The organism is Arabiibacter massiliensis, from assembly GCF_902386925.1.
Lineage (GTDB): Bacteria > Actinomycetota > Coriobacteriia > Coriobacteriales > Eggerthellaceae > Arabiibacter > Arabiibacter massiliensis.
This window is the reverse complement of record NZ_LR698996.1, coordinates 173,015-403,700: the sequence shown is the minus strand read 5'-3', so window position 1 is coordinate 403,700 and position 230,686 is coordinate 173,015. Positions and strand designations below refer to the sequence as shown.

Below are 230,686 nucleotides of genomic sequence, written 5' to 3'. Positions count from 1 at the left end.
CCGTCATCGACGGAGTACATGGCGTAGGCGTTGCCGGGCTTCAATCCTGTGAGCGTGTAGGAGCCCTCGCCGTTCGACTGAAAACCGAGCACGGATCGATCCGAAATCCACCAGTTCCCACCCGCGGGCGAGGGCGTGATCGTCATGGTATCACCCAGCGCGATATCACCCGTGAAGCCGAAGCCCTCCACGTCGATCGTGCTCGACACGGAGCTCGCCTCGATCGTATGGTCCGCTTGTATGTTGCTCAGCGTGTACGTGCCGCAGTCAAGGCTTTTAGTGACATTCACGCCGTCCACCAGCACCTTATCGATGCGAAACTGCGGCCCGTCTGGGTTATGAGGGTAGAACATGAACGTCAGATCGGATCCCGCTTGCGCCTCATAGTACCTCGTGGGCGCCCCGAGGGGCAAGCCGGCAGGATCGACGACGGCACCGTTGTCCGCCTTGATCGTGATGGTGTGGGTGTCGGCGGCGAACGCCGGAATCGTCGCGACCAGGCTCGCGGCCGCGCAGAGGATCCCCGCGAACGCCAGCGCGAGCATCCGCCGACCTACCCTCGTGCCTGTCGTGCATCCCGTCATGAGTGAACCCTTTCCTCGTTTTCACCTATCGAGGCATCAAACCATAGGAAAGGGAATCGACGGGAAAGGTTACGGCAATTTCACGATTCACAGGATACCACCCGAGCGAGCGGAGCTGGTTATCATCCTGAGCGAGCGGAGCCTGGTTGTCATCCTGAGCGAAGACGCGTAGCGCCGTAGTCGAAGGATCCCGCGCGGCGATAGCCGGGAGACTTCCGGCTGGCACCGCACGGGATCCTTCGACTCCGGCGGCTTCGCCGCCTCCGCTCAGGATGACAAAGGGCACGTCGCCGACGCGCTCCGCTCAGGATGACAATCCGCGATGCTCCGATCAGGATGACGGGGTTTCCTCCTCGAAGCGGTAGCCTTTGCCGTAGACGGCCTCGACGGTGCAGCCGCCGCCGGCTTCCTCCAGCTTGCGGCGCAGCGACGACAGGTGGCGGCGCAGCGTGGCGGCGCCGCTCACCAGGGGCTGGTTCCACACGGTGGCGTAGAGGTGCTCGGGCGAGAGCGTGCAGCCGGGCTTGCGCGCCAGCACCAGCAAAAGCGCGAACTCCTTGGACGTGAGCAGAAGGTCGCGCCCTCCCAGGTAGGCGCGGTGCGCCACGAGGTCGCACACGAGCGGGCCGCGCACGAGCGTCCGGCTCTGCGCCACGCGGTTCATGCGCGCGAGCGAGAGCTGGGCGTCCACGCGCGCCACCAGCTCATCCACGTCATAGGGCTTCGTGATGTAGTCGCTGCCGCCCGCGCGCAGGCCCTCCAGCACCTCGCTCCGCTCGTCGAGCGCCGTCAGGAACAACACCGGCGCGGGCGTGAGGGGCCGCGCCTTTTCGCAGAAGTCGATGCCGCTGCCGTCGGGCATGAGGATGTCGAGCACGATGACGTCAGGCGGCTGCTCGCCCAAGAACCGCCACGCCTCCTCGAGCGTGGCCGCGCATTGCACCGCGTAGCCCGCATGCTCGAGCACGCGGCGGTTCGTCCGCAGCACGCTCTCGTCATCCTCCACCAAAAGCACCGTTCCCGCCCGTCGGCCCTCACCCATGCGCGTCCTCCTTCGCCGCCGGCAGCGTGAACCACACCTGCGTGCCCGCTCCCGGCTCGCTCTCGATACCCATCTTGCCGCCGTGGCGCTCCACGATGCCCTTGCAGATGGGAAGCCCCAGGCCGCTTCCCGCCTCGTCGCCGCGCGCGTAGCGCTCGAACGCGGCCGACAGCGTCGCGGCGTCCATGCCCTCGCCGTCGTCGGACACGCTCACGCGTACGCCGCCGTCCTCCGCACGCTCGGCGCGTACCTTCACCGTACCGTGCGCGGTGTGGCGGTTCGCGTTCGCCAGCAGGTTCACGAGCACCTGGACCAGCTGGTCGGCGTCGCCCCCCACCTCGGGCAGGCCGCCCTCCACCTCCACCTCCAGGCCGTTGCGCCGCCGCGCCAGCAGCGAGCGGTACAGCTGCGCCGTGTCGCGCACGAGGTCTTCCACACTCACGGTCGCGCGGCCCCGCGCGCCCTCCTGCATGCGGCTCACGTCCACCATGCTCGACACCAGCTGCGAGAGGCGGCGCGCCTCGGCCGACACGGCGCGCAGGTCGTCCACCGTCTCGCCGTCGGTGCGCCCTTCCTCGAGCGCGTCGGCCACGAACTGCGCGTTGGCCGCTATCACCGTGAGCGGCGTGCGCATCTCGTGCGACAGGTCGGCGTAGAATCCGTTCTTCAGCTCGTTCACCTGGGCGAGCGCCGCCCGCTCGCTCTCGGCGCGCTCCTCGCGCAGCCGCGCCTCGGCCACCTCGCGCATGGTGCCGTGGAAGTTCGCGGCCATCTGGAAGAGCGCGAACACCAGCATGGCGGGCTCCGCGAGGGCGCGCTTCACCCCGAACAAGTAGATGCCCAGGTAGTAAAGGGCGTCGTGGACGGCGGCGTACATGAACACGGCGAGCGCCGCCAGCGCCACGGCCTGCCCCGCCGTGAGCGTCCGCGCGCGCACCTGCGCCGGGATCGTGCGGGCGAACCGCACGACCAGGTAGACGATGATGGCCGTGAACACCGCGTAGTACGCGGTGAGCGCATGGCTCATCCACAGCGTGTCGGCCACCAGGAACGCGAGCGCGAACGCCGCCGACGCGCCCAGCGCCGCGCGGCGCGCCCAGGTGCGCATGACGCCGGGGAACTGGTCGGCCACCAGCAGCACCACGAGGATGCATCCGAGCGGCAGCGTGAGGTACTCCACCCTGAACGCCGCCTCCCACGGCAGCATAGGGAACACCTCGTAGAGCATCTTCGCCCCGGTGATGCCGGTGCGCACGGCCCACACCAGGCTCAGCAGCGCGAAGATGAGGTTGCTCTTGTAGGAGCGGAAGAACGCCCACAGCGCCAGGTTCACCAGGAAGAGCGCCAGGAACAGGCCGAGCGTGACCAGCTCGATATCGCCCTTCGCGTCGATGAACGCGTGCACCACAGGCGGCAGGCCGACCAGGATGCCGTCATGGCCGCCGCTCTCCCGATGGACGAAGTTGGCCGCCTGCTGCACGACCTCGATGCGCCCGCCGTGCGCGTACGCCTCGAGCGAGAACGTTTGGTAGCCGGGCTCGAAGGCGTCGGCCGTCTCGGCGGGGACGCCCGCCGCGAAGCGCTCCTCGCCGTCGATGAACAGGCGGTGCGCGAAGTCGATGCTGGAATCGCAGAGCGCGTATGTGCGCTCCTCGGGCATCACAAGGCGGATGCGGCTCGTGAGCGCCTGGTACGCGTAGCCCGGGTCGCCCGTGAGCGCCTCCCCCTCGCGCGCGGCGAACTCGTCAGGCGTGAGGATGGCGCCCTCCACGTACTCCACATCGCCCACGATCTTCACCACGGTGTTCGAGAAGTCGACGTCCGAAAGGTCCCAGGTGCCGGTCGTCGACTCGACCTCCTCCAGGTGCACGATCTGGAAGCGGTAGTCGTTGCGCAGGAACACGAGCGCGAAGCATACGAGCAGCATGACCGCGAGCACCGCCGCAAGCGTCGCCTTCTCGCGCCTCGATCCCATGCGCCCCGCCTCCCTCCGGCCTCCGTCGCCCGGCCGCGCACCGCAGTTCGCGACCCATAGCGCCCCATTCTAGCAGAGGTTGCCATCCTGAGCGGAGCGACGTTGGGCACGAGGTGCAAGGATCCCGCGCGAGGGCGGCCGCAAGGCTTTGCGGCCTGAAGGCCCACACGGGATCCTTCGACTTCGGCGCTGCGCGCCTCCGCTCAGGATGACATTGGGGAAACAGGCTACACCATCTTCGCCAGGCGCTTGGCGTGCCAGGCGTCCATCTTGGCGTACAGCACGCGAAACAGGCCCGTGGCCAGCGCGGCCAGCACCAGGAACAGCGCGGTCATGCCCGGCGTGAAGGGCTCGATGCCGAACAGGTTGTGCAGCAGCGTGGCTCCCAGCACCGTGCCGCCCACTACCACGACCAGCAGGGCCCAGCGGATGGGCGTGAACGGGATGGACAGCCGCACGATCAGAAGCACGCCGATCCACGCCGTGAGCAGCACGCACAGCGTGGACACGTGCGCGTAGTCCAGGTGCAGGAAGCCGTAGCCCACCAGGTTCACCGCGAGGATGGTGAGCACGGCGCACACCGCGCCGGGAATCGAGCGCACGATGACGTTCTCCAGGAAGCGCCCCCTGATGCGGTCCCTATTGGGCTCGAGCGCCAGCACGAACGAGGGCAGCCCGATGGTGAACGCGCTGATGAGCGTCATCTGGATAGGCTGGAAGGGGTACTGCCACGGCAGCAGTACGAACAGCACCGCCAGCGACATGGACAAGAGCGTCTTCACCAGGAACAGCGACGCCGAGCGCTGCAGGTTGTTGATGGAGCGCCGGCCCTCGGCCACCACCTTGGGCATGGCGGCGAAGTCGTTGTCCACGAGCACCAGCTGCGCCACGTTGCGAGCCGCGTCGGAGCCGGCCGCCATGGCCACGCTGCAATCGGACGCCTTGAGGGCCAGCGTGTCGTTCACGCCGTCGCCGGTCATGGCCACCACATGTCCCGCGCGCTGCAGGGCCAGCACGAACGCCTTCTTCTGCTCGGGCTTCACGCGGCCGAACACGCTGTAGCGCGCGATGGCCTCGTCCACCGACGCGTCGTCGTCGGCCAGCGTGGAGGCGTCCACGAACTCCTCGGCGTGCGGCACGCCCACCTTGGCGGCGATGCCGGACACCGTGCGCGGGTCGTCGCCGGAGATGACCTTCAGGTCGACGCCCTGCTCCTTGAAGTAGCCGATGGTCTGCGCGGCGGTGGCGCGGATCTGGTCGTGGATGGCCACGAACCCCAGCGGCTCGGGCGCGCCGACGATGCCGCCGTCCTCGTCGAAGCCCTCCACGCGCGCGAGCAGCAGCACGCGCGCGTCGGCCGCCAGCGCGTTCTGCTGCTCCTCTACCTGCGAGAACGCCTCGCCCATCACGAACCGGCCCGCGCCCATCACGTAGGCGCGCCCGCCCTCGAACACCGCGCCCGACCACTTCTTGTCCGACGAGAACGGCACCATGCGCACGGGCGCGAGCGTCCGCGCGGCCGAACCCGCGAAATGCGCGAGGATGGCCTGGGCGGTGTCGTTCGGATCCTCGTCGGCCCGCGCGATGGACGCGAAGGCGGCCTCGACCTCGCCCGCATCCGCGCCGGGCACCGCCTCTACGGCGGCCACCTCCATGGCGCCGGTGGTGATGGTGCCCGTCTTGTCCAGGCAGAGCGTATCCACGCGCGCGAGCGTCTCGATGCAGTAGAGCTGCTGCACGAGCACCTTCGACTTCGCGAGGCGCACCACGGCCACGGCCAGCACCGTGGACGTGAGGAGGATCAGCCCCTCGGGGATCATGCCCACGAGCGCCGCCACAGTGGAGAGGATGGCCTGGTTGAGCGCCACGCCCTCGCCGCTGAAGAACATGCGCGCGAACAGCAGCGCCCCGAGCGGGAAGATGATGCAGCTCACGAACTTGATGATGCCGTTCAGGCTGTTCATGATCTCCGAGTTCACGGCCTTGCGGCGCTTGGCCTCGGCGGATATCTTGGCGGCGTAGTTCTCGGCGCCCACGTGCTCCACGCGAGCGAGCACCGTGCCCGCGTTCACGAACGAGCCGCTCATCAGCTCGTCGCCCGCCGCCTTCTTCACCAGCTTGCTCTCGCCGGTGAGCAGGCTCTCGTTCGCATCGCACGCGCCGGACACCACCACGGAGTCCGCCGGCACCTGGTCGCCGCGGCCGAGCTCGATCACGTCGTCGCGCACGAGCGCGTCAAGCGGCAGCTCTACGCGTTGGCCGTCGCGCACGACCGTGGCCTTCGAGCCGGCCACGATGGAGAGCCGGTCGGTGGTGCGCTTCGAGCGGATCTCCTGCACGATGCCGATGCACACGTTGCATACGATGACCACCATGAACAGCATGTTCTTGAACGAGCCGGTGACCAGCACGAACAGCGCCAGGATGACGTTGATCAGGTTGAACAGCGTGCAGATGTTCTCCAGCACGATCTGCTTGACCGAGCGCGTCTTCACGCTCGCGTCCACGTTCACCGCGCCAGCGGCCACGCGCTCGGCCACCTCCGCTGCGGTCAGCCCGCGCACCTCGTCTTCCACCGCTCCTCCTTAAGGATCGCCTCGCCGCATGCGCACCATTGTATCGGAAGAGGCGCTTCGCCGCTCGGCGGCGCCCTCACTCCCCGTCCACGGGGCGGCGCTGCGCTTTCACCTGCGCCCGGCGGCGCTTGTCGGCCAGGCGCGCCTCCTTCGCGCGACGCGAGGGCTTCGTAGGCCGGCGGGCCTTGGGAGGGCGGGCCTTCGCCTCGAACAGGCGGCGGAGCTTCTGCAAGCACAGCTGCCGGTTGCGGAACTGGCTGCGCGACTCGCGCGACGTGACCGCGATGCCGCTCGGCCCGTGCACCATGCGCACGGCGGAGTCGGTGGTGTTCACGCACTGCCCGCCCGGCCCGCTCGCGCGGAACGCCTGCATGTCGCAGTCGCGCTCGATCTCCTCGAGCGTCATCTGCGCCCACCGTGCGAAGTCCCGGTATGTCGGCTGCTCCGAATCCATGCGCAGCATCATAGCAAATGTCCCAAAAGGGGACAGTCCCCTTTTGGGACATTTGCTCGTTTCCCCCGTCAGACCCACAAGCACGTGCGGCGCTCTACCCCGCCGTGGGAGGCATGGTAGAATGCACTCGATGCAGCGACTCGAGGAAAGGATGGAAGACGTGGCCGGCAACGCGCACCGCTACCTCAAATGGGCCGACGACGTGATCGGCGTTGTGTGCGACGACCTGTCCGTCTCCTTCACGCAGCCCGACTACAATCCGACCGTCTCCCTCTACACGCGCGGCTCGCACGAGTGGACGGCCCGCGAGTTCCGCGAGTTCCTCTCCGACCGCATCATGAGCCCTCAGCGCCGCGACATCGAAAAGCTCCTGTTCCGCTGCGGGCTCTCGGAGTACGACGCGTTCAGGATCGCCGACGCGACCCACGCGGTCAACCCGAAGGACGAGCTGTGGATGGCCGCCCGCGCCGACGACAAGCTCGCGGACGCCACCACCGACGTGTTCGAATCCGTGTTCCTCCATCGCATCGACGCCGAGGGCGGAAGCGTGAACACGCCCGAAGGCGTGAACGTCAAGCGCTATGCCGCCTTCCAGGGGAAATACGGCATCGTGAAGCAGCGTATCAGCCCGCTTTCCACCGACGTGGAGTCGGAGATCGCCGTCTACCTGCTGGCGCGCGAGATGGGCATCCCCTGCTGCCCTGCCCGCCGCTTCGACGCCGATTCCGTGTTCTCCGAGTTCGTGTACGACTTCACCAAAGAGTACCTCGTGCACCTGCGCCGCCTGTTCAACGGGCCGCGCGGCGAGAACGAGCTCGACAACCTGCTCGAAGCGCGGCCCGGCTTCGCCGACGACTTCCACCGCATGATCCTGCTCGACTTCGTGACGCGCCAGGATGACCGGCACCTGTCGAACATGGCGCTCAAGATGAGCGACATGGGCGAGTCGTTCTACCCCCTGTACGACAACGGCCGCAGCCTCTTCTACGAGGACACCGAGGAGATGGCGTGCGCCGCCGTCGCTGATCCGGCAGCGCATGCGACGACGTTCGGCCCAGTCGGAACCTATTGGGATCACCTGCGCGACATCGCCGCACGCGGCGTGGACCTCCGCTCGCTCGCGAACCTCGACGTGCCCGAGCAGACCGTGGACGCGCTGCTGAAGGAAGCCGGCTTCTCCGGATACCGCCTGCCGGCCGCGCGCGAGTGGATCACGAGAACGCTTGCCATGGCCCGGGAGCTATAAGGACGCTTGCACCGAACCAGCCGATTCGCGCGACAGCGCGAAAACTAGCGCACAGGTTGGCGTAGTAAAACAGCGAGAAGCCCCCTGGCTTCGCAGCGTCGAGCAGTTCCGGCGGTCGGCAGACCGCCGGAACAGATTAGTCTTCTATGCCGTCGTTGTTGCGGATGAGCTTGCGCTTGATCTTGCCGCCGATGGTCTTAGGCAGCTCGTCCACGAACTCGACGATGCGCGGGTACTTATACGGCGCGGTCGTCTTCTTCACGTGGTTCTGCAGCTCTTTGACCAGCTCGTCGGAGGGCTCGTAGCCGCGCGCCAGCACGACGGTGGCCTTCACCACCTTACCGCGGATGGGGTCGGGCGCAGCCGTCACGGCGCACTCCACCACGGCCGGATGCTCGATGAGCGCGCTCTCCACCTCGAAGGGACCGATGCGGTAGCCCGAGCACTTGATCACGTCGTCGTTGCGCCCCACGAAGAAGCAGTAGCCGTCCGAGTCGCGCCAGGCCATGTCGTGCAGGTTGTAGTACTCCCCGCCCACGGCCTCGCGCGTGCGCTCCGGCTCGCGGTAGTAGCCCACGAACAGGCCCGGCGGGTACGCCTCCTTCAGGCCCGTGACGCAGATGGCGCCCTCCTCGCCGTCGGGCACCTCGTTGCCGTCGTCGTCCAAAAGCTTGACGTTGAGCAGCGGCGACGGCTTGCCCATCGAGCCCGGGCGCGGCTCGATCCACGGGAACGTGGCCAGGAGCACCGGGCCCTCGGTCTGCCCGAAGCCTTCGCGGATGTTCTTGCCGGTCAGGCGCTTCCACGCGATGGTGACCTCGGCGTTCAGCGGCTCGCCGGCCGTCGCGAAGTTCTTCACGCTCGACAGGTCGTAGGCCGCCACGTCCTCCTGCAGCATGAAGCGGTACATGGTGGGCGGCGCGCAGAAGGTGGTCAGCTTGTAGTCCTGGATCTTCTGCAAGAGCTTCGTCGGCACGAACTTGTCCATGTCGTAGGCGAAGATGACGGCGCCCGCGATCCACTGGCCGTAGATCTTGCCCCAGCCGAACTTCGCCCAGCCCGAGTCGGTCACGCTCATGTGCAGCGCGTCCTCCTCCACCTGCTGCCAGTACTTCGCGGTGATGATGTGCCCGAGCGGATGCGCGAAGTTGTGGCACACCGCCTTCGCGAGGCCCGTGGTGCCGGACGTGAAGTAGATGAGCATGATGTCCTTGCTCGTGACGCCCGCCGGGCCGCACGGGCGCTCGAACCGGTCGGACTCGCCCGCGATCAGCTCGTCGAACGGCGTCCAGCCCTCGCGCGCGCCGGCCACGATGATGCGCTCGCGGATGGAGGGCGACTCCGGCAGCGCCTCCTCCATCTGGCCGCACACGTAGTCGTCGTCCACGCACACGACCATCTTCACCTTGGCGCTCTCGGCGCGGTAGACGATGTCCTTCTTCGTGAGCTGCAGCGACGCGGGGATGATGGTGGCCCCCAGCTTGCACAGCGCCACCGCGCACACCCAGTACTCCCAGCGACGGCGCAGGATCATCATCACCACGTCGCCCTTGCCGATGCCGAGCTTGCTGAACGCGTTGGCCGCCTGGTTCGACAGGCGCGACAGGTCGGTGAACGTGAACGTGCGCTCATGGTCGTGGTCGTCGCACCACACGAGCGCGCGCTTCTCGGGCTCCACGCGCGCCCACTCGTCCACGACGTCGAACCCGAAGTTGAACGCCTCGGGCACGTCGATGCGGAAATTCTCGAAGAAGTCCTCGTAGGAGTCGAACTCGATGCGCGGACAGTATTTTTTCAGGATATGGTTCACGGGTCGTGCTTTCTCTCGGTTCCTTTTGTCATCCTGAGCGGAGGCGGCGCAGCCGCTGGAGTCGAAGGATCCCGCATGGCGCCGGCAGGGGCTCTTCCTGCTCACGCCGCTCGGGATCCTTCGACTACGCCCTGCGGGCTTCGCTCAGGATGACAACCTACTCGGCGATGATCGTGACGAACTTGGCGGGCACGTCGCCGCCGCAGCGCTGGCCGTGCGGATGCTCCGGGTTGAAGTAGATGCTGTCGCCGGCGTTGAGCTCGAACTCCTTGTCCTCCCAGGTCACGATAACCGTGCCTTCGATGACCAGGTTGAACTCCTGGCCGGTGTGGGTCACGAGCTTCGCGGGCTCGTCGGAGGGGTCGAGCACCACCAGCAGCGGCTGCATGATCTTGCCGGTGTAGCGCCAAGCCAGATCCTCGAAGTGGTAGCCCGGATAGCGGTCGACCTCGCGGCCCTCGCCGTTTCTCACCACCTGGTAGGTTTGCAGCTTGGCGGCCGTGCCGGTGAGGATCTCCGTGAACTCCACGCCGAAGTGGTGCGCCATGTGGTAGATGGCCGAGATGGGCACGTCCGCGCCCGTGGCCTCCCACTCCAGGTACTTCTCCACCGGCACCTCGAGCTCGCGCGCCATGTCCTCCACCGTGACGTCGCACGCCTCGCGCAGGCCCTTGATGCGCAGGCCGATCTCGGCGAATTCGGTAACCATCGCTTTCCTTTCCAACATACTGTCATCCTGAGCGGAGGCCGCTAGGCCGGAGTCGAAGGATCCCGTGTGGCGATAGCTGAACGCGTCACTGCTGGCGCCGCTCGGGATCCTTCGACTCGCTTCGCTCGCTCAGGATGACAACGTCTTTACGCGTCCATTCCTATCCGCAAAGCGCGCTTGTTCATCTCGAGCATGGCGGCCTTGCTGGCAGGCACGCACTTCTCGATGGCCTTCCAGAGCGTATCCTCGGCGCAGAAGCGCGTCTCGGCGTAGAGCTTGCCGGCCATGATGATGTTCGCCAGCTTCTTGAACCCGGCCTCCTCGGCCATGGCCGTGGCGGGGATGGCGCACATGCGCACGCCCGGGATGTCCGGGATGTGCGCGATGAGCGTGGAGTCGGCCACCACGACGCCGCCTTCGGCCACGCTGGCCTCGAACTTGTCGAGCGAGGGCTGGTTCATGGCGATGAGCGCGTTGGGCGCGAGCACGAGCGGGCTTCCGATGGGATCGTCAGAGAGGCACACGCTGCAGTTCGCGGTGCCGCCGCGCATCTCGGGGCCGTAGGAGGGCAGCCACGACACCTCTCGGTCCTCAAGCAAGCCGGCGTAGGCGATCAACTTGCCGGCGAACAGGACGCCCTGGCCGCCGAAGCCGGCGAGCACGATGTTCAAAGACTCGCTCATCGCGCACCCCCTTCCGCCTGCGCGGCAGGATTCGCGATCGGGCAGTCCGCCGCGCGGGCCGCCGCAGCCTCGGCCGCGTTCGCGTAGCCCTCGGCGCGCACGTCCTTGTACACGCCCAGCGGATAGTACGGCAGCATGTTCTCCTGCATCCACGCGATGGAGTCCTGCGGCGTCATTCCCCAGTTCGTGGGGCACGTGGAAACCACCTCCACGAGCGAGTAGCCCGCGCCGTCGATCTGCGTCTGGAACGCCTTCTTGATGGCCTTCTTCGCCTTGCGCACGTTCTTCGGCGTGTCCGCCGTCACGCGCTCGAGGTACGCCACGCCGTCGAGCGAGCTCAGAAGCTCGCACACGCGGATGGGGAACCCGCACTCCTCCGTGTCGCGGCCGTAGGGCGAGGTCTGCGTCACCTGGTGCGGCAGGCTCGTGGGGGCCATCTGGCCGCCCGTCATGCCGTAGATGGCGTTGTTGATGAAGATGACGGTGATGTTCTCGCCGCGCGTGGCCGCATGTATCGTCTCGGCCATGCCGATGGAGGCGAGGTCGCCGTCGCCCTGGTAGGCGAACACCACGCCGCCCGGATGCACGCGCTTCACGGCCGTGGCCACCGCCGGGGCGCGCCCGTGCGCGGCCTCGATCATGTCGCAGCCGAAGAAGTCATAGGCCATGACGGAGCAGCCCACGGGGGCCACGCCCACGGCGTCGCCCTCCACGTCCAGCTCGTCGAGGCATTCCGCCACGAGGCGGTTGATGATGCCGTGCGTGCAGCCCGGGCAGTAATTGGTCACCACGGGAAGGAGCGCATGCGGGCGCTCGAACACCACTTTGGTCTCTTTCTCGGCCATGGTCTACTCCCCTCCCTTACGTATGCGTTCGTTCAGGTCCTCGATCTGGGCCAGCACCTCCACGGGCGTCGGGATGACGCCGCCGGTGCGGCCGAAGAACTCCACGGGGCGCCGCCCGTTCACGGCGAGGCGCACGTCGTCCACCATCTGGCCCATGTTCATCTCCACGGTGAGGAAGGCCTTGGCGGTGGGCACCGCGGCCTCGAGCGCGTCCACGGGGAACGGCCAGAGCGTGATCGGCCTGATGAGGCCGGCCTTCACGCCTTTCGCTCGCGCCTCGACCACCGCGCTGCGCGCCACGCGGGCGCTCGCGCCGAAGGCCACGACCACCACGTCGGCGTCCTCGGTGAGGAACGTCTCGGCGCGCTGCTCGTCGCGCTCGATGACGGCGTAGCGCTCGTAGCGCTCGACGTTCAGGCGCTCCAGCTCGTCGGCCGTGAGGTAGAGCGAGTTCACCACGTTGTGCGGCCGCTGGTGCTTGTGGCCGGTGGTGGCCCAGGGCTTCTCGATCTGCTCGTCATGCGGCTCGGGCATGACCACGGGCTCCATCATCTGCCCGAGCATGCCGTCGGCCAGGATCATGACGGGCGTGCGGTACTTGTCCGCCACATCGAAGGCCGTGAACGCGAGGTCGGCCATCTCCTGCACCGTGGACGGCGCGTACACCACCACGCGGAAGTCGCCGTGCCCGAGCGCGCGCGTGGCCTGCCAGTAGTCGGCCTGCGAGGGCTGGATGCCGCCGAGGCCCGGGCCGCCGCGCTGCACGTTGATGATGACGCCCGGCAGATCCGCGCCGGCCATGTACGAGATGCCCTCGCCCTTGAGCGAGATGCCCGGCGAGGAGGACGACGTCATGACGCGCGCGCCGGCCGCCGAGGCGCCGTACACCATGTTGATGGCCGCAATCTCGCTCTCGGCCTGGAGGAACGTGCCGCCCACCTTGGGCATGCGCTTGGACATGTACGCCGCGAGCTCCGTCTGCGGCGTGATGGGATACCCGAAGAAGAAGCGGCAGCCCGCGCGCAGCGCCGCCTCGGCGAGCGCCTCGTTGCCCTTCATGAGCACTTTCTCTGCCATGCTCGCCTACCTTTCCACCGTGATGGCCACGTCGGGGCACATGAGCGCGCACGACGCGCAGCCCGTGCACGCGTCCATGTCGATGCAGTGCGCCGGATGGTAGCCCTTCGCCGTGATCGTGTCGTTGTCAAGCTCGATGATATGCACGGGGCATGCGTCCACGCACAGGCCGCACCCCTTGCAGAAGGAGTCGTCTACGCTGATTCTCGCCATGATCCGCCTTCCTCGTCTCGTTCGTATGCTCGCGCGCCGCCGCCGAAGCGCCGCCGCAGCTCTCTCGTCTATTGCCAGGGAGTTCTCACATATACTCGCACAGGATAGACCCCGTGCACGCCCGCATTCGGCCCAAAGCGGGAAAATCTCCGGCCAGCGTCCTGACGAGCCGTCTCGTCAGGCACGGTGGTGAAGGCGAGGGGCAGGCTCGTGAGGCGGGCGACCTCCTGGGCGAAGGGGATGCCCTGCGCGATCACGGCCTCGTCAGTGTCGGCCTGGAGGTGCGTGTTGTTGGCGACGGCCGTGGCCTTGAGGTGCGACTTCGCCTCGATCTCGCGCAGCACCTCGGCCGCCTCGGCGGGCTCCTGCGTGAGGTTTCGGCTGCGGTTCACCACGTAGAGCATCTCGTAGGGGCCGGCCGCCACCGTCTTCGCGAAGCGCCCGAGCGCCGTGGCGCCCACGTCGTCGCCGCCCGCGTCGATGACGAGCAGGCGACCTTCCGCCGCGCGCGCCTGCTCGATGGCCGGCAGGATGGTGCCCGACAGGCTCGGCCCGTCCAGGTTCGTGCCGGCGAACACGGGCGCGATCATCCGCACGCCCGCCTCGTCGAGCAGCGCGCGGTAGTCGCTCGAGCGGAAGAACGGGTTCACCACGTCGAGGTCGACCACCGTGACCTCCAGCCCGCGCGCCGCCGCGTCGAGCGCCAGGTTGAGTGAGAGGTTGGTCTTCCCCACCCCGTAATGCCCGGTGACCACGAGCACCGGCGCTTTGGGCATGATGCCATCCTGAGCGGAGCGAAGCGGAGTCGAAGGATCCCGCGCGGTGTCAACCGGAGGATTGCCTGCTAGCGCCGCACGGGATCCTTCGACTCCGCGCTGCGCGCTGCGCTCAGGATGACAATTTGCACCCATCACACCAGCCCCTCGGGGGTCTTGGGCTTCTCGTCCTCCTGGCGGATGGCGGCGCGGCGGATCTTGCCGTTCACGGTCTTGGGGAGGGCTTCCACGTACTCCACGATGCGGGGGTACTTGTAGGGCGCGGTGCGCTTCTTCACCCAGGTCTGGAGCTCCTTCGTAAGCTCGGTCGACCCGCCGAAGCCCTCGGCCAGCACCACGGTGGCCTTCACGGCCTTGCCGCGCACGGGGTCGGGCACGCCCGTCACCGCGCACTCGCGCACGGCCTCGTGCTCCAACAGCACGCTCTCGATCTCGAAGGGCCCGATGCGGTAGCCGCTCGACTTGATCACGTCGTCGTTGCGGCCCACGTACCAGAAGTAGCCGTCCTCGTCGCACCAGGCCGTGTCGCCGGTGTGGTACCAGCCGTCGTGCACGGCCGCGGCCGTCTTCTCGGGGTCGCGGTAGTACTCGAGCATGATACCGGCGGCCTTCTCGCGCACGTCGATGCACACCTCGCCCGTCTCGCCCGTGTCGCAGCGGCTGCCGTCCTCGCGCTGGATCTCCACGTTGTACAGCGGCACCGGCTTGCCCATCGATCCGGGGCGCGGCACGGAGCCCGTGAGGTTCGCGATGGTGAGCGGCGTCTCGGTCTGCCCGAAGCCCTCGTAAATGGTGAGGCCCGTGTGCTCCTTCCAGAAGTCGAACAGGTCGGGGTTCAGGGCCTCGCCCGCCGTGGTGGAGTACGCCAGCGTATGCAGGTCGTAGGCGTCCACGTCCTCGGCCATCATCATGCGGTACATCGTGGGCGGGCAGCACAGCGTCGTGATGCCGTACTTGCCGATGAGCGAGAGTATCTCGGAGGGATGGAAGCGGTCGAAGTCGTAGGTGAACACGCACGCCTCCATGAGCCACTGGCCGTAGTACTTGCCCCACACGGCCTTGCCCCAGCCGGTGTCGGCGATGGTGAAGTGCAGACCGTCGGGCTGCACGTTGTGCCAGTGCTTGGCCGTGACCAGGTGCGCGATGGCGTACTCGGAGTCGTGCAGCACCATCTTGGGGTTGCCCGACGTGCCGGACGAGAAGTACATGAGCATGGGGTCGGCAGCCAGCGTCTCCACGCGGGCGAAGTCGGCGCTCGCGGCGCGCACGCCCGTGTTGAAGTCGAGCCAGCCCTCGCGCTCGGCGGGGACAGCGCACACGCCGTCCGGTCCGGAGAGCGCCGCGCCCAGCGGCAGGCCGTCGTCGGGGAACACCAGGTTGCCCTCCGCGTCCTCGGGCGTGAGGCCGCCGCCCGCGCCGTTCACCAGCATCTTCACCTCGAGCGTGGGGCACGCGCCCGCCACGTTGTCCACCACGTTCGCGATGTCGCCGAGCGACGTGGCGATGATCGCCTTGATGGACGCGCCGTTCAGGCGATACTCCAGGTCGTGCTCCTTGAGCATGAAGGTGGCGGGCACCATGACCGCGCCCAGCTTCGCGAGCGCCGTGGCCACGAACCAGAACTGGTAGTGGCGGCGCAGGATGACCATGACGTAGTCGCCACGGCGCACGCCCGCGTCCACCAGGAAGTTCGCGGTCTTGTCCGACCACTCCTTCATGTCGGCGAAGGTGAAGACGTGCTCCTCGCCCTCGGGGTTGCACCACACCATGGCGCGGCGGTCGGGGTCATTCACGGCGATGTCGTCGACCACGTCGTAGCCGAAGTTGAAGCCCTCGGGGCATTTGACGGCGAAATCGGTCAGGAGGCCTTCCTCGTCGTAGGTCTCTTCGACGAAGCGGAGGTTGATGTTTCTCATGAGCGTTCTCTTCCTTGCAAGCGATGCGGCGGGCGTGTCCGCCGCGAGACGGATGGGATCATCGGGTTCGAGGGCGCAGCCTGCTCGTCCAGCCCGCGCGAGAGGCGGGCCGATCGGGCGGCAGCGCCTAGATAATCTCCCCGTTCGGCTTCATGACGACGGCGAGGAACGTGCACGGCTCGCCGCCGGTGGCGATCATGCCGTGGCCGCGGCCGGAGTCGTACATGAGCAGGTCTCCCGCCTCGAGCTCCTCCACGTGGTCCTCGTAGGCGAAGCGCATCTTGCCGGAGATGATGAAGTCGAGCTCCTGGCCCTTGTGGTAGGACAGGTGGATGGGCTGCTCCTGCTCCTCCTCGAGGTAGGGCGCGATGACCAGGAACGGCTCGGCCAGCTTGTTCTTGAAGTGGGGCGCCTTGTGCAGGTACTCGAAGCCCGCGCGGCGCTTGATGGACAGTCCCTCGGCCGCCCGCGTGAGCGAGTAGCCCGTGAGGTGCGGGTCCTCGCCGGTGAGAAGCTCGATGACGTCCACGCCCAAACGCTGCGCGCACTTGAACAGGAACGTGAACGACAGGTCCTGCTCGCCCGACTCCTGGGCGGCGTACTCAGCCAGCGAGCGGCCCGTCGCGTCGGCCATCTCCTGCTGCGTGATGTCGAGGTCCTCGCGCAGGGCCCGAATGCGCCCAGCCACCTCTTTGATGTTCGGCTCCACAGTCGCTTGACCTCCTTCTCATGCATCGTCGGTGTGAAAAAGTCCGTCTATTGTATAGCAATCCGCTTCGATTCATCCGAAGATGAAATCATTTGGAAACAAAAAGCGCCCCGCCGGTTCCGGGCCGCTTCTGCCATCCTGAGCGCAGCGCTTCAGCCCTTGCGGACGAACCTCACGGCGAAGTGGGCGTCGGGGGCGTTGTCGGTCAGGCGGGTGGCCACGCACGAGCGGCCGTTCACGGGAGCCAGCTTGAAGTCCGCGCCCGCCTCGCTTTCCAGGAACGCCTTCACCACGCCGTTGTTCTCCTCGCGCGTCACCGTGCAGGTGGCGTAGGCGAGCGTGCCGCCCGGGGCCACGTGCGACGCGGCCTCGTTGAGCATGCCCAGCTGCACGCGCGCGAAACTCGCGATGCCGGCCGGCTCGAGCCGCCAGCGGATCTCCGGGTGGCGGCGGAGCGTCCCCAGGCCCGAGCACGGCGCGTCGACGAACACCAGGTCGAACGCGCGCTCGCCCACCGCGTCGCCCAGCTTGAGCGCGTCGCCCGTGAGCGCCTCGGACACCTGCGCGCCGTAGCGGTCGACGCGCTCCCTGAGCACCTTCATCTTGAAGGCGTGGTTGTCGAGCGCAACGTGCTCCTCGATCTGCGAGCCCCAGGCGCGCTGCGCGCAGCTCTGCAAGAGGATGGTCTTCGTGGCGCGGCCGGCGCCGATCTCGAGCAGGCTCGCCGGCTTGGCTTCGGGCAGCACCGACGCGGCGACCAGCTGCGACGCGGCGTCCGACACGAGGATCCTCCCCTGCGCGAACATCCGCTTCACCTCGGGAAGCAAGAGGGCGCGCGTGTCGAGCACCCGATAGCAGCCGGGGATCGGCGCGCCGTCGATCGAGATGGGGTCGAGCCCCTCGTCGATCTTCTCGAAGGCGGCCACCAGCGCCTCGTCTTTCACCTTGATGGCGTTGACGGCGATGAACAGCGGCGCCTGCTCGTTCGAGGCGCGCATGAAGTCGATGGCGGCCTCGGGGCCCAGATCGGCGATGAGCTTGCGCGCGAGCCACACCGGGAACGCGTGCAGCCGCGCGAGCGCCTCCAGGTCGCGCATCGGATCGCCGAACGGGAACGCCCCGCGCAGAAGCACGATCTTGCGCAGCACGGCGTTGGCCAGGCCCGCGGCGCTCATCGCAAACGAGCGCACGAGCTCCACGCCCTGGTCGACGGCCGCGTAGGGGGTCTTCCCCAGGAAGATGATCTCGTAGGTGCTCACGCGCAGCGCGTCGCGCACGTCGGGCTGCACGTCGGAGGGCTTGTCGAGTGCGCGATCGATGATCTCATCGAGGGTGCCGCACGCGCTCACCACGCCGAGCGCCAGCTTCGTGGCGAACGCGCGGTCCTCGGACGTGAGGTCGGAGCGGTCGATGCGCGTGCCGATGACCTCCTGCGCGAACGCGTCGCGCTCGCGCACGGCGCGCACCACGTCGAGCGCGGCCAGGCGCGCGGGGCTCGCCTTGGAGCGGGGCTTCTTCTTCGGCGGATTCTTGGGGCCGGCGTAGCCTTTGGGCTCGCGTCGCTCGGGTCTCTTCTCAGGCACGGGGCTCCTCCCAGGTCATGCCGCCTTCTTTGATGCCCTGGACGCCGGCGGCGAAGGCCTTCGCGTCCATGGCCTGCTTGCCGTCGGGCTTCACGAGCGCAAGCTCGAGGGCGCCGTCGGCCGCGCCCAAGAACAGGCGCTTTCCTGCGAAGCGCACCTCGCCGGGCGCGATGCCCCCCGCGAGCTCGCGTCCCGCAGCGTCGGCGGGAACGGCCGCGCGCAGAACCGTGACTCCGCGTCCCGCCACGACGGCGCGCGAGGGATGCGCGCTGCTCGACGCCTGCACCTTGCGCGCGAGCGCGGAGGCGGCGTGCTCAGGCGAGAGGTCCAGCTCGCCCTTCTCGATCTTGGAGGCGTAGGTGGCCAGCGACTCGTCCTGCTCGGTCCACTCCACCGCACCGCGCTCCACGTGCACGAGCGCCGTCAGCAGCGCGTGCGCGCCGAGATAGGCCAGCTCATCGACGAGCTCCTCGACTCCCTTGCCCTCGATCGCGGCCGTGCGGCACACGCAGTACGCGCCCGTGTCCAGGCCCTCCTCCATGCGCATGATGCACACGCCCGCCTCCGCATCGCCCGCAAGCACCGCGCGCTCGATGGGCGCCGCGCCGCGCCAGCGCGGCAGGAGCGAGGCGTGCACGTTCAGGCAGCCCAGGCGCGGGATGTCGAGCACGGCCTTGGGCAGGATGGCCCCGTAGGCGGCCACGCACACGACGTCGGGCTCGAGAGCCGCCAGATCGCGCTGGGCCTCCTCGTCGCGCAGCGTGCGCGGCGTGCGCACCTCGATGCCCAGGCGCTCGGCGACGCGCTTCACCGGCGAGGGCTCGAGGCGCTTGCCCCGGCCGCGCACGGCGTCGGGCCGCGTGTAGACGGCCGCCACCTCGTGGTGCTGTGCGAGCTCTTCTAAGATGGTAGCCGAGAACTCCGGCGTGCCCATGAACACGACGCGCATGATCAGCGCACCCGCGGCTCGAGCGAGGTCTCGCCCGGCTTCGCGCCGGCGGCCTGGGCCGCCTCGTAGTCGCGCAGCGCCTGGATGCGGGCCACCGGGTCGCAGCGCTCGAACATCGTGACGCCGTCCAGGTGGTCCAGCTCGTGCTGCAAACAGCGGCCGAGCAGCCCGTCGCCCTCGATCTCCCACTGCTCGCCGTCCAGGTCGAAGTAGCGCACGCGCGCCCACGGCGGCCGCGCGATGGGCACCGAGATGCCGGGCAGCGACAGGCACCCCTCCCCCTCCACGACCGGCTCGCCCTGGGTCTCGACGAGCACGGGGTTCACCAGGATGATGGGATCCTGCTCGCCATCCTCCTGGTCGCAGTCGATCACCACGAGGCGCTTCGTCACGCCCAGCTGCGGCGCGGCCAGGCCGCAGCCGTCGTTTTTGTACATGGCCTTCGCCATCTGCTTCGCCAGCTTGCGCAGGCTCTTGTCGTCCAGGTCGCACGGCTCGCACGCCGTGTTCAGGACGGGGTTCGGGGATTGCACGATGGAGATCACGCTCAACACGTCCTTCTTATGTCTCAGGAAACGCGCCGCCTCTGCGCGGCGCGGGATCGGTCTTTGCGCCCATTGTCCGCAATCGCGCGCCCCTTGTCCAGCACTCTGCGGGAAAGCTCCACAAAACGCGAGGTGGGAAGCGCAAAACGCCTCCCACCTCGTCATCTATGCGCCTACGCGGGCGCCGCTACTTCGCGCTCGTCGGCTTCTCGTCCACCACGATCTCCTTCAAGCTGGCGGCGAGGCCGGCCATGCCCTGGATCTCGGAGGGGATGATGAGCTTCGTCGCGCGGCCGTTCGCCACGCTCTTCAGGGCCTCGTAGGCCTGCAGGGTGAGCACGGCCGAGTCGGCGCCGGCCTCGCGCACCATGCGGATGCCCTGCGCGGTGGCCTCCTGCACGTTGCGGATGGCCTCCGCCTCGCCCTCGGCCTCGCGGATCTGCTTCTCCTTCTCGGCCTCGGCGGCCAGGATCACGGCCTGCTTCTCGGCCTCGGCGGCGAGGATCTGCGCCTGCTTGTTGCCCTCGGCAACCGTGATGGCCGACTGCTTCTCGCCCTCGGCCAGAAGGATGGCCTCGCGCTTCTCGCGCTCGGCCTTCATCTGCTTCTCCATGGCCTGCTGGATGGCGGCCGGCGGCGTGATGTTCTTGACCTCCACGCGGTTCACCTTGATGCCCCACGCGTCGGTGGCCTCGTCCAGGATGGCGCGCATCTTGGCGTTGATGGTGTCGCGCGACACGAGCGTGGTGTCCAGCTCCAAATCGCCGATGATGTTGCGCAGCGTGGTGGCGGCCAGGTTCTCGATGGCCATGATGGGGTTCTCCACGCCGTAGGTGTAGAGCTTCGGGTCCATGATCTTGAAGAACACGACTGAGTCGATGGACATGGTCACGTTGTCCTTCGTGATGACGGGCTGGGGCGGGAAGTCGGCCACCTGCTCCTTGAGCGTCACGAAGGGGCGCACGCGGTCGATGAACGGCACCTTCACGTGCAGGCCGTTGCCCCAGGTGGTGAGGTAGGAGCCCAGGCGCTCGACGACGGCGGCCTCGGCCTGCGGGACTATCTTGATGCACGTGACGCTGAACAGCACCACGAGCACCACGAGCACGATGAGGAAGATCATGACGGTTTCCTTTCGACGATGAGCTTGACGCTCTCCTGCCCCACGACCACGACGTTCTCGCCGGCGGGGATGGGCATCCCGTCAGCCGAGCGCGCGGCCCAGGTCATATGGTCGGGCGTCTCGACGCGGCCGACCAGGCGGTCGTTGTCGATGGCCTCGGCCACCACGGCGATCTGGCCGACGGGGGTGGGCTCCTCCTGCTTTCCGCGATCGCGGTACTTCACGAACACGGGGCGCAGCACCGCCAGGCACAGCACCGACACGACGAGGAACACAACCACCTGGACGAACAGGTCGAACCCGAGCAGGTTCGCGACGAACGCGACGAGCGCGCCCACGACGAACCACATGGTGATGAGGCCGAGCGAGGCGATCTCGACGACGGCCATCACGGCGGCCACGGCCAGCCAGATGAAGGGGCTCAACGGCATCTCCTTTCTTTTCGGTAGAGTATACCATCCCCCAACGCTACGGCGCCGCGCGGGCGGCGCTTCGCCCCCGAACGCACGAATGTTCCAAAACAGGCGCTGGCTATCAGCGTTAGAACCTCACCCCACGGGCTTGTGGGCGGCGCGGCGGCGGACGAGGTCCTTCTGCATGTCGCCCACGGTCTGGAACAGCAGCTCGTACTCGTCGGCGGGCAGGCGCGCGGGGTCGGAAAGCTGCGATCTGAGCGCGGCCACCGCGTCCTCCGCGTCGCCGATAGCGAGCTCCTCCACGAGGAAGGCCGCCAGGGCCTCGTCGCTCGCGGCGCTCTGAGGGGGGCCGGCCGTCAGCATGCCCGCCGCAGCCGGAAGCGCGCGCGCCGCGTCGCCCACGATGCGCGCGGTGGAGGCGGCGGGGTCGTCCGCCAGCGTGTCGAGCATGCTCTGCGCCACGGCAATGTGCACGGGATCGTGCCACTGCGTCAGCGCGAGCGCGTCGGCGTGGAGCAGCGCGAGGTCGGGCCGGCTCGCCGCCAGGGCCAGCAGCTGGCGCTCGAAGCGGCGGCGGCTGCGCTCGGCGGGGGCGAGCCGCGCGCGCTCGGGGGCCGGCGCGGGCGCGGGCTGCGAAAGCGCGTCCTGCGTCCGGTCCGTCTCCCCGGACTCCTCAACGGCCTGCCGCGGCGGCTTCAAGCGCGAGAGCTCTTCGAGCACGGCCTCCTCCCGCGCACGGCAGCGGCTGGCTATCTGCACGGCGTAGTCCTTCGCCAGCATCGAGTCCTTGATGGGCGCGAGCACCGAGAGCGCGTCGGCGAGCGCGGCTGAGCGCCCCTCGGCGCGGCTCAGGTCGTGCTTGGCCAATCGTCGCTCGATGCCGTAGGTGAGCAGAGGCTGCGCGGCGTCGACCAGCCCCTTGAGCGCGTCGGCCCCCCGCGCGGCCACGAACTCGGCCGGGTCGAGGTTGTCGGGCAGCGTGACGGCCGCCAACTCGATGCGGCTCTTGCCCGCCTCGGGCGTCATGGAGTCGTCGATGAACGCGAGCGCGCGGTCGGCGGCGCGCTGGCCGGCCTCGTCGCCGTCGAACAGGTACACGATGCGGCGGCGCGCGTGGCGCGAGAGCAGGCGGATGTGGCGCAGGGTGAGCGCAGTGCCGAGCGTCGCCACGACATTGCGCAGCCCCGCCTCGTGCAGCGCGATGACATCGGTGTAACCCTCCACCACCACGGCCACGCCGGTGGAGGCCATGGCCGCCTTCGCCTTGTCCAGGCCGTAGAGCACCTGCGACTTGTGGAACAGCGGCGTCTCCTGGGAGTTGAGGTACTTCGGCTCGCCCTTGCCGATGACGCGCCCGCCGAAGGCGATGCACTCCCCCTGCGCGTCGTTGATGGGGAACATCACGCGGTTGAAGAAGCGGTCGCGCAGACGGCCGCCGTCGCCCGAAAGCGCGACGTTCGCCTGCACCATCTCGTCGCCCTTGAAGCCCTTGGCCGTGAGGTGGCGCACGAGCTGGCCGCGCCCCGGGGCGAAGCCGAGCCGCCAGCTCTTAGGCACCTCGCCGCCGAACCCGCGCCCGGCCAGGTAGCTGCGCGCGACCGACGCGTCCGAACCCGGATTGCGCATGAGCTGCGCGTGGTAGAACGCGGCCGTCTCCTCGCACACGGCCTTGAGGCGCGCCTTGCGTCCGGCCCCCACGCCCGGTCGCCCGCCGCTCTCGGCTATCTCGATGTGGGCCCGCTCGGCCAGGCGGCGGACGGCCTCGGGAAACGACAGGTCCTCTGTCTCCATGATGAAGCGGAACACGTCGCCGCCCTTGCCGCAGCCGAAGCAGTGCCACGTCTGCCGGGACGGGTCGATCTTGAACGAGGGCGTCTTCTCATTGTGCAAGGGGCAGCAGCACCAGAACTCATGCCCGCGCTGCTTCAGGGGCACACGCTCGCCGATGACGGCGGCCACGTCGCTCGCCTCGCGAACCTTCTGGATGTCCTCTTCGCTGATGCCCGCCATGGATGCGCCCTACCTCCGCCGGTTCTGCTTGGACAGGACGAGGTTCACCAGGAACACGAGGGCGAACCCGATGGCCGGCACGAACTCGCCGAGCTCGGGGCCGGCCTCACCCGCGTCCATGTACACGAACACGAGGCTCGCGGCCATCATCACGAAGCTGATTACCGCGATGACCGCGTAGACCCACTCCCGGTTCCTCATGCGCGCCCTCTCCCGTCGTCGTTTTCCGCACCAGTATACCGCAAGCCCGCCCGCCTTCGGCCGCGCGGGGGCGGATCGCGTGCCGGCACGCCTACCGGACGTTGACAGGTGCGCTGCAAGCGGGCCCGCCGGGCGCGGGCGTTGCTATGCTGGCCTTCGCCGCGCCCCCGCTAGCGGCGCATCGATTCCCTTGACGGACACGGAGGTTCCCCATGAACGAAGACATCGCGGTGCTCACGGATTTCGACCCGGTCCTCTACGAGCAGGCCGCACCTCCCCTCGTGTCCATCTTCCTGCCCACCTCGGGCGCCGACGGCCTCGAGCGCGACCGCGAGCGGTTCCGCGACCTCGTGTCGGAGGCGCGGGCCGAGCTGGCGCAGCAGCGCGAGCGCCGCGAGTACGCGAACCTCGTCGCGAACCTCGACGTCGTGGCCGAGCGCTTCGAGGACTACGCGCACTCCGCGGCGCAGGGCGGCCTGGCGGTGCTCGCCAGCGACGAGCGCGTGAACGTGCTGCCGCTCGGCTTTCCCGTGGAGGAGCGCGTCGTCGTGGGCGAGCGCTTCTCCTTGAAGCCGATCATGCGCACGTTCCTGTTCGGCGCGCACTACTACCTACTGGGACTCTCGGCCGACCGCTTCGCCCTCATCCACGGCGATTTCGGCTCGCTCGAGCGCGTCGAGCTGCCCGCCGACGTGCCGGGCGAGTTCAGCGAGGAGTTCCCCGAGGTGTACGACGGCCACGAGGGCGCGCTCGACTACTCCTCGCTCGAGAACCACATGCCGCCCTACCACGGCTACAAGTCACGCAACGACGTGAAGAAGGAAGAGGCCGAGAAGTTCTTCCGCTCGGTGAACAGGGCCGTGACCGAGCACCTGGAGCACGCCGCCCCGCTGCCGGTGATCCTCGTGAGCCTGCCTGAGCACCAGGCGATGTTCCGAAGCTTCTCCACGGTGCCGAACCTGCTCGACGAGGGCATCGAGAAGAACGTCGACGGCGTGGACTTCCCCGAGCTGCTGCAGGACGCCACCGCCGTCATCGAGCGCGCCCGCGAGAAGCGCGACCGGGCGGTGGCCGAGGAGTTCGGCGACGCGCGGGCGGCGGGCAAGGCGACCGACGACCTCGACGCCATCGCGTTCGCGCTCCTCGAGCGCAAGGTGCGCGCGCTGCTCGTGGAGGAGGAAGCCGCGATCCCCGGCGTCTACGACGAGCAGACCGGCACCCTGACCCGCCCTGCCGACGGCGACCTCGCGGACGAGTTCGCCCAGGCGACCCTGCGCCAAGGCGGCGAAGTCTACCTCGTGGACCCCGCCCTCATGCCCACCGACGCCGGCGTCGCCGCGTTGTACAGGTACTAGCCCGAATCGAAAATCTGCTGGCGAGGCCTCTTGGACAAAATCGGCCTTCGGGACTGATTTTTCCGCGTCATAGCCAACGGAAAACGAAGAAACCCCTGATGGCAATAAGTCGAACCGGGGATTCCCGACAAGAAATCAGTCCCGAAGGTCTATCTTGTCCATGATGCTCTTACTTATATATTGAGGCCAGAACGTCGCTTCCCCGGCACCATGCGTTACAATGTCCTCGGAACACACGGGAAAGAGGACGCACATGGAACAGCAGGCCATCCCCTACCTCACGCTCGACCCCGAGATCGAGGCCGCCATCCGCGCCGACCGCGCGGCGGGGCGCAAGCACCCGCTCGCCTTCGACGACGCGGACGTCGCACGGCGCGAGGCCAACCCCCACGACGAGGCCACGCTCGCCCGCCCCGCGTTCGCGCGCGACATCGAGAAGATCCTGAACGTGCCAGCCTACAACCGCTACGCCGACAAGACGCAGGTGTTCTCGTTCGTGGAGAACGACGACATCAGCCGGCGCGGCCTTCACGTGCAGCTGGTGAGCCGCGTCGCGCGCGGCATCGGCAGCCTGCTCGGCCTGAACACGGAGCTCATCGAGGCCATCGCGCTCGGCCACGACGTGGGCCACACGCCGTTCGGCCACGCCGGCGAGCGCTTCCTCAGCCAGTGCTATCGCGAGCGCACGGGCCGCTCGTTCAACCACAACGTGCACTCGGTGCGCGTGCTCGACAAGCTCTACCGCCGCAATGTGAGCCTCCAGACGCTCGACGGCGTGCTCTGCCACAACGGCGAGTTCGCCCAGCAGGTGCTGAGCGTCGGCGACACGCGCGACTTCGCGACGCTCGACGCGCTCGTGGAGGAATGCTACGTGGACGAGCAGGCCATCAAGCGCCTACGCCCCTCCACGCTCGAGGGCTGCGTGGTGCGCGTCGCCGACATGATCGCCTACGTGGGCAAGGACCGCGCGGATGCCGTCGACATGGGCGTGATCGGCTCGCTCGACGCGTTCGACAGCGAGGTGATCGGCCGCGACAACGCGCGCATCATCAACAACCTGACGGTGGACATCGTCAACGCCAGCTACGGCACCGACCGCATCGCCATGAGCGGAGCCGTGTTCGCCGACCTCAAGCGCGCCAAGCGCCAGAACTACGAGCTTATCTACGAGCAGGAGGGCGTGGTGGCCGGTGCCGGCAACATCGTCGAGGAGATGTTCGAGGAGCTCTACGCCCGCCTGCTCGACGACCTTCTGGCCGGGAACGAGTCGTCGCCGGTGTTCAGGCACCACGTGGCGTCGCTCTGCGCGAAGTCGCGCACGGTGACGGCCGAGGACTACCTGGCCACCGAGCCGAACCAGATCGTCGTGGACTACCTGGCCTCCATGACCGACAGCTACTTCATGGCGCTCTACGCGCACCTGTTCCCCGAAAGCGGCCGGCGCATCATCGCGCAGGGCTACTGCGCCGACTTGGCCTGAGCTTCCGGACGCGCCTCGCCCCGACGCTCCTCCAGCAGGTCGATGAGCTCCTGCTTGTCATGCACGTCGAGCTTGCGGTAGAGGTGCGCGAGGTGCGTGTTCACCGTGCCCGCCGTGAGGCCGAGCTGCTTCTGTATACGCGGCGTCGAGCGGCCCTTTGCCACGAGCACCATGATCTCGGCCTCGCGGGCCGTGAGCTCGTGCTCGCGCGCCACCTGCTCGCAGCGCGCGCGGAACGGCCGGCGGTCGTCGCCGGACGGGCCGCCGAGCAGACGCATCATCGACCGCTCGTTGAACAGGAACAGGTAGGCGAAGAACAGCAGGCACACGCACACGAGCTCCACGATGCTCAGCACGCGCGGCTCGAGCTCCCAAAACGAGCTGAGCAGCGCGGCGCCGAACGTGCCGGCGAGCGAGCCTGCGACGTAGGCGCTCCAGCCGATGCCGAACGCGAACAGGGTCGAGAGCCGGTAGAGCCCGATGATGCGCGTGAGCACGATCCACGTGAGCATCGTCACCGTGCTGTAGGAGACGAGCGCGAGGATGTCGGCCGGCACCGTGCCCAAGTCGAGGATGGGCAGCAGAAGGAAGATGAACCCGAGCGCGAACACCGTGGCCTGGTAGGCCGCGCCGAAGTCCAGCTCGCGCGCGGAGAACAAGGGGCCGCAGATGAGCGCCACGGACGCCATGGAGGCCACGAGGAACAGCCACGGATAGCTGCCCTCGTTGATGATGGGCGAGGCGTTGAGGAAGAGCGCCCGCATGAACGATTCGGACAGCGCGAGCGCCCCGATGGAGAGCACCGCGCGGATGGAGAACGCGCCGCGGCGCAACGTGGAGGGCTCGGGCGGCGCCATCTCCCGCCACGCGCCGATGCGCGCGAACAGCACCGCGCCGGCGACGAGGGGCATGAGCACCGTGAGCACGACGGCAAGCTCGCGCGGCAGCGCCACGACCAGCGCGAACGCCACGGCCGCCAGCAGGAACGAGCACACGGCCTTCACCACCGACTGGGCGGCGTCGAGCTTGCGGAACTCGTCGGCCCAGGCCAGGTAGAGCACGCCGAGGCCGGCGCCGGCGCAGGTGGCCGCGATGGAGCACCACGGCTGCCGGAACACGTCGTGGTCCACCACCACGAGCACGACGGTCATGGCCGCCATGATGCCGGGCACCGACCAGCGTACGGCCCGCGCAGACATAACGCGCGCGAACAGGCGGGGCAGCAGGGCGGCCGCCACGAGCACGGCGAGCATCCCCAGGCTCGAGAACCCCACCACGCTGTTGAAGTGGCTCACGTCGTTGCGCGTTGAGAAATGCACCACGGTGCTGAAGAACGTGACGGACGACCATGCCAGGCTCAAGGCGAGCCCGAGCACGCGCACGTCGAACACATCGGCGAGGGTCACGGCCCTCAAATGCCCGCGCATGCAGGCGAAGCGATTAGCGGCTGACGCCATGGCGTTCCCTCTCCCCCGGCGCCGCATGTTCGCGGCGCTCCTCCCGGCACGTATTGTAGCGCAAAACGCTCATCATATGAATCATATGTCGCGCCTGATGGACCGCTTTGCGCGAAAAACGTTGAAACCTACGATTCAAAACACGGCGCGCTCGTCGTACAGTCGGGCCATCGCAGACGCGATCCCCTTGAGCGGGCCGCTCAGGCCGCACGAGGAGAGCACGAGAGGGGGATCGGCCAGGGGAAGGCCGGGCGTGCGCGCAAGGGGCACATCGTTTCCACAGGAGGGAATTATGGCAGAACTGACGAGGAGAACGTTCTTCAAGGGCGCCGCCGCGCTCGGCGCTGCAGCCGTGCTGGGCGGCTGCGCGAACGAGGGCCTCAAAGAGACCGAGGGGACCGGCGCGCCGTCCAACGAGCCCGCCGCCGAGCCCGTCGTCGAGGTCAAGCACGCCTGGTGCAAGATGTGCGGCCCCGCCCGCACGCACTGCTCCACGCTGTGCACCATTAAGGACGGCCGCTGGGTGAACGTCGAGGGCAACCCCGAGGCCGGCAACAACTTCGGCCGCGGCTCGCGCACCCTGTGCGCCAAGGGCAACGCGGCCATGCACACGCTGTACTCGCCCACGCGCCTGCTCTATCCCATGAAGCGCACAGGCGAGAAGGGCGAGGGCAAGTTCGAGAAGATCACCTGGGACGAGGCCATGGACACCATCGCGGCCAAGCTCAAGGAGCAGAAGGAGCAGTACGGGCCTGAGTCCTACGGCGTGCTCAGCCCGCAGTTCTACGCGGTGCTCGGCTCGCTCGGCCGCCGCTTCCTCAACGTGCACGGCTCCCCGAACTACCTGCACTCGGCCATCTGCAACTCGCAGCGCATGTTCTCGCGCCTCGTGACCATCGGCGGCCCCGCGCACGCCAAGGCCACCGACACGGCGCCCGGCCAGCTGAACAAGACGAAGCTTCTGGTGGTGTGGGGCTACAACTCCGAGAACTCCGCCGTCAACCAGGGCAACCCCTGCAAGCGCATGGACGCCAAGGAAGCCGGCATGCAGATCGTCGACATCCGCCCGATGCAGGAGGGCCTCGGCTCGCACGCCGACATCTGGATGCCCGTGCGCCCCGGCACCGACACGGCGCTGGCCATGGCGTTCTTGAACGTCATCATCGGCGAGGACCTCTACGACCACGACTTCGTCGAGAACTGGACGAACGGCTTCGACGAGCTCGCCGAGCACATCAAGCAGTACACCCCCGCCTGGGCCGCCGAGATCACCGGCCTGCCCGAGGCGCAGATCACCGAGGTCGCGCGCCTCATGGGCACCGTGAAGCCCATGGGCATCAACATCGGCAACGGCATCGGCGACCAGGCCAACGACGGCCACTGGACCGTGGCGTGCGCCTGCATCATCGAGGCCATCACCGGCAACCTCGGCATCGCCGGCGGCGGCGGGGCGGGCATGGTCATGCCGGAGCCCCTCATCAAGACCAAGGGCGTCGACCTTCTTTCCGACCGCCTGCCCGCAAGCGAGGAAGACGAGGCCAACGGCTGGATGCCCGGCGTCGCCAAGCTGGTCGCGCCCGAGACCCCGCGCTGGTTCCAGACCATGATGACGCAGGAGTCCGGCCCCACGAGCGCCTACAACAAGGGTCTGCAGTCCATCCTCACCGAGGACCCCTACCCGCTGCGCTTCGTGTTCGGCCAGTCGTCCAACCCCATGTCGGCCACGCGCCAGCCCAAGACCATCGCCGAGGCGCTCAAGAAGCTCGACTACTACGTGGTGATGGACACCGCGTGGAACTCCTCGTGCGACTACGCCGACATCGTGCTGCCCGCGTGCACGCAGTACGAGGCGGCCGACCAGTTCGCCACGAAGAACAGCCCCGCCGGCACGTTCATCGGCATCAACCAGGTGCTCGCGGAACCCATGGGCGAGTCCCGCTCCGACTGGGAATACTACCTCGACCTGGCCGTTCGCATGGGCTACGGCGCCGACTTCTGGGACGGCGACGTGGACAAGATGCTCTCCGAGCAGCTGGACGGCTCCGGCATCACGCTCGAGGAGCTCCGCGAGAAGGGCTACATCTTCAAGGAGCGCACCGACGACGCCAAGCCGACCGAGCCCGAGTACCAGACCTACGAGAAGATGTTCTCGTCGCTGCCCGGCGGCAAGGTGCAGTGCGTGAACGACTGGATCGGCGACAAGCCCAACGCCACCGACACCGGCACCATCTCGCGTCTGCCCGTCTACACGGGCGCGCCCGAGAGCATCGCGGGCACGCCGGATATCGCCGCGGAGTATCCGCTGGTCATCTCCGACGTCCATGCGTACCGCCTGTGCAACCACAGCTACTATCACGACGTGCCCTACCTGCGCGAGCTGCAGCCCGAGCCGTGGGTGAAGATCAACCCGGCCACGGCCAAGAAGTACGGCATCGAGGACGGCGGCTGGATGAACATCGAGTCGCCCCACGGCTCCATCAAGATGGTGGCGCGCTACTTCGAGGCCATCGCGCCCGACGTGCTCATGACGAAGCGCGGCTGGTGGGAGCCCTGCGAGGAGCTGGGCCTTCCGGGCTACGGCACGCTCGACGGCGGCAGCGAGGTCAACGTGCTCTACGACGACACCATGACCAACTACGACGGCTTCACCTCGGCCATGGCCAAGCAGACGCTCGTCAAGATTTCGAAGAGTGAGGGGTAACGACGATGGCTGAGCAGTACGGATTCTACGTCGATACGAGCCGCTGCATCAAATGCTGGGCCTGCCAGGTGGCCTGCAAGCAGTGGCACGAGATAGAGGCGGGCACCGTGTCCCGCCGCAACGTCCAGGAGACGGAAGAGGGAACGTTCCCCGACGTCAAGCGCCATTTCGAGTCGCTGTCGTGCATGCACTGCGAGAATCCCGCGTGCGTTGAGAAGTGCCCGCAGGGCGCCATCAGCAAGCGCGAGGAGGACGGCGCCGTGGTGGTGGATTTGGAGAAGTGCATCGGGTGCAAGACGTGCTCGGCGGCCTGCCCCTTCGACGTGCCGCAGTACGTCAAGCAGGAGGGCGGCGGCTTCAAGATGGACAAGTGCGACACGTGCCTGTCCGTCGGCCGCGGCGAGGACCTCGAGATGCCGCATTGCGTGCTCACCTGCCCGATGAAGGCGCTGCAGTTCGGCCCGCTCTCCGAGATGGAGAAGGCCGCGACCGCGAAGGGCGGCGCGCGCATGGAGGGCGCCACGAACCCGAGCGTGTACGTCTCGTAAGCTGAACGACCCGGGCATACCCTGCCCCAGCCGGGCACCGCCGACCTCCCTCCCCTTCGCGGCGCCCGGCTTTCCATCCATCCGACGATAAGGAGCATCAATGGACACGAGCGAGAAGATCGAGCTCATGGAGGATCGCGCGCTCGCCTACCGCTTCCTCTCCCGCGCGTTCGCCGCCGCCCCCGATACGGCGTTCCTCGCGTCCATGAGGGCGGCGGCCAGCGACGACGAGTCCCACCCCCTGGCCGCGTTCTTCGCCGAGCTGGCGCAGGGCGATGACGAGCGGCTGCGCATCGACGCGGAGGCCGACTACAACCGGCTGTTCCTGGGGATGAGCGCGCATCCGGTGGCTCCCTACGAGTCGGTGTACACGAGCCCCGTGCACCTGCTCATGCAGGAGGCGCGCGACGAGGTGACGGCGCTCTACCGCGAGGCGGGCCTCGAGGCGCCGGCGGGCTTCGATCTGCCTGAGGACCACGTGGCGCTCGAGTTCGACTTCATGGCGAAGCTGGCCGAGCGGACGGCGGCGGCGCTTGCGGCCGGAGAGGCCGACGAAGCGGAGCGGCTCGTGGAGACGCAGGCCGCGTTCGGGCGCGACCACCTGGCCGCCTGGGTGCCGGCCCTCTGCGACGACGTGGAGAAGCGCGCGAGCGTGCCGCTTTACCGCGGCCTCGCCGCCATGGCCCGCGACCAGGTGCTGGCCGACCGCGACATCATGGACGAGCTGGAGAACTAGCCCTTTGTCATCCTGAGTGGAGCGCGAAGCCAACCCTTTGTCATCCTGAGCGGAGTCCGTAGGCCGGAGTCGAAGGATCCCGTGTGGCGCCAGCTGGAAGCGTTCCGGCTGGCGCCACACGGGATCCTTCGACTCCGCTCACTTCGTTCGCTTCGCTCAGGATGACAACCGGTGCGCTAAACTAGATGCCTTCCCCAACGATTGGAGGCATCCATGAAGCTCGTCATCGCATCGGACATCCACGGCTCGGCGGCGGCCGTGCGCGCGCTCGCGGCGCGCATCGAGGCGGAGTCGCCCGACCGCATCGTCCTCCTGGGCGATGTGCTCTACCACGGCCCGCGCAACGACCTGCCGGAAGGCTACGCGCCCCGCGAGGTCGCCGCCGTGCTCAACGGCATGGCCGGGCGCATCGTGGCCGTGCGCGGCAACTGCGACGCGGAAGTCGACCAGATGCTGCTCGACTTCCCCTGCATGGCCGACTACGCCTTGGTGGAGGCCGACGGGCACGAGCTCTTCCTCACGCACGGGCACCTCGACCTCGCGCCGAGCCTCGCACCCGGAAGCGCCCTGCTCACCGGCCACACCCACGTGAAGACCCTCGACGAGCGCGACGGCGTGCTGCACGTCAACCCCGGCAGCACATCCATCCCGAAGGACGGCACGGCCAGCTACGCCGTCTACGACCGCAGCGCCTTCGCCCTCAAAACCCTCGACGGCGCCGTCCTGCGCGAAGGCGGCTGGAGCTAAGCTCGCGTCGAGGAATCCGCGCACAGCGCACTCGGAGGAGCCGTCTTCAGCTTTCCGGCCCTTCCGGTGCACGGTTTTCGCCGTTCTGAAGGGTTTTCGGATGTCTGAAGGCTCCCCGCGCGCTCGGACAGTGCAACCTCGACGCGTTTTCCCTGGTCGCAGAGCGCTAGCTTCCGCCGTGTCGCCCGGTCGAGCTTCACAGCGGCCAAAACCGTGCATTCGAGGGGCCGAAAAGCCGAACGACCCGTTCGCCCCTCGGCGCATGCGAACGCGCCCGGCTGATCCCCCCAGGTCACGAAAAACCCGCGCCCGCCATGCTCCAAAGAGCAAGCCGAGCCCTTACGAGCGTTCGGCCTTGTCGGGCACGAGGAAGATGAACACGAGCGAGCTCGCCAGCAGCAAAAACGGGTAGAACAAAAACGGGATGATCTGGAACGCCGACACCGCATGTCCCAGCTCGGTGGCCGCCGAAATGGCCACGAGCATCTGCGCGCCGTAGGGGATGACGCCCTGGAACACGCACGAGAACGTGTCGAGGATGGACGCCGTCTTGCGCCGCGTGATGCCGTAGGTCTCGGCCATGTCGGCCGCGATGGGGTTGGCGATGACGATGGCTACCGTGTTGTTGGCCGTGGCGATGTCCATGGCGCCCACCAGCAGGCCCATGCCCAGCTGTCCGCCCTTCTTGCTCTTGAACAGGCTCTGGATGCCGTTCAAAAGCGCCGTGAACCCGCCGTACTCGCGGATGAGCGCGCAGATGGCGCTCACGAGCACCGCCACCATCGTGGTCTCGAACATGCCGGCCGCGCCCGAGCCCATGCTGGCCAGAAGGTCGGTGGCCGCGGTGGCGCCGGTGGCCACCATGATGATGGAGCCCGACAGGATGCCCAGCAGAAGCACGACGAACACGTTCACGCCCACGATGCCGCCCACCAGCACGATGAGGTACGGGATGAGCTGGATCAGGTCGTAGTCGTGGCTCACCGTGCCCGTGATGTCGGAACCGAGCGACAGCGCCAGGATGATGACGAGCGCCGCCACGGCGGCCGGCACCGCTATCTTGAAGTTCTCGCGGAACTTGTCCTTCATCTGGCAGCCCTGGCCCTGGCAGGCCGCGATGGTGGTGTCGGAGATGAACGACAGGTTGTCGCCGAACATCGCGCCGCCCATGACCGAGGCGATGCACAGGGGCAGATCGAACCCCGAGGCCGACGACACCGCCACGGCGATGGGCGTGATGAGCGTGATGGTGCCCACCGACGTGCCCATGGCCAGCGACACGAAGCAGCTCACCACGAACAGCACCACCACGGCCAGCTGCGCAGGGATGATGGACAACATGAGGTAGGCCACGCTCTCGGCGCTGTCGCGGCCGACGGTGCCCACGAAGATGCCGGCCACCATGAAGATGAGCACCATGGTGACGATGGTCTTGTCCCCGATGCCGCGCCCCATGATGACCAGCTTGTCATCGAACGGCAGCTTGCGGTTTTGCACGCACGCCACCAGAAGCGCCACCAGGAAGATCACCACGATGGGGATGTTGTAGAACCCCATCGGGATGCCCATCCCGTACTCGAACAGCACGCCCAGCCCCAGATAAAGCACGAGGAACACCCCGATGGGCGCAAGCGCCTTCACATTGCCCTTCTCCACGTCGACCCCTTCTCCGCTAACGTCGGTTCAATCCATGCAGCACGCCCAGGCCGCGCAGCGTGAGGTGCTCGTCCACATCCGTCACGCGCTCCGAGAGCGCCGCCATCGCGCGGGCGTCCTCGCCCGTGGCTATCACGGGCGTCTCGCAGCCCAGCTCGCGCCATACCGCGTCCACCAGCCCGTCGATACGCGCGACCTCGCCCATGACGATGCCCGAGCGCATGGCCTCGCGCGTGTTCTTGCCGATGACCGAGGCGGGCGCGCGCAGGTCGACGACCGCGAGCTGGGCCGCCGCATCCGCCACGGCTCGCGCGGCCAGCCTGAGGCCCGGCGCGATGATGCCGCCCACGAACACGCCGTCGGCGTCCACCACCTCGAAGTTCGTGGTGGTGCCCAGGTCCACCACGAGGAAGGGCGGCTCGTACGTCTCGCGCGCCGCCGCCAGGTCGGCCACGCGGTCGGCCCCCAGCTCGCCGGGATCGTTGTAGCGCATCTTCACGCCCGTCTTCAGGCCCGGGCCCACCACGAGCGGGCGGCGCCCCGCGCACGCGCGCACGGCCTCCACCCACGCGTCGGTGAGGCTCGGCACCACCGAGGCCACGATGCCGTCGGCCACCTCCACGGGCTCTTCGAGCGTGGACAGGAACGACGCCACGCGCGAGCGCGCCTCGTCGGCCGTCATGCGCTCGAACGTGGTGGCCGTCCATGTGGCGGCCAGCTCGCCGGCCTCGAAGAGCCCCAGATTCGTGACCGAGTTGCCCACGTCGACGGCCAGCACCGCCCCTTCGCCCTCCTGCGAGCGCGCGCGTTCCTCGCCCCTCAATTCGTCCGCCTTTCCCTGCGTTTTCCCACAATCACGCGAATTTAACGATGTTTCCGCGTACAGCATCCGATTATACTGTACTCGTCCGTCAGGTAACCCGACTTCCCGAAGAGAGGGGAAGCGGATATACGCGAAGGAGCAGACATGGACTCTGTCAAAGGGCAGCTGACGCTGCGCGGCATCCTCATAGGCTGCGTCGGCTGCGCCATCATCACCGCCGCATCGGTGTACACGGCCCTCAAGATGGGGGCGCTTCCCTGGCCCATCGTGTTCGCGGCCATCATCTCGCTGTTCTTCCTGAAGGCGCTCGGGCGCGGCAAGGCCAGCCTCAACGAGGCCAACGTCACGCACACCGTGATGAGCGCCGGCGCCATGGTGGCGGGCGGCCTGGCTTTCACCATCCCCGGCATCTGGATGCTCGGCTTCGCCGACGAGGTGGGCGTCTACGAGATGCTGCTCGTGGCGCTCTCGGGCGTCGTGCTCGGCCTCGTGTGCACCGCGCTTCTTCGCCGCCACTTCATCGAGGACGCCGAGCTCGAGTACCCCATCGGCGAGGCGGCCGCCCAGACGCTCATCGCGGGCGACGCCGGCGGCAAGGTGGGCGTGAAGTTGTTCGGGTCGATGGGCTTCGCGGGCGCGTTCACGGCGCTGCGTGACTTCTTCGGCGTGATCCCGGCCATGCTCTTCGGCAACGTCGGCATCCCCGGCGTGGCATTCGGGGTGTACCTCTCCCCCATGCTGCTGGCCGTCGGGTTCCTGGTGGGAACAGGTGCGGTGGCCGTGTGGTTCGCCGGCGCGGTGCTCGCGAACTTCGGCATCATCGTGGGCGGCACGTCCGCGGGCCTGTGGGACGTGGCCGGCGCGCAGGGCATCGTGTCGAGCCTGGGGATGGGCGTCATGATGGGTGCCGGCGTGGGCGTGATCGCGAAGAACATCCTGCCGAAGGCCGTCCGCATGCTGCGCGACACGCGCGGGTCGATCGCGCTCGGGGCCGCCGCTCCCGTCGCGGCCGGCGAGAACGCGGGCAGATCGCGGAAGCGGATGCGCGTGAGCGCGGGGCTCGCGGCCTGCGCCGTGGCGGCCGTGGCGCTCGTCATCTGCTTCGGACTGGGCCTCGGGCCCGTGCCGGCCGTCGTCGTAGTGGCGCTCGCCTGGGTGGCCACCGCCATGAGCGCGCAGAGCGTGGGCCAGACGGGCATCGACCCCATGGAGATCTTCGGCCTCATCGTGCTTCTGGCCGTGGCCGCCGTCTCCAGCGTGCCGCAGGTGCAGCTGTTCTTCGTGGCCGGCATCGTGGCCGTGGCGTGCGGCTTGGCCGGCGACGTGATGAACGACTTCCACGCGGGGCACGTGCTGGGCACCTCGCCGAAGGCCCAGTTCGTCGGCCAGGCGATCGGCGCCGTGCTGGGCGCGCTCGTCGCCGTGGCCGTGATGGCCGTGCTCGTGGGCGCGTACGGCCCCGAGGCGTTCGGGCCGCAGGGATCGTTCGTGTCCGCGCAGGCCTCGGTGGTGGCCACGATGGTGTCCGGCATCCCGAGCGTGCCCGCCTTCGTCATCGGGCTCGCGGGCGGCTTTCTGCTCTACCTGGTCGGGTTCCCCGCCATGATGCTGGGACTGGGCATCTACCTGCCCTTCTACATGTCGCTCACGGCGTTTCTGGGAGCCATGGCCAAGGTGGCCTACGACGCCGTATGCAAGCGCCGCCGCGCCAAGCTCGCCCCCGATGAGCGCGCCGCCCGCGAGAAGGCGCAAGCCGAGACCGGCCTCGTGGTGTCGAGCGGCCTGCTCGGCGGCGAGTCCATCGTCGGCGTGCTGGTGGCCCTGGCCGCCGTCTTCATGGACCTGGGAGCGTAAAGACGAGCGGGAGCCGGGAGCGCCCAGCGTGCTCCCCGGCTCCCCGTTGCAATGTGCTCGAGTTATGCACCCTCGCGTTGAGTGATTTCGCCCCTCGCGCACCCAGATCGAAACGCTCGGCGGAGAAACCGCAGGTCGCGAAAAGCCCATTCGCTTCACCGACCTTCAAACAGCCTTCCAAAAGGTGCATAACTCGAGTACATTGCATTTTTCGGCCCTTTTCGATGACGCAAGGGTGCATAACTCGACGACTTTGCACCACAGAGACGCCTCAACGCGCGAACAGCAAGCGGTGGAGCTCCCTGCGCCGAGGCTCCCACGTGTCCCAGACCGCGCTTCGCCTCTTGCCCAAGGCCTTCGCCACCATCGTCGCGACGCGCTCGAACTCGTAGTAGTTCGAGGCCTGGGCCCAGGTGAGCGTGATGACGCGCGTGCCGAGCTGCTGTATGCCGTTGCGCCGGATCGCATCCCTCGAGATGTCGCGCTCGCCACGGTGATGCAGGTCGCTGTCGTACTCGATCGAGATGCGCGCTCGCGGCCAGCACAGATCCGGCACGTACGCCGACTGGGGCAGCGCCTGCCTGTCTTCTCGCGCCACTTCGAACCGCCTGTTCAGCAAGGGCTTCTCGACGCCGAACCCGCCCATGCGCGGGTCGAACACCATGGCCTCGGCAATGTCGGTCTCCACGGGGGACAGCGAATTGTCGCACACATAGCGCAGGGCCTTCCGCAGAGCGCCTTCTCCGCGAACGCGCCCAAGCTGGCCACGCTCGTCGCGGGCGGGCGCTCGATGAAGTCCCCCCTTCTGCCGTTCGGAAGGCGGTACCATCCGCAGAGCTCGTAGAGAAGCTCCACGAAGAACGGGAACCGCTCCTCCGGGGCCGCCATAGCGCACGCCAGTTCAGGTGAGGCGACCAGCACGTCGCGGGAAACCCGTTCAAAGGAGGCGGCCGGGAGGGATACCGAACATACATGGAACGCCACCTTTGAGCATCGTCGACGCGAGGAAGCGGCGGACACAAGAAGGTGGACGGGTTCAGAAAGCCAGGAGAGGCCGGCTTCCTTGATGGAGACGGCATCGGCAACCTTGAACTCGGAAGCGGCATCGGCGCCGCCGAAAGGAAGGGCGGCTCGCGATCGACGACTGGGCCCGAACGGGGTCTTCCTCCAATATTCCAGCGCAGAAGGGCCGGCAATGTACAAGGTCATAGGGGCGATCCTTTCGATGGGGATCTTTTTACAATGACCTTATTTTACCTGATCAAAAGCTATTTTTTTGCGTGACTTGCGCTTGGAATCCGCTTGGTTTCCGCTGGATCTGCGCTTGATCTACGCTAGATCTACGCTGGATTTCTGCTTGATTCGCGCTGGATTTGCGCTGGATTTGCCTGCCGTTCAATCCAGCTGAGTGACCCAGTGCGGGTCGTGGTGGGCTTCGAAGCAGAGGCGCACTTGGGCCTCGGAGGTCTTCGGCTCGCAGAGCGGCGGGAGGGCGTCTAAGGGGAAATAGCCGCTCGCCGAAGTCTCGATGTTCTCCTGGAAGCTGCCGCCCACGGCCTCGCACTCGATGAACACGACGCACACGGAATGGACGAACTTCGGCACGTTGCGCTTGGCGCGGTCCTGAAGCGCGATCACGCGGCGGGGGATCACCTCGAGGCCGGCCTCCTCGCGCGCCTCCTTGGCCACGTTCTCGGCAAGCGAAAGCCCCACGTCGGCCCAGCCCCCGGGCAGCGACCAGCGCCCGTCGCGCTCCTGCACCAGCAGGATGCCCTCGCCCTCGAACACGGCGGCGCGCACGTCGATCTTCGGCGTCTGATAGCCCGCCTCGTCGCAGAAGAGCGGCCGCACCTCGTCCACGGGCATCTCGGCGCCGCGGGCCACCATCTCGGCCGCGATCTCGCGCACGCGCTCGAAGCGCTCGATGTCGAAGTCGTCCCGCCCGTAGGCGAGCCCCGCCTGCGCGATGGCCTGCAACTCCACCGCCCAGTCGAGCCAGGTGCCCGATCCGCCCATGTCGGCCTGCGCCTTAGTTGAACTTGAAGATCTTCTGGGCCATGCGGTAGCCGGTGATGCCTATCTTGCGGCCGAGCTGGGTGGGCAGGTTCGTGCCCATGTTCAGCACGCTGCGGCGGATGCGGCGGTAGACGTCCGGGTTCTTCTCCTTGAGGTAGTCCCAGATGGCCTCGCGCTTGTCCTCGGCCTCGTCGGTGTCTATCATGCGCAGGAAGATGGAGCAGATGCACATCATCATGGACAGATAGTTCTCCATGTAGCGCTCCAGGCGCTTCTCGGGCACGGCGTCGGGCAGGCGCACGGCGTCGATCATGAGGCGCGTCACGCGCAGCTGCTGGTCGATGCGGCCGATCATCACGTTCTCGTTCACGCTCTGGTCCTCGCGGCCGATGAAGTAGCGGTACATGTCCACGTCGCGGTAGTAGATGGTCTTCACGTGCGGCAGCGGCACGTACACGAAGATGTTGTCCACGTAGAACGTGTGCTTGGGCAGCTGAAGGCCGATGTCCTTGAGCAGCTGCGTGCGATAAATGACCGAGTGCATGAGCAGGTACTGGCTCTGGCCGAAATGCCCCGCCTCGTCCCAGCCGAACTCGCGCCCCTCGGGGAACACGTTGCGGTAGTGCATGACGGTGCGCGCGCCCTCGGACACCTTCTCGTACACGTAGTTGCCGATGACGAGGTCGGTGGGCGCGGAAGCTTCCGTCTGGCGGCGCAGATAGGCCATGATCTCGGCCATGGCGCGCTCGTCGAGCCAGTCGTCGGAGTCCACCACCTTGAAGTACAGGCCGGTCGCGTTCGCGAGGCCCGTGTTCACCGCCTGGCCGTGGCCGCCGTTCTCCTGGTGCACGGCCTTGATGATGCCGGGGTGCTTCTCGGCCCACGCGTCGGCCTTGGCGGGCGTGTCGTCCTTCGTGGAGCCGTCGTCCACGATGATGATCTCGATGTCGTCGCCGCACGCGAGGATGGACTCGATGCAGTGGTCCATATACTCGGCCGAGTTGTAGCACGGTATGGCGAAGCTGACGGTCTTCATGGCGATCCCCCCTACCCCACCAGCTGGTCGGCCAAATCGAGGGCGCGGCCGATGATGACGTCCATGTTGTAGTAGCGGTACTCGGCCAGACGTCCCAGCGGATGGAAGTTCGGCAGCGACTTCGTCAGCGCGCGGTAGCGCTCGTAGTGCGCCTCGTTCTCCTCGTTGATGATGGCGTAGTACGGCGTTTGCACCTTCGGGTTCTCGTAGGCGTGGCTGTACTCCTTCATGATGGTGGTCTTCGCGCACTGCTGGCCCGTGAGATGCTTGAACTCCGTGATGCGCGTGTAGTCTTCGGTCACCGTGAAGTTCACCGTGCCGCAGGGCAGCACGTGCTCGGCGTCGCGCGTCTCGTACACGAAGTCGAGGGTGCGGTACGGCAGACGGCCGAAGCGCGACAGGAACAGCTCGTCGAGCGGCCCGGTGTACACGATGGGCCCCTCGAAGGGCTCGTCCTTGATGTTGATGGCGGATAGCGGCGCGTTCTCGTCGTCGCTGGCGAACTCGAGGTCGAACACGCTCTCGGCCTCGGTGCTCAGGCATACGCGGATGTTCTCGTGGTCGAGCATGCGCTCGAACAGCGGCGTGTAGCCCTCGGCCGGCATGCCCTGGAAGGCATCCTGGAAGTAGCGGTTGTCGCGCGAGATGAACACGGGCACGCGCGCCGTGACGGAGGGGTCGACCTCTTCGGGCGTGAGGCCCCACTGCTTCTGCGTGTAGTAGAGGAACACGTTCTTGTACACGAAGTCGGCGATCTCGGAGAGCTCCGGGTCGTCTTGGGCGCGCAGCTCGGTGATGGTCACCTTGCGCTCGTCGCCGAACGTGTCGATGAGCTTCTGGGTGAGGCGGCCTGCGCGCTCCTCGCCGAAGGCGATCTCCATCGAGTTCTTGTTGAACGGCACGGGCAGGTAGGTGCCGTACCAGTCGGCCAGCACCTCGTGCTGGTAGTCGCGCCATTCGGTGAAGCGGCGCACGTAGCGGAAGGCGCGCTCGTCGTTGGTGTGGAAGATGTGCGGCCCGTAGCGGTGCACGAGCACGCCGGCCTCGTCGAGCTCGTCGTACATGTTGCCGCCGACGTGCGGGCGCTTCTCGATCACGAGCACGCGCTTGCCTCCGCGCTCGGCCAGCTCGCGTGCCATCACGCTGCCGGCGAACCCGCTGCCGACGACCACTGCGTCGAAGTCGTCCCCGCCGAGATCCTTGAAGTCGCAGTACCGCACACCCATGGCGCACCTTTCCTCGTCTTTCGAAATCATGCGGGCGAGAACCCGCAGGAACCGTCCTTGGAAGGGGCGCCTTCGCCCCGCCAAATGAACCGGAGGCTATTTTACCGAAAAGGGGAGGCGGTGCGTGGATTATCATACGAAGCGGACAAATTCCGAGAATGGATAAGACCGCGCCCGCCCGGCGGCGCGCGGCTGCGAAAGGACGGTGCCATGAGCTCATTCCTCGACTCCATGCTGGCCCGCGCGAAGGCGGACAAGCAGACCATCGTGCTGCCCGAAGGCGATGACGAGCGAACGCTCGCCGCGGCCGAGCGCATCCTGGCCGACGGCGTGGCCGACCTCGTGATCCTGGGCGACGCCGAGGCCATCGAGGCGAGTCCCTACGCGCTCGACGGCGCCCGCATCGTCGATGTGCGCGCGGCCGAGGAGCGCGCCGGGTTCGCAGCCGCCCTCTACGAGCTGCGCCGCCACAAGGGCATGACGCCCGAGCAGGCCGAGGCGCTCATGGACGATGTGCTGTACTTCGGCGTGATGATGGTGAAGCAGGGCCTGGCCGACGGCATGGTGGCCGGCGCGTGCCACGCCACGGGCGACGTGCTGCGCCCCTGCCTGCAGATTTTGAAGACCGCGCCCGGCGTGAAGCTGGTCAGCTCGTTCTTCGTGATGGTGGTGCCCGATTGCGACCTGGGCCAAGAGGGCACGTTCCTGTTCAGCGACTGCGGCCTGGAGGTACAGCCCGACGCGGAGAAGCTCGCGCACATCGCCGTGAACTCCGCGAAGTCCTGGCGCACGCTCATGGGTACCGAGCCCGCCGTGGCGCTGCTGTCGCATTCGAGCTACGGCTCCGCGAAGAACGCCGACGCGGCCAAGGTGGTGGAGGCGACCGCGCTCGCCCGCGAGCTCGCGCCCGAGCTCGACCTGGACGGCGAGCTGCAGCTCGACGCCGCCATCGTACCCGAGGTGGGCGCGAGCAAGGCGCCCGACTCGCCGGTGGCCGGACGTGCCAACGTGCTCGTGTTCCCCGACCTCGACGCCGGCAACATCGGCTACAAGCTGGTGCAGCGCCTGGCCCGCGCCGAAGCGTACGGCCCGGTGACGCAGGGCATCGCCGCGCCCGTGAACGACCTGTCGCGCGGCTGCACCGCCGACGACATCGTGGGCGTCATCGCCATCACCTGCGTCCAAGCCCAGGCGAAGAAAGCCGAGTAGCGAACCGAGCGGAGGCCGCTCTCCTCGCCCATGCGAAGGGAGCGGCCTCCGTGCGCGGAAAACCCCGGCCTGTGGCAGAAATCGACGGAATGATCATTTGGAAGCCCCGCATCGGCCCGAGAAGGCATCGGTTCGTCGACCGTCTTTCCCGTCGATTTCTGCCGCGAACGAAGGTTCTGACTCCCTTCTGACGCGCAATCCGGCGACCGCTTCCCACTGCACGCGAATCGGGGCTGCCTGACACGAAAACCCCCGTCGTGAAAGGATCTCGGCGATCCGCGCGTGCGCCGAAGTTACGCGAACTGGGAAAACGCTGAGGACTGCTGCTCGCATCCAAAAGCGAAGGCGAGGGACGCATTCTCCGTGATGAAAAAGATGTCGCCTCGTTTGCGATCCGCCGCTCCTCAACCTGCATCGCCGTACGGCGCTGCTATAATCCCCTTATGATACGCAGCGCCGACATATACGAGCTCCGGCTCTTCGACACCACGCTCGCGCGGTTCTCCTTCGGCGAGTTCGACCCCGTTGTGCTGCACGAGTTCGACGAATCGCGGACGGACGTCATGCCCGCCGGCATGCGGCTCGACGACGAGGGCCTGTGGCGCTGGCTGTCCAGCCGCGCCATTCCGCAGAACCGGCGCTTCGCAACCGAGCTCTGCCGTTCGCTCGGCCTCTCCCCCAACGACCGCAGCGGCATCATCGCGGCGAGCTTGGGCCTTTCGCTCAACGACTCGTACTGGATCGTGCCGGAGGGCTTCGGCGGCACCTTCGCCGAGTGCAACCTGTTCGAGAACGGGTTCTCCGAAGTGCTCGCCGCTGTGGCGTACACGGGCGTCGTCAGCAACCTGCAGGGCCTCACGCCCTCCACGCCCGAGCTCACCACGAACGGCAACCTGAGGAAGGCCTGGCGCATCGAAGCGGATGGCACGCGCCGTCTGTACAAAGGGTCGACCGACGAGGGCAACGGCGTGGGCGAGGCGCGCGTGGAGTTCCTGGCTTCGCAAGTCGCGCAGGCGATGGGGCTCGACGCGGTGCGCTACGACCTGGCGCGTTGGAGCGGAGAGGACACGGCTGCATGCTCGACTTGCGCCTGCTTCTGCACGCCCGAGACCTCCTACGTGCCCCAGGCGCTCGCCTTCGGGGACACGTCGCATGTGGGCGCCGTCAGGACGTACCTCGGTTGGAACGACGAGCAGTTCGAGCGCTACGCGTCGATGATGGTGTTCGACGCGCTCATCTGCAACACCGACCGCCACCTCACGAACTTCGGCATCCTGCGCGACAGTCGCACGGGCACGTATCTGGGCACCGCGCCCATCTTCGACAACGGACGCTCGCTGCTGTTCAACCTCTCGTTCGACCAGGCCGGGGATCTCGCCCGCGAAGCGCGGTTCGCCTTGCCGTCCTGGCCGCAGGTCACGTTCGAGGAGCAGGCGCGCCGCCTTATGGGAGCCGAGCAGAAGGCCCAGCTCGAGCGCCTGGCTGACTTCGAGTTCGCGAACAGCGACAAGGCGCCCTTCCCCGAGGGCTACCTGCGGAGCCTCGCCGCGTTCGTGCGCCGGCGCGCTGAGGAGCTTGCGGCATGCCCGGACGTGCCGCGCGAAGCCCTGCGCGCAGCCGTCCGGAAGCGGTAGGGCTAGCGGAATCGCTTATATCCAGAATCTCACCCGAACAGGTCGAACAGCTCGGGGCGGCTGTGGACGTTCAGCTTCCGGTACACATGGCGGATGTGCGACTTCGCCGTGCCGTTGGCGATGACCAGCTCGGCTGCTATCTCGCTGGCCGAGCGCTTCTGCAGAAGCAGCGTGAGCACCTCCTTCTCACGCGCGCCCAGATTGCGCTCCTGCGACACGCGATCGATCTCAGCGAGCGTGCGCACGGGAAGCGCGGCCTGCTCGTCCATATCCTCGCCGTAGTGGAACAGCTCGCCCAGCCTGCGCGGAACGATACCGTTTTTGATGCAAAGGATCATCGCACCGATGACCGCGAGTATAGACAGCAGCACCATGATGTCGTTCGCGTGCGCCTCTCCCGAAAGCGCACAGAGGATGCCGCCGATGCGGGCCGTGATGCACCCGCACGAGAATGCGAGCATAAGCAGCAGGAATGCACGGCAGGCCCGCCGATCGTCCCCTTGAGTCTGCGCGCACAGCAGCACCACCGCATACACCAGGAACATGAACAGCCCCACCACGGCCAGATCGAACGTGATAACGGGATCCACCCGCAGAAACGATGCCGTGATGGTGGCGGTTGCCACCACCGGCACCGCGATGTTCAGCAGCGAAAACGCCGTGAAGCTCTTCAACGTGAGCAACAGCACGCACACCAGCAGAAACGGCGCGAAGAACGCCCCCGTCGCAAACGACGCCTGGCCGCCCTCTAGCTCCGCGAAGGCGATGCCAACCTGAAACGCCACACTGAACAGGAACATCGCCACGTACACATAGGCGAAGGCACCTTTATGCGGCAAAGATTCTTCGGGGATGCGCTCGGCATCCACCACTGAAAACGCCTTCATGCGCAGCGACAGCGTGCCGGTTCCAAGGAACAGCAGAACCGCCATCGAGACGAATCGCTGCACGTCGGCCATGCCTGAGAGGAGCCACATGCCGAACGAGCCGAAAAGCGCGGAAAGCAGCACATTCCACACGATGACGATCACCGGAAAGGCGGCGTGCACCCGCAGCCATGAAGTAGTGACCAACGGCAGGTATACACCGAACAGCAAGCCGCTCACCCAGTCCATCACGGCAGGAGGCCTTGTATTCGCCATACCCAGCACGAGATAGAAGAACAGGGACACCAGAACGCATATGCTCGTCACCCAGAGCGACGGCGTCCGCATACACGCCGGACGGCCCCCGCGCAGGACAAGCAAGAGAATGGCAGATGTCATAGCTCCCGCCACGAAGGCGGCATCGGTATAGGACACCATGAGAGCCGTCGTGTGGGTCATGGCCGGCGAAAAGAACACGTAGCCGACGAATGCGAAATTGCATGCCGTCCCCATGAGCAGGTTAGCTGAATTGATATCCCTGAATCGGCCCCCGACTTCTAGGAGCAGCCCCCTGATCGTTTGGGGCAATGCCGGATGAACCATACGCGATCCCCTCCCCTTGGCATTACCTCTGTAATTAACCACATAACGCTTCGCTGCGCTAGTGCTAAATCGAAGTCGATGGTGGGTTAGCGGGGGTTAGCGGGCCAGGTTATCAAATTGACCTGCTAAAACATTCATATTACCCATCCCGCTAACCCCCGTGCTCGCCTTATGGTGCACCTCAAGCCGCGATTGGTGGCAGCCTCGGCTTCATGCCAAGGCTCGAGGGAACGCGGGTATTCGAGCACTAGGAGGGATTCGAATGGGAGAGTTCACGCGAAGGGATTTCCTGAAGGGGTCGGCATTGGGAGCGGTATCGATGGCAGGCCTGGGAGCGCTTGCTGGATGCGCGCCCCAGGGCGGCGGCTCGGGCGGCACTGCCGCAGGAGACGGCCCCACATTCGCCGACACCATCGCCTGGGACGGCGAGTACGACGTCGTGGTGCTCGGCTTCGGCGCAGCGGGTGCGGCTTCGGCGCGTTACGCGGCTAAAGAGGGAGCGAAAGTCCTGCTGGTGGACAAGGCCCCGCTTGGCAACGAGGGCGGCAACACCCGCTACTGCGGCCAGTTCATCCAGTATTCAGACGACAAGGAGGCCATGAAGAAGTACTTCAACGGCCTGGCCGCCGGCCACGACTTCCCAGAAGATGTGGCCGAGACATACTGCCAGGGCCTCACCGAGACGAAGCGGATGCTCATCGACGACTTTGACATACCCGAGGAGAACTTCCTCAGCTGGAAGACCGACGAATGCAAGCTGCTACCCTTGATCGCGAACTTCATCCCCGAGTATCCGGAGATCGAGGGCGGCGACAAGCTCGACCTTCTCACCGTATCGCGCGAAGAGCAGGGGTATGCGCACCTATGGAACGCCTACCGCACGAAGGTCATGAGCCTCTCCGATCAGATAGACGTCTGGTTCACCGCCCCGGCAACCCATCTGTTCCAAGACCCGGTGAGCAAAGCCGTCATCGGCGTCGAGATAGAGCATGAAGGCAAGACCGTGAACATACGGGCGCTGAACGGCGTGGTGCTGGCCCTCGGCGGGTTCGAGAACAACGCCGCCATGGCCGAGTCGTATCTGGGCCTTACGAAGTTCTCCGTCTCCGGCACGCTCTTCAACACCGGCGACGGCATCAAGCTGGGCGCTGAGGTAGGCGCCGACTTCTGGCACATGGAGGCCTACGAGGGCAACTGCTTCACCTGGGGCGGCGTGTCCTTCCCCACTCAGCCCAACGAGCACAATCTGCGTGCAGGCATCAACAACCCCTACTTGGGCATCGGCAGCATCATCCTGGTGGGCGAAGAGGGGCAGCGCTATCTCACTGAAAGCGCCACCGCTCGCCACGGGCACATGCCCTTCAACGGCGAATGGGTCATGGTGAAGCGCCCCGCCACTACCTACGTGGTGTTCGACCAGGCGCAGCTGGAGTACATCGACTCCATGAAGGGCATCCCTGACAACAAGCGCGACACCTTGGTAAAGGCCGACACCATCGCCGAGTTGGAGAAGTCGCTCGGCATGCCCGAGGGACGGCTCCAGCAGACCGTCGCCGGATACAACGCCGCGGCGAAGAGCGGCGTGGATCCCGATTTCAACCGCACGGCCGAGTCCATGCGCCCCTTCGCGGATGCCGGCCCCTATTACGCATTCGAGATCGTGCAGGCCATACTCAACACCCAGGGCGGCCCGCGACGCAACGGAAACGCAGAGGTGCTGGGCACCGATGGCGAGCCCATCCCTCATTTCTACAGCGCAGGCGAGTGCGGCGGCATTACCTCGTTCCAGTACAACGGCGGAGGCAACATGGCCGAATGCCTCATCTTCGGTCGCGCGGCCGGCATCAATGCCGCCGCCCCCAAGGATCCGCTGCCGCCGCTGCCCACAAATGTGGCATCCGACATCCAGTTCACCCAGGGAAGCGGCTCGGGGCAGCGTGACACCGATCCGTCCACCGTTTCAGCGGGCACGAACGAATACATCGGCTCCTCCACGTCCGGTATGGGCGGCCAGATGATCCTGAAGGTAACCAAGGAAGGTGGCAAGATAACGAAGATCGACTTCGTCGAGCAGCACGAGACGGCAGGCATCGGCGGCCCGGCGCTGGAGGCCCTTCCGCAGGCCATCATCGATGCCAACTCCCCCGATGTCGATGTGGTGACCGGCGCTACTATGTCGAGCCGCGGTATCATCGATGCCGTGAAAGACGCGCTCTCGAAAGCGTAGGCCGATATCTTCACCCCTCCCTTGAAAACAGGAAGACGGGTCCCACGGGCCCGTCTTCCTGTTTAAACGCCAGAAGCGGCTTCCAGTTGAGAGTGCCGCCGTAGCCGTTAGGCCAGCATGGCATCCTCGTCGAACACGTCGCCCTCGACGCGCATCTTCTCGTGGACGATGTCGTAGGTGTCGCGGGCTATCATGTACTCCTCGTTCGTGGGGATGATGATGATCTTCACCTGCGAGCTGTCGGCCGAGATCTCGCGCTCGAAGCCGCGCTGGCGGTTGCGCTCCTCGTCGAGGATGATCCCTAAGGGCTGCAGGCCCGAGAAGATCATGCGGCGCATCTTCTCGCAGTTCTCGCCGACGCCGGCCGTGAGCACGATGGCGTCCACGCCGCCCATGACGGCGATGTAGCTTCCGATGTACTTCTTCACCGAGTTCGAGTACATGTCGTAGGCCAGCATCGCGCGCTCGTGGCCCTGCTCGGAGGCCGTGCGCACGCTGCGCAGGTCGTTGGAGATGCCGGAGATGCCCAAGAGGCCCGACTGCTTGTTCATGAGGTCGTTCATCTCGGCGGCCGAGAGGCCCTCGTGCTCCATGACGAACGGCACGATGGCCGGGTCGATGGCGCCGCAGCGCGTGCCCATCATGAGGCCGTCGAGCGGAGTCAGGCCCATGGACGTGTCCACCGCCACGCCGTGGTCGATGGCGCTCATGGAGCAGCCGTTGCCCAGATGGCACGTGATGAGCTTGAGGTCCTCGAGCGGCTCATCGAGCACGGCGGCCGCGCGCTCGGAGATGTAGCGATGGCTCGTGCCGTGCGCGCCGTACTTGCGGATGGCGTACTTCTCGTACAGCTCGTAGGGCAAGGGGTACATGTAGGCCTTCGGCGGCAGCGTCTGGAAGAACGACGTGTCGAACACGGCCACCATGGGCACGTCGGGCATGTGCTTCATGCACGCGTGGATGCCCATGAGCGCCGCCTTGTTGTGCAGCGGCGCGAGCTCGGCCAGCTCGTCGATCTTGCCGATGACGTCGTCGTCGATGAGCACCGAGCGGTCGAAGTACTTGCCGCCCTGCACGATGCGGTGGCCTACGGCGTCGATCTCGTCGAGCGAGTCGATGGCCTTCGTGGAGCCCGAGGTGAGGGACTCGAGCACGAGCGCCATGGCGTCGTCATGGTCGGCCATCTTCGCGTCGATGACCACCTCGTTCTCGTCCAGGCCGTGCTTGTGGAACGCCTCGGCCGAGCCCACGCGCTCGCAGATGCCCTTGGCCAGCAGCTCCTGGTGCTCGACGTTGACCAACTGGTACTTCAAGGAAGATGATCCCGCATTGATGACTAGAACGTTCAACGGCCTGCCTCCTTCGTTTTCCTAAAGCACCTATTTTAGGGGCGAGGGGAATGACCCGGACGCAAACGCACCGCTCCGTCGGCAAGCGGCGCGCCGCTCACCGAAAAGCCCCTCGAGCCTACGAGGCCGACGGGTCGCCGGAGTTCATGGGGGCGCCGCCCAGGACGTGCACGTGGATGTGGTGCACGGACTGCTGCGCGTCGTCGTTGGTGTTCACGATCACGCGGTAGCCGCTCTCGGCGATCCCCTTGATGTCGGCCACCTTCCTCACGGTGTTGAACAGGTAGCCCAGCTCCTCGTCGGGGATGGAGTCGCCGATGTTGTCGTAGTGCTCCTTCGGCACGATAAGGGTGTGCACGGGCATCTGCGGGCTCACGTCCTCGAACGCGAGCACCCGCTCGTCCTCGTACACCTTCGCCGACGGGATCTCCCCCGCCACGATCTTGCAGAACAGGCAGTCGTCCTTGCGCATGGTGCTTCCTCCTTCTCCCTATGACAGCGTGGCGTCGCGGGCGGCGTCGTCGGCGTCGGCCACCAGCTCGCCCATCAGCACGTCCACCTTCTGCTGCGCCTCGGTGAGGCGGCTCTGCAGCGCCGCGAGCAGCGCCACGCCGCGCTCGTAGCTGCCAAGGCTCTCCTCAAGCTCCAGCGTGTTGCTCTCGAGCACCCCCACGATGCCATCCAGCTCGGCCATGGCCTCGCGAAACGTCAGCTCCTCGATGGGCCTTGGGCCCTCGCATTCCGTCATGACTCCTCCTCCCACTCGATCATCTCCGTATCGATGCGCCGCGCGGCCTCCACGCGGCAGACGAGCACGCCGTCGGCCACGGACACGTCCACCGCGTCGCCCGCCGACACGCCCTCGACGCTCTTGACCACCGCGCCCTCGGGCGTGCGCGCGATGGCGTAGCCGCGTCCGAGCACCGCGAGCGGCGACAGGTCGTGCAGCCGCGCTGCCGCCACGGCCGCCTGCTGCGAGAAGCGCGGCACGAGCGCCCCGCCGCAGGCCGCGAGCCGCTCGCGGCATCGCGCTATCCGCGCGCCCTCGCGCTCCACGGCCGCCGGCATGGCGCGCGCGAGCCGCTCCCGCTGGCGCGCCACCTGGAGCCTGTCGCGCTCGAGGTTGGCGGGAATGGCCCGGAACAGGCGGTCGGCCGCCAGATCGAGCGTCTGCGCCTCGGTGGCGAACAGCAGCTGCGCGTCGCAGAACAGGGGCCTCGTCGCGCAGCGGCGCACCTCCGCGCCGGCCCGCTCGATGGCGCGCCCGGCGCAGGCGGAGAGCGTCCGCGCACGGGCGGCGAAGTGGCCCTCGAGGCTCTCGCGCGCCGGGCTCACCGCCTCGGCGGCGGCGGTGGGCGTCGAGGCGCGCACGTCGGCCACCATGTCGGCGATGGACGTGTCGGGCTCGTGCCCGATGCCCGTCACCACCGGCACGGGGCAGCGCGAGATGGTGCGCGCCAGCCGCTCGTCGTTGAACGGCATGAGATCCTCGAACGAGCCGCCGCCGCGCACGACGAGCACCACCTCGGCGCCGGCCACCACCACCTGGCGCATGCCCTCCACCAGGCCCGCCGGCGCGGTCGCGCCCTCAACCGCCACGCCCGCCAGAAGCACGCGCGCGAGCGGGAACCGGCGGCGCAGCGTCCGCAGCACGTCGTGCACGGCCGCACCGCGCGGGGACGTCACCAGGCCGATGACGTCGGGATACGCGGGCAGCGGCCGCTTGCGCGCCGGGTCCATCAGCCCCTCGGCCTCCAGTTTGCGCGCGAGCTCGGCCACCTTGAGGCGCAAATCGCCCTCGCCGGCCAAGGCGAGCGAGAACACGTCGAAGTTCATGCGCCCCTTCGGCGCGTACAGCGTGAAGCGCCCGGTCAGCTCCACGAGCTGCCCCACGCGCAGCGCCACCCCCGCCGCCTGGAACCGGTTGTTCCACATCATGCAGGGAAGAGAAGCGCATCTGTCCTTCACGGTGAAGTACACGGCCTTGTAGCCGGGCTTGTTGGACACCTCGGACACCTCGCCCACGAGGCGCACGACCACGCCCTCGAGCGCGCCCTTCGCGAGCGCCATCGCGCCCGACACGGACAGGGGCTTAGCCGCCCCCGCGCCCGCTTCCCCTGCGAGCCTCTCCCCCATGGCCGCCCCGCTACTCGCGGTTCTGGCTGAGCAGCCAGAGCAGCTGCAGGATGGAGGTGAGCGCGGCCGCCACGTAGGTGAGCGCGCAGGCGCGCAGCACGCTGAACGAGCCGGCCTGCTCGGCCTGCGGAAGGCCCGTCGAGCCCATGTAGACCATCGCGCGCCGCGACGCGTCGAACTCCACCGGCAGCGTGACCAGCTGGAAAATGACCACCGCCGCGTACATGATGATGGCGAGCATCGTGAGCTGGGCGATCTGCATGAAGATGCCCAGCATCAAGAGGAAGATCCAGGCGTTCGACGCGAGGTTCACCACCGGCACGAGCGCGCCGCGGATCTTCATGGGCGCGAAGCCCTGCGCGTACTGGTAGGCGTGCCCCACCTCGTGGCAGGCCGTGGCCGTGGCCGTGATGGAGCGGCCCTCGTAGGCGTCGGGCGAGAGCGTGACCGAGTTGGTGCGCGGGTCGAAGAAGTCCTGGCCCGGGCCGCCGCGATGCACCTCCACGCCGGTGATGCCGTAATACGAAAGCATCCGGCGCGCCGCGTCGGCACCGGTGAGGCCCGTGGAGATGGGCACCCGCGAGTACTTCTTGAGCTGCGAGTTCACGTACCAGGTGGCGAACCCGCCGATGATGAGCGTGACGATGACCAGCATCCAGTAGCCGCCGCTGACTCCGAAAAACATGTCGTTCTCACTCCTTCAGGGGTGACGTGCGCGGCCGCGTCCGGGCCGCTTCTCTTCGTTCCCCGCCATTATACTGGAGCCGGAACAGCCCCCGGCGACCCCGCGGATTCACCGTGAAAGATTCGTAACTCGCCGCACACATCGCGCCCACGCGCGCCGGGCCGTCAATCCCGGCGCTCCACCTTGACGTCGCCCGCCTCCAGGCTGAGCGCGAGCTTGCCGTCGAGCAGGTCCAGAAGCTCCTCCCCCACGAGCGCGCGGCGCCACCCGCGCAAAAGGTCCACTCCCTCGCGGTAGCCGCGCGCCACCCGCGCGAGGTCGTCGTGGCTGGCCAGCGTGGGGAACGCCACGTCGTTCTGCTTGGCGCGCAGGCGCACGAGCGCGCACATGAGGTCCATCTCCGCGTCCACGTTGGGCTCGTTCCTGCTGCAGCGGTCGAGCTCCGGCCAGGTGTCGGGCGTGGCGTTGAGCGCCGAAGTGATGAGCGCCACCACCGTGCGCGCGTCCTTCGTGGCCAGGCGGTCGGACATGCCGCGCACCATGAACAGCTCGTCGATGGTGCGCGCCTCGCGCTTGCACGCCTCCACGATCTGCTCGTCGGTGATCACCCACTTGCGGGGCACGTCGCGGCGCTGCGCCTCCAGCTCGCGCCAGGCGGCCACCTCGCGCGCGGCCGAGAGCTGCCGGCGCGACAGCTGCGAGACGCGCTTGAGCCGGCGGTAGCGCTCGCGCTCGTTGGTCTGGTAGCGGGCCGGGTCGGCCAGCTCCTCGAAGTCGCGGTCGAGCCAGGACAGACGCCCCTTCCGCTCGAGCTGGGCGCGCATCCGCTCGTACATGCGGGGCAGGTACACCACGTCGTCGGCGGCGTACTCCAGCTGGGAGCGCGAAAGCGGGCGGCGCGACCAGTCGGTGAACGAGTCGATCTTCTTCAGCATCACGCCGCACTCCGCATGGACGAGCGCCGCGTAGCCGATCTGCTGGGTGTGGCCGAGCAGCGCCGCCGCCACCTGCGTGTCGAAGAGCGGCCGGGGCAGCACGCCCACCTCGCGCAGCAGGATCTCGAGGTCCTGGCTGCCCGCATGGAACAGCTTCATGACGTTCTCGTTCTCCAGCAGCGGGGCGAGTACCCTGAGATCGTCCACCGCGAAGGGGTCCACGATGGCCGTCTCCTCGTCGGTGGCCAGCTGGAGCAGGCAGAGCTTGGCATAGTAGGTCTTCTCGCGCAGGAACTCCGTGTCGATGGCGAGCACGCTCGAGGCCATGGCGCGCTCGACGAACGCCGCGAGGTTTTCTTGGTTTGCTATGTACACCGAGGGTTCCTTACCTTGTTTCCTGCTCCATGTTGTACCATGCCATCATAGCAATTGAAAGGGATCCTGTGAAACTGCTCGTCATCAACAACCTGTCCTCGGGGTTCGGCGAAGGCGCCGTGTACGACTTCATGCGCTCGTTCGTGCACGATGGCGACGAGGTGTGCCTGCGCTCCACCGACGGGGCCACGGCCGTGAGCAGCCTTCTGCACGATGCCTCGTCCTTCGACGCCGTCGTCGCGAGCGGCGGGGACGGCACGGTGGCCACCGTGAGCTACACGCTGGCCGGATCAGGCATCCCCGTGCTGCCCTTCCCCGCGGGCACGGCCAACCTGCTCGCGCTCAACCTGGCCTCGCCCATGGAGCCCCACGCGCTGGCGAAGATGGTGCGCGAGGGCCGCACGCTCGACTTCGACCTGGGCGAGATCGAGGTGGCGGGCCGCCGGTTCGGCTTCGGCATCATGGCCGGCGCGGGCTACGACGCGGCCATCATGCACGGCGCCGAGGCCGGCAAGCGCCTGTTCGGGCCCATGGCCTACATCTCGGCCGCCATCGCCAACCCGATGCCGCAGAAGTCCCGCTTCGCCATCGACCTCGACGGCAGGCGCGTGGAGAGCGAGGGCCTGGGCATCCTGCTCGTGAACTTCTCGAAGATCCAGTTCGACATCACGGTCACGCACGGCAACGAGCCCCGCGACGGCGAGTTCGACGTGGTGGTGCTCAAGGCCAAGACCGCCTTCGACCTGATCCCGGCCGTGTTCGCGGGGCTGCTCGACCGCGGCGGCGACTGGCCCGGCCGCACCGACGCCCTCGAGATCCACCGCGCCCGCCAGGTGCGCGTTGAGGCCGACCCTCCCATGGAGGTGCAGTACGACGGCGAGGCCACGCGGCTCATGACGCCGTTCTCCGCGCGCGTCATGCCCCGCGCCGCCCGCCTGTTCGTGAGCGAGGAGGGCTTCAACCAGTTCGCCGAATGGGAGTGAGCGGTGTGGGGCGTGACAGGGGGGCGTCCCGTCCCCCTGTCACGCCCCTGCCTCGCCCCGAAGGCTACTTCTGCTCGCCGGGCTCCTCGTCGACGACCTCGGCCTCCACTTCGATCTCCATGGGGGCGCTGAACGTCTGGCCGGCCGTGTCCGAGGTGGCCATCAGCTCGCGGAACGACGTGGCGTCCTCGCCCACCATGGGCATCATGACGTACACGTTGTTGCCGATGATGACCGGCGTGATGCGCTCGCGTCGCGCCTCGCCCTCCCGCTTCGCGCCGCTTCTCCCCTGCTTCTCCTGCTCGGCGGCGTCGCGGCGCATATCCTCGAGCATCTGGGCGCGCACCGAGTCGATCTGCTCGGCGGTCTGGTTCTTCCAGCGCTCCTTGCGCCAGGCCAGGTAGTTCGCGTTGTAGCGCATCTGGATGAGCTCGAGCACGATGCAGAACACCATGGCGAAGTACACGATGAGCTTCTCGAGCGGCATGTGCATCATCTCGATGCCGGTGTGGAAGCCGGCGGCGTCCATCACGAGCAGCGCGCCGATTGCCACGATGAACGTGAGCGCGAGCATCTTCATCTCGGGGTGGCCGTTGATGAAGTTGGAGATGGGGTCGATGAAGGCCATCATGAGGAACACGGCCAGCATGACGGCGATGATCATGATGATGAGGTGGTCGGCCATGCCCACGGCGGTGATGACCGAGTCGATGGAGAACACGAGGTCCATGACCATGATGGTGCCCACGGCCTGCGGCAGCGTGATCATGTGCAGCGCTTTGTGGTCCTCGGAGTGCGCGGCCTTGACCTCCGTGAGGCGCAGCGTGTCGCGCAGCTCGATGATGCCCTTGTATATAAGGTAGGCGCCGCCGATGAGCAGCACGAGGTCGCGCACCGAGTAGCCGTGCTCGTACGCGCCGAAGCTCACGGTGAACAGCGCCGTGGTCATATGCACGAGGTACGACGCGAAGCACAAGAACACGATGCGCATGATGAGCGCGCCGGCCAGGCCCAGCTTGCGGCCGATGTGCTGCTTTTCCGCCGGTAGGCGGTTGGTGGTGATGGAGATGAACACGAGGTTGTCCACGCCGAGCACGATCTCCAGGAAGATGAGCGTGATCAGGCTGATCCACGCCTCCGGCGTCGAGAAGATTGAAAGGTCCACGGGTCGTCTGCTCCTATCGTCAAAGTCCGGCATTGCCCGCGGACGCAGAGAATCCACAAAAAAAGACTCATAGCGCAGCCGCACGCACAGGTGCGGTCGCGCCATGAGTCTCGTTATTTCAGACACGCCAGGCCGAAGGCCATGATGTTGAACGTGCCGCACGCACCTGCGGCGCATGCCAACTACTCCCCCACGGGCGTCAGGTATCCTATCACGATGCCCCCAGCTGGGCAATGCTATAATGCCCAAAGCACACAAACCGCCTTCGGGCAGACAGGCCATACGCGGCAGGAGACGCAATGCTTTTCAACTCCCAGAGAAACGACTACGTGGATGCGGGCGGACCGGTCCGCTACCTCGACGACACGGGCCTGAAGCGGCCCCTCAGCGCGCCGAAGCCCCAGATGGCGCTCATGGTCCTGTTTGTGGTGGCCGCGGCCGCCATCGGGTGGCTGCTTCTGCACAACGTGCTCGACGCAGTCAACGGATCCGCCGCGCGCACCCAGGCGAGCGTCGAGGAGAACCTCGCGCGCGAGGTGTCCTACGACCTGCCGCTGCTCGCATCGCTCGCCCCGCTCGACGACGAGACCATCAAGCAGACGTTCACGGACGCGGGCTACACGACCGTGCAGATGTCCTCGGAGGAGGACTTCCCCACCGGCGGCTTCGAGCTGGTGAAGCTGCCCTCCGACGTGACCGAGGTCGAGGCCGGCCTCATGTACGCCAAGGGCATCGGGTCGCTCGGCGCCGCCGACGCCGCGCGCCTGCTGAAGGGCTCGTGGACCCTCACGGTGGATCGCGGCGAGGCGCTCGACATGCGCGTGCGCTACGCCGACTTCGACTCCGGAAGCGTCGAGGCGGCCGTCCAGGCGGCCGTGGCCTCCGAAGGGTTCGACCCCGCCACCGTGGCCGAGGACGGCCAGGGCGTCGACGAGGTGGGCAACACGTTCATGACCGGCACCGTCGACGTGGACGGGACCTCCTACGCGTGGCGCGTGTCGGCCATCGCGCTCTCCGAGGTCTACGACATCTCCGGCCTGCCCGACACGGCCGTCTACGTGGGCATCCGCCTGACCGCGTAAGACGCGGCGTGGCAGAGTGAAGGCGTGACAGGGGGACTCCATCGTTTTCCCTCGTCGAAGTTATTCTCAAGTAAAAACAGAATAAAACCCTAGTCCCGCAGAGGGATTTCTCCTCCCAACCCACGGACATACCCCGATAGGCACGCGGCGCCTTCGAGGAGCATGATACGTGGCGAGGAAGAGGAGATTCCATGAAATTATCGAGCGTCATAGCCGGTGCGTCTGCCGCTATCGTGGCCTTCCAGGCCGCGGCGTACGCCTATGCCGGCGAGGCGGACCTTCTCCGGCCGCCCGGCGCCCACGGCGAGAAGGACTTCCTGTCGCGCTGCGTCAAGTGCGGCAAGTGCATCGAGGCCTGCCCCTACCGGGCGCTGCATGCGGCCGGCAACGGCGACGGCATGGCCGTGGGAACCCCCTACGTCGACGCGCGCGAGCAGGCCTGCCGCCTGTGCGAGGACTTCCCCTGCGTGAACGCGTGCCCCACCGACGCGCTGCGCGACATCGAGAAGCGCCCGGACGTGCGCATGGGCGTCGCCGTCATCGACGAGGAGGCGTGCATCGCGTTCCAGGGCATGCGCTGCGAGGTGTGCTACCGAGCCTGCCCCCTCATCGACGAAGCCATCGTCATCGATTACCGCATGCGCGAGGGAGACGCCATCCATTCGGTGTTCGCCCCGGTCATCGTCGAGGACAAGTGCGTGGGCTGCGGCCTGTGCGTCGAGCGCTGCGTGGTGAGCGAGCCCGTGGTGGCCGTGCGCATCGCGAGCGACGCGGAGCGTGCGCGGGGCGCGGGCGCCTGAGCGCGAAGCCGCCCTGCGCGGCGAGAGCATGGTTTTCCAAACCGTTGGAGGACGGGTGGAAGATAGAAGAGCGAATAACGGGAGTAAGAGGAGGGATGTCATGGACATCACAAGGCGAGGATTCGTCAAGGCCACGGCGGTTGCGCTCGCAAGCGCGGCTGCGGCCGGCACCATGTCGTCGCTCGTAGGATGCGCAAGCGGCGAGGGCCAGCAGGCTTCCGCCGACGGCGAGGGCCAGAAGTACACGGCCGTCTGCCGCTTCTGCGGCTGCGGCTGCGGCGTCATCTGCGAGGTCAAGGACAACAAGCTGGTCAGCGTCACGGGCGACCCGGACAACGAGTCCAACCGCGGCCTCAACTGCGTGAAGGGCTACTACCTGGCGAAGATCCTCTACGGAGACGACCGCCTGACCACGCCGCTCATCCGCGAGGACAAGTCGACGAAGGGCACCGAGGAAGGCCTGCGCGAAGCCACGTGGGACGAGGCGCTCGAACTCGTCGCCTCCAAGCTCAAGGAGACGTGGAAGGCCGACAAGAGCCGGCTCGCCTTCTGGCTCTCCGGCCAGCAGCCCATCACGGAGGGCTACGCCTGCGCCAAGTTCATCAAGGCGGGCCTGCTGTCCAACAACGTGGACCCGAACGCGCGCCTGTGCATGGCCAGCGCCGTCGTGGGCTTCATGAACGTGTTCCAGACCGACGAGCCCGCCGGCAGCTACAGCGACCTCGACGAGGCCGACGTGTTCATCACCTGGGGCGCCAACATGGCCGAAGCGCACCCGATGCTCTACTCGCGCCTGACCGCCCGCAAGATCTCGGGCCAGGGCGTCAAGCACTACGACCTGGGCACCATCAGGACGCGCACGAGCGCGAGCGCCGACAAGACCATGATCTTCAAGCCCAACACCGACCTGGCCATCGCAAACTGCATCGCCAACTACCTCGTGCAGAACAAGAAGTACGACGAGGCGTTCGTCACCGACCATCTGCAGTTCAAGCAGGGCACCGAGAACATCGGCAACGCCACCGACGACGGCTATGACGGAAGCGACCTCGGCAAGTCCGTGGATAAGGTGAACCCCATCACGTTCGAGGAGTACGCCGCGCGCCTCGAGCCCTACACCTTCGAGTACACCTCCAAGCTCTCCGGCGTGGCCGTCGAGGACCTCAAAGAGCTCGCCGAGGTGTTTGCCGACCCGAAGGCCAAGGTCATGAGCCTGTGGACCATGGGCGTGAACCAGCACAACCGCGGCACGTGGATGAACCACAACATCTACAACATCCACCTGCTCTCCGGCAAGATCGCCCAGCCCGGCTGCGGCCCCTTCTCGCTGACCGGCCAGCCCACCGCCTGCGGCACCGCCCGCGAGGTCGGCACGTTCTCGCACCGCCTGCCCGCCGACCTGCTGGTGGCCAACGCGCAGCATCGCCGCTACACCGAGGCCATCTGGGATCTTCCCGAGGGCTACCTCGACGAGATCCAGAAGCCCGGCTTCCACACGGTGAAGATCTTCCGCGAGCTGTCCAAGGGCAACATCGACTTTCTGTGGAGCGCGCACAACAACTGGGCGCAGTCCATGCCCAACCTCACCCGCTTCCTCGGACGCGGCGACAAGAAGGGCGTGTTCGACGCGTTCATCGTGGTCAACGAGGTGTACCCCACCCTGTCCACGCAGTACGCCGACGTCGTGCTCCCGGTGGCGCTCTGGGTGGAGCGCGAGGGCCAGTTCGGCAACGCCGAGCGCCGCAGCGCCATCTTCGAGAAGGCCGTGGACGCGCCGGGCGAGGCCAAGTGGGACCTGTGGGCGTTCATGGAAGTTGCGCGCCGCGTGCTCGAGGGCGAGACGATCGACGGCAAGGACTCCTTCGACCACCTGTTCGGCTTCATCTACGACAAGGACGCCGCAAACTTCAAGAACGACGACCGCGAGACGAACCGCCTGCTGTGGGAGGAGTACCGCATCTTCTCCAACCCCGACATGAACGAGAAGGCCAAGGCCATCAACGACGACGCCGACGGCAAGTTCGAGGCCAAGCTCAAGATGGAGGCCAAGCAGCTGGCTCCCTACGAGGAGTACCTGGCCCACCACGGCATGACGTGGCCCGTGCGCAACGTCGACGGTAAGTGGATGTCCACCAAGTGGCGCTTCGCGGCCGGCAAGCAGGCCGACGGCTTCGACGAGGTCGGCGTGAAGCAGTACGGCAAGGAGGGCATGGCGAAGGGCGTCAGCTTCTACAAGTCCGCCAAGCTCAAGCCCTCCGTGGTGTTCCGCCCCTACGAGCCGCCGGCGGAGGAGCCCGACAACGAGTACCCGTTCTACTTCGTCACCGGACGCTTGCTGGAGCACTGGCACACCGGCACGATGACCCGCCGCGTGCCCGAGCTCGACCGCGCGCTGCCCGAGGCCCTGCTCAACATGAGCCCCGAGGACTGCGCCAAGCTCGACATCCTGGACGGCGACATGGTGAAGGTGAAGTCGCGCTTCGGCGAGTTCGACATCAAGGTGTCCACGGCCGGCCGCACCGAGCCGCCCGCAGGCGTGGTGTTCGCCCCCTTCTTCGCGGAGGAGACGCTCGTCAACCTGGCCGTGCAGGACACGTACTGCCCGCTGTCCAAGGAACCGGATTACAAAAAGACCTGCGTGTCCATCACGAAGCTGTAGGGGGAAGACGATGAAGAAGCACATGATAACCGCCGCCCTCGTGCTGGCGATGGCGATGGGCCTGGGCTCGGTTGCCGGGTGCAGCCAGGAAGCCCCGAAAGAGGACGTGAACGCGAACGTGCCGGCCGGCGCCCCGCCGCTCATGCCGACGAGCCACGAGGGCCGCTTCGAGTCGCTCGGGGCCGCCGGGTGCTACGGCTGCCACGGCGCGTCCGAGCGCTCCAACCCGATGCTCGCGGACGCCACGGCGCTGCCCGCCGACCACTACGCCGGCGGCGACGCGGGTTCCTTCGAGATGGACCCGACCCACGAGCAGTGCAATACCTGCCATGCGCAGGCGTAAGGAAACCCTCTTGCCGCTCCGAGCCCGCCGCTTGGGCTCGGAGCGGGACGGACTTACCCGACGGGCGGCTCGAATTCCCTCGCACCCGCCCGTCTTTCTCCCCTTGTCCCGCCCTCTCTCCCCAGAGGGCGGGCTCCGGGAGCCCCACATGAACGTTAGGAGCAGCATCATGGTCATTTCAAGCCTGGTCGTGGAGACGGCACCCGAGCACACCGACGACGTGGCGCGCGAGCTCTCCGGCCGCGAAGGCGTGGAGGTCCACGAGAAGAACGACTACAAGCTTGTGGTCACCATCGAGGCCGAGACGGTGGACGACTCCCACGGCATCGCGAGCTCTTTCATCGGCATCGAAGGCGTGACCGGCATCAACCTCGTGTACGCGAACTTCGAGGACGACCCCACGCTCGCGAAGGCCGGGCAGCGATGAGCGACGTGCCGAAGCGGACGCGGCGCTGGACCGTCGCGCGGCATGCCGTGCAGGCAGCGGCCCTCGCGTTGTTCGCGGTGCCGCTGCTCGTCGCGGGATGGGGCCTTCTCGGCCTCGGCTCCGGCGGCGAGGAGGCCATGGCGACGCCGGCGGGTCTGCCGTTCTTCGGCAGCCTGTCCTCGTCGACCGTCTTCGGGATCGAGGTGCTCGACCCGTTCGCGATGCTGCAGGTGGCCGCGGCCTCCAAGACGTTCGCGCTCGATTGGCTTATCGCCGCGCTGCCGGTACTCGTGGTGTACGGCCTCGTGCGCGGGCGCGCGTTCTGCGGCTGGGTGTGCCCGGTCAACCTGCTGCTCGAGATCATGGACGCCGTGCGGCGCAAGCTGGGCATCGAAGTGCGCGAGGCGCCGGTGCCGCGCCATGCGAAGCTCGGGATCGCGCTCGCCGTGCTCGTGCTGTCCGCGCTGTTCAGCGTGCCGGTGTTCGAGGCCTTCTCGCCCGTGAGCGCCCTCAACAAGGGCCTTTTGTTCGGCGCGGTCACGGGCCTGTGGGTGCTTCTGGCCATCGTGCTGGCGGAGCTGTTCTGGGGGCATCGCGTGTGGTGCCGCGCCCTCTGCCCGCTCGGCGGCTTCTATCAGGCGCTCGGCCGCGTCGGACAGGTGAACGTGCGCTTCGACCGCGAGGCCTGCATCCACTGCGACGCGTGCAAGCAGGCGTGCCTCGCCGATCCGGCCATCCTCGATCCGGTGCTCACCGAGCGCGACGTCATCGTGCGCGCGGGCGACTGCATGGCGTGCGGGTCATGCGTGGACGCCTGCCCCACCAAGGCGCTCGCCTTCGGCCTGGGCCGCAACCCGAAGCCCGCCCCCGCCGAGGAGCCGGCTGCGGAGACCGCGTAGTCGCACTTGTCATCCTGAGCGAGCGAAGCGAGTCGAAGGATCTTCGACGAAGCGCGTTCAAACAGGTTGAAGATCCTTCGACTCCGGCCTTCGGCCTCCGCTCAGGATGACAAAGGTCACACGTTCAGAAGCTTGTGCCTCAGGGCATAGTCCACGAGGTCGGCGCGGGTCTTCAGGCCGAGCTTCTGGTAGATCTTCGAGCGGTGGGCCTCCACCGTCTTCACGGAGAGGTAGATCTGCTCGGAGATCTCCTTATTCGTGAAGCCCTTCGCCAGAAGCTGGAGTATCTCCAGCTCGCGGTTCGAAAGCTGCTGGTAGGAGCGGTCCTCCTCCTCGCCCGCGCCCACGAGCTGCTTGGTGAGCAGCGACGTCATCTTGGGATGGATGTAGCTGCCGCCCTCGGCCACGGCGTGCACCGCGGCCAGAAGCTCGTCGGAGGTGGAGTTCTTCAGCACGTAGCCCGCCGCCCCGCCGCGCAGGGTGTAGAACAGGTACTCGGGCTCGGCGAACATCGTGAGGATGACCACCTTCGTGGCCGGGAAGTCCTTCGCGATCTTCTCGCAGGCGATGAGCCCGCTCTGCCCCGGCGGCATCGAGATGTCCATGAGCAGGATGTCGGGCTTCTCGCGCGCCACGATGGCGTAGGCCTGCGCGCCGTCGGCCGCCTCCGCCACCACCCGGATGCCGGGATCCTGCTCGAGGATCATCTTGAAGCCCGCGCGCACCACCTCGTGGTCGTCTGCCAGCATGACGCGGATCATGATTCGACCTCCTTGCCCTCGACGACGTTCATCGGCGCGACGAGCGTGATCGTCGTGCCCCCAGGACCCGACTCCATCGTGAGCATCGCGCCGATGACGCTCGCGCGCTCGCGCATGCCCGACAGCCCGCAGCCGCTGCCCTTGATGACGGGCCGCTCGGTGTCGAACCCGCAGCCGTGGTCCACGACGGAGGCGTGCAGCCAGCCGTCGGCGTCCTCGAGCGAGACGTACACCTTGTCGGCCCCGGAATACTTGCACGCGTTCAGGATGGCCTCCTGGCAGATGCGGTAGGCCTGCGTCTCGAGCGCCTGGTCGAACCGCTCGCGCGACAGGCTGCCCTCGAACACGATCTCGGTGCCGTAGGTGCGCTCGAACACGGCGGCCTGCGAGCGCAGCGCGGCCACGAACCCCAGATGGTCGAGCGCGGAGGGGCGCAGCTCCACCGAGATGTTGTGCAGCTCGTCGAGGATGCGGTCGATGTTGTTGTTCGCGTCGGCCAGAAGCGCCGTCCCCTCGCCGTCGACGTGCGCGCCGAGCTGCTTGATGACGAACGACACGATGAGCAGCTCCTGCGCGATGCCGTCGTGCAGCTCGCGCGAGATGCGCTTGCGCTCGTCCTCCTGCGCGGCGATGACGCGCGAGAGCTCCGAGCGGATGAAGATGGGGTTGGCGGAGGTGTCGGCGCGCTTCTCCGCCGCGATGCTCTCGAAGTTCATGAAGTCGTCCGACACCACGCGCAGACCGCAGAGCTCGCCGCCCAAGTGCTCGATGAGCTGGCGGTACACCTCCTCGTGAGCCTCGCTCACCGTGCGGAACGCCGCGAGCAGCACCGCGACCACGCGCCCGTCGCGCATGAGCGGCAGCGCGCAGAAGCTGTGCAGGTCCTCGGCGAACACGATGGGATACGACGAGTACTCGCGCGGGTCGATCTCCTCGTCGATGTCGGTGAACATCATGGGCTTGCCGGCCTTGATGGTGATGCCGCCGATGCCGTGGCCGGGCGCGAGCACGATGCGCCGGTGGCGCTCGCCGGTGGCGCCGGCGCTGTAGATCCATTTGAGCGGCGCGCCGATGAACGCGGTGAGCCCGATGGATACGAAATCGAAGCCGAAGCGCTCCTTGATGCGCTCGACCGCGCGCGCGTACTCCTCGTTGCCGCCCGCGAGCGTGTCCTCGCTGAAGTTAGAAGCCCCCATAGAGCCTCCCCCGTTTTCTCCCGTATGCCTCATGGGCGCGCCCCGTCTCCTCGCGCGAGCGCGCCGCCCGTCGTCTAACGCTCCATTATCCCCCAAAACGCCCGGATTTGCACGGATTCCCCCGCATACGGTATGTTCCCAGGTCAGAATTGCATTTTTGCGCCGCTCGCGCGAAAGGCCGCGTCAACGCCGTGCGAAATCGGCCATGCGACAGGCTCCGGCGGCGCCGCAGGCGCGCGCGAGGGGCTCGGTGGCGTCGGTGATGCCGCCGAGGGCGAGCACGGGCGCGCCCGCCGCCTCGACGATCGCGCGCAGGAAGGCCGGGCCGCGACCCGCGACGCCCGGCTTGCACGAGGGCGCGAACACAGGACTCGCCACGAGGACGTCCGCGCCGAGCGCCCGGGCCTCGGCGGCCTCCTCGAGGCTGTGGACGCTCGCGAGCACGGCGGCGAAGCCCTCGGGGCGGCCCTGCGCGCGCAGCTGCGGCAGGGGCAGATGCACGGCGCGCGCCCCGAGCCGGCGGGCGACGGCGGCGTGGGTATGGACGGCGAAGGCGATGCCGGCCGCGGCGCAGGCGTCGGCCACCTCGGCCGCGAGGCGCGCGTAGGCGGCCTCGTCCAGGTCCTTCTCGCGCAGGATCACGGCGTCGATGAGGCCTTGCGCCGCGAGGAGCGCCACCTGGTCGGGCAGCGGGCGCGCGCAGGCGCGGCGGTCGGTGACGAACACGCGCCAGAAGCGGCCGCGCGCGCCCTCACACGAGCACATGATCGTTCATGACGGGCTCGAGCCCCATCGCGCGCAGGGCGGCGGACACGTGGGCCACGTCGCGCCCGTCGGCGATCTCGAACTGGTCGTCGCCCGCCTCCGCTCCGCCCGCGTGCTCGCCCACGCCCGTGGACACCCCGGCCGAGATCTTCGTGGCGGCAATCGTCATGGCGTGGTCGCGGAATCCCGCTCGCTCGCGCGAGGAGATGGTGATCCCCGCCTGCGGCAGGAACAGCCGGTAGGCGCACATCGCCTGGAGGAGCTGCCGCTCGCCCACCCCGCGGGACCTGAGGCCCTCCATGCCCGGCGCGGGCCGCAGCCGCGGGCAGGACAGCGACAGCTCCGCATGCGGGTAGGCGCGCTGCAGCAGGTGCGCGTGCAGCCCGCAGGCCAGCGCGTCGCGGCGGAAGTCGCCGAGCCCGAGCAGCGCTCCGAAGGCGACGCCGCGCATGCCGGCGGCGAGCGCCCGCTCCTGGGCCTCGGCGCGGTACGGGAACACGCGCTTGCGCCCGGCCAGATGCAGCCTTCCATAGAGCGCGGGGTTGTACGTCTCCTGGAACACGGTGACGTAATCGGCCCCGCATGCGTGCAGGCGCGCGTACTCGTCAACGTTCATCGGGTACACCTCGAGGCCCACCGTGCGGAAGCGCGCGGCGGCGAGCTCGACCGCCTCCGCGATGTAGCCGACGTCGGTGCGGGCACGATCCTCGCCGGTGAGCAGCAGGACGTCCTCGAGCCCCGTAGCCGCGATGGCGTCGAGCTCGCGGATCATCCCCGCGCGGTCGAGGCGCGCCCGGCAGATGTCGTTGTCGCGGTTGAAGCCGCAGTACACGCAGTGGTTGTCGCAGAAGTTCGCCAGGTAGAGCGGCGTGAACAGGTGCGCCGTCGTGCCGAACCAGCGCGTGCGGACGGCGCGGGCGGCAAGGGCCAGCTCCTCGAGCAGAGGCTCAGCCGCCGGTGCGAGGAGCGCGCCGAAGTCTTCGAAGGCCGGCATGTCGGCGGCGAGTGCGCGGCGCACGTCGGCCTCGCGCACGGCGTCGAAGTCGAAGGCGGCGGCGCGCTCGAGCACCTCGTCCAGCACCGGCGAGCCCGCCCCGTCCATGTCGGGCAGGTAGGCGAAGGGGTCGAGCCCCCGGTCGCGGGCGATGTCGGCGGCATCGACCTCAGTCAGGCGGGTGAAGCGCGGGATGTCCCAGGCGGGAGCCTTCTCGGTCACGGCCGGCCCCCTAGTCCGCCAGAAAGCCGGTCAGGGGCGAGGAAGCCTCGGCACAGTCGAGCACGCGCCCGAATCCCGCCAGGTAGGCCGCCCGTCCCGCTTCCACAGCGCGCCCGAACGCGGCGGCCATCAAGGCGACGTCGCCCGCCGTGGCCACGGCCGTGTTGGCCATGACGGCGGCCGCGCCCAGCTCCATGGCCTCGCAGGCCTGCGAGGGCCGCCCTATCCCTGCGTCCACGATGACGGGCACGTCCACCTCCTCGATGATGATGCGGATGAACTCGCGCGCCGCGAGGCCCTTGTTCGACCCGATGGGCGCCCCGAGCGGCATAACGGCCGCCGCGCCCGCGCTCACGAGGTCGCGCGCGCACGCGAGGTCGGGGAACATGTAGGGCAGCACCGTGAAGCCCTCCTCGGCGAGCAGCGCCGTGGCGCGCACCGTCTCGGCGTTGTCGGGCATGAGGTAGCGCGCGTCGCGGATGACCTCCACCTTCACGAAGTCGCCGCAGCCCATCGCCCGGGCGAGCCGCGCGATGCGCACCGCCTCCTCGGCCGTGCGCGCGCCCGAGGTGTTGGGCAGAAGCGTCACGCCCTCGGGGATGGCGTCGAGGATGCTGCCCTCCTGAGCGGTGTTCGCGCGGCGCACGGCCAGCGTCACGATCTCCGCGCCGGCGTCCTCCACGACCGCGCGCACGAGGTCGAGGTTGAACTTCCCCGAGCCCAGGATGAAGCGCGAGGCGAACGTGCGGCCGCCGAGCGACCACGTGTCGGGTTGGTATGCCATATCTCTCAGTCTCCTGTCTGATCTTCCAGTCCCAGCGCGAGGCGCACGACCACGAGCGCCTGCTGGGCGGCGCACAGGACCACGCGCGGCGCGTAGAGCGCCTCGTCGGCCACGTCCGTCGCGCCGTCGCCGCACACGTAGAGCCGCCGGCCCACACGCCGCGTGCGCACTTCGGCCGCCGGGCCCGCGCCCGCCATGCCGCTCGCCGCCACCACGGTGGTGCCCGGCGCCTGCGCGAGGAGGGCGTTCACGAGGTCGGCCTTGGCCGCGGGATCGTCGAAGGCCTCGCACACGATGCGCTCGCCCGAAAACAGCGCCGCCGCGTTGCCGGCGTCCACGCGCACCCGGTCGAGCGCCAGGTCGAGGCGCGGGTCGATGCGCAGCAGCTGCTCGGCGAGGGCGTCGGTCTTCGGGCGGCCCAAGTGCTCGCGGAAGTAGTGCTGGCGGTTGAGGTTGCCCTCGTCCACCACGTCGAAGTCCACGAGATGCAGCGCGCCCACGCCCGAGCGCGCGAGCATGACCGCGATGTGGGAGCCGAGGCCCCCGAGCCCGGCGATGCCGACGCGCGCCGCCCGCAGCCGCTCGCGCGCATCGGCGCCGATGCGGCTTGCGAGCGCGTCCATCAGCCGCCTCCCACGAACCGCACGACCTCCACCGCGTCGTGCGGGCCGAGCGTCCGCGCGCCGTACTCCTCGCGCGGCACGATCTCGCCGTCGAGCTCGCACGCCACGCGCCGCTCGTCGAAGCCCGCCGCCGCGAGCCATGCCGCCAGCGTGCCGCCGTCGGCCTCCGGATGCTCCTCCCCGTTCACCTTCGCCACGAGGCCCTCCTTCCCTGTTTCGGTCCCGAACGCAAAAAAGCGCATGCGAAGAAGCCCGCACCCGAGGTGGTGCGCCCCTTCGCACGCGCTTCGCGTGCTAGCCCCCCCCCCGCCCCCCCCCCCGCGGGAAAGGGGCGGCGGCAAGGCGATGCCGAGCCGTTTCGCGGGCGCAACCGGCGCGGGCGCGCGTTGCGGTAGGCTTCGCGGAAAGGGATTCCGACGAAAGGAGCATCCGATGGAGTACAAGACCGGAGACAAGCCCGGCCCGGGCAAGTACCGCTGCAAGAACTGCGGCTACATCGTGCGCATCAACGACGACGCCGAGCCGCTGCCCGCCTGCCCCAACTGCGGGCACCACGAGTTCGAGAAGGTCGAGGAGGACTGACGCTCTGAAGCTCTGCGCCGGCGCATGGAAAAGCCCCGCCGGGCAAACCGGCGGGGCTTCGATGTCGAATGGAGCGGACGACGGGGTTCGAACCCGCGACCCCGACCTTGGCAAGGTCGTGCTCTACCAGCTGAGCCACGTCCGCTTATAAGCTTTTCAATCCCCCGCTTCCGAAGAAACGGTTGGAGGCGACGCCCGGATTCGAACCGGGGGTGAAGGCTTTGCAGGCCTCTGCCTTACCACTTGGCCACGTCGCCCTGGTGCGGCGGATCGTCATGAAAAAGGCCGGCCAAAACTGTTGAGTATGACCGGCCTCTTAATGACGATGGAGCGGACGACGGGGTTCGAACCCGCGACCCCGACCTTGGCAAGGTCGTGCTCTACCAGCTGAGCCACGTCCGCGTCGCGAGGAAATATAATACTGGAACGCCCGCACTCGCGCAAGCCCCCATTTTTGATTTTTTCGGAACGCTCCCGCTCCCATCCAATGAAAAGGGCCTCCGATAGATCGAAGGCCCTTCTGGATTCACGTGGTGCGCGATGCAAGATTTGAACTTGCGGCCCCTACCGTGTCAAGGTAGTGCTCTCCCCCTGAGCTAATCGCGCACATGGTCGCTCGGCTCGGACGCATCCGCGCCAGCGAGCTGATATGTTACCAGAACACCGGGCGGTATCAAAGCCCCAATTTCAAAAAACCTTGGCGGCGGACCGCGGCGGACGGCCGAGACCCTAGAACCCTTCGAGCAGCCCCGGCACCTCGGCGAGCGAGCGCACGCGCTCGTAGCCGCAGCCCTCCTCCGCGTCGTGACGGTCGACGATCACCGGGCGCACCCCGGCCGCGGCGGCCCCGTCGCCGTCCGCGTCCGGCCGGTCCCCCACGTGCGCGCACGCGTCGGGCTGCACGCCCAGCCGCTCGCAGGCGAGGTCGAAGATCACGGGATTGGGCTTGCGGTATCCCTCGGCCGCGCTCGAGACCACCGTGTCGAAGTACGGCAGCAGCTTGAGGTCGCGCAGCAGGCCCTCGAGCTCGGCGTCCCAATTCGACACCACGCCCAGGGCGAGCCCCCGCTCCTTGAGCGCGCGCAGGCATCCCGCGACGTCGGCGTAGACCTCCCAGCCGGACGCATGGCGGTACGCCTCGTTCACCGCGAACGCCATCCCCTCCGCGTCGTGTCCGATGCCCGCCAGGTGGCACACGTAGCGGTACTGGTCGAGCCAGATGGCCGTCGACCCCTCGTGCGAGCACCAGAAGTCGCCGTCGCGCAGGTATTCCGCCTCGTAATACGCCTCCATCGCCGGCATGTGGCGCTCGAAGTCGCGCGCCGTGAGCGCATGCCCGCGCGCGGCCGCCACGCGGCCCATCGTCTCGGCCACCGTCGGGCGCGGCCGGATAAGCGTGGCGCCCACGTCGAAGAACACCGCCTCGATCATGCGATCCCCCTAGTCCACGTGCCCGTCGTCGGGCTCGATGTGCACAAGCGCCTCCACCACGTTCGGGAAGCGCTCCTCCACGACCTGCTCGACGCGCTCCGACAGGTCGTGGGCGTCCTTCACCGTCATCTCCGGCGCGACGAGCACGTGCAGATCGGCGTACACCTCGCCCTCCGTGCCCCTCGTACGGATGCGGTGCGCGTCGCGCACGCCGGGTACCGCCAAGACCGCCGCGCGCACGTCCTCCTCGGGGATGCGCGCCCGGTCCGACAGCGTGGCCAGCGCGTGCTTGAGCACATCGTAGGCCGTGCCCAGGATGGCGAGCGTCACCACGAGCGCCATGACGGGGTCGGCCATGGGGAACCCGAGCGCCACGGCCGCAAGGCCTGCAATGACGCCCACGGACACGAGCGCGTCGGAGAGCGTGTGGTTGGCGTCGGCCGCCAGCACCTCGCTCTTGTAGCGCTTCGCGCAGCGCCGCTCGTAGGCCGTCACGCCCAGGTTCACCGCCAGCGTGCCGATCATGACCGCGAAGGAGACCGGCGTGACCTCGGCCGTGTACGCTCCTGAGACGAGCTTGCCCACCGCGCTCGAGCCCACCTCGAACGCCGCCAGGAGCAGCAGCATCCCGATGGCCAGGCTCGCGTACGTCTCGAACTTCGCGTGGCCGTAGGGGTGGCCCTCGTCGGCCGGGCGCGCGGCGAGCGATATCCCGACGAGCCCCACCACGTTGCCGGCCGAGTCGAACACCGAGTGGATGCCGTCGGCCTGCATCGACGCCGAGCCGCTGATCGTGCCGTAGACGTACTTCGCTGCCGCCACCGCCAAGTTGAGAAGCAGGATGATCCAGAGCACCTGCCGGATGGAGCGCATGCGCGACGAGACCGCGTCCTTGGCTGCAAACGCCTTCGTCATTCCCTGCTCCTCCGCATCCGCTTTACCGGGCCCATATACGAAAAGGAGAGCCGCTTGGACTCTCCTTCTAACTTCGCTGGTGTCGGAGGCGGGATTTGAACCCGCACACCCGTTGTGTGGGCACTAGCACCTCAAGCTAGCGTGTCTGCCGTTCCACCACTCCGACAAAGGTTGCTCTGAAACGCAACGCAGGTTATTCTACCCGAACCCCCCTGCGTTGTGAAGGGCCTTTTTTCGCTAATTCGCGATCGACCCGTGCGGGTAGATGATCATGAGCACGATGAGCGACACCATGAAGATCACGGCGAACGCGATGGTGATGCGGTCGAGGTTCTTCTCGACGATGCTCGTGCCGGTCTGCGTGGAGTACACCGAGCTGGCGATCATGTCGGAGATGCCCGTGCCCTTGCCGGAATGCAGCAGGATGAACACGATGAGGCCCAGGCCCGAGACGACGAGCAGGATGAGCATGATGATGAGGAGCGGGTTCAAGGTTTCTCTCTTCTTTCGTTTGCAACCTATACGCAAGTTATCAAGTATAGCGGAACGAGTGGGCGCGGGCAAGCCGAATCCCCCGCCGCACGGCGCGCGTCCACAGGGAAGCCACGCCCGCGCCCAACAGATGTCCCAAATGGGGACAGTCCCCATCTGGGACATTTTGGCATAAAAGGGGACAGTCCCCTTTTATGCCATTCGGCTTCAGGCGAGGAGGCTTTGGCCGGTCATCTCGGCGGGCGCAGGCAGGCCCAGGAGCTCGAGGAGCGTGGGGGCGATGTCGCAGAGCGCGCCTTCGCGATCGGCGAGCGTGCGGCCGGTGCCGGCGAAGTCCGCGAGTACGAGCGGCACGGGAGCCGTGGTGTGGGCCGTGAAGGGACTGCCGTCGTCCGCCAGCATCTTGTCGGCGTTGCCGTGGTCGGCCGTGACGAGCGCGACGCCGCCCTTGCGCTCAAGCGCGGCGAGCACCTGGCCCACGCCCGCGTCGACCGCCTCGACGGCGGCCACGGCGGCCGGAATGACGCCCGTGTGGCCCACCATGTCGCAGTTCGCGAAGTTCACGATGTAGACGTCGGCCTCACCCGCGTCGATGGCGGCGGCCAGCGTGGCGGCCACGGCGGGCTCGCTCATCTCCGGCTTGAGATCGTAGGTGGCCACCTTGGGGCTCGGGACGAGCGAGCGCTCCTCCCCCGCCTTGGGCTCCTCGCGCCCGCCGTTCAGGAAGAACGTCACGTGGGCGTACTTCTCCGTTTCGGCGATGTGGTACTGGCACAGGCCCGCCTCGGCCAGCACGTCGGCCAGCACGTTGTCGGGGAACTCCTTGGCGAAGGCCACGGGTGCCGGGATCTCGGGGTCGTACTCGGTGAGGCACACGAAGCTCACCTGCGGGAACTGCGGGCGCTCGAAGCCCTCGAACGCCGGATCCACCAGCGCGCGCGTAAGCTCGCGGGCGCGGTCGGGACGGAAGTTGAAGAACACCACCGCATCGCCCTCGCACACCCCGCGCGCGTCGAGCGCCGTGGGCACGACGAACTCGTCGGTGACGCCAGCCTCATAGGACGCGGCCATAACCTCGGCAGACGTCGCATCGGTGCAGGGCTCGGCGGCTACGACGGCGCGCCATGCCTGCTCGACGCGCTCCCAGCGGTTGTCGCGGTCCATGGCGTAGTAGCGCCCGGAAATGCTGCCGATGCGCGCCTCGCACACATCGTCGGAAAGCTCGCGCGCGACAGCCTCAAGCTCCTCCAGGTAGCCCGCGCCGCTCTTGGGCGGCACGTCGCGACCATCCATGAAGCAGTGCACCACGATATGCCCCACACCCGCCGCCTTCGCCGCGCGCATGAGCGCGTAGAGGTGCTCGTTGGACGAATGCACGCCGCCGTCGGACACGAGGCCCATGAGATGCAGCGCCGCACCCAGCTGCGCGGCGGCCGCGAACGCCTCGCCGAGCACCGGGTTCGCAGCCAGCGAGCCGTCGGCGCAGGCGCGGTTGATGCGCGTGAGCTCTTGGAACACCACGCGCCCCGCGCCGATGTTGAGGTGGCCCACCTCGGAGTTGCCCATCTGCCCCTCTGGCAGGCCCACGGCCTCGCCCGACGCCTCGAGGCGCGTCCACGGGCGCTCCGCGAACAGCGCGTCGAGGTTCGGCGTGTCCGCAAGCGAGATGGCGTTGCCGGGGCCGGGCTCGGCCAGGCCAAAGCCGTCCATGATGATGAGGCAGGCGGGCAGCGTGAGGCTATCAGCTGACGCCGCACGGGATCCTTCGACTACGTTCACTTCGTTCACTCCGCTCAGGATGACAGAAGGGTCTTGTTCAGGATGACGGGGATCGTTACAGGCACGCCTTGATGAGCTGGACGAACGACTCGCACTTGAGGGCCGCGCCGCCCACGAGGCCGCCGTCGATGTTCGGCTGGGCCATGAGGCCGTCCACATTGCCCGGATTCATCGAGCCGCCGTAGAGCACGCGCATCTCCTCGGCAACCTCGGCGCCAAAGAGCTCGGCGAGCGTCGCGCGAACACGTGCGCACACGGCTTCGGCCTGCTCGGGCGTGGCGGTGCGGCCCGTGCCGATGGCCCAGATGGGCTCGTAGGCCACGACGCATTTCGCAGCGTCGCGCGCGTCCACGCCGGCGAACGCGGCGCGCACCTGCGCGGTGACGTACTCCTCGGTGGTGCCCTCGTCGCGCACGGCGAGCGACTCGCCCACGCACACGATGGCGTACAGGCCGCCCTCCAGAAGCGCCTTCACCTTGCGGTTCACGTCCTCGTTCGTCTCGCCGAACAGCTCGCGGCGCTCGGAGTGGCCCACGATCGAGCACGCGCAGCCGATCTCCTTGATCATCGGCACCGAGACCTCGCCCGTGAACGCGCCCTTCGGCTCCCAGTACACGTTCTGCGCGCCCACGGCGATCTTCGTCTTATCGAAGTCGAGCACGGTCTTGGCCGGCTTGAGGTCCACGTAGGGCGGGCAGATGACGATGTCGAGCGCCTCCGGCCACTCCTTCTCGTACTGATTGGAGATCTCCTGCGTGAGCACCACCGCCTCGGCGACGGTGTTGTTCATCTTCCAGTTGCCCGCCATCATTGGTTTGCGCGCCATGCGATCTTCCTTTCCTCGGGAATGGCATAAAAGGGGACAGTCCCCTTTTATGCCATTCTGCTAGTTCTTGAGCGCCTCGACGCCCGGGAGGGCCTCGCCCTGCACGAGCTCCATGGAGGCGCCGCCGCCGGTGGAGATGAACGTCATCTTGTCGGCCAAGTCGAACTTGTTCACGGCGGCCACGCTGTCGCCGCCGCCGATGACGGTGTCCGCCTCGGCGTTGGCGGCCACGGCCTCGGCCACGGCCCGCGTGCCGGCCTCGAAGGGCTGCATCTCGAACACGCCCATGGGGCCGTTCCAGAACACGGTCTTGGCCTCGGCCACGGCGTCGGCGTAGAGCTTGGCCGTCTCGGGTCCGATGTCGAGGCCCATCATACCATCGGGGATCTCGTCGACCGAAACCGTGAGCGTCTCGGCATCTTCGGCGAACCGGTCGGCGACGACCACGTCCACGGGCAGGAGCAGCTTCACGCCCCTCTCCTGCGCCTTCGCGATCATCGCAGCCGCGCGCTCCACCCAGTCCTCTTCCTTGAGCGAGGCTCCCACGGCCTTGCCCTGCGCGAGCAGGAACGTGAAGCACATGCCGCCGCCCACGATGAGCGTGTCGCAGGTGTCCATGAGCGCATCGATGACCTTGATCTTGTCCGACACCTTCGAGCCGCCCAGTATCGCCGCGAACGGGCGCTTCGGATTCTCCAGCATGCCCGTGAGCGTGCCCACCTCGCGCTGCATGAGGTAGCCCGCGTACGCCGGCAGGAGCGCGGCGACGCCGGCCGTGGAGGCGTGGGCGCGGTGCGCGGTGCCGAACGCGTCGTTCACGTACACCTGCCCGAGCGCGGCCAGCTCCTCGCAGAAGGCGGGGTCGTTCTTCTTCTCGCGCTTGTCGAAGCGCAGGTTCTCGAGCACCAGCACGTCGCCGTCGGCAAGCGCCGCGGCCTTCGCCTGGGCGTCCGGGCCCACCGTGTCGGCAGCGAAGGCGACCGGCTTGCCGATGAGCTCGGAGAGGCGCTGGGCGGCGGGGCGCAGCGAGAACGCCTCCTCGAAACCCTCGCCCGCCGGGCGGCCGAGGTGGCTCATGAGGATGACGCGCGCGCCCTGCCCCACCAGGCGCTTGATGGTGGGCAGCGCCGCGCGGATGCGCGTGTCGTCGGCGACGGCGCCGTCCTTAACGGGAACGTTGAAGTCGACGCGCACGAGCGCGCGCTTGCCGCGCGCGTCCAGCTCGTCGATGGTTTTGATATCGGCCATGGGGCCCTCCTTGTCCAAACGAAAAACGAGCCTGCCAAGGCAGGCTCGTTTGAGGGGATGCGGTTAGAGCAGGATCTTCACGAGGTCCTTCACGCGGTTGGAGTAACCCCACTCGTTGTCGTACCAGCTGATGCACTTGACGAAGTTGCCCTCGCCGCCCAGCACCATGGTGAGCTTGCTGTCGAAGATGGAGGAGTGCGGGTTGTCCACGATGTCGATAGACACGATGGGATCCTCGGTGTACTCCAGGATGCCCTTGAGCGAACCTTCGGCAGCGGCCTTCATCGCGGCGTTGATCTCCTCGACGGTGGCATCCTTCTCAAGCTCCACCGTGAGGTCGACCATCGAGCCGTCCGGCGTGGGAACGCGCGTGGCGAAGCCGTCGAGCTTGCCCTTGAGCTCCGGCAGCACGAGCGACACCGCGCGGGCGGCGCCCGTGGTGGTGGGGATCATGGACATGGAGGCCGCGCGGGCACGGCGCAGGTCCTTGTGGGGAAGGTCGAGGATCTTCTGATCGTTCGTGAACGCGTGGATCGTGTTCATGTAGCCGCGCTTGATGCCGAAGCTGTCCATGAGCACCTTCGCGAAGGGGGCCAAGCAGTTCGTCGTGCACGAGGCGTTGGAGATGATGTTGTGCTTCTCCTTGTCGTAGTCGCCGTCGTTCACGCCCATGACAATGGTGATGTCCTCGTTCTTGGCCGGCGCGGAGATGACGACCTTCTTGGCGCCCGCGTCGAGGTGGGCCTTGGCCTTCGTGGCGTCGGTGAAGAAGCCGGTGGACTCCACGACCACGTCGACGCCCAGCTCGCCCCAGGGGAGGTTGGCCGGCTCGCGCTCGGAGAGCACCTTGACCGCATGGCCGTCGGCCACGAAGCCGTCCTCGGTGACCTCGACCGTGTCGAAGGCGCGCCCGTGGATGGAATCGTACTTGAGCAGGTGGGCCATCGTCGGGATGTCGCCGAGGTCGTTCACGGCCACGACCTCGATCTCCGGATCGTTCGCCATCGTGCGGAACACCAGGCGGCCGATGCGGCCGAATCCGTTAATGCCTACTTTGATTGCCATGCGTATCCCCTTTCAGATACCTTGCATCAGAATTGCAGGAACGCCCCGATCATACCGGGTGTCGCCGCCCTGCGGCAAGCCCTATCTCGCCAGCGTATAAAAAAAGCAACCCGCCGGCCCGGCGGCGGACGCTCCCAACCGCTCGCCGAGCCGTTTGGCATAAAAGGGGACAGTCCCCTTTTATGCCATTTTTGAAGATGCCACTCGGGCGATGGTTCTGTCGCCGATTCCCGTCAGGCGACCGATCTGCCGAATAGACAGCCCGACGTCATGGAGGGCGACCAGGCACTCGTTCCTGCGCGGTTTCGGGAGAGCCTTCACCTCGTTCGCCGCGCACCCAAACGACTCCGCGAGAACAGCGGCGGCGACCTCGCCCATCTCCTCGTCAGGTATGCGGTGCCCGCCGCCAAGACGGTAACGGCCGGCGGCGTCCGCAGCCTGGAACGCGATGAGGGCATCCACGCCGCCGAGCATGTCCAGCACGATGGACGTGTCAGCGAGTTCGGCCTTTCCCACGTATTCGCGATAGCTGCTCCACCAGTGCTCGTCGACCGGGCAGACGCCAGCTTTCGCAGGGTTGTTGTGAATGTAGCGCACCGCTTCCAGCAGATAGGAATCGCTTTCAACGGGAAAGCTGGCGAACCGTTCTTGGAACACGTGGCCCGCATGCCCTCCCTTGCGGTTGAAACGTTGAGCGTACTTCGTCGCAAGGGCCTGCATCGCCCTGCTCAACTGCCTCGCGTCGTCGCGCAACAGCAGATGTACGTGATTGTCCATGAGGCACCATGCGATGACGACGACTTCCCTTTGAGCGAACTGCTCCGCAGCCGCGTCGATGAAGGCATGCCTGTCGAGATCGTCCTCGAAAAGAAGCTGCTTGCCGTTCCCGCGGAGCACCACATGGTAATACCCCGACTCCGAAACAGCCCTTGCAGAACGTGCCATGAAGTCCTCCTTTTCGTACACGTCGGTAAAATGGCATAAAAGGGGACTGTCCCCTTTTATGCCAAAATCAGCCTTTCGCCTCCTTGGCCAGTTGCTCGATGCGGCGGACGCGGTGGTAGACGGCGGATTTGGACAGCGGGGGGTTGGCGCGCTCGCCGAGTTCTTTGAGCGTGGCGTCGGGGAAGCTCACGCGCAGCTTGATGAAGTCCTGCAGCGCCGGCGGCAGATTCTCCATGCCGTAGGCGTCGAGCACGGTGCGGATGGCGAAGAGCTGGTCGACCGAGGCGTTCGCGGCCTTCGCCTGGTTGGCGATCTCGGCGTTGGTCATACGGTTCACGTCGTTGCGCACGCTCTTGATGACGCGCGCGTTCTCCATGGCAAGGGCGCTCTGATGCGCGCCGGCGAACGCGAGGAACTCGAGGATGGCGCTGCCGCTTTTGAGGTACACCATGAACGAGCTGCGCCTTTGCATGACGCGCGCGTTGATGCCCTTGCGCTCGAGCAGCTCGACGAGCCCCTCGGCCAGATCCTCCCCCTCCACGGTGATCTCGAAGTGGAAGTCGCCGCGCGGATCGGACACGAAGCCGCTGCCGAGGAACGCGCCGCGCAGGTAGGCCGCCGCGCAGCACTCCTTGGCCACGAGGTCGGGCTTCACACCCAGCTCGAGGCCCCCCTCGGGCGCGAGCACGCCCATGTCGGCGAGCGCCTCGGCCAGGCGCGGCTGCGAGGGCACCTCGATCAGGTAGTTCGGCGTCTTGTGCAGCACGCTGCGGCGCACCGTGAGGTTCGTCTTCAGATGGTACAGCTCGTGCAAGAGCTTGATGATGAGGCGCGCGACGGACGGCGCGTCGGTCGCGATCTCGATGCGGTACTTGCCCTGGCCGCTGAAGAACAGCGTGCCCTCGATGCGCACGAGCGCCGCCAGCGTGGCCTTCTCGCAGTGCGAGCAGATGGCGGGCACGCGGGCGAGCTCGTCCTTCACCTCTGCCGTGAACGACATAGCCTCAACACCCCCGCGAACGCGTCGCGCAGCGCGACGGGATCATGCCAGGTGGGCCGCATCGGGTCGACGAGGTCCCGCGCGATGACCACCGGGCCCTGCGCCTGGATGACCTGCACGTCATGATGGTCGATGCGCACCGGGCGCACGCGGCCGGAGAGCGCCGCGTCGGAGATGTCCGACGTGGAGGCGTGCTCGGGCTCGGCCCCGGTCACGGCGCTGAACAGGCCCGTCGCGGGGCTGTCGGGACGCAGGGGCACGGGCGTGTGCACCAGCATGTAGTCGAGGCACCCGCGCATGCCGTGGTCCATGAGCGCCTCCACGTGCTCGCGCGCGGTGAGGCCCCACGTCTCGCCCTGCATGTCGGCGAGCGAGCACACGAAGAGCGCGGCCCCCTTCGACGCGCGGATGGCGTCCACCACGCCGGGCACGAGCAGGTTCGGGATGATGGACGTGAACAGCGACCCCGGCCCCAGCACGATGAGGTCGGCCTCGCGGATGGCGTCGAGCGCGGGGCGGAACGGCACGATGGCATGGGATGCGCGCAGGTCGACCCGGTCGAGCGCCGTGCGCGAGTGGCACGCCACCGCCTGCCCCACGATGGAGCGGCCGTCGCGCGTGCGGGCCGTGAGCGTGACGCGGTCGAGCGTGGAGGGGTACACGTGCCCCCGCGCGCCGAGCAGCCGCTCGCAGATGGCGATGGCCTCGGGGAACGATCCGGCCGCGTCCTCGAGCGCCGAGAGCATCAGGTTGCCGAGCGTGTGGTTGCGCGCGAACGGGAAGCGGTACTTGAACGCCTTGGTGAGCGGGTCGTCGGCGTCGGCGGCCATCGCGGCGATGCATTTGCGCACGTCGCCGGGGGGCGTGACGTCGGCCTCCTCGCGGAGGATGCCCGTGGAGCCGCCGTCGTCGGCCATGGCCACGACGGCGCTCGTCTCAAGCCCCATGGACAGAAGCGTGCGGATGGACACCGGCGCGCCCGTGCCGCCGCCGATGACGACGGCGTGCAGCGCCGGCTGCGTGGGATCGAGCGGCTCGGGCCGCAGCGCGGCGAAGGCCGCGGTGGCCGAGGGGTCGTGGGTGAAGGGCTGCGTCGCCATGCGCCCCCCCCTAGCGCGCGGGCTCAGGCGCGGGCGCGGCATCGGCCGCCACGAGCTTGCCGTCGGCGCCCTCGGCGAGCGCGAGGTCGCGGTGCGCCACGCTCACGCGGTAGCCCTTCACCTTGAGGTAGTCGCCGGTGGACTCCGCGAGCGCCACGCTGCGGTGCTGGCCGCCCGTGCAGCCCACGGCGATGGCGAGCTGCTGCTTGCCCTCGGCCACGTAGCCGGGCATCACGCAGTCGAGCAGCGCGCGCCACCTCTCCAGGAACTCCTCGGTCTCCGGCCGGTACAGCACGAAGTCGCGCACGGGCTTGTCGAGGCCGGTAAGGCCCTTGAGCTGCGGCTCGTAGTAGGGGTTCGGCAGAAAGCGCACGTCCATGACGAGGTCGGCGTCCAGCGGCGCGCCGTGCTTGAAGCCGAACGAGTACACGCTGACGGACATGCCCTGCTGCTCGGTGCCCGGCGCGAAGAGCGCCCGGATGGCGCCGCGCAGCTGGGCCGGCAGCATGTCGGTGGTGTCGAGCACGTGATGGGCCGCCTCGCGCACCTCGAACAGGAGGTCGCGCTCGCGCTGGATGCCCTGCGCGATGGACGCGCCGTCGGCGCACAGCGGATGGCGGCGGCGGCTTGACTTGTAGCGCGCGACCAGCTTCTCGTCGGCCGCATCGAGGAACAGGATGCGGTAATCGATGCCCTGGCCCTTCAGCTTCTCGAGTTCGGCCGTGAGGCTGGCGAAGAAGTCGCGGTTGCGCGCGTCGCACACCACGGCCAGCCGGCGCTTCTCGTCGGGCTGGCCCGGCATGCCGGTGAGCTCCAGCAGGTTCCCGATGAGACTGGACGGCAGGTTGTCCACGCAGAAGTAGCCCAGGTCCTCGAAGGAGTGCATGGCCTCGGTGCGTCCGGCGCCGCTCATGCCGCTGACCACGACCAGCTCGGGCATGTTCTCCAGCTGGGAGGTTTCTTCGCTCATGCTATCGTCCTTCCGTTGTCGCATCATCGTCCTGCGCCGCCGCTTCCGATGCGTCGGCCGCCTCGGCCTCGCCGCCCACGACGCGCTCGTCTTTCCGCTCGCTATTATACTGCTTGAGCACGCGGAACAGCTCCTCGGCCACCTCTTCGGGCACCACGCGGGCCGCCTTGATGTCCTCGAGCGTGGCGGCCTTGAGGTTCCGAAACGACTTGAAGTGCGCCATCAGCGCCTTCTTGCGCACGGGGCCCATGCCCACCACGTCGTCGAGGATGGAGGCCGTCATGCCCTTGCCGCGCAGCTCGCGGTGGAACGTGATGGCGAAGCGGTGGGCCTCGTCGCGGACCTGCTTCACCAGGTAGAGCGACGCCGAGCCCGAGGGCAGCACCACGGGGCCCGTGTCCTGCCAGGGCACGAACAGCTCCTCGTCGCGCTTGGCCAGGCCGCACATCGCGATATCACGCACACCCATCTGGTCGAACATCTCGAGCGCCGCCGACAGCTGCGGCTTGCCGCCGTCGAGAATGATGAGGTCGGGCTTGCTGCCGAAGCGCTCGTCGGCCATGCGCTCGGGCGCGTAGCGGCGGCTCATGACCTCCTGCATGGACAGGAAGTCGTTCGCCTCGTCGAGCGGGGTCTTTATCTTGAAGCGGCGGTACTGGTTCTTGTCGGGCTTGCCGTTGGTGAACACCACCATCGAGGCCACCGTGTAGGAGCCGTGGATGGTGGAGATGTCGAAGCACTCGATGCGCAGGGGCGGCTCGTCGAGGGCGAGCGCGCTCTCCAGCTGCAAGAGCGCGTTGTTGATGCGCTTGTCGTCGTAGTTCGTGCGCACCTTGTAGCGCATGAGCGTGTGCTTGGCGTTCGTCTCGGCCATGCCCACGAGCTCGGCCTTCTCGCCTTTTCGCGGTGCGGTGAAGCGCACCTTCGCCCCGTGGGGGCTGGCCAGCTTCTCGGTGAGCCACGCCTCCATGGCCTCCTTATCCTCGGGCTCGTCGCGCAGGATGACCTCGTGCGGGATGGAGGTGGTGGCGTCGTAGTAGCGCAGCAGGAACATGTGCAGCAGGTCCTGGTCGGGCACGTCCTTGCCGCGGTTCAGCACGAACTCGTTCGAGTTGATGATGCGGCCCTCGCGCACCATGAACACGTGCACGCCCGCCACCGTCTCCTCGCGGAACAGGCCCACCACGTCGGCGTCGAGGTTGCGCGCGGACACGGCGTGCTGCCTATCGGTGAGGCCGTTGATGGTGTCGATGCGCGCCTTCATGCGGGCGGCGCGCTCGAAGTCGAGCTCGACGGCGGCTTGCCTCATCTCGGCGGTAAGCTCGTCGACGAACTCGCGGTGCTGGCCGGACAGGAAGCGCTCGATGCGGCGCACGTTCACCTCGTACTCCTCGGGCGTGATGCCGCCGCAGCAGGCGCCGGGCCCCAGGCCCACGTGCGCGTCGAAGCACGGGCGCGCATCGCGGTCGAGGAGCGCAAGCGGGTTCTTCTCCAGGCGGCGCTTGAGCTGCCGCCAGTCGGCGCACGACGTGGCGCACAGGGGAACGACGCGCCGCGCGATGTCCACCATGTCGCGGGCGGCGCGGCTATCGGTGTAGGGGCCGAAATACTTGGTGTCCGCGCGGTGCTTCTCGCGCGTGTACTTGATGGCGGGAAACACGTCGCCCTTGGTGAGCGCGATGAACGGGTAGGACTTGTCGTCCTTGAAGTCGGCGTTGAAGAAGGGGCTGTGCTGGTTAATGAGGTTCTTCTCCAGCACGAGCGACTCGTGCTCGTTCTCCACCACGATGTAGTCGAAGGAGTCGATCTGATCCACGAGCAGCGGGATCTTCGCGCGCTCGTCCTGGAAGTTCACGTACTGGCGCATGCGGGCGCGCAGCTGCTTGGCCTTGCCCACGTAGATGACCTGGCCGGACTTGTCCTTCCACAGGTACACGCCCGGAAGCGCGGGCACGCTGGAGAGCTCCTGCTTGATGCGCTCGAGCTTGGCGCGCTGAGATTCGGGCGCCGCGGGGCCGTCCGCGTGCTCGCGCACGGCGCGCTCGAGCGCGGGCCGGCGGCGGCCCTCCCGCTCGAGGCGCTCGGCGGCCTCGGGATCGAGCTCGGGCTCGGTCGCAGGCTCGAGGCGCTCGAACCCGCCCGCGTCGCCGTCGGAAAACTCGCCCCAGCCGCTCTCTTCGTCTATCGTGTCGCCTTCGAAGGCGTTCTCATGCAATTCATCCATGGCACGAGTATAGCAAACCCCCGCTGCCCGCCAACTGCGGCTGTCCTCTTGCAAACAAATGTTTCACGCGAAACATCCACCGTCGAAGAGCCGCTGTCGCCCGAAACGTACGGTTTTAGGCGAGATTCCGTACGTTTCGGGCGACAACGCCCTCGCGAACGAAAGTTTTGCTCACTCGACAATGAGAAGAACAGGTTCTACAGCACAAATGTTTCACGTGAAACATCTTGTCGGCATCTTCGACCAAAACACACGCCTCGGGTGCTTGTTGCGTGTGTTTTGGTCGAAGATGATGATCTTTCCAGACGGAAACTGCTTTCGATAAACGAGGCGACAATGTAGCCTCCTTCAGGCTTGCTCCAGCTTGACTTTGAACGAGATGGTGCGGGGCGTGTCCAGGCCGTCGAACGCCACCTCGTAGGCGCGCTTCTCGGGGTCGACGGCAGCCACGCGCCCGGTGCCGAACGTCGCGTGGCGCACGCAGTCGCCCACGGAGAAGCGCGCGTCGCGGACGAGGTCGGCTATCCAGCGGTCGGTAAGCGCGTAGGCGGCGCGCGCGTCGGTCATCTGGGAGTCGGAGGGCCGGTTCGAGAACTCGAGCGCCTCCGGGTCGATGTCGAGCAGGAAGCGCGACGGGTAGCGCGGCACGCCCTCGTGCGAGCGGCCCTCCGCCTCGGTGAGGTACAGCCCGTCGCGCGCCCGGGTCATGGCCACGAACGCCAGGCGGCGCTCCTCCTCCATGCCCTGCGGCGTGCTCGTCTTGCGCGACGGGAGCACGCCCTCGCTCATCGAGCAGAGGAACACGTGCGCGAATTCCAGCCCCTTCGCCGCATGGACGGTCATGAGCCGCACCTTATCCTGCGCATCATCCATCACGTCGGCGTTCGTGAGCAGGGCGACGTGGGCCAGGTAGTGCTCGAGGGTTACTTCCTCGCCGCACGTCAACTCGAACTCGTAGATGGACTGCTTCAGCTCGGCCAGGTTGTCGAGCCGCTCCTGGCTGCCCTCGGTGCGCAGCATGCGCTCGTAGCCGCTCTCCGACAGCACGGCCGCCAGCACCTCCGACACCGGGCGCCCCTCGTAGGAGGCGCGGAAGCGCTCGACCAGATCGAGCAGTTGCCGTGCCTTCGTGCGCTTGAACATTTCGTCGTCTGCCGTGAGCGCGAGCGCCTCGTACAGGCTGCACCCCCGCTCGTCGGCTTGCTCGCGCAGAAACGCCATGCGCCGCTGGCCGAGGTTGCGCTTTGGCACGTTCGCCACGCGCGCGAAGTCGAGGTCGTCCCGGTAGGCGATAAGCCGCAGGTACGAAAGCGCGTCCTTGATCTCGCGGCGGCCGAAGAACGGCACGCCGCTGTGCACCGCGTGGGGCACTTCGGCGCGCAGCAGCGCCTCCTCCACCGGACGAGATGCGTAATGGGCGCGGTAGAGCACCGCCATGTCGCGGTACGCCACGCCCTCGCCGTGCAGCGCGAGGACGCCCTGGGCGATCCATGCGGCCTCTTCGGACGCGCTCTTGGCATGGTGCCACACCGTGGGGCCGTGGGCCGAGCGCGCGGCGACGAGGCGCTTGGGCATGCGCTCGCGGTTCTTCTCGATGAGCGAGTTCGCGACGGTCACCACGCGCGGCGCCGACCGGTAGTTCTCCAACATCATGACGGTGCGCGTGCCCGGGAAGCGCTTATCGAAGTCCAGCAGGAAGCGCACGTCCGCGCCGCGCCAGGTGTAGATGGTCTGGTCGGGGTCGCCCACCACGAACAGGTTTTTATGGTAGCCGGCCAGCACCTCCATGAGATCATGCTGCAGGCCGTCGATGTCCTGGAACTCGTCGACCATGACGTACTCGAGCCGCCTTTGCCACTTCGCCCGGATGTCCGGGTTCTGCCCGAAAAGGTGCAGCACGAACACGATGAGGTCGTTGTAGTCCAGTCCGAAGCACTTCTTCTCCTGGTAGAGGTAGCCGTAGAAGATGATGTCGTTCGCGGTGGTCGCGTCGAGGTACTTCTGCCGCAGGCCCTCGAGCGGCATGGCCAGCATGTCGCGGTAGTAGTCCTGCCGATGCTTCGTCTTCATGGCCTCTATCATGTCGCGCGCCTTCGCGAACGTCATGTCGCGCAGCGTGAGCCCGCGCTCCTCGTACACGGTTTGCAGCATGGCGTCGATGTCGGCGTTGTCCAGCACGAGGAAGCTCTTCGGGTACTGGAGGGCATGGGCGTCCTCCTGCAGCACCGACACGCAGAAGCCGTGGAACGTGTTGATGTAGCCGGTGTCCCTGTCGCCCGTGAGCCGCCGGATGCGCCGCCGCATCTCGCCGGCCGCCTTGTTCGTGAACGTAGCGCACAGGATGTTGCCCGGCATGATGCCCAGCTCGTTCACCAGGTAGGCGAAGCGCTCGGTGAGCGCCCGCGTCTTTCCCGTGCCGGCGCCCGCGATCACGCGCACGTACCCCTCGGTCGCCGTGACGGCCTCGAGCTGCGCCGCGTTCAGGCGCGGCGCCGCGCCCCCACAGCCGAGTCGGGCGTGCATCGTTTTCTCGATCATCTGTTCCATATGAACAGTGTACCAGAAAAACGGACGGATGTTCCCACTTTAGAGAAGAATTTTGAAAGCCCTCTTCAACCCGTGCCGGCTCGGCAACTGTCGTATACTGTCGCCACTCGAAAAAGAAGGAAGGCCTATGAAGCCCACTGTCTACATCGACGCGGATGCGTGCCCGGTCACAGTCGAGGCGCTCGCGGTCGCGCGCGCGTGCGGGGTGCCCGCCGTCATCGCGGGCAACTCGACGCAGAACCTGGCGCGCCACATCCGACGCGGCGACCCGCGCACGCCGCGCGACGGGTTCTGGGTGGACACGCTGCCCGTGGGCGTGGGGGCCGACGCGGCCGACTTCGCCATCGTGCAGGAGCTCTCGCCGGGAGATATCGTGGTCACGCAGGACATCGGCCTAGCGGCCATGGCGCTCGGGCGCGCCGCGCGGGCCATCGGCGTGCGCGGGCGCGTGTACACGCTGGCGACCATCGACCTCGACATGCACATCCGCCATGAGGAGAAGAAGGTGCGCCGCCAGGGCGGCCGCACGCGCGGCCCCGCCCCCTTCGAGGACGACGACCGCGAGCGCTTCGCCGCGAACCTGCGCCGCCTCGTGGAGGAGTCGCAGCGCGACGAGCGCTGACGGCATGCGGCACAACACAAAAAGCGGCCGGTTTGGCGCTCGGCGTGCCGATTCGGGAGGTTTCCGGTGCCTTCAGACGTACAGCTCATGACATTTGCCCAGGTCGCATTTCGCGCACGTGCGACGGAATGGCGCGCGCCGTGCCAAACCGACGGGTTTTTGTGTCGAGCGGGACGCCTTCTCAGTCAATCTTGGTTTACCGTCGAGATACGACACAGGAAACCGCCAAGGCGGCGCCGCACCCTTCCTGGGCCGGGATGGTTCTCGAATTCGACATAAACCAGCCGCTCATCGCCGACCGAAGGCTTATACGAGGTCATCGCAGAGTCCGTCGTCCTCCGCGCTATCCCATTCGGCAGGCCGCGCACGCCCTCCGCATGCTCGCGGGCGAGCTTGCGCAGATACGGCGAGGGCTTCAGCCCGTCGACCTCCTGCAGACCCATCGCCACGCGCCAGTAGCCCTCTCGCACTGCGGGATCGCTCGGCTCGCGCTTCGCCTCGTAAGGGAAATCGTCAGGACGTTCGGCAGTCAAAAGGGCTCCTTCGCCATCGGGGTCTGCGGCCCCCATTGTAGCGCATCACGCGGACGGCCGGCGGGCGCGGATGCGCTGCGCGAGCTCGCAGGCCAGCCGCTGGACCACGCCGGCGGCGGCAAGGGCACCCATCACAAAAAGGAGCTGATAGACCACGAACGTCGGCAGCGAGGTGGTCAGGAAGCCGAGCGCGTCGCCCGCGATCAGCGCGCCCATCACGAGCGCGAACGCCAGCTCGACGAGCGTCCACCGCAGCGGGCGGCGCGACCACCGCTCGTTGCCGCCCAGCGCCCACGCCGCCGGCAGGATGAAGCCGTAGCTTCCATTGAACAGGTAGAACACATACGTCCATATCCAGATGAGGGGGTTTCGGACATACTCCGTCATGCCCGGCGAGTTGAGATAGTCGCCAACCGCCCACGCCGCCACCACTACTCCTAATATGAGCAGCGCTTGGAGTGCGGTCGACCCTCCCTTGCAGCATGGCGGCTTGAACGACGCCCACAGCATGAGCGCGGCCGCCATCGCCGCTGCCTCGACGAAGTGCGCGAGCATCCCCGGATGCGGCTGCGGGAACGCGAGCGACGCCGCCCATCCCACGAGCATGGTCACAAGCGCGCCGCCCAACGCGTAGCCCGCCCGCGCGAGCCTCCCGCTCCCCCGCCCTTCCTCGTTCCGACGCGGCATAGCGCCTCCTCTCCTCGACCCCGACATCACGCAGACGGCATGCTCTCCCAGTAATCGGACGAGGTGTCGTCGTTGCCCGCGATCACCTTCGCCCGCAAAACGCCCTCGGCCGGCATATCAGAGAACCCGATCACGACGCCGTCCATGCCCCATTGCAGCCCCTTCATGCCGTACAGGCGGCGCTCTACGAAAGCCTGGGAGACGCGCAGCTCCGTCCCGTTCTCGATGAAGCCGCCCCCGTCGTCCACGCGGAAGGAGAAGCCGTTCTCGTCAATCGCGGAGGTCACCGTGCCCGAGACGGCGTAGTCGCAGCCGCACGCCTCGAGCGCCTCGGCAAGCGTCTCCGCGCCCTCGACCTGCTGGTCGACCTCCGCTTTGGACTCGAACACCTTCTGCGCGACGATGACCCCGTCCGCGAACGGCTCGGTCGAGCGGATCTGCACGGAATCGCCCACTGCCAGCTCCTCGAACGGCACGTCGAAATGCTCGGCCGCTGCGCACTCCACCGTCACCTGCGTTGCAACCGGAATGCCCTCGGTGGACTCGGATACGGCGAGCACGAGAACGCGCGCCTCGGGGTCGATCGAGACGATGGACCCGGTGTTGTGGTACGAGTAGCCCGATTGCCCAGATGGAGGCGTCGGAGGCTCGTCCTGCGAAACCGGCGGTTCTTCCGGAAGCGTGCGCATGAAGAAGAGGCCCACCGGCACCGCGTGCGTCACGCGCGACTTGTCGAGCCATACGGGCGTCGTCACCTCGATCGTGCCGTCGGAAAGAACGGCCTCCTCCGGAGCGCTCAGCCGGAACACCGTGAAGAACAGCGCGACCATCAGCGCGAGCGCGCAGAGAACCGCGCAGCCTGTCACCTGGTAGTCCTTACTCGGGCACCTCGCCGCCCCCACGGCCACGATCGGAATCACGACGAAGCAGGTCAGAAGGATGCAGACCGAAGGAATCTCGTAGACGACGTTGCGCAGGTCGAGGCCCTGCGAAAGGGCGTAGTGGCGGCACGCAAGGAAGAACGCGAGCGCGAGCGCGCTCGCGCCCACGGACACGACCAGCGCGACGACGCGCGCCCGGCGGGCTAGCATCCGCATGCCGGGTCCCTCGTCGTTACGACTCGTCATCGTCCCCCTCGTCCCGCTCGGCCGCAAGCGCCTCGAACGCGGCCTTCATGGTGGGGTTCTTCCTGGTCAGGCGCTTGATGGTGAGGTCCTGGGCTTTGTTGTTGGCCAGGCGCAGGTTGTTCTCGGAGGACAGCAGCGCCTCCTTGGTCTTCTGCAGGTGCGTGATGGTCTTGTCGATCTCATCGATGGCCGTCTGGAACTTGCGGCTGGCCAGGTCGAAGTTGCGCGCGAAGCCCGCCTTGAACGTCTCCATCTGCTCCTCGAAGTTCGTGATATCGATGTTCTGGTCGCGCACGACGGCGAGCTCCGCCTTGTACGCCATCGAGTTCAGCGCGGCGTTGCGCAGGATGGAGATCATCGGGATGAAGAACTGCGGGCGGATGACGTACATCTTCTCGAAGCGGTACGACATGTCCACGATGCCCTGGTTGTACAGCTCGCTCTCCGGCTCCAAAAGCGTCACCAGCACCGCGTACTCGCAGCCCTTCTTCGCGCGGTCGGCGTCCAGCTTCTTGAAGAACTCCTCGTTCTTGTGGTGGTACAGCGGGTCGTCGGACTCGTTCTTCATCTCGAACATGATGGAGACGATCTCGTTGCCGTCCTCGTCGCATTCGCGGAAGATGAAGTCGCCCTTGCTGCCGCCGGACTGGTCGTTGTCCTTCTCGAAGTACGCGCGCGGGAACGCCGCGGCGCGCAGCTTGTTGAACTCCACCTCGCAGTGCTGCTCGAGCGACTCGCCCACGAGCTTCGTGGACAGGCGCGCCTTCATGTCCTTGTAGCGTTCGATCTCGCTCTCCCGGTAGGCGATGATTTCGTCTTTGGCCTTGAGCTCGACGGCCATCTGCTCCTTGAGGGCGGTCTCGCACTGGAACCGCTCGGCCTCCTTGAGTTTCACCTGGGCCGCCAGCTCGTCGCGCTCGCGCTCGAGCGCCGCGCGCGCCTGCTCCACGGCCAGGAGCTTCTGGGCCTCGAAGGTGTCCTTCTGCGCCTTCACCTGCTGCTGGAGCTCTGCGATGCGCGCGTCCTTGGCTGCCGCCGCGTCGGCGAGGGCCCGCTCGCGCTCGGCCTGGGCCAGGCGCTCCTGCGCCTCGCGCTCGCGCTTCTCGGCCGCGAGGCGCGCCTCGAGCTCGGCGATGCGGGCCTCCTTGCCCGACGCTTCGCCCTGCGCCGTGGCGAGCGCCTTCGCCACGGCCAGCTGCACGGCCTGCTCCTTCTCGGAGGCCAGCAGCTCCTCGTGGCGGCGCACCTCCTTGTCGAACTCCGCGTCGCGCACCTGCTTCAAGATTGCCGCGAAGCCGGCCTCGTCAACCTGGAACGCCTCCCCGCATCGGGGGCACTTGATCTCGTTCATGCTCGCTCCTTCTCGTGTTCCGAAGATTCTACCCTATCGGAGCAGCCTCGACAGTCCCGCGTTCGGAACACACAGCGATGTTTTTCGTGAGATCGAGACGAATACCCCGTCCCTTCGTCTCGGCCCCGCCGCCGCTCGCGCCGCCTGGGCGCGCGTTTTGTTTCAAAACGTTTAAATCATCGCGGGCGTCAAGTTCCGCCTCGTATAATGGGGGCACTGACATATTCCCCGAAGGAGGTCCCACGAAGATGAGCTACGTCGAACGCGTCATCGAGCAGGTGAAGGCCAAGAACCCGAACGAACCGGAGTTCATCCAGGCCGTCACCGAGGTGCTCACGTCCCTTGAGCCGGTGATCGAGTCCAATCCGGCCTACGAGAAGGCGGCGCTGCTCGAGCGCATCGTCGAACCGGAACGCGTCATCATGTTCCGCGTGCCGTGGACCGACGACGAGGGCCAAGTGCACGTGAACCGCGGGTACCGCGTGGAGTACAACAGCTGCCTCGGGCCCTACAAGGGCGGCCTGCGCCTGCACCCGTCGGTGAACCTCGGCATCATCAAGTTCCTCGGCTTCGAGCAGATCTTCAAGAACAGCCTGACCACGCTGCCCATGGGCGGCGGCAAGGGCGGCAGCGACTTCGACCCGAAGGGCAAGTCCGACCTGGAGGTCATGCGCTTCTGCCAGAGCTTCATGACCGAGCTGCAGCGCCACATTGGCGCCGACACCGACGTGCCGGCCGGCGACATCGGCACGGGCGCGCGCGAGATCGGCTTCATGTTCGGCCAGTACAAGCGCATCAAGAACGTGTGGGAGGGCGTGCTCACGGGCAAGGGCCTCTCCTACGGCGGCTCGCTCGCGCGCACCGAGGCCACCGGCTACGGCCTGGTGTACTTCGTGCAGGAGTACCTGAACTGCCACGACGACTCCTTCGAGGGCAAGACCGTGGCCGTGTCCGGCTCCGGCAACGTGGCCATCTACGCCACGCAGAAGGCCCAGCAGCTCGGCGCCAAGGTGGTCACGCTCTCCGACTCCACCGGCTGGATCCACGATCCGGCGGGCATCGACGTGGCCCTGGTCAAGCAGATCAAGGAAGTCGAGCGCGGCCGCATCTCCGAGTACGCCAAGCGCAAGGACGGCGTGGAGTACCACGACGGCCGCGGCGTGTGGAGCGTGCCCGTGGACATCGCGCTGCCCTGCGCCACGCAGAACGAGCTCCTCATCGAGGACGCGAAGCAGCTCGTGGAGGGCGGCGTGAAGATCGTGGCCGAGGGCGCCAACATGCCCACCACGATGGACGCCACTGACTACCTCATGGAGAACGGCGTGGTGTTCTGCCCCGGCAAGGCCGCCAACGCCGGCGGCGTGGCGACGTCCGGCCTGGAGATGTCGCAGAACTCCGAGCGTCTCTCCTGGACGTTCGAGGAAGTGGACGCGAAGCTCCAGGGCATCATGAAGAACATCTACCACGCGGCCGACGACGCGGCCCGCGAGTTCGGCCACGAGGGCAACTACGTCATAGGCGCGAACATCGCCGGCTTCAAGAAGCTCGCCGACGCCATGATGGCCCAGGGCGTGGTGTAGGGCGCACTGGAAAGCCCTCCGGCTTCCAAGAGAAAGCCCGCGCATGCCGCGGGCTTTCCTTTTTACGTTCCAAAACAGCTCTCCATGCAATGTCGTTGAGTTATGCACCCTCGCGCAACGGGTTTCAAGCTCGACAGGAACAAGCGCGAGCAAGAAGCCTTTCGTTTTCCCAGGTGGGCGTTTTCTACAGAACTTCGCAAGTCCGCAAACGCTCTCTGAGAAGGAGCATAACTCGACGACATTGCAGGTTTAGGGCCCTTTCCGCGACGCGAGGGCGCATAACTCGACGACATTGCAAAATCGCGCCACGATAATCCTCTCGCCATGAGGGCGCACTCGGGGCTTTAACTCGTTTGAGATGTGCGCATGCTCGGCACGCAGAAAAGCGCGGACCCCGGCTTCCCGGAGCCCGCGCTTCAATGCTAAGTTCTGCGCCCAGCGCTTAGAACATGCCCTGGATCATGATGAACAGCGGGGCGAAGGTCAGCGACACGATGGTCATCAGGTTGATGAGGATGTTCATGGACGGGCCCGAGGTGTCCTTGAACGGATCGCCCACGGTGTCGCCCACCACGGCCGCCTTGTGGGCCTCGGAGCCCTTGCCGCCGTGGTTGCCCTGCTCGATGTACTTCTTCGCGTTGTCCCACGCGCCGCCGGCGTTGGACATGAAGATGGCCATGAGCATGCCCGTGGCCACGGCGCCGGCCAGAAAGCCGCCGAGCATGGCCGGGTTGAAGCAGCCGATGGCAACCGGCACGATGATGGCCAGGATGCCGGGCAGCATCATCTCGCGCAGCGCCGAGGACGTGGAGATGCCCACGCACTTGTCGTACTCGGGCTCGGCCTCGTAGGTCATGATGCCCTTGATCTCGCGGAACTGGCGGCGCACCTCCTCCACCATGGCGTGGGCCGCGCGCGACACCGCGCCCATCGTCAAAGCCGCGAACATGAACGGCATCATGGCGCCGATGAAGATGCCGGCCACGATGAGCGGGTCGGTGAGCGTCAGCTCGAACTCAGGGATGGCATGGTGCATCGTGGCCTGGTACGACACGAACAGCGAGATAGCCGACAGGCCGGCGGAGGCGATGGCGAAGCCCTTCGCGATGGCGGCCGTCGTGTTGCCCACGGCGTCGAGGGCGTCGGTGCGGTCGCGCACCTCCTCGGGCAGGCCCGCCATCTCGGCGATGCCGCCCGCGTTGTCGGCCACGGGGCCGTAGGCGTCCACGCCGATGGTGATGGCCGTGTTGGACAGCATGCCCGTGGCGGCCAGACCCACGCCGAACAGGCCCACCGCGATGCCGCCCTCGGCGGAGGCCATCGGGAAGGCCAGGTTGCCGAACGTGAACGCGCCGATGATGGCGAGCGCCACCAGGATGATGGGGGCGATGGTGGAGAGCATCCCCGTGCCGATGCCCTCGATGATGACCGTGGCCGCGCCGGTGTCGGCGGCGTCCGCGATCTTATGCACCGGCTTGTACTTGTCGGAGCAGAAGTACTCGGTGATCTTGCCGATGGCGAGGCCCGCCAGCAGGCCGCACAGCACCGAGCCGAACAGCCACAGCGGCTGCGCGTCGACGGACTGGGAGCTCCACACGAGGAACAGGCAGAAGATCACGACGACCTCGATGCCGGCCGCCACATACGTGCCGCGGTTCAGGGCCTTGTGCAGCGCCGCGCCCTCCTTGGCGCGCACGGCGAACAGGCCGATGATGGACGTGATGATGCCGCATCCGGCGATGATCACCGGCGTGACGAGCGCCCACACCAGATCGCCCGTGGCGAAGTAGCCGCCGAGCGCCCCGAACGTGGCCGCCAGGATGGTGGGGGCCAGGATGGCGCCCGTGTAGCTCTCGAACAGGTCGGCGCCCATGCCCGCGACGTCGCCCACGTTGTCGCCCACGTTGTCGGCGATGGTGGCCGGGTTGCGAGGGTCGTCCTCCGGAATGCCCGCTTCGACCTTGCCCACGAGATCGGCGCCCACGTCGGCCGCCTTCGTGTAGATGCCGCCGCCCACACGGGCGAACAGCGCAACAGCGGAAGCGCCGGTGGCGAAGCCCTCCACCATGCCGATGTTCTCGTGCATCTGGGCCACTTCGACGATGTCGATGCCGAACACGAGCAGGCACAGCCACAGCGACAGGCCCAGCAGCGCGAACGACGCCACGCAGAGCCCCATGGTGAGGCCCGACTTGAAGCTGATATTGAGCGCCTTGGCCACCGACTCCTCGGCGGCATGCGCCGTGCGGGTGTTCGCGCGCGTGGCCACATGCATGCCCACGTAGCCCGCCGCGGCCGACATGACGCCGCCGGTGACGAACGCGAGCGCCGTGATGGGCGACAGGAACACCGCCATGATCACGCCCACGATCACCATGAAGATGACGAGCAGCTTGTACTCGCTCATGAGGAACGCCTTGGCGCCCTGCTGGATCTTGAGCGAGATGTTGTTCATCTTGTCCGGGCCCGGGTCCTGCTTGAGCACCCAGGAACCGAGGTAGCCCGCCATGCAGATGCCTATCAAGGCGCACACGGGAGCCATCCATGCGACTGCGGTAGTCACTGATTCCTCCTTGTTCCGACCGAATACGAAACGTGCGACCTTTGCGCCGGGCATTCTGGGCGGGAAAGTCGCAACTGCCTTATTCTATGGTATTTGCAGATAATGTGAAGCCGAATTCGCACATTTATTGCCTGTGCGAGCCGAACCGCCCGGCCAACGCCACAGGAGCGAGGCAAAGGGTCCCTTCGTCACGCCCTCTCCTACAGGTTGTCGCGCACCCATTGGATGTTGCCCTGCACGGTGGCGATGAGCTCGTCCACGTCGTCGAACTTGCGCATCTCCCGGAGCCAGTGGAAGAACTCCACCTTCACCGGCTTGCCGTAGAGGTCGCCTTCGAAGTCGAGCAGGTGCACCTCGCAGGTGGCGGTGGAGCGGTCGGCGAACGTGGCGGGCACGCCTACGTTGACAGCAGCCTTGTAGCGCGCGCCGTCCACCTCGGCCCATGCCGCGTACACGCCGTCGCCGAGCGGGCGCAGCTGGTCGGGCACGACGAGGTTGGCCGTGCGGAACCCGAAGTCGGCCCCCTCCCCCCGTCCGGGCCGCACGGTGCCGGTCATGAAGTACGGCCGTCCGAGCAGGCGGGCCGCCTCCTCGACGTCGCCGTCGGCCAGAAGCAGCCGGATGCGCGTGGCGGTGATGGGCGCGCCGTCCTCGCTCTTCAAGCCGTGGGCCTGCACCTTCGTGCCGCCCGCCGCGCCCCACACGTCGAGGTCCTCCACCGTGCCGCGCGCCCGCGCGCCGAACTTGAAGTCGAAGCCCACGTGCAGATACGCCGGCACCGTGCCGTCGAAGGTCTGCACGAGGAACTCCGCCGGCGTCGAGGCCGCGAACTCGCGGGTGAACGGCAGCACGCACACCGCGTCCACACCGGTGGACGCCAGCATGGCGAGGCGCTCCTCGTTGGTCATGAGCTTCTTCAGGCGCTCGGGATGGAACACCTCGTCGGGATCGATATCGAACGTGAGCGCCACGCTCGCCCCTCCCGAGCGCTCGGCCGTCTCCCGCGCGCAGCCGAGGAGGAACCGATGCCCCTGATGCACGCCGTCGAACACGCCGAACGCACACGACGTGCCTTCGAAGAACCCATGGTCGAACGATCCGTCGATCCTATAGATCTCTGCCACGAGACACCCCCGTTTGGAACACGCAGCGCGCCTGGAAGCGGGCGCGCGCCTCATCGTAGTCGTACAGCGCGACGAGCCGGTTGTCAGCGATGACAGCGACGAGCTCGCCGGCCCGCGCAGGCTCGCAGCTCTCGCGCACGCCCGCCGTGCAGGCGCACATCTCCGCGGCGGCCGAGGCGCGCCTGCGCTCGAACAGCGGCAGGTCGGCCGGCGCGAACGGGGCGCCGTTGGCCGCCTTCGCCGCCAGCTCGTCGCGGACGTAGGCGAACCGGACGCCGAGCAGGCGCACCGGGTCGAGCGCCGCGCGGTCCTTGAGCTCCTCAAGCGCCTCGAGGCTCACGCACTCCTCGAGCACGAGCAGCCCCAGCGCCGTCCGCTCGAGCGCGGCCACGTGGGCAGGACACCCGAGCGCCACGCCCGCGTCCCGCGCAAGCGCGCGGATGTAGGTGCCTTTCGACACGTGGAACTCCACGTCCCAGGAGGGCGCCTCGCCCGCCGGCCCCTCGTCCACGCCCAGCAGGCGCGCCTCGTGCACCACGATATCGCGCGGTTTGAGGTCGATGATGGCGCCCTGCCGCGCCGCCTCGTAGGACTTCCTCCCGTCCACCTTGATGGCCGAGTACGCCGGCGGCAGCTGCTTGCGCGCGCCGACGAGGCCCGCGACGAACCCGCGGGCGAAGTCCGGGTCGAGCACGCGGTCCGGCACCGCGCCCGTGCGCACGACGCGCCCCATGGCGTCGTCGGTGTCGGTGCCCGCGCCGAAGGCGATGCGCACCCGGTAGCGCTTGTCATGCCCGGTCAGATACGCGCCCAGGCGCGTAGCGGGCCCCACGCACACCGGCAGCACGCCGGTGGCCAGGGGGTCGAGCGTGCCGGTGTGCCCCACGCGCCGCTCTCCGAAGATGCGGCGGCAGCGGTTCACCACGTCGTGCGAGCTCATGCCCGCCGGCTTGTCCACGCCCACGACGAGCGACAGGCCCGATTCGCCCCGCTTCACGACTCGAGCGCCTCCTCGAGCGCGCGCTCCACGACGGCGACCGCCTCGGGAAGCGGGCACTCCAGCGTGAAGCCCGCGGCCGCCACGTGCCCCCCGCCGCCGAACGAGCGCGCGACGGCCGCCACGTCGGTGCCGTCCTTGGCGCGCAGGCTGCCGCGCACGGCGTCGCCCTGCTCGCGCAGCATGCACGCCACGCGCACGCCGGCCACCGAGCGCAGCGCGTCGATGATGGGCTCCGCGTCGGCCTTCGATGCGCCGACGGCCTCGAAGTCGTCGTGCGAGATCCAGCTGAGCGCGCACGCCCCGCCCGCGCCGAAGCGCATGCGCTCCACGGCGATGCTCTCGAGCCGCACCGAGGGCAGCGAGCGGTTCTGGAAGATGGCGCGCGACACCGCGGCCGGATCGGCCCCCGCCTCCACCATCTCCGACGCGGCCCGCATGGCGGCGGCGTCGGTGTTCTGGTACTGGAAGCGCCCCGTGTCGGTGACGAGGCCGGTGTAGCAGCACAGCGCCACGTCGCCCGACCGGTCGGCGCCGAGGAGCCCGGCGAGCTCCCACACGAGCATCGTGGTGGAGGCGGCGGCGGGATCGACGTAGGTGAGGTCGGCCATCGTGGAGTCCACCGCGTGGTGGTCCACGACGACCGACAGGCCGCACGCGTCGCGCAGCGCGGCCGCGTGCTCGCCGATGCGCTCGCGCGTGGGCACGTCGACGGCCACGAACGTGCGCGCCGCGCCGTCGAACGAGCCCGCGAACACGAGCTCGTCGAAGCCCGGCAAAAACGCGAGCCGCGCATCGGGCGCCTCGTCCTTGGCGAGCAGGCACGCGGCGCGCTTGCCGATGCTCCTGAGCGCGACGGCCAGCGCGAGCTGCGAGCCGATGCAGTCGCCGTCGGGGCTCACGTGCCCGCACACGACGAAGTCGTCATGTTCCCTCAGCGCCTCGGCGATTGAGGCGAGGCTGGTGTTCGTCTGGGGCGTGACCGCCATGGGCCCTCCCTACTCGTCGCTGTCCTGCGCCGCCGCGAGCGCCTCGCGGTCGGCGAACCCGTCTGCGTCGGCCGGCACGTCGCTGTCCGTCGGTGCCTCGATCTTGCTGCGATGCGCGTCGCGCTGCAGCGCCGAGGCGATGCGTTCGGCCTGGTCGACGCTCGTGTCCAGAAGGAAGCGCAGCTCGGGCGCCACGCGCCACGAGAGCTTGCGCGCCATGAGCGAGCGGATGCGCCCCGAGGCCTTCTGGAACGCCGCGGCCACGTCCTCGTAGCGCTCGGGCTCGGTGGTGTAGAACACGTTGCACACGCTACGGTCGTAGCTCACCTCGCAGCCCGTGATGGTCACGAGCTCCAGGCGCGGATCGGATATCTCGAACAACAGGATGCTCGCGATCACCTCGCGCGCCTGCTCGTTCACCTTGCGGTTGGAAGAACTCTGCTTCATGATGCCCGCCTCCACTTTCTCTTCTCGCTGGCGCCGCACGGGATCCTTCGACTCCGCGCCTGCGGCGCTCCGCTCAGGATGACAAAAGCCGCGACGGCGCCCGTCTTTTAGCTATCGAGCGCCATCGGCATGCAGCCGACGGCCCTCCCAGCAAGCATACCCGCGAGGCGTACGCCGATGCGATCGCAGCCCCGCACGGTAACCGCAAAGTTGCCGTAGCGGGGCTGCTCGGGGGCGTGCCGCGCGCAGTTCCGCAGCGAAGCGAGGACTGTCTGAGCACGGCATGTCCCCGAGCGGCCCCGCGGCCAGGTAGTTACCCGCTATTCCGTGCGCTCGACTTCCTTCACCTGATAGCCCTCGATGGTGTCGCCCACCTTGAGGTCCTGGAACTTCTCGATGCCGATGCCGCACTCGTAGCCCTGCTTCACCGTCTTCACGTCGTCCTTGAAGCGGCGCAAGCTGGCCATGACGCCCTCGAAGATCACGGTGCCGTCGCGCACGATGCGCACCTTGTCGTCGCGGTGGATCTCGCCTTCGGTGATGTAGCAGCCGGCGATGGTGCCCACCTTCGGCACCTTGAAGGTCTCGCGGACCTCGGCGATGCCGGTGTCCTCCTCCACGATGTCGGGCGAGAGCAGGCCCACGCGCGCGGCGTTGATCTCCTCGATGGCCTGGTAGATGACGCGGTACAGGCGGATGTCCACCTTCTCCTTCTCGGCCTGCGCCTTCGACTTGCCCGTGGGGCGCACGTTGAAGCCGATGATGATGGCGTCGGAGGCCGAGGCCAGCGTGACGTCGGTCTCGGTGATGCCGCCCACGGCCGAGTGCACGATGTTGATGCGCACCTCGGACTGGTCCATCTTCTCGAACGCGTCGCGCAGCGCCTCGATGGAGCCCTGCACGTCGGCCTTCACGATGAGGTTGAGGTCGGTCTGCTTGCCCTCCTCGATGCGGTTGAACAGGTCGTCCAGGCTGATATGGCTCTTGGCGTCCTGCTCGGCCAGGCGGGCCCGCAGCGCGCGCTCCTCGGCCAGCTTGCGGGCGTCGCGCTCGTCCTCGAACACGCGGAACTCGTCGCCGGCGGTGGGCACGCTGTTCAGGCCCAGGATCTCCACCGGGTCGGCGGGCAGCGCCGCGTCCACGTGCTTGCCGCGCGGGTCCACGAGCGCGCGCACGCGGCCGTAGGACGTGCCGGCCACCACGATGTCGCCGGGATGCAGCGTGCCGCGCTGCACGAGCACGGTGGCCACGGGGCCGCGACCCTTGTCGAGGTTCGCCTCGATGACGAAGCCTGAGGCCTCGGCGTCGGGGTTGGCCTTGAGCTCGAGCACGTCGGCCTGCAGGATGATGGTCTCCAGCACGTCGTCGATGTGCAGGCGCTTCTTGGCCGACACCTCCACGAACATGTTGGTGCCGCCCCACTCCTCGGGGATGACGCCGTACTCCACGAGCTCCTGGCGCACGCGATCGGGGTTCGCGCCGGGCTTGTCGATTTTGTTCACCGCCACCACGATGGGCACGTTGGCGGCCTTCGCGTGGTTGATCGCCTCGATGGTCTGCGGCATCACGCCGTCGTCGGCGGCCACCACCAGCACGATGACGTCGGTGATGAGGGCGCCGCGGGCGCGCATGGCCGTGAAGGCCTCGTGGCCGGGCGTGTCGATGAACGTGATCTGCTTGCCGTCGATCTCCACCACCGACGCGCCGATGTGCTGGGTGATGCCGCCGGCCTCGCTGGCCACCACGCCGGTGTCGCGGATGGCGTCGAGAAGCGACGTCTTGCCGTGGTCGACGTGGCCCATGACGGTGACCACGGGCGGGCGGGGCTTGAGGTCGTCGTCGCTGTCGTGGTAGACGACCGCGTACTCCTCCTCCGGCGACACGACGCGCACCTTGCGGCCCATGTCGTCGGCGATGAGCTCGATCATGTCGTCGGCCATCGACTGCGTGAGCGTGAGCACCTGCCCGAGCATGAACAGGCGCTTGATGATGTCGTTGGGCTGCACGCCCAGAAGCTCGGCGAACTTGGCCACGGTGGCGCCCTGCGGGATCTCCACCACGGAGTCGTCGAGCACGAGCGTGGGGTCGAGCCCCTTCTCGATGGCCTCGAGCTCCAGGCGCTCGCGCTGCTCGGCCTCGCGCTTCTGCTTGCGCTTCTTGCGCCGGCCCTCGCCCTCGGAGGAGGAGGTGGCGGCGGCCACGGCGGCGCGGGCCTCGGCGAGCACCTTGTCGCGCTGCAGCTTCTCGGCCTGCACGGCCATCTGGGCGTAGCGGTCCTCGGGCTGGGCCTGCTGCGCCTCGAGCTCGGGCACGAACTGCTCGAACGAGCCGCCCTTCTTGGGATGGCCCTTCTTGGCGGAGGCGGGGCGCTCCTGCTTGCCGCCGCGGCGCGCGCCGCCCGGCTGGCCGGAAGCGCCGCCCTGCTTCTGCTGCGATTCGATGCGCTGCTTCTCGGACTCGATCTGCGAGAGCAGCGAGTCGAAGCTCGACTTCTTCGCGCCCATCACCGGCGCGGGCTTCTTGGGGGCCGGGGCCGGGGCCGAAGCCGACTTGCCCTTGGCGTTGCGCTGGCGCAGCGCCTCCTCCACCGCCTGCTTCTTGGCCACCTCGGCGGCCATCTTGGCGGCGCGGGCGCGGGCGCGGGCCTCGGCGGCCTCGCGGGCAACGCGCTCCTTCTCGCTCTCGATCTGGCTCGCCAGGCTCTCGAACGGCGAGGGCGCGGCGGCCTTCCTGGGCTTGGATCCGCCCTCGGAGCCCTCCTGGGCCTCGGCGGCCTCGCGGCGGGCGCGCTCGGCCTCGCGGGCGGCGCGCTCCTGCTCCACGGCCTCGCGGCGGGCGCGCTCCTCCTCGGCCTTCTTGCGCTCGGCCTCGGCGCGCTCCTCGGCGAGCTTCTTGGCCTCCTCGTCCTCGAGCACTCCGGCGCGCTGCTTGATCTCGGGTTCGAGGTTCTTGCGGATCTTGTCCACGTAGGCGTCGGCAAGCATGCTCGCATGGCTCTTCGCAGGGATCTTCATCTCGTGCAGCTTATCGAGCAGCTCTTTGCTCGACATATCGAATTCCTTCGCCAACTCATGTACTCGCATGCTGGCCATACACCACTCCTCTACTTCTTATCTCGCTTCGCGCGCAGCCGTGGCAACCTCGGCGGCGATCCGTTCGTACCCATCGCTGTCGAGCGTCGTCTTGAGCGCCCGGTCGAGCTTCTTCCTCTTGCATGCGGCGGCGAAGCACTCCTCGGAGCAGACGTACGCCCCCCTGCCCGGCGCGCGGCCGGTCGCGTCGAAGGCGACGGCGCCCGACGGGTCGCGCACGATGCGCAGGAGCTCGACCTTGTCGGCCTGCCTCCCGCACACGATGCAGCTGCGCTGCCGTTTCGTCGTCGCCATCGTCAAAGCCGCCTCTCGAGCCCTTACGCCTCGTCGAGGTCGGCGTGGACGCCGCAGAACCGGCTGCCCGGGCGGGCATGGTTGCGGCAGCGGACGCCGTCCTCGCTCACGTAGGAGCACAGGCCCGCCTCGTCGTCTTCCATCTCGTCCTCGTCGATGAGCATGTTGTCCTCGCGGGAGAGCGACTCGCTCGTGAAGCTGGCGCTCTTGATGTCGATGTGCCAGCCCGTGAGGCGCGCAGCGAGGCGGGCGTTCTGGCCCTCCTTGCCGATGGCGAGCGACAGCTGGTCGTCGGGCACCACCACGGTGGCGTAGTGGTTGTCCTCGTCGATGAGCACGCGCGTCACCTTGGCCGGCGAGAGCGCGTTGGCCACGTAGGACGCGGGGTCCTCGTGCCACTGGATGACGTCGACGCGCTCGTTGCGCAGCTCCTCCACCACCATGCGCACGCGGCTGCCCTTGGGGCCGACGCAGGCGCCCACCGGATCGAGGTTCGCCTCGCGCGAGGCCACCGCGATCTTGGAGCGCGCGCCCGGCTCGCGGGCGATGGACTTGATCTCCACCATGCCGTCGTAGATCTCCGGCACCTCGATCTCGAAGAGGCGGCGGATGAGGTCCGGGTGCGTGCGCGACACGACGATGGCCGGACGGGCCTGCTCGCCGCGCATCTTCGGCGCGTCGGAGTTCGGGTCGCGCACCTCGATGATGAGCACCTTGAGGCGCTGGTTGTGGCGGTAGTGCTCGCCGGCCGGGCGCTCGTTGCGCTCGCCGGGGTTGCGCTTCACGTCGTAGTGCGGCAGCTCCGCCTCCACGCCGTCGCGGATCTTGATGATGGTGAAGTCGGGCGTGCCCTGCAGCACCGTGCCGGTGACCAGGTCGCCCACGCGGTCGGAGAACTCCTGGTAGATGGACTGGCGGCCGGCCTCGCGCACGATGGAGGCGATGACGCCCTTGGCGTTCTGGGCGGCGATGCGGCTCACGTCGGCCGGCGTCACGTCGCGCTCCTCGAACTCGGCGTACTCGCCGGTCTCCTCGTCGGGCTCGCCTACGGGCACGAGCTCGTACACGTAGATGCGGCCGGTCTGGCGGTCGATGGTCACGCGCGCGTCCCACTCGAGGTCCAAGATGCGCTCGTAGCTCTTGGCGAGCGACTGCTCCAAGCGCTCGATGAGGTAGAACTCGTCGATCTTGCGCTCGTGGGCCAGCGCCTGCAGGGCCTCGATCAGTTCTGAAGTTGCCACGTCTTCGCTTCCTTTCCTCCGGATGCTCTGCTACGAGCTGAAATCGATCGTGCCCTTGAGGTGGGCGCGCTTGATGGTATCGAACGGGATATCCACGGCCTCGCCGTCCACGTCGAGGCGGACCGCGTCGCCCTCGGCAGACGCGATGGCGCCCGTCCACGAGCTGCGGCCGTCGAAGGGCTGGGTCTTGAGCACGGCCGTCTCGCCGACGAAGCGCGCGAAGTGCTCCATCGTGCGCAGCGGCCGGTCGATGCCGGGAGAGGACACCTCGAGGGTGTACGCGCCGGGGAACGGGTCGAGCTCGTCCATGATGTCGTTGATCCACGCCTGGGACGACGCCAGCTGGTCGAAGCTCACGCCGTCGGGCGTGTCTATGTACACGCGGATGGTCGGCGCCTTCTTCGCGCCCACGACCTCCACCGTCACGATCTCGACGCCCTCCCGCTCCGCACGGGGGGCCAGCGCGTCGAGCAGCTGCTGTTCCTTCTTGCCGAGCACGTCTGTCCTCCTTCTCCGTCCGGTTCCGACCTGCGGCCCTCGCGGGCCCTTACAAACAAAGAAAGCGGGAACAAGCCCACTTTCTCGGTGTGTCGAAAGTATGGTGCGCGCGATGCGCGCGTGCTGCTGCATTGCCCTGCATTTATACCATATCGGCAACGGTTTGCCTAGCTCGCCCCCCTTCCCGCCCGCAACTTCCCCACAAATGGCGGCGGCAGGCGGCGTGGCAAAGGGACGGGGATATTGTCACGCCGCCGCGCCCGCTATCACTTCCCGGCGCGCACGAGCTCCTCGGCCATCTCGCGGAGCTTGAACTTCTGCACCTTCATGGACGGCGTCATGGGGAAGTCGTCCACGAAGAACACGCGCTTGGGCACCTTGTAGCGCGCGATGCGCGGGATGGAGAAGGCGCGCACGTCCTCCTCGGTCATGCCCTCGTATCCCGGGCGCACGCGGATGAACGCGCCCACGATCTCGCCGAGGCGCTCATCGGGGATGCCCACCACCTGCGCGTCGAGCACGCCGGGCATGGTGAGCAGGAAGTTCTCCACCTCGAGCGGGTAGATGTTCTCGCCGCCGCGGATGATCATGTCCTTGATGCGCCCGGTCACGCGGTAGTAGCCGTCCTCGTCCACGGTGCCGAGGTCGCCGGAGTGCAGGTAGCCGTCCTCGTCGATGGCGCGCGCCGTCTCCTCGGGCATCTTGTAGTAGCCCTTCATCACGTTGTAGCCCTTACAGCAGAGCTCCCCCGGCTCGCCGGGCCCGCAGATATGGCCGTCGTCGGGGTCGATCACGCGCACGTCCACCGGCGGGTGCTTGCGCCCCACCGTCTCGCACTTGTGCTCGAGGTCGTCGTCGGCGCTCGTCTGCGTGAACACGGGGCTCGTCTCGGTGAGGCCGTAGCAGATGGTTATCTCGCGCAGGTTCATCTTGTCCATGGCCTCGCGCATGGTCTCGGGCGGGCAGGGGCTTCCGGCCATGATGCCCGTGCGCAGGCTGGACAGGTCGAACGTGTCGAAGTCGGGGTGGTTGAGCTCGGCGATGAACATGGTAGGCACGCCGTAGACGGCCGTGGCGCGCTCCTTGTGGATGGCCTGCAGCACGAGCCCCGCGTCGAAGTCCTCAACGATGATCATGGTGGAGCGGTGCGTGAGGCTGGCCATGACGCCGAGCACGCAGCCGAAGCAGTGGAAGAACGGCACCGGCAGCGTCACGCGGTCATCCGCGCCCAGCTTCTGCCCCTCGCCGATGTAGAAGCCGTTGTTCAGGATGTTGCGGTGCGTGAGCATGACGCCCTTCGGGAAGCCCGTGGTGCCCGAGGTGTACTGCATCATGACCACGCTGTTGTTGTCGAAGTGGGACTCGGCCTCCGTGAGCGCGTCGGCCGGCACGTGCTGCCCCAGCAGGATGAGCTCGGGCACGCTGTAGCAGCCGCGGTGCTTCTCGGGGCCCATGTAGATGATGCTCTTCAGGCAGGGGTACGTCTCCGACTCCAGGTAGCCGCGCTGCTGGGTGAGCGTCTCGGGCACGAGCTCGCGGATGATCTGGAGGTAGTCGACGTCGCGGTAGGCGTCGATCACGCAGAGCGCCTTCATGTCGGACTGCTTGAGCACGTAGTCCAGCTCGTGGGACTTGTAGATGGGGTTCACCGTGACCATGACCACGCCGATCTTGGCGGTGGCGTACATGAACGTGAGCCAGTCGGGGATGTTGCGCGCCCACACGCCCAAGTGGTCGCCCGGGCGCATGCCGATGGCCAGGAGGCCGCGGGCCAGGTTGTCGGTGCGCTCGTCGAAGTCGCGGTAGGTCCAGCGCAGCATGCGGTCGGGGTACACGACAAACTCGTGGTCGGGATCGATCGCCACCTGGTCGCGGAAGTAGCGCCCGATAGTCTTCTCGGAGTGCAGCGGGTAGTCGGGGTCGCCGGGGATGGGAGCGGAAGCGGAGGTTTCGGCTGACGCCGCGCGGGATTCTTCGACTCGCTGCGCTCGCTCAGGATGACAAGAGGTCATGGAATCCCTCCTAAATAGGCGTATAGACCACGGCGAGGAACTTCGCCTTCTGGCCGTCGTGAGCGCGCACCTGGTGGGGCACGATGGAGTCGTAGTAGATGCTCTCACCGGGGTGCAGCACGTAGATCTCCTTGCCGTACTCGATCTCGATCGCGCCCTCCATGCCGTAGAGCCATTCCTCACCCTCGTGGCCCACCAGCTCGTGGTCGGTCTCGCCGGTGGGATCCACCGTGATGACGAACGGGTCCATGTGCCGCGACGGGCGGCCGGCGGCCAGGCTGAAGTAGGAAAGGTCGCCGCCCGAGGTGGTCTCGAGGCTCTTCACGCGCTCGACCTCGTGCATCTGGTCGGCGTCGATGTAGGCGGGGCCCAGGCTCTCGTCGTCGTCCATGAGCGTGCCCAGGCGCACCCCCAGCGCGCGCGTGATCTTGATGAGCGGCGCGAGCGAGGCCGGCACCTCCCCCGCCTCGAGGCCCTCGATCACGCCGACGTCGCACTGGCAGCGATCCGCCAGGTCCTGCGCCGAAAGGTGGTGCGCCTCGCGCAGCGTGGCTATCTTCTTCCCCAGCTTGTTCTCGTCGGACATGGTGCCGTCCCCTCCTCGCGGTCGTCGTTCACGTTGTCAGCCCATCATTATCCCCTGTTTGCGCCCGATTGCGCCGGAAAAGGAGCGAATGGCCGCGCAGGAAGGCGAAACCGGCAGGCGCGCGGGAGTGCTCTATGCAACAGATTTCCCGATTCTCGGCCAGAATTTTCGAAATATGTACTCCGCAGACCGCGATACGAGCCGACCGCCGGTATAAGCGCAGGTCGCGAAATCGTGCAAGCACGGAGCCAGCCCGAAACCTTTTGTTTTCCGTGCCTCGAATACATATTTCGGAAATTCTGGCCAAGAATCTGGAAATCCCATGCAAGAAGGAGGCTGGACGACAGGCAGCGCACGCAGAACCGCCCTTCCGTGCCCCCAACGCGGGCGAAGCTGCCGGGTGGGCAGCTTCGCAGGAGGCGCTTCGGATGTGCGGCCGGGGCTATTCCTTGAACAGGGCGTGCTTGAGCTCTTCCTCGTCCTTGAAGGAGAGGGAGGTCTGCAGGACGTCGCCGCCGAAGGGCTTGACGGCCTCGACGAACTTGTCGGTGGTCATCTCGTCCACCACCATGAACACGGCGGCGCTATCGTCGGCGGACAGCAGGCTGCGCACGCGCTCCTGGAAATCCTTGTCGACGCCGCGCTTGGCGACGAGGCCCGTGAGCGCGCCGATGCCCGCGCCGAGCGCCGCGCCGAAGATGGGAACGAAGAACAGCAGGCCGAACAGCGTGCCCCAGAACAGGCCCCAGACGGCGGAGGTGCCCACCGCCGAGCCGGGCGTGACGACGTCGAACTTGCCGTCGGCGCGCTTGGCCACGACGGCGATGGATTGCAGGCTGACGATGAGATTCTTGTCCAGCTCGAGGATCTTCTGGTACGCGGACTTCGCTTCCTGCTCGCTCGGATAACCGAGCACGACGAGGGTACTCATAGAGGGGAGCTCCTTTCCATAGGTTCGCTTCGAGCTCCCACTCTAAAGCCGCGAAGAGGCGAACGACCCGTATCGTTGCCGTTCGCCTCCGTACTGTGGCCCTCACGTAAAAATGGCATAAAAGGGGACAGTCCCCTTTTATGCCAAAACGATCCTAGCCGAAGCGGTACTCCACGCCCATGGTGGGCTGGGGGTTGTCCCACTTCTTCACGATCGTGTCGCCGCAGGCGATGCGGCAGGTGCCGCACTCGAGGCACCCCGCGTAGTCGAAGGACTTCTTGCCCTCGGCGTCGATCTTGTAGAGGGCCGCGGGGCACACGCGGACGAGCTTCATGAACTCCTCGGTGTCGGGGTCCTCCGCCAGCTCGATGTGCGCGCTCTCCTCGTCCACCTCGTACTTGTCGATGGCCAGGAACTCGTCGACGTTGACCGTGATCTCCTTGATCGTGCTCACAGCGCCTTCACCGCCTTCCGAACCTCGCCGGCCAGCTTGAAGAGGCCGCGCTTCTTGACTATGGGCATCATGCGCTTCATGAGCGGCTGCTGCGGCTTGCCGTCCACGCTGAACATGGCGTTGAAGATCTCGCGCACCATCACGGGGTAGTCGGTGAACATCGAGCTCCAGCCCTCCATGACGTGGGGCCACTTGGAGAAGGTCTTCAGGTCCTGGATGACGAAGGAGCCCTCCATGGCCGTCCTGTAGGAGGCCAGGCCCGCCTCGGAGACGTCGCCCGCGTCGATGGCGGCCACGGCGGCCTCGGCGGCCATGCGCCCGCTCGCCACGGCGAAGTCCATGCCGCGCACCTGGTAGCCCATGTTCATGCACAGGCCCGCCGTCTCGCCGGCCACGAGGCAGCCGTCGAAGACGTACTTCGGGACCATGTCGTAGCCGCCCTCGGGCACCATGTGGCCGGAGTGCTCCACGAGCTTGGCGCCGCGGATGATGGGGGCCACGGCCGGATGGTTCTTGAAGTCCTCGAGCATCTGGTAGACGGGCGTCTCGTTCGCGCCGTCGGCCGCGAGCGAGATGGTGGCCACGAGGCCGAGGCTGATGGAGTCCCTGTTGGTGTACAGGAACCCGCCGCCGACGCTTCCGTGCGTGCAGTCGCCGACGAACAGCATCGCCGCGCCCTCGCCCTCGGGCACGAGGAACCTGTCCTCGATCTGGCCCGCGGGAAGCTCGAAGACCTGCTTCACGCCCACGGCCATCTGGGAGGGCTTCGGGCGCGGGTTGCCGAGGCAGCGCTCGGACAGGATCGGGTTGCAGCCCTCCGCGAGGATCACCACCTGCGCGGTGATCTCGTCCTCGCCGGCGCGCACGCCGACCACGCGGCCCGCGTCGTCCTTGATGAGCTCCTCCACGGCGATGCCGCAGATGTACTCCGCGCCCGCGTCCTCGGCCTTGGAGGCAAGCCACTGGTCGAAGGGCGCCCGCAGCACGCTGTAGGAGTCCCTCCCCTCCTCGGCGAGCTCGGGGCTCGTGAAGTCGATGGCCATCTGGCTCTTCGGGTCCATGAACGCCATGCGCTCGTGGGTGATCTTGCGCTCGAGGGGCGCCTCGGACTCGAAGTCCGGGAAGACCTCCTTGAGCGAGTGGGAGTAGATGCGCCCGCCGGTCATGTTCTTCGCGCCGGCGAAGTTCCCGCGCTCGACCACGAGCACGCTCTTGCCGGCCGAGGCCGCGGTGTAGGCCGCCACGGCCCCCGCGCACCCCGAGCCCACGACGATGACGTCGAAATCAGCCATGTCCGCCTCCCTAGAGCGCCGCGACGAGCGCGGGCAGGACGGACTTCACGTCGCCCACCAGGCCGTAGTCGCACTGCTTGAACACCGGCGCGTTCTTGTCCTTGTTGACGGCGAACAGCGCGCCCGCGCGGTTGCAGCCCACCATGTGCTGCATCTGGCCGGAGATGCCGCAGGCCACGTACGCCTTCGGCGAGAGCATGAGGCCGGAGACGCCGATGTAGGTCTCGCGCGGCAGCCAGTCCACGCCCTCGGTGAGGGGGCGGGAGCACCCGAGGCCCGCGCCGAGCTTGTCGCACAGCGCCCGCGCCAGGTCGAGCTCGCCCTCCTCGGCGAAGCCGCGGCCCACGGCCACGACGACGTCGGCTTTGCCCAGGTCGACCCCGCTCAGCTCGCGGGGCTTGGACGACACGAGCTCCAGGGGCTTCGCCGGGGCGACCCAGGCGGCCTCCTCCACGGCTCCCGCGCCGCTCGGCTGCGCGTCCCCGAAGGCGTCGGCCGACACCGTGTACACGGCCACGTCGCCTACGGGCTTCTGCACGCGCTCGGCCACGCCGCCGAAGTAGAGGCTCTTCGCGCCGTCGGCCCCGAACTCCATGACGTCGGTGATCACCGAGGTCCCGGCATGGGCCGCCAGCCTGCCCACGATCGCCTTCATGCGGCGCGTGGGCTCGGCGAGCACGATGCCCGGCCGCTCGGCGTCGAACACGGAGATCACCGTGTCGGCCGCGTCGTCGTACACCGCGCCGTCAGGCAGCGCGATCCTCACCACCTTGTCGGCGGCCCCCTCGCCAGGCTCCAGCCCGGCGATCGCCGCGATCACGACCTCGTCAGCGAGAGCGCGGGCGCCGGCGGCGAGGGCGCGGGCGGCTTCGGAACGTTCGGCGATAACGAGTGCTTTCATATGCATGCACCTGACCTTTCCCTACAGGGCCGCTTTGAGGGCGGCGGCGAACTTCTCGACGGCGCCGTCGTCGGCGGCGTCCATGATCTCCAGCTTGCGGTCGACCTGCTGCGGAGCGAGGCACGAAACCGTTTCGAGCGAGGCCGCGGGCGCGGCCTCGGCGGCGGCTACGTCCATGGGCTTCTTGCCGGCGGCGAGGATGTCTTTCATGCCGGGGATGCGCGGCAGCGCGATGTCGGGAGAGACGGACACGACGGCGGGCAGGGGCACGCGCACGGTCTCCACCACGTCCTCGAGCGCGCGCTCGACCAGGATGGACGAGCCTTCGGGGACGATCCTCACGACCCCGTTCACCGAGGGCAGGCCGAGGCGCGCGGCCAGCTGCACGTCAACCTGCTGCGCGTAGTCGTCGGCCGAGCCGTCGCCGCAGAGCACGAGATCGTACTCCCCCGCCCGGCCCAGCACGCCGGCCAGGGCTTCGGCCGTAGCGCGCGCGTCCATGCTCGCGCAGGCGTCGTCGGCGGCCATGAAGAGCTCGTCCACGCCGCGCGCGAGCACGTTCTTCTTCAGCTTGGAGTCGTCGATGGAGGTAGGGCCGGCCGTGACGGCGACCACGCGGCCCCCGTCGGCCAGCTGGGCCGCGTCCTCGAGGGCGTTCAGATCGTAGGTGGAAACGACCGGCTTCGCCTTGGAGTAGTCCAGCGTGCGGTCGCCCGCCACCTGGATGTCCTGATCGTCGGGGACCACCTTGCAGCAAACAACGATGTTCATGGATGAGACCTTTCTTTTCGAGAAAATCGGCAGGGCCGCTCGAGGCCCTGCCGCCGGGACGATCAGCGCTTCTTCTCCACGAAAGCGATCACGCGATCGCGAAAATCCTGCGTTTCGACGCAGGCTCCCTGCGCTTTCACTTCGCAGGGCACATACTCGTCGAAATCCGCGAACTGGCATTGATAGAGCAGCTCTTTGGTCTTGCGATACGCCATAGCGGGGCCGGAGGCGAATCTCCGAGCCTCTTTCATGGAAGCGTCGGCAAGCTCGTCGGCAGGAACGACCTTCGCCACGAAACCAAGCTGCTTCGCCTCCTCGGCCTTCACGATACGCCCGGTCAGCGCCAATTCAGCAGCCTTGTTGGCGCCCAATGCGCGGCTCATGACATACAGGCCGCCCGTGTCGGGAACGAGCCCGACGTTGACGAACGCGGAGAGGAAGAACGCGTCTTCGGCCGCCACGACGTAGTCGCAGCCGAGCGCCAGGATGAAACCGGCTCCCGCAGCGGCGCCGTTGACCGCGCCGACGATGGGCTTCGACAGGCGCTTCATCCCCTTCATGGCCAGCGCGACGTCCCTGAAGCTCGACTCGAAATCAAGATCGCCCTTCTTGATCTTCTGGTACATATAGCCGATGTCGCCGCCGCCGGAGAACGCGCGGCCCGTGCTGTTCAGCAGCACTGCGCGCACATCGGGGTCATTCTCGCAGACGTTGAGCGCATCGACGAGTTCCTCGATGAGCAGCTCGTCGACGGCGTTCATGTTCTTGGGGCTGTCCAGCGATACGATGCCCACTCCGTCGTTCTTCGAGAATGCGATCTTCTGGTATTCCATGTTGTGCTCCTATCCTAGTGTATGGATCTGATGCGCGCCGCGCAGACTGCTCTAGCAAGCAACGCGGTCGCATCCGTACTTCGCGCGTATCAGCTGCTCATCGCGCTTGCCCGCTTCGTTCTTCGGTATCTCGCCCACGATCTCGTAATGCCTCGGACGCTTGATCGTCGACAGGTTGGCTGCGAGGAAGGCGCACAGCTCGTCGCGTTCGAACTCGGCTCCCGGCTCGAGCACGAGCAGGGCCTTCCCCACCTCTCCCCAGCGCTCATCCGGCACGCCGATCACGCATGCCTCCCGCACCGGGGGAAACGCTTCGAGGCACTGCTCGATCTCGGACGGAAACACGTTCTCCCCGCCCGAGATGAACATGTTCTTGAGCCGGCCGCAAACGTAGAAGTCGCCGTCGTCATCCCGGTAGCCCATATCCCCCGTGTGGATCCATCCTTCGCGCACGATGGCCCGGGTCTCCTCCTCGTTTCGCCAGTAGCCGCTGAACGACAGGCCGCCGCGCATGAGCACCTCGCCGCGAACGCCCGCGGGGACATCGCGCCCGTCGGCGTCGACGATGCGGGCCTGGGTGAACGCCATGGGTTTGCCGACGGTTTGCGACTTGGCCTTGTTCTGGGCCAAGGTCATGCCCACGTCCGGGAAGAAGTTGTTCGGACCCGTTTCCGTCATGCCGTACCCGATGAAGAAGCGCACCCCTTTGTCCCAGAAAGGCTGCATCGACGTCTCCGAGATGGCGCTCGCGCCACCAGCCACCCATTTGAAGCACGAGAGGTCGGCTTCGGAGAAGCGCGGATGGTTCACGATGGCCTTATACATCATGTCGGCCGCTAAAAACATCGTCGGCCGCTCACGCTCAACCACGTCGAAGAACGTGTCGGGCGAGAACTCGCGGCTGAGGATCACGCTTCCGCCGGCAAGCAGCAGGGGAAGCGTGAACACGTTCCACCCTCCCGTGTGATAGAAGGGCATGCACACGTAGGCGCGGTCGCTCTCGGTGAGCCGCATGGTCACCAGCTCGCTTACGGAGTTCAGAAACAGCGACTGGAACGACAGCACGGCCGCCTTGGGACGGCCCGTGGTGCCCCCGGTGTGAATGAGCATCGCAGGATCTTCCGGGCGCACATCAGCTTGGCTCGCACCGGGAATGTCGGAGGCGGCCATGATATCGGCCATCGACCACGAGGCCTCCGCGGCATAGCCGTCGATGCAGATCGGCACGAACGGCGTCGACGCGCGCATCCGAAGCCGCGCCGCCTTCTCCTCGTTCGCCTTGGTGAAGAACATGACCTTGGGAGACTCGTTGTCGATCATGTCGACAAGCTCGGCTTCTTTGAGGCGGTAATTGTAGGTGGTGACGACGATGCCCGTGGTAAAGGACGCCGAGCACATGTCGATCATGGCGATATCGACAGGGCACAAAAACCCCACTCGATCGCCCTTGGCGAGGCCGATCCGATGAACCAGAAACCCCGCCAGGCGCTCCGCTCTTTCTCGTAGATCCCCCCAGGTGTAGCGAATGCCGGTGTCCCAATCGAGCACCGCTTCGCCCCGGGGGTTCCGGCGAGCGCGAAACATCGTAAGATCCTCGATAAACGACTGCATGACAACGAATCCCTTCGATATCGGCGAGGGCCGCCCGTCGTCCCAAGGCGACCCTCGGCCAAACGATACGCGCACTGCCCGGACTGGCGCCTAGCGCTCTCCGGTCACCGCGCCTTCCGCGCGCAGGCTCTCGATCTCGTCGGGCTGGAAGCCGAACTCCTCGAGGATGTCGTCGGTATCGACGCCGACCCCGACCGATCCCCGCACGATTTGACCAGGGTTGTTTTTGAACTTGGGAACCATGCCCACGCCAGTCGTGTCGGTCTTGGTGAACGGGTCGTACCACTGCACGAGGGTTTCGCGCGCTTCCCAATGGGGGTTCTGCTTGCACTCGGCGTAGTCGAGAACGGGGCTTGACGGCATCCCGAACTTGGCGCCCATGGCCAGCACCTCGTCGCGCGTATGGGAGGCGACGTAATCTTCGATAGCCTGCATATAGCGAGGCGCGCGCGGATCGGTGCGACCCACGAAGCCGCCGTCCCTGAGCTCAGGGTCGTCGCCCAGGCCGATCTCGGCGATGAAGGCAGGGCTCGGGATGGGAATGGCCAGGATGACCCACTTGTCGTCGGAGGTGCGGTACACCACATCGCAGGCGGTCAGCGAGTCGCCGTTGCCGATGCGGTCGGGCTGCTTGCCATCCGTCACCGCATCGCACAGGTAGCCGGCCTGCAGACGGGCGGCCGCTTCGTACATGGCCACGTCGATGCTCTCGCCCGTTCCGGTGCGCTTCGCGTTGATATAGGCCGCCAGCGCGCTCCAGGCGCCTATCAGACCGGACATGTAATCGCACGTGTAAGGCTTGAGGTACATGGGGCCGGCTTCGTTGCTCACGCCGTTCATGGACATGATGCCGGAGAACGCCTGGCCGATCATGTCGTATGCCGGCAGCGGCACGAAAGCGGGATCGCCGTACTGGCCGAAGCCGGAAATATGCACGATCACCAGGTCGGGCTTGATGGCCCACAAATCCTCGTCGCTGAACCCCAGCTTCTTCCACGTGCCGGGCTTGGAGTTCTCGATGAAGATGTCCGCCTCGCCGATGAGCTTGGAGAACACCTTCTTGCCTCCTTCGGCCTTCAGATTCAGGCCCAGGCTGCGCTTGTTGCGGTGCTCCATGGAGAAGGTGCGGCCGTACAGCTTCATGACGTCCATTTTCCCCGGGTTCTCGATGCTGATGACCTCGGCGCCGTTCTCGGCGAAGACGCTCGCGCAGTACGGTGCGGCCAGCGCCGTGTGGCAGGCGACGACCTTCAGGCCTTGCAGGTTGCCGAACGCGGGCATTTCGGTGATTTTCATAACCTCTCCTGTTCGTTCAGATGTATATGCGCGGGCCGCCGCCTTGGCGGCCCGTAACGCCCTATCGCAGAACGTCGCGCGCGACGACGATCTTCAGCACTTCGTCGGTGCCCTCGATGATGGGGATCACGCGGGCGTCGCGGTAGAGCCGCGCCACGCCGTAATCCTCCACGATGCCCATGCCGCCGCAGATCTGCACGGCGCGATCGGTGACCTCGACGGCCACCTGCGCGGCGAACCACTTGGCTTTCGCGGCGCCGGCGGCCACGTTCTTGCCCTCGTCGAAATCGCGCGACACCTCGAACAGCAGCGCGCGGGCGGCCGAGATCTTGGCGGCCATCTCGGCGAAGTACCACGAGATCCCCTGGAACGATGAGATGGGCTTGCCGAACGCGATGCGCTCCTTGGCGTAGACGACGGCCTTCTCGAGCGCTGCCTCCGCGATGCCCACCGCAGCGCTCGCGGTGCCCATGCGCGCCTCGTCGAGCACGCTCAGCACGCCGCGCAGGCCGTGGTTCTCCTTCCCGATCATGTTGAGCTGGGGCACCCGCACGTCCTCCAAGAACAGCTCGCCCGTGTTGGAGCCGTGCATGCCCAGCTTGTCGAACAGCGAGCCGATCTTGAGACCCGGCGTGTCCTTGTGGACGAGGAACGCCGAGATGCCGCCCTGGTCGGTCTCGTTCGTGCGCGCGGAGATCAGGTACCAGTCGAAGATGCCCAAGAAGCTGATGAAGGTCTTCTGGCCGTTGATGACCCACTCGTCGCCGTCTTTGACGGCCGTCGTCTGGATGCCCGCGGAATCGGAGCCCGCGCACGGCTCGGTGAAGCCCAGGCCTCCCTGCCCTGCCACGAGGCCCGGCATGAAGGCCTCTTTCTGCTCCTGGGTGCCGATCTGCTCGACCAGCGTGGCGATGGGGTTCGAGCAGCCGATGAGCGCCATGGACAGGTTGGTCTTCGCCACCTCGACCTCGATGGCCGAATGCAGCACCATGCTCTCCCCCAGTCCTCCCCACTGCTCCGAAATGGTGCAGTTCGGATAGCCGAGCTCGCGCATGCTCTCGAGAACATCCATGGGGAAGACGTCCTGCTCCAGATCGGTCGCTACGCGCGGGGCAAGCACCGTCTCGCAAAACTCCTTGACCGAGTCGAGAATGATCTCCTGATCTTCGTTGAAATAGCCCATAGCGCTTCCTTCCTCTCATACGGTGGTGCCCTCAGGCATCGATGGCTCGCCGTCCTCGCACGGCCCCTTTTACGGGCCCTGAGGCTTGACGCGACGCATGCTATCACCGAGACGAAGCGCGCCCCGATTCGCCTTGTTATATTTGGAATCCGCTCGGAGGGGGCGGCGTGTCAATGTGCGTAAAGACATGTCGCAGCGTCAAGGTGTCATCCTATTTCAACAGGTGAAACAAATGATGGCGTAAAGCAGTACCGCTATGCAACGTCAAGGAACCGCATTCAGGCTCGTCGAAACGAACCGTCCATTTTCTTCACGATCATGTACAATGTTGACAACGCCGCAGAAAGCGAGGGGGATGCCGTGGATGACTTCGTTATCGAGAGCCTTGAGAACATCAAGCAGACCTGGCTCCACGAGCACCAAGAGACGCTTGACTCGTTGCCGGAGACGATAGCCGACAGCTGGAGGAGATCCCTCGCGTTCGGCGTCGATCCGAGCAGCGCGCGCCTTCCCCCCATCGCGGATTGGATCGACGGTTACGCAGCCGGCGGCCAGGATCCCCTTGCCGAGAGGGGGGCGGCGGATTTCGCCCGATCGCTCGACGAGCTCTGCGCAGAAAGCCGCATCGCGTTCGCCTTCGCAAACCGCTCCCTGCGCGTGGTCCGGATGATCGGCCACCCCAACGTGCTGAAAAGGCTTGCAGAGCGCAATATCGACCGCGGGGCCAGCCTGTCCGAGCGCAGCGCCGGAACGAACGCGTTGTCGCTCTCGCCCTTCCTCAACGTTCGCACTTTCTTGAAGCCGGGCGAGCACTTCTCCAAGGCGTTCGAGGGGTTCGCGACCGCGGCGAACGCGCCGTCGCCGAGATCGTCCGTGCGCACCATGGCGCTCGTCCCCGACAAGCTGGACGCGGAGGCGCTGTTGCCGCTTGTCAAGCTCGTCCTCGACGCATGCGACGTCGCGTTCGAGGCCCGCCAGACGGGCGCGGCCGGCTTGATAGGCAACGCCTTCTTCGGAGAGCTGCTCGAAGAGCATCGGACCTCGTGCATGGTCGCAGACGCCGAGGGGCGCGTCGTCTCGCTGAGCGAGGGGTTCGCCTCGGCCGTGGGCGGACGCTGCGCGCTGGAGAAGGGGGCGGACGCGTCGGGGTTCGTGCGAGCGCTCGAGCCGATGCCTGCGGCGCGCCGAGATCGCGCAGGTCGAGAGCGGATGATCGGCATGCTGCGCACAGGATCGCGCGAATACGTTGCGCGGCGCTACGAAGCCGCCTCGGCGGCCGGCGAGACCGTCTACACCCTGCAGGAGGCGCCTCGCGTAGGCGTTCCCGCGCATATGGCGTCAGCCAGCCCTGCCTCGCTCCGCGGAACGGGAAAGAGGGTCGCAGAGCTGAGGCAGACCGTCGAGCGGGCAGCCCGGACGGGTGCGAGCGTGCTCGTCTGCGGGGAGCCGGGTACGGAAAAGGCGCTGATAGCGAGGATCATCCACAACCTGAGCGCGCCCGATGGGCCGTTCGTGCACCTGGATTGCGCCTCGGTCGAGCATGAGGGCCTCGCTCGGGCGATCTTCGGAAGCGAGGCGCAGGGATGCGAAGAGCCCGGAGCGCTTGAGCGAGCGCGGGGAGGCACCCTCTACCTCAGCTCGATCGAGCGCATCCCCTCCTCCGTTCAGGCAAGGCTCGCCGACGCCTTGACGAACTCGATGTTCGCGCATGCCGAGGGCTTCGAGCAGCATCCGCTCGAAGCTCGCCTCATCGCCTCGTCGCACGCCGACCTGTCCCAACTAGCACGCCAAGAGCTGTTCAGGGCCGATCTGCTCTACCTCCTCGACGTCGTCCGCATCGAGTCGATTCCGCTCCGAGAGCGCTCGGACGACTTCGAGGACGTTCTCGCGCCCCTCCTCGAGGATGCCGCGGAGCAAACGGGCCGCAAGGCGCTTTCCTTCACCGAAGAGGCCTTGCGGGCGCTCAGGGAGTACCCGTGGCCCGGCAACCTGCACGAGCTTCGCAACGTGCTGGCGAAGCTCCACTTCGACGTCCGAGGCGAATCCGTCACGCCGCGCGATCTCCCCGCGGGCATCGTCGCATGCGCTCCTCCGGAAACGAGGCGCACCCCAACGCGAAGGCCGTCGAATCAAAACGCCCGAAGCCAGGAGGAGGCCACTTTGCGCAGCGTCCTTGACAAGATCGGGGACAACAAGACCGAGTGCGCGCGCGTTTTGGGCATCAGCCGCCAGACGCTGTACAACAGGATGAGGAAATACGGGATCGTCGACGAATAGAAAGCCGCGCCATGAACATCCAACATCTGCAGTATTTCAAGAAGATCGTCGAGACGGGCCAGATCACGGAGGCGGCCAAGAAGCTCTACGTCACGCAGCCGGCCCTGACCAATGCGATCAAATCGCTTGAGAAGGAGATCGGCCTCGAGCTGTTCTCGCGCAACGGCCACCGCCTCGAGCCCACCGACGGGGGGCGGATCTTCTACCGGTACGTCTCCAGAGCCCTCGACAACATCGAAGAGGGGGCGTCCTTGGCCAAGCAGGTGCCCCATGCCCTGCAACCCGTCATCCGCATCGGGCGCGAGCACCAGGTGCGCGCTGAGTATTTCAACATCCTGATCGACATCTCGAGGCGGAAAAGCAAGCCCGATCTGGAAGTCGAAACCACGGTGGCGGCGCGGCAGGAGCTCGTCGGCATGCTGGAGCGCAGCGAAATCGACGCGATCGTCACCTTGGCCGAGATGGACGAGGAGAACGTCCGCTGCGTGAACATGGGCTACTACGACCTTGTCGCCGTCGTGAACCGGAACAACCCGCTTGCCCGCCGCGACTCCGCGGATGCCGCGCTGCTTTCCCGCTATAAGCTGGTCAGCTACCATCCTTCGGCCCCGTTGGCCGGAAAGACGCCCTTGCTTCTCAAAGAGCGGGGGCTGAGCGCCGAACAGGACTACGACGAGGACAATATGCTCTACCTCGCCGCCAGCGGAGACGAGAACGTGATCGCGCTCGTGCGCTACACCTCCGATATCAAGCTCTACCCCCAGGTGAAGGCTCTTGCCATCGAGGGCATGGAGCGGGGGACGTTCGGCACGTACCTCTCCGCCAAATGGGGGCCGTACCGAACCGAGGAAGTTGACGGCTTCCTGCAAGTGGCCTTCACCCTTGCGATGCCCGACACTGAATCGTTCCAAAAGCAGATGGAGATGGCCAAGGCGAACGAAATCTCCGGATAGGAAACGGCCCCGGTGACGCTTGGTCGCCGGGGCCGGGTCTCGTCGTTGGCGGTTCGTTCCTAGCCGAAGCGGTACTCGACGCCCATGGTGGGCTGGGGGTTGTCCCACTTCTTCACGATCGTGTCGCCGCAGGCGATGCGGCAGGTGCCGCACTCGAGGCACCCGGCGTAGTCGAAGGACTTCTTGCCCTCGGCGTCGATCTTGTAGAGGGCCGCCGGGCACACGCGGACGAGCTTCATGAACTCCTCGGTGTCGGGGTCCTCGACGAGCTCGATGTGCGCGCTCTCCTCGTCCACCTCGTACTTGTCGATGGCCAGGTACTCGTCGACGTTGACCGTGATCTCGTTCACCTTGCTCACAGCGCCTTCACCGCCTTCCTCACCTCGCCGGCCAGCTTGAAGAGGCCGCGCTTTTTCACAATGGGCATCATGCGCTTCATGAGCGGCTTCTGGGGCTTGCCGTCCACGCTGAACATGGCGTTGAAGATCTCGCGCACCATGACCGGGTAGTCGGTGAACATGCTCGACCAGCCCTCCATGACATGGGGCCACTTGGAGAAGGTCCTCAGGTCCTGGATGACGAAGGAGCCCTCCATCTTCTGCTTGTAGGAGGCCAGGCCCGCCTCGCTCGTGTCGCCCGCGTCGATGGCGGCCACGGCGGCCTCGGCGGCCATGCGCCCGCTCGCCACGGCGAAGTCCATGCCGCGCACCTGGTAGCCCATGTTCATGCACAGCCCCGCCGTCTCGCCGGCCACGAGGCAGCCGTCGAACACGTACTTCGGGACCATGCCGTAGCCGCCCTCGGGCACCATGTGGCCGGAGTGCTCCACGAGCTTCGCGCCGCGGATGATGGGGGCCACGGCCGGGTGGTTCTTGAAGTCCTCGAGCATCTGGTAGACGGGCGTCTCGTTCGCGCCGTCGGCCGCCAGCGAGATCGTGGCCACGAGGCCGAGGCTGATGGAGTCCCTGTTGGTGTACAGGAACCCGCCGCCGACGCTTCCGTGCGTGCAGTCGCCGACGAACAGCATCGCCGCGCCCTCGCCCTCGGGGACGAGGAACCTGTCCTCGATCTGGCCCGCGGGAAGCTCGAAGACCTGCTTGATCCCGACGGCCATCTGGGAGGGCTTCGGGCGGGGGTTGCCGAGGCAGCGCTCGGACAGGATCGGGTTGCAGCCCTCCGCGAGGATCACCACCTGCGCGGTGATCTCGTCCTCGCCGGCGCGCACGCCGACGACCCGGCCCGCCCCGTCCTTGATGAGCTCCTCCACGGCGATGCCGCAGATGTACTCCGCGCCCGCGTCCTCGGCCTTGCTCGCCAGCCACTGGTCGAAGGGCGCCCGCAGCACGGAGTAGGAGTCCCTCCCCTCCTCGGCGAGCTCGGGGCTCGTGAAGTCGATGGCCATCTGGCTCTCCGGGTCCATGAACGCCATGCGCTCGTGGGTGATCTTGCGCTCGAGGGGCGCCTCGGACTCGAAGTCCGGGAACACCTCCTTGAGCGAGTGGGAGTAGATGCGCCCGCCGGTCATGTTCTTCGCGCCGGCGAAGTTCCCGCGCTCGACCACGAGCACGCTCTTGCCGGCCGAGGCCGCGGTGTAGGCCGCCACGGCCCCCGCGCACCCCGAGCCCACGACGATGACGTCGAAATCGCTCTCAGACACCGTGTGCTCCTTTCTCTCTTCCATAGTTTATTAGTAAGGCCGCCCCGCCGAATCTCATGGCAGCGCGGTAAACGGAGGGAGGGGTTCGGCTGCGTCCACCAAGCGAGTTCCCCTAAAGGGACTAGCTTCGCGTCGCCGCAGCGCAGCGAGGACTGTCCGAGCGACTGGACGCTGCCGAACCCCTCCCGGCCAGGTTGTTAGAGCGCCGCCACGAGCTTCGGCAGGACGTCCTTCACGTCGCCGATCAGGCCGTAGTCGCACTGCTTGAAGATGGGGGCGTTCTTGTCCTTGTTGATGGCGAACATCGCGCCGGAGCGGTTGCAGCCCACCATGTGCTGCATCTGGCCGGAGATGCCGGCCGCCACGTACGCCTTCGGCGAGAGCATCAGGCCGGAGACGCCCACGTAGAGCTCGGTCGGCAGCCAGTTCACGCCCTCGGTGAGGGGGCGCGAGCAGGCCAGGCCGCCGCCCAGCTTGTCGGCCAGCGCGCGGGCGAGGTCGAGGTCGGCCTCCTCGGCGAAGCCGCGGCCGGCGGCCACGACCGCGTCGGCCTTGAACAGGTCCACGCCGCTCTTCTCGATAGGCTTGGAGTCGATGAGCTTGATCGGGTTGGCCGGAGCCACCCAGGCGGCCTCCTCGGAGGCGTTTGCGCCGGAGGCCTCGCAGCCCTCGAACGTGCCGGGGGCGACCGTGTAGATGGCGAGGGCGCCGGCGGCCTTCTGCACGCGCTCGGCCACGCCGCCGAAGTACATGGCGCGGGCGCCCGCGTCCTCGAAGGACATGACGTCGGTGATCACCGAGGTGCCCGCATGCGCGGCCAGCTTGCCGGCGATGGACTTCATGTGGCGCGTGGGCTCGACGAGCACGACGCCCGGCTGCTCGGCGTCGAAGACGGCGATCACGGTGTCGGCCGCGTCGTCGAGGACGGCGCCGGCGGGCACGGAGATGGAGACGACCTTGTCGGCGACGGCCGCGGGGGCCTCGCCGAAGGAGACGAGCACGACCTCGTCGGCCATGGTGCGGGCGCCGGCGGAAAGCTCGCGGGCGGCGTCGGCGCGTTCGGCGATGACAAGTGCTTTCATGATGTTCAGCCTTTCTACGTGAACGATGGAATCGACGGATGGACGCGGGGCCTAGAGGGCGGCCTTGAGGGCGGCGGCGAACTGCTCGATGGCGCCGTCGGCAGAGGCCTCCACGACCTGCTGCTTGCGGTCGGCCTGCTCGGGCGCGAGGCACGAGATGGTCTCGAGGGCGGCCTCGGTCGCGGCGTCCGCACCGGACACGTTCATGGGCTTCTTGCCGGCGGCGAGGATGTCCTTCATGCCGGGGATGCGCGGCAGCGCGATGTCGGGAGAGACGGACACGACGGCGGGCAGCGGGACCTCGACGGTCTCCACCACGTCCTCGAGCGTGCGCTCGACCACCACGGCACCGTCCTTCGCCTCGATCTTCGTCGCGCCGTTCACCACGGGCAGGCCCAGCTTGGCGGCCAGCTGCACGTCGGTCTGCTGCGCGTAGTTGTCGGCCGAGCCGTCGCCGCAGAGGATGAGGTCATAGCCGCCCACCTTCTCCACGAGCGAGGCGAGCGCGGCTGCGGCGGCATGGGCGTCCATGTTCGCGTAGGCGTCGTCGGCGGCCATGAACAGCTCGTCCACGCCGCGGGCGAGCACGTTCTTCTTGAGCTTGGAGTCGTCGATGGACGCGGGGCCGGCCGTGACGGCCACCACGCGCGAGCCGTCGTTGGCGGCGGCCAGCTGAGCCGCGGCCTCGAGGGCGTTCAGATCGTAGGTGGACACGATGCCCTTGGCCTTGGAGTAGTCCAGCGTGCGGTCGGATGCCACCTGGATGTCCTGGTCGTCGGGAACCACCTTGAAAGCAGCAACGATGTTCATGCTAACCTTTCCCTTCTCGTCTTCCTCATTCGGGCTTCTACTGTCAGAGGTGCCGGGAACGCTGCATGCGGCCCCGACGCGTTGGGTGCACTATGCCTCGCCGTTGCCGCGCCGTCATCGCAAAACTGCCGTGAAAACATCATTACTTAGCTTTTAACTATGCGCGAGCAGGGATTTTGCGATGCCCTCGCAAGTGCTTCGGAAGCGATGGGGATGCTCGGGAAGGCGCGTCCGGCACGTCGCGGGCGCGCTCGCGCGGCGGGGCCCGCAACGGCCGCGATCGCCGGCACGGGGCCTTCTCCGAGGCGACGCGGAAGGGCCGAGCGGGGGCGGCGGGCACGCTTTTCCAAGCGCCTCCGGCAGGCCGAGAGACGCCGTTCGCACAGGCCTGCCGCGCCGCCTACTGCTTTTCTTGCGATGCCCCCTTTTTCGGTATCATCGAGATACTGCGCGGCTTGCGATGCGCGCGGCGGCCGTGCGGGGCATCATGGTTGGCATGCCGAGGGCATCGCCCGGCATCGCAGAGAGTCGCAATCATTCAAGGAGGAGCAATGGCAGATTACTACGGCACCGACACCGTCGTTTCCGAGCTTCGCGAGGACGGCCTGCTGATCATCCGCATCAACCGCCCCGAGGTGGCGAACGCGCTGAACGGCGTGACGTCGAAGGCCATGGAGAACATCATGAACAACGCCGAGCTCGACCCGGCGGTGCGCGCGATCATCGTCACCGGCACCGGCAAGGTGTTCTGCGCCGGCGAGGACCTCTCCGAGCTCTCCGAGGGCGGCGAGTGCCAGACCGTGACCGAGCACGGCTTCGGCGGCCTCACGGCGCGCCTGTGCTCCAAGCCCGTCATCGCGGCCTGCAACGGCTCCGCGGCCGGCGGCGGCATGGAGATCGCCCTGTCCTGCGACATGGTGGTGGCCTCCGAGCGCGCCAAGTTCGGCTGCACCGAGGTGGGTCTGGGCATCATCGCCTCCACCGGCGGCCTCGTGCGCCTCGCCCGCGACATCAACCGCAAGGACTGCATGGAGCTTTTGCTCACCGGCAAGAAGATCCTGGCTCCCGAGGCCAAGGCGCTCGGCCTGATCAACTACGTCGTGCCGCCCGAGGAGGTCATGGACAAGGCCATCGAGCTGGCCGAGGCCTGCCTGAAGAACGCGCCTCTGGCCCTGAAGTGGACGAAGTACATCGTGCACGCCGCCGACCAGATGTCCGAGGAGGACGCGATGCGCTACTCCGACGCGGCCTACCGCTTCCTCGAGAAGACCGCCGACGGCATCGAGGGCCCCGCGGCCTTCGTCGAGAAGCGCGAGCCGAACTGGATCGGCAAGTAGCATCTCCCCCGCTTCGGCGGACGAACGGCGTCTCGCAGGCCGCACCCCGCGAGACGCGCGCAACCCCGGGCCCTCGCCAGCCCGGGGTTTTTTCGCGCCTAACGCGTCGCACGCACGACGGCGGCGGTGAAGGCGCGGCCTTCGTGCTGCGGCAGGGCGTCCGAGCCGTCGGGCGTCGCCGGTCGGCGCTCGATAAGCTCGCAAGAGGCGAACCCCGCCTGACGCGCCATCCGCTCGAACTCCTCGAGCGTGCGGGCCGCGCCGAACACGTTGCCCTGAGCGGCGAGCGCGCGGGCCTCGTCGGCCGGGAGCGCCTCGTCGGCGAATACGCCCGCGAGGTGGAGGAACCCGCCCGGCTTGAGCGCCCGGACTGCCGACTCAAGGGCCGCCTGCAGGTCCCACGCCAGGTTGAGCACGCTGTTCGCGAACACGAGGTCGAACGAGGCCTCCTCGACGCCGGCGGGCGCGAGGTCCTCGAACAGGGCGCACGCGAACGCGAGGCGGCCCGCCCACGCCTCCCCCGCCGTGCGTTTACGCGCCGCGAGGGCCCGGGCGCGCTCGACGAACGCAGGCGACGGGTCCACGCCCAGCACGAAGCCGCCCTCCCCCACGCGCTCTGCCAGCTTGCACGCGCCCTTGCCGCCGCGGCACCCCAGGTCGAGCACGCGTCTGCCTGCCAGATCATCCGGCAGCAGCATCTCGCACCGCCCGCTGTACCCCTCCCGCGGCAGCGCCGCATAATACGCGAGCGCCTTCTCGCGATCCTCCATGGCCGCACCTCCTCGCACGCGATTGTAGCATGGGAGGCGCAGCGCATCCCCGACGTGAAACGATTCCGGCGGGCCGCGCGGGAACCCGCCTTCCGCGACCTGGGCGAACGCGGGCCGGCCGCCGTGCCGAGGGACGCCGGGCGGCCCTTGCACGCCGCCGGCGGTTTCACGTCGCGGGTTTTTATGTCGGAAACGTACGATTCGCGTGCAGCGGCCGCTCGGGCGGGCGGGTCGCGCGCCAAAGGGAGGGGGTCGTTCCGGTTTTGGACTCCTCCGATGCACGGTTTTTCCCGCTCTGAAGCCCGCCCGTGCGGCCTGGCGGGAGCCCGCTTCGCACGACCAGGGGAAACGCGCCGGGGCTGCTCCGTCCAGCGCGCGAGGGAACCCGGAGGCCGCCGAAAACCCTTCAGAGCGGCCGAAACGCTGCACCCGAGGAGTCGGAAACCCGAAGAAGGGCGGCAGCCGGCTTTGGGGAGCGGGCCGCGCGGATCCGGGGCCGCCCGATACGAAAACCATCCTCGGCCAAGCGGCCGATTGTGCGCCAAGGGGGGAGTCAGAACGAGGGTTTTCGGTGGCACGGGGCGGCCGAGCGCTCCCGCGCCACCTCCCTCATTCCCTTACGCGCCTCGCGGGCTCGCGTCCTCGAGGTCGAGCGAGCTCGTCTCCAGAAGCGACTTGCCCTTCGTCTCGGGCGCCATGATCACCGACAGCACGAGGCCGAGGATCACGAGGCCCGCCGCCACGAGCATGGTGGGGCCGATGCCGAACGTGGCCAGGAAGATGGGCGTGCCGTACGTCGAGATGATGGTGCCGATGCGCGAGATGGAGATGGCGATGCCCACGGCGCTCGCGCGCACCTCGGTGGGGAACAGCTCGTTGGGATAGAGCCACTGCAGGATGCCCGGGCCGCCGCTGAAGAACGCGTACAGGCCGAACCCGATGATGATCACGAAGATGGGCGCATCCGGGAACACGCCGAGGATGACCAGGCCCACCGCCATGAGCGCGAGCGAGCGGATGAGCAGCGGCCGGCGGCCCATGGAGTTCAGCCAGAACATGGCCGGGATGGAGCCGATGAGGAAGAACAGGCTCACCACGCTCTCGCCCAGGATGGCCTCGTGGCCCTGGCCCAGGCCGAACGCCGTCATGATGTCGGGGCCGAACGTGTAGATGGCGTACATCGGCACCACCTGGCACAGCGTCAATATCCCCAGGAAGATGATGCGCTTGAAGTAGCCGCCGGCGAACACCTTGGACAGCTTCGTCTTCTCGCCCGGCTCCTCGAGCTCGAGCTCCACGCCCTCGCCGAACACGCGGCGCATGACCGCGTCGGCTTCCTCGGTGCGGCCCTTCTGGGCGAGCCACATGGGCGACTCGGGTATGTCGTGCCGCCCGATGAGCAGGATGACGCAGGGGATGACGGCCGAGCCGAGCATCCACTGCCAGCCGTTGGGCACGCTGTAGAGCGCGTAGCCCACGAACGCGGCCACGGTGGCGCCCAGGTACCACGCCGCCGACACCATGCCCATGGAGATGGAGCGGTGCTGCTTGGGCGTGAACTCGGCGATGAGCGAGGTGGCTATGGGGTAGTCCGCGCCCACGAACACGCCGATGAAGAAGCGCGCCAGCACCAGCTGGAGCGGATCGGCGCAGAACACGCTCAGGATGGAGAAGGTCCCGATGGCGATGATGTCGATGATGAACATCTTCTTGCGCCCGATGCGGTCGGTGAGGTAGCCGCCCGCGATCGTGCCCACGAAGATGCCCAGCAGGACCGAGGCCCCGATGGCCGCGCTCCACGCCTCGTTCAGGTTGAACAGCGGCGTGATCTGGGTGAGCGCCACGCCGATGAGCGAGAGGACGTAGCCGTCCAGAAACGACCCGCCGCTCGAGAAGAACGTGATCTTGCGGAGGAACGGGGTCATGGCCACGTCGTCCATGGTCCTTTTGGCCGACTTCTTCACCTTGTCGACCACCTCGCCGCCGATCTGCTTGGCGTTGCTGGCGGCCTCGGCCACGGGAGGGCTGGTCACCTGCGTCATATGCTTCACGTTGCTCATGCTCTCATCTCCTTGTATGCTGGCTGATCTGGGCTGGCGCCGCGCGGGATCCTTCGACTCCGCTCGCTGCGTTCGCTGCGCTCAGGATGACAAACTGCGTGCTACTTCCACTCGCAGATGCCGAAGTTCAGGTGCGGCTTGGCGCCGGTCTCGTCGGCGTCGGCATCCACCAGCTGGAAGCGGATCTCGTTGTCGCCCACCTTCCACATGCGGGTCTGAAGCGCGGTGCCCGGCAGCACAGGGCTGGTGATGCGCGTCTTGAAGCGCGTCATGCGCTCGGGCTCGCCCGGGAAGAACGAGCTGATGATGTGGCGCATCGTGAAGCCGCCCAGGCTCACGCCGTGCGCGATGGGGCGCGCAAGGCCGGTCTGCTCGGTGTAGGCGAAGTCGATGTGCTGCTGGTGCCAGTCGCCCATGAGGCGGTAGATGAGCGGCATGTTGAGCGGCATCGTCTCGGTGACCACGGCGTCCGGCGCGCGGTCGGGCATCTCGACGATGTCCTTGGGGGCCTTCGGGCCGCCCCAGCCGCCGTCGTAGATGCACACGTCCCACGTCTCGGTCTCGCACAGAAGCGTGCCGTCGGAGGAGTACGAGCGCCCCGTCTGCTTGGACAGGCACCCGCGGCCCTCGCCGCGGTCGTAGAGCGCGTCCTGGGTGACGAACGTCTCCACGCGGTCGTTCATCTTGAAGGGCGCGTGCAGGCGGATCTCGAAGCCGTAGTGCAGCGAGCCCTCGTAGTTGTAGCCGTAGTCGAGCGTGCGCGTCATCTCCTCGTGCACCGTGAGCGGCACGCCGAAGATGGGCAGCACCTTGAGGTCGGGGTTGCCCGCGTCGTGCTCGTTCACGTAGATGAGGTCGGTCTGCCCGTCGAAGCCCGCGTTGCACCCGAGCGCGCAGATCTCCAGGTCCTTGAACGTGTACTCGCGGACGAACGGGCCGAACTCCTTGCCCACGATCTCAGTGCTGATAGCCATGGCTCCCTCTCCTTTTTCCGTCGGTTAATGCAGCAGCTTCTTCTCTATCTTCATGGAGCACGTCCTGGGGAAATCCTCCACGAACTCCACGATGGAGGGCACCTTGAACGGGGCCAGGTGCTCCTCGCAGTGCGCCCGCACCTCCTCCTCGGTGAGGCGCGCGCCGGCCTCGAGCCGCACGAACGCCTTCACGGCCTGGTCGCGGATGGGGTCGGGCACGCCGATCACCGCCGACTCGGCGATGGCGGGGTGGCACTCGAGCACGTTTTCCACCTCGCCGGCCGAGATGTTCTCGCCCGCGCGCTTGATCATGTTGGCCTTGCGGTCCACGAAGAAGAACCAGCCGCTCGCATCCACGTAGCCCTTGTCGCCGGTGCGCAGCCAGCCGTCTTCGGTGAACGCGGACGCCGTGGCCTCGGGGTTGCGGAAGTACTCCTTCATGACCGTGCGGCCGGGCACGCCCTTGACCTGGATCTCCCCCACCTCGCCGACAGGCGCCTCCACGCCGTCGTCGCCCATGATGCGCGCCTGGTACCCCAGCCCCACGCGCCCCACGCTCGGCCAGTTGCGCGGGCCGCTGGGCGGGTCGGTGAGCACCCAGCCGATGGTCTCGGTGGAGCCGTAGGTGTTCATGATGCGCGCGCCGAAGCGGCGCTCGAACGCCTCCTTCTCCTCCTTCGTCACCGGCAGGAAGTAGAGGATCTCGCGCAGCTCGTGGTCGCGGTCGTCCGGCGATTCGGGCTGCAGCATGAGCGTGCGCAGCATCATGGCGACGCACTGGGTGACCGTGGCGCGGAACTCGCGGATCTGCGACCAGAAGCGCCGCGCGCTGTACTTCTCCACCACGATGAGCTCGGCGCCGGCCGTGAGCACGGGCATGAGCGCCGCCAGCTGGAAGTTGGAATGGCAGGCCGGCATGGTGGTGAGCAGGCGGTCCTCCTTGGTAAGCGACACCTCCCAATCGGCGTACAGGCCGCTGAACAGGATGTTCGCATGCGTAAGCACCACGCCCTTGGGGCGGGAGGTGGTGCCGGAGGTGAAGATGATCTCGGCCGGGTCGTCGGCGGACAGCTCGCAGCGCTCGGCCAGCTCCACCGGCGCCTCCGCGCGCAGGGCCGTGAAGTCGCGCAGCAGCGGCTCGGTGCCGAGCGCCGCGCGTGCCTCGGGCGCGCCCTCCACGTCCTCCTCGTTCATGCGCGCCACGAAGAGCCCCTTGGGAAGCCTGCCCGCATCGCGCAGCCCGGCGTAGAGGCCGAGGAACTTCGGCTCGATGACCGCGCAGGTGGCGTCCGTGCTCTCCAGCACGAAGTCGGCCTCCTCGGCGCGGTACTGGTCGTTCATCGGCACCATAACGGCCCCGATCTTGGCCAGGCCGAACAGCGCGATCATGAACTCCGGGCACGTGCACAGCTGCACGGCCACGCGCTCCCCGCGCGCGACGCCGAGCGCCAAAAACACGTTGGCCGCCCGGTTGATCTCCTCGTCGAAGGCGCGGTACGTGTACGCGCGCGTCTCGTCGGCGCGGTTGCGGAACCTGAGGAACGTGCGGTCGCCGCAGGCCGCCACGAGGCCGTCCCAGAGGCTGCGCACCGTTTCGTTTCCCACGATGTCCGTCACTCGACTCACCCTTCTCGTCGTCCGATCCCGATATCCGCACGATGCCGTCCTCGCCGGGTGCAGCCGCGTCGAGGGCGGCATCGTGCGGATGCGCGGCCCGTCCCCTCCCGCGGGACCGCGCATCCTCGAAGCCCGCCCGGGGCGCTCAGAGGCCCCGGGCACGAAGAGGTGCTACTCGCTCACCTTGACGACGCCGGCTGCGGCCAGCTCGTCGATCTGCTCGGGCGTGTAGCCGAGCTTGGTGAGCACGTCGACGGTGTCGCCGCCCTGCGCGGGCATCGGACGCCAGATCTGGCCGGGGTTGTTCTTGAACTTCGGGAACACGCCCAGGCCGTGGAAGGTGTCGCCGTCGGCCGTCTCCCAGTCCACCCACGTGTTGCGGAGCTTGAGGTGCTCCTCCTCCACGAGGTCCTCCATGTCGTTGACCACCTGGGCCGCGATGCGGTGGTCGGCGAAGTCCTGCTCGATGTCGTACTTGGAGTTGGCCAGGCAGTAGTCCTCGAACGCCTTCTGGATCTCGTCGGCGTGCGGGTTGGACAGCCACAGCCCGCTCGTGTCCTCCGGAATGTCCTCGGTGCCCCAGAGATGCCCGAGGCCGATGGTCTCGAGGAAGTACTTGTTCTGGTCGACGCCGTAGAGGCACACGCCCAGGAAGCCGTCCTTGCACTTGAACTCGCCGATGCCGCAGAGGTTCTGGTTGCGTGCGCCCGGACGGGGCCACTTGATGCCCTCGTTCAGGTAGTCCACCAGGTAGTACTGGCCGATGGCCAGCAGCGTCTCGTACATGGCCAGGTCGATGGACTCGCCCTTGCCGGACTTCTCGGCCTTGTAGAGCGCGGCCATGGTGGAGAAGCCGATCATGAGCGTGTTGAAGTAGTCGCCGGCGTAGGGTCCGGGCAGCATGGGCTGCTCGGGCGTGCCGTTCTGCATGATGATGCCGGAGTAGGCCATCACCGTGAGGTCGTAGGCGGCGCGCTTGACCATCTTGGGGTCGCCCTCCTGGCCGAAGCCGGAGACGTGCACGATGACCATCTTCGGGTTGAGCTCCCAGAGCACCTCGTCGGTGATGCCCTTGCGCGCCCAGGTGCCGCCCTTGGAGGCCTCCATGAAGATGTCGGCGTCCTTCACGAGGTCGAAGAACACCTTCTTGCCCTCTTCGGAGAAGTAGTTCAGGGCCACGGAGCGCTGGTTGCGGCGCTCGGCCTGCTTCACGTAGGCGGTGTCGCGGATGGTGTCGCCCGCGCCCGTGTTCTCAAGCCACGTGACGTCGGCGCCCCAGTCGGCCATGAGGTCGGCGGCCTTCGGGCAGGCCAGCTCGACCGCCGCGTAGACGACCTTGACGCCGTCGAGGGGGCCGAAGGACGGCTTTTCGGTGGGAAGTGCCATGGTTTCCTCCTTGTTCGTAGATGACGGTGATGCGGCTGCGCCGCACTGCCTTGGGCGGATCCTTCGCTGCGCTCAGGATGACGATGATGCGGGTCCGTCATCCTGAGCGAGCAAAGCGAGTCGAAGGATCCTTCAAACAGAGCGCGTCAGCGCGACGCTTCCTTACTTCTGCTTGTACTTGATGGAGGCGCCCTTGGAGGTGGCGAGGATCATCATCTCGTCGGTGCCGCCGGAGACGCGGTCCACGCGCAGGTCGCGCCAGATGCGGTTGATGCGGTGCTCGCTGGCCACGGCGATGCCGCCCATGATCTGCATGGCGTCGTCGGTCACCTCGAAGGAGGCGTTGGCGCAGTAGTACTTGCACATGGCGGCCGCGGCCGGGTCGAAGGCGCCGCCGTTGTTGTCGGCGTTCCACGCGGCCTCGTAGAGCATGTTCTTCATGTTGGTCAGCTTGATGCACATGTCGGTGATCTTGATCTGGTTCAGCTGGAAGCGGCTGATGGGCTTGCCGAAGGCGACGCGGCTGTTCGCATGCGCCATCGCGTCCTCGAACGCGCTGATGGCGGTGCCGTAGTCGCAGGCGCCCACGAGCCAGCGCTCGAAGTTGAAGTCGGACACGCCGCGCATGAAGCCGTTGCCCTCCTTGCCGAAGATGTCGGACTCCTCGAGCTCCACGTTGTCCATGTACACCTCGCAGCAGCTGTCCATGCGCAGGCCCAGCTTGGTGAGCGGCGAGAGCTTCACGCCCGGCTTGCTCATATCGAGGAAGAACTCGGTGAACATCGTCTCGTCGTCGGCGTTCTTGGCCATGATGACCAGGTACTTCACACCCGCCGAGGAGGTGATGAAGGTCTTGGTGCCGTTGAGGTAGATCTTGCCGTTCTCACGCTTGTACGTGGTGGCCAGCGCGCCCACGTCGCTTCCGGCGCCCGGCTCGGTGCAGGCGGAGTTCCAGATCTGCTCGCCGGAGCCGAGCGTGGCCAGCACGGCGTCGATCTGCTCCTGGGTGCCCTCGCGGATGACCGTCTCGAAGCCGGGCAGCTGGTAGAGCACGTAGGTGGGGGCGCCGTAGCGGCCGAGCACCTCGTAGACCGCCATGAGCGTCACGCAGGGCTGCTCGAGGCCGAGGCCGCCGTGGCTCTCGGGGAGCATGATCTGGTCGAAGCCCAGCTCGCAGAGGCCCTTGACCCAGCGCAGCGGGTACTCATGCGCCTCGTCGCACTCGTGGAAGTACGTCTCCCAGTTCTCGCTCTCCATGTACTCGCGGTAGCTGTCGACGATCAGCTCCTGCTCGTCAGTCAACTTGAAATCCATGCTTGATTCCTTCCTTGTCGGGTTGACGGCGCGGCCCTTGTGGCGGCGCGCCGCGGTGCCTAGGTTTAGAGGCCCAGCTGCTCGCGGTAGAAGGCCGCGGCGTGCGCGAGCGCGTCGTTGGCCGCGTCGAGCATCTTGGTGTAGTGCAGAAACGCGTGAATGACGCCCTCGAACACCTCGTAGCGCACGGGCGTTCCGTACTGCTCGCAGATGGCCGCGAGCGTGGCCGAGTCGTCGCGCAGCGGGTCGAACTCCGCCGCCGCGATGTAGCAGGGCGGCACGTCGCGCGTAAGGTCGTTCAGGAACAGGTTCGCGTAGGGGCTCGCCGCCAGCTCGGCGGGGTCGTTCGCGTACATCTGCATGTAGAACTGCCAGTCGGCCTCGGTGAGCCCGTCCCACGGGCCGCCCAGAAGGCGCATCGAGGACGAGTCGGTCAGGCCGAACCAGCCGTAGAACAGAAGCAGGCACTTGACGAAATCGCTGCCGCCCTGCTCCTCGCGCAGGTGCATCGTGGCCGCAAGGCCCAGGTGCGCGCCGCCGGAGTCGCCGGCGAACGCGAGGCGCTCCCCGTCCACGCCGTGGGCCGCGCCCTTCTCGTGCAGGTAGGCGGCCACGGCGGCCGACTCCTCCACCGCGCTCGGGAACTTGGCCTCGGGCGAGAGGCGGTAGTCCACCGCCACCACCACGGCGCCGGTGTTCTCGGCCAGGATGCGGCAGACGCGGTCGTGCGTGTCCAGGTTGCCCAGCACGAACCCGCCGCCGTGCACGTACACGATGCCGGGCGTCGCGCCCTCGCCCGCCGCACGGCCGGCAGCGGCCGCGGCGGTGGGATAGTAGTAGCGCACCGGGATGGCGCCGTAGGGGCCGTCCACCGTGCCGTCCAGCTTCTCGGCCATGACGGGGCCGCCCTCGCACCAGTACGCGCGGCCGGCCACGTAGTTCTCGCGCATCTTCTCGAAGCCCACGCTCGTGTCGTTCGCGTCGCCCGCCAGCTCGTCCTCCTTCGCGAGGACGGCCTTCATCTGCGGGTTGATCTTCGCCAGCACGTCGAGCTTGTTCATGGGACTCTTCCTTCCTTCTCCAGGTGCGCGGGGCCCGGGCGGGCTTGCAGCGGCGGCCCGGGCCCGATTCAAGCGGGATGCTTACGCGTTGACGGTCTCCTCGTCGGCGGCGACGGCGTCGTTAGCGGCGCCGAAGTGCTTCTTGATGGAGCGGAGCAGCATCACGAGGCAGATGCAGCCGATGACCGCGAACATGATCTCGAAGCCGAAGATGCCGGCGAAGGCCGCGGTGCCCTGGGCGTCGATCATGCCGCCGTACCAGGTGTGGATGAACACGTCAGGCAAGAAGCCGATGACCGAGAGCACGCCGGAGGCGGTGCCGAAGATGGCCATGGGGATCTTCACCTCGGACAGGGGCGACGAGCCGATGGAGAACGCGCCGTAGGTGGTGAAGCCGAACACGACCACGAGGATGGAGGCCACGATGGCGCCCGACGGATCCTGCGGGAAGAGGATGAAGCCGACCAGCGCCGCGATGGACAGGATGAAGCCGCCCAGGATCGCCTTCGAGGGGCTCTTGAGCTTCGTGGCGATGAAGCCGACCACCGGGCCTGCGATGAGGCCGATTCCGTAGGTGCGGATGAGGCCGACGACGTTCACGAGGTTCGGGTCGGCGTTGAAGCACTGGGTGAGGTAGGGCGTGGTGTACGTGGCGCCCTGGTACACGGCGTAGCAGCAGAAGTACGCGGCGCAGGCCCACAGCACGCCGGGATGCTTGATGGCCTGGATGGCCTCCTTGACGCTGAAGAGCTTCGCGTTCTTGTCGATCTCGCCCTTGAAGTCGGGGATGAGGAAGAAGGACAGCACGCCGAGGATGAAGATGATGGCGCCGATGACGATAAGCATGACCTGCACGCCCACGGAACCGGACACCGCGGCGATGATGCCCGCGTTCACGAGGCCGAGCACGAGGCCCGCCACGCCGTAGATGGAGTAGCTGATGCCGATCTTGGAAGCGTACTCGTTCTCCTCGCAGCACAGGCGGATCACCTTGAAGCGCGTGCCCCACCACACGAGGATGGACGTGATGCCCATGAGCACGAACAGCAGGAGGCAGATCTCGAGCGACGGCAGAAGCGCGTACACCCACACGAGCACGGCGGTGGCGATGAAGCCCACCCACGCGAGCGTGCGCATGCGGAACTTATCGGCCACGATGCCGGAGGGCAGGTAGCAGATCATGGCCGTGATGCCGTACACCGACACCATGAGGCCGAGGTCGGCGTTGGTCACGCCGAGCGCGTTCATCAGCGGATCGTAGAACACGTTCTTGAGGTACATCGGCGCGTAGATGACCGACGAACCGACGGAGATCAGCACAACGAGCGCCCACTTGTGCAGCGTGGTCAGCTCCTTGTAGGTGACCTCCCCCTTGCTCTTGGCAAGCAGTGACATCTTACTTCCTTTCTCCTTGTCCTCGCCCGGTCTTACAGCCGGTCGCCGGTTCCGTTCAATCGGCGACCGGCTCCAAACCGAGCCGTTGGATGCATTCTGTTCCCGAACGGTCAGATTGCCATCGCCAAATCGCCACTAATTAGCCGAATACTTAGTTTCTTGCGAGGTGTTCATGATGAAATGGTGATAGGTTTTTCGAGGTAGTCATACAACGGCCCCGAATCTGTGAGAAAATACGTCGTAGCAGATGGCGGGCATCGTCAACCATCGCAAACCGGGCAGAGGAAGGGGGGCCTGCTCCATGGCTCTTCGATCGAACGACGTTCCGAAGGCAGAGGCGGGAGAGCACGGCTCACTGACGGGCGCGATGGCCCGTCCCGCCCTGAAATACGTGGGATTCGCGCTGCTTTTGGCATGGCATTACGCGCTGTGGTTCGTGCCCCACATGTTCTCCCAGACCCAGTTGCTCGACGAGCGGGTGACCGTCTCGTGGCTCGTGAACCTGGGGGCGACGGTGTTCTTCCTGCTGCTCATCGCGCTCCTGCTCGGGCGCAAGCGGCACCTCTCCTCCTTCAAATGGCTCTTCGCAGCCGCTCCGGCGCTCACGTGCGCGGCTACGTTGGCGCTGTGCCTGCTGCCCCAGTCCTTCACCGTGCCGGGGCTCGCCTACGCGCTCTCCTTCTTCCTGGGCGCCACCGAGTCGGTGATGTGGATCCTCTGGGGCGAGCGCTACGCCTGCGTGAAGGCGCAGTTCTCGCTGCGCCACATCGGCACCACGTTCGGGCTCGCGCTGCTGGCGACCATCGCGCTGGCGTGGGTGCTGCCCGTCTACGTGACGACCGTGTTCGTGGCCGCGCTGCCGCTCGTCTCCGGCGCGCTGCTGGTGGCGGCCCGGCGCGACGGGGCGCGCGCCTTCCCCGTGCTGCTGCCCAAGAGCGCGGCGCAGGGCGGGCTCAAGAACATGGTGGCCGTGAGCGCCATTACGTTCCTCGCGAGCGTGGCGTGCTACTACCTGGTGGCCGTCATCCCCTGGGAGCTTTTGCCCACGGGCGACCGCAGCTTCACGCTGGGCATCGCGGGCGGCGCGATCATCATGCTGGCGCTCGCAGGCATCTGCCTCGTGTCGAAGGACAAGGCGAACATATTCAAGATGTTCCCCTGGCTCCTCGTGCTGCTGATCGCGGCGTTCGGGCTGTTCCTGGCCGACGAGGCGGCCTTCTTCCCCGCCTTCATCATGGCCACCGGCATCTCGTCGCTGCTGGAGGTCCTGCTCATCATGTACTTCGGCATCCTGACCTCGAAGGGCTACGTCACCCCCGCCGTGGCGTTCGCCTTCTCGGGCGCGTTCGTGCGCGCCGGCATCGCGGTGGGCAACACGTGGGCCGTCGTGTACGAGCACCTGCCGGAGATGGCGGCCGCCATCACGCCCGAGACGTGCCTGGGCCTCATCGTGCTTCTGGCGGTGCTGCTCGTGCCGCTCGTGCGCCAGGAGTTCAACATCGTGGCGCTCACCGCCGCGCCGCCCACGAAAGCCGAGATCGACGAGATCTGCGCCGAGGTGGCCAAGGAGTTCGGCCTGTCCGGGCGCGAGAGCGAGATCCTCGTGCTCATCGCGCGCGGCTACACCACCAACAACATGGCCGACAAGCTGGTCATCTCGCCCTACACCGTGAACACCCACGTGCGCCACATCTACGAGAAGATGCAGATCCACAAGCGCAGCGAGCTGCTGAACTACCTCAACATGCAAAGGAGCGACTTCTAGGCAGGCTGCGCCGGATGTCGTCCTGAGCACGCGAAGCGAGCGCAGGGAGGCCCCGCGCAGCGGGGGCGAAGGATTCCCTACGGCGCCAGCCGTGACGGGGTAATTGACGCGCAATCCGGCGACCCCTTCCCCGTTGCACGCAAAACCGGGTCGCCTGACACAAAAACCCTCGACGTGAAAGGCCCGGAGGCGGAAAAGGGCGGCCGTCGGCTCCCCGGAGCAAGGGGCCCGCAGTGTTTTTCCAGGTCGCGAAAAGCCAGTGCCCGCGCGGCCTGCCAGGATCCTTTCACGTCGAGGTTTTTTGTGAAGGCGCGGCCCGATTCGCGTGCAGCGCCTTCCAAGGTGGTCGATCGAGTGCTGGAACGCGCATGCGGATCGTCCTTTGATCTTGCAGAACGCGACATTAAAGGGGGAGCGGCTTTCTTCGCCGCTCCCCAGTGGACTTGCTTCAAAAGATTTATGCCCTAGCAACCGCTCAGAATCCGGCGGGTATTTCCGACAGCGCAGGACTCACGTCGGCATACCCGTAAACGTCGCCTATGAAGTCGGCAGCATTCCTTCCTGCAAGACGCCCGCCTGTTTGCAGCCACATCTGGGCCACACCGCCGAACCCGCAATAATGGCGTTTGGGGTTGTGAACCACGCCCAAACTGTCGCATCCCACAGCGTACAGCCCGTCGATAGGGGTGGCGTGATCCTCCCTCAAAACCCGCATCTGAGCGTCAACGTCAAGACCGCCGCAGGTGCCAAACGTAGTGTTGAACACCTTGAGGGCGTAGAAGGGGGCGGCAATAAACGGAAGAAGATATTCGGAGGCTTTCCCGAATTCTTCGTCTACACCTGCGGCAACGAAGCCGTTGTAAGCGTCAACCGTCTCTTTGAGAGTGTCGGGATCGATGCCTGTCTGTTCCGCCAGGTCTTCCAAAGTGTCAGCCTTCCACGCCATTTCCTCTTCGACGGCATAGTCGAGGGCTTCATACACCTCCGGCAATGGCTGATCGGGAGCGATCTTTCCTTGAGTGTTATAACCATCCCACGAAGAAATGGCGTGAAGCCCGTTTTCCGCTATGTCTTCCAGAATTTCGCCGGAGAGGATCACGAAGTAATGAGGTCCACCTTTCCAATGAGCGAAGGAATCCACTTCGAGCAGCTGAGAAAACGACTCATATTCGTACTCGTTCATGAACCGTTTCCCATCACGCCCTACCGCTATGGCCGTTCCGCTATATGCGCAACCATTAGGAATGCTATTAAGCGTGGTAACATCGTAACGACCCGTTCGGTTTTGAAGCTGCTTCTCGTTGGGAGTCATGGGATACCGATCAATCCAATGATCAAGGCCGCAATGCATGAGGATGGGACTCATTTCCATGTTAAACGTGCCGGCTCCGTTATCGAGCGCCGATTGCATCATCAATCCTGTGTCACAACCTGTTCCCACCGTGAGGTAAAACCCGGCGTGGCTCTCTCCCAGCAGCGATTTCGTCATCTCCGGATTGCTTGAATATCCTCCCGTGTTCATGATGACGGCCTTGGCTTTGATTTCGTATTCCTGTCCCGTCGCCACGTTGCGGGCCTTCACGCCAACAACTTTGCTTCCTTCGGTGATGATCTCATAGCCCTCGGTTTCCAAATACACTTTACCGCCTTGGGCCTCAACGGCGTCAACGAACTGCGAGTAATACTGATTCACGACCTTGCGGCGATCCTCGTAGGTACCGGGATCGGCACGACTCGAACATACGGAGTTGAAGGAAGTCAAACCACCCGCTAGAGCCGTTCCTGCACCTTTGGCGACAGTCCCGTAGCGCCACCCATGAGCGAGAAGCCAGTCCACGGTGTTTCCGGATTCGTCAACCATGACGTCAATGCATTCTTCTTTGGCAAGCAGCTGGCCGTCCTCCGAAGCGAATTCCTTCCACCGACGACGAAAATCTTCTTTATCTATGTATTCGGCTCCACTGTTGAATTCCTCAGCGAATCGAACGGGGTTGATAGCGCATGCTTCATGGGTCAACGCAGATTTTCCGCCTACTTTTCCTGCCTTGTCGATACCGATGATGCTCACAAGTTTTTTGCCGTTGCGCTCTTGGATGGCCTCGCATGCACTGAGCATCGCCATGATACCGCCGTTGCCCAATCCCACGATCAGCAAATCCGTTTCAAGTTTTTCCGTATGAGGAGTAGCGGAAAGCTGTACTCTTCGCATGAACCTGCCAACGCCCGACGGATCGCTTCCCGCTGCCTCGAACGCCTGCCTCAATGCAAGGCGGGCGGCATTACGTACACCATTGCATGACAGAGTTGCGCTTGAAACGGCGTCGACATTGAACGACTGATTCTCTATGACACGTGGAAAGAACCTCTCTTTCGCACATTGTAAAAACACCTCGGTATCCCCGTGATCGAAACGCTCTTCGGGCACCTCGATTTTAAGGATGGCATCCTCGTTGACGGTTACGGAAACCGGAAGGTCCACGATCCGCCAGTATCCGCTCTTGCTCGAAGCGGTGTAGGTCCCAGGGGCCATCTTGAGAGTGTTCAAATCGTCGCCATACAGAGCTTCGCCGTAGGCAGCTGAAGCCGCTGTCAGAACAGCAGTGGAAGTAATGGTTGCTCCAGATATGACATCGACATCTATGCTTCGAGCCTCCTGAATGGCCGCCGTCAGCTTTTCTATTGCCCTACCGCCCTTCAAAGGCGTCTCGCCCGCGCCTTTAATTGACACCTGCGAGACTTGACCGCTCGACATGTCGATATCGAGCGAGATGTCAACATCGCCGCCATAGCCCTTCGCCGACGCTTCGCCCTTTCCTGTACCCCCACTTTTCTTGGACGGCTCCGCATCCTGGGAGCACCCTGCCATGGCTAAAGCTCCCGAGTAAAGCGCTCCTGCTCCCATAAGCCCCAAAGACGCCCCCTTGACGAAGCTTCGGCGAGAGATCTCGTTTTCATTCTTCTTCATGCCTTCCCCTTTTCCTTCCTCTTATCTACCTTGGCATCGTTCATGCTCGCGCGGCACGCGCATCACCGCATAAACGAGCATGACGCCATGGTAGGAGCGGAGGAAAAGCAGAACATCGATGCGTTTGGGCGATTTTAGCTTCTCGCCCAAACCGGTTGAGATGCGAGAAATACGTCAGTCCACTAAGCGCTCGATGAGGCTGATGAGTTCCTGCTGTTCGGTAATCCCGGTCTTCTGGTAAATATGAATGATGTGGGTATGTACAGTATTCTTGGAGATACCCAGCTCTTTGGCGATTGCCGCTCTATTTTTACCGCGCGCCATGAGCAGAAATACTTCGGTTTCGCGAGAAGTGAGGCCCTTTTCCGAAGCAATCGCCATCGCAGCCCTATGCAGAGAATCCTCTCTCCTTCCTTCCGACGTGTTAGGAGGGTAGGCTTCCGGAAGCTGGCTTTTCGAAGGTATCGCGTAGGACATCCGCTCGGAAAGGATCCAAAGGAGAGTCACCATCAGCAAGAGGACGAGCAACGATATGAAGACGACGGGGCTGCTCGGGTTGCCGCTTGCTGCAGCGTTTACGGCAGCTTGCGACATGAAGGAACCGACAAGACATCCCCCGTTTTTTGAAGCAACTGCCGCCCCGAAGCCCTTACCCGCGAACGCAGGAAGGGCATCGAGAGTCTCAACGATGAGAACCCAAATCAAAATGTCGAAGAGTTTATTGCCGCAGCAGAACACAAAGAAGGCAGCGGCACCGAGGCCGTCCATGAAGGGCATCTGCATAAGCAAGCCGGCCGTGGTGAGAAGAAGGGTGGTTCTGAGCAACCCGTTAGGGCTCTCCGTTCCACGCGCCAAGAACACTATGAACAGGGTCGCCGTCGTAAAGAGGTTGGCAACCGCGCGGAGAAGATACGTCGAATCAGGAGAAGACACCCCATCCCATAGCGTCGCCCCACCAATATGCACGATGCTGTACAGGAAACTTGCCGTAATTATGGCGGCGAGCCTGCGGCCATTCCTCTTTTTCGCCCTCAACGCTTCGCCATTCCCCACTTGCTCCTGCGCCGTACGGGGCGAACTCTCGCGCAAAGGGCATGGCAGCTCGAAGAGCGACACGCTCAAGGGCATCTGAACGCGGGCCTTGCGCTCCAAAAGAGCCATGGCGGCCAACAGAATGAGCGACTCAAGATAGAAGAGCCCTAAGGGGCGAAGCAGGAAGAGGGCGATCCCTATTATGGATGAAAGAAAAATGGAGATAAGCAAGTTTTCAAACAACGCATCCCGGTCAAGATTCAGAAAATAGAGGCACCATTTCACCTCGAGAAGTCCACCGCATAAACCCACCATTGCAAAGCCCGCAAAATGATAGGCAGAGCCTTCTGCAGAATCAATCACGAGGAAAGAAGAGCCTACTATGCCCGCCAGCAGTCCTAGGGAAGAAACGACGTGCAAGCGCGAAGTGCTTCCTATGCGACTCCAGCAGAACATAAGCAAGAGTGCAGCGACCACCAACGCGCCGCGCAGCACTATGGTTCCTTCGAAGGTCATAGCCGGATCATTGCGAAAGTAATACAGGCATTCGAGAATCCACGCCCGACACACGCCGTAGCCCATGAGCCCAACAGCGAACGATGCACGTAGCTTCCCGATTCTTGACATAGGCAATCCCCCACCAGCGCATGAGCAGCAAGTACCCTTTCGCGGCGGCCCGCACCCTTTGCCCCTATGCGGTTACGCCACCGTACAAGCATAATAGCGCATACGCCGCAGAGATTCTTTGCCCCCTGATTCTTTTTCTTCAAACCCAGAGCATATGAGGCATGCGTCAAATACTTCCGCCTGGCAGAAAACAAGCGTGACACGCAGTCAATGCAAGAAGCACTGGCATTAACGCGAAAGCGGGCGGCATCGCTGCCGCCCGCTTGGTCGAACCTAGTTGCTTCCCTACCCTACTTCTCGGGGTAGAAGCCGCTCGGCTCCTCGCCGAGGTTGATCATGATGTTCTTGGTCTGGCAGTAGTGCTCGAGCATGATCTTGTGCGTCTCGCGGCCGATGCCGGACTCCTTGTAGCCGCCGAACGGCGCGCCGGACGGGATCTGGTTGTAGGTGTTCACCCACATGCGGCCCGTGCGCACGCCCTGCGACACGCGGAACGCGCGGTTGATGTCGCGGGTCCACACGGCGCCGCCCAGGCCGTACACCGAGTCGTTGGCCAGGTCGATGACCTCCTGCTCGTCGGTGAACTTGATGACCACGGCCACGGGCCCGAAGATCTCCTCCTGCGCCACGCGGCACGAGTTGTTCGGCACCTCGATGAGCGTGGGCTTGAGGAAGGCGCCGTTGGCGAGCTCGCCCTCGGTGGCGCGCTCGCCGCCGCAGAGGACACGCCCCCCTTCCTGCTTGGCAATTTCCACGTAGTCGAGGATCTTCTTCATCTGGTTCTGGTCTATCTGGCTGCCCATCTGGGTGTCATCCTCCCAGGGCATGCCCACCTTCACGTTGTTGAACACGCGGCACGCGTCCTCCACGAACTTATCATAGATGTCCTCGTGCACGAAGATGCGGCTGCCGGCGCAGCACACCTGGCCCTGGTTGAACAGGATGCCCAGCTGGATGCCGTCGAGCATCATGTCCCACTTGGCATCGGGGAAGATGATGTTGGCCGACTTGCCGCCGAGTTCCAGCGTGGCCGGGATGAGGCGCTCGGCCGCCGCGCGGGCCACGTCGCGGCCCACCTCGGTCGATCCGGTGAACGCGAGCTTGCTGATCTTCGGGTTGTCGAGGATGTACTGGCCCGACTTGCTGCCGCGGCCCGTGACCACGTTGAACACGCCCGGAGGGATGATGCCCTCGGTAAGGCGCGCCAGCTCGAGCACCGTGAGCGAGGTGGTGGACGACGGCTTGAACACCGTGCAGTCGCCGGCGGCGAGCACGGGCGCGAGCTTCCAGGCGGCCATGAGGAACGGGAAGTTCCACGGCACGATCTGCCCCACCACGCCGATGGGCTCGTGCAGCACGAGCGACATCATGTTGCCGGGCAGCAGGTCGGCCTCGCCCGTGTCGGCCAGAAGCACGCCGGCGAAGTAACGGAAGTGGTCGACGGAGAGCGCCACGTCGATGGCGCGCGTCTCGCGGATGGGCTTGCCGTTATCGAGCGTCTCGATGAGGGCGAAGTGCTCGGCGTTCTCCTCGATGACGTCGGCCACCTTGTTCAGGATGATGGCGCGCTCGGCCTTGTCGGTCTTGCCCCAGGTCTCGAACGCCTTCCACGCCGCGTCGACCGCGCGGTCGACGTCTTCCTTCGTCGCGTCGGCGATGGTGGAGAGCTGCTCGCCGTTGGCCGGGCAGAACACGTCGAGCGTGCCGCCGTCCGAGGCGTCGGCCCACTGGCCGCCGATGTAGAGCTGGTAGGATTTCTGTGCGGGGTTTTCCATGCGCGCATCCTTTCTTCCGGCGGCGTCGCGCCGCCCTGCCCAACCGAGCGATCCATGAGGACCGCTGCCCCCAGCATACCCCCCGCCTTGACGGCATGTCAGTCGGGGTTTTGTGGAAAGCCGTCAACGGTCGATAAACGCTGCTGGTGAAGTAGCATATCCGAGGGAATCGCTGGAGTATCGCGCCGGACGAGCGGAAGCACGCGGCCCGCCGGCGGCTGATAAGCCGCCCGCGGGATGACGATGACGCGTTTGCGAAAAATGGCATAAAAGGGGACTGTCCCCTTTTATGCCAAATGTCCCTACCCCCGCTTGGTCTGCTTGTCGTTGAGCAGGCGGTTGAGCGCGTTCAGGTACGCCTTCGTGGACGACACCACGATGTCGCCGTCGGCGCCGCGGCCGGTGTAGACGTCGCCCGTCGGGTCGGTGACGCGGATGGTCACCTCGCCGAGCGCGTCGATGCCGCGCGTGACGGACTGCACGGCGAACTCGGTCAGGTCGTTGTCCACCTGCACGATCTTGTTCACGGCCTTGCACATGGCGTCGATGGGGCCCGTGCCGTACTCGCACGCCGTGACCACCTGGTCGGCGGCGTTCTTGAGCGTGACGGTGGCCGTGGGCGTGAGCGGGAACCCGCAGCTGATCTGCACGCCCTCCAGCGTGTAGACGGCGCTCTCGTTGCGATCGCGCTCGTTGATCAGGCTCTCGAGGTCCTCGTCGTAGACTTCCTTCTTCTTGTCGGCCAGGTTGAGGAAGGCCTCGTACACCTGGTCGAGCGCCTCGCCCTCCAGCTCGTAGCCCAGCTCCTCCAGCCGGTGCTTGAGCGCAGCGTGGCCGCTGCGCGCCGTGAGCACGATCTGGCTCGTGCCCGCGCCCACGTCGGCCGGGTCGATGATCTCGTAGGTGTCGCGCTTCTTCAGCACGCCGTCCTGGTGGATCCCCGAGGAGTGCGCGAACGCGTTCGCGCCCACGATGGCCTTGTTGGCCTGCACGCTCATGCCGGTGATGGACGACACGAGGCGGCTCGCCTTGCAGAACTCGCGCGCGTTGACGTCGGTGTGGGCGTCCAGCTCCTCCTCGTGCATGCGGATGGCCATGACCACTTCCTCCATGGCCGTGTTGCCCGCGCGCTCGCCCAGGCCGTTGATGGTGCACTCCACCTGGCGCGCGCCGTTCTTCACGCCGGCCATGGCGAGCGCCGTGGCCATGCCCAGGTCGTTGTGGCAGTGCACGGCGATCTTCACGTTCTCGATGCCGTTGACGCCCTCCATCAGGTACCTGATGCGCCGGCCGAACTCCTCGGGCAGCGAGTAGCCCGTGGTGTCGGGGATGTTCACCACGGTGGCGCCCGCGTCCACGACGGCCTGGATGACGCGCACGAGGAAATCGTAGTCCGAACGGCCCGCGTCCTCGGCGTAGAACTGCACGTCTTCGACGAACTTCTTGGCGTAGGTCACGCACTTCACGGCGCGCTCGACGCACTCGTCTTCGCTGATGCGCAGCTTGTCGCGCAGATGGCTCGGGCTCACGCCGAGGCCCGTGTGGATGCGCGGGCGCTTGGCGTACTTGAGCGCGTCGGCGGCCGCGTCGATGTCCTTCTCCACCGCGCGCGTGAGGCCGCAGACGACGGCTGCATCGCCCGCGAGCTCGGCGATGCGGCGCACGGACTCGAAGTCGCCCGGGCTGGAGATGGGAAATCCCGCCTCGATGACATCCACGTTCAGACGCAGAAGCTGACGCGCGACCACCAGTTTCTCCTCGGTGTTCATGGAAGCGCCCGGCGATTGCTCGCCGTCGCGCAGCGTGGTGTCGAAGATATCGATCTTGCGCGTCATGTGCGTGCGTCCTTTCCGTCTCGTGCCTGGCGGGCGACCGGCAGGCGGCTTGAAAATGATTCGACAATCATAGCAAAACCGCCGGCAATGGACGCTCGGATTCGCCGCCAACGGAAAACATGCGCATTCAGAGGCGGGCACAGGCGGGAACACGCGGACGAAAGGGGGCGTTTTCTGCAATGTCCTCGAGTTCTGCACCCTTGCGTTGCCGTGAAACCCGCGATTCGGGAGGGCGCGACGGATAGCAGCCGAGAAAACCGCAGGTCGCGTTCCGACCTCTTCTCTTTTCCGCACCTAAAAGGGTGCATAACTCGACGACATTGCAGTTTCCGGGGCTTTTCGACGACGCAAGGGTGCATAACTCGACGACATTGCAGATGTATGCCGCTGCGGTGCCGCGCGGGATCCCTCGACCCGCTCCGCTCACCGCCGGCCTCCAAAGCACGGAAATCGCCGCTCTGAAGCTCCTCGACGGCCACTGCGGGCACGCCGCGAAACGCGACCTGGGCAAACGGCTGCTGCTTGCGCACAGGATCCTCTTCCGGAAGGCTCGATACGCGAAAAAAGCTTCAGAGCGGCGATTTCTGTGCACTCGGGCCCTCGATTTCGGAAAGAGCCCCCCGTGCGAGACGCAGAACGGCCCCGGCAAGCGCATCGCTCGCCGGGGCCGTCGTCATGCCGGCCGGGTCGCCGCAGGGAGCGGCGGCAAGGCTAGCAGGAGGGGGCTTCCGCCTTCGCCGCGCCGTGGGCTGCGGCGTCGGCGTCGATCAAGTCGGTCGGCTTCGCCTTCATGATGAAGCGCTCCACCAGGATGAGGAACGCGAGCGCGCCGAGCGCGATCACGCCGAGGAGCACCGCGTACTCAACCCACGAGGGGGCGTACGTGCTCACAGCCGTCCACACGTCCATACCGGTGCCGCCCGCCGACGTACCGTCGATGAGGCCGGGGCCGCCGAAGGTGTTCGGCGTGATGAACGAGGAGAACAGCAGCCACACGCGCTTGCAGAACACGCCCACCACCACGCACGCCGAGGCGAACACGATGAGGCCGGTCTTGGCGCGGTTCTTCGCGAACACGAGGATGGTGAACGGGATGATCACGCCCACGATGATCTCGATCCAGAAGTACGGGGCCGTGGCGCCGAAGAACATCTGGGACAGCACATGCCAGCCGCCCTCGGAGCCGGGATACGCCGTGGTCAGAAGCTCGCAGCCCACCATGTAGCCGTCGACCGCGATGCAGGTGGCCAGAAGCCCCGCCAGCATGCCCATGAGCTTCTTGGACGTCTCCCAGATGCCCCGGCGGTTCATCCACACGAGCGCGATGAGCAGGAGCGCCAGGCCGGAGTCCATGGCCGAGGCCACGAACAGCGGGCCCATGATGGCCGAGTGCCAGCCCTCGCGGGCGATCTGCAGGCCGAAGATCCACGCCGTCACCGTGTGCACGAGGATGGCGATGGGCAGGGCGAAGCGGCTCACGATGGCGATCTTGGACTTGTCGGCCTTCTTCGACGTCATGAAGTACAGGTAGATCAGGTTGATGACCAGGTAGAGCGAGATGACGCAGATGTCCCAGAACAAAGGCGAGATGAAGTTCGGCGACAGCAGCAGGTTGAAGATGCGCGCCACGCCGCCGAGGTCGAGGATGACCAACAGGCCCGCGCAGCAGATGCACACCGTGGACACGCACACGGCCGGCAGCGCCACCCGCTTGAACTCGGTCACGTGGAAGATCGACGCCGAAGAGGCCACGATCAGGCCGCCGGCGGAAAGGCCGACGAAGAACATGAACGCCGCGATGTAGAGGCCCCAGGAGGTGCCGTTGTTCATGCCGGTCACGCCCAGGCCGAACATGGTCTGGTAGATCCACGCGCCCGCGCCGACGGCGGCGATCACGGCCAGCACGATCATGGCCGGACGGGAGATTCGTTTCGTTTCCATCAAAGAGCCCCCTTACGCGTTGTAGTAGCGGAGCTGCGGGCGGGTGCCGAACTCCTCGAGCAGCTGATAGGCCTTGTTCTCGCGCACGACCTTCGAGATCTCGGAGTTCGGATCGTCGAGGTCGCCGTACACGCGGGCGCGGCCGGGACACACGCGCACGCACATGGGGATGTCGCCGCGGTCGGTGCGCTCCTTGCACAGCGTGCACTTCTCGGCGACGCCCTTCGGGCGCACCGGCACGTCTTTGTCGCCGTAATTCCAGTTGGGGTCGCGCACAGGCTCGCTCCAGTTGAACACGCGGGCGTTGTAGGGGCAGGCGGCCATGCAGATGCGGCAGCCGATGCACTTGTCGTAGTTGATCTCCACGCGGCCCTTATCGTCCTTGTACGTGGCGCCCACCGGGCACACCTTGAGGCACGCGGCGTTCTCGCAGTGCTGGCACGCCACGGGGATGTAGGTGCGGCTGAGGTCCGGGTAGGTGCCGTGCGCGCCGTCGGCCGTGTCGAGCCCGTCGGTCTCCACGCGGATGTAGAGCATGTTCATGGGGATGTTGTTCTGCATCTTGCAGGCGTTGGCGCAGGTGTTGCACCCGACGCAACGCTCGAGGTTGATGGCGATGCCAAGCTTGGTCATGACCTCTCACCTACGCTTTCTTGATCTCGACGAGGGTGTCGGAGAACGGGATGACCGGGCCGCACAGAAGCTCGGAGCCGCGCTTCACGTAACTATCGTTGGTGACGTTCTGGACGTTGCCCTCCACCATGAAGTCGGCGGTCTGCCCCTCGAACATGCGCGCGCTGCCGGGGCGGATGGACTCGTTGGCCTTCACGCGGCACTTGTAGGAGCCGCGGTCGTTGAACACCTCCACGACGTCGTTCGTGACCAGGCCGCGGGACTCCATCTCCACCGGGTTGAGCTCGATGCGCGGCTCGGCGAACTGCTGGATCCACTTCGCGTCGTTGAACTGGTTGTGGATGCGGTAGCGCGTGCGCACGTTGGCCAGCTGCAGGGGGTACTTCGAGGCGAGCTCGCTGTCCGCGTGCGCCTCCAGCGGCGGCTCCCAGGTGGGAAGCGCCTGGTCATAGGACGCGAGGCCGTCGTAGTACACGTCCATGCGGGTGGAGGTGGTGGCGAAGGTGCGATCCATGAACTCGCGGCGCGGCTCCTCGATGCCCTCGAGGGGGTAGACGCCCTGCTTTTCGTTGATCTTGTCAACCGTGAGCGACGAGACGTAAGGGTCGGGCGAGGTGGCGAGCACCTTGGCCACCCACTCGTCGGACGTGGCGGGCAAAAGGCCGTCCTTGCCGAAGCGCTTCGCGATCTCCTTGCCGATCCAGAAGTCGGTGCGCGCCTCGAACAGGGGCTCGATGATCTTGTTCTGCAGCACGATGTTGCTGTAGCCGATCTTCACGTTGCCCACCTCGGCGTCGTTCTCGAAGCGCGTGGTGGCGGGCAGGACGATGTCGGCCCACTTGGCGCCCTCGGTGAAGTACGGGTCGATGGTGACGATGAAGTCGAGGCCGCGGGCGAACTCGGCCGTCTTGTTCATGTTGCCGATGTGCTGCTGCAGGACGTCGCCGGTGAACACGCACGCGCGCACCTTGGCGCTGCCCTCGCGGGCGTCGTAGAGCGGCATCTCCAGCTCGGCGGCCGCGAAGTCCTCCGGCACGGGCCAGGCGCCGAGCGCGCCGGCATGGCCGTTGTAGCTGCCGCCGACGAACACGCCCACGCCGGCACCCACCTTGCCCACGTTGCCCGTGAGGGCCACGAGGGTCACGGCGGCATGTCCCGCGATGTCGGCGTTGCCCATTTTGTCGTTGCCGCCCCAGCCGAGCGCCAGGCACGCGGGGCCCTTGGCGTACTCGCGGGCGAGCTCGCGGATGGTGTCGGCCGGCACGCTGCTCACGCCCTCGGCCCACTCGGGGGTGTACTCGACCTGCTTCTTCTTGAGCAGGGTGAACACGGTGGCGCACTGCTTGCCGTCCACGGTGAACGTGCCCTCGAGCGCGGGCTTGGCAGCCGCGTCGGTGTGGGCGGCCTTGGCGCTGGTCGCCGTGTCCCACACGAAGAAGGGGTTCTGCTCGCCCGTCTCGGGCTCCTCCGCGTTCGGGTCCTCCGCGTGGTCGCGCAGCAGCATGCCGGTGGCGGTGTCCACGAGGAACGGGAAGGAGGTGTGGTTCAGCACGAAGTCCTCGTCGTAGAGCTTCTCGTCGAGGACGGTGCTGGCCATGCCCAGGAAGAAGGCGGCGTCGGTGCCGGGGGTGATGGGCACCCACTGGTCGGACTTGCCGGCCGTCGTGGAGAAGTGCGGGTCCACCGTCACCATGCGGGTGCCGGCCTCCTTCGCCTCGAAGAACAGGCGGACGTTGGGAAGGCTGGACTCGAGGAAGTTGCTGCCCACGTTGAGCACCATGTTCGAGTTCACCCAGTCGCGCGCCTCGCAGGTGGCCATCGCGTAGCCGCCGCCGAAGCCGATGGCCGGGTCGAGGCCGTTGCCGATGCCCACGTCGATGCCCATGCTGCCGTCCACCTGCGCGCCGAGCGTGGCGGCGAGCCAGGGGAAGTTGGCCTCGGCGCCGGAGGAGACCACGACGCAGTCGTTGCCGTGCTTGGCCTGGAGCTCCTTCAGGGTGTCGCACACCTCGTCGAGCGCCTCGTCCCACGAGATGGGCTCGAACTCGCCCGCGCCGCGCTCGCCCGTGCGGCGAAGCGGCGTCTGGATGCGGTGGTCGCCGTAGATGTGCTGGACCTCCGAGATGCCCTTCACGCAGATCGTCTCGTAGCGGTCGTCGCAGCAGTTGTTCGGCTGCACCGACACCATGCGGCCGTCGCGCACCGTGCACGCGAGCGGGCACATGCCGCCGCAGTGCGACTGGTGGTAGGTGTAGGCCGTGTGCTCCTCGCCCGTCTCGGCGTGCGCCTCCGCCAGCCATCCGTCGGCGGTGGTCATCGCGCCCGCGCCCAGCAGCGCCAGGCCGGTGCCCGCGGCGGCGGTTCCCTTGATGAAGCCGCGTCGCGTCACGTTCGTCTCGTCTTTGGCCATTGCATCCCCTTTCTCAGTGATTCATGACCGTTTCCTCGAAGACTGCTCATTAACTGATTTTCATAGTAATATAGTTAAATAGGAAACTGAATATGTAAATTTCGAGAATAATCCTGAGGCGGCAAACGGTATGGTAACAGCGGCGAAGAGCACAAGCGTTGTCGCACGCCCTTGCGACAAGTGTTTCACGTGAAACACTTGTACGCCCCTGTTGTCATCCTGAACGAGCGCAGCGAATCGAAGGATCCCTTTTGACAGGGGGACGGCGGCGAAAGCGCGAGCGTTGTCGCACAGCGTTGCGACAAGTGTTTCACATGAAACATCTGTACGCCCAAGTTGTCATCCTGAGCGGAGCGAAGCGGAGTCGAAGGATCCCGCGCGGCGATAGCAGTAACGCTTTCGGCTGGCGCCGCGCGGGATCCTTCGACTCCGCGCTTCGCGCTCCGCTCAGGATGACATGAAGGGCGCTTTGCGCCCCGCTCAGGATGGCAGGCCGGGATGTTTCACGTGAAACATTTGTACGTGGGGATGCGGGAGGGTTTAGGCCTCTCCCCTGCCCTTCTTGAGGGCGCTGGCGATGTCGCCGGTGAAGCCCTGGGCGTAGGGGCTCGGCACGACCACCATGTTGCCGCCCTCCTTCACGCTCTCGTTCACGAGGCTCATCATGCGCAGCTGAAGCGCCAGGTCGTCCTCGCGGTAGGCATGCGCGGCCTCGATGAACATGTCGGAGATGTCCTTCTCCACCTCGGCCAGCACCACGCGCGCGTTGCGCTCCTGCTGCGCCTGGGCCTCGGCGCTCATGGCCTTCTGCAGCTCCTGGGGCATGCGGATGTCGCGGATCTCCACGTCGATGATGGTGACGCCCCACTGCTCGGTCTTGGCCTCGATGGTGCGCTTGAGCTGGTGGTCGATGTGCTCGCGCTGCATGGACAGCTCGGCGATCTCCACCTGGCCGATGGCGTCGCGCAGCGCCGTCTGCGCCACGAGCGACGCGGAGCGCTCGTAGTCCTCCACGGCCAGGCACGCCTTCTTGGGGTCCCACACCATCCAGAACACGACGGCGTCCAGGTCCACCGGCACGAGGTCGGCCGTGAGCACCTGCTCGGCCGAGCACGAGATGGACGAGATGCGCTGGTCGATGACCACGGTCACCGAATCCACCACGGGGATGGTGACGTAGAGCCCCGGCCCCGCGAGCCGCTGGAACCGCCCGAAGCGCAGCACCACGGCGCGCTCCCACTCGTAGGCGATGTGGATGCAGCTGGCCAGCGCCAGGCCCGCGAGCACGCCGGCGGCCACGGTGAACGCCGAGCGGAACGCGTAGGTGGTGCCCACCACCACGGCGAACCCGATGAGGAACAGCGCCACGGCCAGCACGACCGCGCCGCGACGCGACGCCTTGCGCCTGCTTGGGGCCTCACCCTCGCCGCCTGCGAGCACGTCGCCCGCCCGATCGACGCCGCTGCCGCGCTTGCCGAACTTGACCATAGCCTGCTCCTAACCCATCCGGGAGATCGTGTCCTGAAGGCGCGCCACGACCTCGTCGCGCGTCATGCCCAGCTCCTCGCACTGGCGGACGAAGTCGCCCATCATCGCGTCGACGGTGGACCCGACGGAGCCCCCCTCGGCCGGCGCGGGGCTCTCGGCCACGAACGTGCCGCGCCCGCGCTTCGACACGATGAGGCCCGACGTCTCCATGCTGCGGTACACCTTGTTCACGGTGTTGTAGTTGATGCCCAGGTGGACGGCCATCTCGTGCACGGTGGGAAGCTGGTCGCCCGGCTGGTACTGGCCCGTCTGGATGAGGTAGGCCAGCCGGTTGCGCAGCTGCACCCAGATGGGCACGCCGCTGCGCTCGTCTATGCTGAATCTCTCCACTGCCCCGGCTTCCTCGCGCCGCCCCCTCGGGGCGGGCCCCGATTTTCCTACATCGCTAGCCAAATACAACCCTATATATCTTACTGCGCATCATACGCCTTTTCGACGCGGATCGCACGCGGTTTCGCGCAGCTACAAATAGGAGGAGAGCCCCGCAAACGGCGCGGCGCACAGGCAGAGGCGAAGAAAGAAGCCCCCGACCAGCAGAAGCGCGCCCACCGCGGCGCTGGCGCGGGCATCGGGCGCGCGCAGGGCGGCCTCGAGCGCGAAGGGCGCCGCGATGCCCGCCGCGACGAGCCCTCCCCAGAACGCGGGCGCGAGGTCACCCGCGAGCAGGCGTCCCGCCGCAGCGCTCGACAGCGGGTCGGCCGCCGCCAGCGCCACGAGCGCGCCGAGCGCGAGGGCCTCGAGCGCGAGCAGCGCGGCATCGACGCGGGCCACCTCGCGAAAGATCGGGCGCGCAGGGGCGTCGGCCAGCAGCGGGAGCGCGAGCAGCACCCCTCCCCCGCACGACAGCGACGAGAGCACGAACAGCGCCGGCACGAGCGGCGAGGCCAGAAACGGCAGCGTGTCGATGGTGGACAGGAACAGCCCCGAGTACACCATCACCACGAGGGCCGCCGCGCACCCGAGCCCCTTCACGGCCGCGACGCCGCCCCGGCCGAGGCGCAGCGCCCCCAGGTTGCACGCCGCGAGCGCGGCCGCGAGCGCCACGAAGGCCACGAGCGCCCATGCGCCCGCGGACAGCACCGATCCCGCCGGGTTCGCCAGCACGGAGAGCGCGAGCTCGGGCCGCCCCAGATCGAGCATGAGGCACGCCGCGCCCACCGCCACCAGGCCGCACGACGCCACGAGCGCGGGCAGCGCCACGCGCCGAAGCGAGGCCGCGAGCGCGGCGGAGGACCGCGCGCGCCGCGACAGGAGGACGGCCGCGACGAACGCGCCGCTTCCCGCGCCCGCCAAGAACAGGTAGATGACGATGAGCGGGCCGAACATGGCGCGCCGCTACAGCTTCACATGCCAGAGGCTCTTGAGGTCCTTGAGCTCGGCGCGCAAACGGTCGAGCACATCGGGGGTGACCTCGCCCTCCACGTTCATGTACGCGAGCGCGCAGCGCTCCTCGGGCTTCGTGCCGATCTGCATCGTGGTGATGTTGATACCCGCCTCGCCGAGCACCGTGCCGATCGCGCCCACGCGCCCCGGCGCGTCCACGTACTCGAAGACGAGGGACTGCCCCGCCGGCGCGATGTCCAGCTTGTAGCCGAACAGCGACACGAGGCGCGCGCCCTGGCCCTCGCCGGCCAGCGTGCAGGCCGCCTCCGTGCCGTCGGCCACGACGGACACCGTGGAAGCGTAGCCGCCGGCGTCGGGCGAAAAGAGCGCGTCCACCTTGATGCCGTGGCGCCTGGCCACCGCCTCGGCGTTCACCGGCGTCACCGTGGCCACGTTCTTGTACGACAAAAGCCCCTTGAGCGTGCCCGCCACCAGGATGGACGTATCGGCATCGGCGAGCGCGCCCGCCGCCGTGAGCTTGAGGAACTGCGGGATCTCGCCGTGGATCTGCGCGAGCATGCTGCCCATCATCTGGCACGCGGGCACGTAGGGCCCCACGGCGTCCATCACCTCGGGCGGCACGGGCGCCATGTTGAGCGCGGTCGGCACGATGGAGCCCGCGAGGCCCGCGGCCACGTACTCGGCCGTCTGCACGCCGGCGCGCAGCTGCGCCTCCTTGGTGGACGCGCCCAGATGCGGCGTGAGGATGGCGTTGGGGAACTCGTGCAGCGGGCTTTGCGTACAGGGCTCGTCCTCGTACACGTCGAGGCCCACCGCGCCGATCTTGCCGGCGGCCAAAAAGTCGGCGAGCGAGTCCACGTTGTAGATGCCGCCGCGCGCCGCGTTCACCAGGATCACGCCGTCCTTCATGCGGGCGTACTGGTCGGGCCCGAACATGCCGATGGTCTCCCTGGTCTTGGGCAGGTGCACCGTGATGAAGTCGGCGAGCGGCACGATGGCGTCCACGTCGTCGTAGAGGGTGACGCCCAGCTGCTCGGCGCGCTCGGGGCTGCAGTACGGGTCGTAGCCGATGAGCTTCATGCCGAAGGCGCGCGCCCGCTCGGCCACGAGCCCGCCGATGCGCCCCAGGCCGAAGATGGCGAGCGTCTTCTCGTAGAGCTCCACGCCGGTGAACGAGCCCCGCTCCCACTTGCCCGCGTGCATGGACGCGTTCGCCTGCGGCACCATGCGCGCGCAGGCCAGCATGAGCGCGAAGGCGTGCTCGGCGGCGCTCACGATGTTGGAGGTGGGGGCGTTGCACACGATGACGCCCCGCTCGGTGGCGGCGTCCACGTCCACGTTGTCCACGCCCACGCCGGCCCGGCCGATGACGCGCAGGCGCTCCCCCGCCTCGACGACCTCGCGCGTGACCTGCGTGCCCGAGCGCACGATGAGCGCGTCGTAGGCGGGGATGGCCGCGATGAGCTCCTCGGGGGACAGCCCCAGCCGCACGTCCACCTCGAAGCCCTTGCCGCGCAGAAGCTCCACGCCCGCGTCCGCCAGCTTCTCGGTTACCAGCACCTTCTTCGTCATACCGAAAACCACCTTCTCGTTCATGAGCGTTCCGACCGTCCGTCCGCGCCCTGCGTGCGCGCCGTGGATCCCTTGAGCCGAACCATCATAGCAAAAATCCCAGCGCGGCAGAGGAATTGCAGCCGCACACCAAAAAGAAGCCGCCCGTAGGCGGCTTCAACAAACAAGGTGAAGATCGGTCGGCTTACTTCGACGGGCAGAAATCGATCCCGTCTTCGCTCGCAGACGCGCTCGCCGACGCGCTCGGCGCGAAGTCCTTGCCGTCGCTTCTGTACTCGGCAGATGCCGAGGCGGGCGCGAAGTCCTTGCCGTCGACGCTGGCGCCCTCGCCGCCGGCCACTTCTTCCAGATCCTCCGGGGAAAGCTTCTTCTTGTCGTCGGTCATGGCAACCTCCTTCTTTCCGTTCGCTTCCGCGAACCGATGTGCCCGCCGCAACGCCTCCGCTGCGAAACGGGGTGCCGATACCGCGATTATACCACTCTGACCTGGGCATTCACACACATCAAAAGCGCACCAAATCGCGTGCGGGGGGCGAAGCCGGCGCCGGGGCGGAAGCGGCAGGGCCTCCCCCCCCTGCAAGAGAAAAGCCGCCCGAAGGCGGCTTTCAGGAGGGCGGAGAGGAACGGCCCGGCGCTATTTGGACGGGGCGAAATCGACGCCGTCGTCGCTTGCGGACGCGCTCGCCGGAGCGAAGTCGCTGCCGTCGTCGCACGCCAGAAAGCCGTCGATGTCGTTGTCGCTCGCACCGCCGGCCACTTCTTCCAGTTCCTCCGGGGAAAGCTTCTTCTTGTCGTCGGTCATGGCAACCTCCTTCTTTCCGTCCGCTCGCGCGAACCGATGCGCCCGCCCGCGGCCTCGCCGCGCACAGGGATGTCCGATGGCCCGATTATACCACTCTGACCTGGGCATCTGAGCACACCAACACCGCACCAAGCAAACGAATCCCCGCCGCGCCCGCTCCTTCCCCCTCACGCCACCTCGTCCTCGTGCAGGTCGACCACCTTCGTGCGCACCAGGCGCCCGTCGCGCACGAGCGAAAGCGTCGCGCGCCCGCAGGCTATGCGCCCAAGCGGCTCGCCCTGCTTGATGGCGCGCCAGTCAAAGCGGTAGTCGACGGTGCGCTCGGGCTGGCTCGGATCGCGCACCATCCGCAGCACCGCCGTCTCATAGGAGGCGAAATCGGCAAGCGCCGCGCGCTCTTCGGCGGATACGGTGCCGATCGCGCCCAGATGCGCCATGAACGCCTCGATCAGCCGCAGGTCGAAGGGCAGCCACTCCTCCGTGTCGAAAGACGAGGTGGCCGTCCCCTCGATCTCGCCCAGCACGTCCGCGCAGCCGACGTGGAACGCCCGGCATGCGGCCAGCGCCCCCGCGGCCCCCTCGCCGAGCGCGCGCACCGCAAGGCCCATCGCCCGCGGGGCGCGCTTGTAGGCGCGCAGGAAGTCGAGCGCATGGGGGTAGGCATCGGCCACCGTGCCCGGCAGGGAGCAGAAGTGCGGGAACATCCCCAGGTGGGTCCTCACCATGCCCTCCAGCTCGCGGATCCCCGTCTGCGAAACCATCTCGGAGCGGTCGGGGTCGTACACGAGCTCGCCGCCCCAGCGCTCGAAGAGCTCCGTGCCGTTCAAGAAGCCCAGGCGGTGCAGCTGCACGCGCCGCAGGCCGGCATCCTCCAGATCGAGCGCGAGCCGAAGCGTGAGCGCGAGGTCCTCCTCGGCCTCGTCGGGGAACCCGTACACGAACGACGCCGTCACCTCCATGCCGGCCTCGCGCAGCGAGCGGGCGACGGGCACGACCGACCCCACGTCGAGATTCTTGTTCACGAGCCGCTGCATGCGCGGCGACCCCGTCTCGACCCCCAGGTACACCGCCACGGCGCCCGCCCGGCGCATGCGCTCGATCAGCTCGTCGTCGAGCGTATCCACGCGCGACGAGCAGCTCCAGCCGAACTTCAGGCCGCGCGCCTCCACCGCGTCGCAGAACGCCAGCACGCGCTTCCTGCTCGCCGTGAACAAGTCGTGCTCGAACTCGAACCGCCCGACGCCGTGCTCGCGCTGCAGCCGCTCCACCTGGTCGAGCATGTCGTCGATGCTGCGCATGCGGAAGGTGCGCTTCCAGAACGTCTTGGTGGAGCAGAACGTGCAGCTAAACGGGCACCCGCGCCCCGCGTCGATCATCGCCCGATCCCTCTTGCGCAGAAGCTCCGGGTCGAGCTCGCGCAGGTAGTTGCCCAGCCGGTACTCCATAGAAAGCAGCTCGGGACGCGGGTTCGCGCGCACGGAGCCGCCCGCGCGGTACACGAGCCCCGGCGTGGAGAGGTCGGCCGATCCCGCCGCCAGCGAGGCGAAGAAGGGACCCACGACGGCCTCCCCCTCGCCGCAGCAGACGAAATCGACCCACGGGAACGCCTCCAGGGCCTCCACGGCCGTCAAGTCGGCCTGCGGCCCGCCGAGCACCGTGAACGCGGCCGGCGCCTCGCGCTTGACCGCCTGCGCGAGGCGCACCATGATGTGCGCCGTGTCGCAGCGGCAGTAGAACGCCACGATGCGCGGGCACCGCTCGTGCAGAAACGCGGCGAAACCCTGCTCGATGGCCGCCAGGCCGCCGCGCGAGGGGTCGAAGCGCGCGAAGCCCGCCAGCTCGCAGGCAAGGCCGGCCTCGCGCGCCCTGCCCATCAAGATGATGGGGCCGCTGAAGTCGGCGTCGTCCCTCTCGTCGAACGACGGAACCACGAACAGCGCGTCGAGCGCGCCCTCGGATATCGTATCGGCCATGTGCCCTCTCCCCCTCACTCCATCTGCTGGCGCTCGGCAAGCCGCCTGAACAGCCCGTCCGCCGCCATAAGCTCCTCGAAGGTCCCCTGCTCGGCCACGCGGCCCCCGTCGAGGACGACGATGCGGTCGCAGGCGCGCACGGTGGACAGGCGGTGCGCGATGACGAGGCGCGTGCAGTCCAGGTTCTCCAGCGCGCCGATGATCTTCCTCTGCGTCACGTTGTCGAGCGCGCTCGTGGCCTCGTCGAACAAGAGCATGCGCGGCTCGCCGGCCAGCGCCCGCGCGATGGCGATGCGCTGCTTCTGCCCGCCCGAGAGTCCGGCCGAATCCTGCGACACCAGCGTGCGCATCCGCATGGGAAGCGCGCGGATATCCTCGGCGACGCCCGCCAGCTCGGCGGCGCGCCACGCGTCGTCCATCGTAAGCCAGGGGCTGCCCACCACGATGTTGGAGTAGATGGTGCCCGAGAGCAGGTCGGCCTCCTGCAGCACCGTGCCCGTCTGGCGGCGCAGCGTGCGCGCGTCGATGCCGGCCAGATCCTCGCCGTCCACGAGCACCTGCCCCGCCTCGGGCTCCTCGAAGCCCAGGATCAGGCGCAGCAGCGTCGACTTGCCGCAGCCGGTCGGCCCCACCACGGCCACGTACTCGCCCGCCCGGACGGCCAGGTCGAGCCCGTCGAACACGCGGTTCGCGCCGGCCTCGTAGGAGAACGCCACCCCCCGCAGCTCCACCTCGCCGCGAAACTCCCCGAGCGCGCGCTTGGCCTCCCCAGTCTCGGGCGCCGCCTCGAGCAGCGGGCGCAGAAGGCCGAGCGTGGGCTGCAGGAGGGCGACGGATCGGATGGAGGACGCGAGCGAGGCGAACGAGCCCGCCATCAGCCCGTAGGCCACGGAGAACGCGTAGTAGTCCGCCGGCGGCACGCCCGAGATGCCCGCGCAGGCGAACAGGATGAGCGACCCGAGCGCCGCAGCCGCCACCGCGAGCGTCGTGGCGTACTTCACCGCGAGGGGCGGGCGGTAGGTGGCCTCGGCGCGGCGGGCCAGCATGCCCCGCCAAACGTCGGCGGCGCGCCCCTCGCTGCCGCTCAGCTTGAACTTGCGGATGCCCCCGAACAGCGCCAGCTCGAACCCCGACTGCGCCACCGTCGCCTCCAGGACGCGCCGGCGGTTCGCCACCGAGGCCCTCAGAGGGGCGAGCGCGGCCGCCATCGACAGCGCGAGCGAGGCGAGGGCGGGCACGATCAACGAGGGGCCGTAGTGCGCGATCTGCACGAGGTAGGCGAGCGACAGCACGGCGGCCATGCCCGACGAGAACGCGGTGGTGGCCAGCGACGTTGCGTAGGCCTCCAGGAGCTTCAGGCGCGAGGCGAGATCGCCCGCCGAGAACCGCCGGAAGAACGACGCGGGCAGCATGAGCGCGCGCATGACGGCCGCCGCAGCCACCGACGCGCCGCTTTTCTGCTGGATGCGCGCGGAGAACAGGCCGCGCACGGAGTTCAGAAGCCCGAGCGCCACCACCGTGGCCGCCATGAGCAGGACGGTGGTTCCCAGGTACCGCACGTTGCCGATGCTCGACACGTCCTCAACGAGCTGGCTCGTGAGAAACGGCATGAGCAGCCCCAGCGCGGTGACCATGAGCGCGAGCACGGCCATGCACGCGTAGTCGGAGGCCGAAAGCGAGCGCAGCGTGTATGCCACGAGCGAGCGCATGGAGAGCCTCGTCTGCGGAAACGGCCGGTACACGCAGAACGCGTCCGGCTCGATGAGGGCGGCCGTCCGGGCGCGCACGCGCCTCGTGCGCCCCGTGCGCGCGTCGCGCATCACGTAGCCGCCGGAGCGCGGCAGCACGGCTACGGCGCCGCCGCCGTCGGCGCGGCACGCCACGTAGGCGCCCATGGCGTCCTTATACCAGGCGCCCTCGAGCTTTACCGCGCGGTGCATGGCGCCGTGGCCGCGCAGCACGCGCTCCATCTCGTCGCGCGCGGGCTCGCCCTCGTCGGAGGCGACGTCGGCCTCGATGCCGAACGAGCGCAGCACGCACGCCACCGCGTCCTGCCAGCCCGCCCAGCGCCCGCCCGTCGCCTTGTCAGCAGCCTCGCCCATCGCCACCCCCCTCATGCGTCCGCCAGCAGAAGCGCGTAGCGGCCGTGCGCGGCCGCGAGCGACTCATGCGTGCCGCGCTCGACGACGCGGCCGTGCTCGAGCACGACGATCTGGTCGCAGTCGCGGATGGTGGACAGGCGGTGGGCTATCACGACGAGCGTCGTGCCGCGGCGGCGCACGGCCTCCATGACGCGCTGCTCGGTCTGCGCATCGAGCGCGCTCGTGGCCTCGTCGAGGATGAGGATGCTCGGGTCGCCCGCCAGGGCGCAGGCAAGCTCGACGCGCTGGCGCTGGCCGCCCGACAGGTTCGCCCCGCCCTCCTCCACCGGCGCGTCGAAGCCCCCTTCCCGCGCGACGATGTCATCGTAGATGCAGGCGTCGCGCGCGGCCCGCTCGATGTCGGCGCGCGAGATCTCCGGGCGCCAGAGCGCGATGTTGTCGGCGAACGACCCCTTCACGAGCACCGGCTTCTGATCGACCACGGCCAGCGACGAGAAGAACGCCGCGCGATGAAGCGACGAGGCCGGCGCCCCGTCGTAGAGGATCCGGCCGCGCGAGGGGCTCAGCACGGTGGCGATGAGCCCGGCCACGGTGGACTTCCCGCACCCGGAGGGCCCGACGAGGGCCACCGAGGTTCCCGGCTCGACGACCAGGTCGAAGTCTTTCACGAAGTCGGGCCCGAGCGGGCTGTAGGAGTACGCCACGCCCGCAAGCTCGATGCGGCCCGAAAGGCGCTCGAACGGCGCAGGCGCGGCGGCGGCCGTGGCTCCCGCGCTCCCGGCCTCCTCGCCCTGCGGCGCGTCGTCGGCGAATACGCGCTCGGCCGGGTAGCGCATGACGTCGTCGATGCGCTCGGTGTTCGTCCGCATCTCCTGCAGCACCTGCGACGAGTCGAGCAGCCGCTGCGCCGGGCTCATGAACTGCTGCATGAAGCCCTGGAAGGCCATGACCATGCCGAGCGTGAACTCGCCTTTGAAGCACAGCGCCATCCCCGCCCCCAGCACGGCCACGTTGGCCAACGACGACACGATGGCGGGCAGCGCGCCTAAGGTCTGGCTCGTCTCGGCCATCTTCGCGGTCTGGGCGTACACGCGAGCCTGCCGGCCCGACCATCCCTGGAAGAACCCGCCCTCCGCGCCCATGGCCTTGATGGTCTCGATGGCGCGGATGCCCGACGCCGTCTCGGTGGCGAGCCGGCTCTGGTCGTACACGAGCCCGCGCGCCCAGTTCACGCGCCGGGCGGCCACGATGCGGGTTATGGCCAGGTTCGCCGCGAGCGAGCACAGCCCCACGGCCGAGAGCACGGGGCTGTAGCCCACCATGACCGCCAGGTACACCGCGAGCATGACCACGCTGAGCGCGAGCGGCACGAGCGTGTTCACCAGCGTGCCCGCGATGGTCTCGTTGGCCTCGGCGCGCATCGAGAGGTCGCCGGGGGAACGCTGCTGGAAGAACCCGAGGGGCAGGCGCATGAGATGGTCCAGATACGCCGACGACGACCCCACGGCCAGCGCCGCAAGCATCCGGTAGGAGTAGGCCGTCCGCGCCGCCTCGATCACGGCGATGGCCGCCGACACGCCCGCGAACAGCAGCAGGAAGCGCGGCAGGAAGCCGTCGGGGGTGTAGCCGAGCACGAGGTCGAGGAACGTCCGGTTGAACAGCGCCGGCAGAAGGGCGAACAGGGCGCCCAGGGCCGCCGCGCACAGGGCGAACGCCACGCTCGAGCCGTGGCCGCCCAGCCGCCGCCGCGCGAACGCGAGCACGCTCGGACGCGAGCCGCCGCGCTCGAAGCCCTCTTCGGGCCGCATGACCAGGCACACGCCCGTATAGCTCTGCGAGAACCGCTCGAGCGGAACCGAGTACGCCCCCACGGCCGGGTCGTTCAGGTACGCCCGCCCGCCGCGGAAGCCCCGCAGCACCACGAAGTGGTTGAAGTCCCAGTGGATGATGCAGGGAAGCGCGTCCTCCCGCACCAGATCGTCGATGTCAAGGCTGTAGCCCTCCGCGGCGAGCCCCCAATGCCGCGCCGCCTGCAGCACGTCGGAGGCCCGGGCGCCGTCGCGCGAGACGTTGCACGCCGCGCGGCACTCTCCCATGGCGACCCATTTCCCATGGCTCGCCAACACCATGGCCAGGCACGCCGCGCCGCACTCGGCCATCTCGGCCTGCATGATGACGGGGACGCGGGCCACCTTGCACGCCCTCTGCCGCCTGGCTGCTTCCATCGCGCGCCCCCCCTACCTGAACAGAAGGCTGATGGGCTGGATGGTTTCCGTGACGATGGAGGCGGGATAGGCGCCGTCGGCCACGTCGAGGCGGGCCGTCACCTCGCAGTAGCGGTCGCCCGGCCCGATCTGGGAATCCACGAGGAGCTTGGGCACGTCGGAGTCGGGGGCCACGTCAAAGGTCCTGCCCACCGCCTCGATCGTTCCCGACACTCCCGCCGAATCCACCTGGTCGGCATCGTCGTCGCCCAGCCGGACCGTCATCCCCTCCTGAACGTCGCCGGCATCCATGGAGGTCACGTACATGACGGCGACGCCGTCCTTCACCACGGCGAGCGTGGTCACGTCGCGCTCGATGACACCCCACACGCCCCAGACCCACAGGCACGCGGCCATGACGGCCACCGCCGCGAGGGCCATCCACGCAGCGGGGCTCGACGTGCGAAGATAGCCGGTCAGCTGCTCGGCGCCCGTGTCCTGCTCGAGGCTCTCTCGTCTGAAGATGTCCTTCTCGCCCATAGAGGCTATTTTAGCCCAAAGGCGAGGCGGCGTCCTCCGGAATCGCGAGCCATATGCTATGCTCATCGGGTTGCGGTTCCGTGAGAAGGAGGACGATATGCAGAAAAGCTCTTCGCAAAAGGCGCTCAAGGTGATCGCCATCATCATGATCGTTTTCGCGGCCCTATCGATCGCGGCGGGGCTGCTGGCGATGGCGGGCGGCGGCCTGGCCGGCTACGTGGGGGTCGACTCGTCCGACGACGGCGCCGTGATGCTGGGCGGCTTCGCCATGCTCCTCGGGTTCGTCGCGCTCCTGGGCGGCGCGATCGACCTTCTCATCGGCATCTTCGGCCTGCGCGGCGCGAACGACCCGAGCAAGATCGGCGTGTTCTACGTGTTCGCCATCATCGGCCTGGTGCTGGCCGTGCTCGATGCGCTCGGCACGTTCTTCGGCGGCAACGCGGACGGCAGCGACATCTTCGGGGCCATCGTCGGGATCATCCTTCCCCTCGTCTGCGTGCTGCTGGCCAGCAACATCAAGAAGGAGAACAGCCTGTAGGCCCGAAAGCCCGGCCCTTCGCGAAAAGGGGGTGTACCAAAAGTCCCAGAGCGCAGGCCCGCCATGGGACCGCCTCGTAGGGCAAGGGCTCTGCCCTTGCCGCAACCTGCGGGGCGATCCCGCCCGACGGCAAGGGCAGAGCCCTTGCCCTACGGTCGGCCCGGGAGAGACGGCGAGGCGAAACTTTTGATACAGCCCCCGTCGGGGGCGGATGGCGGCCTACCTCCGCGCGAAGGCGAACATGCTGCGGATGCCCTCGCCCACCTGCTCGATCTGGGCCTCGGCGTGCTCGGCGCGCTGCTCGAGCAGCCACTTCTGGCCGTTCGCCGAGTCCTCCATGAACTCGTGGGCGAAGCTGCCGTCCTGGATGCGCGCGAGGATGCCCTTCATGGCCGCCTTCGCCTCCTCGCCGATCACCTTGGGGCCGGCGTAATAGTCGCCGTACTCGGCGGTGTTGGAGATGGAGTAGCGCATCTTCGCCATGCCGCCCTCGTACATGAGGTCGACGATGAGCTTCATCTCGTGGAAGCACTCGAAGTAGGCCATCTCGGGCGGGTAGCCTGCCTCCACGAGCGTCTCGAAGCCGGCGTTGATGAGCGCCGTCACGCCGCCGCAGAGCACGGCCTGCTCGCCGAAGAGGTCGGTTTCCGTCTCGTTCTTGAACGTCGTCTCGATGACGCCGGCGCGCGCGCCGCCGATGCCCCACGCATACGACAGCGCCACGTCCTTGGCCTGGCCGGATGCGTCCTGTTGCACGCAGATGAGGCACGGCACGCCCGCGCCCTCGGTGAACACGCGGCGCACCATGTGGCCCGGGCCCTTCGGCGCGATCATGACCACGTCCACGTCCTCAGGCGGGGTGATGTAGCCGTAATGGATGTTGAAGCCGTGCGCGAACGCGAGGGTGTCGCCGGGCTTCAAGTGCGGGGCGATCTCGGCCTCGTAGGTGGCGGCCTGGGTCTCGTCGGGCGTGAGGATCATGACGAGGTCGGCTTCCTCGGCGGCCTCGGCGACGCCCATCACCTTGAGGCCCGCCTCCTCGGCGGCCGCGCGCGACTTCGAGCCCTCGCGCAGGCCCACGCGCACGTCCACGCCCGAGTCCATGAGGTTGAGTGCATGGGCATGGCCCTGGCTCCCGTAGCCGATGATGGCCACCTTCCTACCCTGGATGAGCTGGGGATTCGCGTCGTTCTCGTGGTAGATCGTAACAGCCATGGTTGAGTGTCCTTTCTTGTTGGCTGGTTTTACCGAACATGGCGGCGCGCAGGTTGTCATCCTGAGCGGAGCGGCGAAGCCGCGGAGTCGAAGGATCCCGTGCGGCGCCAGCAGGAAGCGTCACGGCTATCGCCGCGCGGGATCCTTCGACTCCGCTCCCTTCGGTCGCTCCGCTCAGGATGACATAGTGCCAGCCGTCATCCTGAGCGAGCGGAGCGAGTCGAAGGATCCTTTCACAGGAGCGCGCAGCGCGACACTGTCTTCTCACACGTCCTTGCTGTTCCTCGACATCGCTATCTTGCCGGTGCGGGTGATCTCCTTGATGCCGTAGGCGCGGAAGAGGTCCTCCATGCCCTTGAGCTTGCTCTCGTCGCCCGTGGCCTCGATGGTGAGCGAGCTTCGCCCCACGTCGACGATCTTCGCGCGGAAGACGTTGGCGATCTCGATGATCTCGCTTCTGCGCTCGGGCGTGGCGTTCACCTTGAACAGCACGAGCTCGCGCTCGATGGCGCCGACGCCCGTGAGGTCGTTGATCTTGTGCACGCTGATCAGCTTGTGCAGCTGCTTGGTGATCTGCTCGTAGGCCACGTCATCGGCCTTCACGATGGCGGTCACGCGCGACATCGTCGGGTCCTCGGTGGGGCCCACCGACAGTGACTCGATGTTGAAGCCGCGCCGCGAGATGAGCCCGGTCACGCGCGAGAGCACGCCCGGCTTGTTCTCCACCAGGACCGATAGGATATGCCTCATCGGATGCCTCCCTTCCCGCCCGCGGCGCCGTCCGCCTCGGGCACGTCCGTGCGCACGGCGCCGACGGCCGCGTCGATGGCGCCGATCACGTCGTCGAGCGCGCGGCCGGGCGCCACCATGGGAAACACGTTCTGGTCGCGCGAGATGGCCACGTCCAGAAGGTAGGGCCCCTCGGCCGCCAGCATCGCGGCGATCGCCGCGTCCACGTCCTCGGGCCGCTCGACGCGCGCGCCCTGCCAGCCGTACGCGTCGGCCAGCTTCACGAAGTCGGGGTTCGCGTCGAGCAGCGTGGAGGAGTAGCGTTCGCCGTAGAACAGGTGCTGCCACTGGTGCACCATGCCGAGGCACCGGTTGTCCATGATGAGCACCTTCACCGGCACGCCGTGGATGGCGGCCGTGGCCATCTCCTGGCTGTTCATCTGGAACGACCCGTCGCCGGCCACGCACACCACCGTCTTGTCGGGGCACCCGATGGCGGCTCCGATGGACGCCGGGAAGCCGAAGCCCATCGTGCCGAGGCCGCCCGACGAGATGAAGCTTCGCGGCCGCTCGCGCGCGATGTGCTGCGCGGCCCACATCTGGTGCTGGCCCACCTCGGTGACCACGATGCTCGCGTCCGGATCGAGCGCGGCCGAGAGCTTGTCCATGACCACCTCGGGCACGATCTCGTCGGGCGCATCGCCGACGTTGGGATGGTAGAACGGGTGGCGCCGCCGCCATTCGGCGATCTGCTCGAGCCACGCCTGCGTCTCGGGACGCGCGTTCTCCTTGACGAGCTGGGCCGCGATGCCGCCGAGCACGCCCTTGAGGTCGCCCACGATGGGGATCTGGGCCTCGCGCACCTTGCCGATCTCGGCGGGGTCGATATCGATGTGGATGACCTCGGCGTGCGGCGCGAACTCGTCCAGGCGGCCCGTCACGCGGTCGGAGAAGCGCGCGCCGGCCGCTATGATGAGGTCGCTCTCCGTCATGGCGAGGTTGGCGTACTTCGAGCCGTGCATGCCGACGGGCCCCAGGTTGAGCGGGTGCGACGCGGGGAACGCGCCCTTGCCCATGAGCGTGGTGACCACGGGTATCTGCATAAGCTCGGCGAGCGCGACCAGCTCCTCGGACGCGCCGGACGACACGATGCCGCCGCCCGCGTACAGCACGGGGCGCTCGGCGCGGCGGATGCGCGCGACGGCCTGCTTCACCTGCTTGGCGTTGCCGCGGTAGGTGGGCTTGTAGGAGGGCAGGTTCACCTCGTCGGGGTATTCGAACACGAGCTCCTCGCTGGCCAGGTCGCTCGGCACGTCGATGAGCACGGGGCCGGGACGGCCGGTCTTGGCGATGTGGAACGCCTCGCGGAAGGTGCGCGTGAGCTCGTCGGTGGTCTGGAGCAGGTAGCTGTGCTTCACCACCGGCATGGTGATGCCCACGATGTCGGATTCCTGGAACGAGTCGGTGCCGATGACGCCGCGCGGCACCTGGCCGGTGATCACCACGAGCGGGATGGAGTCCATGTAGGCCGTCGCGATGCCGGTGACGGTGTTCGTGGCGCCCGGGCCGCTGGTGACGATGGCCACGCCCACGTTGCCCGTGGCGCGCGCGTAGCCGTCGGCCTCGTGCACCGCGCCCTGCTCGTGGCGCGCGAGCACGTGCTTGATCTGCGTGGAGTCGTAGAGCGCGTCGTAGATCTTGATGGCCTGGCCGCCCGGGTAGCCGAACACGAGGTCGACGCCCTCGGCCTCGAGCGACGCCACGACGGCCTGCGCGCCGGTCATGGTGCGGCCCTGCTTGGCCGTGCGGCTGCCGAGGCCGCGCGGCGCGCCCTTCACGGCCGCCGTCGCGCCGGGACGCGGCGGCTGCTGCTGTTGGCTCTGGTTCTGGTTCGCTTCGGTCATGAGACGTACGCCCCCTTATCGGCTGATGAGACGAGCTTCGCGTACTTCGCGAGCACGCCGTGGTCGTGCTTGGGCGCCGGCGGCTGCCAGGCTGCGCGACGACGCTCGAGCTCGGCGCCGTCCACGTTCAGCGTGAGCGCGCCGCCCTCGATGTCCACCGTCACGCTATCGCCCTCCTCGATGAGCGCGATGGGGCCGCCGGCCGCCGCCTCGGGGCTCACATGCCCCACGGCCGGGCCCTTCGTGGCGCCCGAGAAGCGTCCATCGGTGATGAGCGCCACGGAGGTGGACAGCCCCATGCCCACGATGGAGGACGTGGGCGTGAGCATCTCTCGCATGCCGGGGCCGCCCTTGGGGCCCTCGTAGCGGATGACCACCACGTCGCCAGCGACGATGCGCCCGGCGTTGATGGCTTCGCAGGCCGCCTCCTCGCTGTCGAACACGCGCGCGGGACCCGTGTGCGTGAGCATGGAGGAGTCCACCGCCGACTTCTTCACGATGGCGCCGTCGGGCGCGAGGTTGCCGTGCAGCACCTTGAGCGCGCCCTGCGGCGAGAACGGGTTGTCGTGCGGGCGCACCACTTCGCCGTCGGCGCCGGTACAGGCCGCATGCATGTAGTCGAGGTAGTCCCCCATCGGCCCCATGCACGTGAGCGCGCTGCGGTCGATGAGTCCCAGCTTATCGAGCTCCGCCATGACCACCGGCACGCCGCCCACCTCGTACAGGTCTGAAAGCGGCCGTGGCCCCGAGGGCGCGAGTTTCACCAGGTGGGGCGTGCGCGCGCTCGCCTCGTCCCAGTCGTCCATCGTGATGGGATGGCCCGCCTCGCGCGCGATGGCCGTGAGGTGCAGCACCGTGTTCGTGGAGCCGCCGAAGGCCATGTCGCACTCCATAGCGTTATGGATGGCGGCCGCGCCCACGATGTCGCGCGCGCAGACGCCCTGCTCCAGAAGCTCCATCACCTTCATGCCCGCCCTCTTCGCCAAGCGGATGCGCTCGGAGTAGACGGCGGGGATGGTGCCGTTGCCCGGCAGCGCGATGCCGAGCGCCTCGCACAGGCAGTTCATCGAGTTCGCCGTGAACATCCCCGAGCAGCTGCCGCAGGTGGGGCACGCCGTGTCCTCGTAGTATTTCAGCTCGTCTTCGGTCATGGTGCCGTTCATGACCTGGGCCGCGCCGTCGAAGAGCGTGTTGAGGTCGGTGAAGCCGCACCCGCCGGGTTGCCTGCCGGCCAGCATCGGGCCGCCCGACACGAACACCGTGGGGATGTTCACCCGCAGCGCGCCCAAGAGCATGCCCGGCACGATCTTGTCGCAGTTGGGGATGCACACGAGCGCATCGAACGCGTGGCCCTGCACCGCGCATTCCAGCGAGTCGGCGATGACCTCGCGCGACACGAGCGAGTAGTGCATGCCCTCGTGGTTCATGGCGATGCCGTCGCACACGCCGATGGTGCCTATCTCGAACGGCACGCCGCCGGCCAGGTAGATGCCGGCCTTCACGGCCTCGGCTATCTTGTCCAGGTTGTTGTGGCCCGGGATGACGTCGTTTCGGGAGTTGAACACGGCGACGAGCGGGCGCTCAAGCTCCTCGTCGGTGATGCCGTCGGCCTTGAGTAGGCTGCGGTGCGGTGCGCGCGCCACGCCCTGGGTGACGGCCGAGCTTCTTCGTTGCATGCCAGTCCTTCCTCCCGGTTTCCGCCCATAAAAAAATCCCGCTGCAGGCAAGTCGCTGCACCAGGACCACGGTTAGGAGAAAGGATGCGCCGCGGCAGGTGCCGCAGTGCACGCTTCGACGGGTAACGGTTGTCGCCGGCTCAGCCCTACTTGCCCCGCGCGCCGGGCCGGAGATCGTCCGTCCGCGCGCGAAACGTTCATGCCGAACTGCTCGGAGGGGGCTTTCGGACCGTCCACCGCCGGCTCGCAGCTATCCCGCCGGCTCTCTGGAGATGGATTCGTCCCTACTGGTCCTCGTCATCGCATTTCGATCTATGAGGTTGTTGGGCGCTAGTATACTCCCCCATCCCGCCCGCGCAAGGAAAACTTTGACCATCGAACCAATCGCGCAGGAAATTCACACGGCCGAAGTCGGGATTATCACCGCGCCTCACGCCTCGAGGTAAGCATCCACCGCGGCCCTTGCACGCGAGAGCGCATCCTGACTTCATCCATGCGCCTTACTTTCGCCTTACCTTGTATGCCCATGGCGCGTTTCAAGCGGAAAACCATCCCGATCTTTCGCGGATTCAGCAAGGACCCAGCGATCTGTCTCCCTCTTTGACGAATCGAGCTCCTCAGGAGGAGGAGGAGGTGCACGCGAATCGGGGCTGCCCGACACGAAAATCCTCGACGTGAAAGGATTTCGGCGTTCCGCGCAGGCACCGGGATTCCGCGACCAGGGAAAACGCCGAGGACTACTGCTCCGGGGAGCCGATGGCCGCCCATCTTTCGCCTCCGGGCCTTTCACGTCGAGGGTTTTCGTGTCGAGAGAGCTCGATTCGCGTGCAGGAGGACGCAGCGCCGGATTATGCGTTAAACGGGGAGTCGGATCCGACGAAATCCTTACCCGTTTCAAGCGGGAATCAAGCGGGAATCAAGCGGAAACCTGACGCCGGCCTGACGTGGAGGTGGCGAACCGGCGCGGATCGTGTCGCGTCGCTGACCGATCGTCCAAGGCGGGGAAACGGTTCCCGCAGATCGCAAGCGCGGCGGCGCGCCCGCCTTACACTGTGGAGCCCATCATGGGCCCCGCCTTCGACCGGCGGGGCCCGCCAACCGACAACCGAGGAAAGGAGGCGCACGCCATGCCGTACCGAGGAATACCCTCTATCGTGGCACGAAGCGCGGGGGCGTCCGAGCGGAGGAGCATCCCCAACCGCACGCACGGCGTGAGCTACCCCTCCTCGGCCCATCGCTCGACGCCTATCAGGACCTACCCCTCCTCCGGCGCCGTCCGCCCCGCCGCTGCCGCCCCCATCCCCCACCCTGCGCGCGACCGCGTGGATGCGCGGCGCGTGCTCGCCGCCGTCCTCGTCCTGCTGCTGGTGGGCATCGCCTCAGCGCTCGTGGGCATCGCGGTCGCGCGCGCCCTCGTCGGCTTCGTCGACGAGGGGACCCTCAGCGGATCGGACAATGTCACGCGCGCCGAGAGCCTGAGCGACCCGCAGTCGACCTGGGAGCAGGGCAGCGCGCCCGCGCTCTACCAGGACGACCCCCACTGGGCCGACCGCCCCTACGGCCCGAGCACCATCGGCGCAGCCGGGGCGGCGCCGCTGTGCCTGGCCATGGCGCGCATCGACGTCCTCGGCGACGTGCAGACCGGCCCCATCGACGTGGCCTCGTTCTCGCAGCGCAGCGGCTACGCCGACGCGGCCGACGCCTCGGCGCTGCTCACCGACGGCGCCGCCGAGCTCGGCCTGGCCGCCCGCAGCGTACGGGCCGACGAGCGCGCGGTGCGGTTGGAGCTCGTGGCGGGCCGCCCCCTCGTCGCCGCCGTCAAAGCGGGGGCGTTCGGGGACTCCCCCACCTACATCGTGTTCGCGGACATCGACCCACGCGGCAAGCTCATCGTGAACGACCCGCTCAGCAGCGAGCGCTCCGCGCGCCATTGGAGGTTCGAGGAGGTGCTGCCCGAGACGACCGCCCTCTGGTCGTTCGAGGCCGCCGAGTAGGGCGCGCCGAGAATGCATCAAGTGACGGTTTTGCGCGGGAAAAGGCTCCTTTTCGCGGACGATCGAGTCGATTCGCACCCTGCGTTTTCACGCGACCAGGGATAACGCCGGCGACCACCGCCAAAACCTGCGCAAAACCGTCACTTGTGGCGCCGGACGCTTCGCTGGATGCGGCAAGGGCAGAGCCCTTGCCCTACGTTCAACCCGCGACGTACAAAGAGCGCCCTCTCACCTGCAAAAAAACCGCCGCCGGGCCCTTGCGCGGCCCGACGGCGACCCTGAGGAGGGGCGAAATAAGATGGCGGCGTCAGTGCATGCTCGCCATGATCATGCGGCTCACCGTGCGCTTCGCGTGCTCGACCGATTCGAGGAAGCGGTCGACGTCCGCCTCGTCGTTGTAGAGCGCCAGGCTCGCGCGGCAGGTGGCCCGCTCCCCCAGGTAGCGCACGAGCGGCTCGGCGCAATGCGCGCCGGCGCGGATGGCCACGTTGTCGCGGGCGAGCGCCGCGGCCACGTCGTTGGCGTCCACGCCGGCCACGTTGAACGAGACCACCCCGCACCGCAGCGGCTCGTCGGCGTCGGGCGCGCCCTCGACCCGCGTCGCACCGTGCACGCGCACGCCGGGAACGGCCGAAAGCCCCGCCAGCAGGCGCTCGAGCAGACGCCGCTCATGGTCGCGCACGGCGTCGTAGCCCAGTTCCAGCATGAACCGCATCGCCTCGGCCAGGCCCGTGGCGCCGGCGATGTTGGGGGTGCCCGCCTCGAAGCGCGCGGGCGCCGGGGCGAAGGAGGCGCTGCGCTCGAACACGCTCTCGATCATGCCGCCGCCGCGCAGGAAGGGATCCATGCCCTCAAGCAGCTCGCGGCGGCCGAACAGCACGCCCGTGCCCATGGGGGCGAACATCTTGTGCCCCGAGAACGCCAGGAAGTCGGCGCCGAGCGCACGGGCGTCCACCGGCAGGTGCGCCACGCTCTGCGCGCAGTCGGCCACGAGCACGCCGCCCGCCGCATGCACGGCGTCGGCGATGCGCCTCACGGGCTGCACGCTTCCCAGCACGTTCGACACGTGGGCGACGGCCGCGATCTTCGTGCGGGGACCGATCTTGGCCGCGATCTCCTCATCCGAGACGACGCCCTCCTCGTCGAGCAGCAGGTGCACGAGCTTCGCGCCCGTGGCCTGGGCGACGTGCTGCCAGGGCAGAAGGTTGCTGTGGTGCTCGGCCATCGTGAGCGCCACCTCGTCGCCGGGCTTCAGGTTGGCGAGGCCGTAGGAGAACGCCACCAGGTTGAGCCCCGCCGTCGTGCCCGACGTGAACACGATCTCGTCGTCGGCCGCGCCGATGAAGGCGGCCGCCATGCGCCGCGCCTTCTCGTAGAGCTTCGTCGAGGACTTCGCCAGCGGATGCACGCCGCGGTCGACGTTGGCGTTCGCGCACCGGTAGAAGAACTCCTCGGCCGACAGCACGCACTCCGGCTTGTGCGTGGTGGCGGCGTTGTCCAAATACGTGAGCGGCCGCTTCATCTTCTGCCCGGCCTCCATCAGCGGGAACCGCGCGCGGACGGCCGCCGCGTCGAGCGGGCCCGCCCCCGCCGAGGCGGAGCTCGCCGCCGGATGCGGCGCCGAGCTCCTCTCGGGGAAGGTGTTGTGGTTGGTGGGAAGTCCCATCCTCGCCCCTACTCTCCCAGCTTGCCGAGCTCTTGCAGGCGTTTCGCGACGTCGTCGAGCCCGTACTTCGCCAGCTCGGACTTCTTCGGATAGCCCTTATCGCTCAAGCCGTCGTGGGCGTAGAGCTTCGTCTTCACCTCTTCGAACTTGTCGCGGTCGAGCGTGCGGCCCATGTTCATGCTGTACACCCACTCGCCGTTCTCGACCGCCGGCATGAAGTACGGCGTGCTCGTAGGCACCTCGTAGATGTACTTCGCGAACTGCTCGTCCTCGCGCTCGCGGCCCTGCTCGATCCAGATGGCGCGGTCGAGCAGCAGGAACTTGCGGCCGTAGTCCAGGCTCTCCTCGTAGGTGATCTCGCGGCCCGTGACGGCCTTGAAGAACCCGAGCTCGAAGCGCGGCGACGCGCCGCGGTAGTTGTCCGCGCTGAAGTTCACGAGGTTGATGAGGTTCGGCCAGGCCCAGTCGCACATGCCCATGGTCTGGATCCAGAAGCGGCCGTGGTAGCGGTACCACTCGGTGGTCTCCACCATGAGGTCGGAGTACATGCCCTCCTCGCTGAAGTCGAGGCACTTCGGGTCGGACAGCCCCATGAGGTCGGCGATCTCGGTCACGAAGTCCTCGGCGGCGATCCAGTCGCCCCCCAGGCCCTTCCACAGCATGGGCGTCCAGTGGATGATCCAGTTCAGTCCGTGCTCGTTGACGTCGCGCTCGTTCAGGATGGTGGCGTAGCCCCATTCGGCCTCGACGCGCGGATCGTAGTGCATGCAGTAGCCCCAGTACGGGCGCTCGAGCAGCCCTGTGGCGGTGTCCTCCTCCCAGCGGCCCCACTTCATGGCCGCGCGCGCCAGGCCCTCGGCGAGGTCGTCGCCGATCTCCTCGCGATGCGCGATGCGCTTGATGAGCGTGTCGGGGAAGACCACGTTGTCGAACTGGTCGAACGGCAGGTCGGTGTCGATCTCGAGCCCCTTGCCCATGACGCCCATCTTGTTCAGGTTGCGCAGGTACGGCAGGAAGTCCACCTCGAACGCGTCGATGCCCAGATCGTTCAGGATGGTGTTGACGTAGAGCTGGTCCTCCCACTTGCCGCTGGCCGTGTAGTACAGGCTCGAGTTGCAGGTGGCCTCGTTGCCGACGCGCCCCGCCACGTTGATGCGGCAGTTGCGGAAGCAGCCCAGGCACCCCTCGGGGCGTCCCGTGGTGTCCTTGACGGTGAGGTTGAACGTGCTGAAGCCGGGCTGGCGGATGATCTCGCCCATGGCGCCGAACGACACGCTGGCAAGCTCGGTGGTGGGGTTGTCAACATGGTAGCCGTAGTCGCGCTGCAGCTCGATGCGCAGGTCGATGAGCGAGGCGGGGTCGGCCACCTCGAAGCTCTTCGACCCGAGGAAGCTGATGGCCTTGAGGTTCTTCGCGCCCCACACGGCGCCGAAGCCGCTCTGGCCGGCCACGTGCCCCGCGTCGTGCGTGATGGTGGCCGTGCGCACGAGGTTCTCGCCGGCGGGCCCGATGGCCAGCACCGAGGGCCGGTCGGCCGAGCGCCCGCCGTCGCGGCTGCGGGTGAACTCGTACCAGCCGCCGTCGGGGGTGCTGTGCGTCACCTCGCTCCAGATGAGCTCCTGGGTCTCCCAGGTGCCCTTGCCCCACAGGCTCTCAGCCTCGTGGAAGGTCACCTCGTCGTTGACCACGCTCACCCACACGCGCCTGCTCGCCTTGCCGAGCACGACGCACGCATCGAAGCCGGCGGCCTTCATCGAGCCGGCGATGCGCCCGCCGATGCTCGAGCGGGTGTACCACTCGGGATAGGCGAAGGGGCCGAGCCCCGTCATCTCGATGCGCGCCGACGACGCCGGGACGAGGGTGCCGGAGAAGGGGTTGCAGGAGAACACCGTGACGTTCTTCGGGTCGTAGGCCTGCACGCTCTTGTCCTCGCAGTAATCCCAGAACAGCTTGGAGCACAGGCCGTGGCCGCCGATCCAGTCCCGCACGTAGGGCTCGCTGTCGATGATCTCGTAGCTCTCGTCGGTCAGGTTGAGGATGAGGATGCTCCCCGCGTAACCGTAATTCGTATCAGACATCGTGGTCCTTCCTTCTCCGTTAGGCCTGAGGCTTCGGCTTGGGCATGACCGAGTCGAGGTATACCTGTGCGGGGACCTTCGCCTCGTCGTCGATGGGGAACGCCATGCGCGCGTAGTGCTCGTTGCGCAGGTTCACGTCGTAGCCCTGGTCGGTCTGCGGGGGAAGCTCGTTGGTGAACTTGATGGCGTCCATGGGGCACACGCGCACGCATGCCTGCTCGCCCTTCGGGCCGCCCTCATGGTTCCAGAACGGGGTGTTCTTGCACAGGTCGCACTTCTGCGCGTGCTTCTCCTCGAAGTTCCACTGCACGCGCGACGGGGTGAACGGGCACGCCTCGACGCACCGCTCGCAGCCCACGCACTTGTCCTCCTCCACGAGGCGCACGCCGGTCTCGGGGTCGCAGTGCATGGCGCCCACGGGGCAGGCGTTCACGCACGAGGGCTCGGGGCACTGGCGGCACTGGTGCTGGAAGATGTCGTCGCCGAAGCCCTTGAGCACGTTCTTGCTCACCTGGATGCGCGACAGCGACAGGTTCTGCTTGCCGCTGTGCACGAGCGAGCAGGCGAGCATGCAGCTCTGGCAGCCGGCGCACTTCTTCGAGTCCACCAGAAGGTAGCCTCCGGACGCCTCGATGGCGTACACCCCGTCGGGAAGGGCGATGCCCACGACGCCCGCGCCCAGGATGACGCCGATGCCGAGGCCGCCCAGCCCTGCGAGGAACTGGCGGCGGGACAGCCCGCTGGGTTCGATCTGGGGCGCAGGCCGCGTGCTTCCCGCTCCTGCGCTCTGCTGGGTATTCGTCATGCCCGTTCCTCCTCGCTATCGTCCGCGCCCTCTTCTTCTTCGTCCTCGTCGGAGGGCAGGTACGGAAGGTACTGCGTCATGCGCAAGTCGAGCACTTGGCGCAGCGTCTCTATCTTGTCGTTGTACACTTCGTGCTCGGCGAGCTTCTCCTCGAGCACGTCGGCGAGCGCCACGTCGCCGACCGTCTCGCGCAGCCACGCCAGGAAGCGGTCGAAGTCGATCCACGCGAACGAGCCGGACGAGCCCAAAGACACGCCGCCGGAGTTGCCGTCGAGGAAGAAGATCGCCGCCTCGCGCAGGCTGTACAGATACGATGTGGTGTTGCCGCGCGCGGCCGCCATGCGGGTTGCCGTCATGTGCTCGCCCCAGGTGAGCTCGCGCAGGTTGTGCTCGGCCTCCTCGGGCGTGGGCCGTGCGAACAGCCGGTCCGCCTCGGGGGACGCGAACCGCTCGGCCGGGTCGAGGGCGGCCTCGTCCGGGGTCGCCGTCTCGGGGCTCTCCGCCTCAAGCTCTTCGATCTGGAATGCGGTCATCGCCATCACGCTCCCTTCCCAGCCGTGTCGAGCGCGTCGGCCACGTCGGCCAGGCCCATCTGCTCGAGCACCTCGCGCTTGGGATAGCCCTTGTCGCTCCACCCCTCGGAGGCGTAGAAGCGCTGCTGCACGTCCGCGAACTTAGCGCGGTCGAGCGTGCGGCCCAGGCAGTCCGAGTACTTCCAGGCGCCGTCCTCGTACACCGGCAGCTGGTAGGGCGTGTCGGTGGGCAGCTCGAACACGTAGTCGGCCAGCTTCTCGGTCTCGGGCTCGCGGCCCTGCAGCACCCAGATGGCGCGGTCGACCAAGAGCTGCTTGTGCCCGAGCTCCAGGCTCTTCTCGTAGGTGAAGTCGTCGCGGCCGGTCACGGCCTTGAACAGCTCCACCTCGAATCCGGGCGACACGCCGGCGTAGTCGGTGTCGGTCATGTTCGTGAAGTTCACGAGGCTCGGCCACATCCAGTCGCACAGACCCATCGACTGGATCCAGAAGCGCCCGTAGTGGCGGTGCCACGACACGGCGCGCACCTTGGCCTCGGAGTAGATGCCCTCCTCGGAGTAGTCGAAGCACATCGGGTCGTCGAGGCCCGTGCCCTTCGCCACCTGCTCCACCAGCTTGTCGGCCGGAAGGAACGGATCCTGGCCGAACATCATGGGCACGAGCGCGCTGTGGTGCACGCACCAGTTGATGCCGTGCTCGTTGATGTCGCGCTCCGTGAAGATGGAGCCGTAGCTCCACTCGACCTCGAGGCGCGGATCGTAATGCTCGGGATAACCCCAGTTCGGACGGCGCAGCAGGCCCTTGCTGTCCTCCTCCCAGCGGCCCCACTTCATCGTGGCGCGCAGAAGGCCCTCGGCCAGGTCCTCGCCGATCTCGACGCGGTTGGCGATGCGGTGCAGAAGCGTGTCGATGAACACGTACTGGTTGTACAGCTCGAAGGGCAGATCGGTGTCGATCTGCTTGCCCTTGCCCATCACGCCCATCTTGTACAGGTTGTACAGGTACACCGGCATGTCCGTCTCGTAGCCGTCCAGGCCCAGCTGGTTCAGCAGCGAGTTGCACCTCTTCTGGTCCTCGCGCTTGCCGCTGGCCGTGTAGTAGGCGCTCGCGTTGCAGGTGGACTGGTTGCCCATGCGGTCGCGGTAGATGGCGCGGCAGTTGCGGTAGCATCCCTGGCAGCCGTCGGGACGCCCCGTGGTCTGGCCCACGGTGCCGCCGCCGGGATTGTGCAGAAGCGAGCTGTACAGGGGCACGGCCTGCGGGATGGGCGCCTCGTTCACCGGATTGTCCACGTTGTAGCCCAGCTTCTCCTGGATCTCCAGGCGCAGCTCGACCAGGCGCGCCGGGTCGGCGATGTCGATGGAGCGCGTGCCCAGGAAGCTGAGCGCCTTGAGGTTCTTCGCGCCGAACACCGCGCCGAAGCCGCTCTGGCCCGACACGTGGCTCGCGTCGTGGGTGATGGTGGCGCTGCGCACGAGGTTCTCGCCCGCCTGGCCGATGGCGAACACGGCCGGCCGCGAAGCGGAGCGCCCGCCCTCGCGGCTGCCCGGCAGGTCGAACCACTCGCCGAGGGCCGTGCTGTTCGTCACGCGGTCCCAGATGATCTCCTGGGCCTCCCACGTGTCGGTGCCCCACAGGTCCTCGGCGTCCTCATAGGACACCTCGCCGTTCACGATGTTCACCCACACGTGGCGCGGCGCGGTCCCGCGCACCACCACGGCATCGAAGCCCGCGGCCTTCATCATGCCGCCGAGGCGGCCGCCCACGCTCGAGCGCGAGTACCACTCGGGATAGGAGAAGGGCCCCAGGCCCGTCACTTCCACGCGGCCGCCGCCGGCGGGCACGATGGTGCCCGCGAAGGGGTTCGACGCGATGGCGATGACGTTCTTGCCGTCGAGCGCCTCGACGGTCTTGTCTTCGCAATAGTCCCAGAACAGCTTCGTGGCCAGCCCGTGGCCGCCCACCCATTCCTCGATGTAGGGCTGCGTGTCGATGATCTCGTGGGACTCGTCGGTCAGGTTGAGAATGAGTATCTTGCCGGCGTAGCCGTATGCTTTATCGGACATCATGCGTCTCCTCGTTCATATCGGTCCTCATGGCGCGCCTACTCCTGCGCCTCGGCCGCCGGCTTCGGGGCCTTCGCGCGCATATAGGTTTCGGCCGACACGTCGCCTTGGTTGTCGATGGGGAAGCTCAGGTTCGACCAATGCTCGTTGCGCAGGTTGACGGTGTAGCCCTCGTCGGATTGCACGGGCATCTCATCCACGAACGTGATGGCCTTCATCGGGCACACGCAAACGCACGCCTGATCGCCGCCGGGACCGCCCTCGCGGTTCCAGAACGGCGTGTCCTTGCACAGGTCGCACTTCTGGGCATGGCGCTCCTCGAAGTTCCACTGCACGCGCGAGGGCGTGAAAGGGCACCCCGAGATGCAGCGCTGGCAGCCGATGCACTTGCCCGCATCCACCGTGCGCACGCCCGTGGCGGCGTCGGCATGCATGGCGCCGGTCGGACATGCCTCCACGCACCCGGGGAACGGGCACTGGCGGCACTGGTCCTGCGCCGTGTCGTCGGGGAATCCCGCGAGCGCGCTCTTGGCCACTTGGATGCGCGAAAGCGCCAGGTTCTCCTTGCCGGTGTGCACAAGCGAGCACGTGAGCATGCACGACTCGCAGCCGGCGCATTTCTTCGTGTCGACGAGCAGGTAGCCTTGGCTCGCCGGGACGGCGAACACGTCGTCGGGAAGCGCGACGGCAGCCGCGGCTCCGCCGAGGAGCGCGCCGATGCCCAGGCCGCCGACGCCCGCTAGGAACCGGCGGCGCGACACGCCCGGGGCGTGCGTTTTCGGAGCGTTTTCATTGCTGGTCATAGCGGCTCACACCTCCTTGACGGGATCGACGGCGGACGCGGCCTCGGCGGACTCGGGCTCGTCCGCGACGCGGCCGGCCTCCTTGAGACGGCGCATCCAGATCTTGTGCTCGTGCTCGGCCTCGCCGCGCGGCATCCAGCCGGTGAGCATCGAGGGGAACGTCTTCCACGCCATGGGGGCGACGGCCGCGAAGAACACGTGCGCCAGGAAGAACAGCAGCATGAGCGCGGCGGCCAGGTCGTGGGTCCACGTGATGACGTTCATGAAGGGGTCGGGCAGCGTGAGCACCACGTGCGCGAGCGCCTTCACCAGGCCGGACACGATCAGCAGCACCGAGCAGCCGAGCGCCATGAGGTAGGCGATCTTCTCGCTCTCGAAGTACTTGTCCTCCTCCACCGGCGTGAGCTTCTTGAAGCCCAGCTTGCGCCCGTAGTGGTGCACGGTGGTGACCACGGCGTCACGCGAGGGCAGGTGCTCCTTGAAACGGTGGCTCGAGATGATGGTGTTGCCCAGGTAGAAGAACGTCCCGAACAGAAACGAGACGCACGCCACGAAGTGCACGTTCATCCACAGGACGGCGTCGGGGCCGTCGGCCACGAACGCGGGCGTGAAGCGCAGCCCCATGACGATGCCCGACACGAGGCACACGGCCACGCCGAGGGCATGGGTCCAGTGGGACACGCGGGCCGGCGGGTCGTGCCGGTAGACCCGATCCCCCACGATCATCGGATCGCGCCGCTTGACGAGCGCCGCGCAGAAAAGGCCCGCGAACGGCGCCAGCGCCACGAGCCACGGCAGTTGGTCGAACCAAGGCATAGATGCTCCTTCCATAACGGATCGGCTCGGCATGCCAATCCCCAGAAGCATCATAGGGAGAAGGCGCAGGCGCTCGAAAGGCTTGCACCCGCAACAGGAAGAACGTCCGGCGGCGAACGGCGAAATCGGGGGATTTCTTCCGCAAACGGCTCGATCGGCGGGGATGAGCGGCGCGCGCCGTTCACCGCTTATGGGACGTTTTCGACCGCATATACGAATCCCACGCTACCGCGAGAGGAATTTAATCGGGGAAAACCCTTTAATTATGCAAACTCGATGCATAAAAGAACCCTTGAGAACGGCCGCGCGGGGCGTCGGCGAAGGCGTGCGCGACATGCCCCGCAAACCGGTTCCCGAGGGCGGGAGCCTTGCGGTCCGCCGAACCCGAACGGCATGATAGCGGCGGCGAACGGCGGTGCCTAACGCGCGCTCACCAGCAGGGATTGATAGGCCACCTGCACGACGGCGCCGTGGCCCGCGCGCGCGACGACGGCCGCGAGGGAGTCGCCCGGCAGCCGGTAGGTGTTGTTGTTCTGCGAGACGTGCATGGCCACCACCTGCTCGAGCCCCGCGTGCAGAAGCGTCCCGAGCTCGTCGGCGGCCTGGGCGTTGCTCAGGTGGCCCACGTCCGAGCCGACGCGGCGCTTCACCGGGTAGGGATAGGGGCCGTCCTTGAGCATCTGCACGTCGTGGTTGCTCTCGAGCGCGAGGATGCGCGCGCCGGCGAGCCCCTCGTGCGCCTCGCCCGTCACGATGCCCGTGTCGGTGACGAAGCCCACGACGTCGCCGCCTTCGGCCTCGAGGCGGAACCCGCAGGATGCGGCCGCGTCGTGCGAGGTGCGGAAGGCGTGCACCTGCATGCCCGCGAGCGAGAGCGCGTCGCCGGCCGAGAACGGCCGCAGGTCGCACGCGCCCTCGAGCGCGCCGACTTCCTTGCTGGCCGCGCGCACGGCATCGTCCACGTAGACGGCGGGCGCGATGCCGAGCTTCGCCAGGCCGCGCAGCACCACGCCGAGGCCCTTCGTGTGGTCGGTATGGTCGTGCGTGACGAGTATCGCCGCCAGCTTGGCCGGGTCGAAGCCCGCCTCGCCGCAGCGGTCGAAGAAGTCGCGCTTGCACACGCCGCAATCGATGAGCACGCCCGCGCCCGTAGCCTCGTCCACCACGAGGGCCGCGTTGCCGCGGCTGCCGCTCGCCAGCACATGCAGCGCCAGTCTGTTCTCCATGGATGCCGCTCCCGCCCCGTCTCTCGCCCTGTTTCCGCCCCCGATTGTACCCGAAGCCGACCCGCGCGCGCCCAAGCTCTACGGATATAATGGACGCGTCGTCGAAGGAAGGCAGGAGACCATGGACATCGACTCCGCAGCCGCGCTCGCCATCGCGCGGGCCGCCGCCGCAACCGAGGAGTACGCGGAAAGCCCCGTGCCCGCCGAGGTGGCGGGATCGCTCGAGCCCGAGCTCTCGGCGTTCGCCTTCGTGGGCCCCGGCATCCGCAACCGGCTGCTCGAGCACCTCCCGCACGCTTCCGAGGTCGACGCCGTGCTCCAGGCGAGCTGGGCCGCCGCCCGCGAGGCCGGCGCGCTGCGCTTCTACGAGGGCAAGGTGGTCTTCCCCCTCTTCGCGATGCGCGCCGACGGCGAGACGCCCATCGAGGTGTCGCTGCGCGAGGGCGATCCCGAGCGCTCGGGCGGCAAGCCCTGGTACGCGAGCTACGTGAACGCCTACGTGGCCCCGCACGCCGCGCAGGCGGTCGCTCCCAGCAAGGCCATCGAGCAGTTCGCCTGGTTCGGGCCGTGGGACGAGCTTCTCGGGCAGCTGGCCGAGGCGGCGCTGCCCGAGCCGTGGGACTTCGGCGGGCCCGACGAACACGGGCACCGCTTCTCCATCCTGAACAGCTACTTGAGGACGACGTTTTACCGCCTTGAGGCCGAGGGCAAGATCCGCGTCGCCGAGGACCGCTCGTTCGCCGCCTTCAACACCGGGCTCGTGGACAGCCGCTTCGACGACATCTGCGCCTGCTTCGAGCCGGGCTTCGGCACGTTCGAATGGAGGTTCGTCGGGTTCGCCGCGTCGGGCAGCCGCGCGCTCAAGAAGCGCGTCATCCGCAGCTTCAACCCCCTGCCCCAGCCCGCGCGCTACTTCGACCGGCTCGAGGACCTGCTGTTCGACCTCGACCGGGCCCTCGTCATCGACTACGACCACATCCTGCTCGACAACATCGGACGCTTGCCGCTCGCGTTCTTGGACTCGGAGCTCGACGGCTCGGCCGAGGCCTCCAAGCTGGTGCGCGCGCTCGACGCGGCGGGTCCCGATGAGCGCGAAGGGCTGCTCGAGGAGCTCGCCGACGTCGTGGACACCGACTCGCGCCTGTTCAGGCGGCTGCGCAACCGCATGGAGGACGCCGTGGACATCGCGCGGCGGCGCGTGCGCTGGAACTTCAAGACCGCCATCCCCTCGTACTACCCGCGCGCGAACGCGATGAGCCTGCTTCTGCCGCTGAGCCTGATCGACGACGCCCACGTGGACGCCGCGCTCGTGGTGCAGCTCACCGAGTCGGGCAACTACCAGGGGCAGACCATCCTCACGATGGAGCAGGCCTACAAGCACGCCCGCGTCATCTGCCGCCCCGACAGCGACTGGCTCACCCCGCTGAGCGCCTGAGCGAAGCCGCCCTTTGTCTCCCGAGCGAGCGGAGCAGCCCCCTTGTCATCCTGAGCGAGCGGAGTAGCCCCCTTGTCATCCTGAGCGAGCGAAGTAGCCCCCTTGTCATCCTGAGCGAGCGAAGCGAGTCGAAGGATCCCCCCCCCCCCCCGCCCCCCCCCGCCCCCCCCCCCCCCCCCCCCCCCCCCCCCCCCCGCGCCCCCCCCCCCCCCCCCCGCCGCCGAAGGATCCCCCCCCCCCCGCGGCGCCAGCCGAACCCGCTACAGCTCCTCGATGATGCCCGTGACCAGGCGCGCGAAGTCCGCTTCGCGCGTCTTCGCCACGTCGAGCACCTCGAGGCCGGTCGGGCTCGCGCCCTCGATGCCGCAGCCCATGTTCGACACGAGCGAGATGCCGAGCACCCGCATCCCGACGTGCCGCGCGGCGATGACCTCCTCGCACACGCTCATGGCCACCGTGTCGGCGCCCCACGAGCGGAACATGCGGATCTCGGCCGGCGTCTCGAAGCTCGGGCCGAGCGCGCCCAGGTACACGCCCTCCTGCACGCGGACGCCCCGCTCGGCGGCCACGTCGTGGGCGATGGCGCGCAGCTCGGGATCGAACGCGTCTTTCATGCTGAAGAAGCGGTCCGAGAGGTTGGCCGGGTCGGGCGCGGCGATGGGGTTGCGCCCTGTGAAGTTGATCTGGTCGCTCATCAGGCAGAAGTCGCCCACCTGGTAGTTCGGATTGAGCGCGCCGGCGGCGTTCGTGGTGATGAGCGTGCGCACGCCGAGGCGCTCCATGAGCCATATCGGGTACGCTACCTCCTGCGCGTTGTTGCCCTCGTAGGCGTGCAGGCGGCCCTGCATGGCCAGCACGCATTTCCCGCCGAGCGTGCCGCAGACGAAACGCCCCACGTGCCCCTCGGCCGTGGACGTCTTCATGCGCGGCACCTCCACGTAGGGGATGCTCACGGCGTCGGCGATCTCGTCGGCGAGCGGGTTCAAGCCCGAGCCCAGCACGAGGCCGATCTTCGGCTCGCGCCCGTCGAGGCGCTGCTTGACCACATAGGCCGACAGCGTCAGGTTGTCGTCGAGGATGTTGCGTTCCAGCATGGCCGACTCCTTCGTTCGCACGTTTCGCCCCATTATAGCGAAGCCGCGCGCTTCCCCGCGATACGTTTGGAAGCACACTGTCGCCCGGAAAACACGGAATCGGGCGCTGAGGCGTGTTTTTGGGGCGACAATGCCCCTATGCCGAAGGGCGGCGGCCCGTCAGGACGCGGGGGCGGCCGGCGAGGTCGCGGGCGATGCGGACGTCGGAGAAGCCGGCCGCGCGCGCGAGGGAGGCAGAGGAGTCGAGGCAGGTCTCATGCAGCTCGAAGGCGAAGGCGCCGCCCGGCTTGAGGGCGCGCGCGCACCAGGGCAGCAGACGGCGCAGCACGTCGAGGCCGTCTTCCCCGCCGTCGAGGGCGAGCGCGGGCTCGAAGTCGGCCACCTCGCGCGGGATGTCGGCCAGCACGGCCGTGGGCACGTAGGGCGGGTTCGACACCACGAGGTCGAGCGCACCCACGGCCTCGGCGGGGACGCCCTCGCCCAGGTCGCACGCCACAACCTCCACGCGGTCGGCCAGCCCGAGCGCTTCCGCATTCTCGCAGGCCAACGCAACGGCCTCGGGCGCGATATCGGTGGCGAAAACGCGCGCGAGCGGGTGCTCGTAGGCGATGGAGCAGGCGATGCAGCCCGATCCCGTGCAGAGGTCGGCCACGAGGAGCGGCTCAGGCGCGGACTCGGGCTCTTCGGGCGCCCCATCCCCTTCTTCATCCTCATCATCCTTCGCGCGCGGTCGCGGCGTGGGGGGCAGCAGGGCCAGGGCCTCGCTCACCAGCACCTCGGTCTCCGGGCGCGGAATGAGCACGCCGGGGCGCACCTTCACTGTGATGTGGCGGAAGCCCACTTCGCCCGTGATGTACTGCAAAGGCTCGCCCCGGCCGCGGCGCGTGACGTAGCCGCGCAGCACGTCGCGCTCCTCCATGGACAGCGGGCGCTCGAAGTTGGCGTACACCTCGATGCGCGACAGACCGCACGCCTCGGACAGCAGCCACTGCGCGGACAGCCGCGGGTTCTCGTCCCCCTTGCGCTCGAGATACCCGACCGTCCAGTCGAGCGCCGCCTTGATGGTCCAGATGTCGTTCTCCATGACCGCTTCCCCTTCAAACTTCAACGGCCGAATCTTGCAGGTGCCGATACCGCCCTGCCCTCGTCGAGACTCTGCCTCAAAACGAACCTTCGGCTTTTCGCGGCTCGAAGTCAGCGTTTTAACCGTCCTGAAGCTCATTCCCGGCTTGCCAGCCCATCGCGCCGCGACCCTCTCGGAAGAACGCCAGGTCAGGCGCATGACGTTTACTGGCATTCCAAGGCTCGACCGAAATCGAGAGCCCCGGCACGGCAAAAAAGCTTCAAAGCGGCCAAAACTGTGACTTCGCCGCCCAATTTTCCGCATGCAGCCGAATTCGCAGGCCCCTCGGAAAACCTACACCGCTTCTTCCAGCTTCTGGGCGCGGTCGGCGGCCTGGAGGGCGGTGATGACGTCGCCCAAACCGTCGCCCAGCAGCACGCCGTTGTAGGTGCCGTTGAAGCCGATGCGGTGGTCGGTCACGCGATCCTGCGGGCCGTTGTACGTGCGGATCTTCTCCGAGCGGTCGCCCGAGCCGATCTGCGCCAGGCGTTTGGCGCCCTCGGCTGCCTGCTGCTCGGCGAGCATCTTCTCGTAGAGGCGCGCGCGCAGCACGGCCATGGCCGCGATCTTGTTCTGCAGCTGCGACTTCTGGTCCTGCGACTGCACCACCAGCCCGCTCGGCAGGTGCGTGATGCGCACGGCCGAGTCGGTGGTGTTCACGCACTGGCCGCCCGGGCCGCCGGCGCGGTACACGTCGATGCGCAGGTCGTTCTCGTTGATGTCGACCTCCACCTCGTCCACCTCGGGCAGCACCGCCACGGTGGCCGTGGACGTGTGGATGCGCCCCTGGCTCTCGGTCTTGGGGACGCGCTGCACGCGGTGCACGCCGCTCTCGAACTTCATGACCGAGTACACCTTGTCGCCCTTGACCTTGAACTGGATCTCCTTGAAGCCGCCGGCCTCGGAGGCCGACACGTCCATCGTCTCGGTCTTCCAGCCCTGCGACGCGGCGAAGCGCTCGTACATCTTGTAGAGGTCGCCCGCGAAGATGGCCGCCTCGTCGCCGCCGGCGGCCGCGCGGATCTCCACGATGATGTCCTTCTCGTCGGCCGGGTCGGCCGGGATGAGCATGAACTTGATGTCCTCCTCGAGCGCGGGCAGCTTCGCCTCGATCCCGGCGATCTCCTCCTGCGCGAACTCGCGCATGTCGGGGTCGGCGAGCATCTCCTTGGCCTCGGCCAAGTCGTCTGCGGCCTGCACGTACTCGCGCGCCCTCTTCGCGAGCGGCCCCTGGCTCGCGTACTCCTTGGCCAGGCGGTTGTACTCCTTCTGGTCGGCGAGCACGGCCGGGTCGCCCATGCGCCCCTGCAGGTCCTCGTAGGCCTGGATGATCTTCTCGAGCTTCTCTCGCATATCGGTCTCTTGCATGTGAACGCTGCCCTTCGCACGTGGTATGGTTCCGCCCCGGCGCGACCCTGCGCGCCAAGAACGCCCGCCTCCAGCATGCGGAAGCGGGCGCTTCGCTGTAACCGGTTCATGATAGCAGATGAACCGGCCGCATGCACCTCTCGTCAGATGGCCAGGTACTCGGCGGCCTCCTCGGCGCAGAGGGCGCCGTCGGACACGGCGGTGACCACCTGGCGCAGGCCCTTCGTGCGCACGTCGCCGGCCGCGTAGACGCCCGGCACCTCCGTCTCGCCCGACTCGTCGGCCACGATGTAGCCCGTCTCGTCCAGCGTGAGCGCGCCGTCCAGAAACTCGGTGTTGGGCTCGGTGCCCACGGCCACGAACAGGCCGTCCACGGCGATGTCGCGCTCCTCGCCCGTCTCGAGCATCTCCACCCGCACCCCGGCCAGCATGCCCTCGTCGGCCACGAGCCTGCGCGGCACGGCGTTCCACACGAACTCGAGGTTGGGCAGGTCCTCCAGGCGCTTGTGGTAGATGGCGGTGGCGCGCAGCTTGTCGCGGCGGTGCACCAGGTACACCTTCTTGCAGATGCGCGACAGGTAGATGGCGTCGGCCGCGGCCGTGTTGCCGCCGCCCACCACCATCACCGTGCGGTCGCGGAAGAAGTTGCCGTCGCACGTGGCGCAATACGACACGCCGCGGCCCTGCAGCTCGTCCTCCAGCTCGAGGCCCAGCTTGCGCGGGCGCGCGCCGGTCGCGATGATCACGCTCTTGGCGCGGTACTCCTTGAAGGCGGTCTTAAGCAGCTTCGGGTTCTGCGTGAAGTCGACCGCCACCACCTCCTCGCCCACGTGGTTCACGCCGAAGCGGTCGGCCTGCTGCTTCATGGCGAAGGCCAGCTCGAAGCCGTTCGACCCTTCGGGGAAGCCGGGGTAGTTCTCCATGTGCTCGGTCTGCGCGAGCTGCCCGCCCGGCGCGATGCGTTCGAACAGCACTGCGTTCAGCCCCGCGCGCGCCGCATAGAGCCCTGCGGTGAGCCCGGCCGGCCCGGCGCCGATGACGGCGACGTCGATCACATCCCCGTCCGCCGCCTTGCACGCGGCAGACGTCTCGTTGTCCTGCAGTTCCTCGGTCATGATGCCTCCCTGGTTCGCGTCGTTTTACGCCCAGTATAGGGCACGGCGCTCAATTGTCATCGAAATGGAAACAGTTCGCGCAAAATCTCCCGGTCGGCGGACGGCTCACCGGGACGCAGGCAGCAACGGCCCTCCGCTCCATGCCTTCATCGACTCCCAATCGGAAGGAAAGCCGAGCTTCTCTTTGGGCACGTCCTCGTACTCTTCGAGCAGGGCTTTCACTTTGAGGCCCCACGAATGTCCCGGCTTTATGCAGCTCAGCATGTAGTTGAAGACCGTGAGCACGGCAAACGTGCGATGGGAGTCGGCCTCGAAATCCGTCCAATTCCTCGGAACGGCCGGGGCGACGCCCCAGATACGGTTCCAGACGCGCGAATGATGGCAGCACGCATTGCGCGCAACGCGCGCAACCGACAGCCAGCTTTTCATGACCGGGACCTTGACCGCGAACGCATCCGCCACAGCCACCCTTGCCTCGACCGGAATATGGCTGTACAGCGATTCGACTGTGCCCATCGAAACGACCTCCATCATCATCCAGTAGGGAGGGAGTTCGTGGCTATCGCCGTACAAAACGTCGAAATGCTTGATGAACTGCTCGGTTCTTCTTGCTTTGCGGTATTCGTTCTTCAACCGAGGAGCATCCTCGTCTGGATAACCGAACGGTCCTGCAGCAGCCGCCATCAGGCAGGCAATACGATTTTTGACGAACACCTCGATTCTCTCGACCGCATCGAACATGAGCAGACGGAGCTTCTTGTCGAACACGTACGTACGCCACACGAAAGCGAAATCAGTGCCCGGCCGAAAGATGCCCTCGCCTTTCTCGTTCTTCGTCTTATAGGGGAACCAATAGGCTGAAAGCCGATAGTACCCAACCTCTTCGAGGTGCTTGACAAGGCGGCCGCGATCGCAGATCAACCCCTTCTTCTCGATAAGCAGATCAGCTTGCTCTTCCACTGACAACCAGGGTTTTTCGTATCGCATGGCGCCTCCAAAAAAAGAAAGAGCTGGAGTTGCGCATCGTTGAGAGGCGATCCAGCTTTAGCGGTTCAATGATACGGTGAAGCGAACCATCGGTCAAGCCCGCGTTTCGCTCCGTCGAAGCGGGATTTTCGCTCCCCCTTCCAAGTTTTTGCGCGCAATGGACGAATTGCTACTAGAATGAAGGTATATCCACCTGGGCTTTCTTCGATCTCAGGAGGAAGAAACGGCGCGGAATCGGCCGTCCCGAGCCGCGGAATCGTCCATTGCGCGCCTTTTTTCGGGAAGAGGCCGCGGAAACGCACGCACGCGGGAGCGCTACGGCAAAGTGACGATTCGGCGCAGGCTCGCCCGCCGGGCGTGCGCCGCGCTACCATGTGCGCGACCCCGCGAGGAAGGAACATCCATGACGAATGCCTCACCGCGCAGACCCGATGCCGGCGCGCTGCCCGAAAGCCCCGACGACCTGCGCACGCTGCATCTCGCGGGCGGCTGCTTCTGGGGGCTCGAGGCCTTCCTCAAGCGTCTGCCGGGCGTGCGCGCGACGGTGGCGGGCTACGCGAACGGCTCCACCGAGAACCCCACCTACCAGGACGTATGCCGTTGGAACACCGGGCATGCGGAAACCGTGGCCGTGGCCTACGACGCGCGCGTGCTGCCCACCGACGTGCTGCTGGACGCGTTCTTCGAGACCATCGACCCCACGAGCGTGAACCGCCAGGGCAACGACCGGGGCACCCAGTACCGCACGGGCATCTACTGGACCGACGAGGCCGACCTGCCCGCCATCGAGTCGGCGCTCTTGCGCCAGCAGGCGCGCTACGACAAGCCACTGGCCGTGGAGGTGGAGCCCCTCGACGGCTTCTACCCCGCCGAGGACTACCACCAGGACTACCTGGGGAAGAACCCGGGCGGCTACTGCCATGTGGACCTGGGCCGGGCCGACGCGTTCGTCCGGCGCATGGGGCTCGCCGAAGGGCGCGCGTGCCGCGAGGCCGACGGGCTGTGCGAGCCCGAGAGCGTCCCGTGCGCGCCCGAGCCCGCCGCATCCTTCGACGCAGAGACGCCCGCCGCCTCGCGCGAGGATGCCGCCGCGCGCATCCGCGAGGCCGGCTACGCCCCCGCCCCCGACGACGTGCTGCGCCGCGAGCTCACGCCCGAGCAGTACCGCGTCACGCGGCTCGCCGCCACCGAGCCGCCGTTCCGCAACGCCTACGACCGCACGTTCGCGCACGGCATATACGTGGATGTGACCAGCGGCGAGCCCCTGTTCGCCAGCAGCGACAAGTTCGACTCGGGCTGCGGATGGCCGGCGTTCACGCGCCCCATCGCGCGCGGCGTCGTGACCGAGCGGCTTGACCGGAGCCTCGGCACCCTGCGCACCGAGGTGCGAAGCCGCGCGGGCGACGCGCACCTGGGCCACGTGTTCACCGACGGCCCCGCCGAGGCGGGCGGCCTGCGCTACTGCATCAACAGCGCGGCGCTGCGGTTCGTGCCCTTTGAGCGCATGGACGAGGAGGGCTACGGCTACCTCAAGCCCCTCGTCGAGCGCGAGGCGGCCGCAACCGCCCGCTAGCAGCCCTCGCGCGCCGGCTCGGGGGCGCGCCGGCGCTCGCGCGCGCGGTGCCGGTAGCGTAGAAGCGCTCCGGCCACGACGGCCAGGACCATCTGCACGACGGTCACCGAGAACCAGATGCCGTCCAGCCCGAACAGCGCCGCCATGCCGAACACCACCACGACCACGAGCGCCGCCTCGCCGTACACGATGGCGTTGGAGGCCTTCGCGTCGTCAACCGCGTAGAAGTACGACGTGGACGCGTGCGTGAAGCCGTAGAACACGTACGCCGTGGAGAACACCGGCAGCGCCCACGCGATGAGCCCCGCCGTGGACTCCGACGCGCCGAACAGAAGCGGCACCTCGTCGCGCAGAAGGTACATGGCCGCAAGGCCCAGCACGCCCAGGCTGATGGTGATCAGGTAGTTCGTGTTGCGGAAGCGCCGCACGCCGTCGGCGTCGCCCGCGCCGTAGTGCTTGGAGATGAGCGGCTGGCTGCCGTCGCCGACGCCCTGGATGAGCATCTGGATGACGCAGGCGGTGTAGGACACCACCGCGTAGGCCGCAAGCGCCGTCTCGCCGCCGTAGACCGCCAGGTTCACGTTGATGGCCACCACCGTGGCCTCGGGCAGAAGCGTCAGGCCGAACGGCGCAAGCCCCAGCTTGAGCGCATGGCCGGCAATGCGCGCGTCGGGCTTGAGGTCGCGCAGGGCGATGCGGTTGCCCTTGCGCAGGAAGAACGCGAGCACGAGGAAGAAGGCCGCCACTTGCGAGAGCACCGTAGCCTCGGCGGCGCCCGCCGTGCCCGCGCCCAGCAGGATGACGAACACGTAGTCCAGCGCCACGTTCATGAGGCCGGCCAGCACCTGCACGGCCATGGCGTAGCCCACCTTGCCCTGGTTGCGGATGAGCGGCGTGCAGCCCGTGACCACGATCTGGAACGGAACGCCCCACGCGATGACAGCGATGTACGCGCTCGCCTGGGCCAGCGTCTCGCCGCGCCCGCCCAAAAGCTCGCATATCTGCCCGCCGAACGCGAACAGGAGCGCCATGATGGGCACGGCCGCCACGACGAGCATGAGAAACGTGGTGCCCACGGCGCGGCGGGACCTCGCCTCGTCGCCCGCGCCGCGCGCGATGGACGAGATGACGCCGCCGCCCATGCCGATGCCCGTGCCCACCGCCATGATGAGCGCCACCAGCGGAAAGGCCACGTTCACGCCGGCCAGCCCCGCGTCGCCCACCGCGTGCCCCACGAAGATGCCGTCGACGATGCTGTACACGCCGGCCAGCGTGAACGTGAGCATCGTGGGCAGGATGTACTTGAGGTATTCCCTCAACATGCTTTTCGTGATCATGATGTCGCTCCGCTACGTGATTTGCCAAAGATTTATATCGCATGGTACTCTAAACCTTAAAGCTGCTTGAAGGTCAAACCTGCATTCCTGAGGATTCTCCGAATCTTCAAACGACGCGGAGGAGGAGCGCCATGGGCGCCGCCCGGCACTACGACATCAAGGACGCGGCCCGCTTCCTGCGGATCGCGCCGTCCACGCTGCGCTACTGGGAGAGCCAGGGCCTCGTGCGCGCGGGACGCGGCGAGCAGAACGGCTACCGGCGCTACTCGCTGCACGACCTCATCGAGGCGAGCGAGATCGCCTTCTACCGCAAGCTCGGCGTGCCGGTGCGCGAGCTGGAAGGGTACCGGGCGCTCTCGGCGCGCGGGCTGGACGAGGCGCTCGCCCGCACCGAGGACGACGTGGAGCGCCGCATCGCCGAGCTCGAGGCCACGCGGGCGCGCCTGGCCCGCCAGCGCACGCTGAACGTCCGCCTCGAGGAGCTCGAGCGCGCGGGCATGCGGCCGAGCGCGCCGGCCCTCGAGAGCCTGAGCGCCATCGACTACGCCACGCCCGCCCCCTGGAAGCTGCTCGTGGAGGAGCCGTGGAACTACGGCGTGCTCATCCGCGCCGACGCGCCCGGTACCGTGCTCGAGGCGGTGGCCGACGCGCGGGCGGGCGCGGGCGAGGCGCTGTGGAGGCGCTCCCCCTCCGACGACGCGTCCACGTGCCGGGAATGCCTGCTCAAGGTGTCGCCCACCGCCAGCGAGAGCAACGCCGCGGAGCTGTTCGCCGAGGCCGCGCGCCAGGGCGTGGAGCCTGAGGCCGTCGTGGGCAGCTACCTGCTCACGGCCACCGACGACGCCGGTCGCTGGGACTACCACCGCGCCTGGGTGGTGGGGGCCCGCCAAAAAGAATAGCGGATGGCGGGAACGCTCCCCCGCCATCCGTTTGCCGGCTAGCGCCTCGCGCGGCGGGCGACGCTCAGCACGGCACCGGCGAGGCCGGCCAGCACGACGGCCGCAAGCGCGAAGGGCGCGACGGCGTCGCCCGTGGGCGCCAGGTCGGACGCGCCCGAGCCGTCCGACCCGCTGCCGGAGCCCGAGCCGCCGCCTGAGCCGCCTGAGCCGGACGCCTCGGCCACCGTGAACGCGGTCTCGGCGATGCCGTCCTCGAAGACGAGGCGCAGCGTGTGGGCGCCAGGGGCCAGCGTGGCCAGGTAGGCGGGCTTCAGCATCACGATGGTGGAGCCCTCCGTCACCGTATAGTTCGAGGGGTCGACGAGCTTGTCGTCCACGTAGGTTTCGCGGTGCTTGTCGATGTCGGCGTCAACGCGCACGCTCAGGCCCTCGTCGGAGCCCTGCTCCCACGAGCCGTTCTGCCCGTTGAGGATGGGATAGGGCGCGGCGGTCACCGTGTAGGCCTGGTCCGTCAGCACGAGGCCGTCCGCCGGCAGGGCGTAGTTGGGGGCGTCCGCGAGCGAGGCCACCTTCACCGTCGCGTCATCATGGGGTCCGACAGCCGACGCCGAGGGGTAGGACACGCTCGAAGCGGTCGCCTGGATCTCGCCGGAGAGGATGCGGCCGCCCGACAGGGTCACGGCCACGTTCGTAGCCGTAAGCGTGCGCTGCGGAACCGCGGCCAGCTGGGCACTTGAGGTGTTGTCAAGCACGCGCGGCGTGACGATTACGGCGCCCTGCGCCACGACGTCCTTCGCGGCGGAGTAACCCGAGCCCTCCTCCACATCGAACATGACCGCGTAGGCGCCCGCATCGATGGGAGCGCCCTCGATGGGCGTCGCGCCCTTGAGGTAGCGCAGGTTCGTCGCGGCGCCGACGCCGTCCTTCGAAGCCACCGAGGCCCCGTGCCCCGCACCGTCGTACTCGGCCGTGACGGGGGTCGCGACGAACTGGTCGACGGTGGGAACGGGCTTCTCGGACACGTTGTAGTCCTGCTCGGTGAGCATGAGGCTGTCGCCGGGCAGCCGGTAATTCGAATCGGCCGGAAGCGGCGCGAGCGTCACCTTGCCGTCTTTGTGCGGCCCGAGCACGTCCGCGGAGGGGAACCTGATCTCGGAGGCCGTAGCCGTCACCTTCTCGCCCGGCACGATGTTGCCGCCGGTGAGCATGACGGACACGTTCTGGGCGCTCGTGGCGTCGCGGATGGTGCCGAGGCCGGAGGCCGCCTCATCGCCGTTCAGCTCGCGCTTCTCGATGGTGAAGGTGCCGCCGTCGAGGCCCTGGGCGTCCCAGAACTTCGTGCTGTCGGCTACGTCGATGAGCACCTGGTACGTGCCGGCGTCCTTGGGGACGATGGACGTGGCATCGCCGCCATCCTTGGCGTACTTCACGGTCGCGGCGCCCATGTCGGGACTCTTCGGCGTGACGGAGACCGGATGCTCCTGGCCGTCGTACCCGATGTCGGCCAGGGGCCCGATGTCGAAGTCGGCAGCCTTGGGCGTTCCCTTGGCAAGCACCGTGTACTCCCGATCCTCGAGGACGAGGTTGGCAGCGGTGTAGTTCGTGCTGGTCAGCTCGATGGCGCTCACCGCAGCGTCCTGGTAGGTGTTCGCGCCGTTGGCGGAAGAGGGATGCGTCACCGTCGCGGTGGCGTCAAGGGGGCTGTCTCCGGAAAGGATGGGGCCGCCCGTGAGCTTGATCGGCGTCTTCTCGATGGTGCCCGCGCCCTGGTAGACCTCGGGCAGGGCCGCCTCAACGCTCGTGTCGAGCGCGATCGGGCTGATGACGAGCTCGCCGAGGGAGAACGATCCGGCCTCGTACGCCGTTCCCTGGGCCACCTTGAAGGTGACCTCGTACGTGCCGGCGTCCTTGGGGGCGGCGGTCGCGGGCGGCTCCTCGCCCTGGGCGTAGTAAACGGTCACGGCACCCATGCCGGTCAGGCCCGCCTTCGCGGTGACGGAGACGGGCTGCTCGGCGCCGTTGTAGGCGACGGGGCCCGTCGGCATGCTGTTCTCAAAATCGCTCGCCTTGGGCGTTTTGCGATTCACCGTGTACGACTGGCCATTGAGGATGAGCCCCTGGGCGGTATAGCGGGGGTCGGTCAGCACGATGTCCTTCACCACCGCGTCCGCATGGTCGCCCGCAGCCGTACCCGAGAGATACCGCACCGTGGCAGTGGCGGTGAGAGGATCGTCCTTGGGAAGGATGCTGCCGCCCGTAAGCTCGATGGACTTGTCGGGCTCGACGGTGGTGCCGGCCTCGACGCTTCCCAGCGTCGCGGTCACCCCCGTGAGCGCGCGCGGCACGATGGAGAAGGTGCCGGCATCCAAGCCCTTTTTGGCCTTGTACGCCACACCGTCGGCCACGTCGAAGGTGACCTGGTACGTGCCAAGCTCCGTCGGAGCCTCCTTCGTGGGAGCGCCGCCGCCCTCCTTGGTGTAGAAGACGGTCACCTCGCCCATGTTTTCCGGATTCTGCTTCGCCTTTATTTCGGCCGCCTGGGGCCCGCCGCTGTATTCGGCCTCATGAGTGGACGAGTCCCCCGGCAACGTGATCGAGAAGTCGGTGAGGGCTGGGGTCATCTTCTCGAGCACTTCGTAGAACTGACGCTCCAGCTTTATCCCCTCGGGGAGCTCGTAGTTCTTGCTGTCGAGCTGAATCTCCGACACCGTAGCGTCGTTGTGAGAAGTCGTCGGATCAGTCCCCCAAGGATACTTCACCGAGGCGGTAGCCTCGAGAGGCTCGTCGAACCACGGAATGTTACCGCCTTTGAGCTTGATTGCCGCGTTCGTGCTTTCCGTAGTGCCTTGGTATATGGGCGACAGAACGGCATACAGCCCCTCACTGATCAGCTCGTACGGGGAAATGGCGAAGGAGCCCAGGGAGGCCCTGCCGTTGCCCTTGTAGCTCGGGCTATCAGCCGCGTTGAAGACAACTTCGTAGGTGCCGGCGTCCTTAGGGGCAGCGGACGAGGCGTCGCCGCCGTTCTTGACATAGCTCACCCCGGTCACCGCGCCCACGAAGTTGTTTTTGGGCACAACCGTGACCCGACGCGTCGCTCCATCGTACTCTCCATTCGGCAGAGACGAAGGCGACACGATGTAGTTCTCCAGCGAGAAGGGCTCCTGATCCCAAACGGCGGAGAACGCGGCAGCGGAGCCGTCGGATACACCGGTTTGGCCGAATATCACCGGATTGCCGGCGGCATCGATCCAGCCTTTCGGAGCGCGGCTGTCCACCTGGCCCGGATCGGACACGGTGCCCTCCACCTTGGCGAGCGCAGGCCCCGTGTTGCGCACCTCCCAATCGAACAGCGCGTAGGCGCCCGACACCGGCTTCGCGAGATGCCAGCCCGCGCCCTGCGGGTGCGTCCACTGCCCCGAGGCCATAGCCCCCGTGCCCCCGATCTCCCCCGCGCTCACAGGCCAGGCACCCTCATCGAGCGAGAACCCCTGCCCCAGGTTCACCGCCGCAAGGGCGTCGCAGCCTTGGAACAGGTTCGCCCGATTCGCACCGCTTCGAGCGATGGCGCCCGCCATATCGACGGAGACGAGCGATGAGCAGCCGGCGAACAGCGAACCCATGTCCGTCGCGTTCGCAGTGTCGAAGGACGAGAGGTCCAGGTGCGCAAAGCCCGCGCCCGCGAACAGGGAGCCCATGCTCCCCACGTTCGCGGTGTCGAAGGAGGAGAGATCGGCGGTTTTCAGCGCCGTGCAGCCCTCGAACATGCCGGCCATGTCGGTGACCTTCGAGGTGTTGAAGCCCGAGAGGTTGAGGTCGGCGAGAGCCGCGCAGTCTTTGAACATGCCGTTCATGCTCGTCACCTGCGCGGTGTCGAACGACGTGAGGTCGAGCGCGTCGAGCTTCCTGCAACCCGAGAACAGCGAGCTCATGTCCTCCACGCTCGAGGTGATGAACTTGGAGACGTCGAGGCTTTCGAGCGAGGAGCAGCCCGCGAACATGCCGCTCATGCTCTTCACGCGCGTGGTGTCGAACTTCGTCATATCCAGCGACACGAGCTTCTCGCAGCCGGAGAACATATCGGCCATGCTCTCCACCAGCGAGGTGTCGAAGTGATCGCCGAAGGTGACGGTGGCGAGGCTGGCGCAGCCTTTGAACATGCCGGCCATGCCCGTGACCCCTTCGTACGGCTTGCCGTCGAGGTACGACCGCGAGGTGTCGAGGCCGGAGAGGTCTATTTCCTCCACCTTGTCAAGGCTGGCGAACATGCCATCCGCCGAACCGTATTTAAACGTTATCAGATTGCTTCCCGAAGATTTGAAGACGATCTTCTTGACTTCATCCGTGTTGGGACGCTGCGGGCTCGTGTCTCCCCAAGGAATGTTTGCGTCCAGCTGATGCCCGCCGCCGCTCGGCGCGACCGTGAGCGTGTCGCCGCTCACATCCCAACTGCATGTTCCCCACAAGCCGCCCTCAGCATACGCGGGCTGCACCGCGCCGAGCGCGAGGACGAGCGCGGCCGCAAGCGCGGCAAGCGCGGCCGCGAAAGCGCTTAGACTAGGTACCCCCCCCCATCATGCTTTTCGGCTCGGACGAAGATGGAGGACGAAGGCACCATGGGCGTTCCTTTCCGTTCGGGCGCGGGGGCCCGGCGGGCTTGCATTCTCGAGGACGGCGCGCGCATGCACACCAAATCGACACCTATTGTATGCGCACGCCCCTCAACATGCAACACGCACGAGACGAACGGCCAAGGGCGGCGCAGCCCGGCGAGGGCCCCTGCCGCCCTCGCCTGAGGCGGCAGGGAGCGCCCTTAGCGCCTCGCGCGGCGGGCGGCGCTCAGCGCGGCGGCGGCGAGGCCGGCCAGCACGGCGGCCGCAAGCGCGAAGGGCGCGACGACGTCGCCGGTGGGCGCCAGAACGGATCCGCCCTGGCCGGAAGCGCCGCCAGAGCCGGGATCCGGGTTGTCGCCGGGGTCGGGCAACGGCTTCGGGTCGTCGGGCTCGGGCTCAGGCTCGGGGGCGGCGGCCACGGTGAACGTGGTCTCGGCGGCGCCGTCATCGAAGATGAGGCGCAGCGTGTGCTGCCCCGGCGCGAGGGTGGCCAGGTAGGCGGGCCGCAAGGTCACGACGGTGGAGCCGCTTTCGGCCGTGTAGTTTTCCGGGTTGACAAGCGCGCCGTCTACGGCGGCACCTCGGAATTTCGCGAAATCGGCGTTGGCGGTCACGCGCAGGCCGCACACGCCCCCATCGGGGTCTATCCATTTGCCGGTGGTCGAAAGCCCGGTGTCCGCGATGGCCCCAGTGTTGTTCGGCAGCGTGGGAAAACCCTCGAACTTCTCGCTCAGGCAGATCGCGAGCAAGGAGGTGTTCGAGAACATGCCCGCTTTGCTCGTCGCATTCGAAGTATCGAAGGTGGAGAGGTCAAGGGAGATGAGCTTTCCGCAGCAATTGAACACTCCTCCCATGTCCTCCACGAGGGAGGTGTTGAAGCTGGAAAGGTCGAGAGACGTGAGAGCCTTGCAGCCGCCGAACATGCTGGACATGCTCGTGACCTGCGAGGTGTCGAAGCCGGAAAGGTCGAGGGACGTGAGGGATGAACAGTTGTAGAAGAGACCACCTATATCCTCAACCCCGGAAATGTCAAAGTGGGACAGATCAATAGACTCTACTTTGGAGAGGCCGTCGAATAGACGTTTGCGCTGTTGCCTTCAAGCTTTACGGGATTCTCTTTCGTGCCTATGACGATGCGCTTGACATCGGTCATATCGGCTTTATCGGCGCTCCTCTTCCACGGAATGGATTCAGGTGAATTTCTGATGGCGTTGCCCCCGGATGCGGCCGTCACCGTGAACGTGTCTCCCTTGATCTCCCAGTCGCATGCGTCCCACTTCCCCTTGGCGTCGAGGGCATGCGCGGGCTGGGCCGCGCAGAGCGCGAGCAAAAACGCGGCCGCCAGCACGACGAGCGTCGCCGCGAAAGCGCTTAGACTAGCCCCCCCCCCATCGTGCTTTTCGGCTCGGATGAAAGTGGAGGACGAAGTCGCCATGGGCGTTCCTTTCCGTTCGGGCGCGGGTCCGGCGGGCTTGCATGAGGTAGGGCCGCCGCGTCCGCGCGGAAGGCCTACCCTCGTATTCTATGCGCCCGCCGCCCTTCTGTAAGACCTTTGGCACGAACAGGCCCGATGTGGCGTGAAAAGTTGCGAGGGCCCTTACTCCCGGCGCTTACGGGCGCGCACTGACAGGGCGCAGGCGGCGAGCGCGCCCAAGGCCAGCAGAGCGATCATGCGCGCCATACCCGCCGCGCCGTCCCCCGTGGATGCCAGCGCTTTGCCCTGCGTCTGCGCCGCGATGTCAGCCGCGCCTCCCGCAGGGTCGTAGGACACCAGCGTGAACGACGAGTAGCGCTCGGGGCTTATCCGCAGCGTTTCGCCATCGAGGCGTTGCGCATCCAGAAGCTCGATCTGCGGATTGCTGCCAAGGCGGCCGTGCACGGCGATAGCGCAGTATCCGCGGCTCTCCTCAAGCGCGCCGCCGGGCTTCATCATAAACGAAACCGGCCGGTCGAGCTTGTCCAAAGTACCCACGGGCTTGCCGTTCACCAGCACGGTGATGGTGATGTCGTAGTGGCTGAGCACCTGTGCGTCGGCGAGGCCCTGCTTGGCCAAGAACGCCTCGGCTTCATCGATGAGGGCCTGATCGGTCTGGCGGCTCACCGCCACATCGAACGTGATGCCGGCACCTGACTCGACGGCTTCGCGCAGCGCCGCGAGCGTCTCGTCGCTCAAAAACGCCTGCACGTCGTCCCTGTCGAGGGCGCCCGCTTTGATCGCGTGGATGATCCGACTGAGCGTAACGCCAACCGTGCGCAGCGCGCCGTCCTCCAGCTGCACGCCGCCCACCTGGGCCGTGAACGCGCCCTGCACGAGCGGTTCGTAGGTGACCACCAGCGTTCCGGATAGGGGCAGGCGGTCGTAGTTGTAATAGAGAGAGGACAACTCGTTCGTCACGGCACCGGGGTACATCAACTCCGCGCACTCGGAATCGGCCGTTAAGAGGACATCGTGCTCCGGCCAAAGCCAGGGAAGCGCGTTTTCCTCGTATCCGCCTTCCAGGTCGGAAATCCATCGGGCATCGGCGACGCACATGCCCTCCGGGGCGTCGCGAACCGGGATCACGTCGCCGTACCACACGCGGCCCCGGTAATCGTACTCGACGGTGCCGTCCGGGTAGCGATACTCGACCGTCGCCTCGCGGAATGCGAACCCGACGACGTATTCGAAATAAGTGTACAACGTTTCGAGCTCCGCGAAACCTTCGATGCTTGCCGTTCCGTTCAGATGCTTGCCGCCATCGAACCGCTTGCCAAGAACGCCGTTGTTGCCGGTCATGGTCGAGCGGGTGTTCTTGAAAACGGCATGCGCGTCGGTCACCTTTCCCACGATGGAGCCGTTCTCCTCGGAGTTGCTGGCCAGCGGCGTGCCCGCGTAGGCGCAGTTGTCGACGACCATCCGCTCTTGCGTGTAGGCTTCTCCCTCGATGAAGCCGAGCACGCCGCCGAGCGCCCATTTGTCGGAGTAGACGGTGTGCGCGAAGTCGGTGCGCATGCTCTCGTCCAGCACGACCACGCGGTTCTTCGCAAAGTCGTGCCCCTCCACCTCGGTGCTGGGGCCGTAGAACCCGCCCGCGATGCCGCCGACGAAGTACGACCCGCCGTGCACCGAGCCGTCCCAGCTGTGGTTGTTGCCGAAGCCGGTGCGCATATCCTCGTAGGTGCAGTTCGTGATGGAGCTGTAGTAGGCATACCCCACCACGCCCCCGGTGAACATGCCGCCGTTGTACACCTTGACACGGCTTGTGACGTTGTCGATAGTCGAGTTCAGGGCGTAGCCCACCACGCCGCCGGTGCCGAAGTTGTTGTTCTGATCCTGGTAGAGCTGTCCCACCACGGTGAGGTTCTTCACGGTTGCGTTATCGGTCGATCCGAACAGGCCGTCGGGCTTGCCCTCCTGCCTTGAGCTCTGGTCGTAGCGCACCACCTGCTTATCGCCGTTGCACTGGCTGTCGTTCTTCGTGTAGGTGATGGTGTTGCCACCGCCGTCGAACGTGGCGTTGCTGAGCGTGCGGGACAGATACTCGGCGTTCGTGTCGAGCGTTATGCTGCTTTTCAGCACGTAGGTCTGATTCTCGTAGGGCGTGTTGAACGTCTCGGCAGCCTTTGCGAAGTCGGCCGCCGTATAGATATCGGTCGTGGTCTTGGGGAAGTCGATGGCGATGAGCCAATGGTAGCGGTCTTGATAGGTGGCTTCGACGAAGGAGTCGAGCAGGGAGAGGCCGCTGCCCGGCGTATACGCTTGTGCCGGGATGACGTAGGGGTCGAAGTAGCTTATGCTGCCTTCCGCGCGCACGCGCTCTTGGGCGGTGGGTATGTAATCGATGTCGGCGACGTTCTGGATGACGCTCGTCTGCCCGTGCCCATCTTTGAGCGCATCGGAGATGAGGCTAGCAAAGGAGTATGAGGTCGCGCCCGGATTCACGTTAGCGCAATCGGCTGTGAGCTTGTCAGCGTCGGCGACAAGCGCGTGCGTCTGCGTGGAGGTGTCGTATTTCAGGTACATGTCACCATGGGACGGACGGCCGGACGACGAGCTTATGCGATACCGCCAGAGGTCGGAATCATAGGGGGCGGGCGCGTAGTCCTCGTCTGAGGGATTGATGTTTCGATACAGCGGACGCTCGGCTATGAAGTACGTCGTGTCGGTCGCACGCGAGGTAACGCGGTAGCAGCCCATGCCCTCAAGCGCGGCATTCGGCAGCTCCTCCCCGGTGTAGCGATCGTGGTAGGTGGTGATGGGGAATGGCTGCTTGAGCATATCGGGCATCACGTTGTAGCGGTCGTCGCCCTCTTTGCTGGTGAACACGAGCTCGCTCACGTCGAAGTGATCGCCTTTCACGGCCTCGGTGGGGCTCCCGCTCGCATCGAGGCTCGTATCCACGTAGTCCCACTGGGCTTCCTCGAATCCGACGGTGCGCATAAAGTCCATGAGGCGCGTGTCGGCCACCACGGCATCGAAGTCGGAGATCATGCGGCTGTAGTACTCGTCGAGGGAGTCGAGCTCTATGCCAAAGGCGGTCGGATCGGTCACGTAGGCGTCGCTTCCCACGCGCTCGGTGTAGAGCCTGGCCAGCGCGTAGTAGACGTTCGACGAGGCGGTGACGAACGTGTCGATGGACGGGATGCTCTGATGCTGGAAGATGTGGCGGGAGTCCAGCACGGTGTTGAACGACGATACGAGCGAGGTGCCCGTCTGCGTGGTTGCATGCGACAACAGCGTTGAGAGCTGGCTCAAATCGTTCTGCATGTCGGTTATGTCGAGGGTGCGCAGGTACTCCATCAAGGTTTCCGCAGAGTCTTCGAGCTGCTTCTGATCGACGAACACGCCGTCCTCCGCGCCTTCCTGCTCGTACACGGCACCGTACATCTTCTCGAGGTAGCTCGCCACCTGCTTGAACCTCGGCTCCCAGCGGCTGTACACCTCCTGGAACTTTTGGAGGTCGTTTTTGTAGCTCTCCTCCTCGATGAGCTTCTTCAGCTCGGCGATCTGCTCGGATATGATATTCGTGTTGCGATACAGCAGGTCGATCTGCCCCGACAGGGCGTCCATGTCCTTCACGATCTGCTTGATGCGATGATGGGCCATGAAATCGCTTATCATCCCCACGATGCCGCCCGCCGTGCTCAGGCCCTTCTTGATGCGGGTTTTCTTAGTCGGCTTGACAATGATATCGACGATGGGGGCCGGCACCATGAAGTCGTCGATCATGAGCAGCTGGGGGGCGTCTGCCCCGTCGCCCGCAAGCGAAAAGGAGGCGGGCTGTCCTTCGTTTGAGTATTCCGACCAGGCGAACATGTCGATGGTGATGGCGCTGGGCAGGGCGAGCAGCGTTTCGGACTGCGGCCCTTCGATCTCGCGGTTGCAGAGCGCGGTGAGGTTCTGGGTGAGGTCCTCTTCGCTGAGCGAGGTTTTGACGTACTGGTAGTAGCCGTTCGCTTCGGGCTCCGACGCGGTCCTGACGTCGGCATCGGGGCCGGGCTCGGGCGCGGGAGGTGCCGCCGGCGATGCGGGGGCTTCCTCAGCATCGTTCGCGGGCGGGACGGCGCCGGGGTTGTTCGCAGGCTCGGGCTGATCGGCATCGGGGCTGCTCGGGACGTTGATATCATCGGGCGCTCCGGGCGCGGTCGAACCGGGACCGGGCTCGGGCTCGGCCAGCGCGACGGCGGGGCAGAGGCCCGTCGCAAGCGCAACGGCGAGCAGGCACGACAACGCTTTCGCGAACGGAGCGGCCCCGTGCGAACGACGGGCCGACGAGCGGCTTGGACGGGCAGCTGCATGGTCCAGTGAAGACATGGCGTCCTCCTTGTCATCGATGCCGTTCAGCGACGCGAAAGCGGTGCTTACCCGCATTCTATGCGCCAGCGGCCCGCATGGAAGACGTTTGGCACGAACAGGCCCGATTTGGCGCGAAAAGATGCCGCCGCCCTTGCAGACGCCATGCCCGCCCATGCCAACTGCGCGCCGCAAGCTGCGCGATGCCCGGAGCGCACGGCCTACGTGGTAGAATCGGAGGCGCATTCCAGGGCGCGCGGGGCCTCCCCGGCGCAAAAGCACGTACCGGAGGAAAAGACCGATGAGGATCGCCATCGTAGAGGATTGCGCGCGGGACGCCGAGGCGCTTGAGAGAGCGCTTGCCGACCACTTGGATCGCCGCGGCCATACGGCCGACATCCTGCGCTTCGAAAGCGGCGAGGCCCTGTTCGCCGAGAGCGCCGAAGCGGCCTTCGATCTTATCTTCCTCGACGTATACCTCAACGACGAGACCGGCATCCAGATCGCCGAACGCCTGCGGCGCGAGCGGCAGCCCGGGCTGATCGTCTTCATCACCATATCGGCCGAGCACGCGGTGGACGGCTTCCGCCTGCGCGCGTTCCACTACCTCACGAAGCCCTGCGCGCCCGAAGACGTCGCCTCCGTGGTGGACGAGGCCCTCGAGCGCCTATCCGACGAAGAGACCGTGCTGCGAATCCGCGACGGCTCGGCGGTCGCCAACGTGCCGCTCTCGCAAGTTCTCTACGTCACCACCGACGGGCATTACCTGTCGGTCGTCACCACGAGCGGCACGCTGCGCTGGCGCCAGCCGTTCTCGCGGTTAGCCGAGCTGGTAGCCCCCTACCGGCAGTTCTACGTGTGCAGCCGCAGCGACCTGGTGAACATGGACCACGCCGAGAGCTTCACCCGCGACGGCTGCTTCCTCATGGACGACGGTGCCAAGATGCCCGTGCGCAAGTCCTCGCGCGCCGAGGCCCGCAACCGCTACTTCGACTGCCTGTTCTCCCGCGTGCAGGCGTGAACGCATGAAAAAGCCGGTCCGCGAACGATGCGGGCCGGCTCGGGGATTCGCTGCGTGCGGGGTTTACGCCAACATCGCCAGGATGTTCTGCTTGGGCTGCACGCCGACGGCCTGCTTCTTCACCTGGCCGTTCTCGAACACCATGAGGGTGGGCACGCTCATCACGCCGTACTTCTGCGCAATGTCGGTGCTCTGGTCGATGTCGAGCTTGTACACGGCGGCCTTGCCGGCAACCTCGCCCGCCACTTCGTCGAGCGTAGGCGCGAGCATCTTGCACGGCCCGCACCACGTGGCGAAGAAGTCGACGAGCACGGGGCCCTGCGCGTCGAGCACCTTGGACTGGAAATCGGAAGAAGAAACGACCTCGCTCATGAAAAGCCTCCTTTAGCTTGCAGCCGCTCTCGCGGCCTCGTCTGCGGCGCCGAAGCGCCTCCGCCGCATGATCCGCATGCGGCCACATCTGTGTTCCCGCCCATTATAAGCGCCTCGGCCCAACTGTGCACAAAATTGTTACTGTTTGGGGCATAAATGTGAACCAGGTGACATTTTCGCCCGGCGAACGGTCGGAAGCGCGCCGCGCCCTCCACCGATGCTCCACAAGCCGCCGCGGAGGCCCTGGGATATAATGGGGCGGAGACAAGCGAAAGGAACCTGGCATGAGCACATCGACCGAGCGCACGGCAACGCCCTCCGCCCCCTCCCTCGAGGCCCTCCACGAGCCCGCCTGGCGCGGGCACGCGGTGACGAGCGCGAACCTCGTGCTGGAAGGCGGCGCGATGCGCGGCCAGTTCACCGCCGGCGTGCTGGACTTCTTCATGGATCGCAAGCTCTTCTGCGAGCGCGTGATCGGCGTGTCGGCCGGGGCGCTGTGCGGCTACAACTACGTGGCCGGCGAGGACGGGCGCACGTGCTACCTCAACACCAAATACTGCAACGACTGGCGCTACCTGTCGCTCAAGAGCTTCGTGCGCACGGGCAACGCCTGCGGGCGCGAGTTCGCCTTCGACGAGATCCCCAACCGGCTGGAGCCGTTCAACTACGCCGCCTTTGACGAGTCGCCCATGAAGCTGGTGAGCGTGGCCAGCAACCTGATCACCGGCGAGGCCGACTACCACGAGTTCGCCGACTCGCACGCCGATCTGCCCTACCTCATCGCCTCGTCGTCCATGCCGCTCGTGAGCCAGATCGTGGACGTGGACGGCAAGCTCCTGCTGGACGGCGGCACCTGCGACAGCGTGCCCGTGGTCTACTCGATGCTCACCGGCGCGAAGAAGCACGTCGTGGTGCTCACCCAGGCCGCCGACTACGTGAAGGGCCCCGACAAGATGCTCGCCCTCCAGCGCCAGCGCTACGGCATGCATCCCTACTACGTCGAGCGCCTGCAGCACCGCCACTTCGAGTACAACCGCCTGTACCGCGCGCTGCCGCGCCTGCACGACGCGGGCGACGTCTTCGTCATCCGGCCGCCCGAGCCCGTGACCGTGGCCAGCATGGAGCGCGACCCCGAGAAGCTGTTCGCCCTCTACGAGCAAGGCTACGCCGAGGCCGCGCGCGTCTGGCCCGCGCTCCAGGAGTATTTGGCGCGCTAGAGGGCGTCGGGGCCCTCGCCGTCCCCCTCGCGCTCCTCCTCGCGCTCGCGGGCGTCCTGGGCGCGGAACTCCGCCACGAACCCGGCCGAGAAGATGCCGGCGGGGATGGCCACCACGCCGATGGAGAGCACCATCGTGAGGAAGCCGACGAGGCGCCCCGGCGCGGTGACGGGCACGAGGTCGCCGTATCCCGTGGTGGTGATGGTGGTCATGGCCCAGTACATGCCCGTGAGCACGCTGTCGAACCTCTCGGGTTGCGCGGGGTGCTCGAACTCGTACATGAGCACGCTCGCCGTGACCGTGAGCAGGGCGAGCACCGCGAACGCGGCCACGATCTCGGAGCGGCGCTTGCGGAACACCCGCGCGATGGAGCGCAGGCCGCGCATGTAGCGCGAGAGCTTCACGAGGCGCAGGAGGCGGATGACGCGGGCCGCGTTGAGCGCGGAGGGCGACACGGGCACCACGAGCACGAGCAGCCCCGGCGCGAAGGCGAGGAAGTCCACGAGGCCCATCGGCGAGAGCGCGTAGCGTAGGCGGGCGCAGGCCGGGGCCATGTCGGGATGCACGAGGTCGGCCACCCACAGGCGCGCGGCGTACTCGGCGGCGAAGCAGACGCTCGAGGCCAGGCCGAACGCGAGCATGCCCGCAGTCGCGGCCGCGGGCAGGTCGGGCTGCGCCTCGGCGAACACGAGCAGGGCGTTGACCGCGATGAGCGCGAACAGGCCGATGCCGACCGCGCGCGCGATGCCGCGCGCACGCCTCACGTCCTCGAGCGCGAGGAACGCCTGGCGCTTGAGGGGCGACGCCTTCTCCCAACGGGTGACGCTCATGGACGGCTCTCTCCTGTTCTCCTCCGACGCGCCGCCCGGCAGGCCCGGCGCGCTTTCCGCACAGTCTACCACGCTACGGCCGCCTCGCCGCATATCCGAGCTCCCCAGCGATCCCCCGATGCACGTTTTCGGGAGGGTTCTGCATCTTTTTCGAGGAAATGATGGCTGCCGCGATCCCTTCGCCATGCCGCACGCAAGGCCGGCTGTCGTTTGCCCAGGTGGGTTTTTTCATACGCCAGCGAGCCGACATCCAGAGCCATCATTTCCTCGAAAAACATGCAGAACCCTCCCGAAAACGTGCATCGCCCCCTCTCTTTCGAACGCTCAGCCCCTTCCGCGCGAGAGGTCCTCGATCAGTTCCGCCCTCAGGCGGTGGCGCTTCATCATCCAGCCCGCATCGTTGGCAGGAAGGCGCTTGCCCATGCGCTTGGCCAGCGCGCGAGCCGCCTCGTCCAGCTTGCGCGCGTCGAAGAACTGGTCCCTTGTCACCGTGATCACGAGCACGTCGCGGATGAGCAGGCCGCTGCGGCGGGCCGAGTCGCGCGTCTCCGCTACGGTGCCTTCGTGGAATTCGCGGCTGTCGTATTCGATCGCCGTCTTGCAGCGCGGCCAGTATAGGTCGCACTCGAAATGGTCGCGTCCGAGCAGGCCGCGCGCGGGCCCCGCATCGATCCAATAGTTGAGGCGCGGCAGCTCGAAGCCGTAGCCTCCCAGCATCCGCGGCAGGCAGAGCGCCATGCACAGGATCGTCTCCATAGGCGAGGCAGATCCGTTGGCGACGAAGCGCAGGGCGCGCGCGGCCTTGTTGAATCCCCGCTCGCCTCGCGCCTTCTCGACGCGCCGCCTGAGGGCTTCGACCGTGGTCAGAGGCCCGCCCTTGCGCTTGCGGAAGCCATTGCCCTCCCGATTGTGCACGTAGGTCCCGCACAGAAGCAGCCCGAAGCGAACCAAGGCGGCCAGCGTGAGCTCTGTGGCGACGCGCAGGAACGCCTCTTCGGGAGACTCGACGTAGAGCCCTTCCTCGATGCGGACGAACGCTCCAGCCGGGAACCTCCCCGAGCGCACATGGCAGGCGATCCCAGCCGCCTGGCTGCGATCGTTCGCGTCCGCCACGACGACGTGCACGGGGGAAGCGACGCCGAGGCGGCCAAGGTCGAGGCGGGAGACCTCCTCGGCGCTGACGCGCCTGCCGGGCGTCGGATGCGAGCGCGAGGAACCGGGCGCCGGCATGGGGTCGTTCACGCGCCAGTACTCCAAGGCTGAGGTATTTCCGAGGTAAACGCTCATGGTTGGGATTGTAGCAAATCCTGGAAACGGCGGGAAGGAGCTCGGGCACGCGGGGCCGCCCGGGAGGCAAGGTGTACAATGGCACGGTTCGCTTGAGAGAAATCCGCGCGCCCGAAAGGCCCTCCATGACCGTCGACCTCGTTTCGCTCGCCATCATCGCGCTCGCTGCGGCGGCGAGCCCCATCGTCGCCAGGCTCATCCCCAACAAGCTCGTGCCCGAGACGGTGTTCCTGCTCATCGCCGGCGCGGTGCTCGGGCCCAACCTGCTCGGCGTCGTAGAGCTCACCGACTCGGTGGGGCTCCTGTCCGACCTGGGCCTGGCGTTTCTGTTCCTGCTCGCGGGCTACGAGATCAACCCGAAGAGCCTCACGGGCAGCCAGGGCAAGCGGGGGCTCGCCACCTGGGCCGTGTCCATCGTGCTGGCGTTCGGGGTCGTGATTGCGGCCGGGCTCATGAGGACCAACGAGCTGGAGGCCGTAGCCGTGGCTATCGCGCTCACCACCACGGCGCTCGGCACGCTCATGCCCATCATGAAGGAGCGCGAGCTCATGGGCACGCAGGTGGGCGAGTCCATCCTGGCGTACGGCACGTGGGGCGAGCTCTGCCCGGTGCTGGCCATGGCGCTGCTGCTTTCCACGCGCGCGGAATGGCAGACCGTCCTCATCCTCGCCGCGTTCGTGGCGCTGTGCGTCGTGGCGGCCATCGTTCCCGCGAAGGCGAAGAAAGCGGGTCACCGGCTGTTCCGCTTCCTCACCGAGAACGCGGAGGGCACCTCGCAGACCATGATGCGCTGCGTCGTGGTGCTTCTGGTGGGGCTCGTGGCCGTGTCGGCCGTGTTCAACCTCGACATCGTGCTGGGCGCGTTCGCCGCGGGCTTCGTGCTGCGCTACATCGTGCCGGAGGGCGACCACGCGCTCGAGCACAAGCTGGACGGCGTGGCCTACGGCTTCCTCATCCCCGTGTTCTTCACGGTGTCCGGCGCGAAGATCGACCTTATGGCCGTGTTCGCGCAGCCGGCCATGCTCGCGGGATTCATCGTGCTTCTGCTGATCATCCGCGCGGTGCCCATCTTCGCGGCGCTCACCACCGGCAAGGACACGCGCGACATCTCCACGCACAACCGCCTGACCGTGGCGCTGTACTGCACCACGGCGCTGCCCATCATCGTGGCCGTGACGTCGGTGGCCGTGAGCGCGAACGCCATGCCGCAGGAGACGGCGAGCGTGCTGGTGGCGGCCGGCGCGGTCACCGTGTTCCTCATGCCGCTTCTGGGCACGCTCACCTACCGCGTGGCCGACGCGAAGCCCCTCGAGGCCGCACGCGAGATCGCCCGCAACCCGCGCGACATCGGCGCCATCCTGCGCGAGCACTGGGAGTTCGAGCGCATGCTCGCCCGCAAGGAGGCGCTCGAGCGGCTGGCGGCGCGGCGCGAGGGACGCAGCTTCGACGACCTGGACTGGCAGGACCGCGCCGCGCTGCTGCAGCGGCACTCGGCGCGCAAGCGGGCCGTCGACGAGGCGCTCGACCTGGCCGCGCAGGAGCTGGCGCGCCGCCAGCTGGCCCCCGACGCCGACCCGGACGGCGACGGCCCGCTGCTGGCCCAGGCTCAGCAGCGCCGCGAGGAGCGCCGCCGGCGCATGGCCGAGCGCGTCGTGCGCGAGTACCGCCGCCGCATGGCCGAGATGGGCCGCGCAGCCGAGCGCATGGGCATCGACGAGGAGGACGTGCGCGGGATGTTCGAGGACGACCCCGACGACCCTGCGGCGGCGCGGCGCTAGCCTGCGCGGCCGTCCCGCTCGGCGGCGGACACCGTGTCGAGGAGATCCTGCTTGCCGGCGACGCCCATCTTGGCGTAGATGCGGCGCACGTGGCTCTTCACCGTGTTGAGGGACACCACCAGCTCGTCGGCGGCCTGGGAGAAGGTGCGGCCCTCCACGAGCAGGCGCAGCACGTCCTCCTCGCGGCGCGTGAGGTCGAAGGAGCGCGCCAGGCGCGCGCAGGCGGAGTCGAGCGCGGAGTCCCAGCCCGCCGGAGCCTCCTTCTGCGGCGGGCGGTGCAGCTGCAGATAAGCGACGGCGGCGGCCATGCCGCGGGTGCGCCAACGGCGCTCGAGGGCGAGGCACAGCGGGAAGGACGCGGCGCACAGGCACACAGCGAGCGCGGCCGCCGCCTCGACGCCCCACGCGTCGCGCGCCATGAGGCAGCCCACGACGATCGCGAGGAAGCACGCCGCCCGCACGCCCGCCATGCGGTACGCCGTCCCGTCGGCCCGCGAGCGGAAGAACGCCCGCGCAACCGCCGCGCAGAACGCGCCGAACGCGGCGCACGCCGCCAGAAGCACCGCCACCGTCGACCATGGCACCATCGCCCGCTCCTTCCCTTCTTCGTGTGATAGCCTGCATGATAGCGCTCCGCGGCGAGAAGCGGGGCGGCGCGGGGTGATGAAAAACTTCATCATTGCCGCTTGGAAGCGCGGAGGGCTACGGTGGACGCAGGGAATCCGCCCCGAAGAAAGGAGGCTTCCATGAACGCGACGAGGAATCGCACGGCCCGCGCCTTCGCCGGAGGCGCCTGCATCGCGATCGCCGCTTGCGCGCTCGCGTGGTTCGCGCTCCAGTTCCTCCCCGGCGAGCCGAGGGAGCATGTGGTGGACACGGAGGTCGGCCGAGGTCAGGCGAGCTCCGCCAGCCGCTACGACGCGGAGAGCATCGTCGACGTGCGCGTCGGCGAGGAGATTCGCCTGGAGGGGCTCACCGGGGGAAAGGGCTTCGCCTATAGCGAGGAAGAGATTGCCTCGTGGAGCGCCGAGGAGCGCGCGAACAACATGGGCGCCGACAGCTGGCGCTACGATTTGCCGACGCTCGGCGTTTCCGTCGTCGGCCTGAGGACGGTGACCGAAGACGCGTTCGCCGAATGGTATCCGCATTACGGCGAGGCGGCCGTTGCGTTCGGCGATGCGGAGAGGAAGGCGTTCCTCGCGGAGCTCACGGTGACGAACCCGGGCGACGAGCCCGCGCGCATCCCCACCTTCCAGCTATGGAGCGAGGACTTCGAAGGCGCCTCCGACAAGCTGGGCAGCGGCATTTTCGTCGACAAGTACCTGACCGATGAGCTGTACGGCGAGCCGCAGGATGGTTTCACGACCTTTACGCTTCCCGACGGCTGGAACGTGCTCAAGCCCGGCGAGACGCGCAGCTGGACTGTGCCGTTCCTCGTGTATGCGAACTCGTTTCGCGACCGGTCAGCCTACGACGACATCGACCCGGCGCGGTTCTGCCTGGCCGTCGCCGACTACGACCCGCCCACCATCTACCGCCTCTGGCTGGGCTGATCCGCTCGCGGTTCGCGCTCCTCCATGAGCGAATTGTACTCGACCTCCTGGCGCGCGGCGCGGACGGCCCAGACGACGAACAGGTCCACGAGGACGAGGGCGATGCCCACGATCAAGAGCGTGCCGTCGTCCTCGGGCTTGTAGGAGGCCCACGTCTGGAACCCGATGATCAGGCCGACGCCGATGCCGAGGAGCGCCAGCAGCACGCCAAGCGCCCGCGCCGTCTGCGGCTCCACCGCGCCATCGAGCTCGCGCTTGGACAGCTGCGACGCGCCCGCGAGCACGTGCTTCCACTTCCCGCGCGCAAGCTGCACGCCCGCGACGGCGAGCGTCGCCCCCAGAAGCGCCGCGCCCGCCGTCATCGCCCACAACCCCCACGCCATACGCGCTCCTTCGCCTCATCGATCATCGTTCGTCTCAGGATACCACCGCTCCCCCGCACTGCGACCGTTTCAGGCCGAAAATGAATCGAGTGACGGTTCTGCGCACGATTTTCCCTTGCAGCCGACAGGGAAGGCTGCGTTTGCCCAGTTCGCCGTTTTTCAAAGAGATCGCACCTCCCCTCTTGCGTTGGAAATGCAACGAAATCCTGCGCAGAACCGTCACTCGATGCGTTTCCACGAACCATCGCCGCCAACCCGAGCGCAGCGAAAGAAGGAAGTGAGGTCGAATCGTCGATTATCGACGATTTATCGACGATTCTTCCATTTATCGTCGATTTGCGGTATTCTAACGTCGATAGAAAGGAAGAACGCCATGAACGAATCCGAGATGCTCGAATTCAAGCGAACCGTCACCAAGGGCTTCTGTCGCGAGATCGTCGCGTTCGCCAATACGAAGGGCGGGCGGATACTCGTGGGCGTCGAAGACGACGGCACGGTCGTCGGCGTGGAAGACCCCGATGCCGCCATGCTGAACATTAGCAACATCATGGCGGACAGCATCTGCCCGGAAATCAGGGCTTTTGTCTCGATGCGAGCCATCGAAATGGACGGCAAGCCCATCGTCGAAGTGACCGTCGAGGAAGGCGATAGAAAGCCGTACTGCGTGGCACAGAAAGGGTTCGTGCCCGCCGGGGTGTTGATCAGGACCGGAACTGCGAACACGCATGCGAGCCCCGACCTGATACGCGACATGATCAGGGAGAGCGACGGCGATTCCTACGAGTGCCGCCGCGCCGTCGACCAGCAGCTCGCCTTCGCCGCTGCGCAACGCGAGTTCGCAGCGGGCGGGATCGCGTTCGGTGAGGAGAACAAGCGCTCATTGGGATTCACGAACAGAGATGGTTACTTCACCAACCTCGCGCTGCTCTTTTCCGACCAGAGCCCGTTCTCAGTGAAATGCGCCGTGTTCAACGACGGCTTGGGCATCGATCTGCAAAGCCGTAAAGAGTTCGGCGGGTCTCTGTTCGACCAACTGAACAAGACGCTTGAGTTCCTCGATATTGTCAACCGGCTGAGATCGCGCTTCGAAGGTGCCAAGCGCATCGACATGCGAGACTACCCGCCGAAAGCCATTCGCGAGGCGCTGCTGAACTGCCTCGTGCATCGCTCGTACGACTTCGATTCCTCCGTCATCGTCAACGTGTTCCCCGACCGCATCGAGTTCGTGTCAATCGGGGGCCTCGTGCGCGGCGTGACCCGCGAGGACATCCTCGCAGGCGTGTCCGCGACGCGCAACCCGCGCCTCGCCGCCACGCTGTACCGCCTTTCGCTCGTCGAAGGATATGGGATGGGCATCCGCAGCATACGGGGGCTGTACGCAGAATGCGCACGACAGCCGGAGTTCCGCACGCTGCCCAACTCCTTCGTGACCGTTCTGCCGAACATGCACGAGGCGGGCGCGGCGGAGGCGCTCCCCGAGGAGGCAGCCGCGCTCTCACCCGCGAGCCGCGACCTCAAGCAAGCCATCCTCGACCTCGTACGGAAAAAAGGCGAGATCACGAGAGCGGATGCGGAGATCGAGCTCGGCGCTACCCGGGACGCGGTGCTCGGAGCGCTCAGCGACCTCATCGCGCAAAGGCTCGTCGTCAAGCATGGACGCGCACGCGGGACGGTGTACCGACCGGCATGACGGCCGCCGAATAGAAGCATGAAAAAGCCCCGACGCGATTGCCGGGGCTTTTGCCGTTTACTGCTGGCGCCGCGCGGGATCCTTCGACTTCGCGCTACGCGCTCCGCTCAGGATGACAAGGGGAAAGCGCTACGCGCTCCGCTCAGGCACGCAGGTTGTCATCCTGAGCGTAGTCGAAGGGTCCTCCTCAAAGAGCGGCGCTGCCGCGACACCTCTATCCTACAGCGCGGCCTCGCGGATCTTCTCGAGGAGCTGGTCGACCGGCCAGGCGCCGAGGTCGCCCTCGTGGCGGTCGCGCACGCTCACGGTGCCGTTCTCGATCTCCTTGTCGCCCAGCACCACCATGTACGGGATCTTCTGGCTCTGCGCCTTCGCGATCTTCACGCGCATGGGCTCGTTCTGGTCATACACCTCCACGCGACCGCCCGCGTCCTTCACCTTGCGCGCGAGCTCGGTTGCGGCTTGCGTGTGGCGGTCGGCCAGCGGCAGCACGGCCACCTGCACGGGGGCGAGCCACAGCGGCAGCGCGCCGGCGTAGTGCTCGATCAGGATGCCGAGGAACCGCTCGATGGAGCCGAAGATGGCGCGATGGAGCATCCAGGGGCGCTCCTCGGTGTTGTCTTCGGTGCGGTAGGTCAGCTCGAAGCGCTCAGGCATGTTGAAGTCGACCTGCACAGTGGAGCACTGCCAGGTGCGGCCGATGGCGTCCTTCACCTTGATGTCGATCTTCGGGCCGTAGAACGCGCCGTCGCCCTCGTTGATCTCGTAAGACAGACCGTGGCGCTCGCACGCCTGCTTCAGCGACTCGGTGGCGTGGTCCCACATCTCGTCGGTGCCGATGGACTTCTCTGGGCGCGTGGATATCTCGGCCTCGTAGGCGAAGCCGAAGGTGGACATGATGTGGTCCACGAGATCGAGGATGGCCACCACCTCGTCGACCACCTGGTCCTTCGTGCAGAACACGTGCGCGTCGTCCTGCGTGAAGCCGCGGGCGCGCAGAAGCCCGTGCACCACGCCCGACATCTCGTGGCGGTACACCGTGCCGAACTCGAAGTAGCGCAGCGGCAGGTCGCGGTAGGAGTGCAGCTCGTTCTTGTACAGCATGACGTGGCCCGGGCAGTTCATGGGCTTCACGCCGTACTCGCTCATGCGCGGGTTCTCGTCGTCTCCCTCGTTGATCTCGAAGAAGTACATGTTCTCCTTGTAGAAGCCGTAGTGGCCCGAGGTCTTCCACACATCCGCGTTGTAGATGTGCGGGGTGATGACCTCCTCGTAGCCGCGCTCGTAGAGGTCGCGGCGCAGCCACTCCTGCAGGGTGCGGATGACGCGCGCGCCCTTCGGCAAATACATGGGCAGGCCGACGCCCGCCATGGGATCCATCATGTAGATGCCCAGCTCGCGGCCGAGCTTGCGGTGGTCGCGCTTCTCGGCCTCGGCCAGGTTGTGCAGATGCTCGTCCAGCTCCTTCTGCTTGAAGAAGGCAGTGCCGTAGATGCGGGTGAGCATCTCGCGTTCCGCGTCGCCGCGCCAGTACGCGCCGGCGAGCTTCGTGAGTTTGAAGGCGCCCAGCTTGCCGGTGGAGGGCAGGTGGGGACCTCGGCACAGGTCGGTGAACTTGCCGATGGTATAGGTGGTGATGGTCGCGTCCTCGGGGAGCTCGGCGATGAGCTCCAGCTTGAACGGCTGGCTCGCAAAGATCTCCTCGGCCTCGGCGCGGGTGACCACGCGGCGCTCGAAGGCCTCGTCGGCCTTCACGATCTCGGCCATGCGGGCCTCGATGGCGGCGAAGTCCTCCGGCGAGAGCGCGCGGTCGAGCTTCACGTCGTAGTAGAAGCCGTCCTCGATGGCGGGGCCGACGCCGAACTGCACGTCGCCGTAGAGGTCCACGAGCGCGGCGGCCATGACGTGGGCGGTGGAATGGCGCAGAAGCTCCAGGCCCTCGGGGCTCTTCGCGGTGACGATGGCCACGGAATCGCCCTCGGCCACGGGGGCGGTAAGGTCGACGGCCTGGCCGTTCACGATGCCGGCGAGCGCGGCCTTCGCGAGGCCCGCGCCGATGGAGGCTGCCACGTCGACGACGGTGGCGCCGTCGGCGAGCTCCTTGTTCGAGCCGTCGGGGAGTACGATGTTCATAGTGGTTCCTTTCCCGTGCCGGGCGCGCACAAAGCGCCTGCACGATCGGTTAAAACAACGGGGCCGCCCCACAACCAAGCGAGGCGGCCCCGATGAACGCGGGATGGGTTACTGCACGTTGCCCTGCTCGAGCTGAGCGGGCCGTGCCTGCCTCTGCTGGGATGCCGCCTGGTGCGGCTGGGACGTTCGGGCGTTGCGGCGCGTCGCGCGGGGGCCGCCGGCCACGGGCGTGGCGCAGTAGGGGCACACGGTCCAGGTGGGATCGAGCGCGTGGTTGCAGGTGCCGCAGAGGTTCTTCAAGCGCTGATGGCAGTTCGGGCACAGCACGAAGTCGGCCTCCACCGGATAGCCGCAGTTGGCGCATTCGCCGTACTTCATGAGCTCGCGTTGCTTGAGGGCGATCTCGAGCTCCTGCTCGTCGCGGTCGATCTGCAGCAGCGGCGGGCGGAGCAGGCAGTATGCGATCACGCCGAGCAGCGGGATGAGCGCGACGATGGCCCACACGTACCAGAAGGAGCCGCGCAGGTACGCGTCGCGGACCACCCAGACGATGGAAAGCACGTACAGGATGACGAGCAGCACCACGACCACGGTGAAGGCGGCCTGCAGCTCGGGCGTCCACAGCTGGGACAGCAGATCAGTCATATCAACCTCGTTTTCTTGTGTCAGCTCAGCGCTGGCGGCGCCGCAGTCCGCTCGGGACAGCCCCCGGAGCCGCCGACGTGCCCGCAGGTGAACCTTGCTACGTGCACGCGATCAGTCATTATAGCAAAGATGCTGCAAGCCGCGCGCTCGTTCAGGCAATTTCCTCAAGCTGGGGTTCAAGCTGTGGTTGATGGTTGAGGCTGAGATCGAGGCCGAGCTGAAGGCGTCACACGATGCAGATGGTGCGGTCGGGAAGGACGGCGTTCACTTCGAGCTTGCCGCCGAGGCTTGCGATGTAGCGGCGCAGGGTGTCTACCTGCAGAATATCGACGTCGCCTTTCTCCAGGTCGGAGATGCGCTTCTGGCTCACACCCATCCTGGCGGCCACCTCCTTCTGCGTCATATGGCATGCCTTGCGCGCCTGCTGCAGCTCGTACCCTTTGATCTTCGCCTCGACGGCAAGGCGGGCTCGTTCCTCCATTTCAGGGGTAATGTCGTCACGCGTCGCAAAATACTCTTCGATAGTAAGGCTTTTCATTCCGCCTCCTCCAGCTCTTTCAGGTATCGTCTAAACAGCCTATCGGCTCTCGGGATCGCCCGAGCATACCACCGATTCCACCGTTCACGCGTTCCGCCGGATGATTTATCGCCGGCAAGGAGCATCACAGCCCTTCGGTTCGGATCGAACGCGAAGAGTATCCTTATCTCGCTTCTTCCAGGAGAAGGGGGTCTGAGCTCCTTCATGTTCCCGAACGCCGACCCGCTCACCGAGTCCACAAGCGGCCTACCGAGACTCGGACCCTCCCTCCTCAGCACCGCCAACGTCCGCTTGACATGCGCAGCCGCGTCGCTGTCCAATCCCTCGAGCCATGGCTGGATCAAGTTCAAGTTGACTTCCCATTCGCCCATGAATATACCTCACACGTTCTATTCTGTCCAGTAGCCCCCGATGAAGGCCTCCGAACATCCTAGCAACGCGATCTTGCACGGCCATGGCGTGCGTCCAGCGGATCATCGCTCGAATCTGGCGCGTTCCAAGCGCGAATCAAGCGCGGATCAAGCGGATTTCCAGCACGGGTCAAGCGGAAATCCAGCGCGAATCCAGCGCGAATCCAGCGCGAATCCAGCGCCCCAGGTCACATGCGCGAAAAGGCCGCCCCGGCGCGCGGTGCGCCAGGGCGGCCTTGACAGGACGGGAGATTGTCGGGGCTTGCCTACCCCAGCTCGGCAAGCTGCGCTTCCACGCGGGCCAGTTTGTCGGCGAGCTCGGCGTGCTTGGCGCGGTCCTTCTCCACGATCTCGGGCGCGGCCTTGGCCAAGAAGCCCGGGTTGGAGAGCTTCTTGTCGAGCTTGGCGGCGTCCGTCGCCAGTTTCGCCTGCTCCTTGGCCAAGCGCTCGCGCTCGGCATCGAAGTCCACGAGGCCGGACAGCACGATGTACACCTCGAGCCCCGGCGCGAGCGACACGCTGGACTCGGCCGGCTTCTGGGCATCGGCGGCGATGGCCAGCGAGGATGTGTTGCCCATGCCCTCGATGAGCCCGCGCTGCGCCTCCAGGAGCGCCACGTCGGCCTCCCCCGCCTTCACGGCCACGGCCAGCTCCGTCTTCGGCGAGATGCCGTAGCGGGCGCGCGTGCTGCGAATGGCCGACACCGTTTCCGTCACCATCTGGATGGCGCGCTCGGCGTCCACATCCACGTACTTCGCGAGCTCCTGCGCGTCCGGCCACGCGGCCCCGATGAGGTACGGGGCAACGCTGCGATCCACCGGAAGCTCCTGGTAGATCTCCTCGGTCACGAACGGCATGATGGGGTGCAGCAGCCGCAGCGCCTGGTCGAGCACGAACACGAGGTTTCGCTGGCACGCCGCACGGTCGGCTGGGTCGGCGCCGGCCCCCAGGCGCGCCTTCGAGAACTCGATGTACCAGTCGCAGAACTCGTTCCAGAAAAACGCGTACAGCTCGCGCGTGGCCTCGCCGAACTCGAAGCCGTCGAACGCGGCATCGAGGCGCGCCACCAGCCCCGCCAGCCGCGAGAAGATCCAGCGGTCCACCGGCGTGGTGGGCGCAGGCGCGCCCGGCTCGTAGCCGTCGAGGTTCATCATCACGAAGCGCGCCGCGTTGCGTATCTTGTTCGCGAAGTTGCGCGAGCTTTCCAGCTTCGCCTCGTTGAAGCGCATGTCTTGCGCGCCCGTTACCTGCATCAAGAGGCCGAAGCGCATGCCGTCGGCGCCGTAGTCCTGCATGAGGCGCAGCGGGTCCACGCCGTTGCCGCGGCTCTTCGACATGGGCTTGCCGTCGGCCGCCATCACCGTGGGATGTATGATGACGTGCTCGAACGGGATCTTCCCCGTGCAGTACATCGACGCCATCACCATGCGCGCCACCCAGAGCCCCATGATGTCGCGCGCGGTGGACAGCACCTGCGTGGGATAGCAGTCGCGCATCTCGGGCGCGTCCATGCCCTCTTCGGTCCAGCCCATCGTGGCGAAGGGCCACAGCTGCGACGAGAACCACGTGTCCAGCACGTCCTCGTCCTGGCGCACCGGCGCGCCGCACACGGGGCACACGTCGATGTCCTCCACGCTGGCGTCCTCCCAGCCGCACGCGTCGCAGTAGAACATGGGGATGCGGTGCCCCCACCACAGCTGGCGCGAGATGCACCAGTCTTTCAGGTTCTCCAGCCAGTCCAGGTACACCTGGCGCCAGCGCTCGGGATGGAACTGGATGCTGCCGTCCTCCACCACGCGCGCGGCGTCCTTCTTCAGGCCGTCCACGGCCACGAACCACTGCTCGGACTCCCAGGGCTCCAGCTTCGTGTGGCAGCGGTAGCACGTCATGACCGAGTGGTCGTGGTCCTCCACGTGGTCGAGCAACCCCAGCTCGTCGAACGCGGCCACCACGGCCTCGCGGGCCTCGTCGCGGTCCATGCCGGAAAACTTCCCGTAGCCGTCCACCACGTGCGCCGTCTCGTCGAAGATGTTGATGCGCTCAAGGCCGTTCCGCTCGCCCATGGCCCAGTCGTTCGGGTCGTGCGCGGGCGTGGTCTTCACGCAGCCGGTGCCGAACTCCCTGTCCACATGCCAGTCGGCGAAGATGGGGATCTCGCGGCCCACGAGCGGCAGCGTCACCGTCTTGCCCACCAGGTGCGCGAATCGCTCGTCCTTCGGGTTCACCGCCACGCCCGTGTCGCCGAGCATCGTCTCGGGACGCGTGGTGGCCACCACCAGATACTCCAGGCCGTCCACCGGCTCGGTCAAGGGGTAGCGCAGGTACCACAGATGCCCCGCCTCGTCCACATACTCGGCCTCGTCGTCGGAGATGGACGTGGTGCAGTGCGGGCACCAGTTCACGATGCGCTTGCCCTTGTAGATGAGGTCGTCGTGGTACCACTGCACGAAGAGCTTCCGCACGGCCTTCACATACGCCGGCTCCAGGGTGAAGTGCTCGTCGGCGTAGTCGCAACTGCAGCCCATGCCCTTGATCTGGTTCACGATGGTGGTGCCGTACTCCTTGTACCAGTCATAGCACGCCTCGATGAACGCCTCGCGGCCTATCTCCAAGCGGGATATGCCCTGGTCGGCCAGCTTCTTGTCCACCTTGGTCTGCGTGGAGATGCCGGCGTGGTCGGTGCCGAGGATCCAGCGCGCAGGACGGCCCTGCATGCGCGCGCGGCGGATGCACGTATCCTGGATGGTGTCGTTTAAGGCGTGGCCCATGTGCAGCACGCCCGTGATGTTCGGCGGCGGGATGACGATGGTGTAGGGCTGGGCCTTCTTGGCGCCGAAGCCCTCTCCGCGCTGGAAGTAGCCGCCGTCGCGCCACGCGTCGAACAGCGGGCGCTCGTGCGCCTGGAAGTCGTAGTCGATCTTCTTCTCTGCCATAGGTTCGCTCTCTCCCGCCTCATGTCATCCTGAGCGAAGGCCGCAAGGCCGAAGTCGAAGGATCCCGCTTGGCGCCAGCCGTGACGTTTCCGGTTGGCACCGCACGGGATCCTTCGACTCGCTGCGCTCGCTCAGGATGACAACCTGTAAAGCTCCGCTCGCTCAGGATGACAACCTTATCCTACGCGCTCTTCTCCACGCTCTTCGCTACCGGCGTTATCTCCGGCTTCGTCTCTCCCGTGATGTCGCTCGCCCGCACGGTCACCGCAGACGGCCCGTCGTGTTCGGGCAGGTCGTACATGACGTCCTGCAGCACGCGCTCGCAGATGGAACGCAGGCCGCGCGCGCCCGTTCCGTGCTCCACGGCCTCATGCGCGATGGCCGTGAGCGCGTCGGGCTCGAACGTGAGCTCCGAGTCCTCGAAGTCGAACATCTTCGTGTACTGCTTCACCAGCGCGTTCTTCGGCTCGGTGAGGATGCGCACGAGGTCTTCCTCCGACAGCTCCGACAGCGACGTGACCACGGGGATGCGGCCCACGAACTCGGGGATCATGCCGTACTTGTTCAGGTCCTCCGGCAGCACCTTGGCCAAAAGCTCCGCCTCGGCGTGCTTCTTGGACTCGGGAAGCTCGGAGTTGAACCCGAGGCCGCTCTTGCCCACGCGCGCGGCGATGATGTCGGCCAGGCCCACGAACGCGCCGCCCAGGATGAACAGGATGTTCGTGGTGTCGATGTGGATGAGCTCCTGCTGGGGGTGTTTGCGCCCGCCCTGCGGCGGCACGCTGGCCTCGGTGCCCTCCACGATCTTCAGGAGCGCCTGCTGCACGCCCTCGCCCGAAACATCGCGCGTGATGGACAGGTTCTCGGCCTTGCGGGCCACCTTGTCGATCTCGTCGATGTAGATGATGCCGATCTCGGCGCGCGGGATGTCGAAGTCCGCCGCCGTCATGAGCTTCAAGAGGATGTTCTCCACGTCCTCGCCCACGTAGCCCGCCTCGGTGAGCGTGGTGGCGTCCGCGATGGCGAACGGCACCTGCAGCGTGCGCGCGAGCGTCTGGGCCAGGAGCGTCTTGCCCGATCCCGTGGGGCCCAGAAGCATGATGTTGCTCTTGGCCAGCTCCACGTCGCCGTCCTCGGCATCCGCGCCCAGGCTGATGCGCTTGTAGTGGTTGTACACGGCTACGGAGAGCGCCTTCTTGGCGTCCTCCTGCCCCACCACGTGCTCGGAGAGCTCGGCGTACAGCTCGTGGGGCGTGGGCAGGTCGGTCAGCAGGTCGGCGGGCGACGGATCGGCGACCGAGGCGACGTGCGCCTCCTCGCCGACCCGCGCATGGCGTCCCGTCTCAGCGCGCGACGGCTGCTGCTCGAGCGCCGCGGCGGCGTCGAACGCGGGGACGTTGAGCCCCAGGTCGCGCATCATGGCGTCGGCGCACACCGAGATGCACTCGTCGCAGATGTAGATGCCGTTGGGCCCCGAGATCATGGCCGCCACCTGGTGCGGATGCTTCCCGCAGAAGGCGCACGTTATATCCTCGCTGCCCCGGCCTTCGAATTCGTCGTCGCGTCTGTCGTTCATGTATCCTGTTCGCTTGTCTACTCGTCGGAGCTCGGCGCGGCTGCGCGCGAGGTGGTGATGCGGTCGACCAGGCCGTAGGCCACGGCCTCCTCGGCGGTCATGTAGTTGTCGCGCTCCGTGTCGGCCTGGATGGTCTCGAGCGTCTGGCCCGTGTTGTTCGCGAGTATCTCGTTCAGGCGCTTGCGGGTCTTCAGCATGTAGTCGGCCACGATGGCGATCTCGGTCTGCTGGCCCTGCGCGCCGCCGGAGGGCTGGTGGATGAGCACGAGCGAGTTGGGCAGGCACAGGCGCTTGCCCTTGGCGCCATGGGACAGCAGCACGGCGGCCATCGAGGCGCATTCGCCCAGGCAGATGGTGGACACGTCGCACTTGATGAAGTCCATCGTGTCGAGGATGGCCATGCCCGCCGTCACCGAGCCGCCCGGCGAGTTGATGTAGAGCGAGATGTCCTTGTCGGGGTCGGCGCTCTCGAGGTGCAGCAGCTGCGCCACCACGGAGTTCGCCACCTGGTCGTCGATCTGCTCGCCCAAAAAGATGATGCGCTCGTTCAGCAGGCGCGAGTAGATGTCGTAGCTGCGCTCGCCGCGCGGCGACTGCTCGATGACGTAGGGGATCAATGCGGATTTGGTGTCAAAGCTCATAGTGTATGCCTCGCTTGTCTCTTGCGGCCGGAATCCGGCCCAGCTGACGTTTCTGTCATAGTGCGGTCTATCGTGCCGCCGCGCAAGGCCCGGGTACCGTATCGTTACCTCGGCCCGCCCCGCGCACATAAGCGCGACGAGGCGGGCCGGTGTCTGATCGCGGCGGTGCTACTCGGCGTCGGACGCGGCCTCGGGGGCCTCCTCCTTCTTCGCCTTCTTGGCGGCAGGCTTCTTGGCCGGCTTCTCGGCGGCCTCGGCCTCGGGGGCCTCGGCGGCGTCGGCCTTCTTCGCGGGCTTCTTGGCGGCCTTCTTGGCCGGCTTCTTGGCCTCGTCCTTCTTGGCGGCCGGATCGATCTCGGTCACGACGGCCTTCTCCATGAGGTCGTAGACGGCCTTGGTGCGCATGATGCCCTGGCGCACCATGTGGAGCTGGCCGTTCTGGCGCCATTCCTTCTCAAGCGCCGCAGGATCCTCCACGCCGCTCTTCACGAACTCCTCGGTGACATCCTTGCCGTCGGCCTCCATCTTGAAGTGGCGGGCCCACGCGTCGAGCGCGAGGTCCTGGCGCGTGATGTCGGCGGCCTGCTTCTTCACGTCCTCCTTGAACTGGTCGGGCGTGAGGCCCTGCTGCGCGAGGTACATATCGAACGACATGCCCTGGCTCTGGAGCTGCTGGAAGAAGTCCTGGATGAGGGTGGCCTCGGCGTCCTCGCACATGGCCTGGGGCACGTCGCCCTCGAGGCGCTCGGCCACGGCGTTCAGGCAGGCGCTCTCCTTCAGGCGCGGCAGCATGCCGGCCTTCTGCTGCGCAAGGGACTCGGAGATGCGGGTGCGCAGGTCCTCCAGGCCCTCGAAGCCCAGCGTGTCCTTGGCCCACTCGTCGGTGACCTCGGGCAGGTTCTTCTTCTTGACCACTTTGACCTCGACCTCGAAGTCGATCTTCTCGGTCTTGCCCGCCAGCGACGCCAGCATGATGGGCGGATCGGCCGGCATGTCGAGGGAGAACGTGGCGCTCTGCCCCTTCTTGAGGCCGACGAGCTGCTCGTCGAACTCGGCCGGGAACAGGTTCGCGCCCAGGCCGTAGGGGCGGTTGTCCGTCGTGAGGGCCGGGATCTCCTCGCCCTTGTCGTCGGTGGCCTTCATGGCCAGGTCGATGTAGCTGTCGGCCTTCACCTTCGTGGCGGCCGAGGCGTCCTCGAACGTGTAGTAGTGCTCGCGCAGCCCCTCGATCTGCTCGTCGATCTCGGCGTCGGAGACGCCCTCGGCGGGCAGCTCGATGGCGACGGGCTCGTAGCTGGAAAGCTCGAACTCCGGCTTCACTTCCACGGTGAACGCGAACGTGTAGGGCTTGCCGCCCTCCACCAGGTCGGTTTCGTCGAAGGCGGGCTTGGAGATGGGGAACAGGCCGCAGTCGTCGATGGCGAGGGGGTAGGAGCCGTTCACGACCTCATCGGTGACCGTGGCCAGCACGGCTTCCTTGCCCAGGGCGTTGTCGATGATCGGGCGCGGGGCCTTGCCCTTGCGGAACCCGGGGAAGTTGTACTTGTTGGCGAAGTCCTTGTAGGTCTTCTTGATGCGGGCATCGATATCCTTGGCATCGACGGTGACGGTCACCTTCGTGCGGTTGTCTTCCAATGCCTCAACTTTTGTTTCCACGTAGCTGTCCTCCATCATTTCATGTATCGCCTTGCGGCATCGAGCGGCGTTGCCCGCGCGACCGTCCCCTTCCGCGGACGCTGCGATCCTGCATCACGCGCCGAGCACACCGAGACGGAATTATCGCACATGTGGACCTTCTGAGGAAGGGAACTTCACCCACGTTCACGAAGAACCGACGAAAAGCACGCGGGCCTGCGCCTTCTCCTCCGCTGGCCGGTTACGAATCGGTTTAACGCTACCATCGGGGGCGCTCGCACGGTATCATGGGGGCAATCGAAAAACAAACGCAGCAGCGGAAGGCCCCCCATGCCCGACATCGAACTCAATATCATGCAGGAGCGCGAGCTCGACCGCCTCATCGACTACGAGCGCGCCACGTGCACCGTGGACGGCGAGCTGGTGTACCGCTGCGCATTCCCCTATCGGCCCGACGACGACCTGCAGCGCGAGCTCATAGAGCGCGGCGCGCTGGCCGTGAGGCCCGACGAGCGCCGCGGCTCGGTGGTGGCCATCACCTCGGACGGCTACTCCTACTTCCCCGCCCTGCGCCGCGAGGAGATCGAGCGGGAGCGCGCCCGCAGGCGCGACGCGCGGCTCATCGGGCTCGCGGCTCTGTTCTCGGCCCTGAGCGTGGTGGCCGGCTTTCTGCTGGGGCGCTTTTTGGCATGAGGCCGCGCGCGGCTCGCGGCAGGGCGCAGGTTGCCGCTTCCAAACGGCCGGCTTTTTGCTATCATGGTCGCTGCGCGCCTTCCGGGCGCGCGCAACCGCGTGCGGGCGTGGCGGAATTGGCAGACGCGCCAGATTTAGGTTCTGGTGGGAAAACTCGTGAAGGTTCAAGTCCTTTCGCCCGCACCATCGGGGGCGGCCATCGGCAGACGGCCGCCCCGGCAGCGTCAGATTGTTAAAAGAGGCCGCACCCATTGGTACCGTTCTGCGCGGGATTCGGGCCCTTTGGCGCTCGGATCCCGCGCATGTTTTGGAAGCCTTCGGCAAAACCCCAGGTCGCCGTCTTCCGTATCAAGCTGAACGCTCCGCCGGCCCGCGCAAAACCGTCACAAGTGGTGCTTTGCGCGGGGTTTTCGCGACAGGGCACCCGATCGGGAGCGCGGAGGACCCTACGCGTCGACCACTTGGATGGTGTAGGCGTTGTCGCCCTCGGTGAAGGGCCGCAGCAGGTTCTCCACGAGGGTGTGCGCCTGCTCGGTGGCCTCGGCGAGCATGTCGGTCTGATCCACCTTGCCGTCGGCGTCCTGCTGGGCGAGTTTGAGCGCCTCGGTGGTATCCTGGCGGTTCTCCCAGTTGAACAGCGCGAACGAGGAATCGTAGAACTCGATGGACTCCGGATCGATCTCCACGCCCAGCATCTTGGCGGCGGGCAGCCTCACCGTGACCACGTTGCCGCTGATGTCGACGGAAGCCTGCGACAGGTCGACGCCCGCGCGCACCTCGGCGTCGTAGACCATCGAGAAGGCCTTCTTGTTGATGAAGTCGATGTCGCCCTGCTCGTAGCGCACGAGGCCGCGGTACTCGAGCTTGGCCGTGGCCAGCTCGCTGCAGTTGGACAGCTGCTCCTGGATGGACGTGGAGGACAGCGAGACGCTCGGCTCGAGCGTGCGCTGCACGGCGATGGTTCCGAACACGCCGGCCGCGACGAGCGCCACAGCCGCGACGAGCATGACGATCTTCTTCATACCGCCCCTCTCCGCTCAGGTTTTTTTCGGCGAGGAGCATACCACGAAAGCGCGCCCGGCCACATTCGGCCGAGCGCGCTCGATCTTCGCTTCCCATGCTTGAGCAGGGACTATGAAACTTTGCTGTGCACAACTGTCAACGAGACGTTGAACGGTCGTGCGCTCGGCGCGTGGGCTACTCCGCCAGGCGCGCGATGAAGTCCTTGCCCACCTTCTCGATGTCGACGTCGTCTAGGTCGGCCACGTAGGCGCGGAACTGCGGATAGCCCAGATCGCGCACCTTGAAGTCGCGGTACGTGGCGCGCACGCGTTTGGCGAGCTCGGAGATGGCGATGCCCTCCGCGCCGGACTCGCGCACGAGCTGGCGGATGAAACGGTCGGGCGAGGCCTGCCCGGCGGGCTGCTCGGGGGCAGGCGCGGCTGCGGGCTTCTTCGCGCGGGGTGCGCGGCGCTTGGCGGGCGCCTCCGCGGACGCGGCAGGCTCGGGCTCGGACGCGGGCGCGGGCTCCTGCGCCGCCTCCGCCGGGGCCTCCTGCTCCGGCTGGGACGTCTGCGCGCGGGAGCGCTTGGCCCCGCCGCGCTTGCCGCGACGGGCCGGCTTGCGAGCGGGCGCTTCGGAAGCGTCCTGCTCGGCGACGGGCTCGGCAGCCGCTTCCGGCTCGACCGGCGACTCGACGGGCGAGGCCTCCTGCGCCGGGCGCTCGGCGGCCTCGACCGGGGCGGCGGCGTGCTCGCGGCGGCGGCGCGGCGAGCGGCGTGCTGCGGGCTTGGCGGAGGGCTCCTCCTCGGCGGCCGCCTCGGGCTTCTCGGCCGGCTCCTCGGGCTCGGGCTCCTTCGCCGGCGCCTCCTTAGCGGGCTTGCGGACGGGCTCCTTCGCGCCCTCCTTGTCCTCGGCGAGCTCGACGGTCACCGAGCTGCCGTCCTTGGTGACCACGACGCCCCCGAACTCGTCGAGCAGCTTCTTCAACTGGTTCGTGCCGTAGCTGCGCACGTCGAAGTCCGGATAGCGCTTCAAGAGGCGGCTGCCCACCTCGCCGAGGCCGGTGGACTTGCCGTTGTTCAGGTTGTCGGTGATGATGTTCACCACGGCCTGCTCGATCTCCTCGATCGACGGCCCGGCGTTCTGCGCGCCGGTCGAGACGGCCTGCTCCGGGCGCGCGCCCTTGGCCCGGCCGTTCGACTTCGCGTTGGCGCCGGCGTTGGGCAGCAGCAGCTCGAGCGTGGTGAAGATGTCGCACGCCTTGCGGAACGGCACGGGCGTCTTCTTCTCCCCCATGCCGATGACCGTGAGGCCGCTCTCGCGGATGCGGCTGGCGAGCCGCGTGAAGTCGCTGTCGCTCGACACGATGCAGAAGCCCTCCACCGAGCGCGTGTACAGGATGTCCATCGCGTCGATGATCATGGCCGAGTCGGTGGCGTTCTTGCCCTGCGTGTAGCCGAACTGCTGGATGGGCGTGATGGAGTTCTCCAGCAGCGCGTCCTTCCATTTGGCGTGGAGCGTGAGCGTCCAGTCGCCGTAGATGCGCTTGTAGGTGACGGTGCCGTACTTCGACAGCTCGTCGGTGATGGGCTTGATGTACTTGGCCGACACGTTGTCGGCGTCGATCAAGAGCGCGAACCGCTTTTCAGACGATTGCTTGGTATCCACGTTTCGCTCCTAGGTTGATGAGGGGGTCGAGGCTGTGAGCCCCGACCGGGTGGCGCCGCATGGCAAGCCCTCTGACGTGCCGTTTCGGCGTCGTGACGGAAGTAATACTACTCGATCGAGGGGGCCCGGCGCGCCTCCGGGGCATGGCTGATACAATTTGTCCATAATCACCTCTTGCGCTGGGAATCGAAAATACGTATACTTCCACCTTGCGCCTTGGTGGGTGTAGTTCAGTTGGCTAGAACGCCAGATTGTGGCTCTGGAGGTCGTGGGTTCGAGTCCCATCATCCACCCCAGCATTATTTTGAAAAATAGTTCTTGCAATTGCTGGTTTTGCACATTAGAATAATCCAGCGCTTTGCGCATGAGGTACTTTGACATAGGCGTTACTTTCGGACTGTTAGCTTAGTTGGTAGAGCAGGGGACTCTTAATCCCAAGGTCCGGGGTTCGAGTCCCCGACAGTCCACCATTTGAATCCGAAGCCCCGACAGGGGCTTTTTTCATGCCCTCGAGGCGGCAATTCCCCTACCCCGCCGCGAACGCGAGGGCGGCCTCGGCGGCGCGGTAGCCTTTCTCGTAGAGGCGCTCGAGGCTCTCGGGGTCCCGCGTGAGCGTGTCCACGCCGCAGCAGTCGTCGGGCGCCACGATGAGCGCGCGGCCCTCCCGTTCCAGCTCCTTGGCGCGCGCGACGGACAGGTTGTAGCGCAGCGCGCGCAGGCGCAGCGCCTCGGCGGTGCGGGGGAACCGCGCGGAGAGCAGCCGGCACGCCAGGCGGTCGCGCTTGAAGGAGCGCACGTAGTCGCGCGGCCGCGTGAGGATGACCACGACGCGCTCGCAGCCGTCGGACAGCGCGCGCTCCACCGGCACCGGGTCGGCGATGCCGCCGTCGAAGTACACGCGCCCCTCCCAGCGGCACGGCCGGCACGCAACGGGGATGCCGCTCGAGGCCTTGAGGATGCCGAAGTCGTCGCGCTTGAGGTCGCTTTTGCGGAAGTACACCGGCGTGCCGTCGGCCGCGTCGGTGGCCACCACGGTGAGCGAGGACGGGTTCGCGAGCAGCGCGTCGTAGTCGAGCGGGTACTCGCCGTCGGAGTTCGAGAGCACCGAATACACGTAATCGAGGTCGAGGTAGGAGCCCTTGCGCACGAGGTTGCGCACGCTCATGTACTCCTTGCGGCGCGGGTACACCGTGTAGAACAGGCGGTTGCGCCCGCGCTGGCCCGCCAGGTAGGCCACCATGTTGCCGCTGCCGGCCGACACGCCCAGGCAGTAGCCGAACGCGACGCCCTCGTCGAGGCAGCGGTCGAGCACCCCGGCGCCGAACACGCCGCGCAGGCCGCCGCCTACGTCGACGACCCCGACGCGCGCGCTTTTGGGATGGTATGCAGGGCAGGCTGGGCTCATGGCTCCCCCGGGTTCCTCGGCTCGATCATCGTGCGGCGCATCCGCGCGGGGAGCGCCCGGCTTCCATGCTAAGCTTCGACGTCCGGCGTGCGGGCACGGGCGGCGTACGCGTTGCCGCGCCGTCAGCGTCGCGTGCGCCCGGCGTTTACCGGACCGGGGCGCGCGCCGCGAAAAACTTCCCCGCAACCGCAACAATGCAGGGGTCCGCATCCGTGTTGGTTGCGAAAGGAGATGGCATATGGACCCACAGAGCGAAACGGAAGGCGCGGACATCGAAGCCGCCATCGGCCGCTGGGGCCCCACGGTGCTGAGGCTGGCCACCTCGCGCATGGGCAACGCGGCCGACGCCGAGGACGTGTACCAGACCGTGTTTTTGCGGCTGTTCCAGTCGCGCATGCGCTTTCGCGACGAGGAGCACCAGAAGGCGTGGCTTCTGCGCGTGACCTCGAACTGCTGCAACGACGCGCATCGCGCGGCCTGGCGGCGTCGGCGGGCGTCGGTCGACGAGCTGGCCCCCGAGGAATGGGGGCGCCCGGCCGAGCCCGAACCCGCGGCTGACGGGGAGCTCGACCGGCTGGAAGCCGCGCTCGCCCGCCTCACCGACAAGCAGCGGGCCGCCGTGCACCTGCACTACTACGAGGGCTACTCGACCGACGAGATCGCGCGGATCACCGGCGAGCGGCCCGCCACCGTCCGATCCCATCTCCACCGCGCACGCAAGGCCCTTCGCATCGATTTAGGAGAACGCTCATGAACGAGCATGATTTCAAGGAACGGTACGCGGCGCTGCAGGAGCGCGTCTCCCCCTCCCCCGAGCTGGACCGCAGGACGGCCTCACAGGCGCGCGCCGCACACGAGGGCGCGGGCCGACAGAAGCCCACGCCGCGCGCGACCTCCGGCGGCCTGCGCCGCTGGGCCGTGCCCGCCGCGGCGTGCCTGGCGGCGGCCGCCATCGTCGCCGGCGGGATTCCCCTGGTGACGGCCTCGCTCGACCAGGGCGCGCCTGCGGGCATCGCCATGTCCGACGCGGCGGCGGCCTCGGGCTTCTCCGTGCGCGCCTGGGCTGCGGATGGCTCGTCCATGCTCGCCCTCGGCCAAGACGGCACCGTCGTCTTCGACCGGGACACGAGCACGGGGCTGCACAACCCGCCCTACTACCAGACGGAAGGGTACTTCACCGGCTGCCTCTTCCGCATCGAGGGAGAGGGCATCGCCCGCGTGCAGATGAACGTCACGCGCGGCGCGATATACAGCCAGATCGGCGAGCGCTTCACGCACGGCGAAGAGCCCGACCGGTGGGCCGAGATCCTCAGCTGGAAGCCGACGAAGCGCGGCACGGGGACCTTCGCCGGCTACGACATGGTCACGCCGATCAGCGGGGGCGACGGCCTGCCGAAGGACTCGCCCCAGAAGCTCGCGGGCGCGAACTTCTCCAAGCTGCTCGGAGGCACCGTCGACGTCTCCGCGGAGGACCTCCCCGAGCTGGCGAGCGGAGAGGTGAGCTTCGGCCTGTGGACGAACGACCCTTATCCGGAGGACGGCAATTCGTTCAACGCGGTCGTCGACCTGTTCGACGGGCAGACGCTCACCGTGACGGTGACGTTCGAGGACGGCCGCACCTCCACCCAAGTCATCGAGCTGCACGCCGCCCCCATCAAGATCGCTTTCGAGAACGGCCAGTCGCAGCTCCTCCCCGAAACCGACGCGGAGGAAGGCGCGCTCCACTCGCTCTACGGAACCGTGGTGGAGACGAGCAGCGACCCCTTCCCCCTGCCGCTCGACAACGCCAACGACCGCGCGGGCGAGGTGCTGCCCGCCCTCGTGCTGTAGCCGCCGCCTCCCGCAGAGCGCAAGGCGGGCCCGCGGGATTCAACCTGCGGGCCCGCTTGCCTTTCCCGCCTTCGCCCCTACCCCCGCGCCAGCTTCCTGGCGCCGAGGAACGTCACGGCGAAGTACACGCCGTAGACCGCGAGGAAGCAGGCGGCGCAGGCGAGGGCCGTCGCGCCGATGTCGAGGTGGCCGAACACGGCCACGACGTCGGTGACCACCACGAGCGCGCAGGCGGAGTGCGCCACGGCCAGCAGCAGCGGGAACAGGAAGTACACGAGCACCTGCGCGAACTGCGACGTCGCCACCATGTTCTCGGGCGCGCCGAGCTTGCGCAGCAGGCCGTAGCGCCCGGCGCTGTCGGACGCGTCGGAGAGCTGCTGGATGGCTAATATCGCCGCGCACGCCACCACCAGCACGAAGCCCAGGTAGATGGCCAGATACGCCACGATGGTGGACAGACCGACGTTCTGCTCGGCCACGAGCGTGCGCGTCGTCGAGCGCGTGACGGGCCAGGTGTCGGGCTCGGTCGTGTCCGCCACGGCGGAGGCCAGCTCGCCGAACGCCTTCTCGTCCTCGTCGGAGGCGCACTGCACGCTCAGGTGCGACTGGAGGATGGCGGCGCTTGCGGGAATCGCGTCGTCCGGCACCACGACGGTGCCCGTGTTCAGCGGAAACGGCGTGGTCATGAGGCTCTCGCTCCGGAAGGCCGCCATTTTGAACGCCCGTCCGCCCACCTCGACCTCCGCGCCCTTCTCGATTGCGCGCTCGTAGAACCCGGCCGTGATGTCGGAGTCGCTGAACACCGCGCACTCCCCCGCTCCCAGCTCGAGCGCCGGATGCCCCGCCAGCTCGAGCGCCGCGTTCACCTGCGAGAGCTTCGCCAGGTACACGGGGTACGCCTCGTAGCCCGCGTTCACGGAGGCCCCGGCGAAGTCGGTGAGCGCAAGGCCGCTCGCTTCCTCCACGTCCCCCATGGTCAGGCCGTCGTCCGGGTCCACCAGCATGTCCACCTGGGCCGAACCCTCCACGAGCGCGTCGAAGTCGCCCGCGCCCACCGCCTTCGCGCTCGCGCGCAGGCCGGCGGCCATGTCGTAGCCCTGCGCCGCGGCGAACTCCCCGTACGTGCCCAGCTCGGCGGGCACGTAGCCCGTATCCGCGGTGTACGTGCCGAAGTTCGTGGACACGGTGGCGCTGTAGTCGGTTCCTCCCTCGATCGACTCCAGGGAGGCGTTGCGGATGCCCAAGCCGCCGCACACGCTGGTGAGGGCCAAAAACAGCACCATGCACACGATGGACAGCGTCGCGAACGTCGTGTTCACCTTGGCGTTCAGCTGCCGCAGCGTGAACATGTTGAGCCCGCGCAGGTACAGCGGCCGCACCGTCTGCACGAGCTTCAGCAAAAAGCCCGACAGCGCGTAGAAGAACAGCGCCGTGCCGATGCACACGAGCACCGTTGCGGCCGCGAACTCGGGCGAGGGCTCCATGAGGCCGTTGTCGACGAGCAGCTTGTACGCCACGCCGATGAGCGCCACGGCCGCTACGAACAGCACGAGCGAGAGCGGCAGGCTCGTGAGCCTCATGTCCTCGCCCTTGGCCTCGGCATGCAGCAGGTCGATGAGCCGCGCCTTGGCCACCGTGCGCGCGTTCAGCGCGGCCGCGACCACGAAGATGACGGCGAACACGGCGATGGTCTGCACGAGGGCGTCGGCCGAGAACACGAACGCGAACCCGCCCATGCCGGCGACGTCCGCCTGGAAGAGGGCGGACGTGACCTGCAGCAAAAGCTGCGAGAGGCCCACACCCACCGCGAGGCCCGCCGCAAGCGAGGCCGCGCCTGCGATGAGCGACTCGAGCGCGACGATCTTCACCACGTCGCCCGCTCCCATGCCCAGCATCAGGTACAGCCCGAACTCCTTCTTGCGCCGCTTGATGAGGAAGCGGTTCGCGTACACCACCAGGAACACCAGCACGCACGCGATGAACGCCGACACGCCGCCGATCACCATGCCCAGAAGCTCGAACATCTTGTCCTGCGTCTCCGAGAACGCGAGCACGCCCTGCTGGGCCGTCATGGAGTTGAACGCGTAGAACACGGCCACGCCCAGCATGACCGTGAGGAAGTACACGCCGAAGTCGGACACCGACTTGCGGACGTTTCCCCAGGCGAGCTTAACAAGCATGGGCCAACGCCCCCTCGGCGTCGCCGCCCATGCCGGTGACGATGTCCACGATGCGGCGGTAGAACGTCGAGCGGTCGGTTCCCTGGCGGCGCAGCTCGCCGTAGAGGCGGCCGTCCTTGATGAACACGATGCGCCCGCAATAGCTCGCCGACACCGCGTCGTGCGTGACCATGAGGATGGTGGCCCCGCGCGCGTTGAGGCCCTCGAGCGACTCGAGCAGCGCCGCCGCCGATTTCGAGTCGAGCGCGCCCGTGGGCTCGTCGGCCAGCACGAGGTGCGGGCGCGTGACCGTGGCGCGCGCGGCTGCCACGCGCTGGCGCTGGCCGCCCGACATCTGGAAGGGGTGCTTCTCGAGCACCTCCTCGATACCCAGCTGGCGGGCCGCCTCGCGCACCCGCGCGTCGATCTCGCCCGGAGGAGTCTTCTGGATGGTGAGCGCGAGCGCGATGTTCTCGTAGGCCGTGAGCGTGTCGAGCAGGTTCGCGTCCTGGAAGATGAAGCCCAAGTCGTCGCGGCGGAACCGGGCCAGCTCCTTGCCGTGGAGGTTGGTGACCGTGCGGCCGCCGATCACGATCTGCCCGCTCGTGGGCGCGTCGATGGTGGCCAGGCAGTTGAGCAGCGTCGACTTGCCCGAACCCGAAGGCCCCATGATGCCCACGAACTCGCCCGAAGCCACGGTGAGGCTCACCCGGTCGAGCGCCTGGGTGACGCTCGCCTCCGAGCGTTTGCGGGCGTCGCCGCCGTAGCGCTTGCTGATGCCCCGCACCTCCACCACCGTCTGCGCCGGCCGGGCCGCATGTTGTGCCGTCATGTTCCGTCTCCTTTCGCAATTTGTCTGAGCGGAGGCCGTAGACCTCCTTTTTGTCATCCTGAGCGGAGGCCGTAGGCCCCCTTTTTGTCATCCTGAGCGGAGGCCGTAGGCCGGAGTCGAAGGATCCCGTGCGGCGCCAGCGGGAAGCGTCACGGCTGGCGCCGCAGGGGATCCTTCGACTGCGCTCACTTCGTTTGCTCCGCTCAGGATGACAAAGTGGGCAGCTCCCGCGTTCGCTCCGCTCAGGATGACAAAGGGCTCCGCTTGCATGTCTCCAGCTTACGCGGCGGGCCTTACGCGCCCTGTGCGCCTGCCTTGCGGTTGCCTTACCCCGCCTTGCGCCTGCCTTACGATCGGCTGCGGCCGCCCGCGCGGGCGGCCGCGTGCCCTATAATGGCGGGGACGAGGGAAGGAGGCCGGCGATGGCGGCGGGCGGATTCGGCATGGTGGACGGGCATCTGCGCGACAAGCGCATACTCGTCGTGGACGACGAGCGCGAGCTGGCCAGCATGGTGGCGGCCATCCTGCAGGGCGCGGGCTTCGCCTGCGTCGACGTCGCGCATGCGGGCGACGAGGCGCTCGCGGCCGTCGACGAGCGCGCGACGGCGCCCGATCGCGCCTACCAGCTGTTCGTGCTCGACGTCATGATGCCGCGCATGGACGGCTTCGAGCTGCTCGCCCGCCTGCGGGAGCGGCCCAGCTGCGCGCGCGTGCCCGTCGTGTTCCTCACCGCGAAGGACGAGCCCTTCGACCGCGTGAGCGGGCTCTCGCTCGGCGCTGACGACTACATCGCCAAGCCGTTCCTCCCCCAGGAGCTCGTGCTGCGTCTGGCCGCGGTGCTCAGACGCTGCTACGCCGAGGAAAGCCCCTTGCTCGAGCTCGACGCGAGCAGCGTGAACCTGGCCACCGCCGAGGTGGAGCGCGCGGACGGCGAGACGGCGGTGCTCACGGCCAAGGAGCACGAGATACTGAGCGTGCTCGCGCGCAACGCCGGGCGCATCGTCACCATCGACGCCTTGTGCGAGGCGTGCTGGGGCACATCGTTCGGCTACGAGAACTCGCTCATGGCGCACATCCGGCGGCTGCGCGAGAAGATCGAGGCCAACCCGTCGAAGCCCGTCTCGCTCGTCACCGTCAAGGGCCTCGGCTACAAGCTCGTGAAGCGCGGCTAGCCATGGCCCGATCGGCCGGCCGGCGGCGCGGGGGCCGCACCCCGAACTTCGCGCGGTTCTTCACGAAGCAGCTGCTGCTGTTCGTGGCGCTCGCATTCCTCATCGTGGTGGTGGACTTCTTCCTGTACACCGTCATCGCCTACCGGGAGTCGGAGGCGAACTTCAACGACGGCACCCCCGCCACGGTCACGCGCGCAGCGGATGCGGCCCTCGCGCAAACGGACGGCGCCTATCGGCTGGACGAGGCCGGCGCCGAGGCGCTTGCGAGCCACGGCGCCTGGGCGATGCTCATCGACGGAAAAGGCGCCGTGGCCTGGTCGCAGAACCTGCCCGACGACGTGCCCCGCACCTATTCCGTCAACGACGTCGCCATGGCCGCGCATTACGACGACGTGGCCGGCTACCCCACGTTCTTCTGGGATCGCGACGACGGGCTTCTGGCCGTGGGCTTCCCGAAGGGCGCGTACTGGACGATGGGCCTTACCTACCCCGCCTCCACCATGCGCAACGCACCGCTCTACGTGCTGCTGGTATTCGCCGTGGACGTGGCCATACTGTTCCTGCTGTACGCGGTGTCGCGTCGGCGCACGCAGAACGCCGTGGCCCCCATCGCCGACGCGCTGGACAAGCTCTCGGAGGGCCGCGCGGCCGAGGTGCGCCTGAAGGGCGACCTGGGCGAGATCGGCGAGCGCCTCACCGAGGTGTCGGGCATCATCGAGCAGAAGGATGCGGCGCGCGTGATGTGGATACGCGGCGTGTCGCACGACATCCGCACGCCGCTCTCCATGATACTCGGGCACGCCGACGCCCTCGCGGCCGACGAGGGCCTGAGCGCCGGCGCGCGGGAGCGGGCGGCCGTCATCCGCGCGCAGGGGCTGCGCATAGCCGACCTGGTCACCGACCTGAACACGGCCTCGCAGCTGGACTACGACATGCAGCCGCTCAAGCTGGAGCGCGTGCAGCTGGCGCGCCTTCTGCGCACCGTGGTGGCCGAGCATGTGAACGGGGGGCTCGACGAGCTGCACCCGCTTGAGCTGGACGTGGAGGAGGGCGCGGCAGACGCCATCGTGATGGGCGACGAGCGCCTGCTCACGCGCGCCGTGGAGAACGCCATCGCCAACGCGCGCCTGCACAACGAGGCCGGCTGCCACGTGGCCGTGTCGCTGGCGGCGCGCGAGGGAAGCGCCGCCGTGCGCGTGGCCGATGACGGCGCCGGTG

At 67.1% G+C, this 230,686-nt stretch carries 190 protein-coding genes and 8 tRNA genes (2 of these 198 cut by a window edge); 43 read left to right on the top strand and 155 right to left on the bottom strand.

Features of this window, described 5'->3' with window-relative positions; all coding sequences use genetic code 11:
- From FX134_RS01690 to FX134_RS01670, 5 genes are all read right to left on the bottom strand, one after another.
- Window positions 1-584, bottom strand: the start of a protein-coding gene (locus tag FX134_RS01690; protein ID WP_080797243.1) for a fibronectin type III domain-containing protein. Its footprint begins 1,240 nt before the window's first position; only the first 584 of its 1,824 coding nucleotides appear in the window; it begins with the start codon at window positions 582-584; its stop codon lies beyond the left edge, outside the window.
- A 331-nt stretch (window positions 585-915) separates the two neighbouring features.
- Window positions 916-1,626 (bottom strand): response regulator transcription factor, encoded by a 711-nt coding sequence (locus FX134_RS01685; protein WP_080797242.1) that lies wholly within the window; start codon window positions 1,624-1,626, stop codon window positions 916-918.
- Window positions 1,619-3,601 carry a sensor histidine kinase gene (locus tag FX134_RS01680; RefSeq protein ID WP_080797241.1) on the bottom strand — a complete coding sequence of 661 codons (1,983 nt, stop codon included), beginning with the start codon at window positions 3,599-3,601 and terminating at the stop codon, window positions 1,619-1,621. The genes FX134_RS01685 and FX134_RS01680 overlap by 8 nt, the downstream gene beginning before the upstream one ends.
- Before the next feature lie 227 nt (window positions 3,602-3,828).
- Window positions 3,829-6,177, bottom strand: coding sequence for an HAD-IC family P-type ATPase (locus FX134_RS01675; protein ID WP_080797240.1), 2,349 nt, complete (start codon window positions 6,175-6,177; stop codon window positions 3,829-3,831).
- A gap of 76 nt (window positions 6,178-6,253) precedes the next feature.
- On the bottom strand, window positions 6,254-6,631 hold the full coding sequence (locus FX134_RS01670) for a peptide chain release factor family protein (RefSeq protein WP_080803640.1): 378 nt from the start codon (window positions 6,629-6,631) through the stop codon (window positions 6,254-6,256).
- Between the two features lie 151 nt (window positions 6,632-6,782).
- Here FX134_RS01670 and FX134_RS01665 point away from each other — a divergent pair, with 151 nt between their 5' ends.
- On the top strand, window positions 6,783-7,877 hold the full coding sequence (locus FX134_RS01665; protein WP_080797239.1) for a hypothetical protein: 1,095 nt from the start codon (window positions 6,783-6,785) through the stop codon (window positions 7,875-7,877).
- A gap of 136 nt (window positions 7,878-8,013) precedes the next feature.
- On the opposite strand, the gene FX134_RS01660 is transcribed toward FX134_RS01665, so the two are convergent.
- From FX134_RS01660 to FX134_RS01585, 16 genes are all read right to left on the bottom strand, one after another.
- Window positions 8,014-9,687, bottom strand: a complete 1,674-nt coding sequence (locus FX134_RS01660) for an AMP-binding protein (RefSeq protein WP_080797238.1) — start codon at window positions 9,685-9,687, stop codon at window positions 8,014-8,016.
- Window positions 9,688-9,844: 157 nt separating this feature from the next.
- Window positions 9,845-10,396, bottom strand: coding sequence for a helix-turn-helix domain-containing protein (locus FX134_RS01655; protein WP_080797237.1), 552 nt, complete (start codon window positions 10,394-10,396; stop codon window positions 9,845-9,847).
- 146 nt (window positions 10,397-10,542) lie between these two features.
- Window positions 10,543-11,079, bottom strand: a complete 537-nt coding sequence (locus FX134_RS01650) for a 2-oxoacid:acceptor oxidoreductase family protein (protein WP_080797236.1) — start codon at window positions 11,077-11,079, stop codon at window positions 10,543-10,545.
- Window positions 11,076-11,924: a thiamine pyrophosphate-dependent enzyme gene (locus FX134_RS01645; RefSeq protein ID WP_080797235.1), complete on the bottom strand. Its 849-nt coding sequence runs from the start codon at window positions 11,922-11,924 to the stop codon at window positions 11,076-11,078. Before FX134_RS01645 ends, FX134_RS01650 begins: the two co-directional genes overlap by 4 nt.
- A gap of 3 nt (window positions 11,925-11,927) precedes the next feature.
- Window positions 11,928-13,001 carry a 3-methyl-2-oxobutanoate dehydrogenase subunit VorB gene (locus FX134_RS01640; RefSeq protein WP_080797234.1) on the bottom strand — a complete coding sequence of 358 codons (1,074 nt, stop codon included), beginning with the start codon at window positions 12,999-13,001 and terminating at the stop codon, window positions 11,928-11,930.
- A 6-nt stretch (window positions 13,002-13,007) separates the two neighbouring features.
- Window positions 13,008-13,214: a 4Fe-4S binding protein gene (locus tag FX134_RS01635; RefSeq protein ID WP_080797233.1), complete on the bottom strand. Its 207-nt coding sequence runs from the start codon at window positions 13,212-13,214 to the stop codon at window positions 13,008-13,010.
- A 68-nt stretch (window positions 13,215-13,282) separates the two neighbouring features.
- Complete coding sequence (locus FX134_RS01630) at window positions 13,283-13,990, bottom strand: nucleotide-binding protein (protein WP_080797232.1); 708 nt, start codon at window positions 13,988-13,990, stop codon at window positions 13,283-13,285.
- 134 nt (window positions 13,991-14,124) lie between these two features.
- Window positions 14,125-15,906, bottom strand: a complete 1,782-nt coding sequence (locus tag FX134_RS01625) for an AMP-binding protein (RefSeq protein ID WP_080797231.1) — start codon at window positions 15,904-15,906, stop codon at window positions 14,125-14,127.
- A gap of 127 nt (window positions 15,907-16,033) precedes the next feature.
- A complete protein-coding gene (locus FX134_RS01620; RefSeq protein WP_080797230.1) occupies window positions 16,034-16,615 on the bottom strand; it encodes a helix-turn-helix domain-containing protein in 582 nt (193 codons plus the stop codon).
- Between the two features lie 152 nt (window positions 16,616-16,767).
- Window positions 16,768-18,198 carry an RsmB/NOP family class I SAM-dependent RNA methyltransferase gene (locus tag FX134_RS01615; RefSeq protein ID WP_080797229.1) on the bottom strand — a complete coding sequence of 477 codons (1,431 nt, stop codon included), beginning with the start codon at window positions 18,196-18,198 and terminating at the stop codon, window positions 16,768-16,770.
- The gene (gene fmt, locus FX134_RS01610; RefSeq protein ID WP_080797228.1) at window positions 18,191-19,147 is read right to left on the bottom strand and encodes a methionyl-tRNA formyltransferase; all 957 of its coding nucleotides are present in this window, start codon (window positions 19,145-19,147) and stop codon (window positions 18,191-18,193) included. Before fmt ends, FX134_RS01615 begins: the two co-directional genes overlap by 8 nt.
- 2 nt (window positions 19,148-19,149) lie before the next feature.
- Entirely contained in the window at window positions 19,150-19,701 is a 552-nt protein-coding gene (def, locus tag FX134_RS01605; RefSeq protein WP_080797227.1) for a peptide deformylase, read from the bottom strand.
- A gap of 178 nt (window positions 19,702-19,879) precedes the next feature.
- Complete coding sequence (locus FX134_RS01600; RefSeq protein WP_080797226.1) at window positions 19,880-20,815, bottom strand: SPFH domain-containing protein; 936 nt, start codon at window positions 20,813-20,815, stop codon at window positions 19,880-19,882.
- Window positions 20,812-21,246, bottom strand: coding sequence for an NfeD family protein (locus tag FX134_RS01595; RefSeq protein WP_232050809.1), 435 nt, complete (start codon window positions 21,244-21,246; stop codon window positions 20,812-20,814). The genes FX134_RS01600 and FX134_RS01595 overlap by 4 nt, the downstream gene beginning before the upstream one ends.
- Window positions 21,247-21,363: 117 nt before the next feature.
- Complete coding sequence (gene dnaG, locus FX134_RS01590; protein WP_080797224.1) at window positions 21,364-23,241, bottom strand: DNA primase; 1,878 nt, start codon at window positions 23,239-23,241, stop codon at window positions 21,364-21,366.
- A 9-nt stretch (window positions 23,242-23,250) separates the two neighbouring features.
- On the bottom strand, window positions 23,251-23,442 hold the full coding sequence (locus FX134_RS01585; protein WP_080797223.1) for a hypothetical protein: 192 nt from the start codon (window positions 23,440-23,442) through the stop codon (window positions 23,251-23,253).
- A gap of 212 nt (window positions 23,443-23,654) precedes the next feature.
- Here FX134_RS01585 and FX134_RS01580 point away from each other — a divergent pair, with 212 nt between their 5' ends.
- Together FX134_RS01580 and FX134_RS01575 are read left to right on the top strand one after the other, a co-directional pair.
- Window positions 23,655-24,797: a baeRF8 domain-containing protein gene (locus FX134_RS01580; RefSeq protein ID WP_080797222.1), complete on the top strand. Its 1,143-nt coding sequence runs from the start codon at window positions 23,655-23,657 to the stop codon at window positions 24,795-24,797.
- Between the two features lie 253 nt (window positions 24,798-25,050).
- On the top strand, window positions 25,051-26,277 hold the full coding sequence (locus FX134_RS01575) for a deoxyguanosinetriphosphate triphosphohydrolase family protein (protein ID WP_080797221.1): 1,227 nt from the start codon (window positions 25,051-25,053) through the stop codon (window positions 26,275-26,277).
- Here FX134_RS01575 and FX134_RS01570 read toward each other — a convergent pair.
- Window positions 26,256-27,734, bottom strand: a complete 1,479-nt coding sequence (locus FX134_RS01570) for a response regulator transcription factor (RefSeq protein ID WP_172623332.1) — start codon at window positions 27,732-27,734, stop codon at window positions 26,256-26,258. The two genes, FX134_RS01575 and FX134_RS01570, sit on opposite strands and share 22 nt — an antisense overlap.
- Window positions 27,735-28,026: 292 nt before the next feature.
- Here FX134_RS01570 and FX134_RS01565 point away from each other — a divergent pair, with 292 nt between their 5' ends.
- The 4 genes from FX134_RS01565 (at window position 28,027) to yfcE (ending at window position 32,466) form a co-directional block, all read left to right on the top strand.
- Window positions 28,027-30,435, top strand: a complete 2,409-nt coding sequence (locus tag FX134_RS01565) for a molybdopterin-containing oxidoreductase family protein (protein WP_172623331.1) — start codon at window positions 28,027-28,029, stop codon at window positions 30,433-30,435.
- Between the two features lie 5 nt (window positions 30,436-30,440).
- Entirely contained in the window at window positions 30,441-30,983 is a 543-nt protein-coding gene (locus FX134_RS01560) for a 4Fe-4S dicluster domain-containing protein (RefSeq protein ID WP_080797219.1), read from the top strand.
- 100 nt (window positions 30,984-31,083) lie between these two features.
- Window positions 31,084-31,719 (top strand): TorD/DmsD family molecular chaperone, encoded by a 636-nt coding sequence (locus FX134_RS01555; protein ID WP_080797218.1) that lies wholly within the window; start codon window positions 31,084-31,086, stop codon window positions 31,717-31,719.
- A gap of 213 nt (window positions 31,720-31,932) precedes the next feature.
- Window positions 31,933-32,466 carry a phosphodiesterase gene (yfcE, locus tag FX134_RS01550; protein WP_080797217.1) on the top strand — a complete coding sequence of 178 codons (534 nt, stop codon included), beginning with the start codon at window positions 31,933-31,935 and terminating at the stop codon, window positions 32,464-32,466.
- A 339-nt stretch (window positions 32,467-32,805) separates the two neighbouring features.
- On the opposite strand, the gene FX134_RS01545 is transcribed toward yfcE, so the two are convergent.
- Window positions 32,806-34,122, bottom strand: a complete 1,317-nt coding sequence (locus FX134_RS01545; RefSeq protein ID WP_080797216.1) for a Na+/H+ antiporter NhaC family protein — start codon at window positions 34,120-34,122, stop codon at window positions 32,806-32,808.
- A gap of 16 nt (window positions 34,123-34,138) precedes the next feature.
- Window positions 34,139-34,945, bottom strand: a complete 807-nt coding sequence (locus tag FX134_RS01540) for a type III pantothenate kinase (protein WP_232050808.1) — start codon at window positions 34,943-34,945, stop codon at window positions 34,139-34,141.
- Window positions 34,946-35,089: 144 nt separating this feature from the next.
- On the opposite strand from FX134_RS01540, the gene FX134_RS01535 reads away from it, so the two are divergent.
- Window positions 35,090-36,799, top strand: coding sequence for an OPT/YSL family transporter (locus FX134_RS01535; RefSeq protein WP_080797214.1), 1,710 nt, complete (start codon window positions 35,090-35,092; stop codon window positions 36,797-36,799).
- 271 nt (window positions 36,800-37,070) lie between these two features.
- Here the strand turns inward: FX134_RS01535 and FX134_RS14715 are convergent, their stop codons facing one another.
- The 4 genes from FX134_RS14715 to glf all read right to left on the bottom strand — a co-directional run bounded on the left by FX134_RS14715 (window position 37,071) and on the right by glf (window position 41,077).
- Complete coding sequence (locus FX134_RS14715; RefSeq protein ID WP_232050807.1) at window positions 37,071-37,511, bottom strand: endonuclease domain-containing protein; 441 nt, start codon at window positions 37,509-37,511, stop codon at window positions 37,071-37,073.
- Window positions 37,512-38,194: 683 nt separating this feature from the next.
- On the bottom strand, window positions 38,195-38,815 hold the full coding sequence (locus tag FX134_RS01525) for an NUDIX hydrolase N-terminal domain-containing protein (RefSeq protein ID WP_080797213.1): 621 nt from the start codon (window positions 38,813-38,815) through the stop codon (window positions 38,195-38,197).
- Between the two features lie 13 nt (window positions 38,816-38,828).
- Window positions 38,829-39,851 carry a glycosyltransferase family 2 protein gene (locus FX134_RS01520; RefSeq protein ID WP_080797212.1) on the bottom strand — a complete coding sequence of 341 codons (1,023 nt, stop codon included), beginning with the start codon at window positions 39,849-39,851 and terminating at the stop codon, window positions 38,829-38,831.
- 11 nt (window positions 39,852-39,862) lie between these two features.
- Window positions 39,863-41,077: a UDP-galactopyranose mutase gene (glf, locus tag FX134_RS01515; protein WP_080803635.1), complete on the bottom strand. Its 1,215-nt coding sequence runs from the start codon at window positions 41,075-41,077 to the stop codon at window positions 39,863-39,865.
- A 210-nt stretch (window positions 41,078-41,287) separates the two neighbouring features.
- Between glf and pta the strand changes: the two genes are divergently transcribed.
- Window positions 41,288-42,286, top strand: coding sequence for a phosphate acetyltransferase (pta, locus tag FX134_RS01510; protein WP_080797211.1), 999 nt, complete (start codon window positions 41,288-41,290; stop codon window positions 42,284-42,286).
- A 443-nt stretch (window positions 42,287-42,729) separates the two neighbouring features.
- Entirely contained in the window at window positions 42,730-43,920 is a 1,191-nt protein-coding gene (locus FX134_RS01505) for a HipA domain-containing protein (protein WP_080797210.1), read from the top strand.
- A 29-nt stretch (window positions 43,921-43,949) separates the two neighbouring features.
- On the opposite strand, the gene FX134_RS01500 is transcribed toward FX134_RS01505, so the two are convergent.
- On the bottom strand, window positions 43,950-45,035 hold the full coding sequence (locus FX134_RS01500) for a helix-turn-helix transcriptional regulator (RefSeq protein WP_232050982.1): 1,086 nt from the start codon (window positions 45,033-45,035) through the stop codon (window positions 43,950-43,952).
- A 658-nt stretch (window positions 45,036-45,693) separates the two neighbouring features.
- On the opposite strand from FX134_RS01500, the gene FX134_RS01495 reads away from it, so the two are divergent.
- Window positions 45,694-47,616, top strand: a complete 1,923-nt coding sequence (locus FX134_RS01495; protein WP_172623329.1) for an FAD-dependent oxidoreductase — start codon at window positions 45,694-45,696, stop codon at window positions 47,614-47,616.
- A 107-nt stretch (window positions 47,617-47,723) separates the two neighbouring features.
- Here the strand turns inward: FX134_RS01495 and FX134_RS01490 are convergent, their stop codons facing one another.
- The 6 genes from FX134_RS01490 to rnd all read right to left on the bottom strand — a co-directional run bounded on the left by FX134_RS01490 (window position 47,724) and on the right by rnd (window position 53,096).
- A complete protein-coding gene (locus FX134_RS01490; RefSeq protein WP_080797207.1) occupies window positions 47,724-48,965 on the bottom strand; it encodes an acetate/propionate family kinase in 1,242 nt (413 codons plus the stop codon).
- A 118-nt stretch (window positions 48,966-49,083) separates the two neighbouring features.
- The gene (locus FX134_RS01485; protein WP_080797206.1) at window positions 49,084-49,437 is read right to left on the bottom strand and encodes a histidine triad nucleotide-binding protein; all 354 of its coding nucleotides are present in this window, start codon (window positions 49,435-49,437) and stop codon (window positions 49,084-49,086) included.
- An 18-nt stretch (window positions 49,438-49,455) separates the two neighbouring features.
- The gene (gene xseB / locus FX134_RS01480; protein ID WP_080797205.1) at window positions 49,456-49,713 is read right to left on the bottom strand and encodes an exodeoxyribonuclease VII small subunit; all 258 of its coding nucleotides are present in this window, start codon (window positions 49,711-49,713) and stop codon (window positions 49,456-49,458) included.
- Window positions 49,710-51,101, bottom strand: a complete 1,392-nt coding sequence (gene xseA, locus FX134_RS01475; protein WP_080797204.1) for an exodeoxyribonuclease VII large subunit — start codon at window positions 51,099-51,101, stop codon at window positions 49,710-49,712. The genes xseB and xseA overlap by 4 nt, the downstream gene beginning before the upstream one ends.
- A gap of 10 nt (window positions 51,102-51,111) precedes the next feature.
- The gene (locus tag FX134_RS01470) at window positions 51,112-51,786 is read right to left on the bottom strand and encodes a zinc metallopeptidase (protein ID WP_080797203.1); all 675 of its coding nucleotides are present in this window, start codon (window positions 51,784-51,786) and stop codon (window positions 51,112-51,114) included.
- A gap of 164 nt (window positions 51,787-51,950) precedes the next feature.
- A complete protein-coding gene (gene rnd / locus FX134_RS01465) occupies window positions 51,951-53,096 on the bottom strand; it encodes a ribonuclease D (RefSeq protein ID WP_080797202.1) in 1,146 nt (381 codons plus the stop codon).
- Window positions 53,097-53,164: 68 nt separating this feature from the next.
- On the opposite strand from rnd, the gene FX134_RS01460 reads away from it, so the two are divergent.
- Complete coding sequence (locus FX134_RS01460; RefSeq protein WP_080797201.1) at window positions 53,165-54,079, top strand: diacylglycerol/lipid kinase family protein; 915 nt, start codon at window positions 53,165-53,167, stop codon at window positions 54,077-54,079.
- A 64-nt stretch (window positions 54,080-54,143) separates the two neighbouring features.
- Here the strand turns inward: FX134_RS01460 and FX134_RS01455 are convergent, their stop codons facing one another.
- On the bottom strand, window positions 54,144-55,244 hold the full coding sequence (locus tag FX134_RS01455) for a TerC family protein (RefSeq protein WP_080797200.1): 1,101 nt from the start codon (window positions 55,242-55,244) through the stop codon (window positions 54,144-54,146).
- A gap of 299 nt (window positions 55,245-55,543) precedes the next feature.
- Between FX134_RS01455 and FX134_RS01450 the strand changes: the two genes are divergently transcribed.
- The 6 genes from FX134_RS01450 (at window position 55,544) to FX134_RS01425 (ending at window position 61,454) form a co-directional block, all read left to right on the top strand.
- Window positions 55,544-56,326, top strand: a complete 783-nt coding sequence (locus tag FX134_RS01450; RefSeq protein ID WP_080797199.1) for a teichoic acid transporter — start codon at window positions 55,544-55,546, stop codon at window positions 56,324-56,326.
- A gap of 191 nt (window positions 56,327-56,517) precedes the next feature.
- The gene (locus tag FX134_RS01445) at window positions 56,518-57,126 is read left to right on the top strand and encodes a 4Fe-4S dicluster domain-containing protein (protein ID WP_080797198.1); all 609 of its coding nucleotides are present in this window, start codon (window positions 56,518-56,520) and stop codon (window positions 57,124-57,126) included.
- A 100-nt stretch (window positions 57,127-57,226) separates the two neighbouring features.
- Window positions 57,227-59,785, top strand: coding sequence for a nitrate reductase catalytic subunit NapA (napA, locus tag FX134_RS01440; RefSeq protein WP_080797197.1), 2,559 nt, complete (start codon window positions 57,227-57,229; stop codon window positions 59,783-59,785).
- Between the two features lie 10 nt (window positions 59,786-59,795).
- Complete coding sequence (locus tag FX134_RS01435; RefSeq protein ID WP_080797196.1) at window positions 59,796-60,128, top strand: hypothetical protein; 333 nt, start codon at window positions 59,796-59,798, stop codon at window positions 60,126-60,128.
- Between the two features lie 169 nt (window positions 60,129-60,297).
- Window positions 60,298-60,555, top strand: coding sequence for a chaperone NapD (locus FX134_RS01430; RefSeq protein ID WP_080797195.1), 258 nt, complete (start codon window positions 60,298-60,300; stop codon window positions 60,553-60,555).
- The gene (locus FX134_RS01425) at window positions 60,552-61,454 is read left to right on the top strand and encodes a 4Fe-4S binding protein (RefSeq protein WP_080797194.1); all 903 of its coding nucleotides are present in this window, start codon (window positions 60,552-60,554) and stop codon (window positions 61,452-61,454) included. Before FX134_RS01430 ends, FX134_RS01425 begins: the two co-directional genes overlap by 4 nt.
- Before the next feature lie 116 nt (window positions 61,455-61,570).
- On the opposite strand, the gene FX134_RS01420 is transcribed toward FX134_RS01425, so the two are convergent.
- From FX134_RS01420 to thiS, 7 genes are all read right to left on the bottom strand, one after another.
- Complete coding sequence (locus FX134_RS01420; protein ID WP_080797193.1) at window positions 61,571-62,215, bottom strand: response regulator; 645 nt, start codon at window positions 62,213-62,215, stop codon at window positions 61,571-61,573.
- Window positions 62,212-63,411 (bottom strand): GAF domain-containing sensor histidine kinase, encoded by a 1,200-nt coding sequence (locus tag FX134_RS01415; protein WP_080797192.1) that lies wholly within the window; start codon window positions 63,409-63,411, stop codon window positions 62,212-62,214. Before FX134_RS01415 ends, FX134_RS01420 begins: the two co-directional genes overlap by 4 nt.
- 183 nt (window positions 63,412-63,594) lie before the next feature.
- A complete protein-coding gene (locus FX134_RS01410) occupies window positions 63,595-64,176 on the bottom strand; it encodes a thiamine phosphate synthase (protein ID WP_080797191.1) in 582 nt (193 codons plus the stop codon).
- Window positions 64,163-65,392 carry a 2-iminoacetate synthase ThiH gene (thiH, locus tag FX134_RS01405; protein ID WP_080797190.1) on the bottom strand — a complete coding sequence of 410 codons (1,230 nt, stop codon included), beginning with the start codon at window positions 65,390-65,392 and terminating at the stop codon, window positions 64,163-64,165. Before thiH ends, FX134_RS01410 begins: the two co-directional genes overlap by 14 nt.
- A 10-nt stretch (window positions 65,393-65,402) precedes the next feature.
- Window positions 65,403-66,176 carry a thiazole synthase gene (locus FX134_RS01400; RefSeq protein WP_080797189.1) on the bottom strand — a complete coding sequence of 258 codons (774 nt, stop codon included), beginning with the start codon at window positions 66,174-66,176 and terminating at the stop codon, window positions 65,403-65,405.
- A gap of 5 nt (window positions 66,177-66,181) precedes the next feature.
- Window positions 66,182-66,799, bottom strand: coding sequence for a sulfur carrier protein ThiS adenylyltransferase ThiF (gene thiF, locus FX134_RS01395; RefSeq protein WP_080797188.1), 618 nt, complete (start codon window positions 66,797-66,799; stop codon window positions 66,182-66,184).
- On the bottom strand, window positions 66,799-66,996 hold the full coding sequence (thiS, locus tag FX134_RS01390; RefSeq protein ID WP_080803631.1) for a sulfur carrier protein ThiS: 198 nt from the start codon (window positions 66,994-66,996) through the stop codon (window positions 66,799-66,801). Before thiS ends, thiF begins: the two co-directional genes overlap by 1 nt.
- Before the next feature lie 235 nt (window positions 66,997-67,231).
- Here thiS and FX134_RS14985 point away from each other — a divergent pair, with 235 nt between their 5' ends.
- Window positions 67,232-67,381 carry a zinc ribbon-containing protein gene (locus tag FX134_RS14985; protein WP_080797187.1) on the top strand — a complete coding sequence of 50 codons (150 nt, stop codon included), beginning with the start codon at window positions 67,232-67,234 and terminating at the stop codon, window positions 67,379-67,381.
- A 69-nt stretch (window positions 67,382-67,450) separates the two neighbouring features.
- Here FX134_RS14985 and FX134_RS01380 read toward each other — a convergent pair.
- The 18 genes from FX134_RS01380 to FX134_RS01295 all read right to left on the bottom strand — a co-directional run bounded on the left by FX134_RS01380 (window position 67,451) and on the right by FX134_RS01295 (window position 83,914).
- Window positions 67,451-67,526: transfer RNA gene (locus tag FX134_RS01380), tRNA-Gly, on the bottom strand.
- A gap of 38 nt (window positions 67,527-67,564) precedes the next feature.
- Window positions 67,565-67,638, bottom strand: a tRNA-Cys gene (locus FX134_RS01375).
- Between the two features lie 69 nt (window positions 67,639-67,707).
- Window positions 67,708-67,783 (bottom strand) — tRNA-Gly (locus FX134_RS01370).
- 129 nt (window positions 67,784-67,912) lie between these two features.
- Window positions 67,913-67,987 (bottom strand) — tRNA-Val (locus FX134_RS01365).
- A 123-nt stretch (window positions 67,988-68,110) separates the two neighbouring features.
- Window positions 68,111-68,812 (bottom strand): HAD-IA family hydrolase, encoded by a 702-nt coding sequence (locus tag FX134_RS01360; RefSeq protein ID WP_080797186.1) that lies wholly within the window; start codon window positions 68,810-68,812, stop codon window positions 68,111-68,113.
- 9 nt (window positions 68,813-68,821) lie between these two features.
- Window positions 68,822-69,727, bottom strand: coding sequence for a cation diffusion facilitator family transporter (locus FX134_RS01355; protein WP_080797185.1), 906 nt, complete (start codon window positions 69,725-69,727; stop codon window positions 68,822-68,824).
- Between the two features lie 77 nt (window positions 69,728-69,804).
- Window positions 69,805-69,893: transfer RNA gene (locus tag FX134_RS01350), tRNA-Leu, on the bottom strand.
- 71 nt (window positions 69,894-69,964) lie between these two features.
- On the bottom strand, window positions 69,965-70,219 hold the full coding sequence (gene secG / locus FX134_RS01345; protein WP_080797184.1) for a preprotein translocase subunit SecG: 255 nt from the start codon (window positions 70,217-70,219) through the stop codon (window positions 69,965-69,967).
- A gap of 207 nt (window positions 70,220-70,426) precedes the next feature.
- Entirely contained in the window at window positions 70,427-71,998 is a 1,572-nt protein-coding gene (gene gpmI, locus FX134_RS01340; RefSeq protein ID WP_080797183.1) for a 2,3-bisphosphoglycerate-independent phosphoglycerate mutase, read from the bottom strand.
- Window positions 71,999-72,053: 55 nt separating this feature from the next.
- Window positions 72,054-72,824, bottom strand: a complete 771-nt coding sequence (tpiA, locus tag FX134_RS01335; RefSeq protein ID WP_080797182.1) for a triose-phosphate isomerase — start codon at window positions 72,822-72,824, stop codon at window positions 72,054-72,056.
- A 60-nt stretch (window positions 72,825-72,884) separates the two neighbouring features.
- A complete protein-coding gene (locus FX134_RS01330) occupies window positions 72,885-74,072 on the bottom strand; it encodes a phosphoglycerate kinase (protein WP_080797181.1) in 1,188 nt (395 codons plus the stop codon).
- A 63-nt stretch (window positions 74,073-74,135) separates the two neighbouring features.
- Complete coding sequence (gene gap, locus FX134_RS01325) at window positions 74,136-75,137, bottom strand: type I glyceraldehyde-3-phosphate dehydrogenase (protein ID WP_080797180.1); 1,002 nt, start codon at window positions 75,135-75,137, stop codon at window positions 74,136-74,138.
- Window positions 75,138-75,317: 180 nt separating this feature from the next.
- Window positions 75,318-76,082, bottom strand: coding sequence for a transposase (locus FX134_RS01320; RefSeq protein WP_080797179.1), 765 nt, complete (start codon window positions 76,080-76,082; stop codon window positions 75,318-75,320).
- A 67-nt stretch (window positions 76,083-76,149) separates the two neighbouring features.
- Window positions 76,150-77,082 (bottom strand): DNA-binding protein WhiA, encoded by a 933-nt coding sequence (whiA, locus tag FX134_RS01315; RefSeq protein ID WP_080797178.1) that lies wholly within the window; start codon window positions 77,080-77,082, stop codon window positions 76,150-76,152.
- Entirely contained in the window at window positions 77,061-78,182 is a 1,122-nt protein-coding gene (locus FX134_RS01310; RefSeq protein WP_080797177.1) for a gluconeogenesis factor YvcK family protein, read from the bottom strand. Before FX134_RS01310 ends, whiA begins: the two co-directional genes overlap by 22 nt.
- Before the next feature lie 10 nt (window positions 78,183-78,192).
- Entirely contained in the window at window positions 78,193-79,152 is a 960-nt protein-coding gene (rapZ, locus tag FX134_RS01305) for an RNase adapter RapZ (RefSeq protein WP_080797176.1), read from the bottom strand.
- A 1-nt stretch (window position 79,153) separates the two neighbouring features.
- On the bottom strand, window positions 79,154-81,376 hold the full coding sequence (gene uvrC / locus FX134_RS01300) for an excinuclease ABC subunit UvrC (RefSeq protein WP_232050806.1): 2,223 nt from the start codon (window positions 81,374-81,376) through the stop codon (window positions 79,154-79,156).
- Window positions 81,377-81,724: 348 nt separating this feature from the next.
- Window positions 81,725-83,914, bottom strand: a complete 2,190-nt coding sequence (locus FX134_RS01295; protein ID WP_172623328.1) for an ATP-dependent helicase — start codon at window positions 83,912-83,914, stop codon at window positions 81,725-81,727.
- A 136-nt stretch (window positions 83,915-84,050) separates the two neighbouring features.
- Between FX134_RS01295 and FX134_RS01290 the strand changes: the two genes are divergently transcribed.
- Window positions 84,051-84,545 carry a YaiI/YqxD family protein gene (locus FX134_RS01290; protein WP_080797174.1) on the top strand — a complete coding sequence of 165 codons (495 nt, stop codon included), beginning with the start codon at window positions 84,051-84,053 and terminating at the stop codon, window positions 84,543-84,545.
- A 185-nt stretch (window positions 84,546-84,730) separates the two neighbouring features.
- On the opposite strand, the gene FX134_RS14710 is transcribed toward FX134_RS01290, so the two are convergent.
- From FX134_RS14710 to FX134_RS01270, 4 genes are read right to left on the bottom strand one after another with little or no spacing between them, the layout of a single operon-like run.
- Window positions 84,731-85,078, bottom strand: coding sequence for a hypothetical protein (locus tag FX134_RS14710; RefSeq protein WP_232050805.1), 348 nt, complete (start codon window positions 85,076-85,078; stop codon window positions 84,731-84,733).
- A 45-nt stretch (window positions 85,079-85,123) separates the two neighbouring features.
- Window positions 85,124-85,765 (bottom strand): hypothetical protein, encoded by a 642-nt coding sequence (locus FX134_RS01280; protein ID WP_080797173.1) that lies wholly within the window; start codon window positions 85,763-85,765, stop codon window positions 85,124-85,126.
- A gap of 26 nt (window positions 85,766-85,791) precedes the next feature.
- Complete coding sequence (locus FX134_RS01275) at window positions 85,792-86,862, bottom strand: hypothetical protein (RefSeq protein ID WP_080797172.1); 1,071 nt, start codon at window positions 86,860-86,862, stop codon at window positions 85,792-85,794.
- Between the two features lie 16 nt (window positions 86,863-86,878).
- Entirely contained in the window at window positions 86,879-88,243 is a 1,365-nt protein-coding gene (locus FX134_RS01270) for a DUF2130 domain-containing protein (RefSeq protein WP_080797171.1), read from the bottom strand.
- A gap of 248 nt (window positions 88,244-88,491) precedes the next feature.
- On the opposite strand from FX134_RS01270, the gene gdhA reads away from it, so the two are divergent.
- The gene (gene gdhA / locus FX134_RS01265; RefSeq protein ID WP_080797170.1) at window positions 88,492-89,823 is read left to right on the top strand and encodes an NADP-specific glutamate dehydrogenase; all 1,332 of its coding nucleotides are present in this window, start codon (window positions 88,492-88,494) and stop codon (window positions 89,821-89,823) included.
- Between the two features lie 442 nt (window positions 89,824-90,265).
- Here the strand turns inward: gdhA and FX134_RS01260 are convergent, their stop codons facing one another.
- From FX134_RS01260 to FX134_RS01165, 20 genes are all read right to left on the bottom strand, one after another.
- Window positions 90,266-92,365, bottom strand: a complete 2,100-nt coding sequence (locus FX134_RS01260; protein WP_172623511.1) for a sodium-translocating pyrophosphatase — start codon at window positions 92,363-92,365, stop codon at window positions 90,266-90,268.
- Between the two features lie 221 nt (window positions 92,366-92,586).
- Window positions 92,587-93,510: a riboflavin biosynthesis protein RibF gene (gene ribF / locus FX134_RS01255; RefSeq protein ID WP_080797168.1), complete on the bottom strand. Its 924-nt coding sequence runs from the start codon at window positions 93,508-93,510 to the stop codon at window positions 92,587-92,589.
- A complete protein-coding gene (gene truB, locus FX134_RS01250) occupies window positions 93,494-94,507 on the bottom strand; it encodes a tRNA pseudouridine(55) synthase TruB (protein WP_080797167.1) in 1,014 nt (337 codons plus the stop codon). The genes ribF and truB overlap by 17 nt, the downstream gene beginning before the upstream one ends.
- Complete coding sequence (locus tag FX134_RS01245; protein ID WP_080797166.1) at window positions 94,504-95,496, bottom strand: DHH family phosphoesterase; 993 nt, start codon at window positions 95,494-95,496, stop codon at window positions 94,504-94,506. Before FX134_RS01245 ends, truB begins: the two co-directional genes overlap by 4 nt.
- A gap of 9 nt (window positions 95,497-95,505) precedes the next feature.
- Complete coding sequence (rbfA, locus tag FX134_RS01240; RefSeq protein WP_080803625.1) at window positions 95,506-95,943, bottom strand: 30S ribosome-binding factor RbfA; 438 nt, start codon at window positions 95,941-95,943, stop codon at window positions 95,506-95,508.
- 320 nt (window positions 95,944-96,263) lie between these two features.
- The gene (gene infB / locus FX134_RS01235; RefSeq protein WP_080797165.1) at window positions 96,264-99,035 is read right to left on the bottom strand and encodes a translation initiation factor IF-2; all 2,772 of its coding nucleotides are present in this window, start codon (window positions 99,033-99,035) and stop codon (window positions 96,264-96,266) included.
- A gap of 18 nt (window positions 99,036-99,053) precedes the next feature.
- Window positions 99,054-99,329, bottom strand: a complete 276-nt coding sequence (gene rnpM / locus FX134_RS01230; protein WP_087881519.1) for an RNase P modulator RnpM — start codon at window positions 99,327-99,329, stop codon at window positions 99,054-99,056.
- 23 nt (window positions 99,330-99,352) lie between these two features.
- Window positions 99,353-100,570: a transcription termination factor NusA gene (nusA, locus tag FX134_RS01225; protein WP_080797163.1), complete on the bottom strand. Its 1,218-nt coding sequence runs from the start codon at window positions 100,568-100,570 to the stop codon at window positions 99,353-99,355.
- Between the two features lie 30 nt (window positions 100,571-100,600).
- Entirely contained in the window at window positions 100,601-101,068 is a 468-nt protein-coding gene (locus FX134_RS01220; RefSeq protein WP_080797162.1) for a ribosome maturation factor RimP, read from the bottom strand.
- Between the two features lie 266 nt (window positions 101,069-101,334).
- Window positions 101,335-103,080 carry an AMP-binding protein gene (locus FX134_RS01215; RefSeq protein WP_232050803.1) on the bottom strand — a complete coding sequence of 582 codons (1,746 nt, stop codon included), beginning with the start codon at window positions 103,078-103,080 and terminating at the stop codon, window positions 101,335-101,337.
- A gap of 10 nt (window positions 103,081-103,090) precedes the next feature.
- A complete protein-coding gene (locus FX134_RS01210; RefSeq protein ID WP_080797161.1) occupies window positions 103,091-103,666 on the bottom strand; it encodes a helix-turn-helix domain-containing protein in 576 nt (191 codons plus the stop codon).
- 442 nt (window positions 103,667-104,108) lie between these two features.
- Entirely contained in the window at window positions 104,109-104,597 is a 489-nt protein-coding gene (locus FX134_RS01205; RefSeq protein ID WP_080797160.1) for a DUF1269 domain-containing protein, read from the bottom strand.
- 154 nt (window positions 104,598-104,751) lie between these two features.
- On the bottom strand, window positions 104,752-105,051 hold the full coding sequence (locus tag FX134_RS01200; protein ID WP_080797159.1) for a ferredoxin family protein: 300 nt from the start codon (window positions 105,049-105,051) through the stop codon (window positions 104,752-104,754).
- Window positions 105,048-106,343 carry an FAD-dependent oxidoreductase gene (locus FX134_RS01195; protein ID WP_080797158.1) on the bottom strand — a complete coding sequence of 432 codons (1,296 nt, stop codon included), beginning with the start codon at window positions 106,341-106,343 and terminating at the stop codon, window positions 105,048-105,050. Before FX134_RS01195 ends, FX134_RS01200 begins: the two co-directional genes overlap by 4 nt.
- A 10-nt stretch (window positions 106,344-106,353) precedes the next feature.
- Window positions 106,354-107,244: an electron transfer flavoprotein subunit alpha/FixB family protein gene (locus FX134_RS01190; RefSeq protein WP_080803619.1), complete on the bottom strand. Its 891-nt coding sequence runs from the start codon at window positions 107,242-107,244 to the stop codon at window positions 106,354-106,356.
- Between the two features lie 21 nt (window positions 107,245-107,265).
- The gene (locus FX134_RS01185) at window positions 107,266-108,015 is read right to left on the bottom strand and encodes an adenine nucleotide alpha hydrolase family protein (protein ID WP_080797157.1); all 750 of its coding nucleotides are present in this window, start codon (window positions 108,013-108,015) and stop codon (window positions 107,266-107,268) included.
- Window positions 108,016-108,077: 62 nt separating this feature from the next.
- Complete coding sequence (locus FX134_RS01180) at window positions 108,078-108,848, bottom strand: enoyl-CoA hydratase/isomerase family protein (protein ID WP_080797156.1); 771 nt, start codon at window positions 108,846-108,848, stop codon at window positions 108,078-108,080.
- A gap of 51 nt (window positions 108,849-108,899) precedes the next feature.
- Window positions 108,900-110,432 carry a class I adenylate-forming enzyme family protein gene (locus FX134_RS01175; RefSeq protein WP_232050980.1) on the bottom strand — a complete coding sequence of 511 codons (1,533 nt, stop codon included), beginning with the start codon at window positions 110,430-110,432 and terminating at the stop codon, window positions 108,900-108,902.
- Window positions 110,433-110,549: 117 nt separating this feature from the next.
- Window positions 110,550-111,755 carry a CaiB/BaiF CoA transferase family protein gene (locus FX134_RS01170; RefSeq protein WP_080797154.1) on the bottom strand — a complete coding sequence of 402 codons (1,206 nt, stop codon included), beginning with the start codon at window positions 111,753-111,755 and terminating at the stop codon, window positions 110,550-110,552.
- A 61-nt stretch (window positions 111,756-111,816) separates the two neighbouring features.
- Window positions 111,817-112,938 (bottom strand): acyl-CoA dehydrogenase family protein, encoded by a 1,122-nt coding sequence (locus FX134_RS01165; protein WP_080797153.1) that lies wholly within the window; start codon window positions 112,936-112,938, stop codon window positions 111,817-111,819.
- Window positions 112,939-113,298: 360 nt separating this feature from the next.
- Between FX134_RS01165 and FX134_RS01160 the strand changes: the two genes are divergently transcribed.
- The gene (locus tag FX134_RS01160; protein ID WP_172623327.1) at window positions 113,299-115,215 is read left to right on the top strand and encodes a sigma-54-dependent Fis family transcriptional regulator; all 1,917 of its coding nucleotides are present in this window, start codon (window positions 113,299-113,301) and stop codon (window positions 115,213-115,215) included.
- Window positions 115,216-115,226: 11 nt separating this feature from the next.
- A complete protein-coding gene (locus FX134_RS01155; protein ID WP_080797151.1) occupies window positions 115,227-116,168 on the top strand; it encodes a LysR family transcriptional regulator in 942 nt (313 codons plus the stop codon).
- Window positions 116,169-116,227: 59 nt separating this feature from the next.
- Here the strand turns inward: FX134_RS01155 and FX134_RS01150 are convergent, their stop codons facing one another.
- From FX134_RS01150 to fixA, 4 genes are all read right to left on the bottom strand, one after another.
- Window positions 116,228-116,527 carry a ferredoxin family protein gene (locus FX134_RS01150; RefSeq protein WP_080797150.1) on the bottom strand — a complete coding sequence of 100 codons (300 nt, stop codon included), beginning with the start codon at window positions 116,525-116,527 and terminating at the stop codon, window positions 116,228-116,230.
- Window positions 116,524-117,825: an FAD-dependent oxidoreductase gene (locus FX134_RS01145; protein ID WP_232050802.1), complete on the bottom strand. Its 1,302-nt coding sequence runs from the start codon at window positions 117,823-117,825 to the stop codon at window positions 116,524-116,526. The genes FX134_RS01150 and FX134_RS01145 overlap by 4 nt, the downstream gene beginning before the upstream one ends.
- Before the next feature lie 197 nt (window positions 117,826-118,022).
- Entirely contained in the window at window positions 118,023-118,907 is an 885-nt protein-coding gene (locus FX134_RS01140) for an electron transfer flavoprotein subunit alpha/FixB family protein (RefSeq protein WP_080797148.1), read from the bottom strand.
- A 51-nt stretch (window positions 118,908-118,958) separates the two neighbouring features.
- The gene (gene fixA, locus FX134_RS01135) at window positions 118,959-119,717 is read right to left on the bottom strand and encodes a putative electron transfer flavoprotein FixA (protein ID WP_080797147.1); all 759 of its coding nucleotides are present in this window, start codon (window positions 119,715-119,717) and stop codon (window positions 118,959-118,961) included.
- 551 nt (window positions 119,718-120,268) lie between these two features.
- On the opposite strand from fixA, the gene FX134_RS01130 reads away from it, so the two are divergent.
- Window positions 120,269-121,054 carry an enoyl-CoA hydratase/isomerase family protein gene (locus FX134_RS01130; protein ID WP_080797146.1) on the top strand — a complete coding sequence of 262 codons (786 nt, stop codon included), beginning with the start codon at window positions 120,269-120,271 and terminating at the stop codon, window positions 121,052-121,054.
- A gap of 98 nt (window positions 121,055-121,152) precedes the next feature.
- Here the strand turns inward: FX134_RS01130 and FX134_RS01125 are convergent, their stop codons facing one another.
- From FX134_RS01125 to FX134_RS01090, 8 genes are all read right to left on the bottom strand, one after another.
- Window positions 121,153-121,824, bottom strand: a complete 672-nt coding sequence (locus FX134_RS01125; RefSeq protein ID WP_080797145.1) for a class I SAM-dependent methyltransferase — start codon at window positions 121,822-121,824, stop codon at window positions 121,153-121,155.
- Window positions 121,825-122,441: 617 nt separating this feature from the next.
- A complete protein-coding gene (locus FX134_RS01120) occupies window positions 122,442-123,884 on the bottom strand; it encodes an MFS transporter (RefSeq protein WP_080797144.1) in 1,443 nt (480 codons plus the stop codon).
- Between the two features lie 101 nt (window positions 123,885-123,985).
- Entirely contained in the window at window positions 123,986-124,858 is an 873-nt protein-coding gene (locus tag FX134_RS01115; RefSeq protein WP_080797143.1) for a MaoC/PaaZ C-terminal domain-containing protein, read from the bottom strand.
- A 24-nt stretch (window positions 124,859-124,882) separates the two neighbouring features.
- Entirely contained in the window at window positions 124,883-126,475 is a 1,593-nt protein-coding gene (gene caiC, locus FX134_RS01110) for a crotonobetaine/carnitine-CoA ligase (protein ID WP_080797142.1), read from the bottom strand.
- Window positions 126,476-126,646: 171 nt separating this feature from the next.
- Window positions 126,647-127,861, bottom strand: a complete 1,215-nt coding sequence (gene caiB / locus FX134_RS01105) for an L-carnitine CoA-transferase (protein ID WP_080797141.1) — start codon at window positions 127,859-127,861, stop codon at window positions 126,647-126,649.
- Window positions 127,862-128,023: 162 nt separating this feature from the next.
- The gene (caiA, locus tag FX134_RS01100) at window positions 128,024-129,175 is read right to left on the bottom strand and encodes a crotonobetainyl-CoA dehydrogenase (RefSeq protein ID WP_080797140.1); all 1,152 of its coding nucleotides are present in this window, start codon (window positions 129,173-129,175) and stop codon (window positions 128,024-128,026) included.
- A 65-nt stretch (window positions 129,176-129,240) separates the two neighbouring features.
- A complete protein-coding gene (gene aes / locus FX134_RS01095) occupies window positions 129,241-130,236 on the bottom strand; it encodes an acetyl esterase (RefSeq protein ID WP_080797139.1) in 996 nt (331 codons plus the stop codon).
- An 81-nt stretch (window positions 130,237-130,317) separates the two neighbouring features.
- Complete coding sequence (locus tag FX134_RS01090; protein WP_080797138.1) at window positions 130,318-131,631, bottom strand: MFS transporter; 1,314 nt, start codon at window positions 131,629-131,631, stop codon at window positions 130,318-130,320.
- Between the two features lie 301 nt (window positions 131,632-131,932).
- Between FX134_RS01090 and FX134_RS01085 the strand changes: the two genes are divergently transcribed.
- Window positions 131,933-133,396, top strand: a complete 1,464-nt coding sequence (locus FX134_RS01085; protein WP_080797137.1) for a helix-turn-helix transcriptional regulator — start codon at window positions 131,933-131,935, stop codon at window positions 133,394-133,396.
- Window positions 133,397-133,871: 475 nt separating this feature from the next.
- Here the strand turns inward: FX134_RS01085 and FX134_RS01080 are convergent, their stop codons facing one another.
- The 17 genes from FX134_RS01080 to FX134_RS01005 all read right to left on the bottom strand — a co-directional run bounded on the left by FX134_RS01080 (window position 133,872) and on the right by FX134_RS01005 (window position 158,699).
- Window positions 133,872-136,361: an FAD-binding protein gene (locus FX134_RS01080; RefSeq protein WP_080797136.1), complete on the bottom strand. Its 2,490-nt coding sequence runs from the start codon at window positions 136,359-136,361 to the stop codon at window positions 133,872-133,874.
- A gap of 174 nt (window positions 136,362-136,535) precedes the next feature.
- Complete coding sequence (locus FX134_RS01075) at window positions 136,536-137,909, bottom strand: response regulator transcription factor (RefSeq protein ID WP_172623326.1); 1,374 nt, start codon at window positions 137,907-137,909, stop codon at window positions 136,536-136,538.
- 401 nt (window positions 137,910-138,310) lie between these two features.
- Complete coding sequence (locus FX134_RS01070; RefSeq protein WP_080797134.1) at window positions 138,311-139,795, bottom strand: aldehyde dehydrogenase family protein; 1,485 nt, start codon at window positions 139,793-139,795, stop codon at window positions 138,311-138,313.
- 302 nt (window positions 139,796-140,097) lie between these two features.
- The gene (locus FX134_RS01065) at window positions 140,098-141,630 is read right to left on the bottom strand and encodes a 2-isopropylmalate synthase (protein ID WP_080797133.1); all 1,533 of its coding nucleotides are present in this window, start codon (window positions 141,628-141,630) and stop codon (window positions 140,098-140,100) included.
- Between the two features lie 711 nt (window positions 141,631-142,341).
- The gene (gene nrfD / locus FX134_RS01060) at window positions 142,342-143,571 is read right to left on the bottom strand and encodes an NrfD/PsrC family molybdoenzyme membrane anchor subunit (protein ID WP_080797132.1); all 1,230 of its coding nucleotides are present in this window, start codon (window positions 143,569-143,571) and stop codon (window positions 142,342-142,344) included.
- A 12-nt stretch (window positions 143,572-143,583) separates the two neighbouring features.
- Window positions 143,584-144,204, bottom strand: coding sequence for a 4Fe-4S dicluster domain-containing protein (locus FX134_RS01055; RefSeq protein ID WP_080797131.1), 621 nt, complete (start codon window positions 144,202-144,204; stop codon window positions 143,584-143,586).
- Window positions 144,205-144,214: 10 nt separating this feature from the next.
- Window positions 144,215-146,614 (bottom strand): molybdopterin-dependent oxidoreductase, encoded by a 2,400-nt coding sequence (locus FX134_RS01050; RefSeq protein ID WP_080797130.1) that lies wholly within the window; start codon window positions 146,612-146,614, stop codon window positions 144,215-144,217.
- Window positions 146,615-147,154: 540 nt separating this feature from the next.
- Window positions 147,155-148,102, bottom strand: coding sequence for an SPFH domain-containing protein (locus FX134_RS01045; RefSeq protein ID WP_080797129.1), 948 nt, complete (start codon window positions 148,100-148,102; stop codon window positions 147,155-147,157).
- A 9-nt stretch (window positions 148,103-148,111) separates the two neighbouring features.
- Window positions 148,112-148,492 (bottom strand): GntR family transcriptional regulator, encoded by a 381-nt coding sequence (locus tag FX134_RS01040; RefSeq protein ID WP_080797128.1) that lies wholly within the window; start codon window positions 148,490-148,492, stop codon window positions 148,112-148,114.
- A 132-nt stretch (window positions 148,493-148,624) separates the two neighbouring features.
- On the bottom strand, window positions 148,625-149,488 hold the full coding sequence (nrfD, locus tag FX134_RS01035) for an NrfD/PsrC family molybdoenzyme membrane anchor subunit (protein WP_080797127.1): 864 nt from the start codon (window positions 149,486-149,488) through the stop codon (window positions 148,625-148,627).
- A gap of 9 nt (window positions 149,489-149,497) precedes the next feature.
- The gene (gene serA, locus FX134_RS01030; protein WP_080803616.1) at window positions 149,498-151,078 is read right to left on the bottom strand and encodes a phosphoglycerate dehydrogenase; all 1,581 of its coding nucleotides are present in this window, start codon (window positions 151,076-151,078) and stop codon (window positions 149,498-149,500) included.
- 184 nt (window positions 151,079-151,262) lie between these two features.
- Window positions 151,263-151,463: a hypothetical protein gene (locus tag FX134_RS01025; protein ID WP_080797126.1), complete on the bottom strand. Its 201-nt coding sequence runs from the start codon at window positions 151,461-151,463 to the stop codon at window positions 151,263-151,265.
- Between the two features lie 249 nt (window positions 151,464-151,712).
- Complete coding sequence (locus FX134_RS14515) at window positions 151,713-151,880, bottom strand: hypothetical protein (protein ID WP_172623325.1); 168 nt, start codon at window positions 151,878-151,880, stop codon at window positions 151,713-151,715.
- A gap of 167 nt (window positions 151,881-152,047) precedes the next feature.
- Window positions 152,048-153,853, bottom strand: a complete 1,806-nt coding sequence (locus FX134_RS01020; RefSeq protein ID WP_080797125.1) for a B12-binding domain-containing radical SAM protein — start codon at window positions 153,851-153,853, stop codon at window positions 152,048-152,050.
- A 14-nt stretch (window positions 153,854-153,867) separates the two neighbouring features.
- The gene (locus tag FX134_RS01015) at window positions 153,868-155,955 is read right to left on the bottom strand and encodes an ATP-binding cassette domain-containing protein (RefSeq protein WP_143412109.1); all 2,088 of its coding nucleotides are present in this window, start codon (window positions 155,953-155,955) and stop codon (window positions 153,868-153,870) included.
- 11 nt (window positions 155,956-155,966) lie between these two features.
- Window positions 155,967-158,180: a cysteine peptidase family C39 domain-containing protein gene (locus FX134_RS01010; protein WP_080797123.1), complete on the bottom strand. Its 2,214-nt coding sequence runs from the start codon at window positions 158,178-158,180 to the stop codon at window positions 155,967-155,969.
- Between the two features lie 12 nt (window positions 158,181-158,192).
- Window positions 158,193-158,699, bottom strand: a complete 507-nt coding sequence (locus FX134_RS01005; RefSeq protein WP_080797122.1) for a hypothetical protein — start codon at window positions 158,697-158,699, stop codon at window positions 158,193-158,195.
- 97 nt (window positions 158,700-158,796) lie between these two features.
- On the opposite strand from FX134_RS01005, the gene FX134_RS01000 reads away from it, so the two are divergent.
- Window positions 158,797-159,237 (top strand): hypothetical protein, encoded by a 441-nt coding sequence (locus FX134_RS01000; RefSeq protein WP_080797121.1) that lies wholly within the window; start codon window positions 158,797-158,799, stop codon window positions 159,235-159,237.
- 219 nt (window positions 159,238-159,456) lie between these two features.
- Here FX134_RS01000 and ilvC read toward each other — a convergent pair whose 3' ends face one another.
- The 4 genes from ilvC to ilvD form a co-directional block, all read right to left on the bottom strand.
- Complete coding sequence (ilvC, locus tag FX134_RS00995) at window positions 159,457-160,452, bottom strand: ketol-acid reductoisomerase (RefSeq protein ID WP_080797120.1); 996 nt, start codon at window positions 160,450-160,452, stop codon at window positions 159,457-159,459.
- A gap of 264 nt (window positions 160,453-160,716) precedes the next feature.
- Window positions 160,717-161,202 carry an acetolactate synthase small subunit gene (ilvN, locus tag FX134_RS00990; RefSeq protein ID WP_080797119.1) on the bottom strand — a complete coding sequence of 162 codons (486 nt, stop codon included), beginning with the start codon at window positions 161,200-161,202 and terminating at the stop codon, window positions 160,717-160,719.
- Window positions 161,199-163,085, bottom strand: a complete 1,887-nt coding sequence (gene ilvB / locus FX134_RS00985) for a biosynthetic-type acetolactate synthase large subunit (protein WP_080797118.1) — start codon at window positions 163,083-163,085, stop codon at window positions 161,199-161,201. Before ilvB ends, ilvN begins: the two co-directional genes overlap by 4 nt.
- Window positions 163,082-164,761: a dihydroxy-acid dehydratase gene (ilvD, locus tag FX134_RS00980; RefSeq protein ID WP_080797117.1), complete on the bottom strand. Its 1,680-nt coding sequence runs from the start codon at window positions 164,759-164,761 to the stop codon at window positions 163,082-163,084. Before ilvD ends, ilvB begins: the two co-directional genes overlap by 4 nt.
- A 1,154-nt stretch (window positions 164,762-165,915) precedes the next feature.
- On the opposite strand from ilvD, the gene FX134_RS00975 reads away from it, so the two are divergent.
- A complete protein-coding gene (locus tag FX134_RS00975; RefSeq protein WP_232050801.1) occupies window positions 165,916-166,755 on the top strand; it encodes a cysteine peptidase family C39 domain-containing protein in 840 nt (279 codons plus the stop codon).
- A 307-nt stretch (window positions 166,756-167,062) separates the two neighbouring features.
- Here FX134_RS00975 and FX134_RS00970 read toward each other — a convergent pair whose 3' ends face one another.
- From FX134_RS00970 to FX134_RS00935, 8 genes are all read right to left on the bottom strand, one after another.
- Entirely contained in the window at window positions 167,063-168,421 is a 1,359-nt protein-coding gene (locus FX134_RS00970; protein ID WP_080797115.1) for an aminotransferase class V-fold PLP-dependent enzyme, read from the bottom strand.
- A gap of 8 nt (window positions 168,422-168,429) precedes the next feature.
- The gene (locus tag FX134_RS00965) at window positions 168,430-170,499 is read right to left on the bottom strand and encodes an aldehyde ferredoxin oxidoreductase N-terminal domain-containing protein (protein WP_080797114.1); all 2,070 of its coding nucleotides are present in this window, start codon (window positions 170,497-170,499) and stop codon (window positions 168,430-168,432) included.
- Between the two features lie 19 nt (window positions 170,500-170,518).
- Window positions 170,519-171,304 (bottom strand): 4Fe-4S dicluster domain-containing protein, encoded by a 786-nt coding sequence (locus FX134_RS00960; protein WP_080797113.1) that lies wholly within the window; start codon window positions 171,302-171,304, stop codon window positions 170,519-170,521.
- Entirely contained in the window at window positions 171,301-171,843 is a 543-nt protein-coding gene (locus FX134_RS00955; RefSeq protein ID WP_080797112.1) for a hypothetical protein, read from the bottom strand. Before FX134_RS00955 ends, FX134_RS00960 begins: the two co-directional genes overlap by 4 nt.
- A complete protein-coding gene (locus tag FX134_RS00950; RefSeq protein WP_080803613.1) occupies window positions 171,843-173,903 on the bottom strand; it encodes an aldehyde ferredoxin oxidoreductase N-terminal domain-containing protein in 2,061 nt (686 codons plus the stop codon). The genes FX134_RS00955 and FX134_RS00950 overlap by 1 nt, the downstream gene beginning before the upstream one ends.
- Window positions 173,904-173,941: 38 nt before the next feature.
- Window positions 173,942-174,706, bottom strand: coding sequence for a 4Fe-4S dicluster domain-containing protein (locus FX134_RS00945; RefSeq protein ID WP_080797111.1), 765 nt, complete (start codon window positions 174,704-174,706; stop codon window positions 173,942-173,944).
- Window positions 174,707-174,712: 6 nt separating this feature from the next.
- Window positions 174,713-175,522 carry a cytochrome b/b6 domain-containing protein gene (locus FX134_RS00940; RefSeq protein ID WP_080797110.1) on the bottom strand — a complete coding sequence of 270 codons (810 nt, stop codon included), beginning with the start codon at window positions 175,520-175,522 and terminating at the stop codon, window positions 174,713-174,715.
- 419 nt (window positions 175,523-175,941) lie between these two features.
- Window positions 175,942-176,748, bottom strand: a complete 807-nt coding sequence (locus FX134_RS00935) for an MBL fold metallo-hydrolase (protein WP_080803610.1) — start codon at window positions 176,746-176,748, stop codon at window positions 175,942-175,944.
- Window positions 176,749-176,869: 121 nt separating this feature from the next.
- Here FX134_RS00935 and FX134_RS00930 point away from each other — a divergent pair, with 121 nt between their 5' ends.
- A complete protein-coding gene (locus FX134_RS00930) occupies window positions 176,870-178,183 on the top strand; it encodes a DUF3825 domain-containing protein (RefSeq protein ID WP_172623324.1) in 1,314 nt (437 codons plus the stop codon).
- Between the two features lie 260 nt (window positions 178,184-178,443).
- Here the strand turns inward: FX134_RS00930 and FX134_RS00920 are convergent, their stop codons facing one another.
- The 5 genes from FX134_RS00920 to FX134_RS00900 all read right to left on the bottom strand — a co-directional run bounded on the left by FX134_RS00920 (window position 178,444) and on the right by FX134_RS00900 (window position 183,870).
- Complete coding sequence (locus FX134_RS00920) at window positions 178,444-179,277, bottom strand: purine-nucleoside phosphorylase (RefSeq protein ID WP_080797108.1); 834 nt, start codon at window positions 179,275-179,277, stop codon at window positions 178,444-178,446.
- 136 nt (window positions 179,278-179,413) lie between these two features.
- Window positions 179,414-180,361: a peptide chain release factor N(5)-glutamine methyltransferase gene (prmC, locus tag FX134_RS00915; protein ID WP_080797107.1), complete on the bottom strand. Its 948-nt coding sequence runs from the start codon at window positions 180,359-180,361 to the stop codon at window positions 179,414-179,416.
- Window positions 180,362-180,694: 333 nt separating this feature from the next.
- Window positions 180,695-181,768, bottom strand: coding sequence for a peptide chain release factor 1 (gene prfA / locus FX134_RS00910; protein ID WP_267900868.1), 1,074 nt, complete (start codon window positions 181,766-181,768; stop codon window positions 180,695-180,697).
- Window positions 181,769-181,911: 143 nt separating this feature from the next.
- On the bottom strand, window positions 181,912-182,883 hold the full coding sequence (gene trxB / locus FX134_RS00905; RefSeq protein ID WP_080797106.1) for a thioredoxin-disulfide reductase: 972 nt from the start codon (window positions 182,881-182,883) through the stop codon (window positions 181,912-181,914).
- Between the two features lie 105 nt (window positions 182,884-182,988).
- Complete coding sequence (locus tag FX134_RS00900) at window positions 182,989-183,870, bottom strand: Abi family protein (RefSeq protein WP_080797105.1); 882 nt, start codon at window positions 183,868-183,870, stop codon at window positions 182,989-182,991.
- Between the two features lie 403 nt (window positions 183,871-184,273).
- Here FX134_RS00900 and msrB point away from each other — a divergent pair, with 403 nt between their 5' ends.
- Complete coding sequence (gene msrB / locus FX134_RS00895) at window positions 184,274-185,443, top strand: peptide-methionine (R)-S-oxide reductase MsrB (RefSeq protein ID WP_080797104.1); 1,170 nt, start codon at window positions 184,274-184,276, stop codon at window positions 185,441-185,443.
- Here the strand turns inward: msrB and FX134_RS00890 are convergent.
- Window positions 185,440-186,780: an MATE family efflux transporter gene (locus FX134_RS00890; protein WP_080797103.1), complete on the bottom strand. Its 1,341-nt coding sequence runs from the start codon at window positions 186,778-186,780 to the stop codon at window positions 185,440-185,442. The two genes, msrB and FX134_RS00890, sit on opposite strands and share 4 nt — an antisense overlap.
- 131 nt (window positions 186,781-186,911) lie before the next feature.
- On the opposite strand from FX134_RS00890, the gene FX134_RS00885 reads away from it, so the two are divergent.
- Window positions 186,912-187,679 carry a MerR family transcriptional regulator gene (locus FX134_RS00885; protein ID WP_080797102.1) on the top strand — a complete coding sequence of 256 codons (768 nt, stop codon included), beginning with the start codon at window positions 186,912-186,914 and terminating at the stop codon, window positions 187,677-187,679.
- A gap of 38 nt (window positions 187,680-187,717) precedes the next feature.
- Here the strand turns inward: FX134_RS00885 and FX134_RS00880 are convergent, their stop codons facing one another.
- The 4 genes from FX134_RS00880 to FX134_RS00865 all read right to left on the bottom strand — a co-directional run bounded on the left by FX134_RS00880 (window position 187,718) and on the right by FX134_RS00865 (window position 198,086).
- Window positions 187,718-191,947: a BspA family leucine-rich repeat surface protein gene (locus tag FX134_RS00880; protein ID WP_080797101.1), complete on the bottom strand. Its 4,230-nt coding sequence runs from the start codon at window positions 191,945-191,947 to the stop codon at window positions 187,718-187,720.
- Between the two features lie 545 nt (window positions 191,948-192,492).
- The gene (locus FX134_RS14660) at window positions 192,493-193,320 is read right to left on the bottom strand and encodes a BspA family leucine-rich repeat surface protein (protein ID WP_232050979.1); all 828 of its coding nucleotides are present in this window, start codon (window positions 193,318-193,320) and stop codon (window positions 192,493-192,495) included.
- Between the two features lie 26 nt (window positions 193,321-193,346).
- Window positions 193,347-193,727 carry a hypothetical protein gene (locus FX134_RS00870; RefSeq protein WP_080797099.1) on the bottom strand — a complete coding sequence of 127 codons (381 nt, stop codon included), beginning with the start codon at window positions 193,725-193,727 and terminating at the stop codon, window positions 193,347-193,349.
- A 162-nt stretch (window positions 193,728-193,889) separates the two neighbouring features.
- The gene (locus FX134_RS00865; protein WP_143412107.1) at window positions 193,890-198,086 is read right to left on the bottom strand and encodes a hypothetical protein; all 4,197 of its coding nucleotides are present in this window, start codon (window positions 198,084-198,086) and stop codon (window positions 193,890-193,892) included.
- A gap of 280 nt (window positions 198,087-198,366) precedes the next feature.
- Here FX134_RS00865 and FX134_RS00860 point away from each other — a divergent pair, with 280 nt between their 5' ends.
- Window positions 198,367-199,086: a LytR/AlgR family response regulator transcription factor gene (locus FX134_RS00860; protein WP_080797097.1), complete on the top strand. Its 720-nt coding sequence runs from the start codon at window positions 198,367-198,369 to the stop codon at window positions 199,084-199,086.
- 63 nt (window positions 199,087-199,149) lie between these two features.
- On the opposite strand, the gene trxA is transcribed toward FX134_RS00860, so the two are convergent.
- A complete protein-coding gene (gene trxA, locus FX134_RS00855; RefSeq protein ID WP_080797096.1) occupies window positions 199,150-199,458 on the bottom strand; it encodes a thioredoxin in 309 nt (102 codons plus the stop codon).
- 284 nt (window positions 199,459-199,742) lie between these two features.
- On the opposite strand from trxA, the gene FX134_RS00850 reads away from it, so the two are divergent.
- Window positions 199,743-200,675, top strand: coding sequence for a patatin-like phospholipase family protein (locus FX134_RS00850; RefSeq protein ID WP_080797095.1), 933 nt, complete (start codon window positions 199,743-199,745; stop codon window positions 200,673-200,675).
- Here the strand turns inward: FX134_RS00850 and FX134_RS00845 are convergent.
- Genes FX134_RS00845 through FX134_RS00835 form a run of 3 tightly spaced genes read right to left on the bottom strand, consistent with a single transcriptional unit; the run spans window position 200,672 to window position 202,762 of the window.
- Entirely contained in the window at window positions 200,672-201,577 is a 906-nt protein-coding gene (locus FX134_RS00845) for an ion transporter (protein ID WP_232050800.1), read from the bottom strand. The genes FX134_RS00850 and FX134_RS00845 overlap by 4 nt on opposite strands.
- Window positions 201,571-201,783: a hypothetical protein gene (locus FX134_RS00840; protein WP_143412106.1), complete on the bottom strand. Its 213-nt coding sequence runs from the start codon at window positions 201,781-201,783 to the stop codon at window positions 201,571-201,573. Before FX134_RS00840 ends, FX134_RS00845 begins: the two co-directional genes overlap by 7 nt.
- 46 nt (window positions 201,784-201,829) lie before the next feature.
- Complete coding sequence (locus tag FX134_RS00835) at window positions 201,830-202,762, bottom strand: hypothetical protein (protein ID WP_232050799.1); 933 nt, start codon at window positions 202,760-202,762, stop codon at window positions 201,830-201,832.
- A gap of 155 nt (window positions 202,763-202,917) precedes the next feature.
- Here FX134_RS00835 and FX134_RS00830 point away from each other — a divergent pair, with 155 nt between their 5' ends.
- Window positions 202,918-204,570 (top strand): cation:proton antiporter, encoded by a 1,653-nt coding sequence (locus tag FX134_RS00830; RefSeq protein WP_080797092.1) that lies wholly within the window; start codon window positions 202,918-202,920, stop codon window positions 204,568-204,570.
- Here FX134_RS00830 and FX134_RS00825 read toward each other — a convergent pair.
- Window positions 204,567-205,157 (bottom strand): response regulator transcription factor, encoded by a 591-nt coding sequence (locus tag FX134_RS00825; RefSeq protein ID WP_080797091.1) that lies wholly within the window; start codon window positions 205,155-205,157, stop codon window positions 204,567-204,569. The two genes, FX134_RS00830 and FX134_RS00825, sit on opposite strands and share 4 nt — an antisense overlap.
- A gap of 159 nt (window positions 205,158-205,316) precedes the next feature.
- On the opposite strand from FX134_RS00825, the gene FX134_RS00820 reads away from it, so the two are divergent.
- Window positions 205,317-206,123, top strand: a complete 807-nt coding sequence (locus tag FX134_RS00820; protein ID WP_232050798.1) for a hypothetical protein — start codon at window positions 205,317-205,319, stop codon at window positions 206,121-206,123.
- Here FX134_RS00820 and FX134_RS14505 read toward each other — a convergent pair.
- A complete protein-coding gene (locus tag FX134_RS14505) occupies window positions 206,102-206,506 on the bottom strand; it encodes a hypothetical protein (RefSeq protein ID WP_172623323.1) in 405 nt (134 codons plus the stop codon). The two genes, FX134_RS00820 and FX134_RS14505, sit on opposite strands and share 22 nt — an antisense overlap.
- Window positions 206,507-206,783: 277 nt before the next feature.
- Here FX134_RS14505 and FX134_RS00810 point away from each other — a divergent pair, with 277 nt between their 5' ends.
- Window positions 206,784-208,196 (top strand): RNA-binding domain-containing protein, encoded by a 1,413-nt coding sequence (locus tag FX134_RS00810; protein WP_172623322.1) that lies wholly within the window; start codon window positions 206,784-206,786, stop codon window positions 208,194-208,196.
- A 219-nt stretch (window positions 208,197-208,415) separates the two neighbouring features.
- Here FX134_RS00810 and thrS read toward each other — a convergent pair whose 3' ends face one another.
- The 8 genes from thrS to tig form a co-directional block, all read right to left on the bottom strand.
- Window positions 208,416-210,329: a threonine--tRNA ligase gene (gene thrS / locus FX134_RS00805; RefSeq protein ID WP_080797089.1), complete on the bottom strand. Its 1,914-nt coding sequence runs from the start codon at window positions 210,327-210,329 to the stop codon at window positions 208,416-208,418.
- 108 nt (window positions 210,330-210,437) lie between these two features.
- Window positions 210,438-210,974 carry a zinc ribbon domain-containing protein gene (locus tag FX134_RS00800; protein ID WP_080797088.1) on the bottom strand — a complete coding sequence of 179 codons (537 nt, stop codon included), beginning with the start codon at window positions 210,972-210,974 and terminating at the stop codon, window positions 210,438-210,440.
- 226 nt (window positions 210,975-211,200) lie between these two features.
- On the bottom strand, window positions 211,201-211,512 hold the full coding sequence (locus FX134_RS00795; RefSeq protein ID WP_080797087.1) for a helix-turn-helix domain-containing protein: 312 nt from the start codon (window positions 211,510-211,512) through the stop codon (window positions 211,201-211,203).
- Window positions 211,509-211,883: a type II toxin-antitoxin system RelE/ParE family toxin gene (locus FX134_RS00790; protein WP_080797086.1), complete on the bottom strand. Its 375-nt coding sequence runs from the start codon at window positions 211,881-211,883 to the stop codon at window positions 211,509-211,511. Before FX134_RS00790 ends, FX134_RS00795 begins: the two co-directional genes overlap by 4 nt.
- 305 nt (window positions 211,884-212,188) lie before the next feature.
- Entirely contained in the window at window positions 212,189-214,855 is a 2,667-nt protein-coding gene (locus tag FX134_RS00785) for a valine--tRNA ligase (protein ID WP_080797085.1), read from the bottom strand.
- 181 nt (window positions 214,856-215,036) lie between these two features.
- Window positions 215,037-216,431 (bottom strand): ATP-dependent Clp protease ATP-binding subunit ClpX, encoded by a 1,395-nt coding sequence (clpX, locus tag FX134_RS00780; protein ID WP_080797084.1) that lies wholly within the window; start codon window positions 216,429-216,431, stop codon window positions 215,037-215,039.
- 17 nt (window positions 216,432-216,448) lie between these two features.
- Window positions 216,449-217,072 carry an ATP-dependent Clp protease proteolytic subunit gene (locus FX134_RS00775; RefSeq protein ID WP_080797083.1) on the bottom strand — a complete coding sequence of 208 codons (624 nt, stop codon included), beginning with the start codon at window positions 217,070-217,072 and terminating at the stop codon, window positions 216,449-216,451.
- 168 nt (window positions 217,073-217,240) lie between these two features.
- Complete coding sequence (gene tig / locus FX134_RS00770; RefSeq protein WP_232050797.1) at window positions 217,241-218,728, bottom strand: trigger factor; 1,488 nt, start codon at window positions 218,726-218,728, stop codon at window positions 217,241-217,243.
- Between the two features lie 309 nt (window positions 218,729-219,037).
- Here tig and FX134_RS00765 point away from each other — a divergent pair, with 309 nt between their 5' ends.
- The gene (locus FX134_RS00765; protein ID WP_080797081.1) at window positions 219,038-219,400 is read left to right on the top strand and encodes a hypothetical protein; all 363 of its coding nucleotides are present in this window, start codon (window positions 219,038-219,040) and stop codon (window positions 219,398-219,400) included.
- 101 nt (window positions 219,401-219,501) lie between these two features.
- A tRNA-Leu gene (locus FX134_RS00760) sits at window positions 219,502-219,586 on the top strand.
- A gap of 260 nt (window positions 219,587-219,846) precedes the next feature.
- On the opposite strand, the gene FX134_RS00755 is transcribed toward FX134_RS00760, so the two are convergent.
- Together FX134_RS00755 and FX134_RS00750 are read right to left on the bottom strand one after the other, a co-directional pair.
- A complete protein-coding gene (locus FX134_RS00755) occupies window positions 219,847-220,422 on the bottom strand; it encodes a DUF4230 domain-containing protein (protein ID WP_080797080.1) in 576 nt (191 codons plus the stop codon).
- 175 nt (window positions 220,423-220,597) lie between these two features.
- Window positions 220,598-222,070 (bottom strand): NYN domain-containing protein, encoded by a 1,473-nt coding sequence (locus tag FX134_RS00750; protein WP_080797079.1) that lies wholly within the window; start codon window positions 222,068-222,070, stop codon window positions 220,598-220,600.
- 219 nt (window positions 222,071-222,289) lie between these two features.
- Between FX134_RS00750 and FX134_RS00745 the strand changes: the two genes are divergently transcribed.
- A tRNA-His gene (locus FX134_RS00745) sits at window positions 222,290-222,366 on the top strand.
- Between the two features lie 98 nt (window positions 222,367-222,464).
- A tRNA-Lys gene (locus FX134_RS00740) sits at window positions 222,465-222,540 on the top strand.
- A gap of 56 nt (window positions 222,541-222,596) precedes the next feature.
- On the opposite strand, the gene FX134_RS00735 is transcribed toward FX134_RS00740, so the two are convergent.
- Window positions 222,597-223,475 (bottom strand): patatin-like phospholipase family protein, encoded by an 879-nt coding sequence (locus tag FX134_RS00735; RefSeq protein WP_080797078.1) that lies wholly within the window; start codon window positions 223,473-223,475, stop codon window positions 222,597-222,599.
- Window positions 223,476-223,713: 238 nt separating this feature from the next.
- Between FX134_RS00735 and FX134_RS00730 the strand changes: the two genes are divergently transcribed.
- Together FX134_RS00730 and FX134_RS00725 are read left to right on the top strand one after the other, a co-directional pair.
- The gene (locus FX134_RS00730) at window positions 223,714-224,229 is read left to right on the top strand and encodes an RNA polymerase sigma factor (protein WP_080797077.1); all 516 of its coding nucleotides are present in this window, start codon (window positions 223,714-223,716) and stop codon (window positions 224,227-224,229) included.
- Window positions 224,226-225,305 carry a hypothetical protein gene (locus FX134_RS00725; protein WP_080797076.1) on the top strand — a complete coding sequence of 360 codons (1,080 nt, stop codon included), beginning with the start codon at window positions 224,226-224,228 and terminating at the stop codon, window positions 225,303-225,305. The genes FX134_RS00730 and FX134_RS00725 overlap by 4 nt, the downstream gene beginning before the upstream one ends.
- A 77-nt stretch (window positions 225,306-225,382) precedes the next feature.
- Here FX134_RS00725 and FX134_RS00720 read toward each other — a convergent pair whose 3' ends face one another.
- Together FX134_RS00720 and FX134_RS00715 are read right to left on the bottom strand one after the other, a co-directional pair.
- A complete protein-coding gene (locus tag FX134_RS00720; RefSeq protein WP_080797075.1) occupies window positions 225,383-227,485 on the bottom strand; it encodes an FtsX-like permease family protein in 2,103 nt (700 codons plus the stop codon).
- Window positions 227,475-228,296 (bottom strand): ABC transporter ATP-binding protein, encoded by an 822-nt coding sequence (locus FX134_RS00715; protein WP_080797074.1) that lies wholly within the window; start codon window positions 228,294-228,296, stop codon window positions 227,475-227,477. Before FX134_RS00715 ends, FX134_RS00720 begins: the two co-directional genes overlap by 11 nt.
- A 422-nt stretch (window positions 228,297-228,718) precedes the next feature.
- Between FX134_RS00715 and FX134_RS00710 the strand changes: the two genes are divergently transcribed.
- Window positions 228,719-229,468 carry a response regulator transcription factor gene (locus FX134_RS00710; protein ID WP_197735957.1) on the top strand — a complete coding sequence of 250 codons (750 nt, stop codon included), beginning with the start codon at window positions 228,719-228,721 and terminating at the stop codon, window positions 229,466-229,468.
- A 2-nt stretch (window positions 229,469-229,470) separates the two neighbouring features.
- On the top strand, window positions 229,471-230,686 hold the 5' portion of the coding sequence (locus tag FX134_RS00705; protein WP_080797073.1) for a sensor histidine kinase. Its footprint extends 203 nt past the window's final position; only the first 1,216 of its 1,419 coding nucleotides appear in the window; the start codon lies at window positions 229,471-229,473; the stop codon falls past the right edge of the window.

Coding starts and splice junctions, on each gene's coding strand:
- FX134_RS01360 (WP_080797186.1), bottom strand. CDS start 68,812: ATGATCGAGGCGGTGTTCTTCGACGTGGGCGCCACGCTTATCCGGCCG.
- FX134_RS01165 (WP_080797153.1), bottom strand. CDS start 112,938: ATGGGCTATTTCAACGAAGATCAGGAGATCATTCTCGACTCGGTCAAG.
- FX134_RS01640 (WP_080797234.1), bottom strand. CDS start 13,001: ATGGCAGAGAAAGTGCTCATGAAGGGCAACGAGGCGCTCGCCGAGGCG.
- FX134_RS01420 (WP_080797193.1), bottom strand. CDS start 62,215: ATGATCCGCGTCATGCTGGCAGACGACCACGAGGTGGTGCGCGCGGGC.
- trxA (WP_080797096.1), bottom strand. CDS start 199,458: ATGAGCGAGGTCGTTTCTTCTTCCGATTTCCAGTCCAAGGTGCTCGAC.
- FX134_RS01565 (WP_172623331.1), top strand. CDS start 28,027: ATGGCAGAACTGACGAGGAGAACGTTCTTCAAGGGCGCCGCCGCGCTC.
- FX134_RS01140 (WP_080797148.1), bottom strand. CDS start 118,907: ATGAAAGCACTTGTCATCGCCGAACGCGCCGACGCCGCCCGCGAGCTT.
- FX134_RS00860 (WP_080797097.1), top strand. CDS start 198,367: ATGAGGATCGCCATCGTAGAGGATTGCGCGCGGGACGCCGAGGCGCTT.
- FX134_RS14515 (WP_172623325.1), bottom strand. CDS start 151,880: ATGACCGACGACAAGAAGAAGCTTTCCCCGGAGGAACTGGAAGAAGTG.
- FX134_RS00710 (WP_197735957.1), top strand. CDS start 228,719: ATGGCGGCGGGCGGATTCGGCATGGTGGACGGGCATCTGCGCGACAAG.
- FX134_RS01625 (WP_080797231.1), bottom strand. CDS start 15,906: ATGAGAAACATCAACCTCCGCTTCGTCGAAGAGACCTACGACGAGGAA.
- FX134_RS01485 (WP_080797206.1), bottom strand. CDS start 49,437: ATGCGCAAGGACGACTGCCTGTTCTGCAAGATCGTGGCGGGGGAGATC.
- FX134_RS01020 (WP_080797125.1), bottom strand. CDS start 153,853: ATGGCCGATACGATATCCGAGGGCGCGCTCGACGCGCTGTTCGTGGTT.
- FX134_RS01665 (WP_080797239.1), top strand. CDS start 6,783: ATGGAAGACGTGGCCGGCAACGCGCACCGCTACCTCAAATGGGCCGAC.
- FX134_RS00880 (WP_080797101.1), bottom strand. CDS start 191,947: ATGTTCGCCAGCCTTGACAAGGTGGAGGAAATAGACCTCTCCGGCCTC.
- FX134_RS00730 (WP_080797077.1), top strand. CDS start 223,714: ATGGACCCACAGAGCGAAACGGAAGGCGCGGACATCGAAGCCGCCATC.
- FX134_RS01180 (WP_080797156.1), bottom strand. CDS start 108,848: ATGGAATACCAGAAGATCGCATTCTCGAAGAACGACGGAGTGGGCATC.
- FX134_RS01415 (WP_080797192.1), bottom strand. CDS start 63,411: ATGGGGGCTTCTAACTTCAGCGAGGACACGCTCGCGGGCGGCAACGAG.
- FX134_RS01310 (WP_080797177.1), bottom strand. CDS start 78,182: ATGGCGACGCAGCCCTTCACCCACGACCCCTCGGCCACCGCGGCCTTC.
- FX134_RS01175 (WP_232050980.1), bottom strand. CDS start 110,432: ATGTTTCGCGCTCGCCGGAACCCCCGGGGCGAAGCGGTGCTCGATTGG.
- nrfD (WP_080797127.1), bottom strand. CDS start 149,488: ATGTTCGGCCCGCTCATCGTCATCTACCTGTTCTTGGCGGGCGCGGGA.
- FX134_RS00785 (WP_080797085.1), bottom strand. CDS start 214,855: ATGGCAGAGAAGAAGATCGACTACGACTTCCAGGCGCACGAGCGCCCG.
- FX134_RS00715 (WP_080797074.1), bottom strand. CDS start 228,296: ATGACGGCACAACATGCGGCCCGGCCGGCGCAGACGGTGGTGGAGGTG.
- msrB (WP_080797104.1), top strand. CDS start 184,274: ATGACGAATGCCTCACCGCGCAGACCCGATGCCGGCGCGCTGCCCGAA.
- FX134_RS01355 (WP_080797185.1), bottom strand. CDS start 69,727: ATGACGAAGGCGTTTGCAGCCAAGGACGCGGTCTCGTCGCGCATGCGC.
- rnpM (WP_087881519.1), bottom strand. CDS start 99,329: ATGGCGACGACGAAACGGCAGCGCAGCTGCATCGTGTGCGGGAGGCAG.
- FX134_RS00725 (WP_080797076.1), top strand. CDS start 224,226: ATGAACGAGCATGATTTCAAGGAACGGTACGCGGCGCTGCAGGAGCGC.
- FX134_RS01260 (WP_172623511.1), bottom strand. CDS start 92,365: ATGGCTCCCGTGTGCGCCTTGATAGGCATCTGCATGGCGGGCTACCTC.
- FX134_RS14985 (WP_080797187.1), top strand. CDS start 67,232: ATGGAGTACAAGACCGGAGACAAGCCCGGCCCGGGCAAGTACCGCTGC.
- FX134_RS01270 (WP_080797171.1), bottom strand. CDS start 88,243: ATGAACGAGATCAAGTGCCCCCGATGCGGGGAGGCGTTCCAGGTTGAC.
- FX134_RS01075 (WP_172623326.1), bottom strand. CDS start 137,909: ATGACCTTCGAAGGAACCATAGTGCTGCGCGGCGCGTTGGTGGTCGCT.
- FX134_RS01245 (WP_080797166.1), bottom strand. CDS start 95,496: ATGGCGGTCACGCCCCAGACGAACACCAGCCTCGCCTCAATCGCCGAG.
- FX134_RS00870 (WP_080797099.1), bottom strand. CDS start 193,727: ATGGCGACTTCGTCCTCCACTTTCATCCGAGCCGAAAAGCACGATGGG.
- FX134_RS00865 (WP_143412107.1), bottom strand. CDS start 198,086: ATGTCTTCACTGGACCATGCAGCTGCCCGTCCAAGCCGCTCGTCGGCC.
- ilvD (WP_080797117.1), bottom strand. CDS start 164,761: ATGCAACGAAGAAGCTCGGCCGTCACCCAGGGCGTGGCGCGCGCACCG.
- FX134_RS01280 (WP_080797173.1), bottom strand. CDS start 85,765: ATGCCGCGTCGGAACGAGGAAGGGCGGGGGAGCGGGAGGCTCGCGCGG.
- FX134_RS01275 (WP_080797172.1), bottom strand. CDS start 86,862: ATGCGGATGCTAGCCCGCCGGGCGCGCGTCGTCGCGCTGGTCGTGTCC.
- FX134_RS01190 (WP_080803619.1), bottom strand. CDS start 107,244: ATGAAAGCACTCGTTATCGCCGAACGTTCCGAAGCCGCCCGCGCCCTC.
- FX134_RS01570 (WP_172623332.1), bottom strand. CDS start 27,734: ATGGCGTCAGCCGCTAATCGCTTCGCCTGCATGCGCGGGCATTTGAGG.
- FX134_RS01655 (WP_080797237.1), bottom strand. CDS start 10,396: ATGGTTACCGAATTCGCCGAGATCGGCCTGCGCATCAAGGGCCTGCGC.
- FX134_RS00935 (WP_080803610.1), bottom strand. CDS start 176,748: ATGGAGAACAGACTGGCGCTGCATGTGCTGGCGAGCGGCAGCCGCGGC.
- FX134_RS00970 (WP_080797115.1), bottom strand. CDS start 168,421: ATGGGACTTCCCACCAACCACAACACCTTCCCCGAGAGGAGCTCGGCG.
- serA (WP_080803616.1), bottom strand. CDS start 151,078: ATGACGAAGAAGGTGCTGGTAACCGAGAAGCTGGCGGACGCGGGCGTG.
- FX134_RS01065 (WP_080797133.1), bottom strand. CDS start 141,630: ATGACGCGCAAGATCGATATCTTCGACACCACGCTGCGCGACGGCGAG.
- FX134_RS01055 (WP_080797131.1), bottom strand. CDS start 144,204: ATGACCAAGCTTGGCATCGCCATCAACCTCGAGCGTTGCGTCGGGTGC.
- FX134_RS01555 (WP_080797218.1), top strand. CDS start 31,084: ATGGACACGAGCGAGAAGATCGAGCTCATGGAGGATCGCGCGCTCGCC.
- FX134_RS01410 (WP_080797191.1), bottom strand. CDS start 64,176: ATGTGCTCGTGTGAGGGCGCGCGCGGCCGCTTCTGGCGCGTGTTCGTC.
- FX134_RS01290 (WP_080797174.1), top strand. CDS start 84,051: ATGAAGCCCACTGTCTACATCGACGCGGATGCGTGCCCGGTCACAGTC.
- FX134_RS00900 (WP_080797105.1), bottom strand. CDS start 183,870: ATGCGATACGAAAAACCCTGGTTGTCAGTGGAAGAGCAAGCTGATCTG.
- FX134_RS00885 (WP_080797102.1), top strand. CDS start 186,912: ATGGGCGCCGCCCGGCACTACGACATCAAGGACGCGGCCCGCTTCCTG.
- FX134_RS01080 (WP_080797136.1), bottom strand. CDS start 136,361: ATGAAGAAGAATGAAAACGAGATCTCTCGCCGAAGCTTCGTCAAGGGG.
- FX134_RS00800 (WP_080797088.1), bottom strand. CDS start 210,974: ATGACTGATCTGCTGTCCCAGCTGTGGACGCCCGAGCTGCAGGCCGCC.
- FX134_RS01600 (WP_080797226.1), bottom strand. CDS start 20,815: ATGATCTTCCTCATCGTGCTCGTGGTGCTCGTGGTGCTGTTCAGCGTC.
- glf (WP_080803635.1), bottom strand. CDS start 41,077: ATGGGTGTGCGGTACTGCGACTTCAAGGATCTCGGCGGGGACGACTTC.
- FX134_RS14505 (WP_172623323.1), bottom strand. CDS start 206,506: ATGGCGTGGGGGTTGTGGGCGATGACGGCGGGCGCGGCGCTTCTGGGG.
- FX134_RS00765 (WP_080797081.1), top strand. CDS start 219,038: ATGCCCGACATCGAACTCAATATCATGCAGGAGCGCGAGCTCGACCGC.
- FX134_RS01295 (WP_172623328.1), bottom strand. CDS start 83,914: ATGATCGAGAAAACGATGCACGCCCGACTCGGCTGTGGGGGCGCGGCG.
- FX134_RS01130 (WP_080797146.1), top strand. CDS start 120,269: ATGGCAGATTACTACGGCACCGACACCGTCGTTTCCGAGCTTCGCGAG.
- infB (WP_080797165.1), bottom strand. CDS start 99,035: ATGGCCAGCATGCGAGTACATGAGTTGGCGAAGGAATTCGATATGTCG.
- FX134_RS01505 (WP_080797210.1), top strand. CDS start 42,730: ATGATACGCAGCGCCGACATATACGAGCTCCGGCTCTTCGACACCACG.
- caiA (WP_080797140.1), bottom strand. CDS start 129,175: ATGGATTTCAAGTTGACTGACGAGCAGGAGCTGATCGTCGACAGCTAC.
- yfcE (WP_080797217.1), top strand. CDS start 31,933: ATGAAGCTCGTCATCGCATCGGACATCCACGGCTCGGCGGCGGCCGTG.
- whiA (WP_080797178.1), bottom strand. CDS start 77,082: ATGTCGTTCACGGCAGAGGTGAAGGACGAGCTCGCCCGCGTGCCCGCC.
- FX134_RS01450 (WP_080797199.1), top strand. CDS start 55,544: ATGCTTTTCAACTCCCAGAGAAACGACTACGTGGATGCGGGCGGACCG.
- aes (WP_080797139.1), bottom strand. CDS start 130,236: ATGAACAAGCTCGACGTGCTGGCGAAGATCAACCCGCAGATGAAGGCC.
- FX134_RS01645 (WP_080797235.1), bottom strand. CDS start 11,924: ATGGCCGAGAAAGAGACCAAAGTGGTGTTCGAGCGCCCGCATGCGCTC.
- gdhA (WP_080797170.1), top strand. CDS start 88,492: ATGAGCTACGTCGAACGCGTCATCGAGCAGGTGAAGGCCAAGAACCCG.
- FX134_RS01680 (WP_080797241.1), bottom strand. CDS start 3,601: ATGGGATCGAGGCGCGAGAAGGCGACGCTTGCGGCGGTGCTCGCGGTC.
- FX134_RS01155 (WP_080797151.1), top strand. CDS start 115,227: ATGAACATCCAACATCTGCAGTATTTCAAGAAGATCGTCGAGACGGGC.
- FX134_RS01010 (WP_080797123.1), bottom strand. CDS start 158,180: ATGGAAGCAGCCAGGCGGCAGAGGGCGTGCAAGGTGGCCCGCGTCCCC.
- FX134_RS01045 (WP_080797129.1), bottom strand. CDS start 148,102: ATGGTCAAGTTCGGCAAGCGCGGCAGCGGCGTCGATCGGGCGGGCGAC.
- FX134_RS01595 (WP_232050809.1), bottom strand. CDS start 21,246: ATGCCGTTGAGCCCCTTCATCTGGCTGGCCGTGGCCGCCGTGATGGCC.
- FX134_RS01320 (WP_080797179.1), bottom strand. CDS start 76,082: ATGGCACGTTCTGCAAGGGCTGTTTCGGAGTCGGGGTATTACCATGTG.
- clpX (WP_080797084.1), bottom strand. CDS start 216,431: ATGAACGACAGACGCGACGACGAATTCGAAGGCCGGGGCAGCGAGGAT.
- FX134_RS01085 (WP_080797137.1), top strand. CDS start 131,933: ATGGCTCTTCGATCGAACGACGTTCCGAAGGCAGAGGCGGGAGAGCAC.
- FX134_RS01525 (WP_080797213.1), bottom strand. CDS start 38,815: ATGGGCGGATCGGGCACCTGGCTCGACTGGGCGGTGGAGTTGCAGGCC.
- FX134_RS00795 (WP_080797087.1), bottom strand. CDS start 211,512: ATGAAAAGCCTTACTATCGAAGAGTATTTTGCGACGCGTGACGACATT.
- FX134_RS00820 (WP_232050798.1), top strand. CDS start 205,317: ATGAACGCGACGAGGAATCGCACGGCCCGCGCCTTCGCCGGAGGCGCC.
- FX134_RS01650 (WP_080797236.1), bottom strand. CDS start 11,079: ATGAGCGAGTCTTTGAACATCGTGCTCGCCGGCTTCGGCGGCCAGGGC.
- FX134_RS00825 (WP_080797091.1), bottom strand. CDS start 205,157: ATGGTGCCATGGTCGACGGTGGCGGTGCTTCTGGCGGCGTGCGCCGCG.
- fixA (WP_080797147.1), bottom strand. CDS start 119,717: ATGAACATCGTTGCTGCTTTCAAGGTGGTTCCCGACGACCAGGACATC.
- FX134_RS01195 (WP_080797158.1), bottom strand. CDS start 106,343: ATGGCTGATTTCGACGTCATCGTCGTGGGCTCGGGGTGCGCGGGGGCC.
- xseA (WP_080797204.1), bottom strand. CDS start 51,101: ATGGGGGAGAGGCTCGCAGGGGAAGCGGGCGCGGGGGCGGCTAAGCCC.
- xseB (WP_080797205.1), bottom strand. CDS start 49,713: ATGACGGAATGCGAGGGCCCAAGGCCCATCGAGGAGCTGACGTTTCGC.
- FX134_RS01560 (WP_080797219.1), top strand. CDS start 30,441: ATGGCTGAGCAGTACGGATTCTACGTCGATACGAGCCGCTGCATCAAA.
- FX134_RS00945 (WP_080797111.1), bottom strand. CDS start 174,706: ATGACCAGCAATGAAAACGCTCCGAAAACGCACGCCCCGGGCGTGTCG.
- caiB (WP_080797141.1), bottom strand. CDS start 127,861: ATGGCACTTCCCACCGAAAAGCCGTCCTTCGGCCCCCTCGACGGCGTC.
- FX134_RS01535 (WP_080797214.1), top strand. CDS start 35,090: ATGGACTCTGTCAAAGGGCAGCTGACGCTGCGCGGCATCCTCATAGGC.
- FX134_RS01215 (WP_232050803.1), bottom strand. CDS start 103,080: ATGACCTCTTGTCATCCTGAGCGAGCGCAGCGAGTCGAAGAATCCCGC.
- FX134_RS01580 (WP_080797222.1), top strand. CDS start 23,655: ATGAACGAAGACATCGCGGTGCTCACGGATTTCGACCCGGTCCTCTAC.
- FX134_RS01000 (WP_080797121.1), top strand. CDS start 158,797: ATGCAGAAAAGCTCTTCGCAAAAGGCGCTCAAGGTGATCGCCATCATC.
- FX134_RS01205 (WP_080797160.1), bottom strand. CDS start 104,597: ATGAGTACCCTCGTCGTGCTCGGTTATCCGAGCGAGCAGGAAGCGAAG.
- FX134_RS01015 (WP_143412109.1), bottom strand. CDS start 155,955: ATGGGCGAGGCTGCTGACAAGGCGACGGGCGGGCGCTGGGCGGGCTGG.
- uvrC (WP_232050806.1), bottom strand. CDS start 81,376: ATGGATGAATTGCATGAGAACGCCTTCGAAGGCGACACGATAGACGAA.
- rapZ (WP_080797176.1), bottom strand. CDS start 79,152: ATGAGCGAAGAAACCTCCCAGCTGGAGAACATGCCCGAGCTGGTCGTG.
- FX134_RS01050 (WP_080797130.1), bottom strand. CDS start 146,614: ATGGCCAAAGACGAGACGAACGTGACGCGACGCGGCTTCATCAAGGGA.
- FX134_RS01445 (WP_080797198.1), top strand. CDS start 56,518: ATGAAATTATCGAGCGTCATAGCCGGTGCGTCTGCCGCTATCGTGGCC.
- dnaG (WP_080797224.1), bottom strand. CDS start 23,241: ATGGCGGGCATCAGCGAAGAGGACATCCAGAAGGTTCGCGAGGCGAGC.
- FX134_RS00960 (WP_080797113.1), bottom strand. CDS start 171,304: ATGACGAATACCCAGCAGAGCGCAGGAGCGGGAAGCACGCGGCCTGCG.
- FX134_RS01470 (WP_080797203.1), bottom strand. CDS start 51,786: ATGTTTTTCGGAGTCAGCGGCGGCTACTGGATGCTGGTCATCGTCACG.
- FX134_RS01425 (WP_080797194.1), top strand. CDS start 60,552: ATGAGCGACGTGCCGAAGCGGACGCGGCGCTGGACCGTCGCGCGGCAT.
- FX134_RS00850 (WP_080797095.1), top strand. CDS start 199,743: ATGAGCACATCGACCGAGCGCACGGCAACGCCCTCCGCCCCCTCCCTC.
- FX134_RS00930 (WP_172623324.1), top strand. CDS start 176,870: ATGGACATCGACTCCGCAGCCGCGCTCGCCATCGCGCGGGCCGCCGCC.
- FX134_RS00755 (WP_080797080.1), bottom strand. CDS start 220,422: ATGAAGAAGATCGTCATGCTCGTCGCGGCTGTGGCGCTCGTCGCGGCC.
- FX134_RS00920 (WP_080797108.1), bottom strand. CDS start 179,277: ATGCTGGAACGCAACATCCTCGACGACAACCTGACGCTGTCGGCCTAT.
- FX134_RS00775 (WP_080797083.1), bottom strand. CDS start 217,072: ATGAGCTTTGACACCAAATCCGCATTGATCCCCTACGTCATCGAGCAG.
- FX134_RS01090 (WP_080797138.1), bottom strand. CDS start 131,631: ATGTCACTGCTTGCCAAGAGCAAGGGGGAGGTCACCTACAAGGAGCTG.
- FX134_RS00965 (WP_080797114.1), bottom strand. CDS start 170,499: ATGTCTGATACGAATTACGGTTACGCGGGGAGCATCCTCATCCTCAAC.
- gap (WP_080797180.1), bottom strand. CDS start 75,137: ATGGCAATCAAAGTAGGCATTAACGGATTCGGCCGCATCGGCCGCCTG.
- FX134_RS00830 (WP_080797092.1), top strand. CDS start 202,918: ATGACCGTCGACCTCGTTTCGCTCGCCATCATCGCGCTCGCTGCGGCG.
- nrfD (WP_080797132.1), bottom strand. CDS start 143,571: ATGGAAACGAAACGAATCTCCCGTCCGGCCATGATCGTGCTGGCCGTG.
- FX134_RS01585 (WP_080797223.1), bottom strand. CDS start 23,442: ATGAGGAACCGGGAGTGGGTCTACGCGGTCATCGCGGTAATCAGCTTC.
- rbfA (WP_080803625.1), bottom strand. CDS start 95,943: ATGAAGCAGAGTTCTTCCAACCGCAAGGTGAACGAGCAGGCGCGCGAG.
- FX134_RS00840 (WP_143412106.1), bottom strand. CDS start 201,783: ATGTTTTTCGAGGAAATGATGGCTCTGGATGTCGGCTCGCTGGCGTAT.
- FX134_RS01070 (WP_080797134.1), bottom strand. CDS start 139,795: ATGGAAAACCCCGCACAGAAATCCTACCAGCTCTACATCGGCGGCCAG.
- FX134_RS01520 (WP_080797212.1), bottom strand. CDS start 39,851: ATGAAGACCGTCAGCTTCGCCATACCGTGCTACAACTCGGCCGAGTAT.
- thiF (WP_080797188.1), bottom strand. CDS start 66,799: ATGGACGCGCTCGCAAGCCGCATCGGCGCCGATGCGCGCGAGCGGCTG.
- FX134_RS01630 (WP_080797232.1), bottom strand. CDS start 13,990: ATGCCCAAAGCGCCGGTGCTCGTGGTCACCGGGCATTACGGGGTGGGG.
- ilvN (WP_080797119.1), bottom strand. CDS start 161,202: ATGAGGCATATCCTATCGGTCCTGGTGGAGAACAAGCCGGGCGTGCTC.
- trxB (WP_080797106.1), bottom strand. CDS start 182,883: ATGACCGAGGAACTGCAGGACAACGAGACGTCTGCCGCGTGCAAGGCG.
- FX134_RS00955 (WP_080797112.1), bottom strand. CDS start 171,843: ATGGCGATGACCGCATTCCAGATCGAAGAGCTTGAGGCGGAGAGCCCC.
- FX134_RS01120 (WP_080797144.1), bottom strand. CDS start 123,884: ATGAGCAACGTGAAGCATATGACGCAGGTGACCAGCCCTCCCGTGGCC.
- FX134_RS00790 (WP_080797086.1), bottom strand. CDS start 211,883: ATGGGCGAATGGGAAGTCAACTTGAACTTGATCCAGCCATGGCTCGAG.
- thrS (WP_080797089.1), bottom strand. CDS start 210,329: ATGAACATCGTACTCCCCGACGGCTCGAACAAGGAGCTCGCCGACGGC.
- FX134_RS01670 (WP_080803640.1), bottom strand. CDS start 6,631: ATGGATTCGGAGCAGCCGACATACCGGGACTTCGCACGGTGGGCGCAG.
- FX134_RS01435 (WP_080797196.1), top strand. CDS start 59,796: ATGAAGAAGCACATGATAACCGCCGCCCTCGTGCTGGCGATGGCGATG.
- FX134_RS00890 (WP_080797103.1), bottom strand. CDS start 186,780: ATGATCACGAAAAGCATGTTGAGGGAATACCTCAAGTACATCCTGCCC.
- ilvC (WP_080797120.1), bottom strand. CDS start 160,452: ATGGCTGTTACGATCTACCACGAGAACGACGCGAATCCCCAGCTCATC.
- napA (WP_080797197.1), top strand. CDS start 57,227: ATGGACATCACAAGGCGAGGATTCGTCAAGGCCACGGCGGTTGCGCTC.
- FX134_RS01125 (WP_080797145.1), bottom strand. CDS start 121,824: ATGGAGGATCGCGAGAAGGCGCTCGCGTATTATGCGGCGCTGCCGCGG.
- pta (WP_080797211.1), top strand. CDS start 41,288: ATGAGCTCATTCCTCGACTCCATGCTGGCCCGCGCGAAGGCGGACAAG.
- FX134_RS01685 (WP_080797242.1), bottom strand. CDS start 1,626: ATGGGTGAGGGCCGACGGGCGGGAACGGTGCTTTTGGTGGAGGATGAC.
- FX134_RS01635 (WP_080797233.1), bottom strand. CDS start 13,214: ATGGCGAGAATCAGCGTAGACGACTCCTTCTGCAAGGGGTGCGGCCTG.
- FX134_RS00735 (WP_080797078.1), bottom strand. CDS start 223,475: ATGAGCCCAGCCTGCCCTGCATACCATCCCAAAAGCGCGCGCGTCGGG.
- FX134_RS01185 (WP_080797157.1), bottom strand. CDS start 108,015: ATGAACATCGTTGTTTGCTGCAAGGTGGTCCCCGACGATCAGGACATC.
- FX134_RS01330 (WP_080797181.1), bottom strand. CDS start 74,072: ATGGCCGATATCAAAACCATCGACGAGCTGGACGCGCGCGGCAAGCGC.
- FX134_RS01115 (WP_080797143.1), bottom strand. CDS start 124,858: ATGGCTATCAGCACTGAGATCGTGGGCAAGGAGTTCGGCCCGTTCGTC.
- FX134_RS00940 (WP_080797110.1), bottom strand. CDS start 175,522: ATGCCTTGGTTCGACCAACTGCCGTGGCTCGTGGCGCTGGCGCCGTTC.
- fmt (WP_080797228.1), bottom strand. CDS start 19,147: ATGCGCGTCGTGTTCATGGGCACGCCGGAGTTCTCGGCTACCATCTTA.
- prfA (WP_267900868.1), bottom strand. CDS start 181,768: ATGCAAGAGACCGATATGCGAGAGAAGCTCGAGAAGATCATCCAGGCC.
- FX134_RS01400 (WP_080797189.1), bottom strand. CDS start 66,176: ATGGCATACCAACCCGACACGTGGTCGCTCGGCGGCCGCACGTTCGCC.
- prmC (WP_080797107.1), bottom strand. CDS start 180,361: ATGGAGAACGACATCTGGACCATCAAGGCGGCGCTCGACTGGACGGTC.
- FX134_RS00950 (WP_080803613.1), bottom strand. CDS start 173,903: ATGTCCGATAAAGCATACGGCTACGCCGGCAAGATACTCATTCTCAAC.
- FX134_RS00720 (WP_080797075.1), bottom strand. CDS start 227,485: ATGCTTGTTAAGCTCGCCTGGGGAAACGTCCGCAAGTCGGTGTCCGAC.
- ilvB (WP_080797118.1), bottom strand. CDS start 163,085: ATGACCGAAGCGAACCAGAACCAGAGCCAACAGCAGCAGCCGCCGCGT.
- FX134_RS01025 (WP_080797126.1), bottom strand. CDS start 151,463: ATGACCGACGACAAGAAGAAGCTTTCCCCGGAGGATCTGGAAGAAGTG.
- FX134_RS01430 (WP_080797195.1), top strand. CDS start 60,298: ATGGTCATTTCAAGCCTGGTCGTGGAGACGGCACCCGAGCACACCGAC.
- FX134_RS01500 (WP_232050982.1), bottom strand. CDS start 45,035: ATGGACTGGGTGAGCGGCTTGCTGTTCGGTGTATACCTGCCGTTGGTC.
- FX134_RS01575 (WP_080797221.1), top strand. CDS start 25,051: ATGGAACAGCAGGCCATCCCCTACCTCACGCTCGACCCCGAGATCGAG.
- tpiA (WP_080797182.1), bottom strand. CDS start 72,824: ATGGCGCGCAAACCAATGATGGCGGGCAACTGGAAGATGAACAACACC.
- FX134_RS01210 (WP_080797161.1), bottom strand. CDS start 103,666: ATGTCCGACGAGAACAAGCTGGGGAAGAAGATAGCCACGCTGCGCGAG.
- FX134_RS01170 (WP_080797154.1), bottom strand. CDS start 111,755: ATGAAAATCACCGAAATGCCCGCGTTCGGCAACCTGCAAGGCCTGAAG.
- FX134_RS01005 (WP_080797122.1), bottom strand. CDS start 158,699: ATGGGCGAGAAGGACATCTTCAGACGAGAGAGCCTCGAGCAGGACACG.